Below are 230,686 nucleotides of genomic sequence, written 5' to 3'. Positions count from 1 at the left end.
CTCGCCGAATGCAATGGTGTTCGACCTGCCGATCATGCTCGGTGTTTCGCTGCTTTGTGTGCCGCTGTTCTATTCCGGCTACCGGATAGACCGCATGGAAGGGGTGTTTCTGCTGTCGCTGTACCTAACGTACGGGCTGCATATTCTGGCGATCAGCACTGGAATGGCACTGGCCGAAAGGCTCGAGACAAAAATGCTTACTCTGGTTCTGCCTGTGCTCGGCGTTGTTGTTGCCTGGGGCACGATCCGCGCCTGGCGACGCCAGCACTGACCTCAATCCGCATCGATACAAGGGGAATGCCATGACAGACAAGACAATCAGCGAAGGCGAGCAGATCCGTCGTCAGGTAATGGGCGATGTCTACGTCGACCGTGCGCTGGGTAACGCAACCGAGTTCAGCCAGCCGCTGCAGGACTTCGTCAACGAGCACGCCTGGGGCAGCGTCTGGAGTCGTGAGGGTTTGCCGCTGAAAACCCGCAGCCTGATCACCCTGGCCACCCTCACCGCCCTGAAATGCCCGCAAGAGCTAAAGGGCCATGTTCGTGGAGCACTGAACAACGGTTGCACGGTGGAGGAAATTCGCGAGGCGCTGCTGCACTGCGCGGTCTATGCCGGCGTGCCAGCAGCCATCGACGCGTTCCGTGCAGCACAGGAAGTCATCGACAGCTACGTCAAGCCGGACTAGATCCAGCCGCCCCATTGCAGAATGAAAATTCCCACGTTGGTGGTGACCGCTGCGGCCAGTGTGGTGATGACGATGATCGCGGCGGCCAGTTCGTAGTTGCCGTTGGCGGTGCGCGCCATGATGTAGCTGGCAGCGGCCGTCGGGCTCGCGAAGTAAAGGAACAGAATGCCCAGTTCCGCGCCGCGAAAACCGACCAGCCAGGCGGCCAGCGTGCAGAGCAGCGGCAGCGTGATCATTTTCATGACGCTGGCACTGATCGCCAGACTGCCACTTTTACGCAGCGAGGCCAGCGACAGCGTGCCGCCGATGCAGATCAGCGCCAGCGGCAGGGTCATTTGCGCCAGATAACTGCCGGACGTCTCCAGCCACCTGGGCAGGCCTATGCTGAAGTAAGCGAAAGGCGATGCGATGATGACGCTGATGATCAGCGGGTTGGCCAGCACACTTTTGAACACGCTCCAGGGGTCGGACTTGATCACCGGGCTGTAAACCGCCAGCACAATTGTCGACAACGTGTTGTAGAAGACGATGACCAGCGCGGCCAGAATCGCCCCCAACGAAATGCCATAAGGGCCGTACATGCTCGCCGCCAGCGCCAGGCCGATTACCCCGTTGTTGCCACGGAACGCGCCCTGAACGTAAACGCCACGCTCTTCTTGCGGGCAGCGCCAGATCGCCCAGCCCCAGGCGAATGCGAAACTCAGTAGCGTCGCGACACTGAAAAAGATGAGCAGTCCGGGTTGCAGAGCCGCGCGCAAATCAGCGTGAATGATGCCCAGAAACAGCAGCGCAGGCATCGTGACGTTGAACACCAGCCCGGAAGCCGCGACGATAAACCCGTCGTTGATAGCACCGATGCGTTTGAGCAATACGCCCAGAAACAGCATGGCAAACACCGGGGCGGTGATGTTCAGGGTTTGGAGAAAAATAGCCAGCATGCAACACACCCGGTCCCGTCGTTAGGTAGCTCATGATAGGCCACACATGACAAGCATGTTGCAAGGAATTTCCGAAAGGGTTACCTGAACAACCCCGATTCTCTGTCAGACAATGCGGCTAATCTCCACGGTCGGCTGCAATTTGCGCTCGAACACTGAAACGCCATCAAGATCGCGCAGGGCAACAGACATCTCGCCGGTCTGCCCGTCGATATTCACTTCGCCAAAGAACTGATAACCCGCAAAAGGCGAGGTGTTCTGTGCAGGGGGCGCCTTCTGGAACACCAGTTCCGGACCGAACGTCTTGTCCAGTACATTGGGACCGAAGCTGCCCGCATTCAGCGGCCCGGCGACGAATTCCCAGAACGGGTCGAAGTCCTGAAACACGGCACGATCCGGCTGGTAATGATGCGCGGCGCAATAATGGACATCGGCCGTCAGCCAGACACAGTCGCGAATCTTCTGCGCGCGCAGGTACGCCAGCAATTCGGCAACCTCCAGCTCGCGGCCAAGCGCCGGTCCGTCATTGCCGTTGGCGATGGCTTCCCAGCGCGCCACACCGGGGCTCACCTCGCCATCCGGTACGCCAAGGCCGATGGGCATGTCAGCAGCAATGACCTTCCATTGCGCGCGCGACGCATTGAGTTCGCGCTTGAGCCAGTCAAGTTGCTCACGACCAAGAAATGCGGTGGTCGGACCCGGTTTTTCGGCCAGATTGGCATCATTGCCGTCGCGGTAGCTGCGCATATCGAGGACAAAAACGTCGAGCATCGGACCGTAGGGAATCTTGCGATAAATGCGTCCGCCATTTTCGGCTTGCTGCAAGCGCAGCGGCGCGTACTCCAGATAAGCCTGGCGGGCACGCGAGGACAGCAGCTGGATATCCTTGACCTTGTAACGCTCATCAAGCTGCTTGCTGGGCGACCAGTTGTTGGTGACTTCGTGGTCATCCCATTGCCAGATCTGCGGCACTTCTGCGTTGAAGCGGCGCAGATTTTCATCCATCAGGTTATAGCGGTAATTGCCTCGGTACTCGTCGAGGGTCTCCGCCACCTTGCTTTTCGCTTCGGTGGTCAGGTTGCGCCAGATCCGCCCGCCTTCCGTGGTGATCTGCTCGGGCACTGGCCCGTCGGCGTAAATGGTGTCACCGCTGTGGATAAAAAAGTCCGGCAAGCGCAAGCGCATCGCCTCATAGATACGCATGCCACCAACGTCAGGGTTGATACCGAAGCCCTGCCCCACCGTGTCGCCACTCCAGACGAAGCGGATGTCACGACGCTGTTGGGGCGTGCTGCGCAGATGGCCGAACCAGGGCTCGCTGGCGACACCGCTCTGAGCATCCTCGAACGAGACGCGGTAGAAAATCGCCTGATCGACCGGCAGCCCGCTCAACTCGACCCGCGCGGTGAAGTCGGTACGCGGATCGGCGAGCGCCGAGACCACGCGCCGTGGCTGAGTAAACATACTGCGTGTGTCCCATTCGACCACCATCCGTGAAGGCCGGTCGCTGCGGCTCCAGACCATGGCCTTGTCGCCGAGCACATCTCCGGACTGCACACCATCGACCATTTTCGGGCGGTCCTGCACCGAAGCGATCACCGCAGGCGCAAGCCCCGGCAACAGCAAACCGGCCCCCACGGCCTGGATGACACGGCGACGCTTGAGATCGAACTGGCTCACGGTTATCCCCTCGCTGACAGGCAAAAAAGTACCGTAGCAGGGGAATGTTGGCGCTGTATGACAACACAGGGCCGGAATAACGCACCTGACGCCAAAAACCTTCAGCGCCCGCTAGCTGTTAAACTCCCGCGCCTTATTCCAGCCCGAGGCGCTTAGCATGTCTTCCTTGAATCAGGCGCTCAGCGTCGCCCTCGATAATCGTCAATCGTTGCTGGGCGAACTGCATCAGCAGGGCACGGACTGCTATCGGCTGTTTCACGGAAGTCAGGAAGGCGCCAGCGGGCTGACCATCGACCGCTACGGCCCGCAGTTGCTGGTACAAAGCTTCCACACCCGCCTGGATCGCGATGCATTGCTTGCGCTGCACGAGCAAGTCAACACACGACTGGGCCTGGAAACGCTGCTGGTCTATAACGATCGCTCGCAAGGCAACTCACGCGTGGATCGCCAGGATACGGTCTACAAGGCTGACGAAGCGGCGCTGGCCGACCATATCGGGCATGAGTGGGGGCTCAACTATCGGGTCCGTGGCCGACATGCAGGCCAGGACCCGTTGTTGTTTCTGGACCTGCGCAACACGCGTGGCTGGGTCAAACAGCACAGCGCCGACAAAAGCGTGCTGAACCTGTTCGCCTATACTTGCGGCGTCGGTCTCAGCGCTGCGGCCGGTGGCGCGAGCGAGGTGTGCAATCTGGACTTCGCCGAGGGTAATCTGGCCGTGGGTCGAGAGAATGGTGCGCTTAACCCGCAACTGCCACCCATGCAGTTCATCCAGTCGGATTATTTTCCGGCAATCCGCCAACTGGCGGGGCTGCCGATTGCAGCGCGGCGTAGCCAACAATTGCCCAGCTACATGAAGCTGCAACAGCGCCAGTATGATCTGGTCCTGCTTGACCCACCTGCCTGGGCCAAAAGTGCGTTCGGCACCGTTGACCTGTTGCGCGACTATCAAAGCCTGCTCAAGCCGGCGCTGTTGACGACGGCAGACGGCGGCGTGCTGATCTGCTGCAACAACCTTGCGAAGGTCAGCATGCAGGACTGGCGTGAGCAGGTATTACGCTGTGCCACCAAGGCTGGACGCCCGGTACGCGACTGCCAGGAGATGCTTCCTGCCAAGGACTTCCCGTCTCTGGATAATCAGCCACCCCTGAAAACGCTGATCCTGCAACTCTGATCCGGCGGCTGGTATCGCAAAGCACTATCGGAAAGTTCCTACGAGCGGCGACGGCAGTGCCTTGGGAACCGAACAGGCATGCCATACTCCAAGGGCTTCCAAAAGAGAGAGACGCCGCTGCCCATGTCCAGAGGATTGAAACGCACACTTGGCTCCTTGCTGACTGTGATCGTGCTCTACAGCTTGCTGGGGTTCTTCATTCTTCCCGGTGTCGCTCTGCGGATCGCCAATCAGCAATTGGCCAATTACGCCACCGTGCCGGCGAAGCTTGAACGCCTGGAATTCAATCCCTACACGCTGGAGCTGACGCTCTGGGGCCTGAACATCGGCACACCGGGCAAGGAACAGGTCGCGTTTGAAAAGCTTTATGCCAACCTGCAAATCGACAGCCTGTGGACACGGGCCCTGCACCTGCAACGCATCGAGCTGATCAAACCCAAGACCGAGCTGTTGTTCGACAAGCAAGGCAAGCTCAATCTGGCGCAACTGTTCAAGCTGCCAGCCAGCGAACCTGCCAAGGACGAACCACCCGGCAAGCCGTTCCCGCTGCGTATCGACGAAATAAAACTGGCCGATGGCTATGTTCACTTTCAGGATATGCGCCCAAGCCAGCCCATCGAATTTCTCTACGACACACTCAATTTCGAACTCAAGAACCTCAGCACATTACCCGAAGACAATGCCGACATGACGCTGGTCGCGGCAGGTCCGGATGGCGGGCAGATCGACTGGGTCGGGCGTATCAGCCTGATACCGATCACCTCGGAAGGGACGCTGAAAGTCACCGACAGCAAGATGAAGCTGTGGTGGCCTTACGTGCGTGATGCGTTGCCGCTGGCGCTTGAGGACGGCGTGCTGAATTTCAGCACGGCATACACACTCAATCTGGCCAAGGAAACCGAGCTGAAGTTGACCAATGTGTCGGCCAGTGTCGCGCCCTTCGCGTTGAACACGCCAGACGGTCGCCCTCTGGTACGCCTGCAACGCCTGGACGTGAGCGAAACATCAGTCGATCTGGCAAAGCAGCTGGTGACCGTAGGCAAGATCCGCAGCCAGAAACTGGAAACCTGGGCAGCGCGCGAAGCCGACGGGCAACTGGACTGGCAAAAGCTGTTTGCCAGCCAGCTGGGCAAGCCAGCGGCACCGCAAACACCGGCCGTGGACGACAAGGCGGCTGAACCGGCACCCACGACCGACGCCTCTGCCAAAGCCAGCGCCAAGCCCGCCACGCAAAGCACACCATGGCAGGTGCTGCTGCGAGATGTGCAGTTGCGCAATTACATGGTCCATCTGGCAGATCGCGTACCTCAAGAGCCTGTTGCTCTGGATGTTGGCCCGCTGAATCTGGACATCCAGAATTTCGACAGCCTTAACAAATCCCCCTTCACGCTCAAGCTTGATACCGGGCTGGGCAAACAGGGCAACCTCACTGCAGCCGGCGATGTGAACCTCAACCCGGTCAGTGCACAACTTAACGTAACTACCCGCGACATCGACCTGCGCCTCGCCCAAGCCTACATCAGCCCGTTCATTCGTCTGGAAATGCGCAGCGGCATGCTGGGCAGCGATCTGGCGGTCAACCTGAAAAGCACCGAACCGCTGGCGTTCAGCGTTACCGGCAAAGCACAGGTCAATCAGCTTCACACACTCGACACGCTCAAACAGCGCGACTTCCTGAAGTGGCAGCAACTGCAACTCGAAGGGCTGGACTACCAGCACGGCACGGGCCTTTCGATTGCCAAAGTCAACATGGATCAGCCTTACGCACGCTTCATGATAAATGAAGACCGGACCACCAATGTCGACGATCTGCTGATTCCGCAGCCTGATGACAAGACCGCATCGCAGCCAAAAACAGCCAGAACACAGCCCAAGGCCAAGGCAGATAACCCTCTGGCGATTTACGTCGGCGAAGTGAATATCATGGATGGCTCGGCAAACTTTGCCGACATGACCCTGACCCCCAACTTTGCCACCGCCGTGCAGCAGCTCAATGGTCGTATCGGCACCATCGACAACCGCAAGGCGACACCGGCACCCGTGGACATCCAGGGCAAGGTCGATCGCTACGCGCCTGTGACCATCAAAGGCAGCCTCAACCCTTTCGACCCGATGGCCAGCCTGGATATCACCACCAGCTTCAAGCGTGTCGAGCTGACCAATCTGACCCCTTATTCCGGCAAGTTCGCCGGTTTCAGAATCCGCAAGGGCAGGCTCAATCTCGATCTGCACTACTTGATCACCAAAGGTCAGCTCAAGGCGCAGAACAAGGTGCTGGTTGAACAGTTGCAACTGGGTGAGCGTGTCGACAGCCCGGATGCGCTGGACCTGCCTATCCGTCTGGCGGTCGCGCTGCTCAAGGATACGCAGGGACGAATTTCCCTGGAGCTGCCGATCGAGGGCGATCTGAACAACCCGCAGTTCAGCGTGATGCCAATTGTCTGGCAAACCCTGCGCAATCTTGTGCTGCGTGCTGCGCAGGCTCCGTTCAAGATGCTCGGCGGGCTGGTCGCCGGTGGAAGCTCCGAGGATCTCGGCAGCGTGAGTTTCGCGCCGGGCTCCAGTGATTTGTCGGCCGAGGCGCAAAGCGCCCTGGACAAGCTCTCGGTGGCGCTCAAGGAGCGCCCGGACCTGAAGCTGGAGATCGAAGGCACCAGCGCTGCAAGCAGTGACGGTCCTCTGATTGCCCAACAGCGGCTGGAGCGGGAATACCAGTACACCTATTACAAGATCCTCCAGCGACGCGGCGACAAGGTTCCAGCCAGAGCCGGTTTGATACAGGTCCCTGAGGATGAAAAAGCTCCTATGCTTGAAGGTATCTACCGCACACGCCTGAAACAGCAACCGCCTGCCGAATGGGCAAACCTGGGCAAGGAACAACGTGCAAACCAGATGCGTGCCGCCGTGCTCAAGTTCTGGAGCAGCAATGAGGTATTGCTGCGTGAGCTGGGCCAGGGCAGAGCCAGCAGCATCAAGGACTACCTGGTAGACAAGGGCAAGCTGGAAGACGCTCGTGTGTACTTCGTCGATGCCCGCCTGGGTCAGGCCCAGCCAGATGGTAAAGTCATCAGCCCCCTCCACCTCGACAGTGAATGAAGCCTTGGCACGTACCCGAATCAAACTGCTGATCAACCTGACCCTTGCCGCTATGGCCGGGTCAGTTACTGCCTCTTCATATGCCACGTCAACGCTGCGCTGCGGCAACCAGCTGGTCAGCACGGGGGACCGGGCATTCGAAGTGCAGCAGAAATGCGGAGAGTCCGTAAGCCAGGAAGTGCTGGGCACTCAGGAGACCTTCAATAGTAACTACCGAAGGTCCGAAGCCGTGAGAATCGAGGAATGGATCTACGGACCTGATAAATGGATCTACGGACCTGATAACGGCATGTATCAGTACCTGCGCTTCGAAGGGGGTCGCCTGGTGAGGATTGAAAGCAAGCGTCGCACCTGACTCTCCCAAGCGTCTGTTTGTCACCGCCATAGAAAAGGCCCCGACTCTTCAGTCGGGGCCTTTAATGGCTACATCCTTGCAGCCTCGCATGAACTTTCCATCAATCAATGACTGCGGCTGTTCATGGGCAGTATTCGATTACTCGGCTTTCAGGCCAGCAGCCGATACGTCTTTAACACCTTTGATTTTCTTGGTGATAGCGACGGCGGTGTTTTTCTGAGCTTCGGTAACTTTTACCATGGAGGACAGGGAAACCACACCTTTGTTGGTCTCAACCTTGATGTCCGAACCTGGGATGCCTTTCTCGGTCAGCAGGTCAGCTTTGACCTTGGTGGTGATCCAAGTGTCAGAAGTATCTTCTTTGACTTCTTGAGTAGTGGTGTTGGCTGCCAGAACCATTGGCGCTTGGGCCGAGGTCTGTGCGAAAGCAGCGTTGGCCATGGTCAGAGTCAGGGCAGTAGCGGTAGCAGCGGCAATAGCGAACTTCTTCATACGATAACTCCTGTTTTTCTCGAAATCTGCACCAGCGTGTGGTGGCAGGGTTAACAGGTATATCGCAAGCGGTGTGCCAAAAACCAAATATACTAAAAATCCTTTAAAATCATATAGTTGAGTTTTTTCATTTTTAGCCGGGTCGTGCAGTTTGCCCGTTCCTCACTTATTGTGCTTGCAAGATGCATGTTTATACCGAGCAGTTTGCATGCCCCGCTTGTAACCCTCTAATTGCGCTCATAAAAAAAGGACTCCGAAGAGTCCCTTTTCACATGCCGCTCAGATCAATCAGACGCCCGACGCTTTCGCTGCCGCTACGTCTTTGATCGACAGCTTGATACGACCGCGGTTGTCCACGTCCAGTACCAGCACTTCGACTTCCTGACCTTCCTTGAGGATATCGGTCACTTTCTCTACGCGAGCATCGCTCAGCATCGAGATGTGAACCAGACCGTCCTTGCCCGGCAGGATGTTGACGAATGCACCGAAATCGACGATGCGCTCAACCTTACCGACGTAGATCTTGCCGATCTCGGCTTCTGCGGTAATGCTCAGAACGCGCTGACGTGCTGCCTCAGCCGCTTCCTTGGACTCGCCGAAGATCTTGATCGAGCCGTCGTCTTCGATGTCGATCGAAGCCTTGGTCTCTTCGCAGATAGCACGGATGGTTGCACCACCCTTGCCAATCACGTCACGGATCTTGTCGGTGTCGATCTTCATCGCGATCATGGTCGGAGCGTTGGCCGACAGTTCGTTACGCGACTGACCGATGATCTGGTTCATCTGACCGAGGATGTTCAGGCGAGCTTCCAGGGCCTGACCCAAGGCGATCTCCATGATTTCTTCGGTGATGCCTTTGATCTTGATGTCCATCTGCAGCGCGGTAACACCTTTGGAGGTACCGGCTACCTTGAAGTCCATGTCGCCCAGGTGATCTTCGTCACCCAGGATGTCGGTCAGAATGGCGAACTTCTCGCCTTCCTTGACCAGACCCATGGCGATACCGGCAACCGGTGCCTTCATCGGAACACCAGCGTCCATCAGTGCCAGGGAAGCGCCGCAGACCGAAGCCATGGAGCTGGAACCGTTGGACTCGGTGATTTCCGACACGACACGGATGGTGTACGGGAACACGTCGGCGCCTGGCAGCATGGCCTGAACGCTGCGACGGGCCAGACGGCCGTGACCGATTTCACGACGGCCCGCGCCGCCCATGCGACCACACTCGCCCACAGAGAACGGAGGGAAGTTGTAGTGCAGCATGAAGGGGTCTTTTTTCTCGCCTTCAAGGGTGTCGAGCAGCTGTGCGTCGCGCGCGGTACCCAGCGTTGCAACAACCAGCGCCTGAGTTTCGCCACGGGTGAACAGTGCCGAACCGTGAGTCTTCGGCAGAACGCCGACTTCGATATTCAGAGGGCGAACGGTACGAGTATCGCGACCATCGATACGCGGCTTGCCGTTGACGATGTTTTCGCGAACGGTGCGGTATTCGATTTCACCGAAAGCAGCTTTGACTTCGCTGGCAGACGGGCTGCCTTCTTCAACAGCCAGCTTGGCAACGACCTGATCTTTCAGCTCGCCCAGACGCGCATAGCGGTCGGCTTTGACAGTGATGGTGTAAGCCTGGGAGATCGCGTCGCCGAACTCGGCACGGATAGCGCCCAGCAGTGCGGTGGCTTCAGGCTTTGGCTGCCAGTCCCAGACAGGCTTGGCGGCTTCTGCAGCCAGTTCCTTGATGGCGTTGATCACCACCTGGAATTCGTCATGGGCGAACAGCACAGCGCCCAGCATCTGGTCTTCGGTCAGCTCTTTGGCTTCGGATTCAACCATCAGAACGGCTTCGGAAGTACCGGCTACGACCATGTCCAGGCTCGAAGCCTGCAGTTGCTCGTAAGTCGGGTTCAGCAGGTAGCCGGTGCTTTCGTGGAAAGCAACGCGCGCAGCACCGACCGGACCGTCGAACGGAATACCGGAGATGGCCAGTGCAGCCGAAGTACCGATCATCGCAGCGATGTCCGGATCGATTTTCTTGCTGGTGGAGACGACGGTGCAGACAACCTGCACTTCGTTCATGAAGCCTTCTGGAAACAACGGGCGGATCGGACGGTCGATCAGGCGCGAGGTCAGGGTTTCTTTCTCGGAAGGACGGCCTTCACGCTTGAAGAAACCACCAGGAATCTTGCCGGCAGCGTAGGTTTTTTCCTGATAGTGCACGGACAGAGGGAAGAAGCCTTTGCCAGCGTCAGCCTGTTTGGCGCCGACCACAGTCACGAGTACGCTGACGTCGTCGTCAACGGTGACCAATACTGCGCCAGAGGCTTGACGGGCGATACGGCCTGTCTCGAGGGTTACGGTCGATTGACCGAACTGAAACTTTTTGATTACCGGGTTCACGGTTTCCTACCTTTCTTTGTGGCTCTTGGGGAACTGGTTTCTTGCGAATTCTTGGGCAGCGTGGGGAATCGGCCCCTTCCACAGTCCAGATAAAACTTGAGGCTGGGAGCCTGCCAGAACCACCGGGAAAACCCGACGGATCGTGACAGACAACCAACCTCTAGCAACGTCGTTATTAGCGACGCAGACCCAGACGACCGATCAGGGCGCTGTAACGGCTAACGTCCTTACCTTTCAGGTAATCCAGCAGCTTGCGACGCTGGTTTACCATACGGATCAGACCACGACGCGAGTGATGGTCCTTACCGTTGGCCTTGAAGTGGCCTTGCAGTTTGTTGATGTTGGCGGTCAGCAGTGCAACTTGCACTTCTGGCGAACCAGTATCACCAACAGCTTGCTGGTAGTCGGTTACGATCTGAGCTTTTTCTTCAACGCTGAGTGCCATGTGGGCAATCCTTTTGTTCAAGGAAGCGCTTCCGGAGAAACGTTTCCAACAGGCCGAGGACAGATCCTCGTATTAAAAAAGGAGGTATGACCGTGCCTGTTGACAGCCATCCTCGTTCCACCCCGCTCGCAGGCTAGCCTGCGGACGGACTGGTTCCGGTCACTCTGACCGAATCAATCGACGCGGCGCAATACGCCCGTCTTCGGCGACTTCACCGATACCGATGAAGCGACCTTCGTGATCCTGCACGCGAACCATACCGAATTTCGGTGCGTCCGGCGCGCGCACTGGCTGCCCGTGCAACCAGTAAAACGAACTGTGCTCCGAAAACTTCAGCAGCGGCCAGTCCAGCAGACCGCTGTCCGATGGCATCAGGAAGCGGTCAACCGCCTCATTGCCGCCGTCGGCATGCACTTGCTCCAGCTCTTCCAGCGTAACCGTCTGAGCCAGCGTGAAAGGCCCCGCCTGGGTACGGCGCAGCTCTGCGACGTAAGCACCACAACCGAGCTTTTCACCAATATCCTCGACCAGCGTACGGATATAGGTGCCTTTACTGCAATCGACGGACAGACGTGCTGTGTCGCCTTCGCAAGCAAGTAATTCCAGGCGCGCAATAGTAACAGAACGGGGCTCGCGCTCCACTACTTCCCCTGCACGTGCCAGCTTGTAAAGTGGCTGGCCATCACGCTTGAGGGCCGAGTACATGGGAGGTATCTGGCTGATTTGCCCACGAAAATGCGGCAACACTGCTTCAATATCGTCGCGACCAACGGTCACCGGACGCGTGAGCAAAACCTCGCCCTCAGAGTCGGCGGTCGTGGTGGTCTTGCCCAACTGCGCCAGAGTCTCGTAGGACTTGTCCGAATCGAGCAGGTACTGGGAAAACTTGGTCGCTTCGCCAAAGCACAACGGCAAAACACCCGTTGCCAGAGGATCAAGACTGCCCGTATGCCCGGCTTTCTCGGCATTGAGCAGCCAGCGAACCTTTTGCAAAGCGGCGTTGGAAGTGAAACCCAGTGGCTTGTCGAGCAGGATGATCCCGCTGACATTGCGGCGTATACGCTTGACCTGAGCCACCCTTTATTCCTCGGTACTTTCAGGCTTTGCATCTGGCGATGCCGAGCCTTCCTGATGCTGACCGTCTTGCGCTACCGCACGCTCGATCAGTGCCGAGAGATGCGCACCACGCACGACGCTTTCGTCGTAGTGGAAATGCAGTTGAGGCACGCTGCGCAGCTTCATTTCGCGTGCCAGCTGCATGCGCAGGAAGCCTGCGGCAGAGTTGAGCACCTTGATGGTCTGTGCGATCTCTTCCGCGCTGTCCTGGCCCATGACGGTCATGAAAATCTTCGCATGACCCACGTCACGGCTGACGTCTACGGCGGTGATAGTGACCAGACCCACGCGTGGGTCCTTGATTTCGCGACGGATCAGTTGCGCCAGTTCGCGCTGCATCTGATCGCCAATACGTTGGGTACGGCTGTATTCTTTTGCCATGCTTGTTACCTGTTACTGATCCGGGACCAAACCCTGACAGTCTGAAAGCGGCAAACGCCCGGCCTGACAATTGCCAGACCGGGCGTTGCGTTTAGAGCCCATGGGGGAAGCAGGGCATTTGCATGCGAAGCTCCCACCATGACTCCTGAAGCTCGCGATTTAGAGGCTGCGAGCCACTTGGACCTTCTCGAAGACTTCGATCTTGTCACCGACCTTGACGTCGTTGTAGCTCTTGACGCCGATACCGCATTCCATGCCTGCACGTACTTCGGCAGCGTCGTCCTTGAAGCGGCGCAGGGATTCCAGCTCGCCTTCAAAGATAACGATGTCTTCGCGCAGAACACGAATCGGACGGTTACGGTAGACAGTGCCTTCCAGAACCATACAGCCTGCGATCGCGCCGAATTTCGGCGAACGGAACACATCGCGGACTTCGGCGATACCCAGGATATTCTCCCGAACGTCGCTGCCAAGCATACCGGTGAGGGCTTTCTTGACGTCTTCGATGATGTCGTAGATCACGTTGTAGTAACGCATATCCAGACCTTCCTGCTCGACAATCTTGCGCGCGCCAGCATCGGCACGCACGTTGAAGCCAAACAGTACAGCGTTGGAGGCCAGTGCCAGGTTGGCGTCGCTCTCGGTGATACCACCGACACCGCCACCGACTACGCGCACTTGCACTTCGTCGTTACCCAGGCCGCCCAGGGCGCCCTGCAATGCTTCCAGAGAACCGCGGACGTCGGATTTGAGGACGATGTTAAGCGTCTTCTTCTCTTCCTGACCCATGTTCTCGAAGATGTTCTCCAGCTTGCCGGCATGAGCGCGAGCCAGTTTGACCTCGCGGAACTTGCCTTGGCGGAACAGAGCGACTTCGCGGGCTTTCTTCTCGTCAGCCAGCACCGACATCTCGTCGCCAGCATCCGGAGTACCGTCAAGACCCAGGATTTCGACCGGGATCGAAGGACCTGCTTCTTTGACCGGCTTGCCGTTCTCGTCAAGCATGGCGCGGATGCGGCCGAAGTTCGAACCGACCAGAACCATGTCGCCCTGACGCAGCGTACCGTCCTGAACCAGAACAGTAGCGACCGGACCACGGCCCTTGTCCAGACGGGACTCGACAACAACGCCACGACCCGGGGCCGAAGGAGTTGCCTTGAGTTCCAGAACTTCGGCTTGCAGCAGAACAGCTTCCAACAGCTCGTCGACGCCAGTACCCATTTTCGCGGATACCGAAACGAAAGGCGTATCACCGCCCCACTCTTCGGACGTCACGCCATGGACCGACAGCTCGCTGCGGATACGATCGAGGTCAGCACCAGGCTTGTCGATCTTGTTCACCGCAACAACCAGCGGAACGCCAGCCGCAACAGCATGCTGAACAGCTTCGATGGTCTGCGGCATAACGCCGTCGTCAGCTGCAACCACCAGAATCACGATATCCGTTGCCTTGGCACCACGAGCACGCATGGCGGTAAACGCGGCGTGACCAGGGGTGTCGAGGAACGTGACCATGCCGCGTTCGGTTTCAACGTGGTAGGCACCGATGTGCTGGGTGATGCCGCCAGCTTCGCCAGCTGCAACCTTGGCACGACGGATGTAGTCGAGCAGCGAGGTCTTACCGTGGTCGACGTGGCCCATTACGGTCACAACCGGTGCACGGGAGAACGACTCACCTTCGAACTTCAGCGATTCGGCCAGGGAATCTTCCAGGGCGTTGTCGCTGACCAGCGTGACCTTGTGGCCCAGCTCTTCGGCGATCAACTGGGCAGTTTCCTGATCCAGTACCTGGTTGATGGTCACCGGAGTGCCCATCTTGAACATGAACTTGATGACTTCAGCAGCCTTGACCGACATCTGTGCCGACAATTCGCCGACAGTGATGGTCTCGCCGATGGCAACGTCACGGATCACAGGGCCGGTAGGGCTCTGGAAACCATGTGCATTGCGCTTCTTCAGCTTGGACTTGCCGCGACCACCACGACGGAAGCTGTCGCTTTCTTCGTCGGTAGTACGAGGAGCAACGCGAGGGGCCGGAGCCTTCTCCTTGACCGAAGCGCGATGCGGAGCGTTTTTACGCTCCCCGTCGCCGCCGCGGGCATTGCGGTCGTCAGCACGAGGCTTGTCAGGGCGACGCTGTTCGTCACGCTTGCGAGCGTCAGCAGACGGCGCTGCGCTGGCAGGTGCCGGAGCAGCCGCTGCTGGTGCTGGCGCTTCACGCACAGGCTCAGCTGCAGCAACAGGTTGCGCGGGTGCCGAAGCAGGCTGGCCGGCGGCAGGCTGATTGCGCGCATCTTCTTCAGCGCGACGCTTGGCTTCTTCTTCAGCCTTTTGACGAGCGGCATTTTCTACCGCACGGCGTTCGTCCATCTCGCGCTTGCGCTCGGCTTCGATCTCTTCCGGGCTACGCTGCACAAAGACTTTCTTTTTGCGCACTTCAACGCTGATGCTTTTGCTGCCAGCAACGCGCAGGGTGCTGGTGGTCTTGCGCTGCAAGGTAATCTTGCGAGGCTCTTCCACCTTGGTCTTGTGACCGCTTTTCAGGTGCGTCAACAAGGCTTGTTTTTCGTTATCGGTCACAACTTGCTCGGCGGCGGTGTGCGGCAGACCTGCCTCACGCATCTGCTGTAACAGGCGCTCTACCGGTGTGTCGACCACTTTGGCCAGTTCTTTCACCGTGACTTGCGTCATGCACTTCTCTCCTCAGGCCGCGCCCAATTACTCGAACCAGTGGGCTCGGGCGGCCATGATCAACTTGCCGGCACGATCATCGTCAATGCCGTCGATGTCGAGCAGGTCATCTATAGACTGCTCGGCCAGGTCTTCGCGGGTAATTACGCCGCGCACCGCCAGTTCCATCGCCAAATCCTTGTCCATACCCTCAAGCGAGAGCAGGTCTTCGGCCGGATGGGCGTCTGCCAGCTTTTCCTCTGTAGCGATGGCTTTAGTCAACAAACGATCCTTGGCACGAGCGCGAAGCTCGTTGACGATTTCTTCGTCAAAGCCGTCGATGTTGAGCATTTCTTCCAACGGTACGTAGGCAATCTCTTCCAGGCTGGTGAAGCCTTCATCAACCAGCACCTGTGCCAATTCTTCATCGACTTCGAGTTCTTCGATGAAATTGCGCAGGATGTCACCGGTTTCAGCTTGCTGCTTGGCCTGGATGTCCGATTCGGTCATTACGTTCAGGGTCCAGCCAGTCAGCTGACTTGCCAGACGCACGTTCTGACCGCCACGACCAATAGCCTGGGCCAGGTTGTCCGCTCCCACTGCGATGTCCATTGCATGCGCGTCTTCATCTACGATGATTGCCGCTACTTCTGCAGGAGACATTGCATTGATCACGAACTGCGCCGGGTTATCGTCCCAAAGAACGATATCCACACGCTCGCCACCCAGCTCGCCGGAAACAGCCTGAACTCGCGAACCGCGCATGCCGATACAGGCACCTTGCGGATCGATTCGTTTATCCTTGGAGCGAACAGCGATTTTCGCACGAGAACCCGGGTCACGGGAGGCAGCCATCACCTCGATGAGACCTTCGGCAATTTCCGGCACTTCAATGCGGAAAAGCTCGATCAGCATTTCTGGCGCAGTACGCGACAGGATCAGCTGAGGACCACGGTTTTCGGTACGAATTTCCTTCAGCAAAGCACGGACGCGAACACCGACACGGAAAGTTTCCCGGGAAATGATGTCTTCACGAGCCAGCAAGGCTTCGGCATTGTTACCCAGGTCAACGATGACATTGTCACGTGTAACCTTTTTAACAGTACCAGAAATGATTTCACCCAGACGCTCACGGTAGGCATCGACTACCTGAGCACGCTCGGCTTCACGAACTTTCTGCACAATGACTTGCTTGGCGGTCTGTGCGGCGATACGACCGAATTCGATGGAATCGATTTTCTCTTCGATCAGGTCGCCCGCAACGGCACCTGGCTTCTTGACTTGAGCCTGGTCTACGGCCAATTCGTACGCAGGATCGTCCAGATCTTCGTCTTCGACAACTGTCCAGCGACGGAAAGTCTCGTAGTTGCCTGTCTGGCGATTGATCTCTACACGCAGTTCTACTTCATCTTCAAAACGTTTCTTGGTAGCGGTGGCAAGAGCCAGCTCCAGCGCTTCAAAAATTACACTTGCCGGAACGCCCTTTTCATTGGACACCGACTCAACAACCAGCAGTACTTCTTTGCTCATCGTACGCCTCGCCTTTCGCAAGCCATTGGATCCGCGGGATCCGCAGTAACCGGCACGTCTCAGTCAAACGTGGGAATAATGTTGGCCTTGTCGATCATGTCGATCGGCAACAGGAATTCATGGTCTTCAACCTGCACCACGACATCCTGCTCCTCCACCCCGCGGAGAAGGCCTTGAAAGTTGCGTCGCCCTTCGAAAGGTGAACGCAGCTTTATTTTCACTTGTTCCCCGGCGTACGAAGCAAACTGCTCAATAGTGAACAGCGGGCGCTCCATGCCAGGAGACGATACTTCAAGGGTGTATTCAGTGCTGATCGGATCTTCTACGTCCAATACACCGCTGATCTGGCGACTTACGATTGCGCAGTCGTCGACCAGCACACCACCTTCCTTGTCAATATAAATGCGCAGCACCGAATGCTTGCCCTGGGAACTGAAATCGATCCCCCAGCATTGATAGCCAAGGGCCACGACCACCGGGGCCAACAAGTCCTGCAACTGTTCTAGCTTGCTCGACACCTGAACCCCCTCGTGCATGCTTTAGAAATAAAAAAATGGGCAAAAGCCCATCCCTGAAAACGCCGCTGAACATCGACGTCATGTACTGTCCAGCTAACAAAAAGCCCCTTAAAAGGGGCTCCGCTAAAACTGGTTGCGGGGGCTGGATTTGAACCAACGACCTTCGGGTTATGAGCCCGACGAGCTACCAAACTGCTCCACCCCGCGACAAAGCTGGGGCGGAAGTATACGACCGATCCATTGCTGGGTCAATCCAACATCCACCTACAAGAAAGCCCGCTAATGCGGGCTCCCTTGTTAATTGGTACCGAGAAGGGGACTCGAACCCCTACACCCATTGGGCACAACCACCTCAAGGTTGCGTGTCTACCAATTCCACCACCTCGGCATTACAACTCTTTGGCGACCTCACGAAACATCGCCGAATTCTTTTTTACTTCTTCTCTGGGGCTTGAGGTACGTCAGCTGGAACAACGGCTGGCTTTTGCCCTTCGAGAACCGGTACATCATCTGCTGCCGGCTTTTGCTTCACTTCCAGTGCTGCGGGATCTGGCAAACCTACTTGAGTCAGCTGTTGAGCTTTCTCTTTAGCAAAGTAACCTAACCCCAAGCTGGTTATGAAAAAACATGCTGCAAGTATAGCAGTAAACTTACTGAGAAAGGTAGAGGTTCCTTGACCTCCGAAGACAGTATTTGATGCACCTGCTCCGAACGACGCACCGGCGTCAGCACCTTTACCCTGTTGCAGCAATACCAGAGCAACAACGCCCAGAGCGCCCAACAGGTGAAAAACGATTACGACTGTTTCCAGCATTTTTTCAGTTTCCCGCGGCGCGACAGATCGCACCGAACTCATCTGCATTCAGGGAAGCTCCACCAATGAGCCCCCCATCGATATCCGGCATGCTGAAGAGCTCGACCGCATTGGCCGCCTTCACGCTGCCGCCATAGAGAAGTCGCACGCCTTGTGCGACTTCGGCATTCTCTTTTGCCAGCTGCGCACGGATTGCTGCGTGCACTTCCTGCGCCTCTTGAGGCGAAGCAGTCAATCCGGTGCCAATGGCCCAGACCGGCTCGTAGGCAATTACGGCATTGATCAGTGCGCTGACGCCAAACTCGGCGATGACACTGTCCAGCTGACGCCCGACAACTTCAAGCGTCTGCCCTGCCTTGCGCTCTTCAAGCGTTTCGCCTATGCAAAGCACAGGTGTCAGCCCGCTTGCCTGGATCGCCGCAAACTTCTTGTTAAGCACATCATCCTGCTCGCCAATCAGCTGACGACGTTCGGAGTGCCCGACAAGTACCAGTTTGCAACCTGCATCAGCCAGCTGACTCGACGCGATCTCACCGGTCAGCGCGCCCTGCTCAGCCTGAATGGCTGCATCCTGCGCACCGACAATGATCGATGTTGCCTGAAGCCCTTCGATCACCTGATTGGTAAACAGACTTGCAGGCATTACGGCGATATCGACGCTGCCTGGCAACACCTGCTTGCCCAGACCCTCGATCAGCTCAGCGACGCTGGCGCGGGTACCGTGCATTTTCCAGTTACCAGCTACCATTGGGCGACGCATGCTACACCTCGTGGGTCAAAGTGGGCGCAGATGTTACCCAACACTTCCGACACTGGCAAGCCGAAATCAGGCGCAAACTTCAGCAACCAGTTTTGCGAGCTCTTCGGCGTACGATCTGACCTGGGTTTCATCCTCACCTTCGACCATCACACGCACCAAAGGCTCTGTGCCCGACTTGCGCAGCAGTACCCTGCCCCGTCCGGCCATCTGCTCGGTAACACGCGCACAGGCTTGCTGGACCGACGGGTGCGAAACGGGATCTACACCTGAACCTGCAAAGCGCACATTGATCAGGATCTGCGGGCATTTGCGCAGCTTCAAGCGCGCTTCGGCGAGACTGATGCCGCTGCGACGCAGGGCCAGTATTACCTGCAACGAAGCAATGATCGCATCACCGGTGGTGGCGTGCTGGAAGCACACGATGTGGCCAGAGTTTTCACCGCCGATCTGCCAGTTGCGCTCAAGCAACTCGGCGATCACATAACGGTCACCGACGTTGGCGCGAACAAACGGGATGTTCTGTTCGGCCAGGGCCAGTTCAAGCCCGAGATTACTCATCAACGTGCCGACGACACCACCCTGCAAGCGTCCACGTTCATGCAGATCACGGGCAATGATGTAAAGCAGCTCGTCGCCATCGACGATGGTCCCGGTATGGTCAACCATCAACACGCGATCGCCGTCACCGTCGAAGCCGATGCCCATGTCGGCATGCTCTGCGACCACTGCCGCCTGCAAGGCTTCCATGTGAGTGGAGCCGCAATTCTTGTTGATATTGAGCCCGTCAGGCTGCGCAGAAAGTACGACAACCTGCGCTCCGAGCTCACGAAAGACGTTGGGCGCTACCTTGTAGGTCGCACCATGCGCGCAGTCGATAACCACCTTGAGGCCGGCGAAATCGGTGCTGGTCGGCACGCTGCTTTTGCAGAATTCGATGTAACGCCCTGCGGCATCGTTGATTCGCGAAACCTTGCCAAGATTCTCGGACTCCGCCACGGTCATCGGCGCATCGAGCAGCTCTTCGATCATCATTTCGATCTCGTCAGGCAGTTTGGTGCCCTGACCAGAGAAGAACTTGATGCCGTTGTCATAGTGCGGATTATGCGAAGCACTGATCACGATGCCTGCTTCGGCATGAAACGTACGCGTCAGGTAGGCAATGGCTGGTGTCGGCATAGGCCCCAGCAGTAGCACGTCAGCACCGGCCGCAGAGAGCCCGGCTTCAAGGGCGGATTCGAACATGTAGCCAGAGATGCGCGTGTCCTTGCCGACGAGAATCCGGCAGGCGCCCATCCTGCGAAAGGCCATGCCTGCAGCCCAACCCAGTTTCAGCATGAACTCGGGCGTAATCGGAAATTGCCCTACACGACCACGAATGCCGTCGGTTCCGAAATATTTTCTGGTAGTCATGGATGCCCCACTGTTGTTATTCAGCTGCCTGGACAGCTGCGATCATGCGCACCACGTCAGCCGTTTCGGCGACATCGTGCACACGTAGAATTCGGGCCCCCTTGGTCATAGCCAAAGCAGCCAGGGCCAGCCCGCCGGATAGACGCTGATCTACGGGTCGCCCCAGCACAGCACCGATCATACTCTTGCGCGAAACGCCCACCAGCAAAGGTTGACCGAGCGCATGCAGCGCTTCCATGTGCTTGAACAGGCTCAGATTGTGCTCCAGTGTCTTGGCAAAGCCAAAGCCCGGATCAAGAATGATCTTTTGCTGATCGATCCCCGCCGTAGCACACTGATTCATGCGCTCGAGCAGGAAAGCGCCCACTTCGCCCACAAGGTCGTCGTAATGCGGATCATCCTGCATGGTTCCGGGCTCACCCAGCATGTGCATGAGACACACCGGCAAACCAGTGCTTGCAGCCGCCTCAAGCGCGCCTGGCCGCTGAAGCGAGCGGACGTCATTGATAAGCCCGGCACCCAGGCCAGCCGTCGCCAGCATGACCTCAGGCGTGGAGGTGTCCACAGAGATGATCACATCCAGCTCGCGCGCGATGACCTCAACCACCGGCGCCACACGCTCGACCTCTTCTGACGCAGACACCGGACGCGCACCCGGGCGCGTCGACTCGCCGCCGACGTCGATCAGTGTGGCACCGGCCTGCACCATTGCTTCGGCATGACGCAAGGCAGCATCAAGCTGGCTGTAGCGGCCGCCATCGGAAAAGGAGTCCGGGGTTGCGTTGAGGATACCCATCACGTGTGTATGGGCCAAATCAAGAACCCGGTTGCCGCAAGGCAACCGGGTTGGGTACAGCGCAGATGTCATGTCAGACCTTAGTGCTCGGCAGCAGGGCCGCCAATCGGAGTTTCCGGACGAGGGTCAGGTGTGATCGGAGTACCGTTGGTACCCGAACCACCGCCCCAGTCACGCGGTTCACGAGGCACGCGACCGGTCATGATGTCGTCGATCTGATCGGCATCAATGGTTTCATACTTCATCAGCGCATCGGCCATCGCTTCAAGCTTGTCACGATTGTCCGTGAGCAACTGCTTGGCAGTGCCGTAGCAGTGATCGATGATGCTGCGCACTTCGGAGTCGATGAGCTTGGCAGTATCGCCGGAAACACTGGAGTTCTGGCTGCTGCCGCGCCCCAGGTAACCCGCATCTTCGTCTTCCGAATACATCAGCGGGCCGAGCTTTTCAGACAAGCCCCATTTGGTGACCATGTTCCGGGCAATCTGACTGGCACGCATGATGTCATTGGATGCACCGGTCGTAACGCCATCGAAGCCCAGGGTCATTTCTTCCGCGATACGACCACCGTAAAGCGAGCAGATCTGGCTGATCAGCGCGCGCTTGGACAGGCTGTAACGGTCTTCTTCAGGAAGAAACATGGTTACACCCAGGGCGCGACCGCGAGGAATGATCGAGACCTTGTAGACCGGATCATGCTCAGGCACCAGGCGCCCTACGATAGCGTGACCCGCCTCGTGGTAAGCCGTGTTGCGCTTTTCCTTTTCGGACATGACCATCGATTTGCGCTCGGCGCCCATCATGATCTTGTCCTTGGCCAGTTCGAACTCTTTCATCTCTACGACGCGCTTGCCGGAGCGAGCAGCGAACAGCGACGCTTCGTTGACCAGGTTAGCCAGATCGGCACCGGAGAAGCCCGGTGTACCGCGAGCGATAACGCCTGCATTGACGTCTTCGCCCATTGGAACCTTGCGCATGTGAACCTTGAGGATCTGCTCGCGGCCACGAATGTCCGGCAGACCTACAACCACCTGACGGTCGAAACGGCCCGGACGCAGCAGCGCCGGGTCGAGCACGTCAGGACGGTTGGTAGCGGCAATGACGATGATGCCGTCATTCATTTCAAAACCGTCCATCTCGACCAGCAACTGGTTGAGAGTTTGCTCTCGCTCGTCGTGACCACCACCCATGCCAGCGCCACGATGGCGACCGACCGCATCGATTTCGTCGATGAAGATGATGCAAGGAGCATGTTTTTTGGCCTGTTCGAACATATCACGGACGCGGCTTGCACCGACGCCCACGAACATCTCGACGAAATCAGAACCGGAAATGGTGAAGAACGGCACTTTCGCCTCGCCGGCAATGGCCTTGGCGATCAGCGTCTTACCGGTACCCGGAGGACCGACCATCAGAACGCCACGCGGGATACGGCCACCCAGACGCTGGAACTTGCCCGGATCACGAAGAAACTCGACAAGCTCGCCGACTTCTTCCTTGGCTTCGTCACAACCGGCAACATCGGCCAGGGTGGTCTTGACCTGATCTTCGGACAGCAGACGCGCCTTGCTCTTGCCGAAGCTCATCGGGCCGCCCTTGCCGCCCGCCCCGCCCTGCATCTGGCGCATGAAGAACATGAACACCGCAATGATCACCAGGATGGGGAAGCTGGCCACCAGTAACTGAGTCCAGATGCTCTGCTGCTCAGGCTGCTTGCCTTCAATCACGACGTTGTTGCTGACCAGATCACCGATCAGACCGTTGTCCGGGATGTTCGGGCGGATGGTCTTGAAGGTGTCGCCATCACTGCGCTTGCCCGTAATGACGTAGCCGTCGACAGAGACCTTCTCGACCTTGCCATCCTTGACCTGCTGGATGAACTCGGAATAGTTGAGGTTCTGCGGCTCGTTAGGGCTGGAGAAGTTGTTCATCACCGTCACCAGGACAGCCGCGATGATCAACCACAGGATCAAATTCTTTGCCATATCGTTCAATTAGCTACCCTCTGAAGCAAGCTCCACGCAGCAAGCGTGCCTCGCATGATATTCACCGGCCTAACTTACTACAGAACCTACAGATACGGCAGACACCGTCTGTAACCCTTTGTGAAACTTTGACAACACAATGTTCAGTCATGCTGCATCGGTAACGCCATTTGAAAAAAGCTATCGTGCCCCTTCAAAAACGCTCGATGCTGGCTGCCCCGTCGATTCCACGAAAGCCGCGAGCCAGCAGGTATTGCTCGCGTGACCTGTCGCGGGATGACGAAGGTTTGCGCATCTGCACCTTGTCAAACAGCTTGCGAATATCCTTGTGGTAGATATCGAAGCCTTCACCCTGGAAGACCTTGATCAGAAAATCGCCACCGGGACGTAGTACCCGACCGGCCAGATCGAGCGCCAATTCACAGAGAAACATCGCACGCGGCATATCTACAGCGCTCAATCCACTCATATTGGGGGCCATATCGGAAATCACAAGGTCTACCTGCGTATTACCGACTGCCTCAAGGATCTGCTCGAGAATCTTGTCCTCGGTAAAATCCCCCTGAATGAAGGTCACATCCGGGATGCTGTCCATTTCAAGAATGTCGGAAGCAATCAGACGACCTTGACCGCCGATCAGACGACTGGTCACCTGCGACCAGCCTCCCGGCGCAGCACCGAGGTCGATAACGGTCATGCCCGGACGGATGAGCTTGTCCTTTTCCTGAATCTCGAGCAGCTTGTAGCTGGCACGCGAACGGTAGCCGTCCTTCTGCGCCATTTTGACGTACTTGTCGTCGAAGTGTTCTTTGAGCCAGTTATGGCTTGTCTTGGAACGGGCCACGGGGCACCTCAAAAATAAACGAGTCGTGATTAACTGGGCGGTCCCGGACTCGCTCGGGTAAACTGGCCGCCGCTTTTAAAAGATCAGACGCAGAGGTCAGATTATGCCGCTCACTCCAGAGCAGAAGAAACAATACAAATCCATTGGCCACCATCTGAAACCGGTGTTGATCGTGGCTGACAATGGTTTGACTGAAGGTGTACTTGCAGAGCTTGAACGCGCATTGAGCGATCACGAGCTGATCAAGATCAAGCTCAACATCCTTGATCGCGAGAGCCGCCTGGGCGCCGTTGCAGAACTGTGCAAGGCCGGTTCGGCGGATCTTGTACAGGTCATCGGCAAAATGGCGCTGATCTACCGCAAGAACCCAAAGGTAAACAAGCAGCTCTCCAACGTCCACCGCGCGCACGGATAAAAACAGAAGTCAGGGCCGCCAAAAGGCGTGCCCTGACTCTTTTTTGCTGCTGACTGCGCCCGCCAAAGCGGGCGACAGGCATCAGATGTGACGCACTTCGATGATTTCGTATTCGATAACGCCGCTAGGCGTTTTCACGACGACGACATCGCCCTCTTCCTTGGCAATCAAGGCGCGAGCAATGGGCGAACCCACTGAAATCTTGCCCTTCTTGATATCCGCCTCGTCCTCACCAACGATCTGGTAGACAACGCTTTCGTCGGTTTCGACGTTGGCGATTTCGACTGTCGTGCCGAAAATCACCTTGCCAGTGTGCGGAATAGTCGTAACGTCGATCACCACAGCGTTCTGCATGCGGCCTTCAATATCACGAATACGCGCCTCGACCATACCTTGCTGCTCGCGGGCAGCGTGGTATTCAGCGTTTTCCTTGAGGTCGCCCAGTTCGCGCGCAGTACCGATGTCCTGGCTCAACTTGGGACGGATCACCTTGGTCAGGTGAGTCAGCTCTTCTTCCAGGGCGCGAGCGCCCTGAACGGTCATTGGGTATTTGATCATGCCTTCAATCCTGCATGGAGATCCTGCAAGCGACGTACGGTCTTCTCGGGACCGAATTTGAGCGCTTCACAGATCGCTTCGCCTGCTGCAATGGTAGTGGTGCAGTAGATCTTGTGCTGCAAGGCGTTGCGACGGATGGAGTAGGAATCTGCGATCGACTGACGACCTTCGGTGGTGTTGATGATCAGGGTGACTTCGTCATTCTTGATCATATCGACCACGTGTGGACGCCCTTCGGTCACCTTGTTCACACGACGTACTTTCAGGCCTGCCGCTTCGATCAGCTTGGCAGTACCTGCGGTAGCAACGATTTCGAAACCCAGATTGATCAGGTCACGGGCGACTGCTTCAACCAGAGGCTTGTCATCGTCACGCACACTGATGAAAGCAGTACCGCCAGTCGGCAGCACTTCGCTCGCGCCCATCTGAGCCTTGGCGAACGCTTCACCGAAGGTATCGCCCACGCCCATCACTTCGCCGGTCGATTTCATTTCCGGGCCGAGGATCGGGTCAACGCCAGGGAATTTGGCAAACGGGAACACTGCCTCCTTCACGCTGTAGAAGTTCGGGATAATTTCCTTGGTGAAGTTCAGCTCTTTCAGGGTTTTACCTGCCATCACGCGGGCAGCGACCATCGCCAGGGAAACACCGATGCACTTGGAAACGAACGGCACGGTACGCGATGCGCGCGGGTTGACTTCAATGACGTAGATGTCTTCGCCCTGAAGCGCCAGCTGCACGTTCATCAGGCCGACAACGCCCAGCTCCAGAGCCATTTTCTTGACCTGTTCGCGCATCTCGTCCTGGATGTGTGCAGGCAGCGAGTACGGCGGCAGCGAGCATGCGGAGTCACCGGAGTGAACGCCCGCCTGCTCGATGTGCTGCATGATCGCGCCGATCACCACGTCAGTCCCGTCGCAGACCGCATCGACGTCCATCTCGATGGCACAGTTCAGGAAATGGTCCAGCAGCACCGGGCTGTCGTTGGACACCTGAACTGCTTCGCGCAGGTAACGCTTGAGTTCGTCTTCCTGATAAACGATTTCCATCGCGCGGCCGCCCAGTACATAGGACGGGCGCACCACCAGCGGATAACCGATCTTCGCCGCAGCACGAATGGCTTCGTCTTCGCTACGCACAGTAGCGTTTGGCGGCTGACGCAGGTTGAGGCGCTCGACCATCTGCTGGAAGCGCTCACGGTCTTCGGCACGGTCAATGGCGTCAGGGCTGGTGCCGATAATCGGCACACCGGCTGCTTCAAGGGCACGTGCCAGTTTCAGCGGCGTCTGGCCACCGTACTGGACGATCACACCTTTCGGCTTCTCGACCCGCACGATTTCCAGCACGTCTTCCAGGGTGACAGGCTCGAAGTACAGGCGGTCAGAGGTGTCGTAATCGGTGGAAACGGTTTCCGGGTTGCAGTTGACCATGATGGTCTCGTACCCGTCTTCACGCAGCGCCAGGGCGGCGTGTACACAGCAGTAGTCGAACTCGATACCCTGGCCGATACGGTTAGGGCCACCGCCGAGGATCATGATCTTGTCGCGCGTCGAAGGGTTGGCTTCGCACTCTTCTTCGTACGTCGAGTACAGATACGCGGTGTCGGTTGCGAACTCGGCAGCGCAGGTGTCGACGCGCTTGTAGACCGGGAACACGTCCAGCTTGTGACGATGCGTACGCAGGTTCTTTTCGGTGACGCCGACCAGCTTGGCCAGGCGCGCATCGGAGAAGCCCTTGCGCTTGAGGCGGAACATCAAGTCACGATCGATTGCCGACAGGCCCAGCGTCTTGACCTTCTCTTCGTCCTTGACCAGATCTTCGATCTGCACCAGGAACCAAGAGTCAATCATGTTCATGGCGAAGATTTCTTCAACCGTCATGCCTGCGCGGAAGGCGTCGGCGACGTACCAGATACGCTCTGCACCCGGCACAGTCAGCTCGCGCTTGAGCGTGCTCATGCTTTCAGGGTGGCTCAGATCCAGCTTCGGATCGAGACCGCAAACGCCGACTTCCAGGCCGCGCAAGGCTTTCTGCAGGGACTCCTGGAAAGTGCGGCCGATGGCCATGACTTCACCGACCGACTTCATCTGAGTGGTCAGACGCGCATCCGCCTTGGCGAACTTCTCGAAGGCAAAGCGCGGTAGCTTGGTGACGACGTAGTCGATCGACGGTTCGAACGAAGCCGGGGTCTTGCCGCCGGTGATTTCGTTCGACAACTCGTCAAGGGTGTAGCCCACTGCCAGCTTGGCGGCAACGCGTGCAATCGGGAAGCCGGTCGCCTTGGAGGCCAGCGCCGAGGAACGCGATACGCGCGGGTTCATCTCGATCACGACCATACGGCCGGTGTCCGGGCAGATGCCGAACTGAACGTTGGAACCACCGGTTTCAACGCCGATCTCGCGCAGCACTGCCAGCGAGGCGTTACGCAGGATCTGGTATTCCTTGTCGGTCAGGGTCTGTGCCGGAGCAACGGTGATGGAGTCGCCGGTGTGCACGCCCATCGGGTCGAAGTTTTCAATCGAGCAGACGATGATGCAGTTGTCCTTTTTGTCGCGGACAACTTCCATTTCGTACTCTTTCCAGCCGATCAGCGATTCGTCGATCAGCAGCTCTTTGGTCGGCGACAGGTCCAGACCGCGAGCGCAGATTTCTTCGAACTCTTCACGGTTGTACGCGATACCGCCGCCCGTGCCGCCCATGGTGAACGATGGACGAATGATGCACGGGAAGCCGAGCTTTTCGAGAACCGCGTTGGCTTCTTCCATGCTGTGCGCGATACCGGAACGCGGGCACGCCAGGCCGATAGACTTCATGGCCTTGTCGAAACGCGAGCGGTCTTCAGCCTTGTCGATGGTATCGGCGTTGGCACCGATCATCTCCACGCCGAACTTCTCCAGAACGCCTTCGCGCTCCAGATCCAGTGCGCAGTTCAGAGCTGTCTGGCCGCCCATGGTCGGCAGCAGTGCGTCAGGACGCTCTTTTTCGATGATCTTGGCAACGGTCTGCCACTTGATCGGCTCGATGTAGGTCGCGTCGGCCATGGCCGGGTCGGTCATGATGGTGGCCGGGTTGGAGTTCACCAGGATGACGCGGTAACCCTCTTCGCGCAGTGCCTTGCAGGCCTGGGCGCCGGAGTAGTCGAATTCACAGGCCTGGCCGATCACGATAGGGCCGGCGCCGAGAATCAGGATGCTTTTAATATCTGTACGTTTTGGCATGGGTTGTCACTCAAATCCGCAGGTCAGTCGGCAAGCCGTCTTGAACATTTCTTTGAGGTGGCCTGGGCGGCAGCAACCGGACACTTGATCCGGGGCCGCCCAGGGCACCTGCGTATTACAGTCTCAAGGCAACCGGTCAGCGTCGCTTGGCCATGGCTTCGATAAAGCGATCAAACAGAGGCGCGACGTCATTCGGGCCCGGGCTCGCCTCAGGGTGACCCTGGAAGCTGAATGCGCTCTTGTCGGTCAGCTCGATACCCTGAAGGGTGCCGTCGAACAACGACTTGTGAATGGCGCGAACATTGCCCGGCAGCGTGGCCTCATCAACAGCAAAACCGTGGTTCTGGCTGGTGATCATGACCACACCGGTGTCCAGATCCTGAACAGGGTGGTTTGCACCGTGGTGGCCATGGCCCATTTTCACGGTCTTGGCACCGGCAGCCAAGGCCAGAAGCTGGTGACCCAGGCAGATACCGAATACCGGCACTTCGGTTTGCAGCACTTCCCTGATCGCCTTGATGGCGTAGTCGCACGGCTCGGGGTCGCCAGGGCCGTTGGACAGGAAAACACCGTCGGGTTTGTAGGCAAGCACATCGCTGGCAGGCGTTTGCGCAGGCACCACAGTCACCCGGCAACCGCGCTCGACCAGCATGCGCAGAATGTTGACCTTGACGCCGTAGTCGTAAGCGACCACATGATAGGGCAGCTCGGAAGCGGCGATTTCAGGGTGGCTGTCGGTCTTCAGGTTCCAGACGCTGGAACGCCACTCGTAGGTGTCCTTGTTACTGACTTCCTTTGCCAGGTCCATGCCCTTGAGGCCGGGGAACCCGCGAGCAGCAGCGATGGCTGCTTCTTCGGAAATGTTGTCGCCAGCCATGATGCAGCCGTTCTGGGCGCCTTTCTCACGCAGGATGCGGGTCAGGCGACGCGTATCGATGCCGGCGATGGCAACGACATTATTGGCTTTCAGGTAATCACCGAGGGACAGCTTGTTACGCCAGTTGCTGGCGACCAGCGGCAGGTCACGGATGACCAGGCCAGCGGACCAGACACGATCGGACTCTGCGTCTTCAGGCGTGGTACCGGTATTGCCGATGTGCGGGTAAGTCAGGGTAACGATTTGCTGGGCGTAGGAAGGATCGGTAAGAATTTCCTGATAGCCTGTCATTGCGGTGTTGAACACCACCTCACCAACGGTCTGACCGTCGGCTCCAATGGCTTCGCCGCGAAAAATGCTGCCATCAGCAAGGGCGAGTATGGCTGGCTTAGTCAAGAAGACCTCCCGTAAATAAAACCTGAAAGGGCGATCGCAGGCTGCAAAAAAGCGGAATGACGTAGTTACGTCACCCCGCTTTCTTATGGAATCATCTGCGCGCTTTGCTTTTTTTAGTGGACACACTAAAGCTGTAGCTTACAGAAAAGGCCCTTTTTGGTCTACCACCAATGAGCCTGAAATGCGGGAAAATGCGACAGGGCCACGAATGGCACTGTATGAAATCAATGCAGACCCAGTACATCCTGCATGTCGTAAAGCCCTGGCGCCTTGCCGTCGAGCCACATTGCAGCCCGCACGGCACCCTTGGCAAAGGTCATGCGACTGGATGCCTTGTGGGTGATCTCGACCCGCTCGCCGTCTGCTGCGAACAGCACGGTATGGTCGCCGACAACGTCACCGGCACGAATGGTCGCAAACCCGATGGTCTGACGATCACGCGCGCCGGTCTGGCCTTCACGGCCGTAGACAGCGACTTTTTCCAGGTCGCGACCCAGCGCACTGGCAACCACTTCACCCATGCGCAAGGCGGTGCCGGACGGCGCATCGACCTTGTGCCGGTGGTGCGCCTCGGTGATTTCGATATCGACCTCATCACCCAGAACACGCGCGGCGGTGTCCAGCAACTTCAAGCAAAGGTTTACACCAACGCTGAAGTTGGCAGCGAACACAATCGGGATGTCTTTACCCGCTTCGACCAGACGCTGCTTCTCTTCGGCACTGAAGCCAGTCGTGCCGATAATCATGGCCTTGCCGGCCTTACGGCAGAACGCTAGATTTTTCAGCGTTACCGAAGGGTGGGTGAAGTCGATCAACACGTCGAACTCATCCGCCACTTTTGCCAGGTCGCCCGACAACGGCACACCGATACGCCCCAGCGCAGCCAGCTCGCCTGCATCCGCACCCACCAGCGTGCTGTCAGGACGATCGATAGCGGCGGTCAACCCGGCACCCGGTGCCTGCTGAACCGCCTCGATCAAAGTCTTGCCCATGCGCCCGGCGGCGCCCACTACAGCAATACGTCGCATGCCCTGCTCCCGTTGATAAGCCTTACAGATCGCCGAAGAAACGCTTCACACCCTCGAACCAGCCACTGGCCTTGGGAGAGTGGGACTCGTCGTTTTCAAGCGAAGTGCGGAACTCTTCAAGCAGCTCGCGCTGACGCTTGCTCAGGTTGACCGGAGTTTCGACCGCTACACGGCACATCAAGTCACCAGCACCGCCGCCACGTACCGGAGCGACACCCTTGCCACGCAAGCGGAACTGCTTGCCGGTCTGGGTACCTTCGGGGATTTTCAGTTTGACGCGACCATCAAGGGTCGGTACTTCAAGCTCGCCACCCAGCGCGGCATCGGTAAAGCTGATCGGCACTTCGCAGAACAGGTGCTTGCCGTCACGCTGGAAGATCGCGTGTTCGCGCACATTGATCACGACATACAGGTCGCCGGTCGGCCCACCCTGAGTACCCGCTTCGCCTTCGCCAGACAGACGAATGCGGTCACCGGTATCGACACCTGGCGGCACCTTGACCGAAAGCGTCTTGGACTCTTCGACACGACCTTCACCGTGGCACGAATCGCACGGGTCGGAAATAATCTTGCCGTGGCCATGGCAGCGTGGGCAGGTTTGCTGCACAGAGAAGAAACCCTGCTGCATGCGAACCTGACCGATACCACCGCAGGTAGGGCAGGTAACGGGCGACGAGCCTTTCTTGGCACCGCTGCCATCGCACGGCTTGCAGTTGACCAGTGTCGGAACGCGGATATTCACGTTAGTACCGCGAACCGCTTCTTCCAGATTCAGCTCCAGCGTATAGCGCAGATCGCTGCCGCTCTGGGCACCGCCACGCCCACCGCCGCCACCGCCGCGGCCACCGCCAAAGAAATCACTGAACACATCACCGAAGATGTCGGAGAAATTGGCACCACCGGCACCACCACCAAAACCGCCGCCGCCACCCATGCTCGGGTCGACACCAGCATGGCCATACTGATCGTACGCAGCGCGCTTGCTGGCATCGGACAGCACTTCGTAGGCCTCGTTGGCCTCTTTGAACAGCTCTTCCGAGGCTTTGTCATCAGGGTTACGGTCGGGGTGATGCTTCATCGCCAGACGGCGATAAGCCTTTTTCAGGTCCGCCTCGCTGGAGCCTCGCTCCACTCCCAACACTTCGTAATAATCACGCTTTGCCATAGTTCTTCCGCACTCTTGAGGACGTTCGGCAAGACCCTCCTGAACCCTGCCAAACTCGTTGAGCCCCATACAGGCCCTGGACCCAACTCACGTCAATTCAACGATCCTGGTCTTCGTTCAACAACCAGATAGGTCTGGCCGAGAAAGCGGCAGAATGATTCGCTACGCAGGAGCGTAGCGATCTTGCCACATGGCTTGCGGAGCAAATCCGCACGCCGAAATTTTGCTTGTTCCAGACACGCCAACGCGGGAGCAAGCTCCCGCGCGGCGACATCCTACCAGTCAGCGCTCGAAAGAGGTCAACCGGCGTTCAAGTGAGCCTGCGCTTACTTGTGGTCTTTCACTTCTTCGAACTCGGCATCGACAACGTCATCAGCCTTGGCATTTTCTTCAGCAGGCTTGGCCGCTGCTTCAGGGTTTTCGGCCTGCTCGGCGTACATCTTCTGAGCGATTGGCGCGGAAACCTTCGACAGCTCTTCAACCTTGGCTTCGATAGCAGCCTTGTCGTCGCCCTTGATAGCGGCTTCCAGAGCAACCAGTGCAGCCTCGACAGCCGTTTTCTCTTCAGCAGTGACCTTGTCTCCTGCATCAGCGATCATCTTGCGAGTCGAGTGGACCAGCGCATCACCCTGGTTACGGGCAGAGGCCAGCTCTTCGAACTTGCGATCTTCTTCGGAGTTGACTTCAGCATCGCGGACCATTTGCTGAATTTCTTCCTCGGACAGACCGGAGTTGGCCTTGATCACGATGGACTGCTGCTTGCCGGTCGCCTTGTCTTTCGCGCCAACATGCAGAATGCCGTTTGCGTCGATGTCGAAGGTTACTTCGATCTGTGGCACGCCACGTGGAGCAGGTGGAATCTCGGCCAGGTCGAACTTGCCCAAGGACTTGTTCTGACCGGCTTGCTTGCGCTCACCCTGCAGTACGTGGATGGTTACCGCGTTCTGGTTGTCATCGGCAGTCGAGAACACCTGGGATTTCTTGGTAGGAATCGTGGTGTTTTTCTCGATCAGCGCAGTCATCACGCCGCCCATGGTTTCGATACCCAGAGTCAGCGGGCTGACGTCGAGCAGCAGAACGTCTTTGACATCACCGGCCAATACAGCGCCCTGGATAGCAGCACCCATTGCAACGGCTTCGTCAGGGTTGACGTCTTTACGTGCTTCTTTACCGAAGAACTCGGTTACCAGCTTCTGCACCAGCGGCATACGGGTCTGACCACCGACCAGAATCACGTCGTTGATCTTGCTTCTGTCGATGCCAGCATCTTTAAGCGCCATTTCGCAAGGAGCGATGGTGCGCTGAACCAAGTCCTCAACCAGCGATTCCAGCTTGGAGCGCGAAATTTTCACGACCAGGTGCTTTGGACCGGTTGCATCTGCAGTGATGTACGGCAGGTTGACTTCGGTCTGCGTGCTGGAAGAAAGCTCGATCTTGGCTTTCTCGGCAGCTTCTTTCAGACGCTGCATGGCCAGCGGGTCACCCTTGAGGTTCATGCCGCTTTCTTTCTTGAATTCGTCGACGAAGTAGTCGATCAGACGAATGTCAAAGTCTTCACCGCCCAGGAACGTGTCGCCGTTGGTGGCCAACACTTCGAACTGGTGCTCGCCATCAACTTCGGCAATCTCGATGACCGAGACGTCGAACGTACCGCCACCCAGGTCATAAACGATGACAGTGTGATCGCCCTTGGCCTTGTCCATACCGTAAGCCAGAGCGGCCGCGGTTGGTTCGTTGATGATGCGCTTGACGTCCAGACCGGCAATACGGCCGGCGTCCTTGGTTGCCTGACGCTGACTGTCGTTGAAGTAGGCCGGAACGGTGATGACCGCTTCGGTAACCGCTTCACCGAGGTAGTCTTCGGCGGTCTTTTTCATTTTCTTCAGGATTTCAGCGGAAATCTGAGGAGGCGCCATTTTCTGGCCATTCACTTCAACCCAGGCATCACCGTTGTCAGCCTTGACGATCTTGTAAGGGACCATCTGGATGTCTTTCTGAACGACATCCTCTTCGAACTTACGACCAATCAGACGCTTTACCGCATACAGCGTGTTGTGCGGATTGGTAACGGCCTGACGCTTGGCGGACTGACCAACCAGGATCTCACCGTCATTGGCATAAGCAATGATCGAAGGTGTAGTACGAGTACCTTCTGCGTTCTCGATAACCTTGACGTTACCGTTTTCCAGAATGGAGACGCAGGAGTTGGTAGTCCCCAGGTCGATACCGATAATTCTGCCCATCTTGACTCTCCCGAAACTTGCAAAACTTGGATTTGGTTGCCGCCAGTGCGTTTACACCGTGCGGTAGCTCTTAAACGCTTGACCTTTAAATGGGGGCCTTACAGCTGATTTCAAGCCTGCTCGTTGATTGACGGCGTTGCAGGCGACGGTGCCTTGCTGACCACGACCATGGCCGGGCGCAACAGGCGACCATTAAGCTGATAACCCTTCTGGAATACCTTGAGCACAGTATTAGGCTCGACGTCGGCACTTTCCTGCATGGCCATCGCCTGGTGCTGGTCGGCACTGAACGGTTGACCATGTGGATCAATGGCTTCCAGCTGATAACGCTTGAGGGTGTCCTGAAACATCTTCAAGGTCAGCTCGATGCCTTCACGCATCGGGCGAATGCTTTCATCGTCCGGATTGGACAGATCAAGGCCTCGCTCCAGACTGTCGATGATCGGCAACAGATCACCGGCAAATTTTTCCAGCGCAAACTTGTGCGCCTTTTCAACATCCTGCTCGGCACGGCGGCGGACATTCTGCAGATCCGCAGCCACGCGAAGGGATTGGTCCTGCGCAGCAGCCAGTTGCTCTTCGAGCACCTGCACACGGGTTGTCAGTTCTTCACCCGCGCCCGCCTCGGCAGCCTGATCCTGAGCCTGCGCATCCAGATTCTGTTCGTCAGCCATACATGTTCTCCTCTAAAAACGTCCGCGATCCCGATTCGCGCTTCTGCCCATCTATATGGGATCGGATTTTCCGGCTTCAAGGGTTTCATGTGATCGAGATACGCATTCCCTGACAAATAATGCGGATTCCGGACGAGCGAAAAATTGCGGGTCGACACAAGAGCGACTAAAAACCACTGCAAACCGATCAAATCGAGCTAAGCGAAGGCATTGTCAGCAACAAATAAAACACTGTATAAATAACCAGACAAACAGCCCGGGAGCCGCTCAATGCTGGTGCACCTTTCCGTACACAATTACGCCATTGTCGAACACCTAGACCTTGAACTGGATCGAGGCATGAGCGTCATCACCGGCGAAACCGGCGCTGGCAAGTCGATCATGCTCGACGCCCTGGGTCTGACCCTGGGCGACCGTGCCGACAGCGGCGTGGTCCGGCCGGGTGCCGACAAGGCCGATATCCTGGCCACATTCGACCTGGGCGACATTCCCGAGGCACAGACCTGGCTCAAAGAGCGCGACCTGGACAACGACGGCCCCTGCATCCTGCGCCGGGTCATTACCGCCGAAGGTCGGTCACGCTCGTACATCAATGGCTCGCCCTGCCCTCAGGGAGATTTGAAGGCACTGGGTGAACTGCTCATTGATATCCACAGCCAGCATGAGCACCAGTCGCTGCTCAAGACCGACACCCACCGACGCCTGCTGGACGAATACGCTGGCGCTACCGAGCTGGCCCGTCAGGTCCATCTCGCCGCACAGCGCTGGCGGCAGACGCGACAAGAGCTGGAGCGCCTTTCCAATTCAGGGGACGAGCAGCGCGCACGCCATCAACTGCTCAGCTATCAGCTCGAAGAGCTGGAAAGCCTGAGCCTGGGCGAAAACGAGCTTGAACAGCTCGAGCAGGAACACAAAGACCTGACCAACGCCGAAAGCCTGCTGAGCATTTGCCGACAAGTGGTCGAGCAGTGCAGTGAAAGCGATTCCGGCAACGTGCTCAATGCCCTGACTGCCAGCCTGCATCGGCTGGGCAGCGTCGACCATTCGCCGTCCGCACTGAGCGAGGCCACTGGTTTGCTGTCCAGCGCGCAGATACAGGTAGAAGAAGCGGTAGGCGAACTGAACCGTTTTCTGGATCACTTCGATGCCGACCCGGCCAGACTGCAACAGCTTGAAGAGCGTCTTGATGCAATCTATACACTGGCGCGCAAGCACCGCATTCAGCCAGGTGAAGTGGCCACGCTGCAGCAAAAGCTGCTGGATGAAATAGAAACACTGAATGCCAATGATGAATCCATCGAACGCCTGGAGCACGAAGTGCAGGCATTTGCCCGGCACTATCAGGAGAAGGCCCGCGAACTGAGCGACCTGCGCCGCAATTCGGCAACTACACTGGCCAGCGCCGTAGAGCAGGAAATTCATCGACTGGGCATGCCCGGCGGTCGTTTCCAGATCGACCTCAAAGCTAACGCCAACGTAGAACCGTCGCCTCATGGGCTTGAGCAGGTAGAGCTACTGGTCAGCGCCAACCCCGGCCAACCACTGAAAGCGCTGGCCAAAGTCGCGTCGGGTGGCGAGCTGTCGCGTATCAGCCTTGCGATTCAGGTCATTACTGCACAAACCTCGCGGGTGCCGACGCTGGTATTCGACGAAGTCGATGTGGGCATTGGCGGGCCGACCGCCGAGATCGTGGGGCAATTGCTGCGTCGTCTGGGCGAGCGCGGGCAAGTCATGACCGTCACCCACCTGCCGCAGGTTGCCGCGCAGGGCCATCAGCATCTGTTTGTGCACAAGGTCCGCGACAACGACGCCACGCGTACGGCGGTTTCCAAACTCAGCAAGACCGAGCGCATAGAAGAAGTGGCCCGAATGCTGGGGGGCATCGACCTGACCAAGGAGTCTCTGGCGCACGCCAAAAAGATGGTCGTTACCGCTAAAAGCTGAACCGCAGAAAGCACAAAGGCGACCCGGGGTCGCCTTTGGTGCTGGTTTTTACGCCGTCTGGCTTACGCCTTCTTGTTGCGGACGTAGAGCACCAGATTGTGGTCAACCAGGTCAAAGCCGTGTCTTTCGACAATAGCCTTTTGAAGCTTCTCGATTTCTTCGTCGAAGAACTCGATTACCTCACCTGATTCCACGTTGACCATGTGGTCGTGATGGCCGCCATCAGCCAGCTCAAACACAGCATGACCGCCGTCGAAATTGTGGCGCACCACTAATCCAGCGGCTTCAAACTGGGTCAGAACACGGTAAACCGTGGCCAGGCCGACGTCCTCGCTTGCCTCCATAAGCGCCTTGTAGACATCCTCGGCACTCATGTGGCGCTGCTCGGCAGAATCGAGCATTTGGAGTATTTTAACCCTTGGTAGGGTTACCTTTAGTCCTGCTTTACGTAGTTCGCTATTTTCAACCATGGTCAGCTTTCTCGCAGACGCTGCTTCGCAGCTTCTCTTAATGCAGGTATGATCGGGGTTTACGTTGTCCCAGCCAAGATAGTGGAAGTCGCCCACCGATGCAAAACACCAAGCTCTTGCTAACCAGTTTCACCTTCGTGGGACTGCTCGCACTCGCCGGTTGTTCATTCCCCGGGGTTTACAAAATCGACATCCAGCAGGGTAATGTCGTCACGCAGGACATGATAGACCAGTTACGCCCCGGAATGACCCGACGGCAAGTACGGTTTATCATGGGCAACCCCCTGTTGACCGACACTTTCCACTCCGATCGGTGGGATTACCTGTACAGCCTGCAGCCAGGTGGCGGTGAACGCCAGCAGGAGCGTGTCAGCCTTATATTCAACGGCAATGACCAGCTTGTAAGCCTGTCTGGCGACTTCATGCCCGGTGTCAGCCGCGATGAAGCCATTCTCGGCAAAGGCAGCGATACCACTGTCCCGGCAGAGAATCAGCCGGTGCAGAAGCCTGAAGAGCCGGCCAAGCCAGGTTCGTTGCTGGACAAGATCCAGAAAGACGTGGACAGCGTCGAGACCGTACCTGTCCCGACCCAAGAGCCTCTGGACACCAACTCTCGTTAGTCCTCAGCGCTCAACAAAAAGCCCGGCATGCCGGGCTTTTTTGTGCCTTTCGTTCAGTCAGCGTTCAGCCGGGAAGCGTCCGTTTCTCCCGTGCCCTGGCGGCACGCAGACGCCTGATCTCCATGGGATCGGCCAACAGCGGACGATAGATCTCGATTCGCTCACCCGCCTCCAGCACCCGCGTGGAAGGATCAGCCACAACCTTGCCGAAGATGCCAACGGCACACTGCGCCAGATCAAGCTCGGGAAACTCCCTGTCCATGCCACTGAGAGCCAGTGCCTGACGCACCGAAGAGCCTGCCGGAACATCCAGCGTCATTAACACCTGACGCTGCACAGAGGCGTACACCACCTCAATCTGAATCACTGCTTCAGCCATGCAGCTCTTTCGCTCGCTGACAGAACGCATCCACCAGCGTATTGGCCGCCTGATTGAACAGCGGCCCGAGGGTGGCGCGAACGATAGAGCCGGCATAATCGAAGGACAGATCCAGGCTGATCTTGCAGGCCTTCTCGCCCAGCGGCTTGAATGTCCAGACGCCATGAAACTGCTCGAATGGCCCCTCAACCAGGTCCATCACGATCGACTCGCCTGGGGTAAGCGTGTTGCGCGTCATGAACTTCTGGCTCAGACCGCCCTTGGCAATTTCCAGGCTGGCGCGCATCTGCGCTTCGCTGGACTCCAGCACGGTAGCGGAAGAGCACCACGGCAGAAACTCGGGATAACGAGCCACATCATTGACCAGGTCATAAAGGAACCCGGCCGGGTACGGCAGTAAAGCAGAGCGTTGTATATGCGTAGTCATGTGAGCGTCATTTCCAGAGCTGAGCGGCAAACACCACAAGAATGCCGAGCGGCGCCACGTAGCGCATCAAAAAAAACGTCAGGTTGAAGAGCAACGGACTGCGAATCGACAACTCGTCACGCACCGTCTCACGGCTCATCACCCAACCAGCGAATACCACAAAACACAACCCACCCAACGGCAACATGATCCGCGAAGTGAAGAAATCAATGACTCCAAAGAAGTCCAGGCCAGTCGATGCGCCCCACTGGTAGAGGTGGAATACACCTCCATCGTTCACGAAAAACTTGGCTTTTTGCCAGATATTGAACGAGAACACCGTTCCCAGCCCTACAAACCAGCAGGTAAATGCCAGCCAGAACGTCACCCAGGCGCGGCGAATACGGGTGCGCTCAACCAGATAGGCAACCATGGGTTCAAGCAGCGAAATCGCCGAGCTCCAGGCCGCTACAGCCACCAGCACGAAGAACACGACGCCCATCAACTGCCCGAATGCCACGTTGCCGAACGCGTATGGCAACGTTACAAACATCAGGCCCGGCCCCTCACTCGGGTTCAGGCCAGCAGCAAAAACGATAGGGAACAGCGCAAGGCCCGCCAGCAGCGAAACAAAGGTGTCGAGCAACGCGATACCGACGACCGTGGTGCTGATAGACGCGCCCTTGGTCATGTAAGCGCCGTAGACCATGATCGAGCCGACACCGACGCTCAGGGAAAAGAACGCATGCCCCATCGCGGGCAGCAAGCCGTCCAACACCTTGTCGGGATTGAAGTCGAACATGAAATGCACGCCTTCCATGAAGTGCCCGGTGGTCAGGCTATAGCCCAACAGCGCCAGCATCAGCAGGAACAGCATCGGCATCATGATGCGCAGGCTCTTCTCCAGACCGGCCTCGACACCCTTGCCGATCACCACCGCCGAAAGCAGCATGAAAATGGTGTGCCACAGAATAAGACGCCATGGGTCGGCAATCACCGCGCCGAAATAGGCACCGACCTGATCCGGCGAAACACCCTGAAAATCGCCGCGCCCCATGTCGATGATGTAATCCAGCGACCAGCCGCCCACCACACTATAAAAGGAGAGAATCAGCAAAGCCGTGATCATTCCGGCAAAAGCCCCCCATGACCACCGCGCCGAATGCCCCGCCTCCAGCGCCAGCGTCTTGAGCGCATTCGCAGGACTGAGTCGGGAACGACGGCCAATCAGCGTCTCGGCGATCATCACCGGAATGCCGATCAGCGCGATGCACGCCAGAAACACCAGTACAAATGCACCGCCGCCATAGGCACCGACCATGTACGGAAATTTCCATATGCTGCCCAGCCCCACGGCAGAACCTGTGGCAGCCAGGATGAACACCCAGCGGCTTGCCCAGCTACCGTGGACTGAAACCTTGTCCGTCGACATTATCGAAACGCCCAGCCAAAAAAGATCGCGCATTGTCCGGGATTCAACCTTTGTGCTCAAGCACGCGCTTTCCCATAGCCGACATTGATGCAACTCCCTATAATGCGCCCCCTATGGCTAAGCTCAAGAAAAACCCTACAGGGACCATCGCGCAAAATAAAAAGGCGCGTCACGATTACTTCATCGAACACAAGTTCGAGGCCGGTCTGGTCCTGGCTGGCTGGGAAGTAAAAAGCCTGCGTGCCACCAAGGTACAGCTGGTCGACAGTTACGTGCTGCTCAAGGATGGCGAGGCCTGGCTGATGGGTTGCCACATCACGCCTCTCAAGACTGCCAGCACGCACGTCATCGCTGACCCGACACGCACCCGAAAACTGCTGCTGAACAAGCGCGAGCTCGAAAAGCTCACCAGCTCGGTTCAACAGAAAGGCTATGCCTGCGTGGCCCTTTCCGTTTACTGGAAGGAGCACTTGATCAAGTGCGAAATCGCGCTGGGTAAAGGTAAAAAGGAATACGACAAGCGCCACACCGAGCGTGAACGCGACTCGGACCGTGAGCTGCAGCGTGCCGTGCGTTCCAAGGGCAAGGACGACTAACTCCTTGCCTGTGCCGAATGCCTTGAACGGGCATTTGGCACCGCGCACCTTCAATCCATCCGCCTCTCATCCACCCCGCACAGTCACAACCCCAACGCGAAGATCGCCCCACTTTGGTGCCTTAACCGCCCAATGTGGCTTTTTCGCATCTGTCTGAAAATAAAATAGAACGCCTGCGCTACAGCACAGTCAATCCTTTAGGCCCTGAACATGAACGGGCTTTCAAACCCTCGGGCGACGGCCTCAACGACCGGCCATACCGAGTCCACAGGTTATAAGGAGAGACACATGATGCGTACCGCCCTCACTGGATTGTTCCTCAGCGCCGCCCTGTTGGCTTCGCCGGTTTTTGCCGCCGATGATTTGTGCGCTGCAAACATCAAAACGATCGAAAATGCTCAGGTTTCTTCCGGCACCAACCTGAGCCCGGAAAACAAGACAATGCTAGAAACCACTGAGAAAAACGCCAAAGCGGCTCAAGCTCAGAACGACGAGAAAAAATGCGTCGAAATCACCACCAAGGTGATCACCTCGCTGAAAAACACCGGCTCAGGCAGCGAAGGCACCAAGTAACCCCCCTCGATCAGGCCCGCCACCCGGCTAGCCTGATCGATTGCAGCAAACGGGTCGACGTGACACGCCAATCGGCGTACACTGCGGCCCAGCGATTGCGAAAGCAGTCTCGGGGCCGATTTGGATTCGACGCCGGTGATGAAACTTTAGGTGCATGCCGAGTTGGTAACAGAACTCGTAAATCCACTGTTGCAACTTTCTATAGTTGCCAATGACGAAAACTACGGTGCTCAACTAGCTGCGTAAGCAGCCTAGCCGCACTTCTGGTAGCTTCGGCTCCAGCAATCATCAGGGGATGTCTGTAAACCCAAAATGATTGTCATATAGAACAGAATCGCCGTGCAGTACGCTGTGGACGAATCGGCTAAAACTTACACAGCTCGCCCAAAGCACCCTGCCCGTCGGGTCGCTGAGGGTTAACTTAATAGACACGGCTACGCATGTAGTACCGACAGCGGAGTACTGGCGGACGGGGGTTCAAATCCCCCCGGCTCCACCAAATGATCAAAAAAAGACGTCCACGGACGTCTTTTTTTGTGCCTGAAGCCCAGTAAATACGCGGCCTCCAGCGCTTTTACGGTCTTTTGAGAGTTTTTGAGTTCCAGCCATTCTGGTATTCCAGGCGGTATTCCAGCTCATCCGGTGCTAATCTTTGGAATACCGAATCAGTGCTTGAGGACAATCTCATGCCTGCTCAAAACCTCCGCCTCTCCGATCGACAGCTCAAGGGAGTCAAACCGGCGTCCAAGGATTACGTCCTTACTGACGGTGACGGTTTGCAGCTCCGAGTACGCAGCAACGGCTCGTTGCTGTGGAATTTCAACTACCGCGAGCCGGTGACCAAAAAGCGCATCAACATCGGCTTTGGGACCTATCCCGAACTATCACTGGCGAATGCTCGAAAGATGGCGGTCGATGCGCGCGAGCTGCTCGCCCAAGGCATCGATCCGAAGGTGCAGCGCAATACGTTGAATGAAGCCAAGCGCGCAGAAACGGAACACACCTTCGAGAATGTGGCCACCGCCTGGTTCGAGCTCAAGAAGGACTCGGTGACCCCAGCCTACGCCGAGGACATCTGGCGGTCGCTCACGCTGCACGTGTTCCCCGATTTGAAGACGACACCACTCACCAAAATCACCGCGCCGATGGTGATCGGACTGCTTCGCCCAATCGAAGCGAAAGGCAGCCTGGAGACGGTCAAGCGTCTTAGCCAGCGGCTTAACGAGATCATGACCTACGGCGTAAACTCCGGCCTGATCTTCGCCAACCCGCTCAGCGGCATCAGGGCTGTATTCAAGAAGCCCAAGAAAGATAACATGGCTGCGCTTCCGCCCGAAGAACTCCCCGGGCTCATGCTGGAGATCGCGAACGCCAGTATCAAACGGACCACCCGTTGCCTGATCGAATGGCAGTTGCACACCATGACGCGCCCCGCAGAAGCAGCGACTACTCGCTGGGCAGACATCGACTTTGAAAGGCGTGTCTGGACTATCCCTACGGAGCGGATGAAGAAGCGCCGCCCACATAGCATCCCGTTGAGTGATCACGCTGTCGCGCTGTTGGAGTCACTGCAGACTCACAGCGGCCACCGCGAATACGTCTTCCCGGCAGACAGAAATCCGCGCACCCACGCTAATAGCCAAACGGCCAACATGGCGTTGAAACGCATGGGCTTCCAGGACCGCTTGGTCAGCCACGGCATGCGCTCGATGGCCAGCACCATCTTGAATGAACATGGGTGGGACCCGGAGCTCATCGAAGTGGCACTGGCACATGTCGACAAGGATGAGGTGCGCAGCGCTTACAACCGGGCCGACTACATCGAGCGCCGGCGTCCGATGATGGCTTGGTGGAGTGACTACATCCATAAAGCCGCGACCGGCAGCCTGCTCGCCTCAGCGTACGGCCAAGTCAGAGACAAGAACGTGGTACCGATTCGCTAGCTCTGTACGGCGCAAGAACGGCAGCAGCAACAACTGAACGTTCAAGATTCGGGGCAAGCAGCCTCGCTCACCCGCTCCTCAGCACGGGTCCTTCCAAACAGGGCTGCAAAGCCGCCCTGTTTGGAAGGACCTCACGTTGAAGAGCTAAAGGCGACCACGTTGTCCAGGATTTACCACGGAGTTCCAGCGGTGGATAACCGCTCTAAAAGTCCAAAGTGGCGCTGAATTTCGAACCTTGACCGCGTTTGTCCACAGGCGTAGAACTGGCCGTGCAAACGCTGTCGATGACAGCAACCCAGGTGGCCCGAACCTTGAAGGTCACGCCGCTCTCGCGGTGGTTCTCTCCCAAATGGCGATTCGCATCCGGCAGCTCGCCCGGTCACCTCCCCGGTGATGGATGCCTACTTCAGATCATGGCCCTCGTGCGCCAGGCAACACCTCCTACTTCGCTGCCCTGCAGCAACCAATCCGCTTGGCCGAATCTTGCGCCAACCTGCGCCCGTCTCTTTCTCCTGGAAAGAGACGGGCGCTTCTAACAATGCTGCAGCCCTCATCGCACTTGGCTTTGCGGCAACTCCACTCGTGACAATCGGCGTGACAAACGCCGATGTCACCAGCAACAGCGATGTAGATGATGGTGCCGCAGACCACGGAATGGACTGCACCTGACTGACAGTCAGGCATGCCCCGGTCATCGCATTGCTGCGTTCACCCGGCTCAGGATCTCGGGGCAATGGTCTCGTCAGCCAATGCAGCCTCCACCCGCCCACCGGTAACGGTGCTCAGGGGGCCAGATCATGAGATGCCCTTGCTCCCGGTCGTAAGGAGCCGCCAGTCCTGCGTTAAAGGACATCCCCACAGGTCGCAGGGGCCTTGATCCCTGATAACACTCAGCATTCTTGGCGGGATGACGTGGGGCGAGGATTGGAGAGCAAGAGATGAGGTGACCGACATGGCATTGGTAGGCAGACGCGATGGCCGCAATTTTGGCTACGGCAGGCAATTGAGCTACGCAGGGCTGCAAGCGCTGAAAGACATGTTCGGCGGTGGCCACTACGGCACGGTCAAGGCGCACTGTGATCGGTGGCAGGCATTCGTGAAGTGGTGCCGTTCCGAACAGGGGCCCAGTATCAATGATGCGCGGCAGGTTGATCGAAAGGTGTTGGCCGACTACGCAGCGTATCTGCGCGACATGGTTAGGCGCGGCGACCTCGCCGTCAGTACCGCACAAAACCGACTATCCAGCGTTAACAGGACCATGGCGGCGCTTCGCGGTGATCAGTACGTGAAGTTGCCCAGTCCGAGCAAGGCATTGGGTATGCAGCGCAGCCGAGTTCGGCAATCGGTTCCGCAGGGGCAAGATCGCGAGCAGGTTAATCAGATCATTGATGCACTGTGTCGTAGTGGCCAGTTTCGGGCGGCAGCTATTGTTCTGTTGGCGCGGGCTACGGGCATGAGATTGCGTGAGGCGATTTTGGCTAATCTTCCAAGATTATGCCGTGAGGCGAGCAACCTCGGAAGAATCAATATACAGGACGGCACCAAGGGCGGCCGGGCTGGGGCGTCGACGCCACGTTGGATTGGAGTCGATGAGCATGTCCTGAATGCATTGGCATTTGCAATGCAAGCGTCGCCGGCAGGTAGCTGCAACATGATTGCTCCGGATCAAAACTATAAGAGTGTCCTGCAAAAAATTGCGCGGCCCGCTCGAAAGATCTTGCACGCTCATCACATCAAAGGGTTCCATGAACTACGTGCAGCGTACGCGTGTGAACGTTACGAGCAGGTCACTCGAAATATGGCACCAATTAACGGTGGAGCTTTTTACCGACCATGTCGCTATTTAGACGCTAAAGCCAGAATACAAATTGCCTACGAGCTGGGACATGGTCGAATTGATATTATCTCTGCGTATATCGGGGGCCGAGGATGAGCAAACCATTCGATATGGAGCTTTTCATAGCTGGCGTGTTGAGTGGATCGTATGCGACGCGGCAACGCCATGTACGCCAAGCTAAGTTTATTCAATCCACCATCGAAGAGCGGTGGGGGCGGGATACCCCCTGGAAATGGCAGAGGAAGCATTTGTCTTGGTTTCTACGCCATCGCCTCAATCACCATAGTCACGCAACGCGCTATTACTACCGTCTGACGGTCCAGCTCTTAACCGTGAGGTTGGGTAAAGGCTGGGATTTTGAGGACTGAACCGCGTCTTTTCCCGTTGATACGTCGACCAGTGATACTGGCTGCGATCGTTTTACACGGAAAACGGCGAGCCAGCACTATCGGCAGCGCTCTACGTATTTTGTAAAACCTAGCGATCACGCGAGAATGTGAGCTAGCAGTTAGGCGTTTTGCACAAGCATTCGCGATTTAGGCATTGAAAATCCTCACCTGATGATGGCACACTGACAGAGCACTATGGACTCGCCATCAGCTGTAACGGTTCGGCTAAAGAGCGACGTATCTCCATGACTTCTTAAAGCTTTCGGCTGTGAGATTTGGATTAGAATATGATAATAGGGATATTTTCAAGAAAACACATTCTTACCACCCAAAGATACGCTTCAAAATCGTTGCTATTAGGTGTCGCGCTAATATTACTGACCATATTTGTTTTTGTTCGCCCAGCCGATGCTTCAACACCTGAAACCTCAGGCAAATACGCAGGTAAAAAAACATTAAGCGCGACAACAGCTAGCGATTCAGAAACAGAAATGGTAGTACGCACTGCAGTCGCAGAAAATGCGCTAAAAACGACAAAAGAGATTAGCAGACTGGCAGTAAAAATCAGTAGCCAACAAGAAGAAATTAAAGCACTCCGCAAACAGATAGAAAACTTTGAAAAACCTGGCGACATCAACACTATAACCATTGTGCTCACATGCGTATCTGTATTGATAACCATACTTGGAGTTGTATTCGCAATACTTTCTATTTTTGGATATACAAACATTCGCGAAGAAGCCACCAGAAGCGCAAAAACAGCTGCAAAAGAAACTGTTGAAAAAATAACAAAAGATGAGCTGCCTGCCGAAACAGAAAAAAATATCATAGCACTGATGGAAGATAAGCGCTTTGATAAAGTCATTCAAAATGCCGTTGAAAATGTGATCTACAGGGGCATTTCCATTGCAGATGAAGCTTCAGAAAATGGTGACACCAATTGAAATATTCTTTTGAATGGAACTCTCTGAACGATCATCAACGTCAGATCATTCTTCAACACCAAGCCTCCTTACCTGTGGCCGTAGGTGCAATTGCTAAAGACTTCGGAATAACTGTAATGAAGTCAACAATGCCCGGCTCAATTTCAGGCGAGATAAGAGAGACCGAAGGGAGAGTAACAATAAAAGTCAACAGGCATGATGTCAAGGAGCGCCAGCGTTTCACAATCGCTCATGAAATTGCCCACTTTTTATTGCATCGCGACCGCTTGGCTAACGGAATTACTGACGACGTTCTTTATCGCTCGGGCCTAACCGATGATCTGGAAAGACAAGCTAATCGATTAGCTGCAGACATAATAATGCCGTACAACCTCATACAAATCGCACTATCAAGTTTAAACTCCTTAAAAACTGAAGACAAACTTAAAACCATATCAGAGCTTGCGCAAGTCTCCTTGGCAGCGGTTAGAATAAGGCTTGGAAAGTAACTGTCATGCATAAAAACTTTGCCGACTGGAAATACATCCCTTTACTGGCTATCAGTATCGCAGAAATAACTGCGATGGAACAGCTCCCAGATAAAGACAGAGACATGATACTTCCACTTTTCCCGCTAAAAGGATGGGCAAGCGCTCACAAACTTTCGAGCTCTATCAAAAAAATCAGGGAAGCTACTGGTTCTAGGCCTTGGATTGCCGACATCGACACCAAATTCCTTTACTCCAATAAAACCTTCTTATTTACTGGCTCATTTCCTGAGCGTCCTGTGTTTCATGAGCTAGAGAAACTTCTCGACCCCTACAACGCCTTTAATAACTGGTATGAATTTATTAAAGATCATGAAGAGGCTATCCCCTGTCTCCGCCTTGAAAACCTAGAGGACCTAGAGGACCTAGAGGACCTCCGCAAGCAGGCCACCAAGCTATGCTCATTAGCTCGCGGACTGGTTATTAGAATAAATCCAACACCAGAAAACTACGAAAGGCAAGAGTTAATATTTAAATCACTGGACGCTGAGGTTCTAGAAAGAACTCTTGTGATATACGATCTAGGCCAAATAGATGCAAAATTCGGCGAAAGAATCAACACTTTAATTTCGTTCATAACATCAGCTCGGGCTTATACCAGCAGCCTAGAAATAGCCGTAAGCGCCTCATCTTTCCCTTATGGTTTTGCGGGGCAACAACAAGGAGAAAACTCAATATACGAACGAATGCTTTATAACCAAGTATCCGAGCGCGCTGACTTAAAGCCGATCATTTATTCGGATAGAGGAAGCACTAGGGCAGACAAACAGGATGGTGGTGCAGGAACCCCACCTCCAAGAATTGATTACCCGTTGAAAAAGGACTGGAAATTTGTTCGGCGAGAGGTAGATGATGACGCTCCGAACGCCCAAGAGAGACGTCGCGCAGCTTACATAGAGATAGCCAAGGAAATAACCTCCAATACATACTGGATTCCTGAGCTCAGACTATGGGGAACTCAGCAGATTGAAATAACTGCGGAAGGAAGCGAATTTGGAATAAGCAGCCCAATGCGTTCAACTGCTGTTAGGATAAACATCCACCTATTCAACCAACTTCACTATGACATGGAAACTTCAGAGATCGACACTGACGAAGAATGGACAGACTGAGATCCCAAGTCCCCAACTAGACAACTACTCTGTAAGGACTTAACAAGTCTACGTCTGATGGGGACACTCTTCCTTCCAAGAAGGCCTTTTTCATAAATCGCTCGGACGCCATCATAAACCTCCTATGCAGCCCGTCTACTAAAACAGACTTAATATCCGACTTCGATAGCCGTGAAATCCCCCCCCTAACAGCAATCTTCAGGTCGTAGATCCCTAACTCACCTGGTACGACGCCAACCTTCTTAGCTAAGATTGAAAGTTCCCGCCGCGTCATGAGATCAAGATAATTTCCTTTGCAGGCTCCTTTTATTATCTTTCCCTTTCTCACTACCCTCAGACTATCCTTCGAAACCTCCCACACCCCTACGCTTTTATCAACCAATAGCTCCTCCACCTTCTTCACAAACTTCGGAGCGACCGCAACGACAACTTTGTCAAAATACTTACAGTACTCATCAACCTGCCCGATCAAACGAGCCAAAGTATCCTTTTCGCTTTTGATTTCTACTGCAATCATTTTCCCTTCGCACACATATCCAAGATCTAGCCTCCTAACTTTTTTCGCCAAATTCATCTCACTAAAAACCAGCCCATCTCTGGTTAAACTTCCGCTAGAAATCAAATGACTAAGCACCAGCGATTTTATTTCCTTCTCCCCCACCAACACCTCCCCTAAAAAGAGCCAAAGCCCCACAGTAAACAATCTTAGAAACTCAAAGAATTATTCTATATCACACTTAAAAAAATCTCAAGCATTTAAGCCCCTCTCAAAAACACCCATAACCAACGAATGAGAAATTCCAAAGCCGCTTATGGAAGCCATAAACATTATAAAACAGGCACACACAAGATAGAACAAATCATAGTACACGACAGACAGAATTTTACGAAACGACTTATCTATCCAAGGGCACGCATACGCCTACAAAACATGTTAGCCACCCCAACAAGTTAGCACATAAAGGCCATACGCTAAAAGTCGCACTAATCGCCCGACCTCATAATCAGCAGCTAACAACCATGAAAATACAATTAATTTTAGTTTAAGCTCAAACAACTATCCTCCTCATCTTCTAAAACTCGCCCGAGCGCGCGAACCCAGAATATAAGTTGATAAAGAACTGATTGCATACCAGAAACTCGATTAGCAAATGGTATTTTGTAAAATAAAGCCCGCTCAGCCATGAAAAAGTCTTACAATCCGAGGTATAAATTCCTACAGACTGTATGCCCTTCACTGATACCCAAGAGATAGCCCCGTGAGTGACTCAGATTGCCCAGCCGCGCCGCTGGTCGACACAACGCAGCTAGCCGCCGCCCTTCAGCGTTTCACAGATGATCGTGACTGGCAGCAATTCCACTCCCCCAAAAATCTCATCCTGGCTCTCACTGGCGAGGTAGGAGAGCTGTGCGAGATTTTCCAATGGATGAGCGATGCCGATTCGATCTCCGCCGCAACAGATCCCGAAATCGGCCAAGCCGTAAAGGATGAACTGGCGGACGTACTGATGTACCTGGTTCGCCTGAGCAGCGTGCTCGGCATCGACCTCAACGAGGCTGTGACACGGAAACTCGCCTCGAACGGCCAGAAGTACCCCGTAGATAAAGCCAAAAGCAACAGCAAAAAGTACGACCGACTCTGACCAACACGCATCTAAGGACAACCCGTGATCGTTTACGCTGCGACCAAACAGCAATTTCTTAAAGACAACGATAACGATGACATCGAGGAGGTGATCCTCAAGCATTACAAGGAAGCTACCGGCAAGAACGTTGGCACCTCGGAAATCAGGTCGTGGCAAGGATCCCTAACATATATGGCCAAGGTCCTTAGAGATGAGGGCCTGCCGAGCGATGCAGGCCTGGCCATTGAATTGCACATTCCGCAGTCGTCGAAGCGAATCGACTTTCTACTCACCGGTCGCGACGAAAACCAGGCAAAAAAGGCCGTACTTATCGAGCTGAAGCAATGGAGTAAGGCCAACGCCACAACCAAGGATGCCATCGTCAAAACGGCATTGGGTGGCGGCCTCATTGAGACCATTCACCCGTCCTATCAGGTGTGGTCATATGCAGCGCTGTTGGAAGGCTTCAACGAGGCGGTGTATGACAAAAGCATCGAAATCCGTCCGTGTGCCTACCTCCATAACTACGTCAGCGACGGCATCATAGATTCGGCTCACTACGAGCCCCACATCAGCAAGGCTCCCCTGTTTCTGAAAGGCCCGGAAGAGCTCAGTAAACTCAGAAGCTTTCTGAAAAAGCATATAAGTCATGGCGACAACAAAGAGGTTCTTTACGAGCTGTCCGAAGGAAAAATTCGCCCGTCCAAGGCGCTAGCCGAAGCACTCGGGGGGTTGATGAAAGGCAAACCCGAGTTCGTATTGATTGACGATCAGAAAGCAATTTTTGAGTCGGCGCTGGCGGCCGCAAGCGAGGCCTCGGACCAAGCACCCAAGGTGATGATCATCGAAGGTGGACCGGGCACCGGGAAAACTGTTCTCGCTATCAATCTGCTGGTGAAGCTCACCGAATTGAAGCTGATGAGCAAATACGTCTCCAAGAATGCTGCCCCACGCAAGGTCTACGAAAGCAAACTGGTTGGCACCATCAAGCGCAGCCATTTCTCGAATTTCTTTTCAGGCTCTGGGGCATTCATTGACACTGAGCCCAACACATTCGATGCGCTTATCGTGGACGAAGCTCACCGGCTGAATGAGAAAAGCGGGCTTTATGGAAACCTTGGGGAGAACCAGATCAAGGAGCTGATTGACTCAGCAAAATGCTCCATTTTCTTTATTGATGAGGACCAGCGTGTAACCTTGAGCGATATCGGCAGCAAGCAGGCGATTCGCGCCTTTGCGAACGCCAAGGGTGCTGTGGTTGAAGAACACGTGCTGTCTTCGCAGTTCCGCTGCAGTGGTTCTGACGGTTACCTGGCATGGCTGGATGACACGCTAGGCATTCGCTCGACGGCAAATCCGACGCTTGAGACCCAAGAGTACGAGTTTAAGGTGTTCGACTCACCTCAGGCGATGCATGACGCAATCAACGAGAAAAACCACGGGAACAAAGCTCGTGTGGTCGCGGGCTATTGCTGGCCTTGGTTGAGCAAAAAAGACCCCACCGCTGGTGATATCGTGATTGGTAAATACAAACGCCAATGGAACCTGGATCAGGATGGCAGCCTATGGATCATCGCTGAAAACTCCATCGAGCAGGTTGGCTGCATTCATACCTGCCAAGGTTTGGAAGTCGACTACATCGGGGTGATTATCGGACCAGATCTGGTCGTACGTGACGGTCAGGTAGTGACATCCCCGGATGAGCGCGACAAGCACGATAAATCGATTCGCGGCTGGAAAAAAATGATGAAAGAGCAACCTGCCCTCGCGAAAAGTGAAACAGACGAGACTGTCAGAAATTTTGTGTTCGGGCATAACATGTAGCTAGAGGTGCATGTATGCCGACCAAAAAGAAGTCCGCCAATGCAACAGCGAGGGAGTTGCCCTCGATTCCCCAAGAGCTGATCGAGCAGTTTGTTAAAGGCCCGATGAGCGCCGAAGCCATTCAAGACGCGTCCATGGCGTTCAAGAAGGCTCTGATCGAGCGTGCGCTAGGCGCCGAGCTGGGTCACCACCTTGGTTACCCTCAGGGCGCGGAGCGCCCTGAGGAGTCGACCAATCAGCGTAATGGCAAAAGCAGCAAGACGGTTCTGACCGACGACGGGCCGCTTCGCCTGGATATCCCCAGAGACCGCGATGGTAGCTTCGCCCCGATCCTGATTCCCAAGCACGAACGACGTTTTACAGGCTTCGACGACAAGATAATTGCCATGTACGCCCGGGGCATGACGGTGCGTGAGATCCGCGCTTTTCTATCTGAGCAGTATGGAACTAACGTGTCCCATGACTTCATCAGCTCAGTCACCGATGCGGTCATGGAAGAGGTGGGCACTTGGCAGCAACGACCCTTGGAACCGATGTATCCGGTGATCTTCTTCGATGCGTTACGGGTCAAAATCCGGGACGAGGGGTTAGTGTGCAACAAGGCTATTTATCTGGCGCTGGGGGTATTACCTGATGGCACGCGCGACATTCTGGGTATATGGATCGAGAGCACCGAGGGTGCCAAGTTTTGGATGAAGGTGTTCAACGACCTCAAGACTCGTGGCGTTGAAGATGTTCTGATCGCCGTCACGGATGGCCTCAAAGGAATACCGGAGGCGTTGGGGGCGGTTTTTCCTGCCACGACGCTGCAAACCTGCATCGTGCATCTGATCCGCAACAGCTTGGACTATGCCGCTTGGGATAAACGTCGGGCACTGGCCAAAGCACTCAAGCCGATCTACCAGGCGATCAATGCAGATGTGGCTGAGCAAGAGCTTAACGCCTTTGAAGCGGGCCCCTGGGGCAAGCAGTATCCGACTGTGGTTGCTGCATGGCGTCGCGCCTGGGATCGGGTTATACCGTTTTTTGTTTTCCCGGCGGGCATCCGCAAAGTGGTTTACACGACCAATGCCATCGAGAGCATCAATGCCCAGTTACGCAAGATCATCAAGACTCGAGGGCACTTCCCGACCGATGAGGCCGCGACGAAACTGATATGGCTTGGGTTGCGCAACATCACCGCCAACTGGGGTCATGCGGCACACGACTGGAAAGTGGCAATGAATCAATTTGCGATCCTGTACGGAGACCGATTTACCAGACCGAGCTGGTAAAACAAGGGCCTGCCTGACGGCAGGCCCTAACCAGCCCGAACACAAAAAAACTGATACTCCCAAACAGACCTGATCATCAAAAATACGTACCGAACCCTGATGACAAGGGGAATGAAGGGTTGCTACCTGTACTGCACTGACAAAGAGACGGCGCAATACTTCGAGAGTCGGCTTAGCCAACACAGCAATCATTGACGGTATCGTTTGCTAGGAGCCCCTGTACCGGCGAGCGCAGGGGCAACGACCAACAGTGCGACCATCTGCTTTATAGATTCGGCCACGATTCGTTTTTGGGCGCGGTTCTCAAAAAAGCACCGTCCATCGGAATCCAGGCCACGCAGCGTTCCAACTGGTATTCCAAGCAAGTTGATCAAAAAATTATTTACTAGCCAAAACAGGTAGATACCGACTGGTTTCAAATTACCCCGGCCCAAATTGCAGATGAAATCGCCTAGGGACGTCTTGTCCTATGCTCCTTGATCCGGCGCCCCGTGCCCTCCTGAAACCGGCCAGCATTGCGGATCGCTCCGCCGCCGACTCCAGAGCGCGCACGCCACACAGCCCAACCACCCCCACCTCAAACCCCACACCCACTAACCCCCGGCACCCGCCCCCGCCAAGGCCTCACCCGCTCCAACTGCCCAGCCAACCCCAACAACACCCCCTCCTCCCCAAACCGCCCAGCAAAATGCGCCCCCATCGGTAGCCCCGCCGCACTCCAGGACAACGGCACCGACATCGCCGGTTGGCCGCTCGCATTAAACAACGCTGCAAAAGGCGAATACCGATGCGACCGCTCGATCATGTCCTCAAGACTCAGGCTCTCGTCGGGCACGACAAGCTCACCAATGCGTGCCGGCTCGCGTGTCAGTACTGGCGAGAGGATCACGTCGTAATCCTGCATGAATGTCGCCAGTTGGCGGCCCAGGGCGTGTATCCATTCGACGGCGGCGGCGTATTGCGCGCCGCTGACGCCGCCTTTGTCGCGCAGGATGATGCGTGTGCGCGCTTCCAGCTCGGAGTCTTGCACGTCAAAGCCACGCATGCGGCCCAGCATATCGACGTGGTTGCGGGTGTTCGCGCCGATGATGGTGAAGACGTGGTCGAGGAATTCCGGCAACACCACTGGCAGGCTGACGGGTTCGATGCGGTGCCCGAGTGACTCGCATAACTGCGCGACATCTCGTACGGCGGCCAGGCTCTCGGCGGAGGTTGGCCAGGTGCCTGATTGTTCGATGAGCGCGATGCGCAGGGTTCCGGGGTCGCGGTGGACGGCGCTTACGTAAGGCAGGCTCTGAACCGGGCCTGCGTAAGGCGCGCCGAGGTCCATGCCTGCTGTGGCGTCGAGCAAGGCTGCGCTGTCGCGTACGGTCAGGGTGATGGCGTGCGCGGTGCTCAGGCCTGCCCAGCCCTCGCCGACCATCGGGCCGGAAGGCATGAGGCCGCGGCTGGGCTTGAAGCCGAATACGCCGCAGCAGGATGCAGGCACTCTCAACGAACCACCGCCGTCGTTGCCGTGGGCAAAGGGCACTACCCGCGCGGCCACCAGCGCGGCAGCTCCGCCACTTGAACCTCCGGCGCTGTGCTCGAGGCTCCACGGGTTGCGGGTCGCGCCGAAGCGTGTGGACTCGGTGGAATAGGATGTGCCGAACTCCGGTGCAGTGGTCGTCCCGGCAAGCACGCAACCGGCACGCCTCAGGCGGCTGACAACTTCGGCTTCAAAGGGGGCACGGAACTCGCCCATGGCCAGGGAGCCATTGCTCATCCCCGCGCCATTGACCGGGGTAAACAGGTCCTTGATCAGCGTTGGCACACCTGCGAAAACGCCTTGGCTTTTTGCCGCATCCAGCGCCGCGCTGCGGGCTGAGTCATACAGTCGCTCGGCGACGGCGTTGAGTTGCGGTTCAACGTGCTCGATGCGTTGAATCACCCCCTCCAGCAAATCGATCGGCTGGACCTCGCCGCGCCGGACCCACTCGGCCAGGCCGGTGGCGTCTTCATCGTTCAACAACGTTTGAATGTCTTTCATAGGAAGGTTCCTGATGGCCTGAATTCGAATTGAAACAAGATCGCCGAGCTTGCAACCATTTTAGAAACTGTGGCCTACCCGTAACGCCACGGTGTAACCCTCGGTGCGGTTGCGTGCGCCGAATTCCTTGTAAATGTGAAACCACGCCGCAGGCATGCCGGGCGTGAAGTAACTGATCGCTGGGCCGGCTGCGACCACTCGGGCGCGGTTGCCGGCTTCCAGTCCTGGCGCATCGTCATCGGAGAATTGCCGATAATAGAACCCGCCCAGCCCCAGCGTGAAAGGACCTGCGTGCTGGCCCACGGCAAACTCGTGACGGTATTCGACGCCGCTCTTGTAGTCGGTCGCCGGGTTGCGGGTGTTGATGTCAGTCTGAAAGCTGCTGGACACTTCAAAACCGCTGTCGCTGATGTAGGTCGCGTTGACGGTGGGAGAAAACGTCCAGTGATTCAGCCCCGGCGAAATAGGACGATTCTTGTCGTAGTCGCCGGTAGGTGTCTGAATCTGCATCTGTGCGTTCACGAACAGGTTGGGGGAAAGGTCCCATTGCAGTATGAGCGGTGACACCGAAATGTCGGCCATCCTGAACGGATCCGCCTTCAGGTCCAGCGGGCCGCCAGGCGTCTGGACCCGGAACGAGGCATCCATCTGGAAGAAAGGCACCGCCACGCTGTAGCCATAGCGCGCACCCAGTATTCTGTAATCGGTCATGCGAAAGTACGCAACGCCGATGGACAGAACGTCCAGGGAAAAATTGTTGTCCAGCGAGCGACCGTGGCGGTCTTTCTGCACATTGGTCGAATAGAACGCCACGCGCATTCCCAGCGTACCCACGGGGGTCGACGGAGGCAGGATGCCTGCACCGAAATCGTAAACACCGAAGGAGGTAGTCGGTGCTCCGTTTTCAGTTGCCTGAACCGTGGCAGCAAGGCTCATCAAGCCGAGCGTCAAGAAAGTGAAGCGTCTGATATTGGAATTATTGTTATGACTCATCGCATGCCCCTGACCACGAAGGTGATGGGGTCATGCTATTGAGTCATGCTTTATGCCGTTATCCGTTTTCAGCAAAGATGTTTGCGCTGCAAGGTCTGCGAGGGTGTTTCCCCGAACAGTGTCCGGTAGTCACTGGAAAACCGGCTCAGGTGCCAGAACCCCCAGCGCGCGGCGACCGTCTGCACGAGTTCGATCCGGCTGCTTTCGCGCAACTCGCGCCGCGCTGCGTTGAGGCGCAACGTGCGCAGAAAAGCCACCGGGTTGATGCCCAGCGTCTCCTGAAAACAGTACTGAAGTTTGCGGCGACTGGTGCCAATGTGGTTGCACACATCCAGAATCGACAGCGGTTCATCCAGATGCGCCAAGGCATAATCGCGGGCCCGATCGACCATTCTCTTGCGCGCCGTGGGATTTAGCGGCGGCGCCTGATCAGGTGCCACAAGTTCCAGCACCTGCAACATTACGGCATCCCGAATGCCACGCCGGATCGACTCGTACTCAAGCTTCTGCAGGCACGCCTGCTCTCCATTCAACAGGTTATCGAACAGCGCAGTGAACCTCGTTCGGACCATTGAATCGGTCAAACGGTAACACTTGGGAAGATCGGTAATTTCAAAACGGCTGCCCTGACGTTCCAGTGCGTGAGCCAGGGCACTCTCTTCAATCGCAATGCCCAGTGCATCCAATTGCAGCGGCGTACTCAATTCCGGAAGATTCTCGCCGTGCGCGACGATCATGCTCGACTCTGGAAGCGTGTGCCCGGCACAGAACGCAGGACCGTTGGCACTCAACGGCAAGGCGAAAATAATCGCCCCCTTCCAGGCTGTACCACTCTTGACCAAGGCCTGATTAGAGCGGTCGCGGACCAGTTGCAGCCAGTCCGAACGGAATTCCGTCAGCTCGCCTTCAAAGCCACCGGGCGTCACTTGGTCGTAACGAACCTGCCAGCCGCTGAGGTTGCGACCGTGCTCGTCGATGTCACAGTTTGAAAACGCCGCAGGTGAGGTGGCGGTGCCGCGTCAATCGAAGCCTTGTTTGTCTCCACATAACGACTACTCATCGGCCTTGCCCCTTAATACGTCTCAAGGTCATTCGGCTAAGTGAAGGCAAGTTTCATTCCGGCAGCAAGGAGTTTGGGTGATTAATACAGCGAAGCTACCAAACTGCTTTCAAGCTTAATAAAAACTATACTCGCTTCAAATAGAAAGCGTCCCGTTGAGTCATGGTGTAGGCCCACTCGCTGTCACAGCAAGACAAGCGGCCATCGCTCTCGAGTACTGATCACGTATACTGGCAATATATCATCACGCATCTCGACCAAGGCATGTGCCGTCGATTACGCTTCAGCTGGCATAAGTATGGAAAACAGCACATGCCACAAAGAAGAAACCTGAAAGACTCTATTTTCATACCCTTGAAGCTGTCTCAGCTGATCGGCCTTTTCAGTTGGATTATCAGCTGGTATGTGAATCCGTCTATTGAGCAATTACTGGATATATTTATTTATTGCGCTCTGGCGGGGGCGACGCTGTCAATCATTGTCACTTCCAACAGCAGAAGCATGACGACGTGGCGCCTGTTCGGCATTATCTACATGACCTCACTTACCGTTCTGTTCAAGGTACAGATCGAACGCATGGGCGTAGAGGCGTCGATGTGGGGATTGGTTGTCACTTCCCTGCTCATCACGGGAATGAGCGTATTCTTCGTCAAGTTTATTGACTACGTCGCTGCGGCTGCTCTGATCTGGTTGATCATGTGGCAAACGGACCTGACGGCAGTCGGCGTCGACCATGCGCCTTTGTCTTATGTTTTCCTGATCAGCTCGACCTTGTTGGGCGGCTCCCTGAATGCAACCTTCCTGAGCCTGGTCATGCAGACCATGGCGGCGAGTGATCGCTACCAGAAGCTGTCCGAAACCGACACGCTGACGAACGCCCCAAATCGCCGTGCTCTGGTCACCAGCCTGGACAACGCACTGACGTCAGATGATAAGTCCTCGCTGTGGTTCGCCATGCTGGATCTGGATAACTTTAAAAGCATCAACGACAACCATGGCCACGACGTGGGTGACAATGTCCTTATATGTTTCGCAACACTCATAAAAAGCACAACGGGGCTGGTCAGCTTTGGTCGCCTGGGGGGAGAAGAGTTTGGCGTGATGTTATCCGCAGCAAACGCAGCAGACGCCATAGCGGCAATGGATCATTTATTGATGCACGCCCAAAAAGACCAAGCAGCGAAAATGCCCTATTCATTCAGTGCAGGTATTGCGAGTTTGGCTCGGGCAAAAAACGTCAATGACCTGTTAAAAGAAGCCGATGAAAATTTGTATCTCGCCAAACGGAGCGGCAGACAATGTATTGCCTTTGAAGGCAGGATAGTTTCCGCGACCGCTGGAAGTGTGGAAAAGCAGAACCAAGGGGTGAAATCGGTTAATACCCATGCATAGCGCTCGGTTCTCTCAAGCATTCTCGCCGCCCTGCCGAACCATCGAATAGCGGTCAATATCTTCTCGCAATGTCCACCCCTGCCCCGACCAATATCGGCCAGCCGCCTCGTTAACCTTCAGCACATCCAGATGACACTTATAAATTCCCAGCGCTTCCAGACACTGAAGGCAGCGCTCGACCAACTCGTGAGCTATCCCCTGTCGACGATACTCCGGCAGCACAATCAAATGGTGTAGATAACCCCGGCGGCCGTCATGCCCACACATGACACAGCCGCACACAGCCCCCTCCGCCTCGGCAACGAAGCTCATATCGGGGTTTCTGTCGAGGTAGCGTGCCGTCGATTCACGCGAATCGGCATCTCGCAGAGAGATGCCCGGTGTATTGCGCATCAGTTCGATGACCGATTCGTAATCCTTGATTGTCATGCGGCGAATCGTGATCACTGGCTATGCCCGGCCTGTTATTCCAATGGCGGAGCAGATTAACAGGGCATTTCGCTGATCAGATGACAGCGCTGCCAGAGTTTGCCTATCAACCCATAACGTTCTTTCTATTAGAAATATCCACAAAGAAGGCTAATCTGCAAGAGCATCGGCGAAGGCCGTGCGGCTTTACCCTGATAAGGAGATAAGAATGAGCTCAAGTTTTCTGTGCACGTTGTGGGCTCGTATCGCAGCAATCCAATGATCGCTACTGGCCTGATCGTTGATCGAGCGGCCGGTACGAACCCAGTGCTATGGAGTTCCGTCATCACTGTCTGAAGCCCCGCGAGTGGGCTGGATGGCCGGATGCAAATGACAAAAAGGTGTATCAAGCATGTCAACTGAATCGAAATGCCCCTTCAACCACGCTGCTGGCGGCGGCACCACCAACCGTGACTGGTGGCCCAAGCAGCTGAATCTGAAGATTCTGCATCAGCATTCCTCACTCTCCGACCCGATGGGCGAGAGCTTTGATTATGCCAAGGAGTTCAAGAGCCTTGACTTCGAAGCGGTCAAACAAGACCTGCGCGACGTCATGACCCGGTCGCAGGACTGGTGGCCGGCCGACTTTGGCCATTATGGTCCGCTGTTCGTTCGCATGGCCTGGCACAGCGCCGGTACTTACCGTACAGGCGATGGCCGTGGCGGTGCAGGTGCTGGTCAGCAACGTTTTGCGCCGCTCAACAGCTGGCCTGACAACGTCAGCCTGGACAAGGCACGTCGCCTGATCTGGCCAGTCAAGCAGAAGTATGGCCGCAAGATCTCCTGGGCCGACCTGATTGTGCTTACCGGCAACGTCGCGCTGGAGTCGATGGGCTTCAAGACGTTCGGTTTTTCCGGTGGTCGCCCGGATGTCTGGGAACCGGAAGAAGATGTGTACTGGGGCTCCGAGACCACCTGGCTGGGTGGCGAAGAACGCTACGGCGCACAGAAGAAAATGCAGCAGCCGGGCGACGGCACGCTGGTCGCCGAGCCGGAGAACCATGCCAACGAAGAAAGCCGCACCGCGAGCGGTGAGCGCAATCTGGAAAACCCGCTTGCCGCTGTGCAGATGGGCTTGATCTACGTGAACCCGGAAGGGCCTGAAGGCGTGCCGGACCCGGTCGCTTCGGCGAAGGATATCCGTGAAACCTTCGGTCGCATGGCGATGAACGATGAAGAAACCGTAGCGCTGATCGCCGGTGGTCACGCCTTCGGCAAGACCCATGGCGCAGGCCCTGCCGACAACGTCGGTCCGGAGCCGGAAGCAGCCGGTCTTGAAGAGCAGGGGCTTGGCTGGAGAAACAAATTCGGCAGCGGCAAGGGTGGCGACACCATCACCAGCGGCCTGGAAGTGACCTGGACTTCGACTCCGACCAAATGGAGCAACGAGTACCTGGAAAACCTCTTTGGCTTCGAGTGGGAGCTGACCAAGAGCCCGGCAGGCGCGCATCAGTGGACGCCGAAGAACGGCGCAGGCGCGGGCAAGATTCCGGATGCCCACGATCCATCCAAACGTCATGCGCCAAGCATGCTGACCTCTGACCTGGCGCTGCGCTTCGATCCAGCTTACGAGCAGATCTCCCGTCGCTTCCTGAACAACCCTGAGCAACTGGCCGACGCGTTCGCCCGCGCCTGGTTCAAGCTGACTCACCGTGACATGGGCCCGCTCGCGCGCTACCTCGGCCCGGAAACACCGGCCGAAGAGCTGCTGTGGCAAGACCCTATTCCGAATGTTGATCATGCGTTGGTGGATGATCAGGATGTTGCCGCGCTCAAAGGCAAGATTCTGGCTTCGGGGCTTTCTGTCTCGCAGCTGGTTTCAACCGCATGGGCAGCCGCTTCTACTTTCCGTGGCTCTGACAAGCGCGGCGGTGCCAATGGCGGCCGTCTGCGTCTTGCTCCGCAAAAGGACTGGGCGGTTAACCAGCCCGCACAACTGGCGGGCGTACTGAAGACGCTTGAGGGGATTCAGAGCGAGTTCAACGCCGCTCAGTCGAGTGGCAAGCAGGTTTCCATTGCGGACCTGATCGTCCTGGCCGGTAGTGCAGGTGTCGAGCAGGCTGCGAAGAACGCTGGTCATCACGTCACGGTGCCGTTCACACCAGGCCGTGCCGATGCATCGCAGGAGCAGACGGATGTCGAGTCGTTCAGCTTCCTTGAGCCGATCGCCGATGGCTTCCGCAACTATCAGAAGGCGCACTACAAGGTCTCGGCAGAATCGCTGCTGGTCGACAAGGCGCAACTGCTGACCCTGACGGCACCGGAAATGGCTGTGCTGTTGGGCGGCCTGCGGGTCTTGAATATTAACGTTGGACAGAGCAAGCACGGCGTCTTCACCGACAAGCCTGAAACCCTGAGCAACGACTTCTTCAAGAACCTGCTGGACATGGCCGTTGAGTGGAGAGCGACTTCAGGTGCCAACGACACCTTTGAAGCACGTGACCGCAAAACCGGCGCAGTCAAATGGACCGGCACCCGTGTCGATCTGGTATTTGGCTCACATGCCCAACTGCGTGCGATTTCCGAGGTGTACGGCAGTTCGGACGCTAACGAGAAGTTCGTCAAAGACTTCGTGGCCGCATGGACCAAGGTGATGAACCTGGACCGCTTCGACCTGGCTTGATGTGTTTGATGTGCTGAGTTGAAAAAACGCCTCCCTTGCGGAGGCGTTTTTTTTACGGCTATCAAAAAGCGAAGGCTGGTTTTATCAGCGACTCATCATGCTTGCCGCCTGCTCCGTCGCTTCAGTCGTTCGAGTCGCCAGCTTGCGCACTTCGTCAGCTACCACCGCAAAGCCCCGTCCAGCTTCCCCGGCACGTGCAGCTTCAATCGCGGCATTGAGCGCCAGAAGGTTGGTTTGGCTGGCAATGCTCTGGATAGTGCCGACTATCTGGGTCAGTTGAGTGATGTTCTCTTCCAGGTTTTTCTGATGCTGTGCTTCGGTGTCGCGAAGAGCATCCTGCTCATGCTTCAAATGCACATCCACCAACGCACCGACCACCCTCAGCGGAATACCTTCGGGATTGCGACGAGTCTGGCCGCGTGCACGGAACCAGCGGTACTCGCCGGTTTTCATCTTCAGGCGGTACTCGATATCGAACGGCGTCTTGCCAGTCCGGTCATTCAAGTGCGCACCGAATGCCGTCAGACTGCGCTCCTTGTCGTCAGGGTGCAGCCGTGATGCCCAGCTATCCAGTACGTCAGGAAACTCTTCGACTGTTTCGAAACCCAAAAGCCGCCTGAACTGTGGAGACCACCAGAACGGGTTTCTCGCATTGACCGGGTCGCCAGCAATGACCTCCATGTCCCAGAGCCCGTCGGAGAGCATCTCCCGGGCCAGTTCGAATCGGGTAATGATCACATCGTGTTCCAGATCACGTTCAAGCTCATCGTGAATATCACGAAGCGAGCCGGCGACACGCAGCGGCGTTCCGCGTGCGTCTCTTAACGTTTCGCCTTGGGCATAGAACCAGCGATAAGTGCCGTTCTTCATCGCCAGACGATTCTTGACTCGGTACGGCGTGTTACCCGAGCGATCATTCAGATGCTTGGCAAATGCGTCGAGCGTGGCTTGTTTATCCTGCGGATGAAGCCGGTCTGCCCAGCTCGCCAGTACGTTAGGGAAATCTCGCTCGTCGTTAAAACCGAGAAGCGTGCGAAGTTGCTGCGACCACCAGAATCGATTGTTCGGGTTGACCGGATCGCCTGCTACGACCTCCATATCCCAGAGGCCCTCGCTCGACGCACGGTTGACCAGATCAAAGCGGGTCTCATAAGCGGCGGCCGAGGCAGAGGCTTCACCCAGAAGGTGGCGGGCGGTTTCCAGTTCCTGCTCAAGATCGGCGATACGTTGCTCGTCGAGACCACGCTGGGCACTCAGCGAACTCCAGCACTCAAGTACGCTGTTCTCTTCAGCGCAGCCTCTTACCACCGGCTCGCCAGCCCCCTTGAGAGAGGCAATAAGTTGTTGAAGGGCTTTTCTGTCACGACGTGGTCGGAATAAGTGAAACATGCACAGGGCTCTCAAAATAAAGTCAGATTTGCCGAGTCCCTGGCATGTCACTTCTTTATCGACATGCCGTGCGGTTTCTGAATCGTCAGATTGCAATCAGGTAATGGTCACTTGTTCCAGAATCAACTTCACGGCTTGCTGATAGGTTTGCGCCCCGGCCATCAACTCCGCTACCCAGCCGCAACCGGACTTCTCCAGATGAACTCGCCAATCACCGGGCCAGTTCTCAAGCCCGGCCAGGTTCAGAAATATACAGCCACCCCGCTCAGCATGCCCGCCGGTAATTGACTGTTCAAAACAGAACGGTTTATCGGCTCCGGATGTGTCGACACTGAATAGGTACACATCGTGTTTCGGGTCCTCAAGCGAAGGCGCGCAATTGAGCTGACTGATCAGCTTCAACATTTTTCAATCTACTCCTGGCTATATGATTGACTGTGACGTCCATTACTTCGGGAATGCAGTTCGCGACGGTTTACGTCGCGAAGAGGACGCAGAGCGTCCAGACCGGCATGCCGACGCGGAGCGTCGCACGATAGTTGAGATTATCGTCCCCTACGCTCACCCCCTCGCTCCAAACCTGCGCAACACCACAACCCCAAGCAGCGCCGATAACACCGACCCGATCAGTACGCCCACCTTGACCTCATCCACCAGCTCCGGTGCGCCCGGGAAGGCCAGTGCGCCGATGAACAGGCTCATGGTGAAACCAATACCGCACAGCGCCGCAACGCCATAAAGCTGGCCCCAGTTGCTGCCGTCCGGCAAGCGGGCCAGGCCCGCGCGGATGGCCAGTGCAGCGAGGGCGAAGATGCCGACCTGTTTGCCGATCAGCAGCCCCAGCGCGACGCCCAACGGCACCGGGTCCAGCAGTTTGTCGACAGTGATGCCTGACAGTGAAACGCCGGCATTGGCGAATCCAAAAACCGGTACGACGGCAAAGGCCACCCACGGGTGCAGTTTTTCTTCCAGATGCAGCAGCGGCGAGCTGGCTTCTTCATCGGGTTTGCCGAGCGGAATGCACAGTGCCAGCGCTACGCCCGCCAAGGTGGCGTGAATACCGGACTGGAGCATGAAGAACCACAGCAGCGCGCCGACAATCAGGTAAGGCAGCAGCTTTTTAACGCCCAAGCGGTTCAGCGCAACGAGCACGGCGATGGAGCCAAGTGCGGCCAGCAGCATGGGAATGGACAGATCGCTGGTGTAGAACAGCGCGATGATCAGCACAGCGCCGAGGTCATCGAGAATTGCCAGTGCCGACAGGAATATCTTCAGCGACAACGGCACACGCTTGCCCAGCAATGACAGCACACCCAGGGCGAATGCGATGTCGGTCGCTGCCGGAATGGCCCAGCCGCCAATGGTGTCTGACTGGCCCCAATTGAATGCCACGTAGATCAACGCCGGAACCACCATGCCGCCCAGCGCCGCGAAGCCCGGCAAGGCGCGCTGGCTCCAGGACGCCAGCTGGCCGGCCAGCATTTCGCGCTTGATCTCCAGGCCCACCAGCATGAAGAAGATTGCCATAAGGCCATCGTTGATCCAGTGCGCTACCGACATCCCGGCGAGCACGGTATGCAGCGCTGCAAAGTAGCTGTCGGCCAGCGGCGAGTTGGCGACGATCAGAGCTGCAAGCGCAGCTGCCATCAGGATCAGACCGCCAGCGGCCTCAGCGGCGAAAAAGCGCTTGATGAACGCCAGCGCGCTCGGGGATTCGGTACGGGGGGTGGGGTTGTGCATGCAGGGCTCCGCAGGGTACAGCGCAAAAAGGCCGCAACCTTACCACTCGCAGAGCCTGCCACAGCGCAGGTAAACCTGAGGATACAAATTAACGCGCATGCCCATCATGGCTTGAGGAATCAGGGCTCCTGTCTGCCAGACAACAGCCCTGCCCGCTTCACTTCTTGACGGTTTCTTCAAGCGTGAACCGGCCCAACGGGTTCTGGCCGAAGTGCTCGATGTTCTTGCGTGAAACACTGATGTAAGGGCTGTAGTACAGGTCGATCCAGTTGACGTCGGCTTTGGCCATTTTCTGCAGGTCGATGTACATCTGCTCACGCTTTTTGGGGTCCATTTCAACCCGTGCAGCAGCAACCAGCTCCTTGACCTTCTCGTTCTTGTAACGGGTCATGTAGTTGTTGTTGGTGTCATGGCCAAGCACGAAGGTGGTTTTCTGATCCGGGTCGAGGATGTCGTTGGTCCAATACATCACGGAGATGTCGTAGTCACCGGCAATCAGCATGTCCCAGCTCTGGCTCGGGTCGACTTTCTGTAGCGTGGTGGTTACGCCAACCTTGGCCAGCTGCTGTTGCAGCATGACCGCAATTTGCTCGTCGACTTCGTTGCCAGCATTGACTACATAGTTGAGCTTCAGGTCTGACGCACCGGCATCCGCCAGCATCTGTTTGGCCTTGACCGGGTCATACGGGCGTTGCAGGTTATCGGCGTAGTGATACAGCGCGCCCTTGGGAATGTAGGAATTGGCTACTGTGCCCAGCCCGAAGGTGGCGGCCTCGACCAGCGATTTCTTGTCGATAGCCATGTCCAGTGCCTGGCGTACCTCAGGCTTGGCCAATGCGCCGTGCTCATGGTTGAGCAACAAATGATCTTCACGGGTGGACGGGTCAAGGTGAACCACCAGATCAGGGTTCTTTTTCAGGTTTTCGACACGGGAGAACGGCACATAGATCGCTGCATCCAGTTCGCCCTTCTGGACCATCAGCATACGGGTGTTGTCATCCGGCACCGAGATCCACTCGACACCATCCAGGCTGACGCTCGGCGCTTCCCAGAAGTCGGGGTTCTTCGCCAGGATCACCCGATCACCGCGCCGCCATTCTTTCACTGTGAAGGCTCCCGAACCGACAGGCTTTTCGGCGTAAGCCTCTTCGCCCAGGGTCTTCATGGCCTTCTCGGAGAGAATCGACACGTTGGGCAGCGCCAGTTGCGAGAGAAACGAGGCCGATGGATTCTTCAGGGTGATGACCAGCGTACGCGGATCTGTTGCGACGGCTTTGTCGATAATCTTGTAGGAATCGCTCCACAGCGAGCCCTTGTCGTCGCGAATTCGCAGCAGGCTGAATACAGCGTCGCTGGCGGTCAGCTCCGAGCCATCAGAGAATTTGGCCGGGCGTATCTTGAGTGTATAGGTCAGCCCGTCAGGCGAAATCGACCAGCTTTCGGCCAGTCCTGGCACCAGCTTTGTACCCTTGTCGTCAACCCGGATCAGCACATCGTAGACGTTGGAAAATACCCAGTTGTCGATGTTTTGCGCGCTTTTGATCGGGTCGAAGGTAGTGCCGTCCTCACGACGGCCGATGGTCAGCACGCCCGCGGCTTCCGCCACTCCCGCTGCCAGGGAACAGGCCGCCAGCATGGCGACGGTCAGCATTTTCATTGGTCGAGCTTTCATACAAATGAACTCCTTGCCGGTGTCGGGACAGATGTTTGTTGTAGGTCTGGATCAAAAAACGGGTGCATCAAGTACACAGTCGTAGCGCTGCTCGCCGACATGCCGGGTGGGTGGCGCGACGCTGGAGCAGGTCGGTCTGGCAAACCGGCAACGCGGATGAAAGGCGCAGCCAGCGGGTAAATTCAGGGGGCTGGGGGGCTCGCCCTGCAAGGGTTCACCGGGCAGCGGACGATCCGGATCAATCTCCGGAATAGCCTGGATCAGCGCCGCGGTATACGGATGACGCGGTTTGAGAAAGACCTCTTCGACCGGGCCCTCTTCAACGATTTTGCCCAGGTACATCACCGCCACCCGGTCACACAGGCGGCGCACGATGGCGAGATCGTGAGCAATGAACAGAATTGCCAGGTTCATGCGCTGGCGTAGTTCCAGCAGCAGGTTAATGATCTGCCCCTGAATCGACACGTCCAGCGCCGCCACACACTCGTCGGCGATGATCAGCCGCGGCTCGATGGCCAGTGCGCGGGCAATGCCGACACGCTGACATTGCCCGCCGCTCAAGGCACCCGGTTTGCGTTCGGCAAATTCGGGGCGCAGACCGACCATGTCGAGCAACTCGATGACCCGCGCCGGAATCTCGGATGCGCTGACCTTGCGTTGCACTTTCAGCACCTCGGCCAATGTGGCACCGACGGTCATGCGCGGGTTGAGCGAGGAAGACGGGTCCTGAAAGATCATTGCTGTTTCACTGCGCAAACGCTGCAGACTGATACCGCTACCCTGGGCCATGTCGACGTCATCGAAGACGATCTGCCCGGAAGTAATGTCGTTCAGACGCAGAATGGCGCGCCCCAGCGTGCTCTTGCCGCTGCCAGACTCACCCACCAGCCCCAGCGTTTCACCCTCACAAATGCTCAGCGACACACCGTTGACGGCATGCACCCAACGCTTATTGAGACCCATGAAGCCTGATCCGGGGGCCGGGAAGCGCACCACCAGATCGTTGACGCTCAACAGCCTGTAGCCGCTCATGATACGGCCCCTCGGGAATCTGCCAGCGGATAGTGACAGGCCGCTTCATGGGCAACCCCCATCGACCGCATCAGGGGGAGCGTCTCGACGCAGCCTGCGCCCGCATGACCGCAGCGCGCATGAAAACGGCAGCCAGCGGGCAGCGCATCGAGCAATGGCGGCTGTCCGGGAATGGTGCGCAGCAGGCCACTGCCCGCGCTGCTGGCAGGCTGGCAGTCGATCAGGCCGCGGGTGTAAGGATGACGGGCGCGGGCCAGCACGTCGCGCTTGCTGCCGTGTTCACACAAGCGACCGGCGTACATCACCGCGATGGAGTCGCAGGTTTGCGCTACAACGCCCAGGTCGTGGGTAATCATGATCAACGACAGCCCGTGACGGTCACGCAGGTCCAGTAACAGCCGCAGGATTTGCGCCTGCACCGTCACGTCCAGCGCGGTGGTCGGTTCGTCAGCGATCAGCACCTGCGGCCCGCAGCCCAGCGCCACGGCAATCATGGCGCGCTGGCGCATGCCGCCGGAAAACTCATGGGGAAAGTTATCCACACGCGAAGCCGGGTCGGGAATGCCGACCTGACGCAGCAGATCAATCGCCTGCGCCCGAGCCTCACGTTTCGAAGCCCCTTGGTGCAGACGAAAGCCTTCGGCAATCTGCTCGCCGATACGCATCAGCGGGTCCAGATGACTGCTGGGGTTCTGGAAGATCATGCCGATCCGCCGCCCGCGCATGGCACGCATGCCGGCTGCATCGAGTTTCAGCAGGTCGACATCATTGAGCAGCACCGAACCACCGCGCACGTGCAGGTCCGGCGATGGCATCAGTTGCATCAATGCCCGGCAAGCCATGGTCTTGCCAGAGCCACTTTCGCCGACCAGCCCGAGAATCTCGCCCTGCTGCAGATCGAACGACAACCGGTCGACCAGCGTTACCTCGCGCCCCCGACTGTTCGCAATCACGCTCATCTCGCTGACTTTCAGCACCGGCGTACTCATTGCCGCTCTCCGAGGGTTTCGGCAACGCCGTCCGCCAGCAGGCTGAAACCCATGGCCAGCGTCACGATGGCCAGCCCCGGAAAGGTGCAGATCCACCACGCAGACGTCAGAAACGCCTGCCCCTCGGCGACCATCGTGCCCCACTCAGCCAACGGTGGTTGCACGCCCAGGCCCAGGTAGCTGACCGAAGCGCCACTGAGCAACACCAGCACCGCATCGGACATGGAAAACACAATCGAGCCGAACATCGCGTTGGGCAGCAGATGGCGAAACAGAATACGCAGGTGACCAAACCCCAGGCTCTTGGCCGCCAGGGCGAAATCGCTTTCCTTGAGGACCAGAATCTGTGAACGGATCAGCCGCGCATAAGACACCCAGCCCACCAGCGCCATGGCGATGTAGAAACTGCTCAGGCCAGGGCCGAGAATCGCAATGATCGCCAGCATCAGCACCAGAAACGGAAAGGCCAGAACGATATCGATCACGCGCATGCACAGGTTGTCGAAGCGACCGCCTATATAGCCCGACAATGCGCCTACAAACGTGCCGATGATGAACGGGAAAACCACCCCGAGCACACAGATCTGCAGGTCGATGCGTGCCGACCAGATGACTCTGGACAGAATGTCGCGACCAAAATTGTCGGTGCCGAACGGATGCGCGAGGTGCGGCGCGAGCATGCGCAGTTCGGTGTTCTGGTAAATCGGGTCATAGGGTGCCAGCCACGGCGCGAAGAGTGCCAGCAGCAGCCACACGCCAAGCAATGAGGCACCCAGCAGCATCGCCAGTCGGCCGTTGCGCAAGCGCAGGCGAAGCCGCGAACGCCAGTGTGGGCGCAGATGGACGTGGGCGATGGTCATTTGATGTTCACCCGCGGGTCTATCGCGACAGTGGCCACATCAGCGAGAAAGTTGACGATTACCGTGGCACAGGCGAGCACCATGGCTACCCCCTGCACCACCATGTAATCGCGACTGAAGATGCCGCGCACCAGCAGCTGGCCGATGCCGGGGATGGCAAACAGGCTTTCGATAACGACAGTGCCGCTGATCAGCCAGCCGATGTTCACTGCCAGCAGGTTGATTGACGGCACCAGCGAGTTGGGCAATACGTGACGGCGAAACACTGCGCCCTCACTGACGCCACGTGCCCGCGCCGCAGTGACATGATCAGCCAGCAGTTCCATGAGCATGCTGGCGCGCAGGTTGCGAATCAGCACTGCGGACAGAGCCAGGGCAATGGTCAGGCATGGCAGCACCATGTGGTGGGCCTTGTCCAGCCAGTCACTGCCGTAACCTGACACCGGAAACCAGCCAAGCTGCACACTGAACAGCAGAATCAGCATGATGCCCAGCCAGAATGCCGGCATGCCCAACCCCGTGGTGGTGAAGACACGAATCAGGTTATCGCCCCAACTGCCCTTGTTGCGTGCAGCGACCGTGGCCAAAGGCACGGCGATCAGCAGAGCCAGCAGGACGCTGCCACACACCAGAAATACGGTAGGCTCCAGCCGGGTAACGATCAGTTTGAGCACATCGATCTTGTACAGCAGCGATTTACCCATATCGCCCTGCAAGAGGTTTTTCATGAAGTACACATACTGCGTCCACAAGGGTTCATCCAGCCCGTATTGGGCGCGGATGTTGGCCAGTGCCTGCGGTGTGGAACGTGCGCCCAGCAGAATGCGCGCCGGGTCACCGGGGATCGAGCGCACCAGAATAAAGGTCACCAGACTGATGCCGAACAGCACCGGCAGCAACTGCAACGGACGCTGGAGAATAAAACGATAACGACCCAGATTCATCAGACGCCCCGATGCTGTGACAGAGAATTCAGCAGGACCGGAAAGTACGCCGCCACCCCTTTCACGCAAAAGGGCAGAGCGAAGTTGTAGTCGAACATTGACCATCCGTCGACTTTGATTGTTTTGCGCTCATCCGCCTTGCTCGCATACCCCATCGCACCTCACCTTTGCGGACGTCGCTCATGGCCTCAACCCTATCGCGCAGCGCCATGGCAAACAGCTAGCAATTCTTATAGGTTTTACACGACTGACAGCCGGTTGGACGCAGGCGTGGCACTGTCCTTGCTAATTGCTATATTAAGCCCCCTACACCGGCTCTATGACAAAGGAGGTCAAGCCATGCATATCAGGTTGTCGGATTTCAATTCGCGTCTGCAATCGGCATCTACAGTGGATCAGCAAATGGATTGCGCACTGTTACTGGCCTCGGATCTAGGATTCGATGCAGTGATTTACGATTACAGCCCGGTGCCTGTGTCCCATGATGGAGCACTGATCACACCTTCGTTGCTTTCATTGCGCAACACCCCGGCAGATTGGCACGCACTCTGGTGCAGCCAGGGGTACTACCAGATCGACCCGGTGCAACACCTGGCCGTGGCCAGCGTTTCGCCTTTTGTATGGTCATACCAGCCCAAGGCTGAAACGGTGCTGCAAACCTTTATCACCGACATGCACAAGCCGGTGGTGCGCTATCTGCATGACTCACACATGACGTGTGGCGTGACAGTGCCTATCCACATGCCCAAGGGCGGTTTTGCCACCCTGACAGGCCTGTGTTCCGACAGCAGCGACGCTGCACTGGAAGATGCCCGGCAGAGCCTGGCCGAGTTCGGTCTGCTGGCTCAGGCCTTTCAGGAAGTCGCCTACCCGCTGTTTGACCAGAAGATGCGCTCCTGTAATGCGATCAAGCTCACCCGCCGTGAGCGTGAATGCCTGAGCTGGTCTGCCGAAGGGCTGACGGCCAGGGAAATCGCCGATCAGCTCAACCGTTCGGTCGCCACGGTGACGCTGCATCTGAATTCGGCCATGCAGAAACTGGGTGCCAAAAACCGTGTGCAGGCAGTCGTGCGTGCCGTTCACTACCGTTTACTCGACCAATGACCGGTTCATCAGCCAAAACCTATCATTTTCTATAGTTTTAAGATGCCACGCGCAGCGCTATGGTGCCCCGAACTATCCAGCAGGGACAGGCGACATGGCAGACATGACGATCAAGGAAGGTTTTGCGCCGTTCGGCGACTATCAGACGTGGTATCGCGTCACCGGCAACTTGCAAGGCCCGCGTACACCGTTGGTCATTCTGCACGGCGGCCCCGGCTGTACCCATGATTACGTGGACTCGTTCAAGGACCTCGCCAGTACCAGTCAGGCGGTGATCCATTACGACCAGTTGGGTAACGGAAAGTCGACTCGCCTGCCCCATGAGAGTCGCGAATTCTGGACAGTCGATCTGTTCCTGAGAGAGCTGAACAACCTGCTTGCCCACTTGGGCATCGAAGGCAATTACGCGTTATTGGGCCAGTCGTGGGGCGGCATGCTGGCTTCGGAGCATTCGGTGCTCCAGCCCAAAGGGCTGAAAGCGCTGATTGTCGCCAACTCCCCGGCAGATATGCAGACCTGGGTAAGCGAGGCCAACCGACTGCGCGAGGACTTGCCTGAAGCTGTGCAAGCTGCGTTGCTCAAGCACGAACAGGCAGGAACGTTGACTGACCCTGAGTACCTTGAAGCATCGCGGGCATTTTATGACCGTCATGTATGCCGCATCACACCCTGGCCGGACGAGGTGAAACGCACCTTTGACCAGATCGACGCGGACCCGACCGTGTATCACGCCATGAATGGCCCTACCGAGTTTCACGTTATCGGCACCCTGAAAAACTGGACCATTGTCGACAGGCTGGAACACATCAAGGTCCCGACATTGGTGATTTCGGGGTTTTACGACGAAGCCACCCCACTCGTGGTGAAACCCTACGTGGAGAACATCCCTGACGTTCGCTGGTCGGTGTTCAGAGAGTCCAGCCACATGCCCCATGTGGAAGAAAGAATGGCGTGCATGGGCTGCGTAGCAGGTTTTCTGGATAAGTTATCTGTGGCCGCTACCGTGTCAGCGGCTTAGTCCTGCAGTCCCGACTGAACACAGACCTCAACCCCCTACAACTAGAGTTAATACTTTAGAAATAGTGAACTGTGTAAACCGTTAACATTATTCACTCTGTGACGGGGACTTTTAGCGCCTGATGCTTAACAGAACCCACATGGCATTATGTCCATCATGAAATAACTTTCATCGCGATTAATTAAAGCTCCTCAGGCGTCAGCAGAAAAACAGATATCGGAAAGGAACGTATTGCCCTTCCGCCTGTTTTGCCGCTGGAGGCAACCATGAACATCAGATCGCTGAATATTTCACGCAGGGCATCCCTGTTTTTTGGCGTGATTACCTTGCTGCTGATTGGCCTCGGAGGATTCTCCTACGTGCAGATCGACCATCTGCGCACGGCCGAGCAGAACATCGAAGAAAACTCGTTGCCCAGCATTCAGGTCGTCGACGACATTCAGATCGCCCTGCTTCACGCTCGTCTGGAAAGCATCAGGATGCTCGCCAGTACGGATCCTGCCGTGCATAGCACAGCAGAAGCCAAAGCCCGGGAAGCGATAGCGGCGCTCCGGTCGAACAGCGAGTTTTATCGGAAAAATCTGATTTCGGGCGAAGCCGACCGTGCGCAATTCGAAGACGCCAACAGCAAGATGGGGGCCTACATCGACGGCGTGAAACAGATCATCGCCATGGACAGCTCCGATCATGAAAAAGCTGTTTCCTTTGCTAACGCAGAACAGGTTCAGCGCGCCAATGCCTATCAGGAAAAACTCACCACCCTGCGTGGGCACAACGCTGAAGAAGCCGTGAGCTCCGGAAAAGATGCAACCGACGTGTACAACCACAGCGTCAATGTATTGCTGACCGTTGTTATTGCAGCGTCCCTTCTGACTGTGGTTCTGGCGATTACCCTGACACGCAGTATTGTCGATCCGCTCAACGCTTCCCTCAAACTGGCAGAAGACATCGCCGCAGGCGACCTGACCCGGCAACTGGGCATTACCGGCAGCGACGAAGCATCACGCTTGATGACGGCCCTCAACACCATGTCGGGGAACCTGCGTACCACCATTCATGAGATTTCCGGCGCATCCGCCCAATTAAGTACCGCTGCCGTCGAGATGACGTCAATCACCGAAAGCGCCGACCGTACACTGCAGCAACAGAACAGCGAAATCGAACAGGCCGCCACTGCTGTAAACGAAATGAGTGCTGCCGTAGAAGAGGTCGCTCGTAATGCTACGTCTACCTCCCAGGCCGCCCAACAATCCAGCCTCTCTGCCGATCTGGGCAACCAGCGCGTGACCGAAACCCTGACCGCCATGCACAACCTGACCGGCCTGGTCGAGGGCTCCTCTGCACAAGTCACTGCCCTGGCCGGCCAGGCACAGGACATCAGCAAAGTGTTGGGCGTGATTCGCGGAATTGCCGAGCAGACCAACCTGCTGGCATTGAACGCAGCCATCGAAGCCGCGCGTGCCGGTGAACAAGGCCGGGGGTTTGCCGTGGTGGCTGATGAAGTACGCGCGCTGGCGCACCGCACACAAACGTCCACTCAGGAAGTCGAACAGATGATCTCGGCGATTCAGGCCGGTTCTTCGGCCACAGTCGAGTCCATGCAGAAGAGCACTCAGGAAGTCCACAGTACTCGCAAGACAGCAGAAGACGCCGGGCAATCGCTGCGCCAGATCACCGACTCGGTACTGGAGATCAATAATCGTAACCTGCAGATCGCTGCGGCATCGGAACAACAGGCGCATGTAGCACGTGATGTAGACAGAAGTCTGATCAGCATCCGTGATCTGGCCGTACAGAGCAGCGAAGGCACCCGGCAAACACTGATTGCCAGTACCGAACTTTCGCAGTTGGCAGTCAACTTGAATGATCTTGTACTGCGCTTCAAGACATGATGCGAAACGGGATCCATAACTATCAGGCATGGCGACAGGACAGCGGATTCGTCTGTTGCACCTTTTCATAGCGCTAGTGCCATTTCTGGCAAAAAAAACAATAACAAAATGCCAGCACTCGACTGCCATTAAAGTTGCATTTCATGTGTTTCATTAACGATACAAATACCTTCTATCAGGTATGATGCGCGCTACTTTAATACGGGAAGTATGAGGTATGCCGTGCAGAATCATTGTGGCCGACGATCACCCGCTGTTTCGTGAGGGCATGCTGCGTACTATCGAGCGGCTGATACCCGAAGCGATTATTGAAGAAGCAGCCAATCTGGATGAAGTACTCACCCTCGCACGCCGGGGTGATGAGGTCGACACACTGGTGCTAGACCTGCGCTTTCCGGGGCTCACTTCGATGCAGACCATCGGCAGCCTGCGCAGCGAGTTCAAACGCACTTCAATCATTGTCGTCTCGATGGTCGATGATCTGGACACCATTTCACAGGTCATGTCTCAGGGTGCGGATGGCTTCATTGGCAAAAATATAGACCCCCTGGAAATTGCCGAATCCATCATCGCCATCCGCGATGGCGAAGTGGTGGTCAAGTACAAGCCCGAAGGTTCGTTACTGAGCGATCTGGACTCTGGCGCAATCAGCCATCTGACCGTGCGTCAAAGAGAAGTACTGGGGCTTGTGGCGTCGGGAAAAACCAACAAGGAAATCGCCAGGGATCTGGGTATTTCACCCTTTACCGTGCGTATTCATGTCTCCAGCCTGCTCAAGGCGCTTGGTGTGCCCACCCGATCGGCTGTCGCTGCACAGTTTTCCAGCCTGGCCGGCAAACAGCACTGAGACGGTAGCCGTCATGTCATTACTGCCCCCACGAATAGATCTGGAAATGACTCAGGCGCTGCTGCGCATGGCGGTCATTGCCACATCGATCCTTTACGCACTGATCGCGTATGGGATGGGTGAAATGTCAGAGAACAAGCTATTTGTGATCCTGGCTTATTGCATGGGCTTCGGCGTCGTCACGGTGGGGCTGATCATACGCATTGCCCAGCGCCCGGGTGCCTCCGGCAGACGACGTCTGTTTGCCCTGGTGACCGATAATCTGGCGGGAATCGTAACGATCTCGGTTGGCGGCGAGGCCATGTTGCCGGTGTACTCGGTAATGCTGAGCATGACGGTCGGCTACGGCATGCGCTATGGGCGCAACTACCTGCTGCTGGCAACCGGCTTTTCCATGATTTCGTTGATGATCATCATCGTGCTCACGCCGTTTCTGCGTGAACACCATGCTGTGGCCGTCATGATGATCCTGACCATGCTGGTCCTGCCGCTGTTTGTCTATTTTCTGCTTGGCCGACTGCACATGGCCCTTGAAGAAACCCAGGCGGCCAATCAGGCCAAGTCAAGGTTTCTGGCACAGGCCAGCCACGACCTGCGCCAGCCGATCCACTCCATCAGCCTGTTTACCGCCTGCCTGCGCGATGCGCCTTTGGGCGATAACGAACAACGTCTGGTAAATAACATCGACCGGGCATTGAGTGCGGTAGAACAACTGTTTCGTTCGTTGCTGGACATCTACACCCTCAACCAGGGCGAAGTCGCACCGCGCCCCGAATCAGTCGACCTGGATGCACTGCTCAACGGGCTGGCCGCGCAGAACAGCGAGGCTGCTACCTGGGCTGGCGTGGATATTCGCGTACACAGCGGCAACCATCACGTCTGGACCGACCCGGCATTGCTGCGCACGCTGTTGCAGAACCTTGTCTCCAATGCTTTCAAATACGCGCCGGGCAAACCGATTCTGATTGGCTGTCGCCGGCAAAAAAGCACAGTCAGCATTGGTGTTTATGATCGGGGTCGCGGCATACCCGCAGAGCACTTGCCGCACTTGTGCAACGAGTTCTATCGCGTCCGCGAGAAGCGTGACCGCGACATTGAAGGTGTTGGCCTGGGGCTGAGTATCGTCAGCCGTATCGCCAGGCTCATGAATCTGCGGGTCAATATCAGTTCAGTGCCCGAGCGCGGCACTGCGGTAACCGTCAGCGGCCTGAAAGCCGTGGCCGCCAGCCAGCCGGTGAACAACATCGAAATCAACTGGAATACCCGCCTGCTTTCCGGTCTGCGCGTCATGCTGATCGAAGACAATCGCAACGTGCTTGAAGCCACCGCCATGTTGCTACGCAGATGGGGCTGCGAGGTACAGACCTTCAGCAGCATCCCCGAGATCAGTGTCGACTGTGATCTGGTAGTCACTGACTTCGATCTGGATCGTACGGCCTCGGGCGCCGACTGCATTGCCTACCTGAGCGGGCTGCAGGGAAGACGCATACCCGCCATCGTGATTACCGGCCATGAGCTTTAGCACGTCCGGCAGACGCTGAACGATCCGGATATCCCCGTTCTTTCAAAACCGGTGAGGCCGGTCGAACTGCGCTCGCTGCTGCTGAGTTTCAAGGCCGGTTCGGCGGTGTACTGACAGTCGTTGGAATGTGTTGCTTGCAGACGTTGGGCAGCGAGCTGTGGTCAATCAGTTGTGAAGCGCTCAACCACATTGCCCTTGAACTTGATGAAGATACGCGTAATCGACGCTTTTCTTCCGGTAGCTTGCGTGCCGCTCAGTGTGCTTGCGTCGCCCATTATTTCCTGTGCATCGCCCATACGCGATTGCCCTTGAAGCAAGGTGGATGCTGCGTCTCCAGAACCATATCGGTTAGAGTACTTGACCGCCATCTTGGTCAATGAGTTAAGACCTGATTCGTTACGGTCGTAGTACCACTCAGAGCTGTTATCGGACACATTGTCCTGCGCCGAATAAGGCGCACCAAACGCCTGGCGAATCTGTTCCTTGGTCGACTTGCGGGCAATGATGTTGGCTTTTATATAGTCAGGCGCATATTTGTAATAACCGGTCAGGGTATCGAGCGGGTTGCCGCCACCGGTCGAACAGGCCGTCATGGTTGCTGTGACCAGCGTAATCGCCGCCAACCCCCTTATGTTTGCCAAATGGCGAGAAATACCCATGCGCGCTCCCTCTGAAAACAAAGTCTGTTGTGAGTGATCCGTTTACACCACTGCAAGACCTGTTACGGTCGCGCACGCGCGGCCGGCGACGTTATAAAAACGTCGTCTGCCATCGACAAGTCAGGGTGTTATTCAGCGCGTTAGCTTAAGTGGCCGACCCAGGGCCAGCCATAGTACGGATGTACTAGTAACAGTACGGATGTACTGCCTCTGCAGATTTACAACTTTCTCAGAAACGGTAAGTCGCCCCCACGCCCAAAAAGCTGGCGCGGTTCTGATAGCGCGCGCTGTAACTGGCCAGCGCATTGGCACGGCTGACATCAACGCTTTCTTCTTTAAGATAGGCGTAGGCAACATCAAGGGTCAGTTCTTTGCTGACGTCATAACCCGCCCCCACACTGAAGATCGTACGGTCGCCGGTCGGTGTGCGTGGCGAGCGATTGGTATTGCTGGTCGGTGACTGATCCAGACGGATGCCGGTACGCAACGACCAGTGTGAATCCAGTCGATACGATGTGCCGAGCGCATAGGCCCAGGTATCGTGCCAGTCCAGCCCGCCAGCGATAGCGCCAGACAAGGACGCAGCAAGTATCCCTCCACGCGCAGGGCTGATGTTCTCGGTGCTGAAACTCAGGTCCTTCATGCGGCTCCAGCGCGTCCAGGTCGTCCCCGCATAAAGTGTCCAGGCATCGGTGAGCTTCTGGGTGACTGACAGCTCGTAGGATTCAGGAGTATCGACCTGTAGCGAGCAGTCATAGCGATTGCTGCTCAGCAACTGGGCTGGCGTACCGGCACCTGTGGCAACCTCGGTGTGGCAATCCAGGTCGTAGCGCACTTTGGAGTGGTAGGTCAAACCAGCCTGCGTGGTATCAGTCAGGCTGGCCAGAACGCCGATATTGAAGCCCAGCGCGACATCCTTGCCCTTCACCTTCACATTACTGTCGGCGATGGCCGGGTTAAGCGTCAGGTCCGACTCCAGCGAGCCGGAAAACTGATTGATGGTCGGCCCGAAGCCCACCGATACCCTGTCATTGAAGGCATAACTCAATGTCGGTTGCAGGGTCAGAACTTTTGCATCGCTCTTGCTGGCAAAGGCGCGCCCTTGAAAACCGCGTTCGTAATCCGTCGCCAGGCCGAACGGCACGTACGCGCCAAGGCCGATGGCCCAGTGTTCATTCAGCCTGCGAGTATAAAAACCGAACGGGATGGCCTTGAATGGCACCATGTCGCCATCGTTGCTGCCGCTCGAACGTCCACTCGCGTGGCTGATATCCGTCGATGCATCGATAAAGGTAGCGCCACCGGTGACCTGCTGGCCGGCCAGACGCGCCATGCCTGCAGGGTTGCCGTATACCGTGCCGGCATCTTCGGCGGCAGAGGCCCGGCCCGCAAACGCTGTGCCCATGCCGCTTATACCTTGCTCGTTAAGCGCAAAGCCACCTGCATACAAGTGCGTGGAAATCATGGCAACCGTGAAGCCCAGGGTCGTCTTGTGCATGGTGTTCAATGCTCGCAGTAAAGGGGGTCCGGTCAACCCGTTTGAAGGGGAAACTGCCTGCATACACCTGCAAAGTGTTTTCAGGCATTCCATGCGCTGGCAAACCTGCGATTTTATCAACGCAAAAATAGGATCCCTATAGTACACATGTACTAGTACACACCTCCTGGATAAGTCCTTAACGTTGACAAGGGCATTAAACTCGTTAAATAGTTGGAGGCGAGGAACACAATATTTTATGTAAGCCACGATCAGGTATGGCACGATCACTTCCTGCACAAGATCGGCAGCGCCAGGCGTACTGCCAAGGCTGCATCAGTGCTTTTATGACCAGGGTGACGCATTTTGAACAACAAATTGACTTCAGCAGAGCTGGCAGTCATCAGTGAGATCGAGGCCACTTCCAGCCTGTTAAGGCTGGTGACCCGGCTGACCGGCCTGAGATTCGCGGCAATTGCCAAAGTAACCGAAACCAGCTGGACGGCATGTGCCGTGTACGACGAGATCAAGTTCGGACTGGAGGCCGGTCACGAGCTCAAACTGGAAACCACGCTGTGCAATGAGTTACGCCAGCACAAGCGTCCTATCGTAATCAACGAAGTTGCCACGGATGCGGTCTACGCAGAGCACCCCATCCCGAAACTCTACGGTTTTCAGAGCTATTTCTCGTTGCCGATCATTTTCCCCAACGGAGACTTTTTCGGCACGCTGTGCGGTCTGGACAACCTGCCGACGCCACTCGACGACGCCGATACGCTAGATACCCTGAAAGTCTTCTGCACGTTGATCGCCAGCACGCTGTACGCGCACTACCAACTGCAGGAAATGCAGGAAGTCACTGCTTAAGGCATGGAATGCCTCAGGTGCGCAATTGCCGTTCCATGATCAATGTGCGCTCCTCCCCTTCCTGATGCTCTCGCACCAACCTGAAACCCAGCGCCTTGTAAAACTCCTGCGCAGTCAAGGATGACGGCACAATCAGCAGCCCTATATCAATCTCCAGGGCGACACGTTCCAGCTTTGCCATCAACAAACGCCCGACGCCCCGACGATGCCAGTCAGGGTCGACAAACACCGAGCGCACAACCTGACCCTCCAGGCTGACAGTTCCGACAACCACCTCCCCCGCCACCGCCACAAACATCCGACGTTGCTGCATGAGCCGCTCAATGGCAGACGGGCTGAAACTCAATTGCACGCGCTCGATCACCCTGACCGGGTAATCCCTGGCATTGCTGGTGCGCAAGGCAGCCAGCACCACTCGACTGATGGCGTCAGCGTCTGCTCTCCGTGCGGGTCGAACCTTGATGTCCATTTTTCGTACCTGGGCAGATAAACCGCACATGAAGAGCACAGTGAAAGCCGGCTTCGTTGATACCGAGCCATGACCGTTTTGCTGATGTGCAACCAAACGACGAATGGCATTTTTTGTAACACTCTGCATACAAACGAGCAGGCCCTTTATCTTATGGGGCTGCGCGACCGATAACGCTTAAAAAGTAGCCGTCTGCGGCCGATTAACCTGTACTTCGCCTGTAATTGAATTTTTTTCATCTGTTAAAGTCGGCTCCGTGATGTCATATAGTCATCACCGAACACCCATCGAGAATTTTATGAACGCCAGTGCCCCCATTCCGCTGAATGAAACGCAACGTCTGTTGCGCATCAGGGAGCTGTGCGTACTTGAAAACACCTCTGACGACGTGTTCGATGAAATCGTGGCGATGACCGCCGATTTCTTCCAGACGCCGATTGCGTTGATCTCGATTGTCGATGAACACCGTCAGTGGTTTCGCGCCAGAGTGGGTTTGAATGCCCAGGAAACGCCACGCAACGTCTCCTTCTGTGCTTACACGATCCTTTCCGACTCGCTGTTTGAAATTCCGGATGCGACCCTCGACGACCGGTTCATGAACAATAGCCTGGTGACCGGCCACCCCGATATTCGCTACTACGCGGGTGCCCCGCTGATTACCGATGACGGCATCGCTCTGGGCAGCCTGTGCGTGATCGACACCAAGCCGCGTGAACCGATGAGCGAGCATCAGACGCAGATGCTCAAGCGTTTCGCCTCATTGGTCATGAAACGCATAGTCGGCTTGCGTCTCAGTTGCTTCATTGACCAGCCGACCGGCTTGTATAACCGCTCACGTCTGCAGGAAGACATCCATCAGGCACTGGCATCGAGCGTTGATTATCAGTTGGTCGTGGTGGACATGATCACCTCCGCGTTCCTGAACGACATTGTCAAGGCTCTGGGCTACAGCTTCTCTCAGGACCTGGTGACAGAAATCAAGAGCCGCCTGGAGCATCTGCTGCCGCCAACCTGTTCGCTGTACAAGGTCAGCCCTACCCGCTTCGGCTTTCTGCTGCCCGGAGAAAGAGCGCCTGATCATCTGTTTCGTACCATTCTCGAAGACTTCGAGACACCGGTAGAATGCCGGGGCATCCCGGTGCAGATGCAGGTGGGTCTGGGGGTTGTCACCCTGAACCGCGACCCGACCGAAGAGCAGGACTGGATGCGCATGGTCATCAGCGCTGCCGATGATGCCCGCGACCGGAATCTGGGCTGGGCGATGTATGAGCCGCACTTCGATGCCGCCCAGCAACGTGCTTTCAAACTGCTCAGTTCGTTGACCAGCGCAGTCCACTCGCATGATCAACTGCGCCTGGTCTACCAGCCGCGCATCGACCTCGCCTCTGGCTTGTGCACCTCGGTAGAAGCCTTGCTGCGCTGGAACCACCCGACGCTCGGTCCCATCGGACCTGCCGAATTCGTGCCGCTGGCCGAGAAAACCGCACTCATGCGTCCGCTGAGTCTGTGGGTGCTGACAAGCGCAATCGAGCAGGCCGCGCGCTGGCAGCAACAAGGCTTCGATTTCCGTATTGCGATCAACGTCACCCCGGAAGACCTTACCGGTCCGGCTTTCACTGACCGGATGATTCGCCTGCTGGGTCAGCACAAGATCGACCCCACACGCTTTGAGCTGGAGTTCACCGAGGGCGCGTTGATGCACAACCCGGCCGAAGTGCGTCACCAACTGGAACGCATGCGTCAGATGGGCATGGATGTGGCGATCGATGACTTTGGTACGGGCTACAGCAACTGGAACTACCTGCGGCAATTGCCCGCGACCACCGTCAAGCTCGATCAGTCGCTGATTCGCAATCTGGCTTCCGACAAGACCGATCAGCGTCTGGTCAAGGCACTGATCGGTCTTGCCAAGAAGCTGGGTTATTGCGTGGTGGCCGAAGGCATCGAAACAGACGACATTCGCCGTCTGGTCAAGCAATGGGGTTGTGACGAGGGTCAGGGCTATCTGATTTCCAAGCCTATGGAAGCCGAAGCCGTACTGAACTGGCTAGGCCCTGACCGCCGCCTGCAAACGGTCACTGAAGCCGCCGAAGCCGCCGTCATCCGCGACAAACGGTTATAACCTTAGAACACTTCTTCATAACCGTTTGCAACACAAGCCGTTATGCTGCCCGCCACTTTTTGCCTGATGCGTTTGCTTGAATGGGTTGGTTATGGAAGCGGGTGGTCTGGGGTTTGTAGTTGCAGGGTTGGTAGTCGGTTTTATCGTTGGCATGACCGGGGTCGGCGGCGGCTCGCTGATGACGCCCATTCTGTTGTGGTTCGGCATCAACCCAGCCACAGCGGTCGGCACGGACCTTCTGTATGCGGCGATTACCAAATCCGGCGGGGTTCTGGTACATCGCAAGAATGACAACATCGACTGGAAAGTCACCGGTCTGCTGACCCTGGGCAGCGTCCCTGCCGTGCTCCTGACGCTGTGGTTCCTGAGCACGCTGCACACCGCACCTGAGGCCCTGAACGCGATCATCAAGCAGGCGCTGGGCTTTGTGCTGCTGCTCACTGCCCTGGCCGTTCTGCTCAAGAAAAAGCTGCTGGCCTTCGCTCATGGTCGCTGGGACGGGCATTCGTTTTTCAGCGGTACGAGCCTGACTGTATTAACGGTCATCACCGGTTTGATCCTCGGCACCATGGTCGCACTGACCTCCATTGGTGCGGGCGCGCTGGGTACCGTGGCGTTGTTCATCCTCTATCCATTGCTGCCGACCCGGCGTCTGGTGGGTACGGAAATCGCCCACGCCGTCCCTCTCACGCTGGTTGCAGGTCTGGGCCACGCGAGCATGGGCAACATGAACTGGGAATTGCTGGGCTGGCTGCTGATGGGCTCATTGCCGGGCATTTACCTGGGCAGCCACATGGCGGGCCGCGTTTCCGACGACCTGCTGCGGCCTTTCCTGGCCATCATGCTGGGCATGATCGGCTTCAAGCTGGTGTTCTGATCGGCGCCTATCCATCAGCCTGTCACATTTCTGAGTCAGGCTTGCCCACGAACACAGTCTCGAAAGCCGCAGAGCCGGTTTGCCTGCAGGCCGTGCGCACTCATCGGGAATTGTAATTTTTTGTAGCGAGACACCGATTTTCGGCGCAGGATTTCGTGCGTCAGCTTCAGCGCCGATGACCCGGCACAGACTTACCCTCACTTGAAAGGAGATGCCAACAATGCTCATCCGAATTGAAGAAGGTGTATATGGCGACGCTTGGGTTGTAATACTGGACGACTATCCGGTCAAATGCCGGAGCTGGCAGGAAGCCAGAGAATTTGCCGACCGCATGAAATCCAGAATCGACGCGCCTCATTCGCTGCCGCACATGACACGCCGCGCAGCCGCCGAAATAAGCGTTCAGGCGGCCGCCCGCTAGACCGACTCCATCCCCGCGAATCACTCGACACAGCGTTGCCACGCAACCGGCGACGCTGTTTCACCCCGTCACGACGCCGCTTGAATTATCGAACTACTTCTCGTTTCCATGACATCCGTTTCACATCCTCTTCACGTCCGCCTGCGTAAATTGACCCTACTCCTTTGATGAATCCCATTTGGCCCACCCCGTTGTGGGCCATTTTTTTGCCTGTAGAAAAGTACCAGCACTCCTCCATGGATCAGGCCGGGTTATTCGCTTCGCACTGTTTGCGACGAAGAAGCAGTCAGTACCGGACTGCTCAGGACACCAGCACTCAGCTCCGCCAAGCGATCATTGCCTGTACCGTTGGCCATGTTGTTGCTCCAATTCGCTGTCGTCGTTGCCACCCAGCCCAGCACAAACAATGCAACCGCCTGCAACGCCCACCTGGTAATGATCGACATGTGCTCTCTCCTTGTTCGGGTCTGGATGGCGAGCATGTAAACACCCCACCATGACAGAAGAATTGCAGAGATTTTTATTTTTGCCAGCCACAAGCCCGTCTTTGTGAAAAGAATGTTTGCGAAACGGGAATGAGCGGTCTGCAAGAGAAATACCCACACCCGCAGGTGGGGTATTTCCGAAAGGCGGGGTCAGTACTTGGTGCTTTGCTGCTCAGGCCTGGCAGGCGTGTCCACATGGCGCGGACCAGCGACCAGCAGGGCCAATACGCCAGCAATCGGCACGGCAACAACAACGATGATCCACATCAGCTTGTTGCTGGATTGTGTCTTGCTCTTGCGAATACGCATGACTGCCCAAATGTCCGAAATCACGATCAGAGCAGTCAGCGCTGCAAACAGCCACAAATGATTTTCCGATATCCAACCCATTTGAAATCTCCTGCACCATCAACGAAGGCAGCCAGACCGGCTGCCCTACTGTAGAAGAGGCCGGAAAGCGGCCTAAAGTTCAGAGAATCTTTCGGATTGTGCCCGGGTGCTCAGCTCAGAGGCAAGAGCGTCCAGAACGGCACACACAAGCAGAGCATGAGCACGATAGGCGTATTCCTCTGCACATCGTTCCTCACGCTCCAGCGTGGGAATGCCGTTCGTGACGCTCCGCGTCACACTCCCGTCAGGTAATCGGTGCCGGGTTGAACAGCGTGATGTCGTTGTGCAGCCGGTAGTGCTCGGTCCAGGTCTTTTTCTTGCCGCTGGCCACCTCCAGATAGAAGTGGAAAAGCTCCCAGCCCAGGTCCTCGATGCTTGCGCGTCCAGTCGCAATGCGTCCGGCGTCTATGTCGATCAGGTCAGGCCAGCGCTGAGCCAGTTCGGTGCGGGTCGAGACCTTCACCACCGGTGCCATCGCCAAACCATACGGCGTACCGCGTCCGGTAGTGAACACATGCAGGTTCATGCCGGCCGCCAATTGCAACGTACCGCAGACGAAGTCACTGGCAGGCGTAGCGCAGAAGATCAGCCCCTTGCCGTTGACCCGCTCACCAGGGCCGAGCACGCCATTGATGGCGCTGCTGCCTGATTTGACGATAGACCCTAGAGACTTCTCGACAATGTTCGACAACCCGCCTTTCTTGTTGCCCGGCGTAGTGTTGGCGCTGCGATCTGCCTCGCCTTTGGCCAGGTAACGGTCGTACCAGTCCATTTCCCGCACCAGAGCCTGCGCGACCTCCTGATCCTGCGCGCGGGATGTCAGCAAATAGATGGCGTCGCGCACTTCGGTTACTTCGGAAAACATCACCGTCGCACCAGCACGCAGCAACAGATCCGAGGCGTAGCCCAGCGCAGGGTTGGCGGTGATGCCGGAAAACGCATCACTGCCGCCGCACTGCATGCCAAGGATCAACTCCGAGGCAGGTACTGTTTCACGACGACGCAGGTTCAGCTTCTGTAGACGCGTCTCGGCCAGCTCCATGATCTGTTCGATCATTTCGTTGAAGCCGTGACTGGAGTCCTGAAGCCGATACAGCCAGGGCTCGCTGAGGTCCACCGAGCTGTCGCCCTCATGCATGACCTGCCCGGCCTGCAACTTCTCGCAGCCCAGGCTGATCACCAGCGCCTCGCCACCCAGGTTCGGGTTGCGTGCCAGATTGCGCACAGTACGAATCGGAATATAGGCATCGGTGGCAGTGATTGCCACGCCGCAGCCGTAGCTGTGAGTCAGGGCCACGACGTCATCGACGTTCGGGTATCTGGGCAACAGCTCGTCGCGGATGCGCTTGACCGCGTGGTCGAGCACACCGGTCACGCACTGCACGGTGGTGGTGATACCCAGAATGTTGCGGGTACCCACGGTGCCGTCAGCGTTGCGATAGCCTTCGAAGGTATAACCCTCCAGCGGGGCCTGTTTCTCGGGCACCGCGTCGGACATCGGCAGGCTGTCGAGCGCAGGTGCCGAGGGCATGCGCAGTTGGTCTTCCCTGACCCAGCTGCCACGCGGTATCGGTTGCAGCGCATAGCCAATGGTGTGGCCGTAACGAATCACGGCCTCGCCCACGGCGAGGTCAACAGTACTGACCTTGTGGCTCTGCGGGACGTTATCGACAGTCACCAGGCCGTTGTCGAATTCGGTTCCGGCCGGCACGCCCTTGTCGTTGACCACGACCACGACGTTATCCAGCGGATGCAGCCGGATATAGCGCGGCGAATCGGCATGTTGAATCAGGTTCATCACGGTTTCCTCAGGATTTCGCTTCGGAAAGGTCGCTGACCGAGTCGTTCAGCAATGGCCCCTTGGCAGGCGGCTCTTTCAATTCCACACGCTTGATTTCACCCACGATGAAAATGTAACTGATTACCGCCAGCAGCGCGTTGGCGCCCACGAACACCAGTGCCCATTTGAACGAGCCGGTGCTGCTGATGATGTAACCAATCACGATCGGAGTGGTGATCGATGCAATGTTACCGAAGGTGTTGAACAGACCACCGCTCAAACCGGCAATCTGCTTGGGTGAAACATCGGACATAACAGCCCAGCCCAGTGCACCGACGCCTTTGCCGAAGAATGCCAGGGCCATGAAGCCTACCACCACCCATTCGATATCAACGTAGTTGCAGGTCACGATCGAGGTGGACAGCAGCAGGCCACCGATGATCGGCGCCTTGCGGGCGAAGGTCAGCGAGTGGCCCTTGCGCAGCAGGTAGTCGGAAATGATGCCGCCCAATACCCCGCCGATGAAGCCGCAGATAGCCGGCAACGAGGCAATGATGCCCGCCTTGAGGATGGTCATGCCGCGCTCCTGAACCAGGTACACCGGGAACCAGGTCAGGAAGAAGTAGGTGATGCCGTTGATGCAGTATTGGCTGAGGTAGATACCCAGCATCATGCGGTTGGTCAGCAACTGGCGAATGTAATCCCACTTGGGGCCGCTGCTGGCTGTTTTTTGCGCGCCTTTACCCTTGTCCTGATCCAGATCGACCAGCGCGCCATTGCTGGAAATGTGCTCCAGTTCGGCCTCGTTGATCATCGGGTGGTTGCGCGGGCCGTAGATGACCTTCATCCAGATCATCGAGAACAGGATACCGACTGCGCCCATGACCACGAATACGTGCTGCCAGCCGTAGGTGTAGACGATCCAGCCCATCAGCGGAGCGAACAGAACGGTGGCGAAGTATTGCGCCGAGTTGAAGATCGCCGAGGCCGTGCCGCGCTCGGCGGTCGGGAACCAGGCGGCGACGATGCGGGCGTTGCCCGGGAAGGAAGGCGCTTCAGCCAACCCGACCAGAAGAACAGCGCGACGATGGCGGTGGAAATACCGAACTCACCCACATAGCCTTGCAGCAGGGTGAATAGCGACCAGGTGAAAATGCTCATGGCGTAGACTTTCTTCGACCCGAAACGGTCGAGCAGCCAGCCACCGGGGATCTGACCGGCCACGTAGGCCCAGCCAAATGCAGAAAAGATATAGCCCAGAGTGACCGGAGTAATGCCAAGGTCTTTCTGGATGCTGGAACCAGCGATAGCGATGGTGGCACGGTCGGCGTAGTTGATCGTGGTGACCAGAAACAGCATCAACAGAATCAAATAGCGGACGTGCGTCGGCTTGGACTTTTGCATGGTAGAGCTCCCACTGATTATTTTTTTACGCGGGTAAAGCTGTTTTTGGGTGTTGCATTACAGGCCCCTTGGCAGTGTCGCGGCGACGACAGCTACCACCTGTAAGGGTCATGCATTCCAACGACAAAACCGCTGATCGCTCAGCGGTTTTGTCCTGGGGGTGTTACTGCTTGCCTTGTTTGTCCATCAGCGCGGCGAGCATGTCGCACTCGTCCGGAGTCAGGTCAGTCAATGGCGCACGCACCGGGCCTGCGTCGTAGCCGGCGATTTTTGCGCCCGCCTTGACGATACTCACGGCGTAACCGGCCTTGCGATTGCGGATTTCCAGATACGGCAGGAAGAAATCGTCGATGTACTTGCCGACCGCCTCGTGATCGTCACGGGCAATGGCGTGGTAGAAGTCCATCGCCAGCTTCGGCACGAAGTTGAAGACCGCAGACGAGTAGACCGGCACGCCCAGCGCCTTGTAGGCAGCGGCATAGACTTCAGCGGTCGGCAGGCCGCCCAGGTACGAGAAGCGGTCGCCGAGACGGCGGCGGATCGAAACCATCAGCTCGATATCACCCAGACCGTCCTTGTAACCGATCAGGTTCGGGCAACGCTCGGCCAGTTGCTCCAGCAGGGTTGGGGTCAGGCGGCAGACGTTACGGTTGTAGACCACCACACCGATCTTCACCGCCTTGCACACCGCTTCAACGTGGGCGGCAACGCCGTCCTGACTGGCTTCGGTCAGGTAATGCGGCAGCAGCAGCAGACCTTTGGCGCCCAGACGCTCGGCTTCCTGAGCGTACTCGATGGCCTGACGGGTCGGACCGCCTACACCGGCCAGAATTGGCACGCTGGTGGCGCAGGTGTCGACGGCAGTCTTGATGATTTCGGAATATTCGCTGGCAGCCAGGGAGAAAAACTCACCTGTGCCGCCCGCAGCGAACAGAGCGCTGGCGCCGTACGGAGCCAGCCACTCGAGGCGTTTGATGTAGCCCGCGCGATGGAAGTCGCCCTGAGCGTTGAAATCGGTAACCGGGAAAGACAGCAGACCGGATGAGAGGATGGACTTCAGTTCTTGTGGATTCATTATTCGAACACCATGGAGGACATAATTGTTAGAGGATCACCGGGTCAGCGCCGATGTCGTAAGTCATCGTACAACTGATAATAAAATCACTCAACAGGGATTTTCGGGTTTTTTCAGAGGGAGAGCACCGGGGCCGTTTTTGGCTCACGCGATGCCGCGTAGATTTGTGACGCAGAGCGTCACGGCAGGCCTTCCCACGCTGGAGCGTGAGGAACGATAAGCCTGACTATTGTGCGAGAGCGTGCGGATAACCTCAATCCACCTAACCTATCGTGCGACGCTCTGCGTCGCATGCCGTTCTGGACGCTCTGCGTCCTCTTTAATCGTCAGGCCCGCTGCGACTCGGCTTCTTCGTGGGCGTGGCGCAGGCGTTCGCGGCTGTTGGTCAGATGCAGGCGCATGGCGGCGCGAGCCGCATCGGAGTCCTGACGGGCGATGGCGTCGAAAATTTCTTCGTGCTCGCGGCTCAGGCGGTCCATGTAGTGCTGCTGATCATCATGGGCCAGACGCGCAGAGTTCAACCGTGTGCGCGGGATGATGCTGGTGCCCAAGTGGGTCATGATGTCCGTGAAATAGCGATTGCCGGTCGATAGCGCAATCTGCAGGTGGAACTGGAAGTCAGACGCCACCGCATCCGTGGCGTGTGCGGCACTTTCATTGAGCGCGTCCAGCGCCGAACGCATCGCCGCCAACTGCTCGTCACTGCGCCGCTGGGCTGCCAGCCCGGCCGACTCGACTTCCAGGCTGATACGCAATTCGAGAATAGCCAGCACATCACGCAGAGTGACAATGGTGGCCGGATCGATACGGAACCCACTGGGGCTTGGCGTATCGAGAACGAAGGTGCCGATGCCGTGGCGGGTCTCGACCAGACCGGACGCTTGCAGGCGCGAAATCGCCTCGCGTACCACGGTGCGGCTAACGCCCTGCTCTTCCATGATTGCGGATTCGGTAGGCAGTTTGTCGCCACGCTTGAGCTGACCGCTGCGAATTCGCTCGGACAGCTCAGTCACCAACTCCTGCGCGAGGCTGCGGTGTTTTCTACGGGCGCGGGGCGGAGCGCTTTGATTTTCCATCCAACATCGATCTCTGGACTGCTAAACATGGGCTAATCATAGCTCAGCGGTTGTATGATCACACCCTCAAAAACGCCACCCGCCCAACAGCACTAACCTCAAACCGCTGCTGGTGTCGGTTGCTCGAGCAGTTTTGCGCCCTCGATACGCACATGCCGACCATGAAAGCGTTTGAGGCTGCTGCGATGTCCGATACTGACCAGCGTCAAACCGGGCAGGCCATCAATGATTGCGCGGTGCATGGCAGCCTCGTCATCCTCATCCATGGCCGAGGTGGCCTCATCCATATACAGCCAGCTTGGCGCGACCAGCAAGGCGCGAGCAAACGCCACTCGCTGCTGCTCGCCGGGCGACAGAAAGCGTTGCCAGTGATTGCTTTCATCCAGTCGCGGTATCAGGCGCTCCAGACGACACTGGTTCAGCACCTCTGCAAAGCGTTCTGCCGGGTAGCGTTGCGCAGGTTGTGGATAACTCATTGCCTCACGCAAGGTGCCGATGGGCAGATAAGGCCGTTGCGGCAGGAACAGCGCCGTCCCTGTGGGCAAGCAAATCTGGCCCGAACCGTGCGGCCATAGACCACCGAAAGCCTTCAGCAACGAGCTTTTGCCACTGCCCGAGCGACCACTGAGCATCACTCGCTCTCCCGGACCGATATGCAGATTGGCATCGCTCAACAGTTGACGCCCCCCTGCGAGGCTCAATTCCAGGCCACGCAGGTCCAGTGTGTCGTTAGCGTGAACCCTTTCAATGGCCGGTTGCTGCGCTTCATGATCAGTCATGGCCTGAAGGAAGCTCAGCAGGCGGTCACAGGTGGCGCGCCATGAGGCCAGCGTGCTGTAGGCGCTGATGAACCAACTGAAGTTCTCCTGCACATTACCGAATGCCGAATTGATCTGCATCAGATCACCCAACTCGATCTTGCCCGAAAAATACCGCGGCGCAGCCACGATGAAAGGAAAGATCAGGGCAATCTGCGAATAACCCGATGTGAAGAACGTCAGTCGCTTCTGGACTTTCATGGATGCCCGGAAGTTATTCCAGATCATCATGAAGCGCCCGCTGAGGCGCTGGTTTTCATTACGCTCGCCCTCGGACAAGGCAATACTTTCGGCGTTTTCCCGTACACGCACCAGAGCAAAACGCAGGTCCGCCTCAAAGCGCTCCTGTTGGTTGTTCAATGGGATCAGCCGCTTGCCGATCCAGTGCGTTAACAGGCTGCCGATAAGCGCGTAAAGCAGGGCCGCCCAGAACATATAGCCGGGTATGGTGACCCCGAACAGTTCGATGCTGCCCGACACGCCCCAGAGAATGACCGAGAACGAGACAAGACTGACGACCGCACTCATCAAGCCAAGCCCCAGACTGAGGGTGCTGGTGGTGAACTCGTTGAGGTCTTCGGACAGACGCTGGTCGGGGTTGTCGGTATACCCGCCCTGCTCCAGGTGGTAGTAGTTCTTGTCTGCCAGCCAGCGGGCGAAGTGCTGTTCAGTCAGCCAGCGACGCCAGCGGATAGTCAGCAACTGGGTCAGGTACAGACGATAAACCGCTGCCAGAATGGCGATCGCGGCGATACCGCTGAAGTACAGGATCAGGTGGGTGAAGGCAGCCAGGTCCTTATTCTCCAGCGCGTTGTAAAAATCCCGATACCAGCTGTTGAAGAAGACCGACACTTGTACGCTGAACAGCGACAGCGCAATCACCGAAACCAGCAACAGCCAGGCGGTGACCTTTTCCTCACTGCGCCAATACGGCGTTATCAGCTTCCAGACGCGGTGTAGAAACGCCCCTTTCACAGTGTCGTTGACGGCAGAATATTCAGCATTGCGATTCATGTAGGTCAGGCTCGCTCTCTTTGAAAGTACGATGCCTGATCACAATGAAGCAAAAAAACGCCTATACGACCACTATGAAAAAACCTTCATTAACGCCGCACAGGGCGCTTCTGCAACTTGCGTTGCAAGGTCCGGCGATGCATGCCCAGCGCCCGGGCTGTGGCGGAAATATTGCCCTCGTGCTCGGTCAGCACGCGCTGGATGTGCTCCCACTGCAAGCGATCCACCGACATCGGATTCTCGGGGACCAGCGTGTCGAGGTTGGCGTGTTCGGACAGCAGAGCCGCCAGCACATCATCGGCATCAGCCGGTTTGCACAGGTAATTGCACGCGCCGCGCTTGATGGCTTCGACCGCCGTGGCAATGCTCGAATAACCGGTGAGGATCACCACACGCATGTCCGGGTCCATTTCCAGCAGCTTGGGCAGCAGCACCAGACCTGAATCGCCATCCATTTTCAGGTCCAGCGCGGCGTATTCAGGAATGTCCTGCTGCGCCAGCGCCAGGCCTTCCTCGGCTGAACCTGCGGTGCTCACGCGAAAACCACGACGGCTCATGGCCCTCGCCATTACACGGGTGAACGTCGCGTCGTCATCGACCAGCAACAGGTGCGGCAGCTCTTCGCCTTCAACCTGGATGTCTTCGTCACTCATGCTTCTTCTCCTCGCGTATCTCGGGGCAGGCGCAGCTCGGTGAGCGTACCGCCTTCTTCATGACTGTAGAGCTTTACCGAGCCACCCGCACGGGTGACGCTGGCCTTGCTCAGAAACAGACCCAGGCCGAAACCTTTGCCCTTGGTAGTAAAGAACGGCTTGCCGATCTGTTCGGCAATTGCCAGCGGCACACCTGCGCCGTGGTCGCGAATACTGATACAGACTTCTGTGCTGTCCCAGTTCAGGTTGACTTCAAGGCCATCGGGGCAGGCGTCGGCCGCGTTGTTGAGCAGGTTGAGCAGCGCCTGGGTAAGGTCCGGTGGCGGGGCCAGCATCGGCACCTCGCCCTTGCCCAACTGGTAAAAGCGGTAGCTCACTTCCGGGCGCATCAAATGCCAACGGTTGAGGGATTCGTCCAGCCAGCGGGTGGCAGGCTGCTGTTCAACGGCCATGCGCCGGTTGGCTTCGGCGGCACGCACCAGTTGCTGAAGGGTCTGTTTGCACTGCTTGACCTGCTCCTGCAACACCGACAGGTCGTCCTGCAAAGCAGGGTCACCGTGGTCCTGGCGCATTTCCTTGAGCAGCACGCTCATGGTCGCCAGTGGAGTGCCCAGTTCATGGGCCGCGCCTGCGGCCTGAGTCGCGACGGCAAGCAGCTGTTGATCGCGCAAGCCCTCCTCCCGGCGCTCGGCGCGCAACTGCTCCTGGCGACGCAGCTCTTCGGCCATCTTTGCCGCGAAAAAGGTGATGACGGAAGCCGCCAGCGCAAAACTCAGCCACATGCCGTAGACCTGCATGTTTTCCCGGGCAATGGAATCGGTTTCCAGCGGGTAGGAACGCACCATCAGCAAGGTGTACATGCTCAGCGCAAAGCCGGACAGAATCAGCGAGTAACGCCACGGCAGCGTGGCGGCGGCAATGGTCAGCGGCACCAGATAATAAGACACGAACGGGTTGGCCGAGCCGCCCGAGTAATACAGCAGCGCGCTGTGAATCAGCAGGTCCAGCGCCAGTTGCAGCGCATATTCAAGCTCGGTGAGCGGCAGCGAGGTGCGCAGACGAATGACGGTCAGCCCGCAGAGCACCAGCGAACAGCCCAGGGTGATCGACAGTTGCAGCCACGGCAGTGGCAGAAAGTCGAACAGCCAGGCCATACCTACCGAGCCGGCTTGCGCGGCCAGCACCAGAATACGGATGAATGTCAGGCGCCACAGGTTTTGACGTGTGGCCGAAAGCATTTGAACGGGGGCGAGCATGAGCTCTCCTGATGAGTGCTCCAGGCGGATCGCAGCGAGTATAACCAAGCGAGAGGCAAAACTGGAAAAGTGCGTCAACGCACCGCACACCAGAGCAGTCCGGCATCGCAGGAACCGGGCCAAAGCGCTACAGTCAGAACACTTTGCGCCGAGCGACACGTGTCGCAGGCCGTTTGATAACAAGGAGCTCTCATGTTCAATCTTCGCCCTGCTGCCACGCTCGTCGCGCTGGCCGCCGCCCTGTCCAGCCTGCCGGCCCTGGCTGAAGAAGCCCGGTACAACCAGATTTCCTTGCGCGCCGAGGTCAATCAGGAAGTCCAGCGCGACCTGATGCTGGTTACCCTTTATACCGAAGCACAGGACAGCGACCCGGCCAAACTGGCAGCTCAGATCACTGAAACCCTGAACAAGGCTCTGGGCCAGGCGCGGCAGGTCAAGGATGTGAAGATCCGTCAGGGCAGCCGCAACAGCTATCCGGTTTACGACGACAAAGGGCAGAAGATCACCGGCTGGCGTGAACGCGCCGAGCTGCGTCTGGAAAGTGCGGACTTTGCGATACTTTCGAAGCTGACCGGCGAGCTGCTGACGGATCTGAAAATGGGCGGCATGGACTTCTCGATCTCGCCATCGACCCGCAAGGCCAGCGAAGACGCCCTGCTCAAGGACGCCGTGACTGCGTTCAAGGCCCGAGCGCAACTGGTCACAGAAGCCTTGGGCGGCACGGGTTACAAGCTGGTTAACCTGAACCTGAACACCTCGGGCTACCCGCAGCCGTATCTGCGCGCACCGGTGATGATGATGGCAAAATCCTCGCGGGAAGACTCAGCGCCAACACCCGATGTCGAAGCGGGCACCAGCCAGGTCAGCGTTGCAGCCGATGGCGTGATTGAAGTCGCGATTCCCTGAGAAACGGTCATCATTTATTCCGAGCCCGGAAACCGGAGCTCAATCAGCACAACTATCGCTCCCATGCTCTGCGTGGGAATGCAGTTACCGACGCTCTGCGTCCAATATTGAGAACGCAGCACTACGCGAGGGATCCATGGGACACACACTCTTCAAACCGCTGCTGCTGACCTCCGCTCTGCTGGCCTGCGCACCTCTGGCCCAGGCGGCCAGCACACTGGTGTATTGCTCTGAAGCCAGCCCGGCCGGTTTCGACCCCAGTCAGTACACCAGCGGCACCGACTTCGATGCCTCGGCCGAAACCGTCTTCAACCGCCTGACCCAATTCAAGCGTGGCGGCACGGAAGTGGAGCCAGGCCTGGCTACTCGCTGGGACGTCTCGCCGGATGGCCTGACCTACACGTTTCACCTGCGCGACGGCGTGAAGTTCCACACCACGGACTATTTCACTCCTACTCGCGCATTCAACGCGGACGACGTGCTGTTCACGTTCAACCGCCTGCTCGACGCCAACCATCCGTTCCGCAAGGCCTACCCGTCCGAATCGCCCTACTTCACTGACATGGGCCTGAACACAACGATCAAGAGCGTCGAGAAAGTCGACCCACTGACCGTCAAGTTCACCCTGAACAACATTGACGCTGCGTTCGTGCAGAACCTGGCCATGAGCTTCGCGTCGATCCAGTCCGCCGAGTACGCAGACAAATTGCTCAAGGAAGGCAAGGCCGAGGAGTTGAACCAGAAGCCGATCGGCACTGGCCCGTTCGTCTTCAAACGCTACCAGAAAGACTCGCAGATCCGTTACGCGGGCAACACCGAGTACTGGAAGCCCGAGGACGTGAAGATCGACAATCTGATCTTCTCGATCAGCAGCGATGCCGCAGTGCGCATGCAGAAGCTCAAGGCTGGCGAATGTCAGGTCAGCGGCTATCCGCGTCCGCAGGACATCGAAGAAATGAAAAAGGACCCGAAACTCAAGGTCCTCAGCCAGCCGGGCTTCAACCTGGGGTTCCTCGCCTACAACGTCACCCATGCGCCGCTTGATCAGCTCAAGGTGCGCCAGGCGCTGGACATGGCTATCGATAAACCGGCGATTATCAAAGCGGTTTACCAGAGCGCCGGTCAACTGGCCGAAAACGCCTTGCCGCCGGGTCAGTGGAGCTATGACCCGACGATCAAGGATGCCCCTCACGATCTGACCAAGGCAAAGCAACTGCTCAAGGAAGCAGGCGTGGCACCGGGCACGAAAATCGACCTGTGGGCCATGACCGTACAGCGCGCCTCGAACCCCAATGCGCGCATGTCTGCACAGATGATTCAGTCCGACTGGGAAAAGATCGGCATCAAGGCCAACATCGTCAGCTACGAGTGGGGCGAATACATCAAGCGCGCCAAGGCAGGCGAGCATGACGCGATGATCTACGGCTGGACCGGTGACAACGGCGACCCTGACAACTGGCTAGGTGTGCTGTACAGCTGTGCAGCCGTCAAAGGCAGCAACTACGCCAAGTGGTGTGACCCGGCCTACGACAAGCTGGTGCAGCAGGCCAAGCTGACCAGTAACCGCGACGAGCGCATCAAGCTCTATCAGCAGGCCCAGCACATTCTCAAGCAGCAGGTACCGATCACACCTATTGCCAACTCGAAGGTGTTTCAGCCGATGCGCCAGGAAGTGCAGGACTTCAAGATCAGCCCATTCGGTCTGACACCCTTCTATGGTGTCAGCCTGGGAACAGTGAAGTAACAACATGGCTCCAACCGGGTGCATTTTTCTCACCCGGTTGCGCCTTAACGGTGCGTAAAACGTTTCAAAAAACGACACGCAAACGATCAACAGGGTCGAAAATTACACTTTCGCGACATTCCTGTACGATCGTGCCACTCTTTGTCGCTTCTTTGGCGTCACTGTCTTGCTTTGGGTATGGCCCCTGCATAAGTATCGGATGGATCGGCTCACGAGGTCGTTCCCTCTAATCAAAATGACAACAACTGAGGCAACCATGCTCAAACACGCGGTCATTCCGTTTCTGGTCGGCGCCAGCCTGCTCGCCAGTGCTCCTTTCGCTCACGCAGCTTCGAATCTGGTGTTCTGCTCCGAGGGCAGCCCTGCCGGATTCGATCCGGGTCAATACACCACAGGTACTGACTTCGACGCCGCAGCAGAGACCATTTTCAACCGCCTGAGCCAGTTTGAACGCGGCGGCACCTCCGTGGTGCCCGGCCTGGCAACCAAGTGGGACATCTCTGATGATGGCCTGATGTACACCTTCCACCTTCGCGAAGGCGTCAAGTTTCACACCACGCCCTACTTCAAGCCGACCCGTGAATTCAATGCCGATGACGTGCTGTTCACGTTCAATCGCATGATCGACAAGGACATGCCTTACCGCAAAGCGTATCCGACCGAATTCCCGTACTTCACTGATATGGGTATGGACACCAACATCACCAAGATCGAAAAAGTCGACGACCACACCGTCAAGTTCACTCTTGGCAAAGTCGACGCTGCGTTCATCCAGAACATGGCAATGAGCTTCGCGTCCATCCAGTCCGCAGAGTACGCCGCCAAGCTGCTCAAGGAAGGCAAGCCGGAGCTGATCAACCAGCAGCCTATCGGCACCGGTCCGTTTGTGTTCAAGAGCTACCAGAAAGACTCCAATATTCGTTACACCGGCAACAAGGACTATTGGAAGCCTGAAGACGTCAAGGTCGACAACCTGATCTTCGCCATCACCACCGATGCCTCGGTGCGCATGCAGAAGCTCAAGAAAAACGAATGCCAGATCACCGCTTACCCACGTCCTGCCGACCTTGAGCCACTCAAGGCCGACAAAAACCTGAAGATGCCTGATCAGGCTGGCTTCAACCTGGGTTACATCGCCTACAACGTGATGCCTGAGATCAAGGGCGAAGACCATCCAAATCCCCTGGCTCAGTTGAAAGTGCGCCAAGCGCTGGACATGGCGGTCAACAAGCAGCAGATCATCGACTCGGTTTACCAGGGTGCAGGTCAATTGGCGGTCAACGCCATGCCGCCGACCCAGTGGTCCTATGACACCACCATCAAGGATGCCAAGTACGATCCCGAGAAAGCTCGCGAGCTGCTCAAGGAAGCGGGCATCAAGGAAGGCACCGAAATCACCCTGTGGGCGATGCCGGTTCAGCGTCCTTACAACCCCAACGCCAAACTGATGGCCGAAATGCTCCAGAACGACTGGAAGAAGATCGGTATCAACGCCAAGATCGTCAGCTATGAATGGGGCGAGTACATCAAGCGGGCCAAGAATGGCGAGAACGGCGCCATGCTGATTGGCTGGAGCGGCGACAACGGTGACCCCGACAACTGGCTCGGCACCCTGTTCGGCTGTGACGCCCTGAACGGCAACAACTTTGCCAAATGGTGTGACAAGCCGTTCGACACGCTGATCCATCAGGCCAAGGAAACGTCCGATCAGGCCAAGCGCACCGAGCTGTACAAACAGGCGCAACACCTCCTGAAAGACGCAGTGCCGATGACGCCTATTGCGCACTCGACTGTCTACCAGCCCATGCGCACTAGCGTACAGGACTTCAAGATCAGCCCGTTTGGCTTGAATTCCTTCTACGGCGTGAGCGTAACCGGGAAATAAAACCGGCGGCAGGCTGCGCCGCCCAACCGGCGCAGCCTGCCGTTCTACCTGAACATGAGCCCCGAGCAGTTGGTTGAAAAAGTGTCGATATTGGCACTCTTCGACTATCACTAAGATATTTCCTACGCACTTTGCTGCCTGCGAGCCTATATACCGCGCGTCTTTGGCGAATTACCGTCCTGAGGTCGCGGCAACTGGCAGGAAGCCAGCCGCTTCGTGGCCGTTGTAACCCAATGTGTGCGGACAGGTTGTTCGGAAATCTTTTTCGGGTCAGCGCCTTCGGGCCAGTTAGACATTCGAGCCTCGGCTCGTCCTTTGAAGGATAGGGATCATCATGCGTAAAACTCTTGCGATGACGTCGTGCCTGGGACTGTTGGCACTGGCCCCGTTTGCCCAGGCGGCAAGCAATCTGGTGTTTTGCTCCGAAGCGAGTCCGGCTGGCTTCGACGGTGCTCAATACACCTCATCCACCGATAACGATGCATCCGAGCCGATCTATAATCGACTCACCGAATTCAAGCAGGGCGATACCAGCGTGGTTCCGGGGCTGGCTACTTCATGGGATGTTTCGCAAGACGGTCTGACCTACACGTTTCATCTGCGCGAAGGCGTGAAGTTTCACAGCAACAAGAACTTCAAGCCCAGCCGTGATTTCAATGCCGACGACGTGCTGTTCACCTTCAACCGCATGCTCAACCCCGACCATCCGTTTCGCAAAGCCTACCCGACCGAGTTCCCCTACTTCACCAGTATGGGCCTGAACAAAAAGATCAAATCCATCGACAAGACCGACCCGCTGACCGTGGTGTTCACCCTCAATACGGTCGATGCAGCGTTCATCCAGAACATCGCGATGAACTTCGCCGGGATCCTCTCCGCCGAATACGCCGAACAACTGATGGCCAAGGGTGATGTGCGCGACATCAACCAGCAACCGATTGGCACGGGGCCTTTCGTGTTCCAGCGCTATCAGAAAGACTCGCAGATTCGTTACAAGGGCAACAAGGAGTTCTGGGACCCGAGCCGGGTGAAGATCGACCAGTTGATTTTCGCCATCGTGACCGACGCCTCTGCCCGCATGCAGAAGCTCAAGGCCAACGAGTGCCAGGTCTCGGTCAACCCGCGTCCGGCAGACCTTGCCAGCCTCAAGGAAGACAAAAGCCTGCAGATCATCGAGAAGCCAGGCTTCAACCTCGGTTACATCTCCTACAACGTACGCCACGAGCCGCTAGGCAAGCTGGAAGTGCGCCAGGCGCTGGACATGGCCGTCAACAAGCAAGCAATCATCAACGCGGTATATCAGGGCGCAGGACAACTGGCAGTCAATGCCATGCCGCCAACCCAGTGGTCCTACGATGACAGTATCAAGGACGCGCCTTACGACCCGGAAAAAGCGAAAACCCTGCTCCGCGCGGCTGGCGTCAAGGAAGGCACCGAACTGACCCTCTGGGCCATGCCGGTCCAGCGTCCTTACAACCCCAACGCCAAGCTGATGGCCGAGATGCTGCAGGCCGACTGGGCCAAGGTCGGCATCAAAGTCCGGATCGTCAGTTACGAATGGGGTGAATACCTCAAGCGCACCAAGAATGGCGAACACGATATCTCGCTGATCGGCTGGACCGGCGACAACGGTGACCCGGACAACTGGCTGTACAGCTGCGCCGCCATTGGCGGTAACAACTACTCGATGTGGTGCGACGAAAAATACGACCAGCTGGTCAAGGCCGCCGTCGCTGTCACCGACCGCGAGCAGCGCACCGACCTGTACAAACAGGCGCAACGCTACCTCAAGGAACAGGTGCCGATCACCCCGATTGCCCACTCGACGGTCAATCAGCCGTTGCGCGCCGAGGTCAGAGACTTCCACGTCAGCCCGTTTGGTCGCAACAACTTTTCAGGCGTCAGCATCGCCGACTGATCAGCAACCACGCATGCCCTCGCCGTCTTGTGTAACGGCGAGAGCCAGCACTTGCGCGTTTATACCGATAACAACGCAGGGCCCAAGGCCCTGCACCACCAAAAGCCAGGCTTAAGAACTGGCATATAAAAAAGTGATAAAGGGAGCTGCACATCGTGAAAACAACAAGTACTGCGTTATTGGCCTTATCTCTCTCGTCGTTCGGCGCATTGGTTCAGGCAGAACCAGCCAGCCAGACGTTCATACCGACCGAGCTGAGCTCCAAGAACGCACAGGCTGACGCCAACGGCTTTATCGAAGATCAACACCTGACCGGCACGACCCGCAACTGGTACGCCAACGAACTGAAGCGTCGTGGCGAGGTTTTCCGCTACAACGACAACGGCGTCGCTGAGCAGACCTCGCGTCGTATCAACTGGCAGCAGGGCACCATCGTCAACTACACCTCGGGCTACACGCAGGGTGTTGTAGGTTTCGCCACCGAGCTGGCACTGTACAACGCCATTGCGCTGGACCGTGACACCGATGACTTTGCCGGCAACTCCAACCGTACCCTGGCACACAGTGACGGTGATGCAGTGGGTCAGTGGAGCAAGATGGGCCTGGGCAACGTGAAGGCGCGGGTTTCCAACACCGTCCTGACCATGGGTCGCCAATCGGTGAACACCCCGGTCATCGCCTTCATTGGCAACCGCGCACTGCCTTCCAGCTTCCAGGGTGTTGCCGTACAGAGCGACGAGCTCAACAACCTGTCGTTTCAAGCCGGTAGCTTCGACCGCGTATCGCCACGTATGGAACAGAGTCTGGACAAGTTCCGCTCCGAGTACGGTGATCGCAGCCAGACCGCCGACCGCCTGGACATGTTCGGCGCTGACTACAAGCCGACCGACAGCCTGACTACCAGCTTTTATGCATCGAATCTGGAAGATTTCTGGCACCAGTACTACTTCGGCTTCACCCACGAACTGGGTGACAGCAAGGCACTGGCGCTCAGCACCAACCTGAACTACTACAAGACCAAGGACTCCGGTCAAAGCAAACAGGGCCCTATCGACAACGATACCTACAGCCTGTCGTTCACCGGTACGCATAACGCTCACAGCATCAGCCTTGCCTATCAGCAAGTGTCTGGCGATGAGTATTTCGACTATGCGCACGACACCAACGCAATCTTCCTGGCCAACTCCCTGCTCTCGGACTTCAACGGCCCGAACGAGAAATCCCTGCAGATCGCCTACGTACTGAACATGGCCGAATATGGCGTGCCGGGCCTGAAGTTCAACATTTACCAGGCGCGCGGCTGGGACATCGACGGTACCAAATATAAAGGCAACGTCTACGGCGACGTCCAGACAATCAATGGCGTTCGGACAGCGAGCGGCGTAAACGCAATGGACGGCGAGACTCACTACGAATACGGTATCGGTACGTCGTACTCCGTGCAGTCCGGCCCGCTCAAGGCCACTGCCATCCGCGCCACTTACACCACGCACCGCGCCAGCGAGAATCAGGCTGATGGCAACATCAACGAATTCCGTCTGGTGACCACCGTTCCGTTCAACATTCTTTGATTCGCTGAAAACCGTTCTGGTGCAAGGCAACAGCCTTGCGCCAGAACATCACCATCGGCGTCAACTCTATGGAGGGTTCACAATGAAACTGTTATCGCTACGCAACTCGATCGCCCTGGCCCTGCTCAGCGTCGCCGTCAGTGTTTCGGCAAAACCCCTGGTGGTCTGCACCGAAGCCAGCCCCGAAGGCTTCGACATGGTGCAATACACAACAGCCGTGACGGCCGACGCCGTGGCTGAAACCGTATTCAATCGCCTGGCGGATTTCAAACCCGGTACCACGGAAGTGATTCCTGCGCTGGCTGAATCCTGGGACATCAGCGAAGACGGTCTGACCTACACTTTCCACCTGCGCAAAGGCGTCAAGTTCCACACCACAGACTATTTCAAACCGACCCGCGACATGAACGCCGACGATGTGCTCTGGAGTTTCCAGCGTCAGCTGGACCCGAAACACCCGTGGCATGACAAGTCGAGCGTTGGCTTCCCCTACTTTGAAAGCATGGGCTTCAAAGAGCTGCTGAAAAGCGTCGAGAAAACTGACGACTACACCGTCAAATTCACCCTGACCCGCCGCGAAGCACCATTCCTGGCCGACCTGGCCATGGCGTTCGCCTCTATCTACCCGGCAGAATATGCCGACCAGTTGTTGAAAGCCGACAAGACCAACGATCTAAACAGCAAGCCAATCGGCACCGGCCCATTCATCTTCCAGCGCTATGCCAAGGATGCGCAGGTACGCTTCAAGGCCAATCCGGACTACTTCCGCGGCAAACCGCCTGCCGAAGCATTGATTCTGGCCATCGCCACCGACAACAACGTGCGCCTGCAGAAACTCAAGGCCAACGAATGTCAGATCGCGCTGTACCCAAAGCCGGACGACGTGCCGAGCATCAAGAAAGACCCGAATCTGAAAATCGATGAAATGGAGGCCATGACCACCGGCTATATTGCGATCAACACCACGCACAAATATTTGAGCGATGTGCGGGTACGCAAAGCCATTGACATGACGTTCGACAAGAACGCTTATGTCAACGCGGTGTTCGGCAAGGGTAATGCGCTGGTAGCAGTCAACCCGTATCCGCCGACCCTGCTGGGTTACAACAACAGCCTGAAGAATCCGCCGGTCGACCTCGACAAGGCACGCGCCTTGCTGAAGGAAGCAGGCGTGCCGGAAGGCACCACGTTTACCCTGTTCACCCGCAACGGCGGTGGCCCGACCAACCCTAACCCGATGCTCGGCGCGCAAATGATGCAGTCCGACCTGGCAAAGATCGGCATCAAGATCGACATTCGTGTCATGGAATGGGGCGAAATGCTCAAACGCGCCAAGAACGGCGAACATGACATGGTGTCTGCCGGCTGGGCAGGCGACAATGGCGACCCGGACAACTTCCTGACCCCGATGCTTAGTTGTGAAGCGGCGAAAAACGGCGAGAACTATGCACGCTGGTGCAATGCCGAATTCCAGACGCTGATCGACAAGGCCCGCGAAACAGTGAACCCGCAGGAGCGTGCGACGCTCTATGAGCAAGCTCAGGCAATATTCAACAAGGACCAGCCGTGGATCAGTATGGCTCACACCAGAATGTTCACGGCCATGCGTAAAAATGTGGAGGGCTACCAAATCAGCCCGCTCACAACCAACAACTTCGCCACTACCCAGGTGAAGTAGAAAAATAATCCGGCGAGCTCATAACCCGAGACTCGCCGGAGCACGCCTAACCGGCTGATGAGGTACACACCAAGATGTTTAGTTTTATCGCCCGCCGAGTGGGGTTGCTGATACCCACTTTCTTCGGCATCACCTTATTGACCTTCGCCCTGATTCGCCTGATTCCGGGCGACCCGGTCGAAGTCATGATGGGTGAGCGCCGGGTCGATCCGGAAATGCACGCTCAGGCCATGGAACGTCTTGGTCTGAATAAGCCACTGTATGCCCAGTACATCGATTACATCGGCAAGCTCGCCCACGGCGACCTCGGTGAATCGCTGCGTACGCGCACCAGTGTCTGGAGCGAATTCACCTCGCTGTTCCCGGCAACCCTTGAGTTGTCGCTGGCGGCACTGATTTTTGCGGGTATTCTCGGGTTGCTGGCCGGGGTCATCGCCGCACTCAAGCGAGGGTCCCTGTTCGACCATGGGGTCATGGGGATTTCCCTGGCGGGCTACTCCATGCCGATCTTCTGGTGGGGCCTGATCCTTATCATGTTCTTCTCGGTATCACTGGGCTGGACGCCGGTATCCGGGCGGATCGACCTGCTGTACGACATTCCGCCGGTCACCGGCTTCATGCTGATCGACACCTTGCTCAGTGACGAACAAGGCGCGTTTCTCGATGCTTTGCATCACCTGATTCTTCCGGCCATCGTGCTGGGCACCATCCCGCTGGCGGTAATCGCCCGGATGACCCGCTCTTCGATGCTCGAAGTACTGCGTGAAGACTACGTGCGTACTGCACGGGCCAAAGGCCTGTCGCCAGCACGCGTGGTATTCGTTCACGGCCTGCGCAATGCGCTGATTCCAGTGCTGACCGTATTCGGCCTGCAAATCGGCACATTGCTGGCCGGTGCGGTACTGACCGAAACGATCTTCTCTTGGCCCGGTATCGGCAAGTGGCTGATCGAAGCCATCGGTGCCCGGGATTATCCGGTCGTGCAAAACGGCATTCTGCTGATCGCCTGTCTGGTGATCCTGGTCAACTTCGTGGTGGATATCCTCTACGGCTTTGCCAACCCACGCATCCGTCATCAGCGCTGAGATCATCGATATGAGCACCCCTACTCCTGCGGTAGCAGTCGATCAAAGCCTGCTTTACCCATCCCCGTACAAAGAATTCTGGCAAGCGTTCTCGAAAAACAAAGGCGCGGTTGCCGGCCTGCTGTTCATGATCCTGATCGTGTTCTGCGCCCTGTTCGCCCCATGGGTTGCGCCCCATGACCCGAGCGAGCAATACCGTGACTTCCTGCTGACACCTCCGGTGTGGCTTGAAGGCGGTCAATGGCAATTCATCCTCGGCACCGACGAACTGGGCCGCGATCTGCTGTCGCGTCTGATCCAGGGTTCGCGCCTGTCGCTGCTGATCGGTCTGGCATCGGTGGTCATGTCGCTGATCCCGGGCATCCTGCTGGGCTTGCTGGCGGGCTTCTTCCCGCGCGTGCTGGGCCCTTCGGTCATGCGCCTGATGGACATCATGCTGGCCCTGCCATCGCTGCTGCTGGCTGTAGCCATCGTGGCAATTCTCGGCCCTGGCCTGATCAACACCGTGATCGCCATCGCCATCGTGTCGCTGCCGTCCTACGTACGTCTGACCCGCGCTGCGGTAATGGGCGAGCTGAACCGTGACTACGTGACGGCTGCGCGTCTGGCCGGTGCCACCCTGCCACGCCTGATGTTCATCACCGTGCTGCCCAACTGCATGGCACCGCTGATCGTTCAGGCAACGCTGAGTTTTTCCTCGGCCATTCTCGACGCCGCAGCGCTGGGCTTCCTGGGCCTTGGCGTACAGCCACCGACGCCTGAGTGGGGCACCATGCTCGCCTCGGCGCGCGACTACATCGAACGTGCCTGGTGGGTCGTAAGCCTGCCCGGTCTGACCATTTTGCTCAGCGTGCTGGCAATCAACCTGATGGGCGACGGTCTGCGCGATGCGCTGGACCCGAAACTCAAGAACGCCGCCTGAGGAGATTCGCATGTCACTTCTTGAAATCAAGAATCTCAACGTCCGCTTCGGCGACGCCAAGGCCGTACCTGTTGTGGACGGCCTGTCCCTGAGCGTCGAAAAAGGCGAAGTATTGGCCATCGTTGGCGAATCGGGGTCCGGTAAATCCGTGACCATGATGGCGCTGATGGGGCTGATCGATTCACCCGGCATCATCACCGCCGACGCGCTCAACTTCGACGGCAAGGACCTGCTCAAGCTGAACGCACGGCAGCGTCGTCGCATCATCGGCAAAGACCTGGCGATGGTTTTCCAGGACCCGATGACCGCGCTGAACCCCAGTTACACCGTGGGCTTCCAGATCGAGGAAGTGCTGCGCCAGCACCTGAACATGTCGGGCAAGGCGGCACGCCAGCGCGCGCTGGAACTGCTGGAAAAGGTCGAAATCCCTGGTGCGGCTGCACGCCTGAATGCCTACCCGCATCAACTGTCGGGCGGCATGAGTCAGCGTGTAGCAATTGCCATGGCCATCGCCGGCGAACCGAAACTGCTGATCGCCGACGAACCGACCACCGCGCTGGACGTGACCATTCAGGCGCAGATCATGGAGCTGTTGCTGAGCCTGCAAAAAGAGCAGGACATGGCGCTGGTGCTGATCACTCACGACCTGGCGGTAGTGGCTGAAACCGCCCAGCGCGTCTGTGTGATGTATGCCGGTCAGGCCGTCGAAGTCGGTCAGGTGCCTGGTCTGTTCGAGGTCCCTGCCCACCCGTACAGCGAAGCCTTGCTGGCTGCTATTCCCGAGCACAGCATGGGCGCCGAACGCCTCGCCACGCTGCCGGGCATGGTTCCGGGTCGCTATGACCGGCCACAGGGTTGCCTGCTTTCACCGCGCTGCCCGTATGTGCGCGACAACTGCCGGACCGAACGTCCTGGCCTGGACCCCAAGGCCCATAGTCTGGCGCGCTGCTTCTATCCCTTGAATCAGGAGGTGGCGTAATGAGCGTCGTACTTACCGCCCGCGACCTTACCCGTCACTACGAAGTCTCCCGAGGCCTGTTCAAAGGCACAGCGCTGGTGCGCGCGCTTAACGGTGTGTCCTTCGAACTGGAAGCCGGCAAGACCCTGGCTGTGGTCGGCGAGTCCGGCTGTGGCAAGTCGACACTGGCCCGCGCGCTGACACTGATTGAAGAACCTTCATCGGGTTCGCTGAAAATCGCTGGCCAGGAAGTGGCCGGTGCCAGCAAGTCCGAGCGCAAGCAGTTGCGCAAAGACGTGCAGATGGTATTCCAGAGCCCTTACGCGTCGCTCAACCCACGCCAGAAAGTCGGTGACCAGCTCGGCGAGCCGCTGTTGATCAACACCAAACTGTCGGCGGCAGAACGTCGGGAAAAAGTGCAGGCGATGATGGCTCAGGTCGGTTTGCGCCCCGAGCACTATCAGCGCTACCCGCATATGTTTTCCGGCGGTCAGCGTCAGCGTATCGCGCTGGCCCGGGCGATGATGCTACAGCCCAAAGTGCTGGTCGCGGACGAACCGACTTCGGCGCTGGACGTGTCGATTCAGGCACAGGTGCTGAACCTGTTCATGGATTTGCAGCAGAAATTCAACACCGCCTACGTGTTCATCTCCCACAACCTTTCGGTGGTGCGTCATGTCGCCGATACGGTATTGGTGATGTACCTGGGGCGGCCAGCGGAAATGGGTCCCAAGGAAGAGATCTACAACCGTCCGCTGCACCCTTACACTCAGGCACTGTTGTCAGCGACCCCGACCATCCACCCGGACCCGCTCAAACCGAAGATCAAGATCGTCGGCGAGCTGCCCAACCCGCTCAACCCGCCAAGCGGCTGCGCCTTCCACAAGCGCTGCCCTTACGCGACGGAACGTTGCGCAACAGACGTACCGGAGCTTCGTCTGGTAGATAACCGTCAGGTGGCCTGCCACTATGCCGAGCAATTTGTAGCGGCATAGGCTGAAGCTAGAAGCTAGAAGACTATCGTGCCCACGCTCCAGCGTGGGCACGCAGTTCTGGACGCTCCGCGTCCGATCTTTCTCAAAGACTTCCGTATCGGCACGCCGATCAATACACATCCCGCCGATAACGTCCTTGCTCGATCAGCTCACTGACTCTCTGCTCTCCCAGCACATCCTTCAAAACCTGATCCACCCCCGCCGCCATACCGATCAGGCTGCCACAAATATAGATCGCGGCACCGTCGTCCAGCCATTTTTGCAGTTCATCAGCCGCATCACGCAAGCGATCCTGCACGTAGATTTTCTCAGCCTGGTCACGTGAGAAGGCAAGATCCAGTCGATTCAGATGACCAGCCTCCAGCCAGTCCTCCAGTTCGTTACCACAATGAAAATCGTGGGCGCGGTTACGTTCGCCGAATAGCAGCCAGTTGCGCATCTGCCCTTGAGCGATGCGAGACTTGAGCAGACTGCGCAAACCGGCCAGCCCCGTACCATTGCCCAGCAAGATCAGCGGGACGGAATCGACAGGCAAATGAAAACTGCTGTTGCGGCGCAAACGCAGACTGATCGCGCTGTCGAGGTCGGCATGAGTGGTCAGCCAGCCGGAGCCCAGCCCCAGACTGCCGTCAGGATGAACCTCCTGACGCACGATGAGTTGCAGACGTCCGTCTTCCGGAATCGAAGCGATCGAATATTCACGAGCAGATACCGGCGCCAGCGCGTCGATCAGCGCCTGCGCGTGCAGGCCCACCAGATGCGCACGATTGTGCGGCAGTTGGCGGGTTGCCAGCGCCTGACTGAGCGGCTCCTGCAAGCCATTCACGGTTACCGGCGTGGCAGGATCGACACCCAGCCCGGCGAGAAAGGGTTCAATGACCTGCGCCGCATTGCGCGGCATCACCTCGACCAGATCCCCCGCCTGCCAGCTCGCTGACGTCGACGCTGTCAGGTCCAGCAGGTAAACCTTCGAACCACTGCTGCCCGGGTTCAAATGCTCGCGCCGCGCCAGCGTCCAGTTCTCGAACACCGGTGCCTGCCAGTGCGTTGAAGGCACGGAGCCAGTCAATTGTCCCAACTGCTGCTGCCAGTGTTGCAGGGCTGCTGGATCAGCGCTGTCCACTTCAACAGGCGGGAACAACGTGCGCCCGCCACGCTCAGCCAACCAGCCATGCAAACGATGGGCAAAACCGCAGAAATGCGGGTATTGACGATCGCCCAGGGCCAGAACGGCGTAATCGAGCTGCTTCAGTTCCAACGGACGACCCAGCAACTTACGCTCGAAACCCCGCGCGCTATCGGGCGCCTCGCCCTCACCAAAGGTGCTGACGACGAACAGCGCCTTACGACTCTGACTGAAATCCTCTTCGGTCAAATCGCCCAGCCGCTTCACGCGCACAGACACTCCTGAAGCCTGCAACTGGCCAGCAGCCTGCCAGGCCAACTGCTCGGCAAAACCGCTCTGGCTGGCGAAACCAATCAGCCAGGAAGCAGCATCATCTGCCCCTTCACTCTGAACCTCGCCGCGCGCACTTCTTACAGCACGCTGCTTGCGACGTCGATCCAGGTACAACAACCAGCCAGTGATAAAGAACAGCGGCATCATCAACGATGCTGCCGTCATGATGAGCCGGCCGACGAGGCCGAAATAGCTACCAACATGCAGCGCATAGTTGCTGGCCAGCAATTGCGCGCCGAAACTGCGCTCTGCATAGCGTGAAACCGAGCTGACCTGACCGTTGGCCGGGTCAAGCGTGATGCTGCTCAAAGCCCGTGGATGAGGTGAGTCCTTGAGCAGGTAGAACACCGTGGCCGGTTGGCCGCCAGAAGCAGGCAAACGCAAGTTATAAGCACGTAGTTCAGGCCCGGCGGTTTTCTGCACACTGTCCCAGATGGCAGCATAATCAACCAGCAACGGCGCGGATTGGCTGGAAGGGGCCACAGGGGCTTTGCGCTGAACAGGCAGCGAATCTCCCAGCAGCCTGTTCAGACCATTGCTCACCCAGTCATAAGACCAGTTAAGGCCCGTGATCGCGAACAGCAGGTAGAACAACAGGCACCAGGTACCAAACACCGAATGCAGGTCCCAGTTGAAACTGCGGCCCTTTTTAGCCCAGTCCATCATCAGCCAGACACGCCAGTTCAGCGCGTTGCGAGGCCAACGCAGGTAGAGCCCGGACAGGCAGAAGAACACCAGAACCAGCGTGCAGGCCGCAGTGATCTGCTTACCCACCTCACCGGCAGCCAGATAACGATGCAGTTGCAGGACAAAGTCGAAAAAGCCCTCACCCATCGCCTCGCCTTTCAGCTCGCCTGTATAGGGATCGAAATTGCGTTTGGGACCGCGCCGTTCGCCCGGCTTCGGGGTGAAATACACCTGAGCGGCACGATTGCCCAGCGTATCGACACGCAGCATAGCGACGGTCAGCCCGGTCGCTGCCTCCAGCCTGTGAACAAGCTCAATAGGCGGCAAGGTAGCCGTACGCTCATGCACGAGCAGAACGTCTGGGTTCAGAACATCAAGAATTTCGTCTTCGAACGAATACAGCGCGCCGGTAATCCCCATGAGGGTCAGCACCAGACCTGCCGTGACCCCAAAGAACCAGTGCAGTTGAAACAGAACTTTCTTCAACGCCGACGCTCTCCCCTCTGCAGGCTGCGGCGCGCAGTATGCTCCAACCGCGACGCATTCTCATCTTAAAATCGAGGTAACGTGGGTTTCCCTGTTCATTCGTGCCGCTGACGGGAACAAAACATCTTTATTAAAAGCATTGAATTTATACATGTACCACCTCTGTAAAAAAGGGCAGCCGCCCACGGCAGACTGGCTGTAAAGAGTCATTTATCTTACATCTTTAATCCATGTTTATGCTTTGACGCCCTCACCCTTAAACACTAACCTTTTTCAACACGAGAACATTAACGTGTTGAGGAGATCAACATCTGTTCTCCCAGTGGAAATAAGGACATACCCATGAACCCAATGTTTTACAACGTCATGCAGGCGTTACCTTTATCCGGAGACCTGAAGGCGGATGAGGCGATAAAAACGGCCGAACTGTTCAGTACGATGTCGTCTGCCAATGATAAGCACGTCACCCGTGCACCCGGTTTGATTCTGACCAAAGAGCAGATTATCAATCTCAAGAAATATGAATTGGCGGGCCTCGCCCTGCCCGTTGAGCTGGAGGACGTCATTGTTTATCTCGGCTATTCAAAAGGCGCCGGTGCAGGGCTTGAACCTGAAGACTTCATGAAAAGTTTCAACCTTATCCACCGGCATGCGCGTCGCTGGAGTCCTCTGCGCACCGACCTTCTGGGCATCGGCAGCAAACTGAAGGTCTTCGCAGGCAAGATGCTGGTGTACGGCCAGAGCATGGAGGAGATCAACGGCGACGTCAGGGCCGGGAAAATCGTTGACCATCATCAGATCAAGACACTGGAGGATGTAACACGCTTGAGTCTTGAACTGGGCAAGGACTTCCCGGGCATCGAGCTGGATGAAAACGATAAGGAGATCACCCAGGAAATCGGCTCCCACCTCACCGATATACTGGACTTGATTGCAGCCAATCTGGCCGATGCCCAAACCATCAAGAAGGAACTGGATCAGTTTGGCCTGGACCTGTCGCTGCATGTCGGGCCCGAGATACAGCGCAAAATGGTTGCCATCGACAACAGTTCACTGCCGGCCGACGTGGCGAAGCTGAACCTGGATATCGAACAGCGCGCAAAGGATATCGATGAAAAGAACAAAGAATACAAGGCGGTGGTACAACAATCGTTGAATTCGGTCAGTAGCTTGAACATTGTGGGCTTGGCATTGGGCATTTATTTCGGCGTAGAAGCTGAAAATGTCAGGGCCGCACGCAATGAATTAATGGCGCAACAAACCGCCGACATAGACACCTTGCAAGACAAGAACACTATTCTGGGCTCATTGAGCAGGGTAAAGTTTAACTTGCAGAACCTGGCAACGATTGTGGTCGATGCCGACGTGGCGACTAAAAACCTGATTACCGTATGGAACAAACTGTTTTTGTTTATTGAGGCGTCTGCGGTATCGGCGTCCGAGATAAACGATGCCTTGTCCTTACGGCAATTTATGAATCACTTCAGACAAGTCGTTCACCCCTGGAAGACCATCGAAGTCGACTCGGACGCCTTGCTTAATGTGTTTAAGGAAGCGGATGAAGAATATAAACGGATTTATGGATAACTCGACAATGAAAAATACGTTCACGCCCAATGACACAGCCTTCACTGGTCAAGTACCCGACCGCGATATCATGACTCGCAGTCTTCACCTCATGCGTAACAGCCTGATAAAGGCAGACCTTCTGTTTGCCAAGACCCAATACCTGCCCAACCTTTATGAAAAGCTCACACGCCTGAACACCCTGGCCGTCACTGAACAACATCACCTCGGAGAACACGCTGAACGGCTGATCATCGATATCGAGTCGAAGACCGCCCTGCTGAGGCAGTACGCTCAACCCTCCGCCACTCCCATCGATGCCGAAGAGCTGAAAGATATCGACGTTCAGTGTCAGCGCCTCGTGAACAATGCCACTGCCACAGCCCAGCAACTGGCCAGTGCTCTGAGTGGCATGACACAAGGTATTGATCGACAGCAGACCGCTGAGTTTGGGCAGAGTCTGCAAGGTGACATGGCAAACGCAGGCACCAGACTCGACGTTTTACACACCACCCTGGCGAAGTTGAACGAAGAGCGTCAAGTGCTGAGTACCGCTATTGACGCCTTGGAAAGCAAGGGCGCGACGAGTATTGCCAAGGACACGTTGATCACTGCAGACAAGGTGCTTAGCCTGGGAATGCAGCCCCCTGAACTCGCAGTGATCATGCTGGCGCTCGAGCAAATGAAGGCGACCCTGGAAAAGGGTGAGGCGGGAATCAACCTCATCGCGATGATCAAACGCCGTGATGGTTTTCGCGAGCGCATCAATGCCCTGTCCCAGCAACTGGCAGGCATGGACAAGGAAAAAATGGCGCTCGCACAGCGCATTGAGCTGATTGAATGCTTCAACGCTTTTGACGAACAGCGCGCCGCTTATGTCGAGCAATACCAGAAAATCAAAAACACTCTGGACAGCTTTCTGGTCGTCAACACCAAGGGTGCATCCGATGACAGGCAACGCAGCATGCGCCTGATCGAATCCGGCCAACAGTTGATCGGCTACTTGAACCGCATTCGCTGACGCCACCGCAGGCCACGTTGCAAGGGTAATGGCCTGTACGCCCTTGCAACCTGCGTTTATGCAGCTGCCGTTAAACGGCAGCCAAACAGCTATCAATTCTCAAGGGCCCAGCATGACAGGACAACTCTTGTACCAGAGCGACTTCAAGGACCTCACCACTTACCTGCAGGTTTTGCAGAGGCTTCCGGCATTGACCCGCTCGTTCAAGGTCCATCTTGATCAGGTGCCGTTGGCCAGACACAGCACCTATCCCATTCCCGAACTACGCAATGTGCTTGAAAGGGCCAATAGGGATTGGTCTGGCTGGTCGGCGCTTCTGCCCAAGCTGATGGCGATGCACAGACGACTCGACGCCATGACGGCAGAGCTCACACAGTTTTCCGGAAGTGCAACGCAGGACTACAAGCTGGCCGAGCACCTGAGGGGCTCCGCAGGCGATCGGCTGATAGCGTTCGAGAGCGAGTTCGATAATGAGGAACAGACAGTACAGAAACTGACCCTGGGTATCTGCACCATTCTGCCGCGACTTATCGACTTCCTGAACGACGCCATCTCGCGTTATAGCCGCAAGTTCGGTCTGAAGCCGGGCGACCCTCACCGGGAAAACCTGGCAAACGCCCTGCCCCTGTCATTCGGTACGCAGGATGCGATCGACGCGCAAGAGCGACTGTTTCGTGCACAAGGTTATGCGTACAGAGCGTTGGGCTGGTACATCCGCGCTTACACGGCCGCCAGAAATCTGGGAGCCTACCTGTTGCGAATGTGGGCACTGCTCTGGGCCTGTGTAGGCAGCATTATCGGCGTACGCAAAGCTGAAACACCTTTGCGTCGCCGCCTGGAGACGGGACTGCTACTGGTCAACGTGCGGGAAATCCAACGCCTTTCAAAAGCGTTCGACACTGGGCAGGATCTGGCTGTCTGAACCCTGGATGAAACGCAAAAAAAACCCGCGATCACTCGCGGGTTTTCATATCAGGACAACGCTTACAGATAGAACGACTTCAATGGCGGAAAGCCGTTGAATTCCACTGCGCTGTAGCTGGTGGTGTAGGCACCAGTCGACAACCAGTACATACGGTCACCGATGGCCAGGTTGAGTGGCAGACCGTACTTGTAGTTCTCGTACATGATGTCGGCGCTGTCGCAGGTCGGACCGGCAATGACCACTTCTTCCATTTCGCCCTTCTTCTCGGTCCAGATCGGAAACTTGATAGCTTCGTCCATGGTTTCGATCAGGCCGGAGAATTTACCCACATCGGTGTACACCCAGCGCTCGACAGCGGTGCGCGACTTGCGCGCGACCAGCACGACTTCGCTGACCAGAATACCGGCATTGGAGATCAACGAACGGCCTGGCTCGAGAATGATTTCCGGCAGGTCATCGCCGAAGTCTTCCTTCAGGAAGCGGATGATCTCTTCAGCGTAGGTTTCCAGGCTGTTGGTGCGGGTGATGTAGTTGGCCGGGAAGCCGCCGCCCATGTTGATCAGCTTCAGAACGATGCCGTCTTCTTCTTTCAAACGCTCGAAGATCACTTTGACCTTGGCGATGGCAGCGTCCCAGACGCTGATGTCGCGCTGCTGCGAGCCGACGTGGAACGAGATGCCGTAAGGCACCAGACCCAGGTCGCGAGCGAGGATCAGCAGGTCCATGGCCATGTCGGTCTGGCAGCCGAACTTGCGCGACAGCGGCCAGTCGGCGGTGGTCGAGCCTTCGGTCAGAATACGCACGTAGACTTTCGCACCCGGCGCAGCCTTGGCAATGTTGCGCAGATCCGCTTCCGAGTCGGTGGCAAACAGACGCACGCCCTTCTCGTAGAAATAGCGAATGTCCTTGGATTTCTTGATGGTGTTGCCGTAGCTGATGCGCTCCGGACCAACGCCACAGCTCATGACCTTGTCCAGCTCGTAGATCGACGCGATGTCGAAACTGGAACCCTTGTCCTTGAGCAGATTGATGACTTCGACGGCCGGGTTGGCTTTGACAGCGTAATAGACCTTGGCAAACTCGAAGCCCGCACGCAGGTCGTCGTAGGCTTTACTGATGATGGCGGTATCAATGACCACGAACGGAGTTTCTTGCTTGTCAGCGAACGCCTTCATTTTCTTGAAGGTTTCGGCTGAATAGTAGTCTTCGACATTGATCGACATGCTGCTGGAACTCCTGATGGCAAGCGGTATTGGTAAATGGGTGCAAATGAACGCCCTCCGTATCCCCACTTTGGTTCGCCTACTTCCCAAGGCATGTCGCCGAAAGCAAAAAGGCCCTGAAGGGCTGCCTTCCTGGCCTTGCTGTCTCGTCGTCAGTACTTGAGCCGGATGGATCGTTTCCAGCATGGACGTTCGGCGCGAACTTTAGGACCTGAGGGGCCGGATATCAACAAAAAATGTCGCGTTTTTGCACAGAGCGCTTGAGTTGCCTTCCCAAGGACCTGTTTAACCGACCTGCATGACAGGCAGATGTTCCTCACGGCGCGATAAACCGGTAAAGCCTTTTCGCTTGCAAGGGTCTATCAAGAAATCAGTAGCGCTCAGACTCCACCGCCACTCATCGCCAGAACTTGCGCAACCTGAAGCCGAATTTCAGCGTTTTCTGGAGGTGTTTGATAGCCGACTCTCTGAAGAGGCGATTTCCCGGACCATATCCGACTTGTGGTCCATACAAATCGAGGCTCTCTTATCAGATTGGCCTGCACATAGGAAAACGGAATACCTTGGCGACTTAGGAACATCGGCGCAATACCCGTCACCTCACCGTGATGGATTTCGTCGAGCTTTTTCAACCACGGTTGAAAAGCCAGGTCGGGGATATTCAGTCCATTGAACTGACGCGCTGAAGCAGCCATCACCACGCTTTCGAAGTCCTTGGAAGTGCGTGCCAGGTTTGCGGCGTCAGAACCGGGCAAAGCACCCGCAATCGTTTCTTTTATGTGCGGTGGCATGTCGGCAAGAACGGCATCTGGTTTGCGAAAAATGCCCTTGGACGGCTTATTTCTGATCGCAGGCACTCCGCGCTTTCTGGAACCTCCTAACGCTTGGCTCGCTATACTTCTCATCAGCCGCGTACCTGGTGCCCGGTGGAGTAACTTACTAATGGCGACAAACATATGCCCGCCAGGGTCGCTCCGGTTCACCGGGTCACCCGCACAATAGCCATAGGCATTAAGCCCGCCTTCGCCAAAAGGGCTGAAGCTATCGGGGCTGTTGAAGCGCATCAAGACCGGATTGTAGGCCCGGTAACCGTTGCCAAACAGGTAGTGACCGGTAACTGTGTCAATCTGCTCTCCATTGAAGCCCGGTACCTCTGGGTTTCTCGCAGCTTTTTCACTGTAACCATAAGGTGTGTAGGCAATAGCCGTTCTCTGCTCGATACCGCCCGCATGCAATACATTTTGTTGCTGATCTGCAGCATCCAAAACAACAAGGCGCTTTCCATTGGCAAGGGTCTGCTGCGCCAGAGGCATTCCTCTCACGCGAAAAAGTGTGCGCTGCTCGCCATCAAGCACTTCGGTTGTCAACTGCTGGCCGCCATAGAACCGCTGCCTCATCGCCTGAGCCAGAGGAGTCAGACTCGCAAGGCGATCCAAAGGGTCATACCTGTATCGACAAAGCTCGTTCATCATCAGTACCTCGCTGCGCTTCGGCCAGAAGAAACTAAATCAACCGCTGCCCAAAGTGCTACTGACAGAAATGCCAGTAGCCTGCACAGGCAGAAACGCAGCGAGAGCAGCACGAACTTTACGTCAACGACCTCCATTCATCCGGGATCACTGACGGTAAGGCGTGCCCTTCCAGCTTGAACAAACGGAGAGGCAGGATCAGTAGCAAGAAATTTGATGAAGACGGCCACTGCAACGTGGAGAAACGGGTGGCAACGGCTACCGCCAGTCACGAAGACTGGCGGTAATGCCAAAAATCAGGAAGCAACCTGATCCGCAGGCGAAACAATACTGGTCTTCATCCCACGCGAACGGCCCGAACTCAGGTAAGCCGCAATGGACTCTTGCGTCACTTCACCCAGGAACACGTTCTCGGCGTCCAGCACAGGCAGCCAGGCGCGGTTGAACTCGTACATGCGCGACAACAGCGCGAATCTTCACTCTTCAGATTGCCTGAACAGCCCACATAAAAAAGCCCTGACCTGATTAAGAAAGGGCTTGAAATGAAGCCGTTTATGACGCCTACGGCCAGCGAAGAAAATGCCGTGCCTTTAATTACCCAAATCGTTCTCGTAGTCGGTTAAAAATTCGTCCCAGCTTATTTCATCGTTACCATCTGAGTTGATCTTGGCAAGTAAGGCCTTAAAGTCTTCTGGGGTAAGGTATTTCTCCATCGTTGAACTAAACTCTGCCACTGTTACCTTTTTGTCGCCATTCGTATCGTACCTGTCAAAGTCTTCGCGCGCGCTAACTGCTTTTCCGTCAGCTTAGTCATTGCCCATTCCTCCAATCAACATGAATTAGCACATGCAGCAACATCATTGAAAACTTACTGCGTCAAGCAACGATACGCTCACAGCCACTGCACGACTACTGACAGACCTGATAGTTGACATTACCGGTGAGGCCTGAAGGGATGACACTGTCCAATCAAGCTAGCCCAGGCCATTGCAGCACTGGACTAGCTTTTTTCAAATTAAACCTGTGCGTCTGCCGCAGCCGTTTCAGCCGGCGAAACAATACTGGTCTTCATACCACGCGAACGGCCCGAGCTCAGGTAAGCCGCAATGGACTCTTGCGTCACTTCACCCAGGAACACGTTCTCGGCGTCCAGCACCGGCAGCCAGGCGCGGTTGAACTCGTACATGCGCGACAGCAGGATGCGCAAGTGCTCGTCGTAAGCGGCGGTTGCGTTGAACTCACGCAGGAACTGCGCGCACGTGCCCTGCTGGCGATGCAGGTCACGGCGACGTACGTAGCCCATTGCCTTGTTCTCGCTGTCTGTGACAACGATGTAGCGACGGTCATTTTCGTCCATCACGTCCAGCGCATCGGCCACCGGGGTTTCCGGGCTGACCGACGGCGCGTTGTCGGCTGCATCTTCGGCCTTGACCAGCAGCAGGCGCTTGAGGGTGCTGTCCTGGCCGACGAAGCTGCTGACGAAGTCGTCAGCCGGATGTGCGAGCAAGGTGTCCGGGTGATCGATCTGCAGCAGTTTACCGCCACGGAAGATGGCGATCTTGTCGCCCAGCTTGATGGCTTCATCAATGTCGTGGCTGACCATGATCACGGTCTTGTTCAGCGCGCGCTGCATCTCGAAGAACTCGTTCTGGATCATCTCGCGGTTGATCGGGTCGACCGCACCGAACGGTTCGTCCATCAACAGCAAGGGTGCTTCTGCAGCCAGTGCACGGATCACGCCGATACGCTGTTGCTGACCACCGGACAATTCACGCGGGTAGCGATGCAGGTACTGCTTGGGCTCCAGCTTGATCATGCTCATCAGTTCACGGGCACGGTCATGGCAACGCTGCTTGTCCCAGCCGAGCAGCTTGGGCACCACCACGATGTTTTCTTCGATGGTCATGTTCGGGAACAGACCGATCTGCTGAATCACGTAGCCGATGTTGCGACGCAGGGTCACTTCGTCCAGATCAGTGGTGTCTTCACCATTGATCAGCACTTTGCCGGAGGTCGGCATGATCAGGCGGTTGATCATTTTCAGCGTGGTGCTCTTGCCGCAGCCCGAAGGGCCAAGGAAGACGCAGATTTCGCCTTCGTTGACCGTGAGGCTGACCGAATCGACAGCCTTCACTTCTTTGCCGTTGCTCTGGAAAGTCTTGGAGAGGTTCTGGAGTTCGATCATTTCAGTAATCCTTTTGGAGTCAGCGTGCGTTGCAGCCATTGCAGGAGAAGGTCGGCGATGATGGCCAGAATGCTGACCAGTACCGCGCCGACGATCAGCATCGACATATTGCTGCGGCTGATTGAAGCGAGAATGAGTACACCCAGACCACCGGCACCGATGGTCGCGGCGATGGTCATGACACCGATATTCATCACCACGGCGGTGCGCACACCGGCGAGGATTACGGGTACGGCGATAGGCAGTTCAACCATGCGCAGGCGCTGGCCGAAGGTCATGCCGATGCCTTTGGCGGCCTCGCGGATACCCGGTTCTACGCCAGTCAGGGCCAGGTAGGTGTTACGCATGATCGGCAGCAGCGAATAGAGAAACACTGCGGTAATAGCCGGCATCGGGCCAAGGCCCTGGCCGAATTTGGAGTAGAACGGCAGCAACAGGCCGAACAAGGCAATCGATGGCACGGTCAGCAGCACGGTGGCGCTGGCTTGCAGCGGGCCGGCAAGTGCCGGAAAACGGGTCATCAGTACGCCCAGCGGGACGCCGACCAGAATGGCCAGGGTCACGGCAATGCCGACCAGGGTGATGTGCTGCGTGGTCAGATGCAGCACCTGAGCCCAGTCGATCTGGGAGAAAACGTTGAAAAAACTCATGTCGTCTCCGTCCTTAGTTAAGTGGGTGCTGACGCAGGAAATCTGCGGCAACTTTGGATGGACTCTCGTGACCAACATCAATGCGGGCGTTGAGGTCGATCATGGTCTGGGTGTCCAGCAGATCAGCCAAAGGCTTGAGCAACGGGGCAATATCCGGGTGCTTGTCCAAGTAATCCTGACGGATCACCGGCGCGGCGGTGTAGTCCGGGAAGTAACGTTTGTCGTCTTCCAGCACCTTGAGCTTGAAGGCGTTCAAGCGACCGTCAGTGGTGTACACCAGGCCCGCAAACACCTGGCCGTTCCGAAGCGCGGTGTAAACCAGCCCCGCGTCCATCTGGCGGGTGTTCTCACGACCGAGATTCATGTCGTAATGCTTGACCATGCCGAGCAGACCGTCGGAACGGTTGGCGAACTCAGTGTCCAGCGCTACGAGATGCCCCTCTTTGGCTTCGTCTTTGAGGACTTTGGTCAGGTCGGTCATGGTGTTGACCTGTGGGTACTTGTCAGCGATTTTCTGCGGCAACGCCAAGGCATAGGTGTTGCTAAATTTCGACGGGGAAAGCCAGACCAAGCCTTTTTTCGCGTCGAGTTCTTTCACCCGAGCGTAGGTTTGTTCGCTGTCGAGCTTTTCATCAACGTGGTTGTAATTCACCAGCGATACGCCGGTGTACTCCCAGATCAGATCCAGTTGAGCACTTTCCTGCGCGCTACGCGCCAGGCTGCTGCCCAGGCCGCCGGTGACTTGAACGTCATAACCCTTTGTACGCAGGTATTGCGCAGTGAGTTCAGACAGGATGGTTTGCTCGGTGAACACACGAGCGCCGACGCGCAACAACGGCTTTTCCGCTGCCTGGGCAAATGCCGGAAACAGCAAGGCAAAGCCTAAAAACAAGCATATTCTTTTCATGATAATTCCTTCGCTCAGCGAGCCAGACCGCGTTCCAGCCATAGACGACTCGCCAGTATCACCAGCCCGTCAAGCAGCAGCGCCAGCAGAGCGGTACACGCCGCACCCAGCACCAGTTGCGGCTGGTTGTTCAAGGCGATGCCGGGGAAAATCAGGCTGCCCAGGCTGTTGGCACCGATGAGGAACGCCAATGGCGCGGTCCCGACATTGATCGCCAGCGCGACACGCACACCACCGATGATGATCGGCACGGCGTTAGGCAACTCGACACGCCACAGCACCTGACGCGGGGTCATGCCGATGCCGACCGCAGCTTCCTTGAGTGAACCCTGAACGTTTTTCAGGCCTTCATAGGTGTTACGCACGATGGGCAGCAAAGAGGCGAGGAACAGCGCGAAGATCGCAGGCCCGCTGCCGATCCCGAGTATCCCGAGGGCAATGGCCAGAACGGCGAGAGGAGGAACGGTGTTGCCAATGTTGAAGATCTGCATGAAACGTTCGGCGCGGCCAACCATGCTCGGTCGGCTGAGGGCGATGCCTGCGGGGATACCGACCACCAGGGCCGCCAACATTGAAACCAGAACCAGAATCAGGTGAGCCTGAAGGTAGAACAGCAGGTCATCCTGGTATTGCTTGATAGTACTGATGCCGATCCAGTGGATCAGCAGGGCCAGGAGTGCGATCACAACCGCACCTCCCAATAGCCCCTTGCCATAGCGATTAGCCACAGGCGGACTCCTTATTTCAGTCGGCGAACGCGTTGACCAGGGCGTCCGCAAAGGACACCGGCAATAACGTTCGCGAAGAGCAGCGGGTGGGTCGCCGGTAAGGGTTTAACCTCGGCGAAAACACAAGCCATAAGCGCAGCTTCGTCAAGCCAACATGCTGATGAATCAGCCCCTTGCGTTGGCTTCGTTGCGAGCCTTGACGGGGGAGTGGACGTCTCCACGACCTGAAAGGTTCCCACACGAGACATTATCTGGCCATCGTTTATTGTCTGAACGGTTCGGTTATTGCCGCGAGTTGAGCTATAATCTGCGCCCTTTTTCAATACCGTCTCAGGCGATTTCCCATGACCCAACAGGCCGCCGAAGTCGCGAAACGCCGCACTTTCGCCATTATTTCCCACCCGGATGCGGGTAAAACCACCATCACGGAAAAACTCCTGCTGATGGGCAAGGCCATTTCTATCGCCGGTACGGTCAAGTCGCGTAAATCCGACCGTCATGCCACATCCGACTGGATGGAAATGGAGAAACAACGCGGTATTTCCATCACCACATCCGTGATGCAGTTTCCGTATCGCGAGCACATGATCAACCTGCTCGACACACCGGGTCACGAAGACTTCTCCGAAGACACCTACCGCACCTTGACAGCCGTTGACTCGGCGCTGATGGTCCTCGACGGCGGTAAAGGCGTCGAGCCACGCACCATTGCGCTGATGGATGTCTGCCGCCTGCGCGACACGCCTATCGTCAGTTTCATCAACAAGCTCGACCGCGACATCCGCGACCCTATCGAGCTGCTTGATGAAATCGAAGCCGTACTCAAGATCAAGGCTGCGCCGATCACCTGGCCGATTGGTTGCTACCGGGACTTCAAGGGTGTCTATCACCTGGCCGACGACTACATCATTGTGTATACAGCAGGTCATGGCCACGAGCGTACGGAAACCAAAATCATCGAGAAGCTCGATTCGGACGAAGCCCGCGCCCATCTGGGTGACGAGTACGACCGCTTTGTCGAGCAACTGGAACTGGTGCAGGGTGCCTGCCACGAGTTCAACCAGCAGGAATTCATCGACGGCCAGCTGACCCCGGTGTTTTTCGGCACCGCGCTGGGCAACTTCGGCGTCGACCATGTACTCGATGCCGTGGTGAACTGGGCTCCCAAGCCACTGGCACGCGTGGCCAACGAGCGCACCGTCGAACCGGCCGAAGAGAAATTCAGCGGTTTCGTGTTCAAGATCCAGGCGAACATGGACCCCAAGCACCGCGACCGTATCGCGTTCATGCGTATCTGTTCTGGCCGTTACGACAAGGGAATGAAAATGCGCCACGTGCGCCTGGGCAAGGACGTGCGGATCGGTGATGCGCTGACGTTCTTCTCGTCGGAGCGTGAGCAACTGGAAGAAGCCTATGCCGGTGACATCATCGGTTTGCACAACCACGGCACCATCCAGATCGGCGACACCTTCACCGAAGGCGAAGCACTGGGCTTCACCGGTATTCCGCACTTCGCACCGGAGTTGTTCCGCCGCGTGCGCCTGAAGGACCCGCTCAAATCCAAGCAACTGCGTCAGGGCCTTCAGCAGCTGGCCGAAGAAGGCGCCACGCAGGTGTTCTTCCCGCAGCGCAGCAACGACATCATCCTCGGCGCCGTCGGTGTGCTGCAGTTCGATGTGGTCGCCAGCCGTCTGAAGGAAGAATACAAGGTCGAGTGCGCCTACGAGCCGATCACCGTGTGGTCTGCCCGCTGGATCGACTGCGCCGACAAGAAGAAGCTCGAAGAGTTTGAGAACAAGGCTGTGGAAAACCTGGCAGTGGACGGCGGCGGTCACCTGACCTACCTCGCCCCTACCCGCGTGAACCTGGCACTGATGGAAGAACGCTGGCCCGACGTGAAATTCCGCGCCACCCGCGAGCATCACTGATAATCCAGACTATCGTGCGACGCAGAGCGTGGGGAACGGCATTCCCACGCTGGAGCGTGAGGGACGATAAGCTTAATGGCGACTATCGTGCGACGCTCTGCGTCGCATGCCGTTCTGGACGCTCTGCGTCCAACCCTTCCTGAACATCCACTGACCTGGATCAACCATTCAGCGCAAAATGAGAATTAATCTCAATAGAGCCTTGCTATTATCCCAATAAGAATTATTCTCATCTGACTTGCACAGGAGATGAGACATGACCTATTTGATCGATGCATGGCTGGACAGGCCCCACCCTTACCTGAGAATTCTCCACCGCGAGACGGGGGAAGTGTGTGCCGTACTGGAAGAGGAAGCGCTGGAGGAGTTACGCGATCAGGGCGATCTGGATGTGTGCAGTTTGAGTTCCAGCGAGCCATTGGTGCTCAAGGAACTGGTGAGAAACCTGTTTCTGTTCTGCTATGCGCGGGCGTTGCGCCCGATGGGTGAGTTGCACTGAGCATGGAGCATCAGCACAACCCCGCCGCTGAACGAATCAGCGCGATTCGTTCAGCGACCCTCTGGATCGACTGGGTCGATTACAGAACGTCGAGCAGTTCCACGTCAAACACCAGCACGCTGTGCGGTGCGATGCTGCCTACGCCCTGAGCGCCGTAAGCCAGCTCGCTCGGTACGTGCAGACGCCATTTGCTGCCAGCGTTCATCAGTTGCAGCGCCTCGGTCCAGCCAGCAATCACGCCGCTGACCGGAAATTCCGCAGGCTCGCCACGATCATAGGAGCTGTCAAAGACGTTACCGTCGATCAGCGTACCGTGATAGTGCACGCGCACCTGATCTTCACGGGTTGGCTTGGCCCCAGCGCCAGCGGTCAGCACTTCGAATTGCAGACCCGAGGCCAGCGTGGTCACGCCTTCGCGCTTGGCATTTTCAGCCAGGTAAGCCTTGCCGGCACCCGCAGCCTGTTCAGCCTTGGCGGCCGCTTCGGCCTGCATGATTTCACGGATGACCTTGAAGCTGGCGGACATCTCTTCCTGACCCACACGGCTTGGCTGACCGCCAAATGCATCACGCAGGCCTGCCACGATGGCTTCCAGGTTGACACCCGGTGGCGGGTTGTCGCGCAACTGATCGCCCAACTGACGGCCAATGCCGTAGCTGACGCGGGTTTCGTCGGTGGACAGATTGACTTCGGACATGACACTGCTCCGCAGAGGGGCACGCAGTCGGTATCGCGCAAAACCTGAACGGCAATCACGCTATACGCTGATGCGCCCCGAACCAAAAGGCCGAGCAGCCTAGCACAATTGCCGCTACAGCCCCTACCGCAGCAGCAATACGCGGCTGGCGATCAGGACCAGGAGGAATGAAACGAGATCGGCAGGCGCATTTCAGAGCGGTCATGGACCGGCATGCCGCACAGCTCGTCATGGACCACACAATGGACCAGGTAAAAAGGCACCACCGGTATGTCCTTGAGCAAATCCCGCGCATGCTCCACCGAGCGAAGATGCAGGGTCTTGCCTGCCGGGTCCTTGAGCATCACCGAAGTGCCATTCATGCGCACATCCAGCAGATAGATGCCGCCTTCGATGGAGATCAGGTTCAGCTCATCGACCCGCCCGGCCTGGGCGTGTTCGATAAATTCCTGATAATTCATGATCGAACCTCCTGCGCAAATGCCTGATGCATCGGAACGGACGTTTTACAACACACAGCGCCGACATGCCAGAAACGATAACGCCCGCCCCTTTCATCGCGCGTCGCCTTAGTGCTTGGTGACCTTGTCCAGATAGCCCATCGCAAACGCGGATATCACGAAGGTCATGTGGATAATCACGTACCACATCAGGTATTCAGGCTTGATGTTGGTGGCATCCATGAATACCCGCAGCAGGTGGATGGAGGAGATTGCCACAATGGAGGCCGCCACTTTCATCTTCAGCGAAGACGAATCCATGGTGCCCAGCCAGTTGAGCTTTTCCTTGTCCTCATCGATGTCCAGCTGCGATACGAAGTTCTCGTAGCCGGAAATCATCACCATCACCAGCAAACCACCCACCAGCGCCATGTCGATCAGCGACAGCAGCACCAGAATCAGATCAGCTTCGGCCAGCGAGAAAATGTTGGGGATGACGTGAAAGATTTCCTGGAAGAATTTCACACACAACGCCAGCAGCCCAAGGGAAAGACCGAAATAGATCGGCGCCAGCAGCCAGCGCGATGCGTACATGGCATTTTCAAAAAAACGTTCCATTGATACTCGCAAGGTGTTTTGAAGGAGCGGGCGAGTATATCAGCGGTAACGCGCTGCTCTGGAGATGCGACAAAATATCGCACAGCGCACATATATGCACTGTCAGGAGACCGGCATGCGTAGCGCAGACTGGCTAGAAAAGCGATGAGCGCTCACACACCATCATGCCACTGTTGATGCGTCGCAGTTCGGCTTGAATATGCAAGGTCCATATCGGTACATCATCGGCGCATTGATAACCATGCAGCGATAGGCTCTCGATAATGCTCGTCAATACCGCCTGCGCCGCTGGCAGGCCGTTGAACGGTCCTTGGGATTTGATCGCAGAGGGCTGTTCTTCAGCCATGCCGGCTGCGAAGAGCACCATCCATTGTCCACCATCGTGGGGAAGAGGCCGAATGACACATTCGATGCGGGTCATCAGCCCCATGCATTCTCGGGTAAGGCAAAGGCTACGCTGCATGATGCGCTCCTGATCAGCAACAGTATTCATCCGTCTGGCAAAGCAGGATGTGCGCCAATCCGATTGGCCACTGCGGTCATGATCAAGATTAGAAGAAAACCGTCCCGCGGGAAATATCCCTGATGAACGGATCGCTGGTGAACGCAATACCGGGCGGCGTCAGCACCGCCCGGCTAGCGCCGTTGTCAGACCTTCAGTTCAGGTTGTAACTGGGCTGGCTCCTTCTCCAGCTCTTCCTTGAGGTCTTCGTCGCTGAGCATTTCCGCGATGTCGCGCAAGCGCTCGACCACACGTGCATTCACGCTGCCTTCCGGAAACTCGCCATTCTCGTCAGGCGCACCGGCAGGCTCGCCGACCAGCAGGCTCAAGGCCTCATCGGCCTGACGTACCGCATAGATATGGAATTGCCCGTCACGCACGGCCTGTACCACACGCTCATCCAGCATCAGCGTGGTGACGTTGGCGTGCGGAATGATAGCGCCCTGCTCGCCCGTCAGCCCACGAGCCTCACAAAGACGGAAGAAGCCTTCGATTTTCTCGTTGACCCCGCCCACCGCCTGCACTTCGCCGAACTGGTTGATGGAACCGGTGATTGCGAAGCACTGCTTGAGCGGTGTGCGCGACAACGCTGAAATCAGCGTACAGGCCTCGCCCAGCGACGCACTGTCGCCGTCCACGTAACCGTAGGATTGCTCAAGCGCAATACTGGCTGATATCGCCAGCGGGAATTCCTGAGCGTAACGGCTACCCAGGTAACCGGTGAGAATCATCACGCCCTTGGAGTGGATCGGCTGGCCAAGATTGACCTCGCGCTCGATGTCGACAATCCCGCTGCCACCCGGATAGACCGTGGCGGAAATACGCGCAGGCACGCCAAACGCCGAATCACCGACTTCCAGAACCGTCAAGCCGTTGCATTTGCCGACCGCGGCACCGTCAGTGTCGATGAGGATCACACCCGCCATCATGTCATCGAGAATCCGCGCGGAAACCCGCCCAGTGCGCGTGGCCTTGGCCTTCAACGCTCGCTCGATATGCCCGGCGTCGGTCTTGTCGTCACTGGCCAGCTGGCGGATGAAGTCTGCCTCGCTGACCAACTGGAACAGATCGCCGATACGCGCCGACAAACGCCCCTGGTGTTCAGCCAGTCGAGCGCTGTAGGTTGCCAGTCGCGCCACCGCATCGGCGGTCAAAGGTGCCATGCCCTCTTCTGACGTTCGGGTTTTCAGCAACTGAGCGAATTGCTCGAGCGTTTCATCGACCATCGGAATTTCTTCGTCGAAATCGACCAGTACCCGAAACATTTCCTGAAAGTCAGGATCGAGGTCTTGCAGGGTGTAATACAGCGAGCGCGAACCAATGATGATGATCTTGACGTTCCACGGAATAACCTGCGGCGTCAGGCTCACGGTTGCCACGCGCCCCAGCTCGCCCAGCGGTGATTCCATCTTCAGCTTGCGCGACTGCAAGGTGCGCTTCAGCGCGTCCCAGACGAACGGCTCGCCGAGCATTTTTTCGGCTTCCAGAATCAGAAAGCCGCCATTGGCGCGATGCAGCGCACCGGGCCGCAACTGGCGATACGTGGTGTACAGCGCGCCCTGATCAGTGCTGTATTCAATACGCCCGAACAGGTTGTCATACGTAGGATGCTGCTCGAAAACCACCGGCGCGCCGCCGTCGCGGGTATTGCCGACCACCAGGCTCGGGCTGTACTGCTCTTCCAGTAACTTGCGTGCCTGAGCGTCGGTCTTGGCATCGTCGACCAGTTGCTCGACCAAGGTCTTGAGCAGGTACACCTGCATCGCTTGAAGGTACGCACAGACCGCAGCGTTCTCGGCGTATTTTTCCGAGAGCGGTGCCAACAGTGGCTGCAAGGTCAGCGTGATGGTTTCTTCGTTCAACTGACGAAGCTGGTTGTTCGACTCACGCTTCCACTGCGGCAGGCTGGCCAGCTCTTCGTTGAGGCGTTCCTCAAGGGCGGAGATATCTTCGTGAAAACGCTCCCGATCAGCCTCGGGCAACTGCGAAAACTCGGCCTCGTCCAGCGCCTTGCCATCGGCCATCGGCGTGAAGGCGATGTTGGAGCTGTCGCGATACAGCGCGATGTCCTTTTCCAGCGACAGGCGCTCGATCACATCCAGTGCGCGGTCGTAGCGCTGATTGAACGCACGGTCGATCGAGCTTTTCTTCTGCTGATAGGACGGGTGCTCGAAAACCGCCGGAAAGGTCACCAACAGGTTATCGATCAGGCCACCGATGTCGGCCGTGAATTCATGCGCAGTGCCCGGTGGCAGTTCCAGCGCCTTGGGCTCGCGGGGCTCATCGAAATTATTGACGTAAACCCAGTCCGAAGGCGTCTTCATCCGCTTGCCTTCAGCCTTGAGGTAGCGTTTGACGAACGAAAAGCGGCCAGTGCCGGGTTCACCCATGACAAATACGTTGTAACCGGGGCGCGGCATGGCAACGCCGAACTGCAAGGCCTCTACGGCACGCTCCTGGCCTAGTACACCGCGAAAGGGTTCAAGCTCGTTAGTGGTCGCAAAGCTGAACTGCTCAGCGGAAAACGGACGGGTCAGCGCATGTGGCGCCAGGCGTAGGTTGGCTGCGACAGAATCGGGCATCAGTAATCCTTACATCAGGCGGGGCAGATGTCGGCATTCTGGCGCTCGCCGTACAAGACTTGCAAGGCAGGAAAAACCGAAAGGCGGCTACAGGCTCAAAGCAATTGCCCGCGGCCCGGAAAATTTCTATTTTCGGCAATAATCTGTAATAGCTCACGGAACCCTTGGAACCCGCCTAAGCTCCAAACTGCACAGGTGGTTGCTGGTTGGCCGTCTGTCTTGATGTGACTACTCAAGAAACTCGACCCTTGGCTGAACTAAAAAGAGAAAAAGCTATGAAACGGATTCTTCTTGGAACGCTCTTCGCCGCTGTATCCATCAACGCTATGGCTCAAGCGCCAGGCGGTCCGGACTGCGGCTGGGGCAACATGCTGTTTGAAGGTCAACGCGGCACTCCAGCTCACTTCCTGGCCTCAACCACCAACGGCACCTCGGGTAACGCCACCTTCGGCATGACCTCCGGTACCAACGGCTGCTCGACCAACGGCGCACTGACTTACGGCGGTAAATCCTGGCTTGCCATGAACGGCATGATGGATGAACTTTCCAAGGACATGGCGATGGGTCAGGGCGAAGCACTGACTACCTACGCTGTGGTATTGGGCGTTGCACCAGAAGATCGTGAGCACTTCGCTGCGGTCACTCACGAGCACTTCTCGCAAATCTTCAGCAAGGCCGACGCCACCGCTGAAGACGTTCACACCAACACCGTCAACGTTCTGAAAAACGATCCGACTCTGGCCAAGTACGCTACCCAGGCTTAAAGTCGTTCGCCCGCCTTTTCATCGCAAAAGGCGGGATCACCTTTCCTGACTTCTCTTGACTAGTTGCCCTCTATGCTCAAACGTCTTGTCTCGCTGGCGCTGTTTGTCTGTGCCCCCTTGTCTGCGGCACCTCATGCTACCGCTGACCGTTTGCAGCAATTGGCCAATGAGCCGTTCTGGATTTCACTGGGTCACTACGAGGCAGGCAAGCTCGGCGGTTGGCGCAGCTATGTGACAGACCCGAAATTCTTTCTCGCTGCGGACGGTGCACACGACCCGAAGGCGGAATTGAGCGCGACACTTGACGCCATATACGCCCCCGTAACCAACGAACAGACCCACGCCCAGTGTATATACCCAGCACGCACCCGCTGGCTGCGCGACCAGTTGCAACTGACTGACCTGCCGACGCCGGACTGCAAAGAGTTCAAGGCTTGGTACAAGGATGTGGCACCGGACAGCACCGTACTGATTTTTCCGGCCGCGTACCTCAATAGCCCCTCGTCGATGTTCGGCCACACGTTACTGCGCATCGATCCGGCCAGCGCGAAAACCAACAACACCACGTTACTCAGCTATGCGATCAACTTCGGTGCCTACATTGAAGGCATGGACAACAGCATTCTGTATGCCTGGAAAGGCTTGGCTGGCGGCTACCCTGGATTGTTTGCGCTGGTGCCCTATCAGGAAAAGCTCTCGGAATACCGCAGCCTGGAAAACCGTGACCTGTGGGAATACCGTCTGAACCTTACCCCGGAAGAAACCGGGCGCATGGTTGAACATGTCTGGGAATTGAAACAGATTCGCTTCAGCTATTTCTTCTTCGACGAAAACTGCTCGTACCGTCTGCTGGAATTGCTGCAGGTCGCACGACCCGGGCTGAATCTCACCGAGCAATTCGGCCTGACTGCGATCCCGACCGATACGGTCAAGGCGATCAAAGCCGCAGGGCTGGTTGAAAAGATCGACTATCGCCCTTCTCGCGAGCGGGAATTGCTGAGCCGCGCCGAGCCCCTTGATGCCGACGAACAACAGTGGGTGCTGAAAGTCAGCGCCGATCAGAAACAACTGCAAAACAGCGAGTACCTCGCCCAGCCGAAAGAACGACGCGCGTTGATTCAGGACGCGGCCTACCGTCTGGAGCGCTACCGCGCCAACGGGCTTGAACGCGACACGCAGCGCTCGCAACGCAGTTTCGAGTTGCTGCAGGCGATCAATCAGAACCCGCCGCCACAGCTGGACATCCCGCGCCCCGGCCTGCCGGAAGAAGGCCACGAATCACGTACCTGGCAACTGGGTGCGGGCACACGCGGTGACAAAGCGTTCGCCGAATATGGCCTGCGCATGGCCTATCACGACCTGAACGACAACGCTTACGGCTTTCCGCTGGGTGCGCAGATCGAGATTCTTCAGCTCAAGGTGCGCCAATACGAAGGTAACGACTGGCAAGTTCAGCAGTTGGACCTGGCCACCATTCGCTCCCTGACCCCGCGTACCGAGCTGCTGAAACCCTGGTCATGGCAAGTCACCGGCGGGCTGGAACGGGTACTTGGCAAACATGGCGATGAAAACCTTGTCAGCCACGTCAACGGTGGTGGTGGCGGTACCTGGCAATTGGGCGACGAAGTGCTGGGCTTTGCGCTGGGCACCGTGCGCGTCGAGCACAACAACGACTTCGCCGAATTCATCTCTCCCGCTGCTGGTTTCAACACTGGCTTACTGTGGCGCAACCCGCTGGGCAACCTGAGCCTGGAAGCCAAGGGCGACTACTTCACCAACGGCGAAGTACGCCGCAGCGTCAGCCTCAATCAGCAGTGGGAGCTGTCGCGCAACCTCGGCCTGCGCCTGAGTGCCCAACGCGAGTTCAGCCAGATGAGCTCGCCGCAGAACGAAGTGATGCTTGAGGTGAAATGGTATCACTACTGACAGGATGAGTGCAAAAACTGCGGGCGGCGCTGGCTCAAAATAAAGGCACGCTGCCATCACTTATTCCCTACATCGCTTTTACAAATAACTCACAAATTACCTTCTAGACTCCTCTCATAAGTAGAGGGAACCACCATGAAGCGGTATTGGGTGTTGTTGTCGCTGGCCATCGTGCTGGCAGGTTGTCAGTCCACCCGTGACCAGATGTTGGCCGAGGGTTATCCGCCGGGTTTTGCAGACGGTTATCAGGATGGTTGCAGCAGTGGCAGGGACGCAGCAGGTGCCAGCACCGGTCAATTCAGAAAAAACGTACCCCGCTATCTGAAGGACAAGCTCTACGCCCAAGGCTGGACTGACGGTTTTCGCCAGTGTCAGGCCTCGCAGGATAACCGCGACCGACTCGACCCCGGCCAGGTCTTCAACGATCGTGATCGTGCCTGGGAGCGGGAAAAGACCCGCAGTGCAGCCAAGGCCTATCGCCCAAACTGACGCACGCGGGAAGATCGACGAAACCAATGATGCCCTCTTGTGGCCCAAAGCTCATTAGGGAGGACACCTCATGAGCCGCGCATTTGTAAACGAAGACAACGCTGCCGCCGATGCCGAGCAACCGGTAGAGCGGCTGGTCAGCGCACAGACCAATTACGTCACCGCCGAGGGCCTGAAGTTGCTCAAGAAGCACGTCAGCAGCCTGCAGGCGCAGCACAGTGCGCAAACTGCATTGGGAGACGCCGCCGATAAACAGCGCCAGGCTGACCTTGAACGCGACCTGCGTTACTACACCCAGCGCCTGCAAAGTGCGCAGGTTGTAACGACGGCCGTGTCGACCGAAAAGGTACAAATTGGCAGTTGGGTCACGTTCGCGGATGAAGAAGACAACCGCCAGCGCGTGCATCTGGTCGGGGAGGATCAGGCGGATGCCGCCAAAGGGCTGATCAACTGGGGCTCGCCACTGGGACGTGCATTGATCGGTGCGCAGAAAGGCGATGAAGTGGTGTGGGAGCGGCCGGCGGGAAATCAGTCGATTGAAATACTGCTGATCGAGCCGGATGCTTAAAGCGTGCTGATGAACAATAACGGCAGCGCCGTTCCCGATCAGGAACGGCGCGTGCCTAAACGCTGATCAGGCCAGCTTCTTGTGACGCACACGATGCGGCTGGGCAGCGGCTTCGCCCAGACGTTTCTTGCGATCCGCTTCATACTCGGTGTAGTTACCCTCGAAGAAGATCGCTTGCGAATCGTCTTCGTACGCCAGGATATGCGTCGCCACACGGTCAAGGAACCACCGATCGTGGGAGATCACAATGGCGGCACCCGGGAAGTCCAGCAGCGCTTCCTCCAGCGAACGAAGGGTTTCAACGTCAAGGTCGTTTGACGGTTCGTCGAGCAGCAGCACGTTGCCGCCCTCTTTCAGGGTCAGCGCCAGATGCAGACGGCCACGCTCACCACCGGACAGGTCCTTGACGAACTTCTGCTGATCGCCACCCTTGAAGTTGAAGCGGCCAACGTAGGTGCGCGACGGGATCTCATAGTTGCCGATACGGATCACATCGGAACCATCGGACACCGCCTGAAACACCGATTTGCTGCCGTCCAGGTCATCACGGCTCTGGTCCACGCAGGCCAGCTGTACGGTTTCACCGACTTCGATGCTGCCCGAATCCGGCTGTTCCTTGCCCATCAGCATACGGAACAGGGTCGATTTACCGGCACCGTTACCACCGATCACGCCAACGATGGCGCCTTTAGGCATGGAGAACGACAGGTTGTCGATCAACACACGGTCGCCGTAGCCCTTGGTAACGTTCTTGAACTCGATGACCTTGTCGCCCAGACGCGGACCGGCCGGGATATAGATCTCGTTGGTCTCGCTGCGCTTCTGGAATTCCTGCGACTGCATTTCTTCGAAGCGTTGCAGACGCGCCTTGGATTTGGACTGACGCGCCTTGGCGCCCTTGCGGACCCATTCCAGCTCGTCTTTCATGGCCTTTTCGTGGGCGGTCTGTTGCTTGGACTCCTGAGCCAGACGGTCGGACTTGGCTTCAAGCCAGCCGGAATAATTACCCTCGTAAGGAATACCCGCACCGCGGTCGAGTTCCAGAATCCAGCCGGCTACGTTATCCAGGAAGTAACGGTCGTGCGTGATCGCAACCACGGTGCCCGGGAAGTCGTGCAGGAAATGCTCCAGCCAGGCGACAGAGTCGGCATCCAGGTGGTTGGTCGGTTCGTCGAGCAGCAGCATGTCTGGTGCCGAGAGCAACAGGCGGCACAGCGCAACACGGCGTTTTTCACCACCCGACAGGACCGAAACCTTCGCATCCCAGGCGGGCAGACGCAGTGCGTCGGCGGCTACTTCCAGCTGGCGTTCCAGGTTATGACCGTCGCTGGCCTGCAGGATCGCTTCAAGCTTGGCCTGCTCGGCTGCCAGCTTGTCGAAATCAGCGTCCGGCTCGGCATATTCGGCGTAAACCTGATCAAGACGCGCCTGGGCGTCCTTGATGACGCTGACCGCCTCTTCAACCACTTCACGGACCGTCTTGTTCGGGTCAAGTTGTGGCTCTTGCGGCAGATAACCCACATTAAGCTCGGGCATCGGACGTGCTTCGCCGTCAAACTCGGTGTCGACGCCAGCCATGATTTTCAACAGCGTGGACTTGCCCGAACCGTTGAGACCCAACACGCCGATCTTGGCGCCGGGGAAGAAAGACAGAGAGATGTTTTTCAGGATTTCACGCTTCGGCGGCACAACTTTGCTCAGCCGATGCATGGTGTAGACGTAAGAGCCTGTTTTGCCTGCTTTTGAACCGCCCCGGGTTTCTCGGAGACCCTTTTGTTTGAGTCATGCCACCTGGGCAGACTCGGTGAGTTGCTGATAATAGATTGCTTCTGCTTCGACCGGTGGAATATGACCGATTGGCTCCAGCAGGCGGCGGTGATTGAACCAGTCCACCCATTTCAGGGTTTCCAGCTCCACCGCCCCCCGTGTGGGCCAAGAGCGTCGATGAATCACTTCAGCCTTGTAAAGACCATTGATGGTCTCAGCCAAAGCATTGTCGTAAGAGTCACCGACACTCCCGACCGATGGCTCAATACCGGCTTCGACAAGACGCTCGGTATAGCGAATGGACACGTACTGCACGCCACGGTCACTGTGGTGAATGAGTCCACCCTGCTTGACTGGGCGACGGGCGTAAAGGGCTTGCTCCAGTGCATCGAGTACAAAATCGGTACGCGCTGAACTGGACACCTTCCAACCGACGATGAATCGGGCAAAGACATCAATGATGAAGGCCACGTAAACAAAACCCTGCCAGGTACTGACGTAGGTAAAGTCCGATACCCATAGGGCGTTCGGGCACTCAGCCACAAACTGACGGTTGACATGATCCTGCGGGCACGGCCTGGCTTGGTCGCTGACCGTCGTCTTGACGGGCTTGCCGCGTACCACGCCTTGCAGGCCCAGCTCTCCCATCAGACGTTGCACCGTACAGCGGGCGACTTGCAGTCCGTCACGCAGCAATTGTCGCCAGACCTTGCGCACGCCATATACCTGGAAGTGCTCATCCCAGACTCGCTGGATGTGCTCACCCAGTTCCTGGTCACGCTGCGCACGCGCTGACTGCTGGCTGGGGTCAGCCTGCTGAGCAGCGTACCGGTAGTACGTCGACGGGGCGATTGGCAACACCTTGCAAATCGGCTCGACCCCGTAAGACTGGCGGTTTTCATCAATAAACGTCTTCATCGTTTGAATGGGCGGTCGAGCTCCGCCTGGGCAAAATAGGCTGAGGCCTTACGCAAGATCTCGTTAGCTTGACGCAACTGACGGTTCTCACGCTCCAAGAGCTTGACTCGCTCACGTTCGACTGTGCTCAGCCCATCACGCTGGCCGCTGTTGCGCTCAGATTGGCGAACCCACAGCCGTAATGTCTCGGGCGTGCAGCCGATCTTGGGGGCAATGGCACTGATGGTGGCCCACTGCGACTCGTACTCAGGAAGGTGTTCGAAAACCATCCTGATGGCCCGCTCACGGACCTCTGGGGAATACTTCGGTAGTTTTTTCATCGCTCCATCCTCTCAAAGGTTGGAGTCTCCGAGAAACCCGGGGCGGTTCAAATGTCCTCACGCTCATCGATGAACTTAGAGTCCGATTGGATGAGACCGATAAGCTGCTCTCGATTCATTGTGAGTTTGCCGGGCACTTGCTGCGTCATGCGGGCAATCAAGCTCATGATGTAGTCGTAGTCGATAACGGCGGACGCAAACAGCACAAACTCGAAATCGAGCTGCTGCACCTCTGGTGGGATCTGGTCGCCTGACTTGTCCTGCTGTTCCTTCAATCGTTTGGCAGTTTCCAGGTATACGCCTTTGAACCCCTGCATTTTGTCGGGCGGTAAGACCTGGGCGATCTCCTGTTTTTGCTCTTCGCTTAGGTCAGTGTACTGATCAAGCTGGGTCTTTAGGCGCTGCAATTCCTTAAAAAGGTTGACGAATTGGCTACGTGCAGCATCGCCTTTGAGGTTGACCACTTCCTCCGGTGCGTGGGATAGGCCCTGCGATTGCATGAAGTCGGCCAGCTTTTGGTTGGCGTCTTGTAAGCTTTCGATGACCTTAGGGAATCTCCGAACAAGTCCCGGTTATGCGAAAATCGCCTGACCACCTGATCCGAGCCTCCCATGAGCCAGATGAGCTTTTCCGATTTCGAATATGCCAGCAAGCGCAAGCAGACACGCCGCGAACGCTTCCTCGCCGAGATGGATCAGGTCGTCCCCTGGACAGGTCTGCTGGGCCTGATCGAACCGTTCTACCCCAAGGCCGGCGGTGGCAGAAAACCTTATCCGCTGGAAACCATGCTGCGCATTCACCTGCTGCAGAACTGGTTCTCCCTGAGTGATCCGGCCATGGAAGAAGCGCTCTACGAAATCACCCCCATGCGCCAGTTTGCACGCCTGACGTTGAGTGCGCCGATACCGGAAGACACCACGATCATGAACTTCCGGCACCTGCTGGAGAAACATCAACTGGCTCCTGCAATCCTCGCGGTCATCAACGGTTATTTGCAGGAAAAAGGCCTGTCGCTGCGCCAGGGCACCATCGTCGATGCCACCATTATTCATGCCCCAAGCTCGACCAAGAACAAAGACGGCGAGCGTGATCCCGAGATGCATCAGACAAAGAAGGGTAACCAGTATTTCTTCGGTATGAAGGCCCACATCGGCGCTGACGTTGAGTCTGGACTGGTTCATCACGTCCATGGCACTGCGGCCAATGTGGCCGATGTCACTCAAGTCGCCGAACTGCTCCACGGGGAAGAAAACGCGGTCTATGCGGACGCTGGCTACACCGGTGTCGAGAAGCGTGAAGAGCACGAAAATCGTAACGTGATCTGGCAAATCGCGGCGCGGCGCAGCACGTATTCCAAGCTGAACAAACGCAGCCTGTTGTACAAAGCCAAGCGCAAGATCGAGTACTGCAAAGCGCAGACACGCGCCAAGGTCGAGCATCCGTTTCGGGTCATCAAGCGCCAGTTTGGTTACGTGAAAGTACGCTTTCGTGGGCTGATGAAAAACACGGCCCAACTGACCACGCTGTTCGCCCTGTCGAACCTGTGGATGGCTCGAAAGCGACTAATGGGTTTGGGTGAGTTGCGCGCTTAACACGGAAAACCGAGCGAAAAACGCGCTCGACTCACACTGCATCAGACCGTTTTCAGAAAAATAGCGCTATGTGCCTGGCAAATTACGGCTTGCCACCGCTGCGCGGCAAGTTGATCGGAGCATCCTTAGGCGCCGGATCTACCAGCCAAATCTCGCGCGGGTTGTCGATCTTCTCACCTGAGAACATCGCGATGGCTTGGTTCACCGGATCTTGCTGCTGGCGGAAGTCGAGGATGTTGCCGTAGGGCTTGCTGTCATTTAATACGCGATTAGTGCGTGAGAAGGCTTGGATCAGTCCGTGGTACTTGAGGTTCTTGTCCACATACAAGCTGTTCAGGTATTTGGAGTCAAACCCGGTGAGCAGCATATCCACAACAAGAGTGATATCGATCTTCTGGTTGTGGGGAAGATCGGCGTTAGTGTATTGCTGATCTTTGATACGCTTTTGCACATCCTGATAATACAGGTCGAACTCACCGATGCGGTGGTTAGTGCCGAAGAGCATGTTGTAGTCATCAATGATAACCTTGAGCGCCGCCTTTTTACCTTCCGGGTCTTGCTGGTTGTCGACTTTTTCCTGCGCCAAATCTTCCTGCAGTTGCTTGACGTCGGCGGCATTTTTCTGGCTTGGGCTGTCGCCGTCCTTGGACAACGCTTGCGCTGGCGGCGAGAATACGCAGGCGATGTTCAGTGGCACGAAGGAATCGTCCTCTTCCTGTTTCTGGGCTTGGAGGGTCTTGAATGCTTCGAAGTATTCGATGGCGTCGTTGATGTTGGCCGTGGCTAATAGAGCGTTGAACTTGCGCCCATTTGTGGCCGCGTCGTGCTTGGCAAGGATGGTTTCAATGACTTTTGACTTGGGTAGACCTTCGCCCGGCTTGGGCGGGTTCTTGCCCTCAGGCTTGAAATAATCAATGTGAAACTTGAGGACGTTCCGGTCGTCGATGGCGTGGGTGATGGTGTACTGATGCAGGCAGCGCTCGAACAGGTCGTCTGTTGTACGAAGGCTGGCCTGTTGACCCTCGATTTGCTGGTAGCTGGCGTTCTTATCAAAGATGGGCGTTCCCGTGAAGCCAAATAGTTGGGCCTTAGGGAAGAATTCCTTGATCGACTTGTGGTTCTCGCCAAACTGTGAGCGGTGGCATTCGTCGAAGATGAACGCTACACGTTGTTCGCGTAGCGGTTCTAAGCGCTGCTTGTAAGTCTCTTTTCCCTGTTTTTCTTTTTGCCTATTGCGCTTGCTATTTTCATCCAGAGCGAGCCCCAGCTTCTGAATGGTGGTGACTATCACCTTATCGGCGTAATCGTCAGATATTAGGCGACGCACCAACGATTCAGTGTTGGTGTTCTCTTCGACGCAGCCTTCCTGGAAACGGTTGAACTCCTCGCGAGTTTGACGATCTAGGTCTTTGCGATCCACCACGAAAACGCATTTGTCGATGTCCGGGTTGTCCTTCAATAGAGTGGCTGCTTTGAACGAGGTAAGCGTCTTACCACTCCCGGTGGTGTGCCAGATGTAGCCATTGCCGCAGTTCTGGTTAATGCAGTCCACAATAGCCTTGACGGCGTAAATTTGGTAAGGCCGCATCATCAACAGCTTCTGCTCACTGGCCACCAACACCATGTAACGGCTGACCATTTGGCCCAAGATACACTTGGCCAAGAACTTCTCAGCAAAGTGGTCCAGTTGCGTGATTTTTTTGTTGTTATCGCTGGCGAACTGGTAAACGGGCAAGAAGCGCTCGTCAGCGTTGAAGCTGAAGTGACGCGCATTGTTGTTGGCGAAGTACCAGGTGTCAGTGCGATTGCTGACAATGAACAGCTGAATGAAGCACAGCAGCGTCTTACCATAGCCGTTGCCAAGGTCGCTCTTGTAACTTACGATCTGCTGCATAGCCCGCCGCGGGCTAACGGCTAAGGTTTTCAGCTCGATTTGCACCACGGGCACACCGTTGATAAGCAGGATCACGTCATAACGATGATGGCTGTTATCGGTGTTCATCCGCAACTGGTTGACTACCTCGAAGTCGTTCTTACACCAATCGCGAATGTTGACGAGGGTGTAGTTTAGCGGCGTGCCATCGTCGCGTTCGAAGCTGTTGATGTTTCGCAGCGTCTGGGCGGCGCCGTAGACGTCGGGCGTGATGACGCTGTCGAGCAGGCGCTGAAACTCGCTGTCGGTCAAATGCACCCGGTTGAGTGTTTCGAACTTTTCTCGGAAGTTTTTTTCAAGCGCAGAGCGGTCACGTATGTCGGGACGTAGTGTGTACTTGAGATCGGCCAGCTTGACGATTAAATCCTGCTCGATCTGGTTCTCAGTGGCGCTCATGCATTATTCCTATCATCAATGTCATGGGGTCTTGCATTTTTGATAGGGCTGTTACTTCGGTAGCAACTGCCATCTCAATCGACTTCCTTGCGTCTATCATCCACGGGGCGCTCTAGCCTTACCTCATGTTCCTTCGCGTAATCCAATACAAGAATTTCGATCATGGAAGCAACCGAGCGTCTCTCACGCTCAGCAGCCATTCGTAGCAGTTGCTTGATCTCGGCAGAGGTTCGTATAGAAAGTGTTTCGTCTTTCAGGCGTGACATGGTGGCGCCCCTGAGAATGATGTAACGCAAATGTACTGCGTTTTACAGTGCCTGACTAGTGATAACCTGCGCCTCCGAGGTTCAGGAGACCGAATTCGTTTCTCGACACCGGGAGGTGTTGCCACGTATTGGATGCGGATATCACGTCGTTTTTTGATGAGATCGACCATGAATGGATGCTTATGTTTCTGTGACACCGAATTGCAGATCGGCGCCTGCTTGGACTTATCTGCAAATGGCTTCAGGCGGGAATAATGGAGGAAGGCCGTAGGGTGGCTGCGGCCATGAGTCTAACCTAGACGTCCGTCATCACTTCACCTGCACCGCTAGAATTTTCTCTATAGCGTCGCGGGCTTGTGGATGCCCTGAGAAGTAATGAGCCTCTTCTATAAGAAGAATTTTATTTGCTGCTTCATCACAGGACATCTGCGGGCGGTACCTGGCAAGAAGTGATCAAAGGAAGACTTCGAAAAAGTTAAGTTTTGATGCCTAAATTTGACCCAAAATCAGCAAAAGCTAACGAAAAGCTCTGCCCTGACACAGGATTGAGAGGAAAAACATACTGTATAGGCTGGAAACCCAGTAACCATGAGGGCTCAACTGCAAATCGCAAAACATGACTAAAAACTAATAAGGTAGATAGCTCTATTGAGCCATGAAATGAAAACCTAGCGTCTGTGATGAGGACCGATTTAGAACGCGAGCTTAAAGCTCCGGCCGGAAAAAAGCTTTTATTTGTCCGCAAGACTTGCCGCGAGACCGTTCCGAGCCTTGAATGAACCCAGGCAGAAACAGATCGGGGCCGTGCTGACACATATAAAGCCTGGTCGATATTGCAAAAAGTGGAGTCACTCATGCAGGAGTCGGTGGATACCACGCGTTGCGCAAAGCTACCCGAATGCAGCGTGCAGGGCAAACGATCCGGCCCAATGGGGCTGGCACTCTGCCACAAGTAAAGGCATGCTAGCCGCCCTCTTTGGGCGGCCCGCTCATTTTACATAAAGCATCGCTGCTTCAGTCCAGCAGTCAGGAACAACGATTTGCCCACTTCAACGCCTCTGCCGTCATCCAGTGTCGCTACAGACAGTGCGACCAGGCCTTTGCGCGGCTCAGTGAAAGGTATATTGGCCGCGCTGGTGTTGGTGGTGCTTGCACTGCTGTTCTGGCAATTGATCGAGCAGTTTCATCAGACTCAGGAACGCCAGCGTCAGCGCAGCCTGGAGTACAGCATCCAGCTTTCCGACCGGATGAGTCTGAACATGGCACTCAAGGCGCAAATCGCCATGAACCTGCTGGACGAGGCGCAATCCTCCGGAGACCGGCTGGAGCAGCCGACGGCACTGGCAAGCCTCCGTACTGCCCTGCCCGCGCTGCGCAGCGCCGCGCGGCTGAACCCGACGGGTGACATTGTCGGTGACAGCGCCGAGGCATCCCGCGACGGAGAGTTTCTCCGACAGGCCATGAAAAAGGCCCAAGGCCACCCCTATTTCTACACCGTCACCGAAGACGTCAAACAGATTTATATACTGATTCGCCAAGGCGGTGGCGTTAGCGGCGATTACTGGGCGCTACGCATGGCACCCGACGCCTTGAAGGACCTGGCAAGCCAGCCAACTCAGGACTTTCAACATATCTGGCGCCTGGAGCAACGCAAGACCCAGCGGGTTCTCCTCCGTGAACCGGCGCCCTCCAACGAGGCGGACAGCGGTCTTTCCGATACCGTTCTGCTTCAGCCACTGAGTAACAGCGACTGGCAACTGCGTGGCCTGTTCGATACCTACAAGGCCCGCAGCGAGCTGCTTGCGCCTCTGATCGGCAAGTGTCTGATCGGCCTGCTGCTGTCGATCCTGCCATTGATCGCGCTGATGAGCCTGCGCAAACGCCAGCGCCAGATGCTGCAAAGCCGCCGCCGCTATCGCGATATCTTCGAGGGTGCGGGCGTTGCGATCTGCGTCATGGACATGTCGGGTCTGCAAGAGCAACTGGAAGCACTCGAAGTCAGAACGGACGAAGACTTCGAACTTCTGCTCAAAAGCCAGCCAGCCTCGCTGAAAAGACTGTTGCAGCAGTTGCGAATCAACGAACTCAACGAAGTTGCTCTGGGCCTGCTGGAAATCGAACACAGTGAACAGGCGTGGCAGCCGTTGATCGAGGGCGAATCGCGCTCGCGCCCCGGCATCGGCGTTCAGGTTATTCAGGCTGTTCTCGCCGGGCTGCCCAGGCTGGAACTGGAAATATGCCTGACACGCGCGAGCGGCCAGGACCAGCATCTATGGCTGGTCATGCGCCTGCCCGAGTCACGTAGCGACTTCGATGCCGTTATTCTCAGCATCGGCGATATCACCAGCCGCAAACAGATCGAGCTGTCCTTGCTGGACCGCGAGAGCTTTTGGTCCGACGTGGTGCGAACCGTGCCGGACCACCTGTACGTTCAGGACGTACTCAGCCAGCGAGTGATCTACAGCAACCACCATTTCGGCTACACGCTGGGCTACAGCAAATCCGAGCTGCGCGCCATGGGCGAGTTCTTCTGGGAAATCCTGCTGCACCCTGACGACGCCAGAAGCTATCAGGACATGCGCCTGCGCCAGCGCCATCACGGCCATAACGAGTTACTGCAATGCGTGCTGCGCTTTCGGGATCGCGAGAACAACTGGCGCTGCTTCGATGTGCGCGAACAGGCGCTGGCCTGGGACGCAGAAAACCTGGTCACCCGCATCATCGGCATCGCCAAGGACATTACCGAGCAGGTCGCGTCCAGCCAGTCGCTGCGTGACAGCGAACAGCGTTACCGGATGCTCGCTGAAAGCATCAGCGATGTGATCTTTTCCACGGATGGCCAGTTGGCAGTCAATTACGTCAGCCCCTCGGTGGAACGCGCACTGGGATACAGCGCCGAGTGGATTCTCCAGAACGGCTGGTCCGCCGTCATTGCCAACCCTCAACAAGTGATCGGTTTCGATGCGCTCATCAGCCGCATCGGCAAGGTGCTGCACAAACCTCAGGAACTCGCCAGATTGCGCGAAGAAGTGACGACCAGAATGTTTCTGTTCGACTGCCTGCGTGCAGACGGTCGCAAGATCCCGGTGGAATTGCGGGTGGTTCTGGTGTGGGACGAAAACGGCAATTTCGAGGGCATCTTCGGGGTCGGCCGGGACATCAGCCAGCAGCGTCGGGCAGAAAAAGACCTGCGCATGGCCGCCACCGTATTTGAACACTCGACATCGGCGATCCTCATTACCGACCCTGCCGGCTACATCGTTCAGGCCAACGAGGCGTTCACCCGCGTCAGCGGCTATGAAGTTGCCCAGGTGCTCGACCAGCTACCGGGCATGCTCACGGTGGAATCGGAACAGGAAAACCACCTGCGCTACATCCTCAAACAATTGAACGGCCAAGGCACCTGGGAAGGTGAAATCAGGCTCAAGCGCCGTAACGGCGAACACTACCCGGCCTGGGTCGGCATTACCGCAGTGCTCGACGATGAAGGCGATCTGGCGAGTTATGTGTGCTTTTTCAGCGATATCAGCGAGCGCAAGGCCAGTGAAGACCGTATCCACCGTCTGGCCTACTACGACGCCCTGACTCACCTGCCCAATCGCACCCTGTTTCAGGACCGCCTGCATTCGGCGCTGCAACACGCCGAGCGCCAACAGGCCTGGGTGGTGCTGATGTTTCTCGACCTGGACCGCTTCAAACCGATCAATGACTCTCTGGGCCATGCCGCTGGCGACCGGATGCTTCAGGAAATGGCCACGCGGCTACTCGCCTGCGTGTCTTCCGATGACACCGTGGCGCGTATGGGCGGGGATGAGTTCACCCTGTTGCTGCAGCCGGACACCTCGCGCGAAGCCGCACTGACTCGCGCCATTCACGTGGCCGAGCGGATTCTGACCAGTCTGGTTACGCCGTTTGTGCTTGAAGGCCGCGAGTTCTTTGTCACTGCCAGCATCGGCATCGCACTCAGTCCGCAGGACGGCAAGGAACTGAGCCAGTTGATGAAGAACGCCGACACGGCGATGTACCACGCCAAAGAACGTGGCAAGAACAACTTCCAGTTCTATCAGGCGGACATGAACGCGACCGCTCTGGAGCGTCTGGAGCTGGAAAGCGACTTGCGGCACGCCCTGGAACAGCAGGAGTTCACCCTCTATTACCAGCCGCAGTTCAGTGGTGACGGCAAACGCCTGACGGGCGCGGAGGCCCTGCTGCGCTGGCGCCATCCACGTCGAGGGCTGGTGCCGCCGAACGACTTCATCCCGGTGCTCGAAGAGCTTGGGCTGGTGGTGGAAGTCGGCGACTGGGTGCTCACCGAAGCCTGTCGCCAGCTCAAGCACTGGCATCAGGCGAAAGTTCGCGTACCCAAAGTGTCGGTGAACATCTCGGCGCGGCAATTCTCGGACGGCCAGCTGGGTAAACGCATCGCCCACATACTGGAGCAGACCGGCCTGTCGCCTGCCTGTCTTGAGCTGGAACTGACCGAAAGCATCCTGATGCGCGAGGTCAACGAGGCCATGCAGATCCTCGACGGCCTGAAAAACCTTGGCTTGAGCATCGCCGTCGATGACTTCGGCACCGGTTACTCGTCGCTGAACTACCTCAAACAGTTCCCGATTGACGTGCTGAAGATCGACCGCACCTTCGTTGATGGCCTGCCCTCAGGCGAACAGGACGCCCAGATCGCCCGCGCCATCATCGCCATGGCCCACAGCCTGAACCTCTCGGTCATCGCCGAAGGCGTAGAAACCCACGAGCAACTGGAGTTTCTTCGCGAACACGACTGCGACGAAGTCCAGGGCTACCTGTTCGGCCGCCCGATGCCAGCAAGCCAGTTCGAAGCGCAATTCAGCAATGATGCGCTGTTCATGCTGGATTGAGGGCCAGCCTTGCGACCCGGCCATCGTCCATTTGAACGATAGCCGAACCCTTGAACATGAGTAGACTTGAGCCACTGCCTCGCACAGCTTCAATGACAGCGAGCGCTCTACCCATAACAAAGAACACAAGGGGGTAGCATGATCAGCGATACAACGTCCCTGGACAGTGTTTCCTGTCAGGTCGTCGAAGTCTTGAACAAGGTGATTCTCGAGCTTCAGACCGAGGTCAGCAGCGCGTCGATCTCTACATTCCATCAACAGGCGCTTGAGCGGGTGCGCGCACTGGTGCAGTTCGACAAGGCCTGATGGGGAATATCACCATGGCCGGCAGAACCAGAGGCCCTGGCTGCACTGCAACACACTGCGGCCTTGCTGGAGGCGCTCGGGCATATTGGACAGCCGATTCGCTGCCGCTGGGTTCTCACTTTGCCGCGCGGTTTGGCGACGAACTGACCTTGCTGAGCCTTGCCGGGCAACTGGAGCGCGCCCAGCCGTGGGCCGCACGCAGGCCGCAGTTAAACGCTTACGCGGTTGATGCGAAGGGATTATTGGCGGTGATGGTGGTAAGCCAGGCAAGACCACCGCCTGCGTTGCTGGCGGCGGTCTACCGGCTCCAGGCTTATGGCTCGCCAGCCGCTTGCGGTGCAGGCGCCGGGTGCGACCAGGTCAGGTACCGGAAGCGGTCGTAGAGACCCGCCACTACCTGCCCGCCTGCAATCCTGCCCGGAATTGCCGTTTGCAGGGTGCCGATCGCGCTCCCCAAACGCGAGGTGCTGACGTAATCTCCGGCCCAGGACGCTGCCGCCCTGCCAGCCTGATGCGCCGCCTTGCCTTTGTCAGTCAGGTAGCTCAACCCCTTGCCGGCTGCTGCGCCAGCCACTTCTCCAACCATACCGGGAAGTGTGAGGTTGGCTGCGGTCAGGACCGCAGCACCGGAGGCGTAGCCTTTGATCCCCTTGTCGAGAAAATTCCAGACTTTGTTGACGCCCAGAAACCCCGTCATCACCAGATTCAGACCGACGATTTCCTTGAAGACCTGAACCGCCTTTTGCATATCGACTTCAGGGTTCATGGCCAGTTTGAGCATCTCCGATACGCACCAGACGCCATCCGCCGCGTAATCGGCTTTGCCGACCATGCTTTTCATCAACATCACCAGCGCCGCACCGATACTCGCCGTCAAGGCCACCAGGCCCAGCTTGGTGTAGAAGTCAGGGTCCGCCTTGCGCTCCCCCTCGGCCAGTTGCAGCCCTGCGCGCAGGGCATCGGCGACTTCGAACCTGGCCTGGAACTCGCTGCTTTTGGTGCCCAGGTATGTCAGGCTCGAGTTCATGATGTCGGTGATGCTTTTGTCTTGCTTGTACAATTCGGTCGCCACTTTCATCTGCTGGGCAAAATGCTCGCTGACGTCGAAATGCTTGACCACGGCCAGATGGTCTTCCTCCGGGATGCGGGCGTTCCCGGTGTCTTGCCTGGCAAGCTTGCTCTTGGCGAGCTTGAAGGCAGCGACGATCGATTCACGGTTGAATACGCCCAGCGTGGCTGCGCCCGATGCCACGGCCGTTGCGATACCGAAGCCGACCTGCTCCAGCAGGTGTTCGTTCCTGGCAAAGGTGGGCTGCGCCACGATGGCGTTGGCCAGCACGGTGACGAAGTAGCGGTTCAGGCCATGATCGACATTGGTCCGCGCGTTGGTCAGCTCGTTCATCATCAGGCCAGCCATGAACACCGCGTTCTTGGTGAAGTGGGCAACCAGCGATGAGCTGTAGGAGTTGTCCTTGCTGACGAACGCCACGGCCAGTGGCAAGGGTGCCAGCGCGAGCAGCATCGCCGGGCTTGCAAGGACGCGACTCTTGAGCGAGGCGCCGTTTTTGAGCGTGCCCAGTTCGGCATTCATGCTTTTGTTGAGGCTGAGCAACTCGTCTTTCACATCAGAGGGCAGCCCCGAGCGGCTCAACACTGCTGGCAACTGTTCGTTGTGAGCGCGCCAGGCGTCGAGTTGCCCCTGAGCATTGGCCTGAACGATTGCGCCCAACATGTCACGCTCGGCTTCGCTCAGCGCAGACGATGGCTTTTCAAGCAGCGTCTGCACAACGTCGGACGTCGTGGTAGCGGCACTTGGCAAATCACCAAGACGGGCCAGTTGCTCCTCGCTCAACACCAGCGAACCGTTGGCCAGCGCCAACCGCAGTTTTTCATCGAAACCCATGCCGCACCTGGCCTCAATGTCTTCTTCAGGGGCGAAGGGCAGCGGGGTATTGCTGACGATATCGCGTTGTTCTTGCGTGAGATGCAGCACATGCTTGTTCAGGAAGGCATGCATCTGATCGGGCGACAGGTGTGGCGCCGGGGTGCGCATCAAAGCCAGCAACGCCTTGTCATCCATCGGCGCGAGCGCCCCGTAGGCATCAAACTTGCGCACCAGATTGCCGCCGGCCTTGAGCAAGGCCTGGCGTGTGGTCAGCCTGGGCTCGGCAGGCTCGTGGCCAGGTGCAGGTGCCTCGCCTGGCTCGATGGAGATTTCCTCCAGCCTCGGCAAAAGATCGTGTTCGCGCAATAGCTGCAGCAGCGCCCCCGCTACTTCCGCCAGCTCGCGCAATTCATTGCAGGCTGGCGCGTCCTGGCAATTTTCGGTCAATGCCTGCAATGCGCCCGGCAACATCTCCAGATCATTGAGCGTGTCGGCATGTGAGCGCAGCAGACTGACGACCGCGTCGGGTTGACGCTGGAGGCTGTCATTCAAATCCGCCGTACGCTGCTTGGCCGTGCGAACGAAATGACTGAAGAGCGTGTAAGACGAAACAACGGGGGGCTCTGCGCCCAGCGTCTCGGGATCCAGATGAGTCAACGTCAGCAGATCCGGAATCGCCCGGGCCAGGGCGGACGGTCGGGCAGCCAAATGAGCGACGGATTGGTGCAGCCGCGCCGTCCTGAGCCCTTCACAGGCCTGCGACAGCGAGTCGTGAGATGCGTGAGCAGCCGGCATATCGGCCAGCCGGTGAGTACAACGGTCAAGCAGTTCTCTCAGCGCCGACACCTGATCCTCGCTTGCCAGTTGATGCCAGCCCTGCTCGGTCGTGCCGACCTCGGCGACGCTCTGACAGAGTTGAGCAACGGTGTGCCAGGACGGATGCTGTTTATCCAGCTCACGCTGAAGAGCAGACAACAGACGCACAGAGTCCTGCTCTGGCGCAGCCGAGGTGCGACCAAATGCCACGGCCAGCTCGCCGGAGGCAAAAAACGCTACGGTACGAGCCTGCTGCGGAGTTTGCTCACTAACGCCGGTTGCATCGCCGGACGCAGGAGCAACCTCCGGCAATGAGGAATGAGAGGAGCGCGTGATCTGAGAGGGCATCATGGCGTTTTTACCTACTGTCGGTGGATATGGGCAACAGACCGACTGAGTGTCGTCCGGCCCGGAACGGTTCCGGCAGTTGAAGGGAAATAGATGCGTGATCGCTGAAAATTCGAGTGGATGTGCCCGGTTCACGCCGCCGATGACTAAATCGATCTCGACCCTCTCATGTGGGCGAGCACCCCACAGAAAGAGCCTTGCGCCTGCGGCATGTCCATGATTTCAGGCCTTGTCGAAACCCGCGTGAACGGCGTCACTGGTCAAGATGACTGCCTTTCATATGCCAGATAAAACCCGATGGGGTAGAATACCCGCCTTTTCCGCCATGCCCCCTTGAGGACTGCCATGTTCAGCCGTGATTTGACTATCGCCAAGTACGACGCCGATCTGTTTGCCGCCATGGAGCAAGAAGCTCTGCGTCAGGAAGAACACATCGAGCTGATTGCCTCGGAAAACTACACCAGTCCGGCCGTCATGGAAGCTCAGGGCTCGGCCCTGACCAACAAGTACGCCGAAGGCTATCCAGGCAAGCGCTACTACGGTGGTTGCGAGTACGTCGACGTTATCGAACAACTGGCCATCGACCGCGCCAAGGAGCTGTTCGGCGCTGATTACGCCAACGTCCAGCCACATGCGGGTTCGCAAGCCAACTCGGCGGTCTACCTGGCCCTGCTGCAAGGCGGCGACACCATTCTGGGCATGAGCCTGGCTCACGGTGGTCACCTGACCCACGGCGCCAGTGTTTCGTCCTCGGGCAAGCTGTACAACGCCGTTCAGTACGGTATCGATGCCAACGGCATGATCGACTACGACGAAGTCGAGCGCCTGGCTGTCGAGCACAAGCCAAAAATGATCGTCGCCGGTTTCTCTGCCTACTCGCAGATCCTCGACTTCCCGCGCTTCCGTGCAATCGCTGACAAGGTCGGTGCCTACCTGTTCGTCGACATGGCTCACGTAGCCGGTCTGGTCGCCGCAGGCGTCTACCCGAACCCGGTGCCATTCGCCGACGTCGTGACCACCACCACACACAAGACCCTGCGCGGTCCACGTGGCGGCCTGATCCTGGCGCGCGCCAACGCCGAAATCGAGAAGAAGCTGAACTCCGCGGTATTCCCTGGCTCTCAGGGCGGTCCGCTGGAGCACGTCATCGCAGCCAAGGCCGTGTGCTTCAAGGAAGCGCTGCAGCCTGAGTTCAAGACCTACCAGCAACAAGTGGTCAAGAACGCCAAGGCAATGGCCGGTGTGTTCATCGAGCGCGGCTTCGACGTGGTTTCCGGTGGTACTGAAAACCACCTGTTCCTGCTGTCGCTGATCAAGCAGGACATCTCCGGTAAAGACGCCGACGCCGCCCTGGGTCGCGCCTTCATCACCGTCAACAAGAACTCCGTACCGAACGACCCACGCTCCCCGTTCGTCACCTCCGGCCTGCGCTTCGGCACCCCGGCAGTGACCACTCGCGGCTTCAAGGAAGCTGAGTGCAAGGAACTCGCGGGCTGGATCTGCGACATCCTGGCTGACCTGAACAACGAAGCCGTGATCGAAGCCGTTCGCGAGAAGGTCAAGGCCATCTGCGCGAAGCTGCCAGTTTACGGCGCTTGATAAGCCTGGTTTAAACGCAGTACCAAAAGCCCCGGTTCGTGAGAGCCGGGGCTTTTTGTTGGGCAGATCACTCTATGGGCAGAAGCTCAGCCGCTGCCTGACCTCTCAGCCGCATACCCTCTCGAACCCCGCCCGGATCTTCTCCTCCGGCAATTCATCGGCAATAAACACAATCACACTCTCACGCTGCTCGCCTTCGGCCCACTCGGTATCCCAGTCGAAGCCATACAGTTTAAGCACCCCTTGAAACACCATCTTGCGCGGTTCGTCTTCGATGTTGAGCACGCCCTTGTAGCGCAGCAGTTGCTTGCCGTGGTCCTCCAGCAGTTCGTTCATGAACTCGCTGAGGCGGTCCAGGTTTAGCGGTTTTTCGCTGCGCAGGACGAGGCTGGTGATGCGGTCGCCTGAATTGCCGACAGGGGCCAGTGGGCGCAGGATCATACCGCCGCCGAGGTCGGCGTTGAGGTTGAAGCCGCGCACATCGAGCAGTTCGGCAAGGTCGATGTTGCCATGTTCGACGATGCGGATCGGGGCGCGGCGGTTGATGCGGGTCAGCCGTGCGCTGAGGGCATCGAAGGTTGCGTCGTCGACCAGATCACGCTTGCTCACCAGCAATCGGTCGGCAAAGCCGATTTGCGCCTGGGCGATGGTTTGCGCCAAGTGGGTATCGGCGTGTGCAGCATCGACCAGGGTGATGATGCCATCGAGGATATAGCGCTCGCGCAGCTCTTCATCGATGAAGAAGGTCTGCGCGACGGGTGCAGGATCGGCCAGGCCGGTGCACTCGATCACCAGCCGGTCGAAAGCGATTTCGCCACTGTCCAGGCGCTCCAGCAACAGGTAGAGCGCCTTGGTCAGGTCGGTGTGGATGGTGCAGCACACGCAGCCATTGGACAGGGTCATGATCTGTACGGGATCAGTGCCGAGCAACTGGCTGTCGATACCTGCATCGCTGAATTCGTTTTCAATCACGGCGATTTTCAGGCCGTGCTCGGCCTTGAGCAGGTGGCGCAGCAAAGTGGTTTTGCCTGCCCCCAGAAAACCGGTCAGCACGGTCACGGGGATGGGTTGCAACTCAGTCATAAGGCTCCTGGCGTGATGCATTCAGCTGAAATGAAAACGCGCCACAGGTGATGGCCTGCGGCGCGTCGGATCAAACAATAACGCAGTTCAGAGGATCAGCAGCACTTCGGACCGCCCTTGCCGCCGTAACGTGCCTCTTGCCGCTCCCGGAAGAACTGCTCGTAGGTCATCATCGGCTTGTCCGGGTGGGTGTTCTGCATGTGCTCTACGTACGTGTCGTAGTCAGGCATGCCCACCATCAGACGCGCGGCCTGACCGAGGTATTTCCCGAGGCGACTCAGGTCATTGAACATGGGCAAATCCTCTGTGGGTAACCATCATCACACCTGCGACGCTGGCGGCATGGCCTGGTAAGGAGCTTCCTTGTCGGTACGCGCCTTGGTGGTCCACGCCGCACGGCCTACTTTAAGGGCGTAGAACAGAATGCTGAACACCACGAACAGGAACAGCACGGTCAGCCCGGCATTGGTGTAAGCGTTGAAGATCACATGCTGCATCTGGTCCATGGTCTTGGCCGGGGCCAGGATCTGGCCGGCATCCGCCGCCGCGCTGTATTTCTTGGCCAGGGCCAGAAAGCCCACCGCAGGATTGGCGTCGAACAGCTTGATCAGACCAGCCGTCACGGTGCAGATCAGCAGCCAGGTGGCAGGCAGCATGGTCACCCACACATAGCGCTGACGCTTCATCTTGATCAGCACGACGCTGGCCAGCATCAGGGCAATACCGGCGAGCATCTGGTTGGAGATGCCGAACAGCGGCCACAGGGTATTGATGCCGCCCAGCGGGTCGATTACGCCTTGGTACAGAAGATAGCCCCACAGCGCCACGCAACCACCGGTGCCGATGGCGTTGGCCGTCCACGACTCGGTGCGTTTCAAAGCCGGAACGAAACTGCCCAGCAGATCCTGCAGCATGAAGCGTCCGGCTCGTGTACCGGCGTCGACTGCGGTCAGAATGAACAGCGCCTCGAACAGAATCGCGAAGTGGTACCAGAACGCCATGGTGTTTTCACCCGGCAGCACCTGATGGAGGATCTGCGCGATACCAACCGCCAGCGTCGGCGCACCACCGGCACGCGCCAGCACAGTGTTTTCACCGATGTCTTTCGCAACAGCAGTCAATTGCTCCGGCGTGATGGCAAAGCCCCAGCTGGAGACAGTCTGCGCGACAGTCACCACGTCACTGCCAACCACCGCAGCCGGGCTGTTCATAGCGAAGTACACGCCTGGCTCGATCACCGAGGCGGCAACCATTGCCATGATGGCCACGAACGACTCCATCAGCATGCCGCCGTAACCGATGTAACGAGCGTTCTTTTCGTTATCCAGCAGCTTGGGCGTGGTGCCCGAAGAGATCAGCGCGTGGAAACCCGATACCGCACCGCAAGCGATAGTGATGAACAGGAACGGGAACAGTGCGCCCTTCCAGACCGGGCCTGTGCCGTTGGTGAACTGGGTCAGGGCCGGCATTTTCAGCTCGGGAGCCAGAATCAGGATGCCGATTGCCAGTGCCAGAATGGTGCCGATTTTCAGGAAGGTCGACAGGTAGTCACGTGGCGCAAGCAGCAGCCAGACCGGCAGCATTGCTGCTACAAAACCATAGCCCACCAACATCCAGGTGATCTGCACGCCGGTGAAGGTGAACATCGGCCCCCAGGTCGGATCGGCCGCTACCATGCCGCCGACCCAGATCGAACCGAGTAGCAGAATGACACCGATAATGGAGATTTCACCGATACGACCCGGGCGGATGTAGCGCATATAGATGCCCATGAACATCGCGATCGGGATCGTCGCCATGACCGTGAACATGCCCCACGGGCTCTCGGCCAAGGCCTTGACCACGATCAGCGCCAGCACCGCCAGGATGATGATCATGATCAGGAAACAGCCGAACAGGGCGATGGTGCCGGGAATACGGCCCATTTCCTCGCGAACCATGTCGCCCAGCGAGCGACCGTTACGGCGCGTGGAGAGGAACAGGATCATGAAATCCTGTACCGCACCGGCCAGCACCACACCGGCGATCAGCCAGAGCGTACCGGGCAGATAACCCATTTGCGCGGCCAGTACCGGGCCGACCAGCGGGCCTGCACCGGCGATGGCAGCAAAGTGATGACCGAAAAGGATGTGTTTGTTGGTCGGCACGTAGTCCAGACCATCGTTGTTGACCACCGCCGGTGTCGCGCGCAGCGGATCGAGCTGCATGACATGGGTGGCAATGAACAGACTGTAGTAACGATAGGCAACCAGATAGATAGCCACCGCAGCGACCACTATCCACAAAGCGTTGATCGCTTCTCCGCGACGCAAGGCCACGACCCCAAGGGCACATGCCCCGACAATTGCAACGATGAGCCAGGGAACATGGCGCATCAGACTATTATTATTTTTCATTTTTTATTCCAGCAGAGTTGACTAGAAGGCAAGCAGTCCGAGTTTAGCGCCGGATCAGCGAAAGACCACCCCCAACCATGGTCTAGAGCGAAATTTGATCAATTGCGGCAGATACCCGGCATAGAGGGCTGGAATGGCCTCGACAGATGGTTGCCGGATCACAAAACAGTGATGCGGAACTGTTCTGTAATGGCTTTCAGGTCTATCGTGCAGGAACAACAGAATTGATCAGATAACGACCTGCCCGCTGACCTCCGGTGGCGGTCAACAAGAGAGTTCATTCGATGACCGACTCACCTGCAGATCGCCGTCGTTTCAAGCGCATTGCCTTCGACGCCAAAACCGATTTGAAGCAAGGCGATCAGACCTGGAAGGTTCAACTGGTCGATCTTTCCCTGAAAGGGTTGCTCATCGAGCGGCCTGATCCGTGGAACAGTGATCAGACGCAGCCCTTTGAAGTCGACATCATTCTAAGCAACGACGCCCACGTAAAAATGGGTGTCAAAATCACCCATGACAACAGCCGCCAATTGGGATTCGTTTGCCGGCACATAGGGCTGGAGTCAATCAGCCACCTGAAGCGGCTGGTCGAATTGAACCTCGCAGACCCCGAGGAACTGGATCGGGAACTGGCAGCCTTGATCGAACTGCAGGGATAATCCTCGGGGCGAGGTTATTCGAACAACGCATCCAGTGCCTGCTCCAGACGCGTGACGGCAATGATCTGCAAACCGGGTGGCGCTTCCTTCGGCGCATTGCCTTTAGGTACGATGGCCCGCTTGAAGCCATGCTTGGCGGCTTCCTTGAGGCGCTCCTGGCCGCTGGGCACCGGCCTGACCTCACCCGACAGCCCCACTTCGCCAAACACCAGCAAGTCATGCGGCAGCGGACGATTGCGCAGGCTGGACATCACCGCAGCCATCAAGGCCAGGTCGGATGCGGTTTCCAGCACTTTCACACCGCCCACTACGTTGAGAAACACGTCCTGATCGTGAGTCGGAATACCGCCATGTCGATGCAGGACCGCCAGGAGCATGGCCAGACGGTTCTGGTCCAGACCCAGCGTTACACGACGCGGGTTGGACATGTGGCTGTCGTCCACCAGCGCCTGAACCTCCACCAGCATCGGCCGCGTGCCTTCCCAGGTGGCCATGACCACACTGCCCGGCACTTCTTCCTGAGCACGGGTGAGAAAAATCGCCGACGGGTTGGAGACTTCTTTCAGGCCCTTGTCGGTCATGCCGAACACGCCCAGTTCGTTCACCGCGCCGAAGCGATTCTTCACCGCCCGCAGCAGACGCAGACGGCCATCCGACTCGCCCTCGAAATACAATACGGTGTCGACCATGTGCTCAAGCACACGCGGGCCGGCAAGCGCGCCCTCTTTAGTGACGTGACCAACCAGAAAGATCGCCGTGCCGCTCTGTTTGGCGTAGCGCACCAGCAAGGCCGCGCTTTCGCGAACCTGCGACACGCCGCCCGGTGCTGACTGCAACTGTTCGGTGAAAATCGTCTGGATCGAATCGATCACCATGACCTTGGGCTTCTCGACCTTGGCAGTGGCAATGATGGTTTCGATACAGGTTTCAGTCATGACGCGCAGCTTGTCCTGCGGCAGCCCTAGGCGTCGGGCACGCATGGCCACCTGCTGCTGGGATTCCTCGCCGGTGACATACAGCGCGGGCATGCGCTGGGCGATATTGCACAGTGTCTGCAACAGAATTGTCGACTTGCCGATGCCGGGGTCGCCGCCAATCAGCACCACCGAGCCGTCAACCAGCCCGCCGCCCAGCACTCGGTCGAGCTCGGTGGAGTTGGTGGAGAAGCGCGGAATCTCTTCGACACTGACTTCTGCCAGGGTTCTGATTTGCGCCTGTGAACCGGTCCAGCCGGTACGCCCGGTGGGCGGCGCAGCAGCGCCACTCTCAATCATCGTTTCGACCAGTGTGTTCCAGGCACCGCATTCGCTGCACTGGCCCGCCCACTTGGGAAATGTCGCGCCGCACTCGGTGCAGCCGTACAAGCGTTTGGCCTTGGCCATGACAACCCCAGTCGTAAAAAACGCCCATGATAACGCAGGTTGCGCCAGCAGTTACCTGCGCAGCGAACCATGACTTTCAAAACCGGATAAAACTTACACAAGCCGCTCCGGTCGATTGAACGTAGAACGGACGACAACTGTAAGGCTGGACTACACTCTCCCGGATCACTTTTATCTGTAACAAGGAATTACCCATGAGCGTACTTAGCGAGTTCAAGGCCTTCGCGGTCAAAGGTAACGTGGTCGATATGGCCGTCGGTATCATCATTGGCGCGGCATTCGGCAAGATCGTTTCGTCGTTCGTCGGCGATGTGATCATGCCACCGTTAGGCTTGCTGATCGGCGGCGTGGACTTCAGTGACCTGGCCATCACCCTGCGCCCTGCGCAAGGTACGGCACCGGCAGTGCTGCTGGCTTATGGCAAGTTCATCCAGACGGTTATCGACTTTATTATCGTCGCGTTCGCGATCTTCATGGGCGTCAAGGCCATCAACCGCCTCAAGCGCGAAGAAGCCAAGGCACCGACCCTGCCACCAACGCCTTCCAAGCAGGAAGTGCTGCTGAGCGAGATTCGTGACCTGCTCAAGGAACAGAACAAACCGGCCGCGCCAGTCACTGTAGACCCTACGCGTCCGCTTTGATCGAATAAGGCCTGGACCTGCTGACTATCGTCCCCACGCTCCGCGTGGGGATGCATTTCCAGACGCTCTGCGTCCAGCCTTTAGCGCGGGGAGAGTCATTACTTGATTCTCGTTCCCACGCTCCGCGTGGTAATGCATTTCGTGACGCTCCGCGTCACACAGTTCTGCGATTCAGTGAGATTCAGGCTCGACTCGAGTCACCTTTTCGCCCCTCGGCGAGTTACTTTGATGGGGCCAAAGTAACCAAAGCCCCTCGCTCCTGTTTCCGGCCCGACTTCGTCGGGTTCCTTCGCCCTGTCACTAATCCGGGGGTCGCCGCAACGGGCCATCCATGGCCCGGTGCGGCTAGCCTGGCGTCCTGCCAGGCTACCCCCGGATCAGCGCCAGGACTCAGCCGTCACTAACGTCGCACTCTGCGTCGTCAGTGCCATCGTGATAAAAAAGCGCGTCTATAAGCACTGAATACGTGCAAGACATAACATCGTGCCGCATCAATGAGGTATGACGCAGAGCGTTCTGCCTTCCCCACTTACCAATACGTCTCCACCGCAACCTGCCCCGGCTTGCGTGACAGGCTCAGGCGCATGTCACGCTGTTTGAGCAGTGCACGTGTGTCGTCGATCATCTGCGGGTTGCCGCACAGCATTACCCGGGAATGCTCAGGTGTCAGTGCGATGCCTGCCGCGCGCTCAAGCTCGCCGTTTTCAATCAACTGCGTAATGCGGCCACTTAGTGCGCCCGGATGCTGTTCGCGGGTCACAGTCGGTAGAAACAGGAACTTGTCTGCGTATTCAGCCAGATATTCACGCTGCATCAGTTCGCCAATCAACTGCTGATAGGCCAGTTCGCGGGACTCACGAACGCTGTACACCAGAATCACCCGCTCGAACTTCTCCCAGACCTCGAAATCCTGAAGGATCGACAGAAACGGCGCGACACCTGTACCTGTGGATAACAGCCAGAGGTCACGGCCATCGACAAAACGGTCCAGGGTCAAATAACCAAACGCCAGTTTTTCCACCATCAATTCGTCGCCTTCGCGCAGACGACTCAGTTCGCTGGTGAATTCGCCATCCGGCACCACGATGGAAAAAAACTCCAGAAACTCGTCGTGCGGTGAAGACACCATCGAGTAGGCCCGCCATACGGTGGTGCCGTCGGCCTTGGTCACACCGAGGCGCGCAAACTGTCCTGCCCGAAAGCGAAAACCAGGGTCGCGCGTGGTGCGCAGGGTGAACAGGTTGCTGGTCAGCGGCGTGACACGCTGCAGTGTCTGTCGGGTGAATTTGTCGTCACTGACGGTCATGGTGTGCTTTGAACTCCTGAATATGAAAAGCAGAACCCAGTGTCCCGCAAAGCGGGTCCGATAAACACCGGCTGTTTGTGGTGAATTACCCGGTCAGCAGCGCTGCGGCTTAGAGTATTTGGTTCTTGAGTCCGCAAATACCTGACCGAACCTCTACAGGGCAAATTGCCGCGACCTCTCTTGCACAGGGGTTCCAGCCAAAAGGCCGATAACACGCTGCCAAGTGCCATCAGCCCATCCGTCCGGGTAATGCGCGCAGGCGCAGTTTGCGGTGTTTTTGTTCCTAGACTGGATAAACGAACAGCAAGGTCTGGACACGTACTGCAAGGAGGCTACATGAACACAATGGAAATAAAATTTTCACAGCCCTCGCCAGCAAAAAACCTGACTCAGAGAGAAATTGAAGTCCTCAAGTGGTCCGCCGAAGGCAAGACAGCTGGCGATATCGCAATGATTCTCTGCCTGAAGGAGTGAACCGCCCCGGGTTTCTCGGAGACTCCAACCTTTGAGAGGATGGAGCGATGAAAAAACTACCGAAGTATTCCCCAGAGGTCCGTGAGCGGGCCATCAGGATGGTTTTCGAACACCTTCCTGAGTACGAGTCGCAGTGGGCCACCATCAGTGCCATTGCCCCCAAGATCGGCTGCACGCCCGAGACATTACGGCTGTGGGTTCGCCAATCTGAGCGCAACAGCGGCCAGCGTGATGGGCTGAGCACAGTCGAACGTGAGCGAGTCAAGCTCTTGGAGCGTGAGAACCGTCAGTTGCGTCAAGCTAACGAGATCTTGCGTAAGGCCTCAGCCTATTTTGCCCAGGCGGAGCTCGACCGCCCATTCAAACGATGAAGACGTTTATTGATGAAAACCGCCAGTCTTACGGGGTCGAGCCGATTTGCAAGGTGTTGCCAATCGCCCCGTCGACGTACTACCGGTACGCTGCTCAGCAGGCTGACCCCAGCCAGCAGTCAGCGCGTGCGCAGCGTGACCAGGAACTGGGTGAGCACATCCAGCGAGTCTGGGATGAGCACTTCCAGGTATATGGCGTGCGCAAGGTCTGGCGACAATTGCTGCGTGACGGACTGCAAGTCGCCCGCTGTACGGTGCAACGTCTGATGGGAGAGCTGGGCCTGCAAGGCGTGGTACGCGGCAAGCCCGTCAAGACGACGGTCAGCGACCAAGCCAGGCCGTGCCCGCAGGATCATGTCAACCGTCAGTTTGTGGCTGAGTGCCCGAACGCCCTATGGGTATCGGACTTTACCTACGTCAGTACCTGGCAGGGTTTTGTTTACGTGGCCTTCATCATTGATGTCTTTGCCCGATTCATCGTCGGTTGGAAGGTGTCCAGTTCAGCGCGTACCGATTTTGTACTCGATGCACTGGAGCAAGCCCTTTACGCCCGTCGCCCAGTCAAGCAGGGTGGACTCATTCACCACAGTGACCGTGGCGTGCAGTACGTGTCCATTCGCTATACCGAGCGTCTTGTCGAAGCCGGTATTGAGCCATCGGTCGGGAGTGTCGGTGACTCTTACGACAATGCTTTGGCTGAGACCATCAATGGTCTTTACAAGGCTGAAGTGATTCATCGACGCTCTTGGCCCACACGGGGGGCGGTGGAGCTGGAAACCCTGAAATGGGTGGACTGGTTCAATCACCGCCGCCTGCTGGAGCCAATCGGTCATATTCCACCGGTCGAAGCAGAAGCAATCTATTATCAGCAACTCACCGAGTCTGCCCAGGTGGCATGACTCAAACAAAAGGGTCTCCGAGAAACCCGGGGCGGTTCAGAGCGCACCATCCACTTTCACATTGCCAGCGCCATTCAGAAAATGGGCGTTTGCAACAAGACGGCTGCTGCCGTACAGGCCGCACTGAGCGGGATGTTCTGATAAAGCACGCAGCCGAACCGCAATCAAACAGGTATGAAAACGAAAAAATACGTAAAATCGTCTGCCTCGGCGAGCCCACCTGTCTTCGGGCTCACTGACATACTTTCGATTGCACAGAGTTCTCCCGCCAATGCCCCTGCTCATCAGTCCTTTCGCTGAACTTGATCTCATTCGCCAACCCGAGCAACAGGATGAGCCGTTGCAGGCATTCGATGCTGCTGACGAGTACCTGCTCAATCATGTTGCAGAAACCGGACTGAGCCTGCAAAGCCGGGTGCTGGTGCTCAATGACAGTTTCGGCGCACTGGCGGCGAGTCTGGCGTCTCATGCCACGGTGGTCAGCAGCACCGACTCTTTCCTGGCTGCAAAAGGTCTGGAAAAGAACCTGGCACGCAATGGCATGAGCTATGACGCGGTACCACACATCCCGGCCAGCGAGCCCTTGAACGGGCCATTCGACTGGGTGCTGATCCGGGTGCCGAAGACCCTGGCGCTGCTGGAAGAACAACTGATACGCCTGCAGGGTCAACTGGCACCGGGGGCTCGCGTGGTCGCGGCAGCCATGGTCAAGCATTTGCCACGTTCGGCTGGCGACCTGCTGGAGGAATACGTAGGGCCGGTGCAGGCCTCACTGGCGGTGAAAAAAGCCCGGCTGCTGTTCGCCACGCCGCAGCCCATGGAAGTGCGGACTTCGCCCTACCCGACCCGTTACCGTCTGGACGAGCCGGCCATCGAACTGCTCAACCACGCCAATGTATTTTGCCGCGACGGGCTGGACATCGGTACCCGGGCATTCCTGCCTTATCTGCCGAAAAACCTCGGCACCGCAAGGGTCGCCGACCTGGGATGCGGCAACGGCGTGCTGGCTATTGCCAGCGCGCTGGACAACCCGCAGGCGCACTACACGCTGGTCGACGAGTCGTTCATGGCCGTGCAATCGGCCACCGAGAACTGGCGCGCAACGCTGGGCGAACGTGCGGTGGCAGTTCGGGCAGCCGACGGGCTGGACACTCAGGAGCCCGACTCGCTGGATGTGGTGCTGTGCAACCCGCCCTTCCATCAGCAACAGGTGGTGGGAGATTTTCTTGCCTGGCGCATGTTCCTCCAGGCGCGTGCCGCACTGGTTAACGGCGGCGCGCTGTATATCGTCGGCAACCGTCACCTGGGTTATCACACCAAGCTGTCGCGCCTGTTCCGCGGTGTCGAGCAAGTGGCGGCCACGCCGAAATTCGTGATCCTGAAAGCACGCAAGTAATCCACGGCGCAAAAAAAGACCCTCTTGCCAGCGGGTGGCAAGAGGGTCGCAAAACGTGTCCGCAGACACGAACGGGAATTAGCAATCAGTGTGTCGTCAGGCCCGCTGCGCTCATGAGCATGCGCATCAGGCTGGCTACGATAAACAGCGCAAATACGCTGCCCGCCCAGATCCCGACCAGCCAGGCCAGGCGTTGCCAGAGCGGTTTGCTCAGTGCCGGATCAGGATCGTGCATGGAATTTTTACCAGACATCGTCAATCTCCTCGGTTCGAACTAGTGATAACCGTCTGCAGCCGTCACCTTGCCGCGGAACACGTAGTAGCTCCAGAAGGTGTAGCCCAGGATGAACGGAATGATGAACAGTGTGCCCACCAGCATGAAGCCCTGGCTCTGCGGCGGCGCGGCGGCTGCCCAGATCGATACCGAAGGCGGAATGATGTTTGGCCACAGGCTGATGCCAAGCCCGCTGTAACCCAGAAATATCAGCAACAGGGTCAGCAGGAACGGCGTGTAGTGGGCATTGCGGGCGACAGCCTTGAACAAACCGTACATGGTCACCAGCACCAGAACCGGCACGGGCATGAACCACAGTAGATTGGGCATGCTGAACCAGCGATGGGCAATGTCCGCGTGAGCCAGCGGCGTCCACAGGCTGACCACCGCCATGACCGCCAGCACAGCCAGTGCCAGAGGGCGGGCCAGATCATGCATCGCCTTCTGCAGCGAACCTTCGGTTTTCATGATCAGCCAGGTACAGCCCAGCAGCGCATAGGCGACAATCAGGGCCAGGCCGCAGAACATCGGAAACGGCGCGAGCCAGTCCAGTGAACCGCCAGCGAACTGACGATTGACCACCGGAATTCCTTCGATGTAGGCGCCCAGCGCCACGCCCTGAAAGAAGGTTGCAGCCAGCGAACCGCCAATGAACGCCTTGTCCCAGAGGTGGCGTTTCTGTTCGGTCGCCTTGAAGCGAAACTCGAACGCCACGCCGCGAAAGATCAGGCCCATGAGCATGAACATCAGCGGCAGGTACAGCGCAGACAAGACCACCGAGTAGGCCAGCGGGAATGCACCGAACAGTGCCGCACCGCCCAGCACCAGCCAGGTCTCGTTGCCGTCCCAGACCGGCGCGACGGTATTCATCATCACGTCACGGTCGGAACTGTCTTTCATGAACGGGAAGAGAATCCCGATGCCCAGATCGAAGCCGTCCATCACCACGTACATCATGATGCCGAAGACGATGATGATGGCCCAGATCAGCGGAAGATCGATACCCATGGCTTAAATCCCCTTGCCGAGACGGTCAGGATGGTCGCCATCTTCTTCGCCTTCAACAGCAGCGGAGAGCGGACGGGCCGGAGTGCGTTGTTGGCCGGGACCACCGTGAGGCACATGTTCGACATAGGCTTTTGGCCCCTTGCGAACCAGGCGCATCATGTAGCCAAGACCTGCACCGAACAGCACGAAATACACGACCACGAACAGCACCAGAGTGATGCTCATCTGCGCCACGCTGTGGCCGGACGATGCATCGGCGGTGCGCATCAGGCCATACACGACCCACGGCTGACGACCGATTTCGGTAGTAAACCAGCCGGCGAGAATCGCGATAAGGCCAGACGGCCCCATCCACAGCGCCAGGTACAGGAACGGACGCGAGTTATACAGCGTGCCGCGCTTGCGCAGCCACAGGCTCCACAGGCCGGTGAAGATCATCAGCATGCCGAGGGCGACCATGACCCGGAACGACCAGAATACGATTGTCGAATTAGGGCGATCCTCAGGCTTGAACTCCTTGAGCGCCGGCACCTGCTTGTCGAGGCTGTGGGTCAGGATCAGGCTGCCCAGGTACGGAATTTCCACCGCGTACTTGGTACGCTCTTCCTTCATGTCGGGAATGCCGAACAGGATCAGCGGGGTCGGTTCGTCACCGACGTTTTCCCAGTGGCCTTCAATGGCGGCGATCTTCGCCGGCTGATGCTTGAGCGTATTCAGACCGTGGAAGTCACCGACCACTGCCTGAATAGGTGCAACCAGCAAGGCCATCCACATGGCCATCGAAAGCATTTTGCGTACGGCGGGTGTATCGCGACCGCGCAACAGGTGCCAGGCAGCCGATGAACCGACGAAGAACGCAGTGGCCACGAATGCGGCAATCGCCATGTGCGTCAGGCGGTACGGGAACGAGGGGTTGAACACCACTGCGAACCAGTCGGTCGGAATGACACGGCCGTCGATGATCTCGAAACCTTGCGGCGTCTGCATCCAGCTGTTGGACGACAGAATCCAGAACGTGGAGATCAGCGTACCAATGGCAACCATCACCGTGGAAAAGAAGTGCAGCTTACGGCCGACACGGTTCCAGCCGAACAGCATGACGCCGAGGAAACCCGCTTCAAGGAAGAAGGCGGTCAGTACCTCGTAGGTCAGCAGCGGGCCGGTAACAGCACCTGCAAAATCGGAGAAGCGGCTCCAGTTGGTGCCGAATTGATAGGCCATGACCAGCCCGGAGACCACGCCCATGCCGAAGTTGACGGCAAAGATCTTCGACCAGAAGTGGTACAGGTCACGGTAGATGTCATCGCGGGTCTTCAGCCACAGACCTTCGAGCACAGCCAGGTAACTTGCCAGACCAATAGTGATGGCAGGAAACAGGATGTGAAACGAAATGGTGAATGCGAACTGAATTCGGGCGAGATCTATAGCCTCTAAACCGAACATAATATGTTCCTCTCTCAGATGAAACCTGCTGCTGGCTGTGAGCCAACAACGATTGCTCCCACGGTAATGAGTGCTTATGTTTCTTTATTCTGGCGTTTCCGATGGCGAAAACGCTGGCCGAAGCACTGATCACTGCCTGAACGCAATGATGCAGATCAATCGACCATGAAAGAGTAGTCCTGTTCAGCCGCTAAAGTCGTGTGGTCTATTGTCGCGTGGCGAGTTGTCTCACCGGTAGAGCACTTGCAGACGCCCACCGCTCCTCACGCTCTAGCGTGAGAATGCCGTTCGTAAAGCTCCGCGTCACACCTGCGCCGCACCACCTACGCAAGAGGACGCAGAGCGTCCAGAACCGCATGCCAACGCAGGGCGTTGGCACGATAAGCAGTTGGATTTGCGCGCGCGATTACAACAACTTGTCCAGCGTGATCGGAAACTCGCGGATCCGCTTGCCGGTGGCGTGGTAGATCGCGTTGGCAATCGCTGCCGGTACGCCCACGATGCCGATCTCGCCGACGCCTTTGGAACCCAGCGCGTTGACGATCTCGTCGTGTTCTTCGACAAAAAGCACGTCAATGTCGCCGATATCAGCGTTAACCGGAATATGGTACTCGGCCAGGCTGTGGTTCATCGGGCGACCCAAGGTGTGATCAAGCATCGCCTCTTCCTGAAGCGCCATGCCCATCCCCCAAACAACACCGCCCAGAATCTGGCTACGCGCCATCTTCGGGTTAACCACCCGGCCCGCTGCCACGGCACTGACCACGCGATTGACCTTGATCGTACCCAGGTCCTCGTCGACCAGCACTTCGACGAATACCGCCGAGTGCGTCGCCGCTGCGTAGGCTTCACGCTTCTTGTCCGGCTCGGCATCAACTTGCACTTCAATCGCACCACTGGCTTGAAAGGCAGCCAGCTCTGCCATCGACAGCGCCTGCTCGCCCACATACAGCTTGCCCGCTTCGAAACGCACCTCATCCGGCGTGGCAGATGCGAACTGCGGATGAAGCCCTTTGGCAACTTCCAGCACCTGACGCTGCAGGGCCTGACACGCCTGCTGCACCGCTGTACCCACTGAAGACACAGTAAACGAGCCGCCCTGCAAAGGCGCGGTCGGCAACGAAGAGTCACCCAGTAGAAAGGTGACATTCTGCACATCGATGCCCGAGGCTTCAGCAGCGATCTGCGTCATCACAGTGTACGTACCCGTACCGATGTCAGTCGTGGCACTGCTGACTACTAAACTGCCATCAGCCTCAAGACGCGCCTTGGCGCTGGCTTTCATCTGCATGGCTTCCCAGACACCGCCCGCCATGCCCCAGCCGACCAGTTGGCGACCTTGACGCATGCTGCGCGGCTCGGGGTTGCGACTTTCCCAACCAAAACGCTCGGCGCCCTGGCGATAGCACTCGCGCAGCTCTTTGCTGGAGTAAGGTTTGTCTTCATTACCGTTGCGTTCGGCGTAATTGGTCAGGCGCAGGCGCACAGGGTCGATGGCCAGCGCACAGGCCAGCTCGTCCATGGCGCACTCCAGACCGATCATGCCCAATGCAGCGCCCGGCGCACGCATATCCAACGGCGTAAACACGTCCAGCGGCACCAGCTTGTAGGTCAGTTGCACGTTATCGCAGTGATAGAGCATGCCGCTCCACTCAACAACATGCTCGCTGAAGTCCTCGAATCGCGAAGTCTGGCCGATGGCTTCATGCCCAATGGCCAGCAGACGACCGTTGGCAGCCGCCCCCAGACGCAAGCGCTGCACGGTGCGCGGGCGATAGCCGAAGGTGAACATCTGTTGTCGGGTCAGGGTCAGGCGCACCGAGCGCTTCAGATGCAACGCCGCCATCACCGCCAATGGCAGCTGATATTGCGGGCGCAGGCCTGAACCGAAGGCACCGCCGACGAAGGCTGCCAGCACGCGGATCTTGTCCTTTTCCAGACCGAAGACCTTATGCAGGTAGTCCTGACAGTTCTGCGTGCCCTGGGTCTTGTCGTGAATCTGCAGGCTGCCGTCAGCCTGATACAGGACGGTGGAAGCATGCGGTTCCATCGGGTTGTGGTATTCGCTGGGCGTGCTGTAGGTCACGTCAACGCTGAGCGCAGAACTGGCCAGCTCACCCTCGAAGTTGCCACGCGGCGGCGGCAGTTCGGCAGGCGCGTCATGGGCAGTGTCGAGCATGACCTGCAAATCGGTCTCGTGAGCCTGCTGTTCATATTCGATACGCACCAGCGAACCGGCGTGCCGTGCCAGCTCCAGCGTATCGGCAACGACCAGCGCAAGCGGCTGGCCGCTGTACATAACGTTGTCGTTGTAAAAAGGCCGAAACGGCGAACCGTCGGCCGAGTCAGCGTCTTCGTAGTTTTCGTCGTAGCTGGCCACTGAAGGACGATTGGTATGGTCGATGACGGCGACGACACCCGCGACTTTCAACGCCTCGCTGGTATCGATGCTGACGACGCGACCGTTGGCGATGGTGCTGGAGACCACGCTGGCATACAGCAGCCCTTCTTCAGGGTACTCACCGGCGTAGCGCGCGCCGCCTGTCACTTTCAGTCGGCCGTCGACGCGGTCTACCGGCTTGCCCATTGGCGAAAATGGCTGGTTCATCGGGCGCTTCCTCCTGTTGCGGCATCGCTCAAGGCGCGAATGATCGCGCGGCGGGCCAGCCTGACTTTGAAACCGTTGTGCTCCAGAGGCCTGGCATCTTCAAGCATGGCGTCTGCCACAGCGGCGAAGTGCTCGCGAGTGACCGGTTTACCGATCAACAATGCCTCGACCGCTTTGTCGCGCCACGGCTTGTGCGCGACGCCACCCAGCGCCAGACGCACGTCGCGTACCACGTCACCGTCCAGATCAATGGCAGCAGCGACCGATATCAGGGCAAACGCATAGGATGCGCGATCACGAATCTTCAGATAAGCGTTGTGACTGGCAAAGCCCTGTGCAGGCAGCTCGACCGCGATGATCAACTCATCATCGGCCAATTGGTTGTCGCGTTGCGGCGCATCACCCGGCAGGCGGTGGAAATCCGCGAACTCGATGGTGCGGCGACCGGCACGTCCTTCGACATGCACCACAGCCTCCAGCGCAGCAAGGGCCACGCACATGTCGGATGGATGCGTGGCGACACATTCGTCACTGGCACCGAGGATTGCGTGAATACGGTTCAGACCTTCACGCGCCGGGCAGCCGCTGCCCGGTTCACGCTTGTTGCACGGCACACCGGTGTCATAGAAGTAATAGCAACGGGTCCGTTGCAACAGGTTGCCGCCAGTGCTGGCCATATTGCGCAACTGTGGCGAGGCACCGGCCAGGACGGCTTTGCTCAGCAACGGGTACCGTGCCTCGATCAACGGGTGATACGCCAGGTCGGCATTACTCACCAGGGCGCCGATCATCAGTCCGCCAGAAGCCGTTTCGCTGACCTTCCTTAATGGCAGGCCGGTGATATCGATCAAATGTTCAGGCGTTGCGACGTTTTCTTTCATCAGGTCGAGCAGGTTGGTGCCGCCAGCAATGAAACGCGTGGCAGGCCCGCTCAGGTTGACCGCTGCGGTGATGTCGGTCGGCTTGCTGTAGGTAAACGGATTCATGCGTTCACCTCCGGCTTCGGCGCTGCATTGTGAAACTGTGGCAAGGCCTCTTCGACCGCCGCAAGAATATTGCTGTACGCACCGCAGCGGCACAGGTTACCGCTCATCAGTTCCTGGATCTCGGCACGCGTGCTGGCGCGCCCCTCGTTGGCCAGCCCGACAGCCGAGCAGATCTGCCCGGGCGTGCAATAGCCACACTGGAACGCATCGTTCTTGATGAACGCCTGCTGCATTGGATGCAACTGATCGCCGTCGGCAAGACCTTCAATGGTGGTCAGTTCGGCGCCGTCGCACATGATCGCCAACGTCAGGCAGGCATTGATGCGCGTACCGTCACGCAGTACGGTACATGCACCACACTGGCCGTGGTCGCAGCCTTTCTTGGTGCCGACCAGGTCGAGCTGATCACGCAGCAGATCCAGCAGGGTGGTCCAGGGCAGCACGTCCAGCTGGCGCTGCTGCCCGTTCAGGGTAAGAGAAATCGCGTGGGTCGCGAAATCCTTCGGGTTCGGGGTCGTTGCACTCATGGAAACCTCACGGTAGGCGTTCGCTTAGCGCATTTTTATGCGTCTTAAGGGGTCGGACTTCGTGAGGTTTGCAACGTTCAGGCTTTCTTGATGAGCGCACTTGTCATCGAAAGGCCCTTATCCACAGGCAGCCATCCTGACCCGCTGCTGGTATGATGCGCGGCTTTTTCCGACCCGCAGAAATCAAACGGGCTGCCTCGCAGTCTGTGCTTTGCTGTTGGAGTCGATCATTCACGACGCGCGCCGCGTCACGGAGAGCCAGACATGCTGGAAAGGCTGTTTCAACTCAAGGCACACAACACCAACGTGCGGACCGAGATTCTCGCGGGCGTCACGACTTTCCTGGCGATGGCCTACATCCTGTTCGTCAACCCGAGCATCCTCGGCGAAACCGGCATGGACAAGGGCGCGGTATTCGTCGCCACCTGCCTGGCAGCCGCCATCGGCTCGACGGTGATGGGGCTGATCGCCAACTACCCGATCGCCCTCGCACCGGGCATGGGCCTGAACGCCTTCTTTACCTACACCGTGGTCCTGCACATGGGTCACAGCTGGCAGGTCGCGCTGGGTGCAGTGTTCATCTCGGCGGTGATGTTCTTCATTCTGTCGATCTTTCGCATCCGTGAATGGATCATCAACAGCATCCCTCTGCCCCTGCGTTCGGCCATTGCCGCTGGTATCGGCCTGTTTCTGGCACTGATCGCCCTGCATAACGCCGGAATCGTGGTCAGCAACCCGGCCACCATCATTGGCATGGGCGACCTCAAGCAGCCTGCTCCGGTGCTGGCTACCCTGGGCTTCTTTCTGATCGTGGCGCTGGACCACCTCAAAGTGCGCGGCGCGGTGCTGATCGGCATCCTCGCGGTCACCCTGGTGTCCATCGTGCTGGGCTTCACGCCGTTTGGAGGTGTGGTGTCGATGCCGCCTTCGCTGGCCCGACCTTCATGCAGCTGGACATCATGGGCGCGCTGGACGTTGGTCTGGTGAGCATCATCTTCGCCTTCCTGTTCGTCGATATTTTCGATAACTCCGGCACCCTGATCGGCGTGGCCAAACGCGCCGGGCTGATGGGCAAGGACGGGCACATGCCGAAAATGGGCCGTGCGCTGATCGCCGACAGTACTGCCGCGATGGCCGGTTCCCTGCTGGGCACCTCGACCACCACCAGCTACATCGAGTCGGCTGCGGGCGTCAGCGCGGGTGGCCGCACCGGTCTTACCGCCGTAGTGGTCGCCGTGCTGTTCCTGCTGGCGCTGTTCTTCGCCCCGCTGGCCGGCAGCGTGCCCGCCTTTGCCACCGCACCGGCGCTGCTGTTCGTCGCCGTGCTGATGGCGTCCGGCATGGCTGAAATCGACTGGGACGACATCACCGTCGCAGCGCCGGTGGTGATTACCGCTCTGGCGATGCCGTTCACCTACTCCATTGCCAACGGCATTGCCTTTGGTTTCATTTCCTGGACAGCGATCAAGCTGTTGTCAGGACGCTGGCGCGAGCTGAATTCCGCGCTGGTGATCCTGTCGATCCTGTTCGTGATCAAGCTGGGCTGGCTCAACGCATGAGTGTTCCTTTCGACCCTGCGAGCTACGACCGTCAGCTCGAAGAAAAAACCGTTCGCCTGCGCGAGTTGCTGGCGCCGTTCGATGCACCTGAGCCGCAGGTGTTTGATTCACCGCGCGAGTACTATCGGCTGCGCGCCGAATTTCGCCTGTGGCGCGAAGACCAAAAGCGTTATTACGCGATGTTCGCGCCGGGCGACAACAGGACACCGATCCTGCTGGAAGGCCTGCCGATCGCCAGCGAGCGCATCAACGCGCTGATGCCGGTGCTGCGCGAGCGCTGGGAAGCCAGCCCGACGTTGAATCACAAGCTGTTTCAGGTGGACTTCCTGACCACGCTGGCGGGTGATGCGATGATCACCATGTGCTATCACCGCCCGCTGGACGCTGAATGGCAAGCCGCTGCCGAGCAATTGGCGGCTGAGCTGAACGTGAGCCTGATCGGTCGTTCCAAGGGCCAGAAGCTGATCATCGGCCAGGACTACGTGACCGAGAAGCTCGACGTGGCTGGCCACACCTTCAGCTACCGCCAACCGGAAGGCGCTTTCACCCAGCCCAACGGCACGGTGAACGGCAAGATGCTCAACTGGGCCTTTGATGCGCTGGGCGAGCGGCAAGACGACCTGCTGGAGTTGTACTGCGGCAATGGCAACTTCACCCTGCCGCTGGCCACCCGCGTGCGCAAGGTGCTGGCGACCGAAATCAGCAAGACCTCGGTCAACGCGGCGCTGAGCAACCTGGATGACAACGGCGTGGACAACGTCACGCTGGTGCGCCTGTCAGCCGAAGAACTGACCGAAGCCCTTAATGAAGTGCGCCCGTTCCGCCGTCTGCACGGTGTGGACCTGAAGAGCTACGACTTCGGCAGCGTCTTCGTCGACCCGCCACGCGCCGGCATGGACCCGGACACCTGCGAACTGACGCGCCGCTTCGAGCGCATTTTGTACATCTCCTGCAACCCGGAAACCCTGGCCGCCAACATCGCCCAGTTGCACGACACCCACCGGGTCGAGCGCTGCGCCCTGTTCGACCAGTTTCCGTACACCCACCACATGGAATCGGGTGTACTGCTGGTTCGCCGTTGAAGCTCCCCGGACGCCACTATCGTGCGACGCGGAGCGTCACCCAAGGCATTCCCACGCTGGAGCGTGAGGAACGATAATCTCGACTATCGTGCGGCGCTCTGCGTCGCATGCCGTTCCGGACGCTCCGCGTCCTATCCTGTACATGCGGCGCGGCGCAGATTCTTTCATACCCGTCACGGCGAAACTGTCAGAATATTTATTAGCTTCCTATCGATACGCTAAGGTATAAACCGAAAACGTGAATTAGCCGCTTCAATGGGATCCCTTTCTTGAGCTCTGAGTCTTCCGCCTCCCCTGCCCCGGTCAAGTTGTCCAGCCAGCCCGGTTTCGTCAGTTTTATCCTCTCGCGCCTGATGGCTGTGTTTGCCATGCAGATTCAGGCAGTGGTGGTCGCCTGGCAGGTCTATGACATGACCCGCGAGCCAATGGCACTGGCGTATGTCGGCCTTGCTCAGTTTATTCCCATGTTGCTGCTGTTGATGCCTGCCGGGGACCTGATCGACCGCTACAACCGCAAGGTCATCCTGATGATCAGTTGGGGCGTGCAGGCGTTCTGCGGCACCATTCTGTTTGTGTTTTCGGCCCTCAAGCTGCAAGACCTGCGGCTTATCTACGCCGCGCTGATGCTATACGGCTGCGCCCGCGCCTTCACCGGCCCGGCCCTGCAAAGCCTGCTGCCACAGATTGTCCCGCGTGACCAACTGCCTTCGGCCATTGCCACCAACAGTGTGATCATGCGCTGTTCGACCGTTGGCGGCCCGCTGATCGGCGGCTATCTGTATTGGCTGGGCGGCGCAGAACTGACGTATTCAGTCTGCGTGGCAGCATTCATAGCTGGCATCCTGTTTCTGGCCCCTGTAGCGACGCCCTTTGCCGGCAAGCCAGTGGAACTTGGCTCCAGCGCCTGGGGCCGGTTCACCGCGGGAATTGCCTTCATCCGCTCGCGACCGATCATCCTCGGCACCATTTCGCTGGACCTGTTCGCCGTGCTGCTCGGCGGCGTGGTGGCGCTGCTGCCGATTTACGCCCATGAAGTGCTGAATCTGGGCCCCCAAGGGCTGGGCATGCTGCGTGCGTCGATGAGCCTGGGCGAGCTGGGCGTCGGTATTTACCTGAGCATGCACCCGCTGCAGCGCAACGTCGGCATGACCATGTTTATTGCCGTCGGCCTGTTCGGCGTAGCGAATCTGGTGTTTGCACTGTCGACACTGTTCTGGCTGTCGTGCCCGGCCCTGCTGGTCGCGGGCGCGGCGGACATGGTCAGCGTGTTCATTCGCTCTGCGCTGGTGCAGTTTTCGACGCCGGACAACATGCGCGGCCGGGTCAATGCCGTGAACATGCTGTTTATCGGTTCATCCAATGAGCTGGGCGAGTTTCGCGCAGGCACCAGCGCCTCGCTGGTCGGCGCCATACCTGCGGCAATCATGGGTGGCGTCTGCACATTGGGCGTGGTCGGCGCATGGATGACGTGCTTCAAATCACTGCGGCAGGTCGACCGTTTTGCCGATGCGTCGCCGCCTGACATGTTGCAGGCGCAGCCCGTGAAAAGCTAGACACGGACTTCCCGAACCAATCGGCTCTCTCGCACCTCTATACCCTCGCATCCTGCACACGCTGGCCGGACCGCCAGACTGGCGCAGACCTGTATCAGCAGCGACACTCATTGCACGAAAAGAAGAGGGATCCGACATGCTCTGGAAAAAAGGCCGACGTAGCGACAACGTAGTCGATGCGCGCGATGGCGACAGCAGTGGCGGCGGCGGTGGCATGCGCATCGGTGGCAAGGGGCTGGGCCTGGGCGGCATTGTGATCATCGTTGCCATCGGCCTGCTGACCGGTCAGGACCCGATGCAGATTCTCGGGCAACTGACCGGGCAAGGCACCGAGCAAAGCGCTCCACCCAGCGCGCAAACGCGTCAGGCGCCACCGGCCAACGACCAGCAAGCCGAATTCGTGCGCAGCATCCTCGGCGATACCGAAGACACCTGGCGTGCTGTGTTTGCTCAGAACGGTCGCGAGTACAAGGACCCGACGCTGGTGCTGTTCAGCGGCCAGGTCAACTCGGCTTGCGGTCGCGCCACCTCGGCGACCGGCCCGTTCTACTGCCCGGCTGACCAGCAGGTCTATCTGGACATGGACTTCTTCCGCGAAATGGCCCAACGCTTTTCCGCCGCTGGAGACTTCGCCCAGGCTTACGTGATTGCCCACGAAGTCGGGCACCATGTGCAGACCCTGCTGGGCATTTCTGCCAAGGTCGACAAGGCTCGTCAGGCCGGGCAAAAAATGGAAGGTGCCAACGGTTTACTGGTCCGCCAGGAGCTTCAGGCGGACTGCTTTGCAGGTGTTTGGGCGTACAACGCACAAAATCGTTTGAACTGGCTTGAGCCGGGTGATATTGAAGAGGCATTGAATGCGGCCAACGCTATCGGCGATGATCGCTTGCAACAGCAAAGCAGTGGTCGAGTCGCTCCGGACTCCTTTACTCATGGGACGTCTGCCCAGCGTGTACGCTGGTTCAAGGCAGGCTTTGCCCAAGGCCAAATCAATCAATGCGATACATTCGCCGCCAAGAGTCTCTGAACACATGATTAAACCGCTTCTGGTCCTGTTGTTGAGCACTGCCTTCGCGAGCCTCGGGGCGCATGCCGAGGATCAAGCGGTTACGTCTATCAGTCCGGATCGCCTGGCCATCAATGGTGCAGAGGCGACACTGGGGCTTAGCCAGGAATGGGTACACCCCAAGCCGAAGATCGAGCGCGCGGTGATCGTGCTGCACGGCCGCCTGCGTAATGCGCAAACCTACCTGCGCAGCATCGAACGTGCTGCCAATCAATCCAAAGAGCGCAGCAAGACCTTGCTGATCGCCCCGCAATTTCTGGATGAGAAGGACATTGTCGCGCATCACCTGCCGGAGTCGATTCTGCGCTGGCGCCAGAACAGCTGGATGGAAGGCGCAACCGCCACCAATCCCAAGCCCGTCAGTTCGTTTCTGGTCCTGGACCATATCCTCAAGCGTCTGAGCGACAGCAAGCTGTTCCCGAATCTCAAAGAAGTGGTCATTGCCGGGCATTCCGGTGGTGCCCAGGTGGTGCAGCGCTACGCGATGATCGGCGGCAAGGAAGATGCTCTGCTGCAGCGGGAAGGCGTGAAGCTGCGTTATGTGATTGCCAACCCGTCGTCCTATGCCTATTTCGACGCAGAGCGGCCTGAACCGGTAACGGCGCAGAGCTGCCCTGATTTCGACGAGTGGAAATACGGTCTGAACAAGATGCCGTTCTATTCGGGAAAGGAAAAGCCGGCTGACATCGAGAAGAATTACGTGAAGCGCGACATCACTTACCTGATGGGCGAGCTGGACACCGACCGCAACCACCCGGCGCTGGACAAGACCTGTGCCGCCGAAGCGCAAGGTCCCTACCGCCTGATTCGCGGACAGAACTACTTCAACTATCTGCAGAAGCGTCACCCGGAAGGGCTGAACCAGCGTCTGGTGATCGTGCCGAAAGTCGGCCACAACGGCGACGGGATCTTCACTTCACCGGAAGGCCAGGCGGTGCTGTTCAAGCCGTTTTGAGTGATAGGGATATAACTATCGTCCCCACGCTCCGCGTTCAACGCTACATACAAGTCCGCTTTTGATTCTGGCCGGAGGCCGTGGGAGCGAACTTGTTCGCGAAAGGGTCAACATAATCGTCGAAAATGCATCGACTGAAATACCGTCTTCGCGAGCAATGCGGATCGCCGCCCCGGTCGCTCCCACAAACACTTGTGGATAACGGTGAGCGCTCCGCATTGGCACGGTAGGCAGCCCAGATCACCCCAACATCCCGCGCAGCACTGTGCAATCCTCCGCATGCCAGTCAGTCAGCTCCGGCCAGGGGTTGTCCTTCAGGTTGACCAGAACAGTCTTGGCGCCCGCCGCACGGCCGCAGTTCAGGTCATGCATGTAGTCGCCGATCATGACCATCTTCTCCGGCTCGACACTCCAGCGAGCGGCCAGCGTCAGCAAACCCGCCGGATCCGGCTTGGGGGTCGCTTCGTCGCGGCCCAGTACATCCTCGACAGCAAAGCAGTCAGCGAGGCCGATGGCTTTCAAGGTGATGTACGCGAGCTCTTGAGCGTTGCGGGTCAGTATTCCCAACCGATAGCCGCGCGCCGACAACTCACGAACCAGCTCGACCGCGCCCTCGGCAGGCTGCGAAGCCAGCGCCAGATCGCGCTCGTGCTCAAGCAGCCAGGCGTGTTTGGCCGCCGATTCCTCAGCGGGCAACGCGGCAAGATGCCACAGAATGTCGTCGTCCTGAAGGATGCCCAGTTCACGCTTGATTGCCGGGAAGTCGTGGACCGGGATGGTCAGGGTGCCATCCATGTCAAACACCCAGTGCTGTATGCCGTCGAGTGTCATGCCCAATCCTTGCGATGGCGGATCAGCCCTTCCTGGCTGACCGATGCAACCAGTTGCCCGGCGCGGTTGAAGATACTGCCGCGTGAGAAACCGCGGGAGTTGCCTGCCCAGGGACTGTCCATTGCATAGAGCAGCCAGTCATCGGTGCGCAGGTCGTTGTGGAACCACAGCGAGTGATCGAGGCTGGCGACCTGCATATCGCGCTGCCAGACCGTCTTGCCATGCGGCCGTAACGAAGTGGTCAGCAGGTTGAAGTCGGAGGCATAAGCCAGCATGTAACGATGCAGCGCCTGCATGTCCGACAGGCTGCCATCGGCGCGAAACCACACGTACTTCACCGGCTCGCCTGGCTTGGGATCGTACGGGTCTTCGGATGTCACGGGGCGGAACTGAATCGGTTTGGGGCGCAGAAACTTGTCGTGCATCGCTTCGGGGATCAGGTGTGCTCGGCCCGTCAGCAGCTCTAGCTCGGACGGCAGGTTTTCCGGACCGACAATCTGCGGCATCGACGCCTGGTGCTCAAAGCCCTCTTCGTCGTACTGAAAAGAGGCGCTGCACGTGAAAATCGGCTTGCCCTTCTGAATGGCAGTCACACGGCGCGTGCTGAAACTGCCGCCGTCGCGCACGCGGTCCACTTGATAGACCACCGGCAGGCCTGCATCGCCAGGGCGCAGAAAATAGCCGTGCAGCGAGTGAACGTGGCGATCCTCTTCGACGGTCTGACTGGCGGCAGACAACAACTGCCCCAGCACCTGACCGCCAAACAGCTGGCGAAAACCCAGGTCCTGGCTGCGGCCGCGAAAAAGATTCTCTTCAATGGCTTCCAGCGTCAGCAACTCAACCAGATCATCCAGCACTTGGCTCATTCTCACTCCTCTTGCACATCGACTCTGCACTTTTACGGCAACGGCAGTCGCTGCATTTTCCGACAGGCCTCTGGCCCATCCCACTGGAATGGAATGATACAGATTTAAGATGGTTGGCTTAATTCAATCTACACCCTGATCAAGGCTTCAGCGTCCTGAGCCACTGCTCATGGCTGATCCGGTACAGCACGTGCGGCTTGAGCGGATGGCCGTCATCCAGATTGGGATGATCGAAGTTGCCGGACTCATCCTGCTGCATACCGATTGCCTGCATAACTTTTTGCGACGGCTGATTATTGACCGCGGTAAACGACACGATCTCCTTCAAATTCAGGCGCTCGAAACCACAGCCCAGCGCGGTCCATGCCGCCTCGCTGGCAAAGCCCAGGCCCCAGTGGTCATAAGCCAGCCGCCAGCCGATTTCCACGGCCGGCGTAAAAGGTGCCTTGAAACCCACAACATGCAGACCGGTAAAACCGATGAATTCGCCGGTATCCTTACGCTCCAGCGCCCAAAACCCGAAGCCCAATTCGGCAAAATGACCACGTAACCGTCCGATCATGGCGGCGCTTTCAAGACGGCTCAGCGGTTCGGGGAAATAACGCATCACGCGCGGGTCCGCGCACATCTCGGCGAATGCTGGCAAGTCATCGTCGCGCCACTGCCGCATCAGCAGCCGGGCGCTGTCTAGCTTGAGTATCGGTTCCATCGATTCCCCCGTGTAACGAGACATGAGTGGGCGTCAGTGTAGTTATCCACTACGCCAGACAACTGGGCGTGCGCATGCTTTGCTGGCACTATCGGGCTTCGACCTGTCAACGGACGCAAAATGTCCCTACCGCTTATCTACCATGAAGACTACAGCCCGGACTTCCCGGCAGATCACCGCTTCCCGATGGACAAGTTCCGTCTGTTACGTGACTACCTGGTCGACAGCGGCCTGACCAGTGACGTTCAATTAATGCGTCCCGAGTTATGCCCGGCGGACATTCTGGCGCTGGCTCATGACCCGTCCTACATCAGCCGCTACCTTAATGGCGACCTGTCCCGTGAAGACCAGCGGCGTCTGGGCCTGCCCTGGAGCGAGGCGCTGGCACGTCGCACGGTTCGTGCCGTGGGTGGTTCGTTACTGACTGCCGAGCAGGCCTTGAAGCACGGTATGGCTTGCCACTTGGCGGGCGGCACCCATCATGCGCACTATGATTACCCGGCCGGTTTCTGCATTTTCAACGACCTGGCAGTGATCAGTCAGTACCTGTTGCAAAGCGGCCGCGTGGACAAGGTGCTGATCTTCGACTGCGATGTGCATCAAGGCGACGGTACCGCACGTATTCTGGCCGATACCGAAGACGCCATTACCGTCTCGCTGCACTGCGAAAAGAATTTCCCGGCACGCAAGGCGCAGAGCGACTGGGATATCCCGCTGCCGATGGGGATGGGCGACGCCGATTACCTCAACGTGGTCGACGATCTGCTCAACTACCTCTTGCCGTTCTACAAGCCGGATCTTGTGCTGTATGACGCAGGAGTGGACGTTCACAAGGATGATGCGCTGGGCTATCTGCAACTGACCGATCAGGGCGTGGCCAATCGCGACGAAGCCGTGTTGCGTCATTGCCTGAGCCGCGACATTCCGGTCATGGGCGTGATCGGCGGCGGCTACAGCAAGGACCGTCAGGCGCTGGCAAGACGCCACGGGATCCTGCATCACAGTGCGCAACGGGTCTGGGACGACATGGGCTTATGACAACGCGTTGCGCCTCATCGCAATTGCAGCCAATGAGTTGCACCACATCTGAAAACAACGCTCGGGTAGAATGCCCGCATCTTCTGCTATCAATACTTCACTGACCATGACCGACCTCGCCTCTCCTGCTTCCCGAACCGTCGCCATTATCGGAGGCGGCCCTGCGGGGTTGATGGCAGCAGAGGTGTTGAGCCAGGCAGGGCTGAACGTCGATCTGTATGACACCATGCCCTCAGTAGGGCGCAAGTTTCTGCTGGCCGGGGTTGGCGGCATGAACATAACGCACTCCGAGCCCTACCCGGCTTTTTTGTCGCGCTACGCTGAACGTTCGCCGATGATCGCGCCTTTTTTGCGTAGTTTTAGTGCCGATCAGCTGTGCCAGTGGATTCATGCGCTGGGTATCGAGACGTTTGTCGGCAGCTCGGGCCGTGTTTTCCCCACTGACATGAAAGCCGCCCCGCTACTACGCGCCTGGCTCAAGCGGCTGCGTGATGCGGGCGTCACGATCCATACCCGTCACCGCTGGCTGGGATGGAACCCCGATGGCAGCCTGCGCATTGCCTGCGCTGATGGAGAAAAGGCGCTCAACCCTGCGGCCACGTTGTTGGCACTGGGCGGTGCCAGTTGGGCCCGGCTGGGGTCTGACGGGGCCTGGCTGCCATGGCTGCAAGCAAGGCAGGTCGAGGTTGCACCTCTGCAGGCCGCCAACTGTGGTTTCGAAGTGAGCGCCTGGAGCGACCTGCTGCGCGACAAGTTTGCCGGTGCACCATTGAAAAATATCGCCATGGGTCTGCATGGCCATGCCCTGCGCCTGGGCGAATGCGTGCTGACCGGGACGGGCGTGGAAGGCAGTCTGGTGTATGCACTGTCGGCGCAGATTCGTGAACAGATCAACCTTCGCGGCTCGGCGACAGTGGACATTGACCTGCTGCCCGGCAAAACGCTGACAGACATTCAAAAAGCCCTGAGCAAACCACGTGGCTCGCGCTCGATGTCCAAGCACCTGCACAGCCAATTGGGCCTGGACGGCGCAAAGGCAGCGCTTTTACGCGAGCTTGCGCCTCGTGAAGCGTTTGCCGATCCGCTGTTGTTGAGTGAAGCCATCAAGGCGTTGCCACTGCCCCTGATCAAACCACGCCCCATCGATGAGGCCATCAGCACCGCCGGTGGCGTGACCTTCGAAGCCATGGACGAGCGTCTGATGCTCAGGCAATTGCCCGGCGTGTTCTGCGCAGGCGAAATGCTCGACTGGGAAGCCCCTACAGGCGGCTACCTGCTGACCGCCTGCTTCGCCAGTGGCCGCGCTGCGGGGCTGGGGATGGTGGAGTGGCTGAACTCACAGTGATTCCTGTGCGTATGCTCTGCACTCAGCGTTATACATAAACCCTTTCTGTGGGAATTTGTTCGCGAAGGCTATATTCCAAACGCAGCAAATTCGTCGACTGCGCTGCCCTCTTCGCGAACAAGTTCGCTCCCACAAAGCCCACGGATAACCTGTGGGAGCTTGCTCACGTTATACATAAATCCTTCTGTGGGAGCGTCGCCCGGCTCGCGCCCACATGCGTATATCAAGGCTTCTTCTTGCGCGGGCCGGTGTTGAAGACCGGCACTTTACGTATGGGTTTGACCGCTGGCGCAGGCTCTGACTCGCCGCTGTCGACCCATTTGCCCAGGTTACGTTTGCTGCCCGAGACCTTGGGCTTTTTCGGTTTCTTGGGTTTTTTCAGGATCTGGCCGCTGGCATCTGTAGTCGGCACCCGGTGCTCAGGCTCAAAGTCCTGTTCTTCCTTGCGCTCAAGCGTCTGGCGGGTCAGCACTTCGATGGCCGACAGCAGTTCGACTTCATCGGCACACACCAGCGAGATCGCCTCGCCCGTCAGGCCCGCCCGGCCGGTGCGGCCAATACGGTGGATGTAATCCTCGGCCACAATCGGCAGGTCCAGATTGACGACCGTCGGCAGATCATCGATATCCAGACCACGAGCCGCCACGTCGGTGGCAACCAGAATCTTCACTTCATTGCTCTTGAAACGATCCAGCGCACGCTGGCGAGTAGCCTGCGGCTTGTCGCCGTGAATGCCATCAGCGTTCAGACCCAGACCCTGCAAACGGTCCACTAGTTGATCAACGCCAACCCGGGTCTTGGCGAACACCAGCACCTGGCCCCAGCGATGCTTTTTCATCAGATGGATGAACAGATCAGCCTTGCGCTTCTTGTCCACGGTCACAACCCATTGCTTGACCGATGACGCCGCCACGTTGCGCGGGCTGACCTCGATGGTCAGCGGGTCATTGAGCATCTGCGCGGCCAGCAGACGAATTTCGTCGGAAAAGGTCGCGGAGAACAGCAAGGTCTGGCGCTGCTTGGGCAGTACCGCGTAGATGCCACGCAATTCCTCGGCGAAGCCCAGATCAAGCATGCGGTCGGCTTCATCAAGGATAAGAGTCTGCAACTGCGAGAACTTGACTGCATTCTGACGATGCAGGTCGAGCAGACGTCCCGGTGTCGCAACCAGCACGTCCACGCCCTTGCGCAGCTTCATCATTTGCGGGTTGATGCTCACGCCACCGTAGGCTGCGTAAGTGCTCAACGGCAGGTGCTCGGCATACTGACGAATGCTTTCGTGAACCTGATCGGCCAGTTCGCGGGTCGGGGCCAATACCAGCGCGCGAACGCAATTAGGCGCGACTTTCGGCCCTTCCATGGTCAGGCGCTGCAACAGCGGCAAGGCAAAACCTGCGGTCTTGCCGGTGCCGGTCTGGGCAGCTGCCATCAGATCGCGGCCTGCCAGTACCGGAGGAATTGCCTGGGTCTGTACAGGCGTCGGAGTCTGGTAACCGAGCGCTTCAAGAGCGCGCAGCAAGGGTTCGATCAGGCCGAGAGAGGCGAATGTCATGGAAATACCGTAGGAAAAATTCAACGCAAGGCGCGCAGTTTAACCTGTCCGGCCCGCCTCGGTTAGCTTGTGCGTGTCGATCCGACCTTTCGTACCGCCGACCTGCGCCATTGCGGCAGGCCAATCAGCACGACAGCGCTGATAATCACCACCATGGCCAGGCACTCTTCAATACCGATAGTCTCTCCCGCAAACACCACGCCAAGCATCACCGCCACTGCCGGGTTGACGTAGGCATAGCTGGTTGCGGCTGCCGGGCGCACGTTCTTGAGCAGGTACATATACGCGCTGAACGCGACGATAGAGCCAAACACCACCAGATACAGCAGCGCGCCCCAGCCCGCCGCAGTCGGCATATGCGCAAGACGCTCGCCGCTCAAAGCGCTACCGATCAGCAGCGTCGCTCCGGCAGTGATCATTTCCGCCGCACTGGCCATCGGTCCTTTGGGCAACGGCATATGCTTGCTCAATACAGAGCCGAACGCCCACGACGCAGCGGCAAAGAGCACCAGCGCAGCGCCATAAGGGCTGGCTTGCAGATTGGAGCCGAGATTCAGCAGGCCGATACCGATCAGGCCCAGCACGATGCCCGCCCACTCCAGATTAGTGGTGCGATTGCCCCAGAACAGGCCGAACAGCAAGGTAAACAGCGGCATGGTCGCCACCGCCAGCGCCGCGACGCCTGATGCAACGCCTGCGTGCTCGGCCAGCGTCACACCGCCGTTACCGCATGCCAATAGCAGGAAGCCAATCACAAACGCCGCCTTCCACTCGCGCCAGGTCGGTGCTGGCACGCCGCGATAACGCAGGAAACCGTACATCAGGCACCCGGCAATCAGAAAACGCACGCCAGCCATCATCAGCGGCGGCCATGACTCTACGCCAATACGGATGACCAGATAGGTAGAGCCCCAGATCAGGTACAAGGCCAGAAAAGCACCAATGAGCAACGGCGAAACACGAACGGACTGAGGCATGGCAAGGCTCTGGGATCATTGTTATGGTGGACCTATTGTATGAAGGCCAGATGCGGATATTAAGCAGACAAACCTGTTTAAACCGCACTGAAACTTACGATTCAATGCTTGTAAGGTCTGCTTTCCTTTTATTTTAAAATGACCCATCGCACAGCACGAGGCACGTCATGACGCTGGATAAATACGATCGGATTCTGCTCGATGAGCTGCTGAAAAATGGCCGGGCGTCTTTTGCGCAGCTGGCGAAACTGGTCAACCTGTCCGCGCCCGCCGTGGCCGAGCGGGTCGCCAAGCTTGAGGCCAGCGGCGTGATCACTGGTTATGAGGCGAAGGTCGATCTGTCAAAGGTCGGCTTGCCGATTCAATGCCTGATCGAGTTGCGCATGGGCAGTCACGGCAATCAGCAGGCGTACAAGGAGCTGTGGCAGGTCCCTGAACTGATCCAGTGTTACCGGGTGACGGGCGACCCGTGCGTGATCATGAGGGCTGCGGTGGATTCGATGCCGCACCTGGAAGACCTGATCAATCGGATCGCCAGGTTTGGCTTCAGCAAAACCTCAATCGTGCTGTCGACAGCAGTGGAGCGCAGCCTGCCGGCCGATTATCTGACCAGCAACGGCAAGCAGGAACACTAAAAGATCAGAAGCCGCGCTGACGCTTGAGTGTTTCGCCGATCTTGGCGGCGGGGACTTTCTGCAGCGAGCAGAGCATCTGGTGGGAGATTGCGGCGATACCGTGGGTGTTGCGCAGTTCGTTGGTCAGATACGCCGTGAGGTTAGCGGCCATTTCCGCATCCGCCATCGCCCGGTGAGCCTTGCCGGTATTGGGCAGGCGCGCGTAGCTGGTCAGCGTGCCAAGCTTGTGATTCGGTGCGCCAGGCATCAGGCGTCGGGCCAGCAGCATCGAACAGGCGAAGCTCTGTTCGCGCTTGCGCTGAATGCGCGACAGTTCGTAGTCCCAGAACTTCTGGTCGAACGAGGCGTTGTGCGCGACCAGCGGCGTGGCGCCGACGAAATCCGCTACATCGCCCATCACCCGCTCGGCGCTGGGGGCGGTACGAATCATGTTGTTGCTGATGCCGGTCAACCCTTCGATAAACGCAGGAATACGCACCCCGGCATTCATCAGGCTCTGAAAGCGCTCGACGATACGCCCCTGCTCCATGATGACCACGGCAATCTCGGTTGCCCGGCAGCTATGGCCCGGGGAGATGCCGGTGGTTTCAAAGTCGATGACTGCAATACGTTCCAACACTGGCCTGGCCCTGTAAATTCATTTCAACAACAACGCGCCTTCGATCGGCACGTAACGGCTGGCGGCGCGGATCAACGAGTTCGCAGTCAGCCCCGGCACGCCATAGGCCACCGCCTCAACACCATGTTTGCTGATCACACGTTCGAGCAACATGTCGAAATCGCCATCACCCGACGCCAGCACGACTTCGTCCACTTGCGGCGCGAAATCCATGATATCGATGGTGATGCCGACATCCCAGTCCCCTTTCGCCGAACCGTCGCTGCGCTGGATGTACGGCTTGAGCCTGACGGTAAACCCCAGATTGCGCAGGATCTGCTGGAACTGCTGTTGTTTGCTGTCGCCACGATCGATGGCGTAGGCAAACGCGTGAACAATCTCGCCGCGCTTGCTGATATCCGCCCACAAGGCGGCGTAATTGAAATGACAGCCATGCGCCTGGCGCACGGTGTAATACAGGTTCTGCACGTCGGCGAACACCGCGATCTTCTTCACCGCAATTCCTCATGGCGGGCAACACGCCCACTGGTTACAGCGATCCGGAATGTGAATCGGCGCCCAGTATGCCAGCTTGGGAACGGAATTGAGCTTCAACTATCGTGCGACGCTCCGCGTCGCACGCATTTCTGGACGCTCCACGCCCGATCTTGAATGGGCGGCGCGGCGCAGACCTGTGACGCGGAGCGTCACCCAAGGCATTCCCTCACAGGAGAGTGCGGAACGATAATTGTCTGTTCTGGAGCGCGAGAAGCGCTCACTGCGTCCTCAAACAAACGAATCATCATCAGAAAACATGTCGCCGCCATCGTCAAAGCTGTCATCGGCCGTGTACTGCTGATCCGGCTGTCCCCAACCGCCCTGATCATTGAACGAGCCGGTGTCCTGAGCCTGTGGCGCGTCGTGAATGACCTCGACGATCTCCTGCGGCTGGCTGTGGTGGCTGAACATGCTGCTGATGCCCTCTGCCAGCAGCACACCGCCCACCACACCGGCAGCGGTCTTCAACGCACCGCCGAGAAAGCCACTGCCCGCAGCCGGAGCAGGCGCGGCATAACCGCCCTGCGGCGCTGCGGGCGCAGGGGCTGGATTGAAACCGGCACCGTCGCGCCAGCCACCACCCGACGTCTGGCCCGGCTGAGCCTGAGGCGCTCGCGAGACGCTGCTGCCGAAAATACTCGACAGAAACCCGCCGCTGGCCGGCGCTGACGAAGATTGCCCCTTGGCCTGCTGAAGCTCAGCCTGCAACTGCTGGATCTGCTCGTCGCGCTGTTTCACCTGCTGATTGAGCTGATTGACCGCAGCTTCCTGCACCAGAATCGCCTGCGTCATGTAATACGGCGCAGCGGGCTGGCGAGTCAGATGCTCCTTGATGCGCGCCTCGGCCGCAGCATCTCGCGGAGCGGATGCCGTCTCGGCGTCTTTCAGTTTCGAGAAAAGACCATCAATCAGGGTTTGCTCTTCGCTGTTCATGACCACCTCACTGAGTTGCCACTGGAATTCTTTCCTGCCGCACCGGCAGGACCATGCTCAGAAAATGGGGCCTCATCCACCCGCTTCAATGACATGAAGAAAAAGATAAGAAGATCTCGGCCCACCACCACTGCGCTTGGTTCGGCAGGGGCCATGGGCTAAAGTGTGCGCCTGCTTTTAGCCTGCGATCTATCTACATGAACCCGTTGACCGTCATCCAGGATTCGCTCTATTTCTTTCGGCGCAATCTGGGCAGCATTATGCTGCTGTGCCTGCCTGTCGTGATACTCGAGGTGCTGGCCAAACAAGCGCTGAGCAACGCCATGCCCGCCGACACGTCGCCTGCCTACGAATTGGTCATCGGGCTGTTTTTCTACCCTATCTATACAGCGGCACTGATCCTGTTTCTCGACGCACGCAGCCGTGGCGAAGACGTCTACACCCGCGACCTGCTGGCCATGGCGTTGCGCCTGTGGCCCACCTTCGCCGTGCTCTCGGCAATGAGCACTCTCCTGATCATGTTCGGCCTTTCGCTGTTCGTGGTCCCCGGCCTCTGGGTCATGATCAAGCTGGCGTTCTGTGAATACCTGCTGGTCCTGCGCAAGCTCACGCCGTTCATGGCCATGCGCGAAAGCATGCTGATGACCACCGGGCACTTCACCCGCATTCTGGTGTGCGTACTGAGCGTCTACATTCCCCTGTGGCTGCTTGAGGGCGCCAGCCTGTACCTGTTTCCGGAACCGCAAAGCGCAGCGGTTTCCGTGATCACCGACAGCATCGGCAGCTTCCTGCAACTGTTCACCACCATTGTGACGTTCCGCCTGTTCATGCTGATCAGCGAGCCCGCGCACAGGGCCTGAACCAACAGCTGACGCCAGACGCACCGATTCGGTATGCTAAATACCGAATCCCTCACCGAGCGCCAGGCGCTCCAAGTCGAGCCGATGCCACGTCTACTGCTACGTCTGACCCTGTACAGCCTGCTGCTGGTCGCCGTATTGCTGGTAATGGTTTACCAACTGACGTGGCGCCCTCCAGCTCGCGAGTTACTCCCGGCCAGCTGCAATCCTGCGGTTCAAGCGCCCAAGCTGGTGCCGGGGCAAGCCCTCAAAGTCATGACCTGGAACATCCAGTACCTGGCGGGCAAGCGCTATGTGTTCTGGTACGACATGGCCGACGGCAGCGGCCCGGACGAACGCCCGACCCATGAAGACCTTTCCTATAACCTGGATGAAGTGGCGCGGGTCATCCGTGACGAACAGCCTGACATCGTGCTGCTGCAAGGGGTCGACGATGGTGCCAAAAACTCCGATTACGAAGACCAACTGGCATTGATCAAAGAGCGAGTGGCGGACCTCTACCCCTGCAGCACGCAGGCGTTCTACTGGAAATCGGAGTTTGTACCCAACCCGCATATCTGGGGCAGCGTCGGCAGAAAACTGGCGACCCTCAGCCGCTTCCACATCGACAGTGCCGAACGCGTGCAACTGCCGGTGCCAGACGCCAACATCATCAGCCGTCAGTTCCAGCCCAAGGATGCCTTGCTGGTCAGCTACCTGCCCCTGCGTGACGGCGGCAAACTGGCCGTCATCAACACCAGCCTGACCACCGCCAGACACACCGGCGACACCGCACAAAAACAGATCGTCGCCACTGAAAAGCAGTTGGACAAACTGGAAAGCGGCGGCACACCATGGCTGATCGGCGGCGACTTCAACCTGCTGCCGCTGGGCCAATACCAGCGCCTCCCCGAAGAACAGCGCCTCGGCTACGCCGCCGACAGCGAGCTGCACGAGCTGTGGGAGAAATACCCGATGATCCCCGACAACGCCGAATCCAGCGGCATAGACCGCGGCAAATGGCTGACGCACTTCCCCAACGACAGCCGCATCAACGGGCCGGACCGGACGGTGGATTACCTGTTTTACAGCCCGAGTTTGAATCGGGTCAGTGCGAGGGTACGGCGGGACGATACTTTGTTGATCTCTGATCATTTGCCGGTGATTGGGCGGTTTTTGTTGCCGGTTTTGCCTTGAGGGGTTCCTGCTCTGTAATCAGATAGTTTTCTAAAATAAGGATATTGAGTTGAAAAAACTTAACGTTGCTAAAACTATTTTGGGGGGCGCTGCAGCACTTTGCTTCATAACTCCCCTCTGGGCTAAAGATGGAAACGAAGCACTGGCGGCGGTAATCGATCAGCAAAAGACACAGCTTCCCATCATGCTGGACCTTATGACCCGAATAGACACGATTGCCTATGCTGATCACACCGTCCTCTACAACCTCACGATCAATGGTTACAACGGAAGGCCTGGCGAAAAAGTCTACTACGACAGCTACCTGACTCAGCAAATCCAAGGCAGCTTGTGTAAGCAGACAGCCTATCTATTGGTGCTGGAGCTGGGTAACAAAATCACTTATTCGTACTCCAGCTCGACAGGCGAGTTCATTACATCGATCACGCTTTCACGCAAAGACTGCGAGTAAAGCAACAGGTGCGTCTTTGTGCTCGCCCTGAAAAAAGACAGGACGCTCATGAGCGTCGGGTTGTAGATATGGGCCTGCGTTATAGCACGCACCTGATAATTGAAGCGTATCCCCCGCTACGTCAGTCCGCGCCGCTCCACATCGCATCAAGCGCCCGCTCAAGCGTAGGTGTCTTGATCTCGATGCCATCGCCGTACGCCGCCGTGCCACGAGCGCAGTCGATAATCACCGTGATTCCAGCACCGGTGAGCCGTCCGGGGTATTTGCGCAGGGTCAACTCAACACATGAGCAATCCAGCCAGCGTGCCTGATCGGCTGACCAGCCATTGTCTTCGAAAGCAAACACGCGGATGTCGCGCCTGATGTCGATTATCTCGGGTGGGTAAATCCATTGCGTGGCAAGTGCCTCGTAAGGCGTCGTCTGGACACGATAGCGAGCACTTGGGGACAGGGCGATCACTTCAATGCGCTCTCCGCGCATGGTGTCGCCTTCATGCTCGGAGCTGGCAAATATGGGCTCATAACCTTTCCCGGTGAACGTAAAGAATTTCGTTTTTCCATCAGCCTTCAACTGGGCCAGAGCTGCGCTCACCAACGGGAGAGACCTATCGTCAGGCTCAAGCGCTCGGTCATATCCGTCAAACTCGATACCCATAAAGTTGGCTTCATCAGCATCATCCGTGTAGCAGCGCGCGGCGAGGGACAGAGTGCCCTCCGTGAAGTAGTACATGTCGTACTCATAGTAATAGTCGTAGAAGCCGTCCTTATCCTGCTCGCTGGCGTCGATATGGTGATACCGCTCCATGCGGATTGAACCCGGGCCTTGGGATGTCCACTCGGGTTTGAGCTCGCCGTCACGGTGGTACTCACGTGAAAAGATGTTTTTCATCCAGCGCTTGATAAGGGATTTGAAAACAAATCTGGCAGTGTTCAATGTCCTTCCCTGGTTACCCGGTTGCTCGGAAACTTTCCGTGATCGATTCCTGAGTATTCGCGTGATTGAAAATACCTGAGCCGAGTGCGAATGGCAGCCCTATAGCCCGCAATAAGCTGGCGAGTCGCCGAGCATCTGAATGTCGTCCTTCAGCAACTGAAAGGGTCAAAACAGTTTGAACCGTTTTCAGACGCGCTCGCCTAATGATTAGCCTGTGGATACTCCCACAGGCTACGTGCCAATACCGGCATACCCAAAGGGTGATCAACGTGGCTAAAGACGACAAGAAAAGCAAAGGCGAAGCCTCAAAAGCCAGCAAGGATCTGAAAGACAAGAAAGCATCACCGGCCAAGAAATCTGAAGCGGCCTCGACGCTTTCCAAGTCTTCCGAAAAGAAGGACAAGAAAAAAGACGCCGAGCCAAAGAAAGCTGCCAAAAAAGCTGATAGCAAGCCAGACAAAGCCAAGAAGTCAGACAAGGCGGAAAAGCCGGTTAAAAAGAAAAAGTGATGTTTGCTGCCTGCCAGGGCGTTGCGCCCTGAACCGCCCCGGGTTTCTCGGAGACTCCAACCTTTGAGAGGATGGAGCGATGAAAAAACTACCGAAGTATTCCCCAGAGGTCCGTGAGCGGGCCATCAGGATGGTTTTCGAACACCTTCCTGAGTACGAGTCGCAGTGGGCCACCATCAGTGCCATTGCCCCCAAGATCGGCTGCACGCCCGAGACATTACGGCTGTGGGTTCGCCAATCTGAGCGCAACAGCGGCCAGCGTGATGGGCTGAGCACAGTCGAACGTGAGCGAGTCAAGCTCTTGGAGCGTGAGAACCGTCAGTTGCGTCAAGCTAACGAGATCTTGCGTAAGGCCTCAGCCTATTTTGCCCAGGCGGAGCTCGACCGCCCATTCAAACGATGAAGACGTTTATTGATGAAAACCGCCAGTCTTACGGGGTCGAGCCGATTTGCAAGGTGTTGCCAATCGCCCCGTCGACGTACTACCGGTACGCTGCTCAGCAGGCTGACCCCAGCCAGCAGTCAGCGCGTGCGCAGCGTGACCAGGAACTGGGTGAGCACATCCAGCGAGTCTGGGATGAGCACTTCCAGGTATATGGCGTGCGCAAGGTCTGGCGACAATTGCTGCGTGACGGACTGCAAGTCGCCCGCTGTACGGTGCAACGTCTGATGGGAGAGCTGGGCCTGCAAGGCGTGGTACGCGGCAAGCCCGTCAAGACGACGGTCAGCGACCAAGCCAGGCCGTGCCCGCAGGATCATGTCAACCGTCAGTTTGTGGCTGAGTGCCCGAACGCCCTATGGGTATCGGACTTTACCTACGTCAGTACCTGGCAGGGTTTTGTTTACGTGGCCTTCATCATTGATGTCTTTGCCCGATTCATCGTCGGTTGGAAGGTGTCCAGTTCAGCGCGTACCGATTTTGTACTCGATGCACTGGAGCAAGCCCTTTACGCCCGTCGCCCAGTCAAGCAGGGTGGACTCATTCACCACAGTGACCGTGGCGTGCAGTACGTGTCCATTCGCTATACCGAGCGTCTTGTCGAAGCCGGTATTGAGCCATCGGTCGGGAGTGTCGGTGACTCTTACGACAATGCTTTGGCTGAGACCATCAATGGTCTTTACAAGGCTGAAGTGATTCATCGACGCTCTTGGCCCACACGGGGGCGGTGGAGCTGGAAACCCTGAAATGGGTGGACTGGTTCAATCACCGCCGCCTGCTGGAGCCAATCGGTCATATTCCACCGGTCGAAGCAGAAGCAATCTATTATCAGCAACTCACCGAGTCTGCCCAGGTGGCATGACTCAAACAAAAGGGTCTCCGAGAAACCCGGGGCGGTTCAAAGTCTCGAATTTTCAAACCTTCGATGAGCTTCATACCTTTCTGGAGAACAATGCATTGAAGGACATTCCAGAAAGCATGCGTGACCCAGAGGCCCTGAAGAATCCAAAGCTCTCAAGATCGTCCCCCCAGGACAAAGAAGCAGCAGATCGGGTCGTCATCTCGCTCGACGTCGGGATCTTGACCGCGTTGCTCTCCATTGAGGAAGCCGTTCGGATGTCTACCCGCCGCGATGAGATCAATGCTAAGGCGCTGTACTGGGCAAAACTGACCAGCCTTCTTGTCAACGATATCGCAGACGGGAACGAGTTTGACCTGCAGGACTACTTGGCAACCGCGCGCGGTCAAGTCGACGCAGCACAAATGGAGGCCATCATTTATGCTACTGCCGCCTGAACTCGCTTTCTTGGCCCCCCTGCTCCGATCACCTCGTGAGGAGTATAAGTCAGCAGCTTGGCTGATCAGTGACTTCGACAGCACAATATGGCAGTACTCTTTTGAGTACAAAAAGGCCCCAAAGGAGCTGGACTGGAATGTCCCTTTGTCCGATGGCAGCTCGCTTCTCGACGAAAAAAACAGAGACACGCTGTTGGGGTTTAAGTACTTCCTTACCTGTAGCACTCGCAACGAAAGTGATACTGGCGAAACTAATGATCTCAAAGGGCAACAGGCTAGGCAATTCTGGCGCGCCTGTCATATTATTGATTTCTTGCTCATCAACGACTCTCGCTACCAAATTTTCAAGTACGGCCTGGCAGGGCTGACGGGAGGCAATCTGATTGAGTTGCTGGACACCCTCTCAAAAAATACGTCTATTTCCGAATCAGCCTACAGTTGGACTCCGACTCTGCGGGAGTATTGCTACACCCTTCTTAAAGAAACGGACGATAGCAGGATTTTTGAGACCCTCAAGGCACGTCCCCAGCTTATGATCCTTACGAACGAACAGAAGGATGAAGATGAGCTGGGCATCCCGTTCGACCTGATCCCGCCAATTAGGGCTTGTTTATACCTAAATGACATGTACGGCTCACCTCAAGTTGATTATGGTATTCAACCCAATACGATACGTCTCTCCCAGGTTCTTTATCCACAGTGCCTATGGGGCAGGACGCAGCCTAAGACCGTACATTCTGTATTAGGCTTCAATGATGATACATCGATGTTCACTCGTGAATACGCTGGTGTGCCGGCGCATACGGGCACGAACACAATAATGCGTGACCAAACATACTTCGATTATCGATCGAGCTTGTACAATCTTGGGACGCTCTTGGAAATCGGACTACCGGCCCCTCAAATTTCAGCACTTGTGGAGGCTGACGCCTATACCCCAAAACTCGGGGTAAAGGGAAGGTTTAGAACCGTACCCTCCGATACTGTATTCAAATCGATTCGACACGCAATCGAATTCCACATTGAACACGGCGAAGAGATTATCAAAGGGTTTTGTCGAATTGCCCTGGAATGCCAAAAGCGGGGCGTCGCCCCATCAACGCTTTCGGAAGCTGAAGTCAAGAGTATTGTTGGCCCGTACCTGGTCAATCTGGGTGTATCACAGCTGTCTCTGAGTTCGCGGATCATCGACACAAAGACGCTGCGCGAGTCAATCAAAGGCAATAAAGAAGAATATTTTATCAAGCTAAGGAATAATGTAGGACTATACGATCTGCTAGCCGCCTATGTGGGCGGAATCCAGCTCACGGTCGGCGTGCTAATGGCCAGGCGGGTTAGCGAGCTTTATACACTTAAGGCTAACAAATGCCTAAGTGAATGTGGAGATTGGCTTTATTTCCGCAATGCCAAGAGTAGCAAGCACCTGTTCGGCCATCGCCGCTCCGAAGCTCGCCCTATCGAACCTATCGCTAGGGATATGATCAAAAATTTAATAAAAATGCAAAAGATCCTTTTGCGTATCGGCTACATTAAATCCTACCACACCCTTTTTGCGCTTCCGCAGATGCGGGGCAATCGGGGCTTGGTAGATTCGGGCAATGCCGCTTACAACCGCAATCTCGATATTTTTTGTGATTACTTCGAAATGCCGGTCAATGCACTGGGGCAGCGTTGGTACCTGCGCCAACACCAGATGCGACGCTTCTTCGCAATGCTCTTCTTCTATTGCGGCAGTTTTTCAAGCCTTGATACGCTGAGATGGATGCTCGGCCATACTGACATCAAGCATGTTTGGAACTACCTCACTGAAAGTACGGAGGGCGCCATCCTGGCCTCGGCCGCTGCGCAGCATGCAGCCGAAAACATCCACATCGGGAACACAGAAAACTTCAAGGAACTCGTAGAGCTCATCAAAGAGCATTACCAGACTGAAAACTATACTCTCATTGCAACTTCCGAGCTTGAAGATTACATCAGCGACCTTATGAGCGAAGGCATGGTTGAGATCGAACCCGAGTTCTTCACCGATGCTGACGGCACCCACATGAAGATCGTTTCTCGTTTGAAATACAAGGAGGCAGCGTGATAGACAACAAGCCTTCTCGGGCTGACAGTGCCCGTGCGGGCGCTGTGGCTTTGCAACGCCTTCTGAGCCAGGTCATCACAACTCCGCACGCCTTTGCTGCGGACAAACCGCTGATTGCCGCTCTGAATTCCCAAGCTGGCCTTGCAAACCTTGATCTAACTGTCCAGGCCGATAATGGGGATACACTTAATTGCTTCCCCACAAGCCTTAACACCCTCAAAAAATACAGTGATGAGGTGCTCATAGGCGGATTCAAATCCCTCAACGCGCTTCGGGCAAAAGCCCTGGAAGCCATCGAGCGCCATGACCGCCAGAAAACCAAGAGTAATAAGCGTACGAAGGAGGGCCTAAAGTTAACAGTCGCCGACCATGAACAAGAGCTTGATATGCTTCGCCAGACCAACTTCTTGCTCCTGCGAGCGCTGCAAGAGTCTATGGGTCAAATCAAAAGCATCAGCACAGCGAGTGATCCGTTAACCCGCGAAAAATGGGCATCAGATGCCATCGCTACCCTTTTGGCGATCACAAGCCTCGCCATCCCCCCTTTTAATCTTGCTGACACCCCACAACAACAAAAGCATAGACCTTCCACGGTGGCGGACATCAATGACTACCGAAAGTAAGCAATCAGATCGTTATTCTAAAAAGATGTACACGCTTTTAGGCGAGCATAAAACCTTCGGAAGCTTCTCGGTTGACCGGATATTGATGCGTGACGCCACCAACATTTCCTTTATGAGTTGGCCTAATGGCTCCCCATGCATCATTGGAAATCTGTATATGCTCACCCTATTCAATAGGAAGGGGCGAGGCGGTGGACATGGCCTGTCCCGATCGGGCCAAGGCGGCGGGACAATGGGCGACTATGCCGCTAAGCTCAGTCAGCTCCTCCGTCGTTGCTACCGGGATGCACGCGATCCGATAAGAATGAACGACGGCGATTTTGCAGACTATATAGAGGAACTAAGAACAGAGCCTTCCCCTACGAACCCATCAAGGAAAAAGCGTACTGAAGATTCAATCTCTGAAGTTGGCCGGGTATGGCTAGATTTTTTAGGATTCGTAGGGCGCATCCACGGCTACGAGGATTTTGTCTCCCCGGAAGGTCGAATCCGCGCCGAGCAGAAAACATTTGTGTTTGTAGACCACGCAGGCAACAAATCGAACCGTAATTTTTTGACTCACCACTCCTTTGGCCCCCCTTCAAGAAAAAAATCCAGAAACCCTATCACCAATGAGCAAATTATACTTCTTAAGGAAACCTCTAGGAAGTCCAACGACACTAACTTTGTTAAAACTAGACGCTCATTACTGATTGACGTCCTGACGGATACTGGTGCCCGCCGCTCGGAAATTCCCAACCTGACTATTGACGACATAGAAAGGGCAAAGGCGATGCCAACTCCGACTTTGTCAATGACCACATTGAAAAGAGGAGGCGAAGTATTCATAAGAGAAGTACCTGTACATCCTTCCATGCTTCAACTTCTGGATACATTTATTCAGAAGCAGCGTCGGAATATTATGAAAAAATTTCTCACGGGCAAAAAAGATCATCGTTTCCTCTTCGTATCGGAAACAACCGGAAAACCACTGACCAGTAAAACGTTGTACAACGAGATAGCAAACCTTAGAGACCTCGCCGGAATCGAATCTCAAACATGTCCGCACATGTTTCGACACAGATACGTCACTGAATACTTTATCGACTTTATCAAACAGCATCAAATCAACAATGCTGATGACTTTCGCCGGACTTTGCTTCTTGACATTACAATATTCAAAGAAAAGGTCATGAAATTTACCGGCCACCTCACTCCAGCCTCCATCGACACATACCTGCACCTAGCTCTGGAAGCACTGAGCGAGTATTCCACCACGGTAACGTCTATTTACGTCAAGCGCGCCATGGATGGATACTTCAGGCGTGAGAAGGAACTGCGTCAGCGCCTGCAGGAAGGGATGACCGTCGATGAGTATCTGGTGGAGCTCGACCTCATCCAATCGATGTACAAAGATGATCTTAAGGTAGCTGAGTCAAGGGCGGAATAATCTGCGTCTGCCGGCATCTGAGGAACGGAGGATGTAGCCGCCCCAGTCACACCCAGCTAGTCGGCCAGCCGTTATCGTAGGCTAAGCATTCAGGCAGCGGCCCTCGATCTTTCTTCACGTCCCACGAGGCTTCGCGCGCGCTGTCGCTTCTGCAACTAACGGGTCTTCGGGCCAATAGTGCTTAGGGTATCTACCCCGCAGATCTTTCCTTACATCGCTGTAGGTCGAACTCCAGAAACTCGCCAGATCCTGAGTAACCTGCACCGGACGGCGAGCGGGGGACAACAGGTGGAGCTTCAGTACCTGTCGTCCCTGAGCTATACGCGGTGTATCTGAAAGCCCGAAGAGTTCCTGTAATCGAACAGCAAGAACGGGCGGATGCTCGCTATAATCGATGCGGATGTTGGAGCCGGACGGAACCTTGAAAGTCTGAGGGGCCATCGCTTCGAGGTGGTTAGGTAGAGGCCACGGCAGCAGTGTCACAAGCACAGATGCTAGATCGAGCCGGGCGAAATGGCTAATCCGGGTCACTCCCTCCAAATAAGGCAAAAGCCACTCTTCGAGAGTGGCCAGAAGCGAGGCATCACTAACATCTGGCCATTGGCTAGAGCTTTGGACATCCAATTCGAGCGTACGCATAAGCCCTACACGTGCCTGCCACTGACGAAGCTCTGGCGTCCAAGCCAGAAGCTCTAGCCCCTTACGACGTACGTAGCTCAATAAGGCTCGGCCACGGGCCTCGTCAGTGAGGTCTGTCAGCGGGGCTGTGGAGATTACGAGTTCCCCAACGCGCCGTTGCCTTTCAGCGCGAAGGGCACCCTCACGCTCATCCCAATCCAGCTCATCAACCTGGCGAACCAGATCTTGCAGAACATTTTCGAAGAGATTAGGGTCAAGTTCAGCAGCAAGGTAAATCCGCTCCTCGCGCTGGCCTTGTCGGCTCCCAAGATCAGCAACGACAAGCCAAGGATGCTTCATCAGCGCATCGACGTCGGTGAACATTGCTGCCCGGCCGTTACTTAAGCGGTATTCCGCACCGCCTGGACGCCGTTGGTGCGCAACACGATCGGGATACGCCAGTGCAAGTAGGCAGCCTACCCATTTCGGGTCGTTGGGATCAACCACAGGCTCCAGTGCAGGGCCCTGCAAGTGTGAGCGGTACTGCTTGGCTAATTGTTTGGCCCTTTGCGCATCCCGGTGTAACCGCTGCCCTGAAAGCATGGCCATCCTGCTGTGAACGTCAGCGCCTCCACCGCGCAGGATGTCTCTTTCCCCCAAAAGCGCTGCGAGATCACAGGCTTGTTCAGACAAACCCAGATTATGACCACGGAGTAGCAAATGGGCGATGCGGGGATGAGCGGGCAATTGGGCCATGGCCTGCCCGTGGTGGGTAAGTTGACCGTTGGTATCCAGCGCACCTAACCGATGTAACAGATCACAAGCTTGTGCGAAGGCGGCAGGGGGTGGCGCATCGAGCCATTTCAACTCGTCGGGTGAAACGCCCCAGCGCGCCAGCTGCAGAGCCAGCCCTGCGAGATCGGCCTGTAGAATTTCTGGGGAACTAAAGCTGGAAAGCTGCTCATGCTCCGTTTGAGACCACAGTCGATAGCACATCCCTGGTTCAAGACGCCCTGCCCGTCCAGCGCGCTGAGTTGCGCTAGCTTTGGAGATGCGCTGAGTCGCGAGACGAGTCATCGAACTACGCGGATCGAAACGCGGTACGCGCTCCAGCCCTGCGTCGATCACAATTCGTACTCCCTCGATGGTAATGCTGGTCTCTGCCAAATTCGTGGCTAGTACGACCTTGCGCTTGCCAGAAGGCGCAGGCTCAATGGCGGTGCGTTGTTCGTTTAGTGAAAGCTCCCCATAAAGTGGGCAGAGCAAAATGCGGGACGCGGATTCGCGTGGCTGTCTTCCGAGCCAGTCTTCCAAATCCCTGGAGACCCGGCGAATCTCGGCCTGGCCAGGAAGAAACACAAGCACGCTGCCCGTTTGCTCTTGGAGCGCATCAATGCAGGTCGCCACCACATGGGGCTCTACATAATCTCCGGGCTGAATGGGCTTGCCCCAGACAATATCCACGGGGTGCATCCTGCCCTCGCTGGTCACGATGGGCGCATCGTCGAGCAGAGTGGAAAGACGTTCGCCATCCAACGTAGCGGACATCAGCAGAATCTTTAGCGGTGACTTCTCTCGGAATAGCTCTCGGCCATTAAGAGCGAGCGCCAGAGCTAAATCTGCGTCAAGATTTCTCAGGTGGAATTCGTCGAAAATAATCAGGCCTACACCATCCAACGAAGGATCGTCTTGGAGTCGGCGAGCGAGAATTCCCTCCGTCACGACCTCGATGCGGGTCTTGGGGCCGACCCTGCTTTCCAGACGGATTCGATAGCCGACGGTTTCGCCAACTTGCTCCCCAAGCTCCTTAGCCATCCGTTCAGCTGCCGCACGAGCAGCCAGGCGGCGTGGCTCAAGCATCACAATGGTCTGGCCGGCCAGCCATTGCTCATCGAGTAAGGACAGTGGAACTCGCGTGGTTTTCCCGGCTCCCGGGGGAGCTTGGAGCACAACTTCATTGCGATGGTGAAGGGCTTCGATAAGGGCCGGCAGAGCGGCGTCGATCGGCAACGAGTTCATGGTGTCTCCGGCAGTAATGCCAGAATTATACAAGCTGCGTGGCTTTGAGGGTTCGACACCTCCTCCGCCCATCTATCTCCAGAGTACTACCTAAGGCTGCTAAGGCTATCGATATCTCGGGTGTTCTCGCCCCGATCAAGGAGCGGCATAATCTGGGCGGAAGCGACCGCTAGGACATCATTGATATCTCTTGGGTTACGGGAGCGTGGTACCCGATGGTGGCGCTAGCTCCACGCAAAATGGCGATTGCGCCTGACTGACCTTTTCGTCTTGGGGTAATGCCCCCGGATCCTTGAGGTGTTCGATGGGCAACCATTCACCGATGGCTGATTCGCTTCAAATGCATAGGTAGCGCCGAGCACAGCGGATGCGCTAAAAATACCTTCATCCAAAACTGGCGGCCGTGATTCACCAGGCCCTAACTCATTATTTACTCAATTTGGATCCATAGTGGCGACTCCTGGTTACGTCTATATTCTGCAAAACCCGCTCTATGGTGCGTACGTTGTGAAAATCGGTCTCACTACGAGAGAACCTGACGTAAGAGCTAAAGAGCTTTACACAGGATCGTCTGGTGTTCCCGCACCGTTTGATGTTGCCATCGCTTATTCTGTAGGCGATTGCGGGCTAGCCGAGAAGCTGACGCATAAGCGCCTAGCAGCATATAGACTTAACAAGCGGCGAGAGTTTTTCCGGACGTCACCGAAGGTTGCCGCAGCCGTTGCGCTAGATTCGTGCGCAAGGATTAATCAGGAGCTCGGATTGCCGCCTCCCGAACTTTTTAAGATCAGCAAAGCCTCCACCCAAAATACCAATAGCCGTAAAAAGGAAACGAGGCCCGACAGGGCTGGGTACACTGCTGAAGCGGTACCTTTTTTTGCTGACCCCTTCACGTTGCGTGAAAGCCCAATGGGAACAAGCACTCTCAGCTCAGACCAACTGGATCGCATCGAAATTCTAAAAATGCAGCTTGCTCAGGTGTACCCGGACAAGATAATGGAAATGCTTAGCGGCTTCAGCCGCGACACTTACCCGGAACAGGAAATTTTGATATGGGAGCACATTACCAAAGCCTATCTGACAATTGAGGAGGTAGAATTTGCCGGTGATCATTTGCGTCATGAGGCTTTCAACCTGTTGCTGATGCGATCCTGGGCGCCGCTCACTGACGTATTGAATAGTTTTAGGCTCCAGCATCTCACCCGCAAGTCCGCCAAGCGACTGCTGAAATCCTATGAGTTAAAACCATTGCCAATCCTGGTTCATTCTCGACCAAAGCCATTTGTGTTGAAAACAGCGACGCCATAAATCTATAACCTGGTGCCCAGCCGCTGCGGTGTTTAATCAGGTAGACCACATGAGCAGGCTATGCAGGCCAAGTACGTCAACCTAGCTGCAGCGCAAACCACAGTGTCTGGAACCACACCCCGATTACTAAGCAGACTGCTACTGGATCACCCCAGCGCCCCTAGTCGGATAGATCAGCACCCGTTAAACGAAACCGGCTCACGACAGATCCAACTGGGACGCCGGATGGGGCGCTGATGTCTATCCACACCTAGAGTCCGAGCCTGCCGGCGTCGTGGAGGCATCCGACACATGAAAATGCGGGACATGCCCCACATCAGCTGCTACGAATGCTCCCTACGTTTATGGCGAAGACGCGCGATTCTGGCTTTGGCAATGATCGAAGAGTAAGCAACGGTGAGATACACACCATTGGGACGCTCGGCAAGGTCAAGCAGGTGCTGACCAATTACGGTCGGGTCAAATGTCTTGATGGCTTCATTTGTCAGCGCATCCAAGTCGGGAGCCTGAACATCTGCTCTTTCCCAAATGTCGAGTTCGTCAGCCTGCGTATGAGACTCGGACTCATCATGCACCCTGGCGTCTCTAGGATGATCTGCCTGCCGCAATGCAGGGCTACTGACGGCATCCTCTGAGTGGCTATGTCGCGCAGGGACTACGCGTTCCTTTTTCTCCGCTACCTGCACTACAGGCACCACAGGCTCTGCTGAATGAGGCTCGTCGAACATATCGACGGTATTGCTTACCGGGTGGGCCACACGCCGGGTATCTCCCGCTGGCTCATCCTGGCCGCCTGTGAGGCCACGGCGATGGCGAATCAGAACTGTCTGGCCCCAATTACCAGAGAACCATTGCCAAGCTGCAGCTTTCTGCTTGCCGGAGTAAACGTTACCAATTGGGGCTACTTTGCCCAGGCCCTGCAGCTCTAGGCCAGCAGTGGTTTCAGTAAGTGAATCAATTACAGCCCTTGGGGCCTGCCAATAAAGCATGTCGGGGTAGGTGAAGCTTTCAGCGCGCGTACCTTGGCTTATTGCGTAGAGACGCTTCGCTTCAAATTGAATGTACGCTTCATCCTGGATTTCACCCAAGTACTGAGATTCTGGATGTGCCGCTCCGATCAGCGCCCCTGCCATCGTGGCGATCGTATCAGTATCGCTGTTGAACAGATTCACAACCTGTTCAATGATCTCCTGAGAACCTACACGCTGTCCTAGAAGTGCTGCAACGTTGGCAAAAAGGGCACATTTCAGTCCTGAGCCTCGCTCCTCGTTGCTCAGGCCTTTGTCACTTGAGACGACTGAGGCATACAACTCCGCCGGCGACAATGACCTGTTCGCCAGCCAGTCCACTGCGTTGCGCACGGACGCTTCCCACTCCGCAGCCACCTCATCGACCGCACTCTGGAGCGATTGCTTACTGGACTTCTCCCAAGTAGGTGCCCAGAAGGTTGCCAACTCCGAATCACTTCTGATCAGGGAAGGAATGCTTTTGATATCGTCGGCGAACTGTAGCCACTCGGTTTCACCCGGAACTCGACCGAATTCCAGAACATAGGCCAGGGAAACCGCGTGCACCACGGCCCCTGCGATGCCACGCATATGTCCGTGAGTACAGATAGCGTTTCGAATGACATCAAGCAGGTACGACGGCTTGTTACCAAGATCTGACGCAGCCCACACGTGAGGTTGAACACGCATTGCCGCGCCGTTACCGCCGCCGTGTTCATATCCGTTGAAGAAATTGCTGAACCAGTTTGTGCCACGATTGCAAAGTGAACTCGCCGCAGCCTTGCTGCCTCGCCCAGCTCCCAGCGCATAAACTAGCCAGATCGGTAACTCGATCTTGGCGAAGGCTTCAACGTCGAAATAACCCTGTCCAGATATCGCGCGGCTCGTTGATAGGCGAAGCTGGGTATCGTCGGAATAGGCCCCGGCCGGTAGTGAGACCTGCGCACCGAATCTCCCACCGACAAGACGTTTCCATTGTTCTGTACGCGTGGCGCGTGGTTGACCCAACCGTTCCCTGACAAGGTTTTCGGAAGCAAGCTCCGTCGGGAATCCTAGAGCGTCACCATAGGCGGCCCATAGCGCCGAGGAAATTGTGCGTTTCAGCCTATTTTCAGACATTGCTTTGCTCACCTGATTCCTTCAAACAGCTCTGGTCTAACCACGACTTCAACCTGGGGGTGTCCCGTTGCAGCCATCTGGCCTGCAAGCTCATCAGTGTCATTGTCGCAATGCACGTATATACGTTGCAAATGATCTGTTGAAAGCTCTAGTGGGTACAGGATCTCGGCTTGGTAGCACGTTGGGAGGTTACTCGGATGGTCAGCAGGTCGACGTGCATAATTCCCTAGAAACTGATGCGTCGTCGGTTGGAAAACAGCCTCCAGCCCCTCGACTCCGCGCGCACGTTTGACCCCCGTATAAATATTGTTGGTCGTTGTGAACCAGACATCATCATGGAGCATGATGCTCGGTGAGAAATCGAGAATGCACCAAAAAAAATCTTTTTCCTTGTGCCAACTGCCTGCGCAGGTCTTGAAGAAAGCGGTATTGATCTGGCTGATGGAAAGGTTTGCATAATCCAACCAGGCGAGATCCTTATCTCGGAAACGGGCATTTGGCTGAAAAATGTGCTTGAGCTGCTGATCAGCATTCAAGCGCTGACGGGATTTGAGGGCCCGAGAGGCGAATACCCCAAGAGCGCCCCTATTGGTAGTGAAATGGAGGACGGACTCGATGCCTCGCTCTTCCGTCAGACGCTCAATGGTCATACGTCTCTTCCTTCGTACAAATCATCGTCCACAAAATGCATGATGTCCGGCGTATCAGAGGGTTTGAATCCAATCAACACGCTCTCTCTCGCACGCCCTACCCCCATAGCGACCAAGCGGCGAAGACGCGCGGATGGCTCGTGCTCGGCGACGTCGACTTGATCCTCATCATCAGGCACTTCTACACGAAGAACGGATCCGTCTAGACCAATCATGATGACGTGATCGAACTCTAGTCCTTTGCTGGAGTGAAGGGTGCACAAGGCTATGTTTTCCGAGCCCTCCGGCCAGATTGGTGAACCTGTCAGATTAACGAATGGAAAGCCTGCGCGGTTTAATGCAGGGATTAGATCCCTAAACCAGCCTTTGTAGTGCAAGAAGGCCACGGACTGCTCATTCAGATCAATCCCGCGAAGGAACTGAATGGCGCCACGAACCTGGTTGAGATACGAACCTCTCAACACGATCGGTTTGGGGCCGTCGGATCGAGCACTGGCATAGTTCGGCATCGTCCCATTGTCATCAATCGGAAGACCCGACAGCATGGCGCTGGCGAAGCGCGCAATCTGACGAGTGTTACGATAATTGGTCTGCAGCGTGTGGCTCTTCTCCGGGCGCAGGTTTACACCTACCTCGACCCAGGAGAAATTTCGGGGATAGATACGTTGGGCGCTATCCAGAACGAAGGTCACGGAAGCATCTGCTGAGCGCTGATTGAGCACTGCTCGTACCTCGTTGGCGGAGAAATCCTGGGTCTCGTCAACAACGATCACGTCATACTGCTCAGCTTGAGTACTGGATAGCTGGCATGCCAAATCGCCCCAATCCAACCTGCCGTTTTCCCGCTTGAAATTCAGGTATGGGCGAATGACGCGATCAAGAAGCAGCTGTCTAGCCGGCCGCTCCATGCGCGGCGTCACACCACGCCCATCCCGACGTGCTGACAGATAATCATCAAGGTCATCAATGGCAAATCGACCTAGAACGTATTGGGCTTCTTCGACTGCGAACTCTGTATTAAGGCCTGAGAGCGTAGCAAGCCGACCAAGATGCGCTGACGCTTCATCGAGATCCAGGATGTTGCGCGCGCCCGTCAAGTTCTGTGCCCACTTGTTAAAGGTAGCAATTTCGAGCGAAATCAACGGCTCTTGGCCAAGCTGCCTTTCGGTCAGCTCGTTGATGTAGCCCCGAAGCGTTCGATTGAACGTCAGCACCAGGACTTTCACGGGGCGAGGTTCAGTTTGGCGCCGGGCACGGTTAAGATAAAAGGCAACGCTGGTGCGCAGCTTCAGCAAGGCGGTAGTCGTCTTTCCGCTCCCTGCCGCCCCTCGGATGACATCCACACCAGAAGTGACCCGAGAAAAAAGGGCAAGCTGTTCTGCAGTAGGTACAACGTCGATGAGGGCCTTCATCCGTCTAATCCTTCCATGGTAAAAGTCGGATCCTACCATCAAATGATGGCCTTACACTGGCACTCAGCAATATTTTGCTAATCCGTCTATGCAATGCCTGGCTGACCTCGGCGCTGATCAACCCGAAGTCATCCTACGCAGCATTATTCAGCGCTGGTCAGCTGGACGAGGCGCCGCCTCGATCCCGCCTCAGCCGTCACGCCAATATCCCCCTGCCCCACCTTCAACGGCTACAAGCGAAGCATAAATTCGATCTGGCGGGCAGTTGTATTTGAGCGCAAACTACTGATTTGCCTCGATAGATCAAGGGGAAAGGCGTGGGAGCGGAGCTAGATCGAGTCAAGGATCGGAAAAGAAGTAGGCAGTTGATCGAGGATCTCTACCTCGACGCCAACCGAGTTTATGTGATCCATTATTCATGTGAGTCTTTCTACGAGAACGCCACCGGGGAATCAAAGCGGGTGACATCTATCGCCACACGCAATCTGAAAACTGGGCAGACCAAGTCATGGTCTATCCACAAGGAAGCGGAGTTGAGCAAGCAGCTCGCAAGCATGCAAACGGTGTTAGATAAGTTTGAGAAGTCCATGCTGAAAGGCTTCTTCCAATGGTTGGACAAGCACAAAGACTGTCGTTTTCTTCATTGGAACATGCGTGACGAGAATTTCGGGTTTTTCGCTCTTGAGCATCGCTTCCGGGTGCTCGGGGGCAAGCCGGTTGAGTTGGCTGACGATAAGAAAGTGGATCTCGCCCGGGAGCTCGTGGCGCTCTACGGAAGAAACTATGCCCCTCATGCCGATAGCAAGGGCAGGAAGGGCCGAATTATGTCATTAGCTGAACTCAACCATGCCAGTGACCAAGACGCGCTGCCGGGAGCTGATGAGGCCGCAGCTTTCGTGAATGCCGAGTACATCAAGATGCACCAATCGACATTGAGAAAGCTGGACTTGTTTGCAAATTTCTTCGAGCGAACCCACGATAAGTCGCTGAAAACTAAAGCCAAATGGTATGAGAGAAACGGGGTACACCCGGTGGTTTTGGTAGAAATTGTGAAAGACCACCCGGTCTACACGACAGTGATCGTTTTGAGCGGCCTAGCTCTTGCTGTGGTGAATTTCAGCCGTTTCTGGGCTCTATTTACCTGAAATCCATACGGCGCAACCAGGTATCGCGCAGCGCGAACTCGGGAAATCTCTAATGCGAAAAATTTCGAGCGTTCCACTCCAAACCCAAGCTCACAAACGGGGCACCCGCCTTTGCTGGAAAGCTTCAGGCCTCAACCCAGCTTTCGACTTCGTCATGACCGAATAGCGCTTTTTCCAAGCGCCAAACTGTTTGCTATTCCCGTCCTTGATCTCAACGATCCATCCGGTTAGGGGGCGAGTCGTGATGGCATTCTCAAAGAAGACACGCCATTGCCTCAGGGGCCATGATCTCTTCGGACGTATCGGCGGGGACGAGTTCTTGGCGTTTCTGGTAGATACGGGTCGCGAACAAACGCCGCCACCGCCACCCCTCACCAACCGCGATAGCATTTAGCGGAGGTGATGCGCTGTCCATGCCTGCAAACTGATCACGAGCAAGCTCAACACTACGAGTGGCACGCCTACTGAGGTGGCGGGTCGTTGCGGTAACCGCATCGAAATTGCGAAGAACCAAGTTGCACATGCGGCGTGCATCTTCTGATGCTCCAGTTTCGGGTATATGAATCCACGGTACAAAATGCTGATAGTCGTGCGCTGCAGATGCCATCCTTGGTTCCTCAGGTGAAAATCTATGGCCTATGTCCCAGGTGACCGAAATACCCGGCTGATTTGAACGAGTCGCGCCCTTCTGAGCGTGGTCTCGCTTCCTTGCACTAGCCCACACTGCTCGAAATCCATTGCAGATTTCAGCCAAAATGGCTGGCGTATCACTTGACTGTCAGTTTGCCTCGTCGCCGGTGACTGACTTTGCAAAGTGAAGTAGGTTGCCAAATCGCCCAGCGCCCTTCCTATCCAAATGATAGCCAGAAATCCCAATCCTCCTCGGGCCATCTTGGTCACATTTTAATGAGTCCCCGATCATCACGACCCGGTCACTTGAAGCGCCCATGTCCCAGAGCGGTCGGACGCCCAGTTGGTGGCAGATATCGTGGTAGATCCCCGCGTCCGGCTTCATCACCCCCAGTTCAAAACTCAGGGCAAAACCGTCCACTTCAGGTAGCAAATTCCGAAGTATTGGCCCGTATGGTTGGGCCAAGTTCGAGCAGATCCCGAGCAGTATGCCTTTAGATTTGAGCAGCAGCATTGCGTCAACGGCATCCGGGAAGACTGTGATTGATGCCAGCTCATCATCGAGATCACGCTGCAGTGACAGCATTTGCTCAGGACTGACGTCGATGCCAAAACGCTCAGCAGCTTGGCCCAGCGAAAAGCTTGACGTCATCAGTGTTTGAATGTCGGCAGTGCTCGGCCTACGACCTTGCTCAGTGCCCATGCGTAGAAGCTGACGAAATGGGTGATGCTTGCGTCCGATATGAACAACGGTACCGAATGCATCAAAAATGGCAGCTACGATTGGCATGAACCTGGGTATCCAAGTGACGTCAACTGACGATTAGATAATTTCGAGGAGCGAGTTTAACAGCCGTTACACGCACCGAAAGGTGTCGTGAAGCCAGCCCTCTGCAAGAAGTGACTTGAGCAAGATCAGCGTAGCTACGCGCGCCGAGCCCCATGGGATCTTTCGGAAAGAAGCCCGTGGAGTAGCAGATGATCGATTCAACGGTTCCAAGCATGCGTCCAAAAAATGGCTAGTTTTCCTCACCGTCCGCGACCAACCCAGTTTCGTCCTCTGCGGACGCCAGCGGTAGTGAAGTCATTGCACCATGCCCCAGTGCAAGCTGCTCGCGCATCCATTCGCCCGCCAGGTCAAACTCGGTCATCATTTTTTCAAACTCTTCGGCTGTTGATGGCCGGGGCATGTTACCGGGCGTCATAGGCATTCCAGGAACATGCAATACAGAGTGTGCTGGGTATCAGACTGACTCAATCGACATCACCTCGAAGTAGCGAAATTTCTTCCTCTTCGCAGCCGCCTTAGCTTCGGCTTCGGCCACGAGGGAGCTGAGCGTGTTGGCGTCATGAACAAATACTTCCTGCGGCCCTTCGTATGTTTTCGTAACGTGCAATGTCACACGCAGTTTGGGCGACAAGGGCTTGGAGGTAGGAGCTCTCTTAACGCGAACTAACGCCAAGGCGGGTTGCGGATCACGACCTGCCAGTTCCTCAGACGATTGGACAGCACTGCCGAACAGGGCCTGGCGCATCTCGTCTTCGCTTAGATTTTCAATCATCATTTCGACTCTCATGCCCAGGCAGCACCATGCCACTGGCACCAGCACTGTAAAGCTGAAAATTGATGTGTAAACCTCTTGGTTTACACATCAAAAAAAGGGTTTACACAGGTCAGACCCATACACCCAGCTCCGAAGCTCCTCTTGCTAGAGAACCTCCAACTGCATCAGGTGCTCGCCCGCGAGATCATAGGCCGAGATTTGCCGCAAAAAAATCGTCGCGCATCATCGGGGTAGCATAACCATCGTCAATGAGTAGACGCTGCAGATGACTCACGATGTGCCATCTCATGCCATGCCGGAGCGTGATGTAGCCATCATCGGCTTGCTTCGCCGCTGTATGACCTAGGCCTGATTTTAGCGCATGGAAAGCCTCCGAGCCCATCGCGGGCAGATGCATGCGAGTGAGGTCATCCAAACCAGGACGTTGCCGGTAGAGGCTGACGGCTTGAGCTACCAACCGAGGAAGGGAACCTCCGTAGACCTTGGCCGCAGTTCTCCAAACACTCGCTTCTAAATCAGACCCCACATTCATAGATCAGGCCAACACCAACCAAACACAACATATAGACAAAAAACCTATAAAAACCCGAAAAAACCACTATTTGCGGTTTTTTTGAAAAAATGCGCCTGTGGTTTGTGCTCAAAATATAAGCAGCAGCCTTGCGGCCGCAAAGGAAGCGATCTCCCTAACACCCCCTGCTAGCATATCGACCGAAGCATCGTTTCGATCTTCAAACTCGGAAATCGAAAAGCAAAAGCCCACAAAGAGAAACCGACGTTCACCTCGGAGAATGCCGCTGCCGGGACACAGCTGCTTTTCTCTTGTCTTCAAATATAGAACTCCGTCGCGCTTTAAAATTTTAAAGGGGGCAATACAGGAAATTGTCGCATATTCGAATTTTTTGTCGCTTTTACATAAGTTTGTCCGACGTCGTCCCAAGTTTCACGCCCGAAAACGACCGGGCGTGCAATGCACTCCGGCCGTCGTACACAGCAGCGGACGACCTGCCACCTTTCACGACATTGGCTAACCTACTGGCAGGTTGGAGCTGCGCATGCGCGAGGTGAAAGGCCGAGAATGCATGGGCTACATCATGATCTACAAGCACCAGTTCCATACCACTGCCTGATACCTCCAAGGAGGGCAGGTCAATTTGATACGCATGGCAAAACTGTTCCAGTAGACGCCAGAACGCCACCTTATGGTCAATGTGCAAATCGTTGGCGTGAGCGATTATGCTCCCGGTGATACCGCATCTCACTGGCCATACCAGACCCGCTCGAAAGGCATCTAGCTGTGGCCTCACGACGAACCTCAGCGCCTCGCAAACCTTCCCATGATGCGATTGGGCCACGCCAGTGACGCAACGCTTGTAGGAAAAATTGTCGGTGGAACCATCGAGGCGCACCACACGCAGTCCTTGGCCGGCCAGGTCATTTCTATCAATGCGAAAATGGTCAACGCCAACGCCGATTTTCCTATCAGCGTCGGGGTGTAACGCCAGCAGTAAGCGCAATTTCTGGATGGCGACAGGATGGATAACTTCTCCAATATCAGCTGTTCGGACGAAGTGCTTCAGTCGCTCCAGGAGCTCTTGCTTGGATCGATATTCAAAAGGCCCTAACCAGACATCCATGTACTCCTTACGATGCTATGCCATGCTGCAGATCGGTTGCGCCGAGCGATTTACACCACGTCCTCGACATGAACCTGAGGCTTAACGGCGGCTTGATTGGTTATACCAAACGGAACGTGCACCGATGGAACGACTGCGCTGGCCGATTTGAGATGCCCTGATTGATCGTCGAAGAAAATATGGGGTTTCAGGACACCTAGCACCCTGCCCTTCTCAATGCCACCCAGAAAGAAAGCATCGTTCGCCATGACGCCCCAGCTCTTGAGGGTGTTCATTGCTCGCTCATGGGACGGGGCATTGCGCGCAGTGACGATTGAAACCCGAATCCGATTCTTGTAGCTGGGGTTGAGTTTTTTGTGCTCCTCCTCAACGGACTGAATCTTCGCAATACGCACCATAAATTCCTTCAGAGGGCCTGGGTGGTGAGGCTGCATGACATTTTTGACTTCATGGGCATGGAACTCGGTAAGCCCGGCGGTCTGCATGACCGTTTCAGACTCATCCCCGGCCAAAACCCCATCGAAGTCAAAAGCAATGCGCAGCGTCTGGTCAGACTCATCGTCGTCAAACTGGGAGTCGAGCATCTGGCCGGCCGGGAAGCCGGCCTTGATTGCCGATTCGACATCAGCTTTATCTCCAGACAAAAACAGGGCGATGTTCAGGGCTGGAATGTACTCATACGGAGAATGGCCCTGCATGAAGATAGCCCTGGTCATGGGCAGCCCATAGTGCTCGATAGTCTTCATCACGCGCAGCCCCGTATCGGGGTCATTCTTTGAAAGAAGCACTACTTCAACCAGAGGATCAGACGCATCCGAAGAAAGGTCGTTGAGGGACAGCAGGCGTTTTATGAACGGGTAAGCAATGCCTTTGGGCAATGGGGTATGCAGGTTCACTTCCTGAAACCGGCGGTATTTTTCCTCGCCTTCACTTTTGAAAACCGCATCGGATTCGAGCAAGTTGAAAACTGCACTGGAGGCCACACCGATAACCAGTCGCCCGTCTAGCTCGTACGGCATGTGTCCCTTCCTGAAAGATGCTCAATTCCAGTTACTGTAGCATCGGTCGATCGGCCGGTGCTCTCAGATGCGCATGTGGAAACCATGCCTTGGTTCAGTGTCAAGATCACCGCGCAGCACGAACTGTGTCTATATGAGCTGTCTTTCGAAAACCTTGATGAAGCAGGATGTAGACGGCGTCAGCGGTTTCGAAGATCCCCCGGGGATCATAGTAGGTTGCAAACCCGGTCAGCACTGTCTCGCCCTGTGCCAACTGGCCGCTGCTATGGGAGACGACATGGTGGCTGTACACCACTATGGGCAGCAAATGGCTGCCGATGGGCACCAAATGATCAGCACCTTGTACGTCTATCACCACCCACGCCTGAACGATGCAATGCGGCTTAGTTGTGCGCGACAGCTTTTCTTCGATGGCTTGGGCGCTCGATAGCGTTGCGCCGGCCGTAGGCACACCTACAAGGCTCGTCATCTCAGCAATCCGTAGAAGCTCCATTCCACCTCCCCTCGGGAAACGCAAAGACCCACGGGCCATCCTCAGCGACGAGGACATACACGCTGCCCGACCATGTCGCGGCAAGCGTGTAACCGCACTGCTCGACAAACTCCTCCACCGCCGATGTACGAATCAGCCGGCCGGGTCTGAAGCGCTCTTTTTGATCGAGGAAAACCCTTCCTGTGAGACAGAAACCACATAGCTCAGGCTCGAAAAGGTAACCGGTAATGGCCAGCCGGAACTGAGTCTTGGCGGCTTCATGAACTGCATTCGGAACCGTGGGCGGGGTAGTCATGGGGTTTGAGGTCTCAGTCTCGACACGATTACATAGTTGTCGCTACCGCAAACGCTGCGCACTAATTCAAATCCCTGGATCGTCATGATTTGATATACAGGCGGTGTTGCTATGGTCATGCCATTGGCCAAGGCTCCCGATCGATCCAAGTACACTGAGGCAGCAAATCGGGTACTGACCCTCGCCGCGTTGACGAGAAATGCGTCGATTGAAACACCCCAGTCGATGAGTCTAGCGGCTGCCACCTGCGGGGGAATATCCACATCTTCGGTCGGAGTCGCCAGCATCTTCATTTTCTAAAATTCCACGATTTTGGTAGCGTCAAAACCAGTCGTTTCCTTCGGATAACCTCTGGGATTACTGACGAGGTGACAGCCGCCCAGGTGAACATCCACTGCATGATGGGTGTGCCCGAAAAACCAGGTATCCGCTTGCATCACTAACGTGTGCCATGCGTTGCAATAAGCCGCCGTCAGGTGGCCCTCATGCTCCTCTCCCCCAACTTCGACAAGAGGCGAATGGTGGGTGATTACTACTGAAAGTCCTGCAAACGGTTTTCCCAATTCAGCAGCGAGCCACTGTTTGGAAAAGCGATTCCTCTCGGCAATGTCGTCCGGCCTGATCCGACGATAGTTGGGCCCGGTTCGTATCAGCTTGAAATCCGTCATTTCGTCACGAGCTACGGACATCGCAGCGCTAATATCCCCGCTGGAAGTGAAATCCGTCCATGCCGTCGCACCGAGAAATCGTACATCCTGGAAAATAAATGCTTCATTTTCCAGTACGTGAACGTGCGGTGCCGCCTTGGTCTTGGCTTTTTGAAGAGTTCGATCGAGGTGCCCTCGATAGAACTCATGATTACCTAAGACATAGCAAACGTCGCATTCGAAGGTATCGCTAGCCCACTCCACGCCTCTCGTGAGCGTATGGATGTCACCAGCCAGGACGACAAGGTCGACATCGAGGACGGGCACTGCGAAATCTTCAAATTCGAGATGGAGGTCAGACAGGACATGCACCTTCACCAGCGGCCTCCAATAAATACGATTTAAGCGTAAATTGATAATTCATCTCTGCTGAGAGGACATCTAGCTATGCACCTTATGGGCTTGGGTCTTGGGACGTCGGGTGCAAGCACTGAGCCCAATCATAACCTAAAGAACCCATATTACACAATATTAGCTGTTTATTGGGTTGATGCACGTGTGGCTTTATCCTCTCTTTTTGGACGCCCATGGCCCTTAAAAATGAGCTAGCCGCCGCGCTGCGGGCAATCCGCGAGCAACGAGCTTTGAGCTATAGCGAGCTCAACGAGGCAACATTCCGCACAACTCTGAGCCTCATCGAGCGAGGGAAGACAGGCATAAGCTTTTCCAAGCTCGCTGATCTGGCACTGGCGCTTGATTTCGACCTTACTGCGCTGGTGGCGCTGTGTGTGGCCTTGGAACGGGGCCTGCCTGCTCAAGACGCCCTCGTCTCAGCCAATCTAGAACTGAAGAAGTTTACTGAGGAGGGTGGTCTCGAATTGCTACACGCCCAGATGGATGGAACCAAGCTTGCCCTTCGGCCTGCAGGCAAGCCGGCCAATAAGAAAAACATGCAGGCGGTGCTTGAGCTCAAAGCCCAAGGCAAGACCCAAGCAGAAGCAGTTCGTTTACTTGGACTTTCGCAGTCCAGCGTCCAGCGCTATTGGCACCGCGAAAGGGCTAGCGACGCAGATACAGAATAAGGAAGCGTCACCGTTTCTGATCCTTTGCTATCGATTAATCCCGGCCTTTGCTTGCCAAGTGGCTCGACCAGATGTGGTCATGGGGGCGCTAACCCAAAAAGCCCCCTATCAACTTCATTGACAGGGGGCCAGAACGGCTACCTTCCAGCTTGCGGGCGCAAAACCGTCACTTCGTACGGCTACCTCCGCCGTCCAGGAATACGCCGGCTTAAAGCCCAGTACGCGCTTGGCTTTTTCGTTCGACAGAAGGACTTCGTTGCCCTTGATCTCTTTGCGTCGCTCGATGTTGGGCATCGGCATCATTTCCACCCGCTCCAGCTCCAGAACATCTGCCACCGTAAGCCCCTTATATTGCGGGTGCGGCAGCTCGCTCCAGAGAGTCAGGCAGCGCTGGCCGAGCCAGACATTCAGCTCATCGAAGGTATGAAACAGGCAATCTTGAGCATCGAGCCAGATACGTCGCCGACTGTCTTGGACGTTCTTCTCGACGATCCCTTTTTCCCAACCTGAGGCTACGTTGCAGAAGTCTGGATCGAACAAATAATGCGAGCACATCACGGCAAAACGGGCGTTGACCGTCCGCCCTTTGCCTTTGCTGACCTTGTCGACAGCCGTTTTCATGCTGTCGTAAATGCCGCGACGAGGAACGCCGCCCAATGCCCCAAACGAGCGAGTATGGGCGTCAAACAGCATCTCGTGACCTTGGCTGGGATAGGCCACCAGCCAAAATGCGCGGCTGGCACAGAGCTTCATGTGGGAGACCTGGATCCGCCTGAACAGCCCACCGATCAGCAGACCTTCTTCACTCCAGTCGAACTGGAAAGCCTCGCCCAACGCGAACGTCAACGGCACAAAGGCTCGCAAGGATTTTCCTTGCTCGCCGCGCCACGCGCGGATGAAGGCGGTCAGTTGGCTGTAGCCGCCGTCGTAGCCCTCGGCTTTGATCTGCTCGAAGAGAGCCTTGGCGGTTCTGCGGTTGTGTTTGGCCCGAAGCGAATCGGCTTTGAGTGCCTGCTCCAGTATTTCGTGGAAAGGACTGAGCTTGTTGAAAGCGGCTTGCCGCTGGTACACCGGCTGTTTGGTTTCGGGGGCTCTGATCCACTTACGGATGGTGTTCCTGGACAGCCCGGTACGCTTGGCTATTTGGTGAAGCTACAGCTTGTCGCGGAAATACATCCGCCGAATTTTTCCCATCATTTCCATGCTGATCACCTGGTGTTCTCCTGCTCGAAAAGTGAGCAGAAGCAGTTGAACACCTGGGTCAGTTTTCAGTCGGCAGAACAGCCTTTAATGGGTCAGTTTTCGGTCAGCGGCAACAGCTCAGTGCGCTCATTTGGCCTCGCCCGAAGGTACAGGCTTGGTGAAACTGGCTGAATCACCAGAAGCCATCGACGACGAGCTTGAGTGCGACTACATCAGCACCTGCGCGATGGCCTTTTCGTACCGGCAGATGGCGCAGGATAGCGGCGGCTTCACGCCCTACGAACGACTCGAGGGGCAGTACAGTGAAGTGCGGCTCGATACCGGCGGCTTCGGACAGTACGTCAAGCCAGAACCAATCCGCAGGGTTGTCAGCGCATAGAGATTTGCCTACAAACAGCTCTTTCATGCTTTCAGCGACAGCCAATGGGCTGGCGCCATTCGCAAGCAGTTCTTCTAGAGTGATGCCATGCATATCCCGGGCGTCATGGCTCCAATGCGTCCAGTATCTCGCGGGCTAGGTCAATGATTGGTAGATTCCGTTTGGGTACCCAAAACCCCTCAAAGCCCTGTCGTCCAGCAATGCCAGCAGCCAGAAGTGGGGATTCCATGACCATCCGGACACCCATTCCACCGACATCCGGACACTGATTCCACCCTGATCCGGACACTCATTCCACAAGCATCCGGACACCGATTCCACGGCCATCCGGACACTTTCAGGCAGGCAGCAACGCAGGACTATTCACTACTATCGACCTCTTTTTTCGAAGCGAAGAGGTCGTCGTGGAGCGTTTATCCATGCGTAAAATCCGAGAGGTACTACGCCTAAAGTTCGACGCCGGCCTGTCCGTGCGCAAGATCGCCGCCAGCTTATCCATCGGCCATTCGAGTGCAGGGGATTACCTTTGCCGGTTCGCCGCCAGTGGGCTTCAGTGGCCCATCGATATTTCTGATGCGGAGTTGAATCGACGGCTGTTTCCACCGGCAGTGCCGGTGCCGACCGACCAGCGCCCAATGCCTGACTGGGCGTGGGTACACGCGGAGTTGCGCCGCCCCGGCGTCACTCTGGCCTTGCTCTGGCAGGAATATAGACTCGCTCACCCGCAAGGCTTCCAATACAGCTGGTTCTGCGAGCACTACCGCCTTTGGGCCGCCAAGGTCGACGTGGTCATGCGCCAGGAGCATCGAGCTGGCGAAAAGCTGTTCGTCGATTACGCCGGGCAAACAGCGCCGGTCATCGACCGGCAAACCGGCGAGATCCGCCAGGCTCAGATCTTCGTCGCCGTTCTCGGCGCGTCCAGCTACACCTTTGCCGAGGCCACCTGGTCGCAGAAACTGCCCGACTGGCTGGGCTCGCACGTCCGCTGCTTTGCTTTTTTCGGCGGCACAACGCAGATCCTGGTGCCCGATAATCTGCGCAGTGGCGTGACTCAAGCGCACCGTTACGAGCCGGATATCAACCCCAGCTACCGCGATCTGGCCGAGCATTATGGCGTCGCCGTCTTGCCTGCTCGCTCGCGCAAGCCCAAGGACAAAGCCAAGGTCGAAGTCGGCGTGCAAGTGGTCGAACGCTGGATCCTGGCGGTGCTGCGCAACCGCCAGTTCTTCTCGCTTGGCGAACTCAATACCGCCATCGCATTGCTGCTGGATCGCCTCAATCACAAGCCCTTCAAAAAGCTGCCCGGCTCACGCCGATCAGCCTTCGAGGCCATCGACCAACCGGCGCTGCAAGGGCTGCCGGAACACCCCTACGTCTATGCCGAATGGAGAAAGGTACGCGTCCATATCGACTATCACGTCGAGGTCGATGGCCACTTTTACTCGGTGCCGTACCAGTTAGTGAAACATCAACTCGAAGTGCGGCTCACCGCCCAGACCGTCGAGTGCTTCCACGCCAACCAGCGCGTGGCCAGCCACTTGCGCTCGCTGCACAAAGGCCGCCACACCACCCAAACCGAGCACATGCCCAAGAGCCACCGCGAACACGCCGAGTGGACACCGCAACGGCTGATCCGCTGGGCAGAGCAGACCGGGCCAAACACCGCTGGCGTCATCGCCTACATCCTCGAACGCCGAATCCACCCTCAGCACGGCTTCCGCGCCTGCCTGGGCATCCTGCGCCTGAGTAAACAGCACGGCGAAGCGCGGCTGGAAGCCGCGTGCCAGCGGGCGCTGGCACTGGGCGCATGCAGCTACAAAAGCCTCGAATCGATCCTGCGCCAAGGGCTGGAGCGCCTGCCGCTGGCTCAGCAAAACCTGCCGCTACTGCCCGACGAGCACATCAACCTGCGTGGCCCGGGCTACTACCACTGACCTGAGAAAGGAGCTTCGAAATGCTACCGAATCCAACGCTCGACAAGCTACAAACCCTGCGCCTGCACGGCATGATCAAGTCGCTGGGCGAGCAACACGCAACGCCCGATATCAATGATTTGAGCTTCGATGAACGCCTCGGCCTGATGGTCGACCGTGAGGTGACCGAGCGCGAAGACGCCCGCCTGACTACTCGCCTCAAAGCGGCGCGGTTGCGCCACAACGCCTGCCTGGAAGACATCGACTACCGCAGCCCGCGTGGCCTGGACAAGGCCATGATCCTGCAACTGGGAGGTGGCCAGTGGCTGCGTGATGGCCTGAACTTGATCATCGGCGGGCCAACTGGCGTAGGCAAAACCTGGCTCGCCTGCGCGCTAGCCCACAAGGCCTGCCGCGACGGCTACAGCGTGCGTTACCTGCGCCTGCCGCGCTTGATGGAGGAGCTGGGCCTGGCCCATGGCGACGGCCGCTTCGCCAAACTGATGGCCAGCTACGCCAAGACCGACCTGCTGATCCTGGACGACTGGGGCCTGGCACCGTTTACTGCCGCGCAACGACGCGACATGCTTGAGCTGCTGGACGACCGCTACGGCAACCGCTCGACGCTGGTCACCAGCCAGATGCCGGTGGACAAATGGCATGCGCTGATCGGCGATCCGACCTTGGGCGACGCGATCCTCGACCGGCTGGTGCACAACGCTTATCGGATCGAACTGAAGGGCGAGTCGATGCGCAGACGCGCAACGAAATTGACGACAGCAGGGACTTCAGACTAACAATGCGAACCTGCGTCGCTGCGCTCCGACTGCCTGTCCGGATGATCGTGGAACGGGTGTCCGGATGTTGGTGGGCTGAGTGTCCGGATGGCGTGGAATCCGCAGCCAGAAGCGACGATTTCTATCGTAGCCATCCGTCAGGGCATTAGCTCCAACATGAGCCGAAGTGGCTACCAATCTCACAATCGTTGTCCGAGCCGCAGGTGACGAGCCTCCGTCATCCGGGTTGCAGGAAATTGCGGAGATATCCAACAGCGTCGCCACTTATTGATGAGCAATCTCAATCTATGGCCGATTGCGGCGTGCCAAGAAGCGCAGCCGCCGTCCCCAAAAAGTTGTTACAACCGCCGCTCATCGACGCAGGCCTATTCTTACAGGAACATCCCGCCGGACGCTTCGACCGTCACGCCATTGATCCACCCCATACGCTCAGACACCAGAGCTGCCACTGCACCGCCGATATCGTCGGGCTGACCGGTGCGGCCTAGCGCAGTGTTGTTCGCGACAAACGCGTTCACCTGCGGGTTGTCGCGCACGGCGCCACCGCTAAAGTCGGTGGCGATTGCCCCGGGAGCGATAGCATTGACTCGAATACCACGTGTCCCCAGTTCCTTGGCCAGATACCGGGTTAACACCTCCACTGCGCCTTTCATGCTGGCATAGGCGGCTTTTCCTGGCGTGCAAAAGCGGGCTAGCCCGCTTGATACGTTGAGGATATGACCGTGGTCGTTTAGCAGAGGAATCAGCGCCTGCGTTAAAAAGAACACTCCTTTGAGATGCACGTTCATCAACTCATCGAACTGCTGTTCGTTGGTTTCCATGAACGACACATTAGCGCTATTGCCAGCGTTGTTGATCAAAGCATCAAAGCACTCACTGCCCCAGTCACGGCGCAGGATCTGAACCAACTCGGCGCGGAATGCCGCAAAGCTGGCGACCTCTCCGGTGTCGAGCTGCAGCGCCGCCGCTCTACGCCCAGACGCCTGGATCGCGGCGACGGTTTCCGCCGCATCCTCTTGCCGTTCCTTGTAAGTGATGACGATATCCCAGCCATCTTTCGCCAGTTGCAGAGCGGCCGATCGCCCAAGACCCCGGCCGCCGCCGGTAATAAGGGCGATTCGGGTTGTGCGGATTGATGGTGCGTCCACGATAGTGCTTCCCAAGATGGTGGTTGAGGGAGGCATTCTATTTATGTGGCAACCCGCAACAAATGTCTGGCCATGCATTACACTCATCAAACTATTTGACGAAATGAATCCATGAGCAAGCCCTTACCTTCACTCGACGACCTGCGCATCTTCAACTTGGTCGCTCAGCTCAAAAACTTTAGCCGGGTTGCCGAACAGATAGACCTAGCACCTTCGTCGATCTCGATGGCGGTCAGCCGTTTGGAAGCGCAGCTCGGGGCGCGTTTGTTCCAGCGCACCACGCGCAAGATGGTATTGACCGATGAAGGCCTCACCTTACTATCGCGTAGTGAGCGCCTGCTGGAGGACTTCGATGAAGTGACCAGCCTGTTCCGCCAGCCTGGTAACCACTTGACGGGGAGACTCCGTGTCGATTTGCCACTGGGGATGGCGGCTGGTCTGGTGATGCAGCGGCTGCCAGAATTCCATGCGCGGCACCCGGACATACAGCTCGATATTTTCAGCACGGATCGCCGGGTCGACGTGATTGCCGATGGCTTTGACTGCGTCGTGCGGGTGGGCGCGGCGACCGATGTGTCGCTGGTGTGTCGTCCGTTAGGCGCCCTGCCGCTGGTGAACGTCGCCAGTCCTGCCTACATCGAAGCGTATGGCATGCCTGCCACTCCGGCCGATCTGGCGTTGCATTACCTAGTGAACTACGCACCTAACCCATCGGATTCGGCCGCCAAATTCGAATACATGGACGGCACTGTCGCGCGCACCGTCACCGTGCCGCACAAGGTCACTGTCAACAACAGTCCTGCGTGTGGGGCCGCATGTCGCGCCGGTTTCGGTATCTCACAGTTGCCGCTGCTGGGAGTTGCTTCTTATCTCGCATCCGGTCTTCTGGTGAAGGTTCTACCGGATTATCTGCCGGCCACCATGCCGATCAACCTGCTGTATCCTCACCGCCGAAACGTACCGCAGCGGGTGCGTCTGTTCGGCGATTGGCTTGTGGAGGTGGTTGATGCCACGGTAGCCACTTAACTACCGTTCGTGAATGCGAGTGGCGGCATCCCAGGTTGGCGAGTGCAGAGCAAACGAACGAACCCATGATGCGCGCCTATGAAACCTCGCAGGTAAGAGCCTGCTTGCCGGATTGTCCTGTCTCACCCCTGCTGCGGAAGTCAGGATCATGTAGGCGCCCAAACTTGCACGGGCTGCTCAGCGCATGCGGCCCGCCTGTTGATTTCGGAAATTTGCCCTTCCGTTTATGGCGATCTACCACCCTTTCCCCTGCACTGATGAATCTCCCTCACAGGCCCATGCCACGCTACCTGGCTAGTGCTGACTATCTCGCCTTAGTAAATTGCTCTCGGGTTAGACGTTCTGGCTGACATGACGACGGCGACCACGTCCTGTTTCAGTTCTTAGCCGATCGGAAACCACACCCATATCCTGATCATATCGATCAGTACGCTGGAAGGAGTACGTGAGCTGATGAATCCTCCCGATGATCCCCTTCGCCGCAAGGTCATGGCCACATTGGCCGCTCTCCCATTACTGGGTATGTCGTCTCCTTCTGTGGGGGATAGCACCAAGTCGAAGTCCGGCTCGCGAACGCTGGTTGCTTACTTTTCGCGATCTGGTAACACGCGGGTTGTTGCCGGTTTGATCCAGCGCGCCACTCACGCAGATGTTTTTGAAATCCGATCCGCTAAACCGTACCCAGAGGAATACCTCGCTACGGTAGCGCAGGCACAACAGGAACGGGATAGCGGTTTCGAGCCGCCACTGGATAGCAATGTGGCGAACGTTGCGGACTACGATTCGATATTTCTGGGCTTCCCCATATGGGGAACAACAACGCCGCCAGCTATTCGCACGTTTCTTTCGAATCATGACCTCAGCGGAAAAATGGTTGTGCCATTCATCACTCACGGCGGCTACGGACTGGGCGACAGCTACTCCGTGTTGGCAAGCCACGCCCCGAAAGCGCATTTGATAGATGGTTTCTCGATGGAGGCCGATCAGGAGCGCAAAACCATGGAGCAGGTTGAGCGTTGGTTGAGCTCTGCCAATGTCCACGGCTGAGGCACAGCACTGTCGCCACTCACATTCTTTATGAGGATTTACGCTATGAAAACTCGACTATTGGGTAACGAACTTGAGGTTTCCGCCTTAGGGCTCGGATGCATGGGTATGAGCTCTGCCTACGGCCCCGCTGCCGACACCCAGGATATGATCAAGCTCATCCGTACCGCCCATGACCAGGGCGTGACCTTGTTCGATACAGCCGAGGCCTATGGCCCTTTCGCCAATGAGCTGCTGTTAGGTGAGGCCTTGGCTCCTATCCGCGACAAAGTTGTCATTGCCACCAAGTTCGGTTTCGACATCGACTTGGAGACTGGTGCAAGGCGCGGCGGTACCAATAGCCGCCCTGAACACATCAAGGCAGTTGTGGAGGCCTCGTTGAAGCGGCTGCGCACCGACCGGATCGATCTGTTGTACCAGCATCGTGTTGACCCTGCAGTGCCAATTGAAGATGTGGCAGGTGCTGTGAAACAGTTGATTGCGGAAGGCAAGGTCGGCCATTTTGGGCTTTCCGAAGCGGGCACTCAAACAATACGCCGTGCTCACGCTGTGCAAATAGTGACGGCGGTGCAAAGCGAGTATTCCCTGTTTTGGCGCGGGCCGGAACAGGACTTGTTACCTGTGCTGGAAGAGTTGGGGATTGGCTTCGTACCGTTCAGTCCCCTCGGTGCTGGCTTCCTGACCGGCAAGATCGACGAGAACACGACGTTCGACTCCACTGACTTTCGCAATTCGGTACCACGCTTCTCAGTCGAGGCACGCAAGGCCAATGCCGCACTGGTCAACTTGATCAAGCAGGTAGCGGAACGCAAAGACGTAACACCAGCGCAGGTAGCTCTGGCTTGGCTTCTGGCCCAAAAGCCATGGATCGTGCCAATCCCTGGCACCACCAAGCAGCATCGCCTTGAGGAGAATTTGAAAGGCGCGGAGGTGGTTCTGAGCACAGACGAACTGGATGCAATCAATCGCGAGCTTTCCAGCGTTCAAATTCAGGGTGATCGCCTGCCAGAGGCAGCCATGAAAATGGTCGGTCAATAAGCCGATTCCATTTCCATCAAGGGATGAACGACCATGACCGACCTGCCACCGATTGACCGTAGTCGCCGCCTAATGCTCGCTGCCGCTGGCGGTATGGCCGTCGCGCCATTGCTTGCAAGCGCAACAGCGTTTGCCGCTGATGTGAAACCAAACGGTGCCTCGGCCCAGGGCAGATCACTCCCAGGGCAATCTATTGGTAGAAGGCGCCTGGGGGGCTTGGAGGTATCAAGCGTAGGGCTTGGGGTTCAGAACATGAGTCGTACCTATCAAACGACCATTCCCAACCGCCCAGAGATGATCAACATCATCCGAACTGCCTTTGACCACGATGTCACTTTCTTCGACTCTGCTGAGGCTTATGGCCCTCTTGAGGTCGAGCGAATCCTTGCTGAAGCTGTCGCCCCATTTCGTGACAAGGTTGTGATTGCTACCAAGTTTGGCTGGAACATTGATACCCTCACCGGCGAGCGCCATCCGGGCCTCAATAGCCGTCCGGAGCATATCAAACTAGCCGTTGAAGCCATGCTCCAGCGGCTCAGAACAGACCGCATCGATCTTCTCTACCAGCACCGTGTCGACCCTCAGATACCGATTGAAGATGTCGCAGGTGCAGTCAAAGATCTCATGGTCGAAGGGAAGGTGTTGCATTGGGGGCTGTGTGAAATGGGCTTGAAAACCCTACGTCGCGCTCACCTTGAAAACCCCCTCACTGCGGTACAAAGTGAATACTCGATGTTATGGCGGGGGCCAGAGGATGAAGTGCTCTCGACCTGCCAAGAGCTCGGTATTGGATTTGTTCCCTGGAGCCCGCTAGGCGTTGGTTTTCTGACCGGCGCCATCGACGCCAAGACGCGCTTTGCGGACGGCGATATCAGAAAAATTGAGGGCCGGTTTTCCCCGGAAAACCTCGCTCAGAATTTGCAGCTTGTTGCCTTGCTGAAATCTTGGGCAGACCGCAAACAAGCAAGTCCTGGCCAAATAGCCTTGGCTTGGCTGATGGCACAAAAACCATGGATTGTGCCTATCCCCGGTACGACACAAATGGCCCATATGCTCGAGAACATTGGTGCGGCTTCGATACAGCTGACCTCCCCGGAACTGAGCGAGCTCGGTAACTCCGTCGCAGCCATCAGTATTCAAGGGCAGCGCCTGCCAGACTCGGTTCTCGTTTACTCTGGAGTTGAATCTGCCCCTAGGCCATGAGGTGAGAATTCGACCTAATATGTGATGGCGGCGGAATGCGCAATTGAGGATGTCCGAGTGCATGGATATGAGAGTCACGCTAAGGAAGCATCGTTTTTCGAGGAAGCCAAGAGCAGAGCGGATGGGATAGCCATGCTCATGTCATGCGTGGTTTGGGCGGGCACAATTATTTATTCCTACCTCTCCAATGGGGAAGGATTATTGCTCATTATGCCGTTCATTTTTTCGGCAACATCCGTTCTCATCTACCTGGTGCGATGCTCACTCGACACCCGTGGTATTGGAGGCGCAATAGTCATTACGGGGGTACATATCATGCTTTGGCATGGCTTCCCGATCTGACCACTACTACAAGCGCGCACGCCCCCCGTAATTTCACTCCTGTTGTCGAACCCAGTCGCGAACGGCCTCTGCAAACATGCGTAGCGCCATGGGCGGATGGCGGTTTGCCGGGTAATAGAGACAGGCGCCTGGATAATATGGGCCCCATTCCGGCAGCAGATGCACTAAGCGCCCGTCCTTCAGGTGCTCCTCTACCTGGTGCTCCGGGAGCCATGCGATACCAATACCTGCCAGCGCCGCCTCTGTCATCAGGTTGATATTGTCCATGGTCATAGGCCCATCGACGTCTATGCTAGCGGTTCTGCCCAAATGGCCAAGATCCCAACGGAACAATGTGCCACTCGCGAATCGGAACCGAATGCAGCGATGAGCCTTGAGATCATGCGGCGCTTTAGGCGCCGGATGGATATCAAGGTAGTCGGGTGAGGCTACTGCAGCAAATCGGACATCAGGGCCGAAGCGTATCGCGATCATGTCACGGGGCACATCATCAAACAGCCGGATGCCCGCATCAAACCCGTCGGCGACGATATCGACCAAGCGGCTATCGGCAATGCATTCAATGTGGATCTGCGGGTTGTCCTCCAAAAACTTTGGCATCACATGTCGGATCAGGAGTTTGAAGGAAGATTCTGAAGCGCTGAGACGGATCGAGCCCGAAGGTGCGTTGCGCTCTGAGGTGACATCATTCACCGCGCATTCCAAATCGCCAAGGAGCGGCTGAACGCGCAGGAAAAGTTGCTCACCGGCCTCGGTCAGAGCCACCGAGCGGGTAGTGCGATTGAACAAGCGTAACTCCAGACGCGCCTCGAGCCCCCTCATCGAGTGACTAAGAGCAGAGGGCGAGACCCCGAGCAATCGGGCCGCACCGCTAAAACTGCGCTGTTCAGCGATGGCCACGAAGGCTGTCAGCTCTGGTAGGCCAGCACGAATCATTAGTGAATTCTCCTCAATTCCTCATGAAGCAATGTGCCGATTGTTGAAGTCGGCACAGGAATTTAGAGTGTACCTATCGGCTACATCTTTGCGAAGGAGACGAAACATGCAGAAACGAACGCTAGGTAAAAGCGGGCTAGAAGTATCTGCCCTTGGTCTGGGTTGCATGGGGCTGAGTTTTGCCTATGGCCCGGCCATGGAACAAAAGGCGGCGATCACATTGATCCGTGATGCGTTCGACAAAGGCATCACGTTCTTCGACAGCGCGGAGGCCTACGGGCCATTTACCAACGAAGAGCTGTTGGGCGAAGCTCTGGCACCGATCCGCGACCAAGTCGTCATAGCAACCAAATTCGGCTTCGTGAATGGCGTGCCAGCGGACGGACTGGACAGCCGACCCGAGACAATCAAAGCAGTGGTTGAAGCATCCCTCAAGCGGCTGAAAACCGACCGCATCGACCTACTATATCAACACCGCTTTGATCCTCAGGTTCCTATCGAGGACGTCGCTGGCGCGGTTAAGGCATTAGTAGAAGAAGGCAAGGTTCTGCACTTCGGTATGTCCGAAGCCGGTGTCGGCGCCATCCGCCGTGCTCACGCGGTGCTTCCAGTCGCCGCCCTGCAGAGCGAATACTCGCTATGGTGGCGCGAGCCTGAAGAAGCAATCCTCCCGGTACTGGAGGAGCTTGGGATCGGCTTTGTCCCGTTCTCTCCACTGGGCAAAGGTTTCCTGACCGGAGCGGTGGATGCCAATACAAAATTTGGCGACGATGATTTCCGTAGCACGGTGCCACGCTTTTCTGAAGAAAATCGGAAAGCGAATGCCCAGCTGGTAGAAGCTCTCGGGCAGATTGCGCAGAGCAAGGGCGCAAAGCGGGCTCAGGTGGCTCTCGCGTGGCTTCTCGCACAGAAACCTTGGATCGCTCCCATTCCTGGAACGACCAAGCTACATCGCCTTGAAGAAAACATTGGCGCAGCGGCCCTTTCTCTCGACAGTTCTGACCTGTCAGCTATTGAAGCAGCACTGAAAAACATCAAGGTCGTGGGTGATCGATACTCCGCTCAAATGCAGAAAATTGTTAATCGCTGATCTCTCCGACCAAAGCCGGCCCTCCTAAAAGGGCCGGTTTTTTTTATGCCATCTTCTCAAGAGCAATGCCACATGCCTCAAATAGATCCTACAGGCGCGCAAGCCGAGCCATCAGACCAACAAAATATTTGGATACTGGTGGTACTGAGCGCACTGATGGCATTTGCGTCGATTTCTACTGACCTTTATTTGCCCGCGATGCCCGCTATGGCGCTTTCACTCCACGCCAACGCTGGGCAACTCGAGCTCACTATTTCTGGATATCTTGTTGGATTCAGCCTTGGCCAGCTCCTGTGGGGCCCCGTTGGCGACCGTTATGGGCGGCGGTTACCTGTAGCGCTCGGACTGCTGCTGTTTATCGCCGGCTCCGCAGGATGTGCCCTCTCCGATACGGCTCAGGCGATGATTACTTGGCGAGCAGTGCAAGCCGTGGGTGCCTGCGCGAGTGTGGTTCTTGCCCGAGCGATGATCCGCGATTTATATGAGGGCCACAGAGCAGCACAAATGCTTTCTACGTTGATGACGGTCATGGCCGTGGCCCCATTACTAGGCCCTACCATTGGCGGACTGATTCTCAAGTTTGGCTCCTGGCACTTGATCTTCTGGGCACTGGCAGCATTCGGCCTAGCGACATTGGCGGCTCTCTACACGATCCCTGAGACACTTCCAAAAAACCGCCGAAACCACGCCCCCCTGAGCGGCGCATTTCGGCGGTATAAACAGTTGCTCGCGGATCGCCGTTTGCTGGGATATGCGTCTGCGGGAGGGTTTTTCTACGGGGGTATGTACGCCTACATCGCGGGTACACCGTTCGCGTACATTGATTTCTACCATGTCTCACCCCAGGCCTACGGACTACTGTTCGGAGCCGGCATTGTGGGCATCATGATTGCCAACCAGGTAAATGCCAGGCTGGTCAGGAAACTGGGCAGCGACAGACTCTTGCGGCTCGGTACGCTATTGGCGGGTCTATCCAGTGTCTGGCTCGCGGCAGATGCATGGGGAGAATGGGCAGGCCTGGCAGGGCTCGTAGTGCCGCTATTTGTGTTCGTATCAGCGGCAGGTTTGATCATCGCCAATTCAATCGTCGGTGCGCTGAACAGCTTTCCTCAAGCGGCCGGATCCGTCTCGGCATTAATTGGCGCGCTCCAGTACGGAACCGGCATTCTCGGATCAGGCCTTGTGGGGGCTATGGCAGACGGCACTCCGAAGCCTATGGCGTGGGTGATTGCCCTCTTTGGCCTAGCGAGCATGGTATGTGCCTGGTTTGTCATCGAGATAAAAATGGATCTGGCCAGGAGCTGATCGAGGACACGCTACTGACGTGCCGCCAGTACATCCTTTAACACTGGCACAGCGGACATTGCCTTCGGCCATCCCACATAGAACGCCAGATGCGTGACCACTTCAGCAGCCTGCTCGTTAGTCAGCCCATTATCCATTGCACGGTTCAGATGAAACGGCAGTTGCGCCGCTTGGCCCTGGGCGATAAGGGCGGCCACGGTCACCAGGCTACGGTCGCGGGCCGTCAAGTTGGTTTGTCGCCAAAGGTCACCGAACAATACCTCGTTGGTGTAGCGACCGAGTTGCGGGGCCACCCCGCCCACGACGGCCTCGACCGCAGCTTGGCGTTTTTCTTCAGCGTCGGGATCAAACTGCAAGGGTTCTCCATCGGGCGGTGAAATCTGCTCGGTGGGGATATGGCGCTCATCGAATATCTTCTTGGCGACACCCGCCGCCGACATTGCGTTGGGCCAACCCGCGTAAAACGCCAGATGTGTGATCAAGGCACTGATCTCGCTTGGCTTGAGGCCATTGTCCAACCCCAGCTTTAAATGGCCTGTGAGTTGGGCAGCCTGGCCGCTGGCGATGAGTGCGGACAACGTGATGAGGCTGCGATCACGAGGCGATAACTCTTGACGCTTCCAGACCTCACCGAACAGAAGATCGGTGGTGTATTTGTAAAGTTGCGGGGTGACCTGCAGCACATCTGGAGACGGTTTAGGGTCAGGTCGTGGAAGACCTTGTTCGGCATCCACTAGGGAGGAGAAAAGGAGCGTTGCAAACGTCGTAGCAGTGAGCAATTTCATCGGGCGGTATCCATACAGATGGTTAAGGTTCCGGATCCGTCTACAGCGCGTGCCGCTGTATGCCGTTGGACACTCGAAGGATGTCGGCCATCACTGCCATCGCGATCTCTGCGGGCGTTTTACTTCCGAGCCGCAATCCAATGGGTGCATGAATTCTTTCGAGACTGGCATCGTCGAGCCCACCAATTCGTGACAGACGCTCAAAGCGCTTGCTGCTGGTACGCGCTGAGCCCATGGCCCCGATGTAGAACGCTTGGGTACGTACTGCCTCAAGCAAGGTGAGGTCGTCCAGACGCGGGTCGTGAGTCAATGCCACTACCGCTGTTGCGACATGGCATCCACCGTTGGCGATATAGACCGCTGGCAAGATTTCGAGCACCTGCACCCCAGGAAGCGAGAACCCCGTGATGACCTCTTTTCGGGGGTCACACAAGATCACCTCATATCCCATCGCGAGCGCAAAGCTGGCACAAAACTCAGCAACTGGAGAGAGCCCGGCCAACAGAAGTCGTTGGACTGCACCGACGCGAATCGTCACCCTTTCTTCGTCGACTTGAACTCTCGGCGCGTGCATGCTGCCTGCGCCAATACAACGCTGCTGGGAACCCAGCAACACCTGGCGAGTGATCAAAGCTGAGCCGGCAAACGCGTTTTCGATGGACTCCAGGTGCGCTGCTGTTTCTTTGCCAGGGGCGAGATACTCCACAAGCACATCCAGCACTCCGCCACACGGCAAGGCGACGTTGGGTACCAGGCCGCCGTCTCCGTAACGAACCACTTGGCTCACTGGAGCAAAGAAACGGTTGCCTACACGCTCGAGAAAATCATCCTCGACACAACCTCCGGATAGCGATCCGCAGTGCCCGCCTGACTCTAGGCACGCCAGCATCGCCCCTGGCGCACGTGGCGCCGAACCGAAAGTCGCCAGCACCGTACAAAGCCATACGGGTCGACCCTGTTCAACCCAAGTACGGGCCTGTTGAATGACCTGAAGATCAAGCTGTTGCATCGCATCGATCCTCAAACCGTCATCAGCTTTTCCTTGGTAATTGGCAGACTGCGAATGCGTTTCCCGGTAGCGTGGTACACCGCATTAGCGACAGCCGCCGCAAGGCCAGTCACGCCAATTTCGCCAATCCCGCGCGCGCCGAATTCACTAAGGTTGTAGTCCGGGTAATCGAGCAAGGTCACATCGATGTCAGGCAGATCACCATGCACTGGCACAACGTATTCGGCGTAGTTGTTGTTGATAGGTAGACCGGTTCGCAGATCGTTTTCCGAGGCCTCGAACAGCGCCATACCCAAGCCCATGATAATTGCCCCTTCAACCTGGTTGCGCGCTGCTAGTGGATTGACCACTTTGCCAACATCAATAGCACTGACCACCCGTGCTACGCGAAGCCGCGAAACGCCGGCATCCCAGCGAACTTCAACGAAGTGGGCGCCAAAGGAACGGTAGGAAAAATCCGCACCCTTGGCACCGCTTTCGAAGTGACCTTCGGCACGGCCTAGGCGTTGATGGCGTAGCACATCGGCGAAACTTGCGCGCTGATCGGCGCCGACCAATTGGCCGCCTTCGACCGATAGGCTATCGGGTTCCGCGCCGGCCAACAGGCCACCTTTCATCACCGCGTATTGTCGTAACTTGGTCAATGCCGCTCGAGTCGCCCCGGCAATGGCCGGCAAGATACTTGCTGTAGCCCAGGAGCCACCCGCTAATGCGCCTGGCGGGAAAGTCGAGCTGCCCAGCTCGACTTCGATACGGTCGAATGGCAGGCCGGTCAGTTGCGCAACCGCCTGCGCCACGACGGTATAGGTGCCGGTGCCAATGTCCTGCTGACCGCACTGAACGAGCACACTGCCATCGGCGCGGATGATCACTCGCGCGTCGGTCGGTACTTGGTATGCCTCCCAATTGCAGGCGCCCATACCGTAGCCAATCAGCTCATCACCTTCTCGCATCGAGCCGACTGCGGGATTACGGGAATGCCAGCCAAAGCGTTCGGCTGCCGTATCGATAGCCTCTGGTAGATGATTGCTCGACCATTCGAGATTGAGGCTCTCATCCCTAGTGGAAAAGTTTGCTTTTCGAAATGCCAACGGGTCAACACCGCGCATCAGCGCGAGCTCATCAATGGCTGACTCCAAAGCAAACAAACCAGGAGCCGCACCCGGCGCTCGCATTGATGTCGGGGTACCCCGGTTGAGCGGACTGTTCTTGTGATTTACAAGCACGTTCGGGCAAGAATAAAGGCTGCGAGTAACGCCACCGCAAGCTTCGGTATAGGCATCGGTGGTTGAAGTGCTATTGAAAGACTCGTGTCGGATCGATACCAGCTTGCCATTCGCGTCCGTGGCCAGCCGCATACGCTGAATGGTTTCTGGACGGTGGCCTACAGTCGTGAACATCTGCGCCCTTGGCAGCATCAATTGGACAGGCCGACCTACCACTTTCGCAGCAGCGCAGGTTGCTATGGAGTGGGGCCAGGGCCATAGCTTGCCGCCAAATCCGGAGCCTATGAAGGGCGCATGTACTTCGACCCGGTCGGGCGGCAGATCGAAGACATTGGCCAGCACGTTACGGTGATTGACCACGCCCTGAGTACCTTCGTAGACGTACAGCTTGCCATCGCGCCAGTAGGCGGTGGTGGCGTGCATCTCCATCGGGCTATGGGTTTCAACTGGAGTGGTGTAAGTCTGATCAAGCCGTGTGGCCGCCGTTGTCCAGGCCGCGTCAGGGTCGCCACGGCTGTGACCATGTCCGCCTTCGCTGGCACCTTTGATGCCTAGAGCCTCGACAAGGCTTTTAATCGCTGGAGCCTCAGCGTATTCAACCTTTACATGAAACGAAGCAGCCCGTGCCTGCTCAAAGGTATCCGCCACAACCAAAGCAACAAATTGCCCTGGATAGGCAACCTGATCGTCCTCGAACGGTAATCGGCGCTCATCAACCTTGGCGGCGCTGAGGATGTCCTTGAAATTCATGGCGACATCAGGTGTGCGATGCAGCGCCGGAAAGTTGCCATGATGCAATACCGCGACGACGCCGGGCATCGCCCGTGCTTGGGCATCATCAATAGAGAGGATACGACCGTTGGCTATGGTGCTGTAGACGCCATAGGCATAGGCCATGTCAGGAAGCGGATGGTCAGCTGCATATCGAGCGGCGCCAGTCACCTTGAGGCGACCATCGATGCGTTTGTATGGAGTGCCGATGATGGACTGGCTCATGCGTTTGACTCCTGTGCCACGAGATCACGAAGATTGCGCGTCACTACCTGTACGCCCAACGGAATCTTGAACGCGTTGTGCTCATAGGCGCGGGCACCCTGCATGGCCCGCTCACCCACTTGAGTGAACAGCTCGGCTGTTGCCCTTTGGCCGATTAGGACTCGCTCTGCGTCCAGAGAGCGCCAAGGCTTAGTGCCAACGCCACCCATCGCTATACGGGCGTCTGCGATTCGCTCCCCCTCCATGACCAGGATGACGGCGCTGGATGCCAAGGCAAACTGATAGGAGTCACGATCACGCAGTTTCAGATAGGCCGACCTGCTGTTAGCCAATGGCGCATCTAAAATGACGTGGGTGATAAGTTCGTGCGGCTGCAGGGCATGCTCAAGCCATGGCGTACTGCCAGGCAGTAGATGGAAATCACCGAAGGGAATTTCGCGTACGCCATTCGGCCCTTGCACTGTCACCTGCGCGCCGATGGCAGCCATCGCCACACACATGTCTGATGGATGCGTAGCAATGCACTGATCGCTGGTGCCTATAACGGCATGAACACTTCGATTGTGCCCGCCTATTGCCGCGCAGCCGGAGCCAGGCTGGCGCTTGTTGCAGGCCGAAACGCCATCGCGAAAATAGTTACACCGCACCCGCTGCATGACATTACCAGCAGTGGTGGCCTTGTTGCGCAATTGGGTCGAAGCTCCTGCCAGGATTGCTTGCGAGAGCACTGCGTAGCGCTCACGAATCAGTGGATGGCTGGCGAGCTGTGTATTGGTCACCAAGGCGCCAACACGCACTCGGCCATCAGCCAATGGCTCGATCTGTTTAAGCATGAGGTGATTGATGTCCACCAGGCGATCAGGCTGCATGATGTCCAGTTTCACCAAGTCGAGCAGCGTGGTGCCTCCGGCGAGGTAGTAAGGTTGACCAGGCGCTGCGTGACTGCTGACTGCCTGGGCGGGTGATTGGGCGCGCGCGTAGTCGAAAGTACGCATTAGACCGCCCCTCCCATTTTTCCGCGCGCCGACTGGATCGCCGCGAGGATGTTCTTGTAGGCGCCACAACGGCAAATATTGCCGCTCATGGCTTCTTTCACACTGTGATCATCGGTACCGATGTTGGGATCGTTGAGGATCGCCACCGCGCTCATGATCTGGCCCGACGTGCAGTAGCCACATTGATAGGCGTCGTGATCCCAGAATGCCTCCTGGACAGGATGCAGGTCGTCCCCTTTGGCGAGCCCTTCAATGGTAGTGATGCTGTCACCGTCATGCTGAAGAGCAATCGATAGGCACGAATTGATGGCGACACCATTGACCAGCAGGGTGCAGGCACCGCATTGGCCATGATCGCAGCCTTTCTTGGTACCGGTGAGTTGCAACCGGTCGCGCAGGACATCCAGCAATATCGCGTTAGCCGGGACGTTGAGTGTGTGAAGCTGGCCATTCACTGTGAGTTGGATGCGCTGCTCACCCACTTTTGGAGCATCTTTATCTTCGATTACCTGCGGGGTCATCTGGGCGGCGACAACGCTTTCGGGAATCCAGGTAGACACTGTCGCAGCGGCGATGCCTGATACGCCAAATTTGAGAAAGTTACGTCGAGAAGGTTTCACGCCAACTTCAAGTGTGGCGTCTATATCATCAGGTTTTTGCACGTTCTTGGTGTCGGTCATCAGGTCTACCTTCCACGGGCACCGCTACGGTCTTTGCGGATTTAATCAATCAAGGGGCTTTGGCGTAGTCTTCTTCGGACACCTGCTCCAGCCATTGAACCGCGCTGCCATCCAGCAGCTCGGCTATTGCGATGTGGCTCATGCCATTGGTGCGAGTTGCGCCATGCCAGTGCTTAACACCTGGAGGTATCCATACGGTGTCACCAGGACGAATGATTTGAATGGGGTGGCCTGCCTGCTGCACCAAGCCGATCCCACTGGTGACGATGAGTGTCTGGCCTAGAGGATGGGTATGCCATGCGGTGCGTGCACCCGGCTCGAAGGTCACAGTGCCGCCACTCACTCGAGCCCCACCCGTTCCTTGAAATCGTGCGTCGACGCGCGCTGTTCCGGTAAAGAAATCGGGAGGGCCTACAGTCGACGGCTGAGCCCCGGACGGCTGGACTGTGATCGATGAGTCATCTTTGGCTTGGACTACGGGTGCCGCCAGAAAAAATGCGGTAACGATAAGTGCAGCCGAAAAATTGCTGAGTGACCAGTTTCTCAAGGCGGCACCAAGCGTGGCATCAGGCACGGGGTAGTCCTCGGCGGAAAGATGGCTGGGTATGGACAGCACCCGAATGTATCTACCGGTGATACTTCTGATTAGTATCCAAATCCCACATACCCTAATGAGCTGAATTCACCAATGCTTTGGCCAAAAATTGCTAATCAGCTCAGAGGCAGGCCAACCGTGGGAAGGCGCGAACTAGGAGCGCCTATAACCCCGGAGAGAACTAGGCCATCTGCAACAACTTGAAACAATGGAATCAGTCTTTCTGTACCGGCACCGAGAGGTAGGCTTCGTCCGATACGGGCTCCATCCAATCCACTGGCTTTCCATCGAGTGCCTCAGTAACCGCAACATGCTGCATCGATGTCAGATCGGTAGCACCATGCCAATGACGCCGGCCACAGTTGCACCAGATCAAATCTCCTGCACGGATTTCAAACTTTGGGCCGTTTTCGCATTGAGTCCAACCTACGCCATCTGTAACCAAAAGAGTCTGGCCGAGCGGGTGGGTATGCCAGTTAGTGCGGGCGCCAGGCTCAAAATTCACGACAGCCAAGCCAACTCGCGAGGGTGCAGGAGCGTTGAAAATGTGATCTATGCGAACACTGCCAGTGAACCAGTCGGCGGGGCCTTTGATCGCCTTGGCCGAGCCGGCGCGGTGGATCTGCATATCTTCTGAAGCTGTGTCGGACGCGCTCATAACGATCTCCAATTCGTGAATAATTGGGAAATCTAACAGGGCGACATACTGAAGAATATGGGTAGAATGCTTCGATCAAAATGAAGGGCAGCTTCTCAATGGCCACGTATAAGCTCGACGATCTGGCTGTATTTGCCACCGTGGGACAGGAAGGCAACTTCACGAGAGCAGCTGCCAGGTTAGGGGTATCTGCTTCAGCGGTTGGTCAAACAATACGTGGCCTTGAAGAGCGGTTAGGTGTGCGACTGCTCACGCGTACAACCCGAAGCGTCACTCCCACTGAAGCAGGCGATAAGCTCCTGCGCGGCCTGGTTCCATTGCTAGACGAGATCAACGCTCAGGTCGACGCTGCTCTGGAATACAGCGAGAGACCCTCCGGAACCGTTCGAATTTCAGCAGATGAGTTCGCCGCCAGAGCCATACTATGGCCCAGGCTGAAGTCAGTCATGGCCCATTATCCTGAAATCACCATTGAGCTGATCACCGACTACGGTATGACCGACATCGTGGCGGAGCGATTCGATGCTGGGGTACGCCTGGGTGGCACCATCGCAGCTGACATGATCGCCTCACCCATCTCGGGTGAGATGCGAATGGTGACGGTGGCATCCCCAGAATATCTCTCCCGTCATCCCGCCCCCCAAGCTCCGGAAGAACTGACATCCCATAAGTGCATCAATCTGCGGCTGCCAACCCATGGAGGCTTGTATCCTTGGGAATTCAGCAGTCAAGGGCGGGAGTTCCGCGTCCGGGTCGGTGGGCCACTGATTATGAACAGCGTGTACCAAATATTGGATGGATGCCTAGAGGGTATTGGTGCGGCCCAGTTACCCAATGGTCTTGTGGATAGGTACCTTGAGAATGGTGAGCTCATCGAAATATTGGCTGCATGGTCTGAGCCTTTTCAAGGCTACCATCTCTATTATCCGAGCCGCCGACAGCACACTGCCGCGTTCAGGGTTGTATTAGATGCGCTGCGAGCTCGATGATTGGAAACTACCGTTTTTTGACGTGGAAACAACGCAGGTCTATTTACGACTCAGCCGAGAACCTGTCTCAACATCCAGTTTCGATATTCAGATAGGCGCCGAATGGATAGCCAATGCTATATCAGATGCATTTCGCCAACCCAATGTTTGGAGCTCCAATGTCAAAACTCGCTGAATTCCGTCAACACGAACGCCATCTGGCTGAGCAACTCACTGCCTTGGAGGTAATGAAGGGCGATAAAGCCGTGGGCAAGAGATCGAGTTTGAGAGCAAATTGCGCACGCTTCTGGGCGAGTACAAGAGTAAGCGTCCGGCGCACTCACGTTCCAAACCCCAGCAGGGCCCTCCACGTGTCGGTGTAGTAGATCCGAAGCCGTTGCTGCATAAGAAACACTCCTCTTGCTGGGTTACCTTTAGACCGATGCGTCTACCGGTTGAATCCACGGCCAAAAGCAGACATTGATAAGGGTGTGGATCAACTGCTGGAGGTTGTCGGTCACCAATGAGAAAATCGCAACCAATACTGGATTTGACCGCAGAGTCCCCTAAACCTTGTAGCGCAGAGCATTGACCATCAGTGCAAAGGCTGGCAAAGACTGCCTCCGGCTCGGGTAGTAAAGGTGATATCCGGGAAAAGTTGGCGACCAGTCTTCAAGAACACGGATCAACTGACCATCCTCGACATATGCCTGGACAAGATCCTCCGGTGCATATGCCAACCCGTATCCTTGCAGAGCGGCGGCCATTATTTGGGGTGAGTTGCTAAAGATCATCTGGCCAGACACCTGAACATGTAGCGCCTTACCGGCCTTGGAAAACTCCCAGGCATACAAACCACCATGAGTGGGCAAACGCAGGTTCGCACAGTTATGAGTGGTCAGATCTTGGGGGATCTGTGGTTTTGCACGATGAGCAAAGTAACTCGGCGCTCCCACCACAGCCATTCGAAAGTCAGGGGAAATCCTGACTGCGATCATGTCCTTTGCCACTTGATCGCCTATACGCACTCCGGCGTCGAAGCGTTCAGCCACGATATCGATTAACCTGTAGCCGATGTTGATCTCTAGAGTCAGATCGGGATACTCCGGCAGCAACCTAGAGAGTTTCGGCCAGAGAATGGTAGATGCCGCATGGTCGGGCGAGGTGATCCGGATAGTTCCAGCCGGCTTGTCACGCAGCTCTCCTAACGCAGC

General features: G+C 57.0%; 191 protein-coding genes, 2 tRNA genes, 1 other RNA gene, 19 pseudogenes and 3 other annotated features (2 of these 216 cut by a window edge). Of the genes and pseudogenes, 92 read left to right on the top strand and 121 right to left on the bottom strand.

Annotation, left to right across the window (positions count from 1 at the left end):
* Both AC4ANE_RS06210 and AC4ANE_RS06205 read left to right on the top strand, forming a co-directional pair.
* Window positions 1-271, top strand: the final stretch of a protein-coding gene (locus tag AC4ANE_RS06210; protein ID WP_002555112.1) for a calcium/sodium antiporter. The gene continues 761 nt to the left of window position 1, outside the view; only the last 271 of its 1,032 coding nucleotides appear in the window; the start codon falls outside the window, past its left edge; the stop codon is at window positions 269-271.
* 31 nt (window positions 272-302) lie between these two features.
* Window positions 303-686: a carboxymuconolactone decarboxylase family protein gene (locus tag AC4ANE_RS06205; RefSeq protein WP_005733046.1), complete on the top strand. Its 384-nt coding sequence runs from the start codon at window positions 303-305 to the stop codon at window positions 684-686.
* Here AC4ANE_RS06205 and AC4ANE_RS06200 read toward each other — a convergent pair.
* Both AC4ANE_RS06200 and AC4ANE_RS06195 read right to left on the bottom strand, forming a co-directional pair.
* Window positions 683-1,624: an AEC family transporter gene (locus AC4ANE_RS06200; RefSeq protein ID WP_002555114.1), complete on the bottom strand. Its 942-nt coding sequence runs from the start codon at window positions 1,622-1,624 to the stop codon at window positions 683-685. The two genes, AC4ANE_RS06205 and AC4ANE_RS06200, sit on opposite strands and share 4 nt — an antisense overlap.
* 105 nt (window positions 1,625-1,729) lie before the next feature.
* A complete protein-coding gene (locus tag AC4ANE_RS06195; RefSeq protein ID WP_002555115.1) occupies window positions 1,730-3,304 on the bottom strand; it encodes an alkaline phosphatase D family protein in 1,575 nt (524 codons plus the stop codon).
* A gap of 157 nt (window positions 3,305-3,461) precedes the next feature.
* Between AC4ANE_RS06195 and AC4ANE_RS06190 the strand changes: the two genes are divergently transcribed.
* The 3 genes from AC4ANE_RS06190 to AC4ANE_RS06180 all read left to right on the top strand — a co-directional run bounded on the left by AC4ANE_RS06190 (window position 3,462) and on the right by AC4ANE_RS06180 (window position 7,929).
* Entirely contained in the window at window positions 3,462-4,478 is a 1,017-nt protein-coding gene (locus tag AC4ANE_RS06190; RefSeq protein ID WP_002555116.1) for a class I SAM-dependent rRNA methyltransferase, read from the top strand.
* 123 nt (window positions 4,479-4,601) lie between these two features.
* The gene (locus tag AC4ANE_RS06185) at window positions 4,602-7,574 is read left to right on the top strand and encodes a DUF748 domain-containing protein (protein WP_002555117.1); all 2,973 of its coding nucleotides are present in this window, start codon (window positions 4,602-4,604) and stop codon (window positions 7,572-7,574) included.
* Complete coding sequence (locus AC4ANE_RS06180; RefSeq protein WP_044423936.1) at window positions 7,534-7,929, top strand: DUF2845 domain-containing protein; 396 nt, start codon at window positions 7,534-7,536, stop codon at window positions 7,927-7,929. The genes AC4ANE_RS06185 and AC4ANE_RS06180 overlap by 41 nt, the downstream gene beginning before the upstream one ends.
* Window positions 7,930-8,067: 138 nt before the next feature.
* Here AC4ANE_RS06180 and AC4ANE_RS06175 read toward each other — a convergent pair whose 3' ends face one another.
* From AC4ANE_RS06175 to rlmE, 16 genes are all read right to left on the bottom strand, one after another.
* Complete coding sequence (locus AC4ANE_RS06175) at window positions 8,068-8,421, bottom strand: BON domain-containing protein (protein WP_002555119.1); 354 nt, start codon at window positions 8,419-8,421, stop codon at window positions 8,068-8,070.
* Between the two features lie 288 nt (window positions 8,422-8,709).
* Window positions 8,710-10,815, bottom strand: a complete 2,106-nt coding sequence (pnp, locus tag AC4ANE_RS06170; RefSeq protein WP_002555120.1) for a polyribonucleotide nucleotidyltransferase — start codon at window positions 10,813-10,815, stop codon at window positions 8,710-8,712.
* Between the two features lie 175 nt (window positions 10,816-10,990).
* Entirely contained in the window at window positions 10,991-11,260 is a 270-nt protein-coding gene (gene rpsO, locus AC4ANE_RS06165; protein ID WP_002555121.1) for a 30S ribosomal protein S15, read from the bottom strand.
* A gap of 159 nt (window positions 11,261-11,419) precedes the next feature.
* Window positions 11,420-12,337 carry a tRNA pseudouridine(55) synthase TruB gene (gene truB, locus AC4ANE_RS06160; RefSeq protein WP_004416157.1) on the bottom strand — a complete coding sequence of 306 codons (918 nt, stop codon included), beginning with the start codon at window positions 12,335-12,337 and terminating at the stop codon, window positions 11,420-11,422.
* A 3-nt stretch (window positions 12,338-12,340) separates the two neighbouring features.
* On the bottom strand, window positions 12,341-12,757 hold the full coding sequence (rbfA, locus tag AC4ANE_RS06155) for a 30S ribosome-binding factor RbfA (RefSeq protein ID WP_002555123.1): 417 nt from the start codon (window positions 12,755-12,757) through the stop codon (window positions 12,341-12,343).
* 159 nt (window positions 12,758-12,916) lie between these two features.
* On the bottom strand, window positions 12,917-15,448 hold the full coding sequence (gene infB / locus AC4ANE_RS06150; RefSeq protein WP_002555124.1) for a translation initiation factor IF-2: 2,532 nt from the start codon (window positions 15,446-15,448) through the stop codon (window positions 12,917-12,919).
* A 27-nt stretch (window positions 15,449-15,475) separates the two neighbouring features.
* Window positions 15,476-16,957 (bottom strand): transcription termination factor NusA, encoded by a 1,482-nt coding sequence (nusA, locus tag AC4ANE_RS06145; RefSeq protein WP_002555125.1) that lies wholly within the window; start codon window positions 16,955-16,957, stop codon window positions 15,476-15,478.
* Between the two features lie 59 nt (window positions 16,958-17,016).
* A complete protein-coding gene (rimP, locus tag AC4ANE_RS06140; RefSeq protein WP_002555126.1) occupies window positions 17,017-17,475 on the bottom strand; it encodes a ribosome maturation factor RimP in 459 nt (152 codons plus the stop codon).
* Window positions 17,476-17,605: 130 nt separating this feature from the next.
* Window positions 17,606-17,682: transfer RNA gene (locus AC4ANE_RS06135), tRNA-Met, on the bottom strand.
* A 95-nt stretch (window positions 17,683-17,777) separates the two neighbouring features.
* Window positions 17,778-17,863, bottom strand: a tRNA-Leu gene (locus AC4ANE_RS06130).
* A 45-nt stretch (window positions 17,864-17,908) separates the two neighbouring features.
* Entirely contained in the window at window positions 17,909-18,289 is a 381-nt protein-coding gene (gene secG / locus AC4ANE_RS06125; RefSeq protein ID WP_005733037.1) for a preprotein translocase subunit SecG, read from the bottom strand.
* A gap of 4 nt (window positions 18,290-18,293) precedes the next feature.
* The gene (gene tpiA, locus AC4ANE_RS06120; protein WP_002555128.1) at window positions 18,294-19,049 is read right to left on the bottom strand and encodes a triose-phosphate isomerase; all 756 of its coding nucleotides are present in this window, start codon (window positions 19,047-19,049) and stop codon (window positions 18,294-18,296) included.
* A gap of 66 nt (window positions 19,050-19,115) precedes the next feature.
* Window positions 19,116-20,459: a phosphoglucosamine mutase gene (glmM, locus tag AC4ANE_RS06115; protein ID WP_002555129.1), complete on the bottom strand. Its 1,344-nt coding sequence runs from the start codon at window positions 20,457-20,459 to the stop codon at window positions 19,116-19,118.
* 16 nt (window positions 20,460-20,475) lie between these two features.
* Window positions 20,476-21,327, bottom strand: a complete 852-nt coding sequence (gene folP / locus AC4ANE_RS06110) for a dihydropteroate synthase (protein WP_002555130.1) — start codon at window positions 21,325-21,327, stop codon at window positions 20,476-20,478.
* Between the two features lie 8 nt (window positions 21,328-21,335).
* Complete coding sequence (gene ftsH, locus AC4ANE_RS06105; protein WP_004667397.1) at window positions 21,336-23,240, bottom strand: ATP-dependent zinc metalloprotease FtsH; 1,905 nt, start codon at window positions 23,238-23,240, stop codon at window positions 21,336-21,338.
* A gap of 193 nt (window positions 23,241-23,433) precedes the next feature.
* A complete protein-coding gene (rlmE, locus tag AC4ANE_RS06100) occupies window positions 23,434-24,084 on the bottom strand; it encodes a 23S rRNA (uridine(2552)-2'-O)-methyltransferase RlmE (protein ID WP_002555132.1) in 651 nt (216 codons plus the stop codon).
* A gap of 103 nt (window positions 24,085-24,187) precedes the next feature.
* Here rlmE and AC4ANE_RS06095 point away from each other — a divergent pair, with 103 nt between their 5' ends.
* Complete coding sequence (locus tag AC4ANE_RS06095) at window positions 24,188-24,499, top strand: YhbY family RNA-binding protein (RefSeq protein ID WP_002555133.1); 312 nt, start codon at window positions 24,188-24,190, stop codon at window positions 24,497-24,499.
* A gap of 81 nt (window positions 24,500-24,580) precedes the next feature.
* Here the strand turns inward: AC4ANE_RS06095 and greA are convergent, their stop codons facing one another.
* From greA to grpE, 7 genes are all read right to left on the bottom strand, one after another.
* Entirely contained in the window at window positions 24,581-25,057 is a 477-nt protein-coding gene (gene greA / locus AC4ANE_RS06090) for a transcription elongation factor GreA (protein ID WP_002555134.1), read from the bottom strand.
* Complete coding sequence (gene carB / locus AC4ANE_RS06085; protein WP_002555135.1) at window positions 25,054-28,275, bottom strand: carbamoyl-phosphate synthase large subunit; 3,222 nt, start codon at window positions 28,273-28,275, stop codon at window positions 25,054-25,056. Before carB ends, greA begins: the two co-directional genes overlap by 4 nt.
* Window positions 28,276-28,411: 136 nt before the next feature.
* The gene (gene carA / locus AC4ANE_RS06080) at window positions 28,412-29,548 is read right to left on the bottom strand and encodes a glutamine-hydrolyzing carbamoyl-phosphate synthase small subunit (RefSeq protein ID WP_002555136.1); all 1,137 of its coding nucleotides are present in this window, start codon (window positions 29,546-29,548) and stop codon (window positions 28,412-28,414) included.
* A gap of 224 nt (window positions 29,549-29,772) precedes the next feature.
* Window positions 29,773-30,576 carry a 4-hydroxy-tetrahydrodipicolinate reductase gene (dapB, locus tag AC4ANE_RS06075; RefSeq protein WP_002555137.1) on the bottom strand — a complete coding sequence of 268 codons (804 nt, stop codon included), beginning with the start codon at window positions 30,574-30,576 and terminating at the stop codon, window positions 29,773-29,775.
* A 22-nt stretch (window positions 30,577-30,598) separates the two neighbouring features.
* Entirely contained in the window at window positions 30,599-31,741 is a 1,143-nt protein-coding gene (gene dnaJ / locus AC4ANE_RS06070) for a molecular chaperone DnaJ (RefSeq protein ID WP_031597744.1), read from the bottom strand.
* Between the two features lie 326 nt (window positions 31,742-32,067).
* Window positions 32,068-33,984 carry a molecular chaperone DnaK gene (gene dnaK / locus AC4ANE_RS06065; RefSeq protein WP_005733029.1) on the bottom strand — a complete coding sequence of 639 codons (1,917 nt, stop codon included), beginning with the start codon at window positions 33,982-33,984 and terminating at the stop codon, window positions 32,068-32,070.
* A 110-nt stretch (window positions 33,985-34,094) separates the two neighbouring features.
* Complete coding sequence (gene grpE, locus AC4ANE_RS06060; RefSeq protein ID WP_002555140.1) at window positions 34,095-34,658, bottom strand: nucleotide exchange factor GrpE; 564 nt, start codon at window positions 34,656-34,658, stop codon at window positions 34,095-34,097.
* Window positions 34,659-34,928: 270 nt separating this feature from the next.
* On the opposite strand from grpE, the gene recN reads away from it, so the two are divergent.
* Entirely contained in the window at window positions 34,929-36,602 is a 1,674-nt protein-coding gene (gene recN, locus AC4ANE_RS06055) for a DNA repair protein RecN (RefSeq protein ID WP_002555141.1), read from the top strand.
* A 62-nt stretch (window positions 36,603-36,664) separates the two neighbouring features.
* Here recN and fur read toward each other — a convergent pair whose 3' ends face one another.
* A complete protein-coding gene (gene fur / locus AC4ANE_RS06050) occupies window positions 36,665-37,072 on the bottom strand; it encodes a ferric iron uptake transcriptional regulator (protein WP_002555142.1) in 408 nt (135 codons plus the stop codon).
* A gap of 98 nt (window positions 37,073-37,170) precedes the next feature.
* Between fur and AC4ANE_RS06045 the strand changes: the two genes are divergently transcribed.
* Window positions 37,171-37,692 carry an outer membrane protein assembly factor BamE gene (locus AC4ANE_RS06045; RefSeq protein WP_002555143.1) on the top strand — a complete coding sequence of 174 codons (522 nt, stop codon included), beginning with the start codon at window positions 37,171-37,173 and terminating at the stop codon, window positions 37,690-37,692.
* 64 nt (window positions 37,693-37,756) lie between these two features.
* Here the strand turns inward: AC4ANE_RS06045 and AC4ANE_RS06040 are convergent, their stop codons facing one another.
* From AC4ANE_RS06040 to AC4ANE_RS06030, 3 genes are read right to left on the bottom strand one after another with little or no spacing between them, the layout of a single operon-like run.
* Window positions 37,757-38,071: an RnfH family protein gene (locus AC4ANE_RS06040; RefSeq protein ID WP_002555144.1), complete on the bottom strand. Its 315-nt coding sequence runs from the start codon at window positions 38,069-38,071 to the stop codon at window positions 37,757-37,759.
* On the bottom strand, window positions 38,064-38,498 hold the full coding sequence (locus AC4ANE_RS06035) for a type II toxin-antitoxin system RatA family toxin (protein WP_004656689.1): 435 nt from the start codon (window positions 38,496-38,498) through the stop codon (window positions 38,064-38,066). The genes AC4ANE_RS06040 and AC4ANE_RS06035 overlap by 8 nt, the downstream gene beginning before the upstream one ends.
* Window positions 38,499-38,505: 7 nt before the next feature.
* Complete coding sequence (locus AC4ANE_RS06030; protein ID WP_029240803.1) at window positions 38,506-39,909, bottom strand: sodium-dependent transporter; 1,404 nt, start codon at window positions 39,907-39,909, stop codon at window positions 38,506-38,508.
* A gap of 113 nt (window positions 39,910-40,022) precedes the next feature.
* Between AC4ANE_RS06030 and smpB the strand changes: the two genes are divergently transcribed.
* The 8 genes from smpB (at window position 40,023) to AC4ANE_RS05990 (ending at window position 47,830) form a co-directional block, all read left to right on the top strand.
* Entirely contained in the window at window positions 40,023-40,505 is a 483-nt protein-coding gene (gene smpB, locus AC4ANE_RS06025) for an SsrA-binding protein SmpB (RefSeq protein ID WP_002555146.1), read from the top strand.
* Between the two features lie 288 nt (window positions 40,506-40,793).
* Complete coding sequence (locus AC4ANE_RS06020; protein WP_002555147.1) at window positions 40,794-41,078, top strand: PA2433 domain-containing protein; 285 nt, start codon at window positions 40,794-40,796, stop codon at window positions 41,076-41,078.
* Window positions 41,079-41,189: 111 nt separating this feature from the next.
* Window positions 41,190-41,577: a transfer-messenger RNA gene (gene ssrA / locus AC4ANE_RS06015) on the top strand.
* A gap of 187 nt (window positions 41,578-41,764) precedes the next feature.
* Complete coding sequence (locus AC4ANE_RS06010; protein ID WP_002555148.1) at window positions 41,765-43,021, top strand: integrase domain-containing protein; 1,257 nt, start codon at window positions 41,765-41,767, stop codon at window positions 43,019-43,021.
* A 952-nt stretch (window positions 43,022-43,973) separates the two neighbouring features.
* Entirely contained in the window at window positions 43,974-44,954 is a 981-nt protein-coding gene (locus tag AC4ANE_RS06005) for an integrase domain-containing protein (RefSeq protein ID WP_031597743.1), read from the top strand.
* 580 nt (window positions 44,955-45,534) lie between these two features.
* A complete protein-coding gene (locus AC4ANE_RS06000) occupies window positions 45,535-46,191 on the top strand; it encodes a hypothetical protein (RefSeq protein ID WP_134937960.1) in 657 nt (218 codons plus the stop codon).
* A complete protein-coding gene (locus AC4ANE_RS05995; protein ID WP_031598621.1) occupies window positions 46,188-46,679 on the top strand; it encodes an ImmA/IrrE family metallo-endopeptidase in 492 nt (163 codons plus the stop codon). Before AC4ANE_RS06000 ends, AC4ANE_RS05995 begins: the two co-directional genes overlap by 4 nt.
* A 5-nt stretch (window positions 46,680-46,684) precedes the next feature.
* A complete protein-coding gene (locus tag AC4ANE_RS05990) occupies window positions 46,685-47,830 on the top strand; it encodes a beta family protein (RefSeq protein ID WP_031598618.1) in 1,146 nt (381 codons plus the stop codon).
* A 16-nt stretch (window positions 47,831-47,846) separates the two neighbouring features.
* On the opposite strand, the gene AC4ANE_RS05985 is transcribed toward AC4ANE_RS05990, so the two are convergent.
* Window positions 47,847-48,491 (bottom strand): sce7726 family protein, encoded by a 645-nt coding sequence (locus AC4ANE_RS05985; protein ID WP_031598617.1) that lies wholly within the window; start codon window positions 48,489-48,491, stop codon window positions 47,847-47,849.
* A 598-nt stretch (window positions 48,492-49,089) separates the two neighbouring features.
* Here AC4ANE_RS05985 and AC4ANE_RS05980 point away from each other — a divergent pair.
* The 4 genes and pseudogenes from AC4ANE_RS05980 to AC4ANE_RS05965 all read left to right on the top strand — a co-directional run.
* A complete protein-coding gene (locus AC4ANE_RS05980; protein ID WP_002555150.1) occupies window positions 49,090-49,473 on the top strand; it encodes a nucleotide pyrophosphohydrolase in 384 nt (127 codons plus the stop codon).
* A 24-nt stretch (window positions 49,474-49,497) separates the two neighbouring features.
* A pseudogene (locus AC4ANE_RS05975) lies at window positions 49,498-51,255 on the top strand (DNA/RNA helicase domain-containing protein); the annotation flags it as partial.
* Between the two features lie 38 nt (window positions 51,256-51,293).
* On the top strand, window positions 51,294-52,553 hold the full coding sequence (locus AC4ANE_RS05970; RefSeq protein ID WP_054082596.1) for an IS256-like element ISPsy17 family transposase: 1,260 nt from the start codon (window positions 51,294-51,296) through the stop codon (window positions 52,551-52,553).
* A 57-nt stretch (window positions 52,554-52,610) separates the two neighbouring features.
* A pseudogene (locus AC4ANE_RS05965) lies at window positions 52,611-52,748 on the top strand (DNA/RNA helicase domain-containing protein); the annotation flags it as partial.
* A 382-nt stretch (window positions 52,749-53,130) separates the two neighbouring features.
* On the opposite strand, the gene AC4ANE_RS05960 reads toward AC4ANE_RS05965, so the two are convergent.
* The 3 genes and pseudogenes from AC4ANE_RS05960 to AC4ANE_RS05950 form a co-directional block, all read right to left on the bottom strand.
* Window positions 53,131-54,582, bottom strand: coding sequence for an amidase (locus tag AC4ANE_RS05960; protein ID WP_057446309.1), 1,452 nt, complete (start codon window positions 54,580-54,582; stop codon window positions 53,131-53,133).
* Between the two features lie 60 nt (window positions 54,583-54,642).
* On the bottom strand, window positions 54,643-55,575 hold the full coding sequence (locus AC4ANE_RS05955; RefSeq protein ID WP_002555153.1) for a SphA family protein: 933 nt from the start codon (window positions 55,573-55,575) through the stop codon (window positions 54,643-54,645).
* Window positions 55,576-55,643: 68 nt separating this feature from the next.
* Window positions 55,644-56,635, bottom strand: a pseudogene (locus AC4ANE_RS05950) (helix-turn-helix domain-containing protein).
* 312 nt (window positions 56,636-56,947) lie between these two features.
* Here AC4ANE_RS05950 and AC4ANE_RS05945 point away from each other — a divergent pair.
* Entirely contained in the window at window positions 56,948-58,027 is a 1,080-nt protein-coding gene (locus AC4ANE_RS05945) for a GGDEF domain-containing protein (protein ID WP_002555155.1), read from the top strand.
* 12 nt (window positions 58,028-58,039) lie between these two features.
* Here AC4ANE_RS05945 and AC4ANE_RS05940 read toward each other — a convergent pair whose 3' ends face one another.
* Window positions 58,040-58,474: a GNAT family N-acetyltransferase gene (locus AC4ANE_RS05940; protein WP_002555156.1), complete on the bottom strand. Its 435-nt coding sequence runs from the start codon at window positions 58,472-58,474 to the stop codon at window positions 58,040-58,042.
* A 373-nt stretch (window positions 58,475-58,847) separates the two neighbouring features.
* Between AC4ANE_RS05940 and katG the strand changes: the two genes are divergently transcribed.
* Complete coding sequence (gene katG, locus AC4ANE_RS05935) at window positions 58,848-61,118, top strand: catalase/peroxidase HPI (protein ID WP_002555157.1); 2,271 nt, start codon at window positions 58,848-58,850, stop codon at window positions 61,116-61,118.
* Window positions 61,119-61,208: 90 nt separating this feature from the next.
* On the opposite strand, the pseudogene AC4ANE_RS05930 reads toward katG, so the two are convergent.
* The 9 genes and pseudogenes from AC4ANE_RS05930 to AC4ANE_RS05890 form a co-directional block, all read right to left on the bottom strand.
* Window positions 61,209-61,475 (bottom strand): annotated as a pseudogene (locus AC4ANE_RS05930) (methyl-accepting chemotaxis protein); the annotation flags it as partial.
* A gap of 21 nt (window positions 61,476-61,496) precedes the next feature.
* Window positions 61,497-62,216: pseudogene (locus tag AC4ANE_RS05925) on the bottom strand (PAS domain-containing protein); the annotation flags it as partial.
* A 387-nt stretch (window positions 62,217-62,603) separates the two neighbouring features.
* Entirely contained in the window at window positions 62,604-62,912 is a 309-nt protein-coding gene (locus tag AC4ANE_RS05920) for a hypothetical protein (RefSeq protein ID WP_002555159.1), read from the bottom strand.
* A gap of 156 nt (window positions 62,913-63,068) precedes the next feature.
* On the bottom strand, window positions 63,069-64,247 hold the full coding sequence (gene nhaA / locus AC4ANE_RS05915; RefSeq protein ID WP_031597071.1) for a Na+/H+ antiporter NhaA: 1,179 nt from the start codon (window positions 64,245-64,247) through the stop codon (window positions 63,069-63,071).
* A gap of 157 nt (window positions 64,248-64,404) precedes the next feature.
* Entirely contained in the window at window positions 64,405-65,919 is a 1,515-nt protein-coding gene (locus tag AC4ANE_RS05910) for an ABC transporter substrate-binding protein (RefSeq protein ID WP_002555161.1), read from the bottom strand.
* A gap of 51 nt (window positions 65,920-65,970) precedes the next feature.
* Complete coding sequence (locus AC4ANE_RS05905) at window positions 65,971-66,951, bottom strand: ABC transporter ATP-binding protein (protein WP_002555162.1); 981 nt, start codon at window positions 66,949-66,951, stop codon at window positions 65,971-65,973.
* Complete coding sequence (locus AC4ANE_RS05900; RefSeq protein WP_002555163.1) at window positions 66,948-67,940, bottom strand: ABC transporter ATP-binding protein; 993 nt, start codon at window positions 67,938-67,940, stop codon at window positions 66,948-66,950. Before AC4ANE_RS05900 ends, AC4ANE_RS05905 begins: the two co-directional genes overlap by 4 nt.
* On the bottom strand, window positions 67,937-68,800 hold the full coding sequence (locus tag AC4ANE_RS05895; RefSeq protein WP_031597072.1) for an ABC transporter permease: 864 nt from the start codon (window positions 68,798-68,800) through the stop codon (window positions 67,937-67,939). Before AC4ANE_RS05895 ends, AC4ANE_RS05900 begins: the two co-directional genes overlap by 4 nt.
* Window positions 68,797-69,744: an ABC transporter permease gene (locus tag AC4ANE_RS05890; protein ID WP_002555166.1), complete on the bottom strand. Its 948-nt coding sequence runs from the start codon at window positions 69,742-69,744 to the stop codon at window positions 68,797-68,799. The genes AC4ANE_RS05895 and AC4ANE_RS05890 overlap by 4 nt, the downstream gene beginning before the upstream one ends.
* 339 nt (window positions 69,745-70,083) lie before the next feature.
* On the opposite strand from AC4ANE_RS05890, the gene AC4ANE_RS05885 reads away from it, so the two are divergent.
* The 6 genes and pseudogenes from AC4ANE_RS05885 (at window position 70,084) to AC4ANE_RS05860 (ending at window position 76,241) form a co-directional block, all read left to right on the top strand.
* A complete protein-coding gene (locus AC4ANE_RS05885) occupies window positions 70,084-70,848 on the top strand; it encodes a LuxR family transcriptional regulator (protein WP_002555167.1) in 765 nt (254 codons plus the stop codon).
* A gap of 94 nt (window positions 70,849-70,942) precedes the next feature.
* Entirely contained in the window at window positions 70,943-71,866 is a 924-nt protein-coding gene (locus AC4ANE_RS05880) for a proline iminopeptidase-family hydrolase (protein ID WP_002555168.1), read from the top strand.
* Between the two features lie 266 nt (window positions 71,867-72,132).
* Window positions 72,133-72,900: pseudogene (locus tag AC4ANE_RS05875) on the top strand (MCP four helix bundle domain-containing protein); the annotation flags it as partial.
* The gene (locus AC4ANE_RS05870; protein ID WP_369812046.1) at window positions 72,877-73,758 is read left to right on the top strand and encodes a methyl-accepting chemotaxis protein; all 882 of its coding nucleotides are present in this window, start codon (window positions 72,877-72,879) and stop codon (window positions 73,756-73,758) included. The pseudogene AC4ANE_RS05875 and the gene AC4ANE_RS05870, both read left to right, overlap by 24 nt.
* Before the next feature lie 217 nt (window positions 73,759-73,975).
* Window positions 73,976-74,605: a response regulator gene (locus AC4ANE_RS05865; protein ID WP_002555170.1), complete on the top strand. Its 630-nt coding sequence runs from the start codon at window positions 73,976-73,978 to the stop codon at window positions 74,603-74,605.
* A 46-nt stretch (window positions 74,606-74,651) separates the two neighbouring features.
* Window positions 74,652-76,241 (top strand): annotated as a pseudogene (locus AC4ANE_RS05860) (hybrid sensor histidine kinase/response regulator).
* A gap of 47 nt (window positions 76,242-76,288) precedes the next feature.
* On the opposite strand, the gene AC4ANE_RS05855 reads toward AC4ANE_RS05860, so the two are convergent.
* Together AC4ANE_RS05855 and AC4ANE_RS05850 are read right to left on the bottom strand one after the other, a co-directional pair.
* Window positions 76,289-76,786, bottom strand: coding sequence for a hypothetical protein (locus tag AC4ANE_RS05855; RefSeq protein WP_057442596.1), 498 nt, complete (start codon window positions 76,784-76,786; stop codon window positions 76,289-76,291).
* A gap of 229 nt (window positions 76,787-77,015) precedes the next feature.
* Window positions 77,016-78,284 carry an OmpP1/FadL family transporter gene (locus AC4ANE_RS05850; protein ID WP_005734217.1) on the bottom strand — a complete coding sequence of 423 codons (1,269 nt, stop codon included), beginning with the start codon at window positions 78,282-78,284 and terminating at the stop codon, window positions 77,016-77,018.
* A gap of 345 nt (window positions 78,285-78,629) precedes the next feature.
* Between AC4ANE_RS05850 and AC4ANE_RS05845 the strand changes: the two genes are divergently transcribed.
* Entirely contained in the window at window positions 78,630-79,130 is a 501-nt protein-coding gene (locus tag AC4ANE_RS05845) for a GAF domain-containing protein (protein ID WP_002555174.1), read from the top strand.
* 13 nt (window positions 79,131-79,143) lie between these two features.
* On the opposite strand, the gene AC4ANE_RS05840 is transcribed toward AC4ANE_RS05845, so the two are convergent.
* On the bottom strand, window positions 79,144-79,599 hold the full coding sequence (locus AC4ANE_RS05840; protein WP_460408755.1) for a GNAT family N-acetyltransferase: 456 nt from the start codon (window positions 79,597-79,599) through the stop codon (window positions 79,144-79,146).
* Window positions 79,600-79,897: 298 nt separating this feature from the next.
* On the opposite strand from AC4ANE_RS05840, the gene AC4ANE_RS05835 reads away from it, so the two are divergent.
* The 3 genes from AC4ANE_RS05835 (at window position 79,898) to AC4ANE_RS05825 (ending at window position 83,019) form a co-directional block, all read left to right on the top strand.
* A complete protein-coding gene (locus tag AC4ANE_RS05835; protein ID WP_002555176.1) occupies window positions 79,898-81,721 on the top strand; it encodes a sensor domain-containing phosphodiesterase in 1,824 nt (607 codons plus the stop codon).
* Window positions 81,722-81,812: 91 nt separating this feature from the next.
* Entirely contained in the window at window positions 81,813-82,598 is a 786-nt protein-coding gene (locus tag AC4ANE_RS05830) for a sulfite exporter TauE/SafE family protein (protein ID WP_460408983.1), read from the top strand.
* A gap of 220 nt (window positions 82,599-82,818) precedes the next feature.
* Window positions 82,819-83,019: a hypothetical protein gene (locus AC4ANE_RS05825; protein ID WP_002555178.1), complete on the top strand. Its 201-nt coding sequence runs from the start codon at window positions 82,819-82,821 to the stop codon at window positions 83,017-83,019.
* 251 nt (window positions 83,020-83,270) lie between these two features.
* On the opposite strand, the gene AC4ANE_RS05820 is transcribed toward AC4ANE_RS05825, so the two are convergent.
* From AC4ANE_RS05820 to AC4ANE_RS05780, 9 genes and pseudogenes are all read right to left on the bottom strand, one after another.
* On the bottom strand, window positions 83,271-83,465 hold the full coding sequence (locus AC4ANE_RS05820) for a hypothetical protein (RefSeq protein WP_044322962.1): 195 nt from the start codon (window positions 83,463-83,465) through the stop codon (window positions 83,271-83,273).
* Window positions 83,466-83,654: 189 nt separating this feature from the next.
* Window positions 83,655-83,894 carry a PLD nuclease N-terminal domain-containing protein gene (locus tag AC4ANE_RS05815; RefSeq protein WP_002555179.1) on the bottom strand — a complete coding sequence of 80 codons (240 nt, stop codon included), beginning with the start codon at window positions 83,892-83,894 and terminating at the stop codon, window positions 83,655-83,657.
* A 244-nt stretch (window positions 83,895-84,138) separates the two neighbouring features.
* Window positions 84,139-85,692 carry a galactarate dehydratase gene (gene garD / locus AC4ANE_RS05810; protein WP_002555180.1) on the bottom strand — a complete coding sequence of 518 codons (1,554 nt, stop codon included), beginning with the start codon at window positions 85,690-85,692 and terminating at the stop codon, window positions 84,139-84,141.
* Between the two features lie 10 nt (window positions 85,693-85,702).
* Window positions 85,703-87,078: pseudogene (locus tag AC4ANE_RS05805) on the bottom strand (MFS transporter).
* Between the two features lie 163 nt (window positions 87,079-87,241).
* Window positions 87,242-88,153: a 5-dehydro-4-deoxyglucarate dehydratase gene (gene kdgD / locus AC4ANE_RS05800; RefSeq protein ID WP_004656752.1), complete on the bottom strand. Its 912-nt coding sequence runs from the start codon at window positions 88,151-88,153 to the stop codon at window positions 87,242-87,244.
* A gap of 326 nt (window positions 88,154-88,479) precedes the next feature.
* Window positions 88,480-89,229: a FadR/GntR family transcriptional regulator gene (locus AC4ANE_RS05795; protein ID WP_002555183.1), complete on the bottom strand. Its 750-nt coding sequence runs from the start codon at window positions 89,227-89,229 to the stop codon at window positions 88,480-88,482.
* Window positions 89,230-89,327: 98 nt separating this feature from the next.
* Window positions 89,328-91,061: an ABC transporter ATP-binding protein/permease gene (locus tag AC4ANE_RS05790; protein WP_002555184.1), complete on the bottom strand. Its 1,734-nt coding sequence runs from the start codon at window positions 91,059-91,061 to the stop codon at window positions 89,328-89,330.
* A gap of 89 nt (window positions 91,062-91,150) precedes the next feature.
* Entirely contained in the window at window positions 91,151-91,714 is a 564-nt protein-coding gene (locus AC4ANE_RS05785; protein ID WP_002555185.1) for a response regulator transcription factor, read from the bottom strand.
* Entirely contained in the window at window positions 91,711-92,970 is a 1,260-nt protein-coding gene (locus AC4ANE_RS05780; RefSeq protein ID WP_002555186.1) for an ATP-binding protein, read from the bottom strand. The genes AC4ANE_RS05785 and AC4ANE_RS05780 overlap by 4 nt, the downstream gene beginning before the upstream one ends.
* A gap of 192 nt (window positions 92,971-93,162) precedes the next feature.
* On the opposite strand from AC4ANE_RS05780, the gene AC4ANE_RS05775 reads away from it, so the two are divergent.
* The 10 genes from AC4ANE_RS05775 to AC4ANE_RS05730 all read left to right on the top strand — a co-directional run bounded on the left by AC4ANE_RS05775 (window position 93,163) and on the right by AC4ANE_RS05730 (window position 106,632).
* Window positions 93,163-93,876: an SIMPL domain-containing protein gene (locus AC4ANE_RS05775; protein WP_002555187.1), complete on the top strand. Its 714-nt coding sequence runs from the start codon at window positions 93,163-93,165 to the stop codon at window positions 93,874-93,876.
* A 136-nt stretch (window positions 93,877-94,012) separates the two neighbouring features.
* On the top strand, window positions 94,013-95,620 hold the full coding sequence (locus AC4ANE_RS05770) for an ABC transporter substrate-binding protein (RefSeq protein ID WP_002555188.1): 1,608 nt from the start codon (window positions 94,013-94,015) through the stop codon (window positions 95,618-95,620).
* A 256-nt stretch (window positions 95,621-95,876) separates the two neighbouring features.
* Window positions 95,877-97,505 carry an ABC transporter substrate-binding protein gene (locus AC4ANE_RS05765; protein ID WP_002555189.1) on the top strand — a complete coding sequence of 543 codons (1,629 nt, stop codon included), beginning with the start codon at window positions 95,877-95,879 and terminating at the stop codon, window positions 97,503-97,505.
* A 334-nt stretch (window positions 97,506-97,839) separates the two neighbouring features.
* Window positions 97,840-99,423, top strand: a complete 1,584-nt coding sequence (locus tag AC4ANE_RS05760) for an ABC transporter substrate-binding protein (RefSeq protein ID WP_460408754.1) — start codon at window positions 97,840-97,842, stop codon at window positions 99,421-99,423.
* Window positions 99,424-99,578: 155 nt separating this feature from the next.
* Window positions 99,579-100,994: an OprD family porin gene (locus tag AC4ANE_RS05755; protein WP_002555191.1), complete on the top strand. Its 1,416-nt coding sequence runs from the start codon at window positions 99,579-99,581 to the stop codon at window positions 100,992-100,994.
* An 82-nt stretch (window positions 100,995-101,076) separates the two neighbouring features.
* Window positions 101,077-102,672, top strand: a complete 1,596-nt coding sequence (locus AC4ANE_RS05750) for an ABC transporter substrate-binding protein (RefSeq protein WP_005745330.1) — start codon at window positions 101,077-101,079, stop codon at window positions 102,670-102,672.
* Window positions 102,673-102,746: 74 nt separating this feature from the next.
* Entirely contained in the window at window positions 102,747-103,757 is a 1,011-nt protein-coding gene (locus AC4ANE_RS05745) for an ABC transporter permease subunit (protein ID WP_002555193.1), read from the top strand.
* Window positions 103,758-103,767: 10 nt separating this feature from the next.
* Window positions 103,768-104,679 (top strand): ABC transporter permease subunit, encoded by a 912-nt coding sequence (locus tag AC4ANE_RS05740; RefSeq protein ID WP_002555194.1) that lies wholly within the window; start codon window positions 103,768-103,770, stop codon window positions 104,677-104,679.
* Between the two features lie 10 nt (window positions 104,680-104,689).
* Window positions 104,690-105,658 (top strand): ABC transporter ATP-binding protein, encoded by a 969-nt coding sequence (locus AC4ANE_RS05735; RefSeq protein ID WP_002555195.1) that lies wholly within the window; start codon window positions 104,690-104,692, stop codon window positions 105,656-105,658.
* Window positions 105,658-106,632, top strand: a complete 975-nt coding sequence (locus AC4ANE_RS05730; protein ID WP_031596607.1) for a peptide ABC transporter ATP-binding protein — start codon at window positions 105,658-105,660, stop codon at window positions 106,630-106,632. The genes AC4ANE_RS05735 and AC4ANE_RS05730 overlap by 1 nt, the downstream gene beginning before the upstream one ends.
* 109 nt (window positions 106,633-106,741) lie before the next feature.
* Here AC4ANE_RS05730 and AC4ANE_RS05725 read toward each other — a convergent pair whose 3' ends face one another.
* Window positions 106,742-109,264: a PepSY domain-containing protein gene (locus tag AC4ANE_RS05725; RefSeq protein WP_002555197.1), complete on the bottom strand. Its 2,523-nt coding sequence runs from the start codon at window positions 109,262-109,264 to the stop codon at window positions 106,742-106,744.
* A gap of 342 nt (window positions 109,265-109,606) precedes the next feature.
* On the opposite strand from AC4ANE_RS05725, the gene AC4ANE_RS05720 reads away from it, so the two are divergent.
* From AC4ANE_RS05720 to AC4ANE_RS05710, 3 genes are all read left to right on the top strand, one after another.
* Window positions 109,607-110,851, top strand: coding sequence for an alpha-xenorhabdolysin family binary toxin subunit A (locus AC4ANE_RS05720; RefSeq protein ID WP_031596606.1), 1,245 nt, complete (start codon window positions 109,607-109,609; stop codon window positions 110,849-110,851).
* Window positions 110,852-110,858: 7 nt separating this feature from the next.
* Window positions 110,859-111,851: an alpha-xenorhabdolysin family binary toxin subunit B gene (locus AC4ANE_RS05715; RefSeq protein ID WP_031596605.1), complete on the top strand. Its 993-nt coding sequence runs from the start codon at window positions 110,859-110,861 to the stop codon at window positions 111,849-111,851.
* 112 nt (window positions 111,852-111,963) lie between these two features.
* A complete protein-coding gene (locus AC4ANE_RS05710; protein WP_002555200.1) occupies window positions 111,964-112,773 on the top strand; it encodes a hypothetical protein in 810 nt (269 codons plus the stop codon).
* A 62-nt stretch (window positions 112,774-112,835) separates the two neighbouring features.
* Here the strand turns inward: AC4ANE_RS05710 and AC4ANE_RS05705 are convergent, their stop codons facing one another.
* The 8 genes and pseudogenes from AC4ANE_RS05705 to AC4ANE_RS05670 all read right to left on the bottom strand — a co-directional run bounded on the left by AC4ANE_RS05705 (window position 112,836) and on the right by AC4ANE_RS05670 (window position 119,938).
* Complete coding sequence (locus AC4ANE_RS05705; RefSeq protein WP_002555201.1) at window positions 112,836-113,999, bottom strand: type III PLP-dependent enzyme; 1,164 nt, start codon at window positions 113,997-113,999, stop codon at window positions 112,836-112,838.
* A 380-nt stretch (window positions 114,000-114,379) separates the two neighbouring features.
* Complete coding sequence (locus tag AC4ANE_RS05700) at window positions 114,380-115,468, bottom strand: RHS repeat-associated core domain-containing protein (protein ID WP_223227200.1); 1,089 nt, start codon at window positions 115,466-115,468, stop codon at window positions 114,380-114,382.
* Window positions 115,469-115,764: 296 nt separating this feature from the next.
* Window positions 115,765-115,935 (bottom strand): annotated as a pseudogene (locus AC4ANE_RS05695) (glycine/betaine ABC transporter ATP-binding protein); the annotation flags it as partial.
* Window positions 115,936-116,058: 123 nt separating this feature from the next.
* A complete protein-coding gene (locus AC4ANE_RS05690; RefSeq protein WP_223216187.1) occupies window positions 116,059-116,202 on the bottom strand; it encodes a hypothetical protein in 144 nt (47 codons plus the stop codon).
* A 281-nt stretch (window positions 116,203-116,483) separates the two neighbouring features.
* Complete coding sequence (locus tag AC4ANE_RS05685) at window positions 116,484-117,653, bottom strand: osmoprotectant ABC transporter ATP-binding protein OsmV (protein WP_002555209.1); 1,170 nt, start codon at window positions 117,651-117,653, stop codon at window positions 116,484-116,486.
* Window positions 117,650-118,303: an ABC transporter permease gene (locus AC4ANE_RS05680; RefSeq protein ID WP_002555210.1), complete on the bottom strand. Its 654-nt coding sequence runs from the start codon at window positions 118,301-118,303 to the stop codon at window positions 117,650-117,652. Before AC4ANE_RS05680 ends, AC4ANE_RS05685 begins: the two co-directional genes overlap by 4 nt.
* Before the next feature lie 13 nt (window positions 118,304-118,316).
* Complete coding sequence (locus AC4ANE_RS05675; protein WP_002555211.1) at window positions 118,317-119,210, bottom strand: glycine betaine ABC transporter substrate-binding protein; 894 nt, start codon at window positions 119,208-119,210, stop codon at window positions 118,317-118,319.
* Between the two features lie 14 nt (window positions 119,211-119,224).
* Complete coding sequence (locus AC4ANE_RS05670; protein ID WP_002555212.1) at window positions 119,225-119,938, bottom strand: ABC transporter permease; 714 nt, start codon at window positions 119,936-119,938, stop codon at window positions 119,225-119,227.
* Between the two features lie 344 nt (window positions 119,939-120,282).
* Here AC4ANE_RS05670 and AC4ANE_RS05665 point away from each other — a divergent pair, with 344 nt between their 5' ends.
* Window positions 120,283-121,866 (top strand): peptide chain release factor 3, encoded by a 1,584-nt coding sequence (locus tag AC4ANE_RS05665; RefSeq protein ID WP_002555213.1) that lies wholly within the window; start codon window positions 120,283-120,285, stop codon window positions 121,864-121,866.
* A 256-nt stretch (window positions 121,867-122,122) separates the two neighbouring features.
* A complete protein-coding gene (locus AC4ANE_RS05660; RefSeq protein ID WP_002555214.1) occupies window positions 122,123-122,365 on the top strand; it encodes a PA4570 family protein in 243 nt (80 codons plus the stop codon).
* 79 nt (window positions 122,366-122,444) lie between these two features.
* On the opposite strand, the gene bamJ is transcribed toward AC4ANE_RS05660, so the two are convergent.
* The 5 genes from bamJ to AC4ANE_RS05635 form a co-directional block, all read right to left on the bottom strand.
* A complete protein-coding gene (gene bamJ / locus AC4ANE_RS05655) occupies window positions 122,445-123,062 on the bottom strand; it encodes a BamJ family beta-barrel-assembly machinery protein (protein ID WP_002555215.1) in 618 nt (205 codons plus the stop codon).
* A gap of 152 nt (window positions 123,063-123,214) precedes the next feature.
* Window positions 123,215-123,523, bottom strand: a complete 309-nt coding sequence (locus AC4ANE_RS05650; protein WP_002555216.1) for a DUF6482 family protein — start codon at window positions 123,521-123,523, stop codon at window positions 123,215-123,217.
* 108 nt (window positions 123,524-123,631) lie between these two features.
* Entirely contained in the window at window positions 123,632-124,120 is a 489-nt protein-coding gene (locus tag AC4ANE_RS05645; RefSeq protein WP_002555217.1) for a TIGR00645 family protein, read from the bottom strand.
* A gap of 133 nt (window positions 124,121-124,253) precedes the next feature.
* Window positions 124,254-124,583, bottom strand: coding sequence for a PA4575 family protein (locus tag AC4ANE_RS05640; RefSeq protein ID WP_002555218.1), 330 nt, complete (start codon window positions 124,581-124,583; stop codon window positions 124,254-124,256).
* 185 nt (window positions 124,584-124,768) lie between these two features.
* Window positions 124,769-127,204: a Lon protease family protein gene (locus tag AC4ANE_RS05635; protein ID WP_005733673.1), complete on the bottom strand. Its 2,436-nt coding sequence runs from the start codon at window positions 127,202-127,204 to the stop codon at window positions 124,769-124,771.
* A 275-nt stretch (window positions 127,205-127,479) separates the two neighbouring features.
* Here AC4ANE_RS05635 and AC4ANE_RS05630 point away from each other — a divergent pair, with 275 nt between their 5' ends.
* From AC4ANE_RS05630 to AC4ANE_RS05615, 4 genes are all read left to right on the top strand, one after another.
* Window positions 127,480-127,968 (top strand): DUF3015 domain-containing protein, encoded by a 489-nt coding sequence (locus AC4ANE_RS05630; protein ID WP_002555221.1) that lies wholly within the window; start codon window positions 127,480-127,482, stop codon window positions 127,966-127,968.
* 72 nt (window positions 127,969-128,040) lie between these two features.
* Entirely contained in the window at window positions 128,041-129,894 is a 1,854-nt protein-coding gene (locus tag AC4ANE_RS05625; RefSeq protein ID WP_002555222.1) for an Lnb N-terminal periplasmic domain-containing protein, read from the top strand.
* A 135-nt stretch (window positions 129,895-130,029) separates the two neighbouring features.
* The gene (locus AC4ANE_RS05620; RefSeq protein ID WP_002555223.1) at window positions 130,030-130,383 is read left to right on the top strand and encodes a hypothetical protein; all 354 of its coding nucleotides are present in this window, start codon (window positions 130,030-130,032) and stop codon (window positions 130,381-130,383) included.
* Between the two features lie 70 nt (window positions 130,384-130,453).
* Complete coding sequence (locus tag AC4ANE_RS05615; RefSeq protein WP_004655509.1) at window positions 130,454-130,951, top strand: GreA/GreB family elongation factor; 498 nt, start codon at window positions 130,454-130,456, stop codon at window positions 130,949-130,951.
* 66 nt (window positions 130,952-131,017) lie between these two features.
* On the opposite strand, the pseudogene ettA reads toward AC4ANE_RS05615, so the two are convergent.
* From ettA to AC4ANE_RS05600, 3 genes and pseudogenes are all read right to left on the bottom strand, one after another.
* Window positions 131,018-132,673 (bottom strand): annotated as a pseudogene (gene ettA / locus AC4ANE_RS05610) (energy-dependent translational throttle protein EttA); the annotation flags it as partial.
* Window positions 132,674-132,733: 60 nt separating this feature from the next.
* A protein-coding gene (locus AC4ANE_RS05605) for an IS3-like element IS51 family transposase (protein WP_095178853.1) occupies window positions 132,734-133,956 on the bottom strand; the annotation gives its coding sequence in 2 pieces (ribosomal slippage) (window positions 132,734-133,671 and window positions 133,671-133,956; 1,224 coding nt in all).
* Window positions 133,562-133,678 (bottom strand) — a sequence feature (AL1L pseudoknot). It overlaps the preceding gene by 117 nt.
* Before the next feature lie 50 nt (window positions 133,957-134,006).
* Window positions 134,007-134,522, bottom strand: a pseudogene (locus AC4ANE_RS05600) (type I restriction endonuclease subunit R, EcoR124 family); the annotation flags it as partial.
* 45 nt (window positions 134,523-134,567) lie between these two features.
* Here AC4ANE_RS05600 and AC4ANE_RS05595 point away from each other — a divergent pair.
* Entirely contained in the window at window positions 134,568-135,548 is a 981-nt protein-coding gene (locus AC4ANE_RS05595) for an IS5 family transposase (protein WP_044424202.1), read from the top strand.
* A 124-nt stretch (window positions 135,549-135,672) separates the two neighbouring features.
* On the opposite strand, the pseudogene AC4ANE_RS05590 reads toward AC4ANE_RS05595, so the two are convergent.
* A pseudogene (locus AC4ANE_RS05590) lies at window positions 135,673-137,877 on the bottom strand (type I restriction endonuclease subunit R); the annotation flags it as partial.
* A gap of 74 nt (window positions 137,878-137,951) precedes the next feature.
* Window positions 137,952-138,143, bottom strand: a complete 192-nt coding sequence (locus AC4ANE_RS05585; RefSeq protein WP_031597161.1) for a hypothetical protein — start codon at window positions 138,141-138,143, stop codon at window positions 137,952-137,954.
* 1,898 nt (window positions 138,144-140,041) lie between these two features.
* On the opposite strand from AC4ANE_RS05585, the pseudogene AC4ANE_RS05580 reads away from it, so the two are divergent.
* Together AC4ANE_RS05580 and AC4ANE_RS05575 are read left to right on the top strand one after the other, a co-directional pair.
* A pseudogene (locus AC4ANE_RS05580) lies at window positions 140,042-143,020 on the top strand (sensor domain-containing protein); the annotation flags it as partial.
* A 138-nt stretch (window positions 143,021-143,158) separates the two neighbouring features.
* Complete coding sequence (locus AC4ANE_RS05575) at window positions 143,159-143,326, top strand: hypothetical protein (RefSeq protein WP_002555228.1); 168 nt, start codon at window positions 143,159-143,161, stop codon at window positions 143,324-143,326.
* A gap of 313 nt (window positions 143,327-143,639) precedes the next feature.
* Here AC4ANE_RS05575 and AC4ANE_RS05570 read toward each other — a convergent pair whose 3' ends face one another.
* Window positions 143,640-146,378, bottom strand: a complete 2,739-nt coding sequence (locus AC4ANE_RS05570; protein ID WP_002555229.1) for a HopW family type III effector protein — start codon at window positions 146,376-146,378, stop codon at window positions 143,640-143,642.
* A gap of 342 nt (window positions 146,379-146,720) precedes the next feature.
* Here AC4ANE_RS05570 and glyA point away from each other — a divergent pair, with 342 nt between their 5' ends.
* The gene (glyA, locus tag AC4ANE_RS05565; RefSeq protein ID WP_005733667.1) at window positions 146,721-147,974 is read left to right on the top strand and encodes a serine hydroxymethyltransferase; all 1,254 of its coding nucleotides are present in this window, start codon (window positions 146,721-146,723) and stop codon (window positions 147,972-147,974) included.
* A gap of 105 nt (window positions 147,975-148,079) precedes the next feature.
* Here the strand turns inward: glyA and yjiA are convergent, their stop codons facing one another.
* The 3 genes from yjiA to AC4ANE_RS05550 all read right to left on the bottom strand — a co-directional run bounded on the left by yjiA (window position 148,080) and on the right by AC4ANE_RS05550 (window position 151,453).
* Window positions 148,080-149,057 (bottom strand): GTPase, encoded by a 978-nt coding sequence (gene yjiA / locus AC4ANE_RS05560; RefSeq protein ID WP_002555231.1) that lies wholly within the window; start codon window positions 149,055-149,057, stop codon window positions 148,080-148,082.
* Between the two features lie 95 nt (window positions 149,058-149,152).
* Window positions 149,153-149,350, bottom strand: a complete 198-nt coding sequence (locus tag AC4ANE_RS05555; protein WP_002555232.1) for a YbdD/YjiX family protein — start codon at window positions 149,348-149,350, stop codon at window positions 149,153-149,155.
* 27 nt (window positions 149,351-149,377) lie between these two features.
* Window positions 149,378-151,453, bottom strand: coding sequence for a carbon starvation CstA family protein (locus AC4ANE_RS05550; protein WP_002555233.1), 2,076 nt, complete (start codon window positions 151,451-151,453; stop codon window positions 149,378-149,380).
* Between the two features lie 284 nt (window positions 151,454-151,737).
* Here AC4ANE_RS05550 and AC4ANE_RS05545 point away from each other — a divergent pair, with 284 nt between their 5' ends.
* On the top strand, window positions 151,738-152,112 hold the full coding sequence (locus AC4ANE_RS05545; protein ID WP_002555234.1) for a PilZ domain-containing protein: 375 nt from the start codon (window positions 151,738-151,740) through the stop codon (window positions 152,110-152,112).
* 14 nt (window positions 152,113-152,126) lie between these two features.
* Here AC4ANE_RS05545 and radA read toward each other — a convergent pair whose 3' ends face one another.
* On the bottom strand, window positions 152,127-153,494 hold the full coding sequence (gene radA, locus AC4ANE_RS05540; RefSeq protein WP_002555235.1) for a DNA repair protein RadA: 1,368 nt from the start codon (window positions 153,492-153,494) through the stop codon (window positions 152,127-152,129).
* Window positions 153,495-153,688: 194 nt separating this feature from the next.
* Here radA and mscL point away from each other — a divergent pair, with 194 nt between their 5' ends.
* Window positions 153,689-154,135, top strand: coding sequence for a large-conductance mechanosensitive channel protein MscL (gene mscL, locus AC4ANE_RS05535; RefSeq protein WP_002555236.1), 447 nt, complete (start codon window positions 153,689-153,691; stop codon window positions 154,133-154,135).
* 529 nt (window positions 154,136-154,664) lie between these two features.
* Here mscL and AC4ANE_RS05530 read toward each other — a convergent pair.
* Window positions 154,665-155,441 (bottom strand): ferredoxin--NADP reductase, encoded by a 777-nt coding sequence (locus tag AC4ANE_RS05530; RefSeq protein WP_002555237.1) that lies wholly within the window; start codon window positions 155,439-155,441, stop codon window positions 154,665-154,667.
* A 336-nt stretch (window positions 155,442-155,777) separates the two neighbouring features.
* Between AC4ANE_RS05530 and AC4ANE_RS05525 the strand changes: the two are divergent.
* The 4 genes and pseudogenes from AC4ANE_RS05525 to AC4ANE_RS05510 form a co-directional block, all read left to right on the top strand.
* Window positions 155,778-155,912 (top strand): annotated as a pseudogene (locus AC4ANE_RS05525) (LuxR C-terminal-related transcriptional regulator); the annotation flags it as partial.
* 50 nt (window positions 155,913-155,962) lie between these two features.
* A protein-coding gene (locus AC4ANE_RS05520; RefSeq protein WP_095178853.1) for an IS3-like element IS51 family transposase occupies window positions 155,963-157,185 on the top strand; the annotation gives its coding sequence in 2 pieces (ribosomal slippage) (window positions 155,963-156,248 and window positions 156,248-157,185; 1,224 coding nt in all).
* Window positions 156,241-156,357, top strand: a sequence feature (AL1L pseudoknot). Its footprint overlaps the gene before it by 117 nt.
* Window positions 157,186-157,224: 39 nt before the next feature.
* Window positions 157,225-157,326, top strand: a pseudogene (locus tag AC4ANE_RS05515) (helix-turn-helix domain-containing protein); the annotation flags it as partial.
* A gap of 130 nt (window positions 157,327-157,456) precedes the next feature.
* Window positions 157,457-158,581 carry a methyltransferase gene (locus tag AC4ANE_RS05510; protein ID WP_002555238.1) on the top strand — a complete coding sequence of 375 codons (1,125 nt, stop codon included), beginning with the start codon at window positions 157,457-157,459 and terminating at the stop codon, window positions 158,579-158,581.
* 85 nt (window positions 158,582-158,666) lie between these two features.
* Here the strand turns inward: AC4ANE_RS05510 and AC4ANE_RS05505 are convergent, their stop codons facing one another.
* The 6 genes from AC4ANE_RS05505 to AC4ANE_RS05480 all read right to left on the bottom strand — a co-directional run bounded on the left by AC4ANE_RS05505 (window position 158,667) and on the right by AC4ANE_RS05480 (window position 165,427).
* On the bottom strand, window positions 158,667-158,834 hold the full coding sequence (locus tag AC4ANE_RS05505; RefSeq protein ID WP_460408752.1) for a DUF2474 domain-containing protein: 168 nt from the start codon (window positions 158,832-158,834) through the stop codon (window positions 158,667-158,669).
* A gap of 21 nt (window positions 158,835-158,855) precedes the next feature.
* Complete coding sequence (gene cydB / locus AC4ANE_RS05500) at window positions 158,856-159,863, bottom strand: cytochrome d ubiquinol oxidase subunit II (protein WP_002555240.1); 1,008 nt, start codon at window positions 159,861-159,863, stop codon at window positions 158,856-158,858.
* A gap of 3 nt (window positions 159,864-159,866) precedes the next feature.
* Window positions 159,867-161,306 (bottom strand): cytochrome ubiquinol oxidase subunit I, encoded by a 1,440-nt coding sequence (locus tag AC4ANE_RS05495; protein WP_002555241.1) that lies wholly within the window; start codon window positions 161,304-161,306, stop codon window positions 159,867-159,869.
* A gap of 406 nt (window positions 161,307-161,712) precedes the next feature.
* A complete protein-coding gene (locus AC4ANE_RS05490) occupies window positions 161,713-163,914 on the bottom strand; it encodes a xanthine dehydrogenase family protein molybdopterin-binding subunit (protein WP_002555242.1) in 2,202 nt (733 codons plus the stop codon).
* The gene (locus AC4ANE_RS05485; protein ID WP_002555243.1) at window positions 163,911-164,900 is read right to left on the bottom strand and encodes an FAD binding domain-containing protein; all 990 of its coding nucleotides are present in this window, start codon (window positions 164,898-164,900) and stop codon (window positions 163,911-163,913) included. The genes AC4ANE_RS05490 and AC4ANE_RS05485 overlap by 4 nt, the downstream gene beginning before the upstream one ends.
* Window positions 164,897-165,427, bottom strand: coding sequence for a (2Fe-2S)-binding protein (locus tag AC4ANE_RS05480; RefSeq protein WP_002555244.1), 531 nt, complete (start codon window positions 165,425-165,427; stop codon window positions 164,897-164,899). Before AC4ANE_RS05480 ends, AC4ANE_RS05485 begins: the two co-directional genes overlap by 4 nt.
* A gap of 264 nt (window positions 165,428-165,691) precedes the next feature.
* On the opposite strand from AC4ANE_RS05480, the pseudogene AC4ANE_RS05475 reads away from it, so the two are divergent.
* The 5 genes and pseudogenes from AC4ANE_RS05475 (at window position 165,692) to AC4ANE_RS05455 (ending at window position 171,642) form a co-directional block, all read left to right on the top strand.
* Window positions 165,692-166,986: pseudogene (locus tag AC4ANE_RS05475) on the top strand (NCS2 family permease).
* Window positions 166,983-168,068, top strand: coding sequence for a tRNA (uridine(54)-C5)-methyltransferase TrmA (gene trmA / locus AC4ANE_RS05470; RefSeq protein ID WP_002555246.1), 1,086 nt, complete (start codon window positions 166,983-166,985; stop codon window positions 168,066-168,068). Before AC4ANE_RS05475 ends, trmA begins: the two are co-directional and overlap by 4 nt.
* Before the next feature lie 269 nt (window positions 168,069-168,337).
* On the top strand, window positions 168,338-169,621 hold the full coding sequence (locus tag AC4ANE_RS05465) for an MFS transporter (protein ID WP_002555247.1): 1,284 nt from the start codon (window positions 168,338-168,340) through the stop codon (window positions 169,619-169,621).
* A gap of 136 nt (window positions 169,622-169,757) precedes the next feature.
* Entirely contained in the window at window positions 169,758-170,648 is an 891-nt protein-coding gene (gene ypfJ / locus AC4ANE_RS05460; RefSeq protein WP_460408751.1) for a KPN_02809 family neutral zinc metallopeptidase, read from the top strand.
* A gap of 4 nt (window positions 170,649-170,652) precedes the next feature.
* Complete coding sequence (locus AC4ANE_RS05455; protein WP_002555249.1) at window positions 170,653-171,642, top strand: hypothetical protein; 990 nt, start codon at window positions 170,653-170,655, stop codon at window positions 171,640-171,642.
* 240 nt (window positions 171,643-171,882) lie between these two features.
* Here AC4ANE_RS05455 and AC4ANE_RS05450 read toward each other — a convergent pair whose 3' ends face one another.
* The 3 genes from AC4ANE_RS05450 to AC4ANE_RS05440 all read right to left on the bottom strand — a co-directional run bounded on the left by AC4ANE_RS05450 (window position 171,883) and on the right by AC4ANE_RS05440 (window position 174,048).
* Window positions 171,883-172,473: an HAD family hydrolase gene (locus tag AC4ANE_RS05450; protein WP_031596697.1), complete on the bottom strand. Its 591-nt coding sequence runs from the start codon at window positions 172,471-172,473 to the stop codon at window positions 171,883-171,885.
* Window positions 172,470-173,339 carry an acyl-CoA thioesterase II gene (gene tesB / locus AC4ANE_RS05445; protein ID WP_460408750.1) on the bottom strand — a complete coding sequence of 290 codons (870 nt, stop codon included), beginning with the start codon at window positions 173,337-173,339 and terminating at the stop codon, window positions 172,470-172,472. Before tesB ends, AC4ANE_RS05450 begins: the two co-directional genes overlap by 4 nt.
* Before the next feature lie 139 nt (window positions 173,340-173,478).
* Window positions 173,479-174,048, bottom strand: coding sequence for a GNAT family N-acetyltransferase (locus AC4ANE_RS05440; protein ID WP_002555252.1), 570 nt, complete (start codon window positions 174,046-174,048; stop codon window positions 173,479-173,481).
* Between the two features lie 120 nt (window positions 174,049-174,168).
* Between AC4ANE_RS05440 and AC4ANE_RS05435 the strand changes: the two genes are divergently transcribed.
* Complete coding sequence (locus AC4ANE_RS05435) at window positions 174,169-175,086, top strand: histone deacetylase family protein (RefSeq protein WP_002555253.1); 918 nt, start codon at window positions 174,169-174,171, stop codon at window positions 175,084-175,086.
* 106 nt (window positions 175,087-175,192) lie between these two features.
* Window positions 175,193-176,431, top strand: coding sequence for a TIGR03862 family flavoprotein (locus AC4ANE_RS05430; protein WP_002555254.1), 1,239 nt, complete (start codon window positions 175,193-175,195; stop codon window positions 176,429-176,431).
* A gap of 223 nt (window positions 176,432-176,654) precedes the next feature.
* On the opposite strand, the gene rhlE1 is transcribed toward AC4ANE_RS05430, so the two are convergent.
* Window positions 176,655-177,983 (bottom strand): RNA helicase RhlE1, encoded by a 1,329-nt coding sequence (gene rhlE1 / locus AC4ANE_RS05425; RefSeq protein ID WP_002555255.1) that lies wholly within the window; start codon window positions 177,981-177,983, stop codon window positions 176,655-176,657.
* A gap of 62 nt (window positions 177,984-178,045) precedes the next feature.
* Window positions 178,046-178,960: a drug/metabolite exporter YedA gene (gene yedA / locus AC4ANE_RS05420; protein WP_031596701.1), complete on the bottom strand. Its 915-nt coding sequence runs from the start codon at window positions 178,958-178,960 to the stop codon at window positions 178,046-178,048.
* Window positions 178,961-179,127: 167 nt separating this feature from the next.
* Here yedA and AC4ANE_RS05415 point away from each other — a divergent pair, with 167 nt between their 5' ends.
* Window positions 179,128-179,595 carry an Lrp/AsnC family transcriptional regulator gene (locus AC4ANE_RS05415; protein ID WP_002555257.1) on the top strand — a complete coding sequence of 156 codons (468 nt, stop codon included), beginning with the start codon at window positions 179,128-179,130 and terminating at the stop codon, window positions 179,593-179,595.
* Between the two features lie 4 nt (window positions 179,596-179,599).
* Here AC4ANE_RS05415 and AC4ANE_RS05410 read toward each other — a convergent pair whose 3' ends face one another.
* The 3 genes from AC4ANE_RS05410 to AC4ANE_RS05400 all read right to left on the bottom strand — a co-directional run bounded on the left by AC4ANE_RS05410 (window position 179,600) and on the right by AC4ANE_RS05400 (window position 181,684).
* The gene (locus AC4ANE_RS05410) at window positions 179,600-180,211 is read right to left on the bottom strand and encodes a 3'-5' exonuclease (protein WP_005745439.1); all 612 of its coding nucleotides are present in this window, start codon (window positions 180,209-180,211) and stop codon (window positions 179,600-179,602) included.
* A gap of 21 nt (window positions 180,212-180,232) precedes the next feature.
* Window positions 180,233-180,709 carry an NYN domain-containing protein gene (locus AC4ANE_RS05405; RefSeq protein ID WP_002555259.1) on the bottom strand — a complete coding sequence of 159 codons (477 nt, stop codon included), beginning with the start codon at window positions 180,707-180,709 and terminating at the stop codon, window positions 180,233-180,235.
* A gap of 270 nt (window positions 180,710-180,979) precedes the next feature.
* On the bottom strand, window positions 180,980-181,684 hold the full coding sequence (locus AC4ANE_RS05400) for a DUF2076 domain-containing protein (RefSeq protein ID WP_031596702.1): 705 nt from the start codon (window positions 181,682-181,684) through the stop codon (window positions 180,980-180,982).
* Between the two features lie 197 nt (window positions 181,685-181,881).
* Between AC4ANE_RS05400 and AC4ANE_RS05395 the strand changes: the two genes are divergently transcribed.
* Genes AC4ANE_RS05395 through AC4ANE_RS05385 form a run of 3 tightly spaced genes read left to right on the top strand, consistent with a single transcriptional unit; the run spans window position 181,882 to window position 184,171 of the window.
* Window positions 181,882-182,544, top strand: coding sequence for a YciC family protein (locus AC4ANE_RS05395; RefSeq protein WP_002555261.1), 663 nt, complete (start codon window positions 181,882-181,884; stop codon window positions 182,542-182,544).
* Between the two features lie 33 nt (window positions 182,545-182,577).
* Window positions 182,578-183,720 (top strand): endonuclease/exonuclease/phosphatase family protein, encoded by a 1,143-nt coding sequence (locus AC4ANE_RS05390; RefSeq protein WP_031596703.1) that lies wholly within the window; start codon window positions 182,578-182,580, stop codon window positions 183,718-183,720.
* A 49-nt stretch (window positions 183,721-183,769) separates the two neighbouring features.
* Complete coding sequence (locus tag AC4ANE_RS05385; RefSeq protein WP_002555263.1) at window positions 183,770-184,171, top strand: hypothetical protein; 402 nt, start codon at window positions 183,770-183,772, stop codon at window positions 184,169-184,171.
* A gap of 121 nt (window positions 184,172-184,292) precedes the next feature.
* On the opposite strand, the gene AC4ANE_RS05380 is transcribed toward AC4ANE_RS05385, so the two are convergent.
* Complete coding sequence (locus AC4ANE_RS05380) at window positions 184,293-185,060, bottom strand: hypothetical protein (RefSeq protein ID WP_002555264.1); 768 nt, start codon at window positions 185,058-185,060, stop codon at window positions 184,293-184,295.
* 305 nt (window positions 185,061-185,365) lie between these two features.
* Here AC4ANE_RS05380 and AC4ANE_RS05375 point away from each other — a divergent pair, with 305 nt between their 5' ends.
* From AC4ANE_RS05375 to AC4ANE_RS05350, 6 genes and pseudogenes are all read left to right on the top strand, one after another.
* Window positions 185,366-185,614 carry a hypothetical protein gene (locus tag AC4ANE_RS05375; RefSeq protein ID WP_005734855.1) on the top strand — a complete coding sequence of 83 codons (249 nt, stop codon included), beginning with the start codon at window positions 185,366-185,368 and terminating at the stop codon, window positions 185,612-185,614.
* A 79-nt stretch (window positions 185,615-185,693) separates the two neighbouring features.
* A pseudogene (locus tag AC4ANE_RS05370) lies at window positions 185,694-186,915 on the top strand (IS3-like element IS51 family transposase).
* Window positions 185,972-186,088 (top strand) — a sequence feature (AL1L pseudoknot). (Overlaps the previous pseudogene by 117 nt.)
* The gene (locus tag AC4ANE_RS05365) at window positions 186,912-187,349 is read left to right on the top strand and encodes a hypothetical protein (protein WP_460408749.1); all 438 of its coding nucleotides are present in this window, start codon (window positions 186,912-186,914) and stop codon (window positions 187,347-187,349) included. Before AC4ANE_RS05370 ends, AC4ANE_RS05365 begins: the two are co-directional and overlap by 4 nt.
* Entirely contained in the window at window positions 187,333-189,435 is a 2,103-nt protein-coding gene (locus tag AC4ANE_RS05360) for an integrase (RefSeq protein ID WP_031596708.1), read from the top strand. Before AC4ANE_RS05365 ends, AC4ANE_RS05360 begins: the two co-directional genes overlap by 17 nt.
* Entirely contained in the window at window positions 189,432-190,058 is a 627-nt protein-coding gene (locus AC4ANE_RS05355) for a hypothetical protein (protein WP_031596709.1), read from the top strand. The genes AC4ANE_RS05360 and AC4ANE_RS05355 overlap by 4 nt, the downstream gene beginning before the upstream one ends.
* Window positions 190,042-191,487 (top strand): tyrosine-type recombinase/integrase, encoded by a 1,446-nt coding sequence (locus AC4ANE_RS05350; RefSeq protein WP_031596710.1) that lies wholly within the window; start codon window positions 190,042-190,044, stop codon window positions 191,485-191,487. Before AC4ANE_RS05355 ends, AC4ANE_RS05350 begins: the two co-directional genes overlap by 17 nt.
* A gap of 114 nt (window positions 191,488-191,601) precedes the next feature.
* Here AC4ANE_RS05350 and hrpB read toward each other — a convergent pair whose 3' ends face one another.
* A complete protein-coding gene (gene hrpB / locus AC4ANE_RS05345; RefSeq protein ID WP_031596711.1) occupies window positions 191,602-194,124 on the bottom strand; it encodes an ATP-dependent helicase HrpB in 2,523 nt (840 codons plus the stop codon).
* 450 nt (window positions 194,125-194,574) lie between these two features.
* Between hrpB and AC4ANE_RS05340 the strand changes: the two genes are divergently transcribed.
* Entirely contained in the window at window positions 194,575-195,432 is an 858-nt protein-coding gene (locus AC4ANE_RS05340; RefSeq protein ID WP_058887052.1) for a GIY-YIG nuclease family protein, read from the top strand.
* 323 nt (window positions 195,433-195,755) lie between these two features.
* On the opposite strand, the gene AC4ANE_RS05335 is transcribed toward AC4ANE_RS05340, so the two are convergent.
* From AC4ANE_RS05335 to AC4ANE_RS05325, 3 genes are read right to left on the bottom strand one after another with little or no spacing between them, the layout of a single operon-like run.
* A complete protein-coding gene (locus AC4ANE_RS05335) occupies window positions 195,756-197,570 on the bottom strand; it encodes an ADP-ribosylglycohydrolase family protein (RefSeq protein ID WP_223227203.1) in 1,815 nt (604 codons plus the stop codon).
* Window positions 197,567-198,208: a DarT ssDNA thymidine ADP-ribosyltransferase family protein gene (locus AC4ANE_RS05330; RefSeq protein ID WP_031596715.1), complete on the bottom strand. Its 642-nt coding sequence runs from the start codon at window positions 198,206-198,208 to the stop codon at window positions 197,567-197,569. Before AC4ANE_RS05330 ends, AC4ANE_RS05335 begins: the two co-directional genes overlap by 4 nt.
* Window positions 198,205-199,620, bottom strand: coding sequence for an AAA family ATPase (locus AC4ANE_RS05325; protein ID WP_031596716.1), 1,416 nt, complete (start codon window positions 199,618-199,620; stop codon window positions 198,205-198,207). The genes AC4ANE_RS05330 and AC4ANE_RS05325 overlap by 4 nt, the downstream gene beginning before the upstream one ends.
* Before the next feature lie 365 nt (window positions 199,621-199,985).
* On the opposite strand from AC4ANE_RS05325, the gene AC4ANE_RS05320 reads away from it, so the two are divergent.
* A complete protein-coding gene (locus AC4ANE_RS05320) occupies window positions 199,986-200,765 on the top strand; it encodes a hypothetical protein (protein WP_200893086.1) in 780 nt (259 codons plus the stop codon).
* A 778-nt stretch (window positions 200,766-201,543) separates the two neighbouring features.
* Here AC4ANE_RS05320 and AC4ANE_RS05315 read toward each other — a convergent pair.
* The 10 genes from AC4ANE_RS05315 to AC4ANE_RS05270 form a co-directional block, all read right to left on the bottom strand.
* The gene (locus tag AC4ANE_RS05315; protein ID WP_031598137.1) at window positions 201,544-202,185 is read right to left on the bottom strand and encodes an HAD family hydrolase; all 642 of its coding nucleotides are present in this window, start codon (window positions 202,183-202,185) and stop codon (window positions 201,544-201,546) included.
* Window positions 202,186-202,414: 229 nt separating this feature from the next.
* A complete protein-coding gene (locus tag AC4ANE_RS05310; protein WP_031598139.1) occupies window positions 202,415-202,600 on the bottom strand; it encodes a hypothetical protein in 186 nt (61 codons plus the stop codon).
* 39 nt (window positions 202,601-202,639) lie between these two features.
* Window positions 202,640-202,957, bottom strand: a complete 318-nt coding sequence (locus tag AC4ANE_RS05305) for a hypothetical protein (RefSeq protein WP_031598141.1) — start codon at window positions 202,955-202,957, stop codon at window positions 202,640-202,642.
* Between the two features lie 187 nt (window positions 202,958-203,144).
* Window positions 203,145-203,357 (bottom strand): hypothetical protein, encoded by a 213-nt coding sequence (locus AC4ANE_RS05300; protein WP_031598142.1) that lies wholly within the window; start codon window positions 203,355-203,357, stop codon window positions 203,145-203,147.
* A 514-nt stretch (window positions 203,358-203,871) separates the two neighbouring features.
* Window positions 203,872-204,597 carry a DCL family protein gene (locus tag AC4ANE_RS05295; protein ID WP_460408745.1) on the bottom strand — a complete coding sequence of 242 codons (726 nt, stop codon included), beginning with the start codon at window positions 204,595-204,597 and terminating at the stop codon, window positions 203,872-203,874.
* A 50-nt stretch (window positions 204,598-204,647) separates the two neighbouring features.
* On the bottom strand, window positions 204,648-205,616 hold the full coding sequence (locus AC4ANE_RS05290) for a 5'-nucleotidase (protein WP_002555266.1): 969 nt from the start codon (window positions 205,614-205,616) through the stop codon (window positions 204,648-204,650).
* 106 nt (window positions 205,617-205,722) lie between these two features.
* The gene (locus AC4ANE_RS05285) at window positions 205,723-206,109 is read right to left on the bottom strand and encodes a DUF6957 family protein (RefSeq protein WP_044423882.1); all 387 of its coding nucleotides are present in this window, start codon (window positions 206,107-206,109) and stop codon (window positions 205,723-205,725) included.
* A complete protein-coding gene (locus AC4ANE_RS05280) occupies window positions 206,087-206,404 on the bottom strand; it encodes a hypothetical protein (RefSeq protein ID WP_032074508.1) in 318 nt (105 codons plus the stop codon). The genes AC4ANE_RS05285 and AC4ANE_RS05280 overlap by 23 nt, the downstream gene beginning before the upstream one ends.
* Entirely contained in the window at window positions 206,401-206,697 is a 297-nt protein-coding gene (locus tag AC4ANE_RS05275) for a hypothetical protein (RefSeq protein WP_031598146.1), read from the bottom strand. Before AC4ANE_RS05275 ends, AC4ANE_RS05280 begins: the two co-directional genes overlap by 4 nt.
* Window positions 206,698-206,700: 3 nt before the next feature.
* The gene (locus tag AC4ANE_RS05270) at window positions 206,701-207,429 is read right to left on the bottom strand and encodes a metallophosphoesterase (protein ID WP_031598147.1); all 729 of its coding nucleotides are present in this window, start codon (window positions 207,427-207,429) and stop codon (window positions 206,701-206,703) included.
* 209 nt (window positions 207,430-207,638) lie between these two features.
* On the opposite strand from AC4ANE_RS05270, the gene AC4ANE_RS05265 reads away from it, so the two are divergent.
* Window positions 207,639-208,133 carry a helix-turn-helix domain-containing protein gene (locus AC4ANE_RS05265; RefSeq protein ID WP_031598148.1) on the top strand — a complete coding sequence of 165 codons (495 nt, stop codon included), beginning with the start codon at window positions 207,639-207,641 and terminating at the stop codon, window positions 208,131-208,133.
* A 288-nt stretch (window positions 208,134-208,421) separates the two neighbouring features.
* Here the strand turns inward: AC4ANE_RS05265 and istA (AC4ANE_RS05260) are convergent.
* A pseudogene (gene istA, locus AC4ANE_RS05260) lies at window positions 208,422-209,276 on the bottom strand (IS21 family transposase); the annotation flags it as partial.
* Between istA (AC4ANE_RS05260) and AC4ANE_RS05255 the strand changes: the two are divergent.
* On the top strand, window positions 209,190-209,507 hold the full coding sequence (locus AC4ANE_RS05255; RefSeq protein WP_230851522.1) for a hypothetical protein: 318 nt from the start codon (window positions 209,190-209,192) through the stop codon (window positions 209,505-209,507). The pseudogene istA (AC4ANE_RS05260) and the gene AC4ANE_RS05255 sit on opposite strands and share 87 nt — an antisense overlap.
* Window position 209,508: 1 nt before the next feature.
* On the opposite strand, the gene AC4ANE_RS05250 is transcribed toward AC4ANE_RS05255, so the two are convergent.
* Window positions 209,509-209,808, bottom strand: coding sequence for a hypothetical protein (locus AC4ANE_RS05250; protein WP_002555269.1), 300 nt, complete (start codon window positions 209,806-209,808; stop codon window positions 209,509-209,511).
* Between the two features lie 326 nt (window positions 209,809-210,134).
* Here AC4ANE_RS05250 and istA (AC4ANE_RS05245) point away from each other — a divergent pair, with 326 nt between their 5' ends.
* Both istA (AC4ANE_RS05245) and istB read left to right on the top strand, forming a co-directional pair.
* The gene (gene istA, locus AC4ANE_RS05245) at window positions 210,135-211,649 is read left to right on the top strand and encodes an IS21-like element ISPsy14 family transposase (protein ID WP_060410110.1); all 1,515 of its coding nucleotides are present in this window, start codon (window positions 210,135-210,137) and stop codon (window positions 211,647-211,649) included.
* A 20-nt stretch (window positions 211,650-211,669) separates the two neighbouring features.
* On the top strand, window positions 211,670-212,425 hold the full coding sequence (gene istB / locus AC4ANE_RS05240) for an IS21-like element ISPsy14 family helper ATPase IstB (protein ID WP_002555271.1): 756 nt from the start codon (window positions 211,670-211,672) through the stop codon (window positions 212,423-212,425).
* A gap of 371 nt (window positions 212,426-212,796) precedes the next feature.
* Here the strand turns inward: istB and AC4ANE_RS05235 are convergent, their stop codons facing one another.
* Window positions 212,797-213,609 carry an SDR family NAD(P)-dependent oxidoreductase gene (locus tag AC4ANE_RS05235; RefSeq protein WP_050512906.1) on the bottom strand — a complete coding sequence of 271 codons (813 nt, stop codon included), beginning with the start codon at window positions 213,607-213,609 and terminating at the stop codon, window positions 212,797-212,799.
* Window positions 213,610-213,684: 75 nt separating this feature from the next.
* Here AC4ANE_RS05235 and AC4ANE_RS05230 point away from each other — a divergent pair, with 75 nt between their 5' ends.
* The 4 genes from AC4ANE_RS05230 to AC4ANE_RS05215 all read left to right on the top strand — a co-directional run bounded on the left by AC4ANE_RS05230 (window position 213,685) and on the right by AC4ANE_RS05215 (window position 217,887).
* Window positions 213,685-214,599, top strand: a complete 915-nt coding sequence (locus AC4ANE_RS05230) for a LysR family transcriptional regulator (RefSeq protein ID WP_002555273.1) — start codon at window positions 213,685-213,687, stop codon at window positions 214,597-214,599.
* Between the two features lie 453 nt (window positions 214,600-215,052).
* Complete coding sequence (locus tag AC4ANE_RS05225; RefSeq protein WP_031594957.1) at window positions 215,053-215,646, top strand: flavodoxin; 594 nt, start codon at window positions 215,053-215,055, stop codon at window positions 215,644-215,646.
* 45 nt (window positions 215,647-215,691) lie between these two features.
* On the top strand, window positions 215,692-216,684 hold the full coding sequence (locus AC4ANE_RS05220) for an aldo/keto reductase (RefSeq protein WP_002555274.1): 993 nt from the start codon (window positions 215,692-215,694) through the stop codon (window positions 216,682-216,684).
* Between the two features lie 33 nt (window positions 216,685-216,717).
* Window positions 216,718-217,887 carry an aldo/keto reductase gene (locus AC4ANE_RS05215; protein ID WP_002555275.1) on the top strand — a complete coding sequence of 390 codons (1,170 nt, stop codon included), beginning with the start codon at window positions 216,718-216,720 and terminating at the stop codon, window positions 217,885-217,887.
* Window positions 217,888-218,262: 375 nt separating this feature from the next.
* Here the strand turns inward: AC4ANE_RS05215 and AC4ANE_RS05210 are convergent, their stop codons facing one another.
* Entirely contained in the window at window positions 218,263-219,165 is a 903-nt protein-coding gene (locus AC4ANE_RS05210) for a LysR family transcriptional regulator (protein WP_460408743.1), read from the bottom strand.
* A gap of 106 nt (window positions 219,166-219,271) precedes the next feature.
* On the opposite strand from AC4ANE_RS05210, the gene AC4ANE_RS05205 reads away from it, so the two are divergent.
* A complete protein-coding gene (locus AC4ANE_RS05205) occupies window positions 219,272-220,255 on the top strand; it encodes an aldo/keto reductase (protein WP_031594959.1) in 984 nt (327 codons plus the stop codon).
* A 72-nt stretch (window positions 220,256-220,327) separates the two neighbouring features.
* Window positions 220,328-221,560: a Bcr/CflA family multidrug efflux MFS transporter gene (locus AC4ANE_RS05200; protein WP_460408741.1), complete on the top strand. Its 1,233-nt coding sequence runs from the start codon at window positions 220,328-220,330 to the stop codon at window positions 221,558-221,560.
* A gap of 11 nt (window positions 221,561-221,571) precedes the next feature.
* Here AC4ANE_RS05200 and AC4ANE_RS05195 read toward each other — a convergent pair whose 3' ends face one another.
* From AC4ANE_RS05195 to AC4ANE_RS05165, 7 genes are all read right to left on the bottom strand, one after another.
* On the bottom strand, window positions 221,572-222,345 hold the full coding sequence (locus AC4ANE_RS05195; protein ID WP_002555279.1) for a carboxymuconolactone decarboxylase family protein: 774 nt from the start codon (window positions 222,343-222,345) through the stop codon (window positions 221,572-221,574).
* A gap of 40 nt (window positions 222,346-222,385) precedes the next feature.
* Window positions 222,386-223,354: an XdhC family protein gene (locus AC4ANE_RS05190; protein ID WP_031594961.1), complete on the bottom strand. Its 969-nt coding sequence runs from the start codon at window positions 223,352-223,354 to the stop codon at window positions 222,386-222,388.
* An 11-nt stretch (window positions 223,355-223,365) separates the two neighbouring features.
* Entirely contained in the window at window positions 223,366-225,576 is a 2,211-nt protein-coding gene (locus AC4ANE_RS05185) for a xanthine dehydrogenase family protein molybdopterin-binding subunit (protein ID WP_460408740.1), read from the bottom strand.
* Window positions 225,573-226,571, bottom strand: a complete 999-nt coding sequence (locus AC4ANE_RS05180) for an FAD binding domain-containing protein (RefSeq protein ID WP_002555282.1) — start codon at window positions 226,569-226,571, stop codon at window positions 225,573-225,575. The genes AC4ANE_RS05185 and AC4ANE_RS05180 overlap by 4 nt, the downstream gene beginning before the upstream one ends.
* Window positions 226,571-227,251 (bottom strand): (2Fe-2S)-binding protein, encoded by a 681-nt coding sequence (locus AC4ANE_RS05175; RefSeq protein WP_031594963.1) that lies wholly within the window; start codon window positions 227,249-227,251, stop codon window positions 226,571-226,573. The genes AC4ANE_RS05180 and AC4ANE_RS05175 overlap by 1 nt, the downstream gene beginning before the upstream one ends.
* Window positions 227,252-227,300: 49 nt before the next feature.
* Window positions 227,301-227,741 (bottom strand): (R)-mandelonitrile lyase, encoded by a 441-nt coding sequence (locus AC4ANE_RS05170; RefSeq protein WP_220273505.1) that lies wholly within the window; start codon window positions 227,739-227,741, stop codon window positions 227,301-227,303.
* Between the two features lie 319 nt (window positions 227,742-228,060).
* Window positions 228,061-228,504: a (R)-mandelonitrile lyase gene (locus tag AC4ANE_RS05165; protein ID WP_031594965.1), complete on the bottom strand. Its 444-nt coding sequence runs from the start codon at window positions 228,502-228,504 to the stop codon at window positions 228,061-228,063.
* Between the two features lie 98 nt (window positions 228,505-228,602).
* Here AC4ANE_RS05165 and AC4ANE_RS05160 point away from each other — a divergent pair, with 98 nt between their 5' ends.
* Both AC4ANE_RS05160 and AC4ANE_RS05155 read left to right on the top strand, forming a co-directional pair.
* Complete coding sequence (locus tag AC4ANE_RS05160; protein WP_031594966.1) at window positions 228,603-229,493, top strand: LysR family transcriptional regulator; 891 nt, start codon at window positions 228,603-228,605, stop codon at window positions 229,491-229,493.
* Between the two features lie 158 nt (window positions 229,494-229,651).
* Window positions 229,652-229,791, top strand: a pseudogene (locus tag AC4ANE_RS05155) (transcriptional regulator); the annotation flags it as partial.
* Between the two features lie 247 nt (window positions 229,792-230,038).
* On the opposite strand, the gene AC4ANE_RS05150 reads toward AC4ANE_RS05155, so the two are convergent.
* Window positions 230,039-230,686 carry the 3' portion of a LysR family transcriptional regulator gene (locus AC4ANE_RS05150; RefSeq protein ID WP_460408739.1) on the bottom strand. The gene runs 246 nt beyond the window's last position, so 648 of the gene's 894 nt are visible here — the last part of the coding sequence; its start codon lies off the right edge, out of view; it ends in the stop codon at window positions 230,039-230,041.

The organism is Pseudomonas sp. Pme6b (genome assembly GCF_058129925.1).
The sequence above is the reverse complement of the archived record's forward strand: the minus strand, read 5'-3'. Positions and strand labels throughout refer to the sequence as shown.

Coding starts and splice junctions, on each gene's coding strand:
- AC4ANE_RS05745 (WP_002555193.1), top strand. CDS start 102,747: ATGTTTAGTTTTATCGCCCGCCGAGTGGGGTTGCTGATACCCACTTTC.
- kdgD (WP_004656752.1), bottom strand. CDS start 88,153: ATGAATCCACAAGAACTGAAGTCCATCCTCTCATCCGGTCTGCTGTCT.
- AC4ANE_RS05790 (WP_002555184.1), bottom strand. CDS start 91,061: ATGAATCGCAATGCTGAATATTCTGCCGTCAACGACACTGTGAAAGGG.
- AC4ANE_RS05450 (WP_031596697.1), bottom strand. CDS start 172,473: ATGACACTCGACGGCATACAGCACTGGGTGTTTGACATGGATGGCACC.
- AC4ANE_RS05495 (WP_002555241.1), bottom strand. CDS start 161,306: ATGTTCGGTTTAGAGGCTATAGATCTCGCCCGAATTCAGTTCGCATTC.
- AC4ANE_RS06000 (WP_134937960.1), top strand. CDS start 45,535: ATGATAATAGGGATATTTTCAAGAAAACACATTCTTACCACCCAAAGA.
- glmM (WP_002555129.1), bottom strand. CDS start 20,459: ATGACTACCAGAAAATATTTCGGAACCGACGGCATTCGTGGTCGTGTA.
- AC4ANE_RS05225 (WP_031594957.1), top strand. CDS start 215,053: ATGAATCCTCCCGATGATCCCCTTCGCCGCAAGGTCATGGCCACATTG.
- AC4ANE_RS05715 (WP_031596605.1), top strand. CDS start 110,859: ATGAAAAATACGTTCACGCCCAATGACACAGCCTTCACTGGTCAAGTA.
- folP (WP_002555130.1), bottom strand. CDS start 21,327: ATGACATCTGCGCTGTACCCAACCCGGTTGCCTTGCGGCAACCGGGTT.
- AC4ANE_RS05865 (WP_002555170.1), top strand. CDS start 73,976: ATGCCGTGCAGAATCATTGTGGCCGACGATCACCCGCTGTTTCGTGAG.
- AC4ANE_RS06040 (WP_002555144.1), bottom strand. CDS start 38,071: ATGGCTGAAGCAGTGATTCAGATTGAGGTGGTGTACGCCTCTGTGCAG.
- istB (WP_002555271.1), top strand. CDS start 211,670: ATGCTACCGAATCCAACGCTCGACAAGCTACAAACCCTGCGCCTGCAC.
- AC4ANE_RS05180 (WP_002555282.1), bottom strand. CDS start 226,571: ATGCGTACTTTCGACTACGCGCGCGCCCAATCACCCGCCCAGGCAGTC.
- AC4ANE_RS05305 (WP_031598141.1), bottom strand. CDS start 202,957: ATGATTGAAAATCTAAGCGAAGACGAGATGCGCCAGGCCCTGTTCGGC.
- AC4ANE_RS05970 (WP_054082596.1), top strand. CDS start 51,294: ATGCCGACCAAAAAGAAGTCCGCCAATGCAACAGCGAGGGAGTTGCCC.
- AC4ANE_RS05415 (WP_002555257.1), top strand. CDS start 179,128: ATGACGCTGGATAAATACGATCGGATTCTGCTCGATGAGCTGCTGAAA.
- AC4ANE_RS05830 (WP_460408983.1), top strand. CDS start 81,813: ATGGAAGCGGGTGGTCTGGGGTTTGTAGTTGCAGGGTTGGTAGTCGGT.
- AC4ANE_RS05160 (WP_031594966.1), top strand. CDS start 228,603: ATGGCCACGTATAAGCTCGACGATCTGGCTGTATTTGCCACCGTGGGA.
- AC4ANE_RS05175 (WP_031594963.1), bottom strand. CDS start 227,251: ATGACCGACACCAAGAACGTGCAAAAACCTGATGATATAGACGCCACA.
- AC4ANE_RS05380 (WP_002555264.1), bottom strand. CDS start 185,060: ATGAAAAACATCTTTTCACGTGAGTACCACCGTGACGGCGAGCTCAAA.
- AC4ANE_RS05185 (WP_460408740.1), bottom strand. CDS start 225,576: ATGAGCCAGTCCATCATCGGCACTCCATACAAACGCATCGATGGTCGC.
- AC4ANE_RS05700 (WP_223227200.1), bottom strand. CDS start 115,468: ATGAACGAGCTTTGTCGATACAGGTATGACCCTTTGGATCGCCTTGCG.
- AC4ANE_RS05330 (WP_031596715.1), bottom strand. CDS start 198,208: ATGACCATTGAGCGTCTGACGGAAGAGCGAGGCATCGAGTCCGTCCTC.
- garD (WP_002555180.1), bottom strand. CDS start 85,692: ATGAACCTGATTCAACATGCCGATTCGCCGCGCTATATCCGGCTGCAT.
- nhaA (WP_031597071.1), bottom strand. CDS start 64,247: ATGCACAACCCCACCCCCCGTACCGAATCCCCGAGCGCGCTGGCGTTC.
- AC4ANE_RS05945 (WP_002555155.1), top strand. CDS start 56,948: ATGCCACAAAGAAGAAACCTGAAAGACTCTATTTTCATACCCTTGAAG.
- glyA (WP_005733667.1), top strand. CDS start 146,721: ATGTTCAGCCGTGATTTGACTATCGCCAAGTACGACGCCGATCTGTTT.
- yedA (WP_031596701.1), bottom strand. CDS start 178,960: ATGCCTCAGTCCGTTCGTGTTTCGCCGTTGCTCATTGGTGCTTTTCTG.
- AC4ANE_RS05780 (WP_002555186.1), bottom strand. CDS start 92,970: ATGCTCGCCCCCGTTCAAATGCTTTCGGCCACACGTCAAAACCTGTGG.
- istA (WP_060410110.1), top strand. CDS start 210,135: ATGCGTAAAATCCGAGAGGTACTACGCCTAAAGTTCGACGCCGGCCTG.
- AC4ANE_RS05365 (WP_460408749.1), top strand. CDS start 186,912: ATGACTCAAACAAAAGGGTCTCCGAGAAACCCGGGGCGGTTCAAAGTC.
- AC4ANE_RS05920 (WP_002555159.1), bottom strand. CDS start 62,912: ATGTTGAAGCTGATCAGTCAGCTCAATTGCGCGCCTTCGCTTGAGGAC.
- AC4ANE_RS05280 (WP_032074508.1), bottom strand. CDS start 206,404: ATGACTACCCCGCCCACGGTTCCGAATGCAGTTCATGAAGCCGCCAAG.
- AC4ANE_RS06030 (WP_029240803.1), bottom strand. CDS start 39,909: ATGTCGACGGACAAGGTTTCAGTCCACGGTAGCTGGGCAAGCCGCTGG.
- AC4ANE_RS05765 (WP_002555189.1), top strand. CDS start 95,877: ATGCTCAAACACGCGGTCATTCCGTTTCTGGTCGGCGCCAGCCTGCTC.
- AC4ANE_RS05955 (WP_002555153.1), bottom strand. CDS start 55,575: ATGAGTCATAACAATAATTCCAATATCAGACGCTTCACTTTCTTGACG.
- AC4ANE_RS05325 (WP_031596716.1), bottom strand. CDS start 199,620: ATGAAGGCCCTCATCGACGTTGTACCTACTGCAGAACAGCTTGCCCTT.
- AC4ANE_RS05315 (WP_031598137.1), bottom strand. CDS start 202,185: ATGCCAATCGTAGCTGCCATTTTTGATGCATTCGGTACCGTTGTTCAT.
- AC4ANE_RS05740 (WP_002555194.1), top strand. CDS start 103,768: ATGAGCACCCCTACTCCTGCGGTAGCAGTCGATCAAAGCCTGCTTTAC.
- AC4ANE_RS05640 (WP_002555218.1), bottom strand. CDS start 124,583: ATGCAGCGTAGCCTTTGCCTTACCCGAGAATGCATGGGGCTGATGACC.
- AC4ANE_RS06010 (WP_002555148.1), top strand. CDS start 41,765: ATGCCTGCTCAAAACCTCCGCCTCTCCGATCGACAGCTCAAGGGAGTC.
- ypfJ (WP_460408751.1), top strand. CDS start 169,758: ATGCTCTGGAAAAAAGGCCGACGTAGCGACAACGTAGTCGATGCGCGC.
- AC4ANE_RS05650 (WP_002555216.1), bottom strand. CDS start 123,523: ATGAATTATCAGGAATTTATCGAACACGCCCAGGCCGGGCGGGTCGAT.
- AC4ANE_RS05895 (WP_031597072.1), bottom strand. CDS start 68,800: ATGACCATCGCCCACGTCCATCTGCGCCCACACTGGCGTTCGCGGCTT.
- AC4ANE_RS05625 (WP_002555222.1), top strand. CDS start 128,041: ATGCTCAAACGTCTTGTCTCGCTGGCGCTGTTTGTCTGTGCCCCCTTG.
- AC4ANE_RS05870 (WP_369812046.1), top strand. CDS start 72,877: ATGACGGCCCTCAACACCATGTCGGGGAACCTGCGTACCACCATTCAT.
- AC4ANE_RS06020 (WP_002555147.1), top strand. CDS start 40,794: ATGATGCGTACCGCCCTCACTGGATTGTTCCTCAGCGCCGCCCTGTTG.
- AC4ANE_RS05485 (WP_002555243.1), bottom strand. CDS start 164,900: ATGAATCCGTTTACCTACAGCAAGCCGACCGACATCACCGCAGCGGTC.
- greA (WP_002555134.1), bottom strand. CDS start 25,057: ATGATCAAATACCCAATGACCGTTCAGGGCGCTCGCGCCCTGGAAGAA.
- smpB (WP_002555146.1), top strand. CDS start 40,023: ATGGCTAAGCTCAAGAAAAACCCTACAGGGACCATCGCGCAAAATAAA.
- dnaJ (WP_031597744.1), bottom strand. CDS start 31,741: ATGGCAAAGCGTGATTATTACGAAGTGTTGGGAGTGGAGCGAGGCTCC.
- recN (WP_002555141.1), top strand. CDS start 34,929: ATGCTGGTGCACCTTTCCGTACACAATTACGCCATTGTCGAACACCTA.
- AC4ANE_RS05550 (WP_002555233.1), bottom strand. CDS start 151,453: ATGAAAAATAATAATAGTCTGATGCGCCATGTTCCCTGGCTCATCGTT.
- AC4ANE_RS05210 (WP_460408743.1), bottom strand. CDS start 219,165: ATGATTCGTGCTGGCCTACCAGAGCTGACAGCCTTCGTGGCCATCGCT.
- AC4ANE_RS05660 (WP_002555214.1), top strand. CDS start 122,123: ATGACCTATTTGATCGATGCATGGCTGGACAGGCCCCACCCTTACCTG.
- AC4ANE_RS05815 (WP_002555179.1), bottom strand. CDS start 83,894: ATGGGTTGGATATCGGAAAATCATTTGTGGCTGTTTGCAGCGCTGACT.
- AC4ANE_RS05850 (WP_005734217.1), bottom strand. CDS start 78,284: ATGCACAAGACGACCCTGGGCTTCACGGTTGCCATGATTTCCACGCAC.
- ftsH (WP_004667397.1), bottom strand. CDS start 23,240: ATGGCAAAGAATTTGATCCTGTGGTTGATCATCGCGGCTGTCCTGGTG.
- AC4ANE_RS06205 (WP_005733046.1), top strand. CDS start 303: ATGACAGACAAGACAATCAGCGAAGGCGAGCAGATCCGTCGTCAGGTA.
- AC4ANE_RS05290 (WP_002555266.1), bottom strand. CDS start 205,616: ATGCCGTACGAGCTAGACGGGCGACTGGTTATCGGTGTGGCCTCCAGT.
- yjiA (WP_002555231.1), bottom strand. CDS start 149,057: ATGACTGAGTTGCAACCCATCCCCGTGACCGTGCTGACCGGTTTTCTG.
- AC4ANE_RS05750 (WP_005745330.1), top strand. CDS start 101,077: ATGAAACTGTTATCGCTACGCAACTCGATCGCCCTGGCCCTGCTCAGC.
- AC4ANE_RS05615 (WP_004655509.1), top strand. CDS start 130,454: ATGAGCCGCGCATTTGTAAACGAAGACAACGCTGCCGCCGATGCCGAG.
- AC4ANE_RS05390 (WP_031596703.1), top strand. CDS start 182,578: ATGCTAAATACCGAATCCCTCACCGAGCGCCAGGCGCTCCAAGTCGAG.
- rbfA (WP_002555123.1), bottom strand. CDS start 12,757: ATGGCAAAAGAATACAGCCGTACCCAACGTATTGGCGATCAGATGCAG.
- tpiA (WP_002555128.1), bottom strand. CDS start 19,049: ATGCGTCGCCCAATGGTAGCTGGTAACTGGAAAATGCACGGTACCCGC.
- AC4ANE_RS05490 (WP_002555242.1), bottom strand. CDS start 163,914: ATGAACCAGCCATTTTCGCCAATGGGCAAGCCGGTAGACCGCGTCGAC.
- AC4ANE_RS05545 (WP_002555234.1), top strand. CDS start 151,738: ATGACCGACTCACCTGCAGATCGCCGTCGTTTCAAGCGCATTGCCTTC.
- AC4ANE_RS05360 (WP_031596708.1), top strand. CDS start 187,333: ATGCTACTGCCGCCTGAACTCGCTTTCTTGGCCCCCCTGCTCCGATCA.
- AC4ANE_RS05215 (WP_002555275.1), top strand. CDS start 216,718: ATGACCGACCTGCCACCGATTGACCGTAGTCGCCGCCTAATGCTCGCT.
- AC4ANE_RS05770 (WP_002555188.1), top strand. CDS start 94,013: ATGGGACACACACTCTTCAAACCGCTGCTGCTGACCTCCGCTCTGCTG.
- AC4ANE_RS05635 (WP_005733673.1), bottom strand. CDS start 127,204: ATGCCCGATTCTGTCGCAGCCAACCTACGCCTGGCGCCACATGCGCTG.
- AC4ANE_RS05575 (WP_002555228.1), top strand. CDS start 143,159: ATGATCAGCGATACAACGTCCCTGGACAGTGTTTCCTGTCAGGTCGTC.
- AC4ANE_RS05455 (WP_002555249.1), top strand. CDS start 170,653: ATGATTAAACCGCTTCTGGTCCTGTTGTTGAGCACTGCCTTCGCGAGC.
- AC4ANE_RS05630 (WP_002555221.1), top strand. CDS start 127,480: ATGAAACGGATTCTTCTTGGAACGCTCTTCGCCGCTGTATCCATCAAC.
- AC4ANE_RS05300 (WP_031598142.1), bottom strand. CDS start 203,357: ATGCATCTGCCCGCGATGGGCTCGGAGGCTTTCCATGCGCTAAAATCA.
- AC4ANE_RS05855 (WP_057442596.1), bottom strand. CDS start 76,786: ATGGGTATTTCTCGCCATTTGGCAAACATAAGGGGGTTGGCGGCGATT.
- AC4ANE_RS05205 (WP_031594959.1), top strand. CDS start 219,272: ATGCAGAAACGAACGCTAGGTAAAAGCGGGCTAGAAGTATCTGCCCTT.
- nusA (WP_002555125.1), bottom strand. CDS start 16,957: ATGAGCAAAGAAGTACTGCTGGTTGTTGAGTCGGTGTCCAATGAAAAG.
- AC4ANE_RS05220 (WP_002555274.1), top strand. CDS start 215,692: ATGAAAACTCGACTATTGGGTAACGAACTTGAGGTTTCCGCCTTAGGG.
- katG (WP_002555157.1), top strand. CDS start 58,848: ATGTCAACTGAATCGAAATGCCCCTTCAACCACGCTGCTGGCGGCGGC.
- AC4ANE_RS05735 (WP_002555195.1), top strand. CDS start 104,690: ATGTCACTTCTTGAAATCAAGAATCTCAACGTCCGCTTCGGCGACGCC.
- AC4ANE_RS06095 (WP_002555133.1), top strand. CDS start 24,188: ATGCCGCTCACTCCAGAGCAGAAGAAACAATACAAATCCATTGGCCAC.
- AC4ANE_RS06045 (WP_002555143.1), top strand. CDS start 37,171: ATGCAAAACACCAAGCTCTTGCTAACCAGTTTCACCTTCGTGGGACTG.
- AC4ANE_RS05400 (WP_031596702.1), bottom strand. CDS start 181,684: ATGAACAGCGAAGAGCAAACCCTGATTGATGGTCTTTTCTCGAAACTG.
- AC4ANE_RS05285 (WP_044423882.1), bottom strand. CDS start 206,109: ATGGAGCTTCTACGGATTGCTGAGATGACGAGCCTTGTAGGTGTGCCT.
- AC4ANE_RS05530 (WP_002555237.1), bottom strand. CDS start 155,441: ATGACCGTCAGTGACGACAAATTCACCCGACAGACACTGCAGCGTGTC.
- AC4ANE_RS05200 (WP_460408741.1), top strand. CDS start 220,328: ATGCCTCAAATAGATCCTACAGGCGCGCAAGCCGAGCCATCAGACCAA.
- AC4ANE_RS05310 (WP_031598139.1), bottom strand. CDS start 202,600: ATGACGCCCGGTAACATGCCCCGGCCATCAACAGCCGAAGAGTTTGAA.
- AC4ANE_RS05835 (WP_002555176.1), top strand. CDS start 79,898: ATGAACGCCAGTGCCCCCATTCCGCTGAATGAAACGCAACGTCTGTTG.
- bamJ (WP_002555215.1), bottom strand. CDS start 123,062: ATGTCCGAAGTCAATCTGTCCACCGACGAAACCCGCGTCAGCTACGGC.
- AC4ANE_RS05795 (WP_002555183.1), bottom strand. CDS start 89,229: ATGGAAAATCAAAGCGCTCCGCCCCGCGCCCGTAGAAAACACCGCAGC.
- hrpB (WP_031596711.1), bottom strand. CDS start 194,124: ATGAACTCGTTGCCGATCGACGCCGCTCTGCCGGCCCTTATCGAAGCC.
- rhlE1 (WP_002555255.1), bottom strand. CDS start 177,983: ATGACATTCGCCTCTCTCGGCCTGATCGAACCCTTGCTGCGCGCTCTT.
- AC4ANE_RS05675 (WP_002555211.1), bottom strand. CDS start 119,210: ATGAAAAGAATATGCTTGTTTTTAGGCTTTGCCTTGCTGTTTCCGGCA.
- AC4ANE_RS05510 (WP_002555238.1), top strand. CDS start 157,457: ATGCCCCTGCTCATCAGTCCTTTCGCTGAACTTGATCTCATTCGCCAA.
- AC4ANE_RS05775 (WP_002555187.1), top strand. CDS start 93,163: ATGTTCAATCTTCGCCCTGCTGCCACGCTCGTCGCGCTGGCCGCCGCC.
- AC4ANE_RS05730 (WP_031596607.1), top strand. CDS start 105,658: ATGAGCGTCGTACTTACCGCCCGCGACCTTACCCGTCACTACGAAGTC.
- AC4ANE_RS06190 (WP_002555116.1), top strand. CDS start 3,462: ATGTCTTCCTTGAATCAGGCGCTCAGCGTCGCCCTCGATAATCGTCAA.
- rpsO (WP_002555121.1), bottom strand. CDS start 11,260: ATGGCACTCAGCGTTGAAGAAAAAGCTCAGATCGTAACCGACTACCAG.
- tesB (WP_460408750.1), bottom strand. CDS start 173,339: ATGAGCCAAGTGCTGGATGATCTGGTTGAGTTGCTGACGCTGGAAGCC.
- AC4ANE_RS05960 (WP_057446309.1), bottom strand. CDS start 54,582: ATGAAAGACATTCAAACGTTGTTGAACGATGAAGACGCCACCGGCCTG.
- AC4ANE_RS05760 (WP_460408754.1), top strand. CDS start 97,840: ATGCGTAAAACTCTTGCGATGACGTCGTGCCTGGGACTGTTGGCACTG.
- AC4ANE_RS05990 (WP_031598618.1), top strand. CDS start 46,685: ATGCATAAAAACTTTGCCGACTGGAAATACATCCCTTTACTGGCTATC.
- carB (WP_002555135.1), bottom strand. CDS start 28,275: ATGCCAAAACGTACAGATATTAAAAGCATCCTGATTCTCGGCGCCGGC.
- AC4ANE_RS05250 (WP_002555269.1), bottom strand. CDS start 209,808: ATGCATGGCATCACTCTAGAAGAACTGCTTGCGAATGGCGCCAGCCCA.
- AC4ANE_RS06005 (WP_031597743.1), top strand. CDS start 43,974: ATGGCATTGGTAGGCAGACGCGATGGCCGCAATTTTGGCTACGGCAGG.
- AC4ANE_RS05620 (WP_002555223.1), top strand. CDS start 130,030: ATGAAGCGGTATTGGGTGTTGTTGTCGCTGGCCATCGTGCTGGCAGGT.
- AC4ANE_RS05350 (WP_031596710.1), top strand. CDS start 190,042: ATGACTACCGAAAGTAAGCAATCAGATCGTTATTCTAAAAAGATGTAC.
- AC4ANE_RS05190 (WP_031594961.1), bottom strand. CDS start 223,354: ATGCAACAGCTTGATCTTCAGGTCATTCAACAGGCCCGTACTTGGGTT.
- AC4ANE_RS05235 (WP_050512906.1), bottom strand. CDS start 213,609: ATGCCTCCCTCAACCACCATCTTGGGAAGCACTATCGTGGACGCACCA.
- AC4ANE_RS05430 (WP_002555254.1), top strand. CDS start 175,193: ATGACCGACCTCGCCTCTCCTGCTTCCCGAACCGTCGCCATTATCGGA.
- AC4ANE_RS06175 (WP_002555119.1), bottom strand. CDS start 8,421: ATGAAGAAGTTCGCTATTGCCGCTGCTACCGCTACTGCCCTGACTCTG.
- AC4ANE_RS05570 (WP_002555229.1), bottom strand. CDS start 146,378: ATGATGCCCTCTCAGATCACGCGCTCCTCTCATTCCTCATTGCCGGAG.
- AC4ANE_RS05720 (WP_031596606.1), top strand. CDS start 109,607: ATGAACCCAATGTTTTACAACGTCATGCAGGCGTTACCTTTATCCGGA.
- AC4ANE_RS05265 (WP_031598148.1), top strand. CDS start 207,639: ATGGCCCTTAAAAATGAGCTAGCCGCCGCGCTGCGGGCAATCCGCGAG.
- radA (WP_002555235.1), bottom strand. CDS start 153,494: ATGGCCAAGGCCAAACGCTTGTACGGCTGCACCGAGTGCGGCGCGACA.
- AC4ANE_RS05680 (WP_002555210.1), bottom strand. CDS start 118,303: ATGAGTTTTTTCAACGTTTTCTCCCAGATCGACTGGGCTCAGGTGCTG.
- grpE (WP_002555140.1), bottom strand. CDS start 34,658: ATGGCTGACGAACAGAATCTGGATGCGCAGGCTCAGGATCAGGCTGCC.
- AC4ANE_RS05825 (WP_002555178.1), top strand. CDS start 82,819: ATGCTCATCCGAATTGAAGAAGGTGTATATGGCGACGCTTGGGTTGTA.
- AC4ANE_RS05165 (WP_031594965.1), bottom strand. CDS start 228,504: ATGAGCGCGTCCGACACAGCTTCAGAAGATATGCAGATCCACCGCGCC.
- AC4ANE_RS05555 (WP_002555232.1), bottom strand. CDS start 149,350: ATGTTCAATGACCTGAGTCGCCTCGGGAAATACCTCGGTCAGGCCGCG.
- AC4ANE_RS05910 (WP_002555161.1), bottom strand. CDS start 65,919: ATGAAAGCTCGACCAATGAAAATGCTGACCGTCGCCATGCTGGCGGCC.
- AC4ANE_RS05505 (WP_460408752.1), bottom strand. CDS start 158,834: ATGTCTGGTAAAAATTCCATGCACGATCCTGATCCGGCACTGAGCAAA.
- AC4ANE_RS06180 (WP_044423936.1), top strand. CDS start 7,534: ATGGTAAAGTCATCAGCCCCCTCCACCTCGACAGTGAATGAAGCCTTG.
- AC4ANE_RS05275 (WP_031598146.1), bottom strand. CDS start 206,697: ATGAAGATGCTGGCGACTCCGACCGAAGATGTGGATATTCCCCCGCAG.
- AC4ANE_RS05705 (WP_002555201.1), bottom strand. CDS start 113,999: ATGTCGATCAATGTCGAAGACTACTATTCAGCCGAAACCTTCAAGAAA.
- secG (WP_005733037.1), bottom strand. CDS start 18,289: ATGCTGGAAACAGTCGTAATCGTTTTTCACCTGTTGGGCGCTCTGGGC.
- AC4ANE_RS05595 (WP_044424202.1), top strand. CDS start 134,568: ATGAGCCAGATGAGCTTTTCCGATTTCGAATATGCCAGCAAGCGCAAG.
- AC4ANE_RS05820 (WP_044322962.1), bottom strand. CDS start 83,465: ATGTCGATCATTACCAGGTGGGCGTTGCAGGCGGTTGCATTGTTTGTG.
- cydB (WP_002555240.1), bottom strand. CDS start 159,863: ATGGGTATCGATCTTCCGCTGATCTGGGCCATCATCATCGTCTTCGGC.
- AC4ANE_RS05890 (WP_002555166.1), bottom strand. CDS start 69,744: ATGAATCTGGGTCGTTATCGTTTTATTCTCCAGCGTCCGTTGCAGTTG.
- AC4ANE_RS05440 (WP_002555252.1), bottom strand. CDS start 174,048: ATGGAACCGATACTCAAGCTAGACAGCGCCCGGCTGCTGATGCGGCAG.
- AC4ANE_RS05395 (WP_002555261.1), top strand. CDS start 181,882: ATGAACCCGTTGACCGTCATCCAGGATTCGCTCTATTTCTTTCGGCGC.
- AC4ANE_RS05685 (WP_002555209.1), bottom strand. CDS start 117,653: ATGATCGAACTCCAGAACCTCTCCAAGACTTTCCAGAGCAACGGCAAA.
- AC4ANE_RS05195 (WP_002555279.1), bottom strand. CDS start 222,345: ATGAAATTGCTCACTGCTACGACGTTTGCAACGCTCCTTTTCTCCTCC.
- AC4ANE_RS05710 (WP_002555200.1), top strand. CDS start 111,964: ATGACAGGACAACTCTTGTACCAGAGCGACTTCAAGGACCTCACCACT.
- infB (WP_002555124.1), bottom strand. CDS start 15,448: ATGACGCAAGTCACGGTGAAAGAACTGGCCAAAGTGGTCGACACACCG.
- AC4ANE_RS06185 (WP_002555117.1), top strand. CDS start 4,602: ATGTCCAGAGGATTGAAACGCACACTTGGCTCCTTGCTGACTGTGATC.
- AC4ANE_RS05645 (WP_002555217.1), bottom strand. CDS start 124,120: ATGGAACGTTTTTTTGAAAATGCCATGTACGCATCGCGCTGGCTGCTG.
- AC4ANE_RS05840 (WP_460408755.1), bottom strand. CDS start 79,599: ATGGACATCAAGGTTCGACCCGCACGGAGAGCAGACGCTGACGCCATC.
- AC4ANE_RS05900 (WP_002555163.1), bottom strand. CDS start 67,940: ATGAGTACGCCGGTGCTGAAAGTCAGCGAGATGAGCGTGATTGCGAAC.
- AC4ANE_RS05665 (WP_002555213.1), top strand. CDS start 120,283: ATGACCCAACAGGCCGCCGAAGTCGCGAAACGCCGCACTTTCGCCATT.
- trmA (WP_002555246.1), top strand. CDS start 166,983: ATGAGTGTTCCTTTCGACCCTGCGAGCTACGACCGTCAGCTCGAAGAA.
- AC4ANE_RS05295 (WP_460408745.1), bottom strand. CDS start 204,597: ATGGATGTCTGGTTAGGGCCTTTTGAATATCGATCCAAGCAAGAGCTC.
- mscL (WP_002555236.1), top strand. CDS start 153,689: ATGAGCGTACTTAGCGAGTTCAAGGCCTTCGCGGTCAAAGGTAACGTG.
- AC4ANE_RS05435 (WP_002555253.1), top strand. CDS start 174,169: ATGTCCCTACCGCTTATCTACCATGAAGACTACAGCCCGGACTTCCCG.
- dnaK (WP_005733029.1), bottom strand. CDS start 33,984: ATGGGCAGAATTATCGGTATCGACCTGGGGACTACCAACTCCTGCGTC.
- AC4ANE_RS06200 (WP_002555114.1), bottom strand. CDS start 1,624: ATGCTGGCTATTTTTCTCCAAACCCTGAACATCACCGCCCCGGTGTTT.
- fur (WP_002555142.1), bottom strand. CDS start 37,072: ATGGTTGAAAATAGCGAACTACGTAAAGCAGGACTAAAGGTAACCCTA.
- AC4ANE_RS05905 (WP_002555162.1), bottom strand. CDS start 66,951: ATGAGCGGCTACAGGCTGTTGAGCGTCAACGATCTGGTGGTGCGCTTC.
- AC4ANE_RS05885 (WP_002555167.1), top strand. CDS start 70,084: ATGCATATCAGGTTGTCGGATTTCAATTCGCGTCTGCAATCGGCATCT.
- AC4ANE_RS05785 (WP_002555185.1), bottom strand. CDS start 91,714: ATGAGTGACGAAGACATCCAGGTTGAAGGCGAAGAGCTGCCGCACCTG.
- AC4ANE_RS05230 (WP_002555273.1), top strand. CDS start 213,685: ATGAGCAAGCCCTTACCTTCACTCGACGACCTGCGCATCTTCAACTTG.
- dapB (WP_002555137.1), bottom strand. CDS start 30,576: ATGCGACGTATTGCTGTAGTGGGCGCCGCCGGGCGCATGGGCAAGACT.
- AC4ANE_RS05585 (WP_031597161.1), bottom strand. CDS start 138,143: ATGTCACGCCTGAAAGACGAAACACTTTCTATACGAACCTCTGCCGAG.
- AC4ANE_RS06035 (WP_004656689.1), bottom strand. CDS start 38,498: ATGACTACGCATATACAACGCTCTGCTTTACTGCCGTACCCGGCCGGG.
- AC4ANE_RS05480 (WP_002555244.1), bottom strand. CDS start 165,427: ATGAGTGCAACGACCCCGAACCCGAAGGATTTCGCGACCCACGCGATT.
- AC4ANE_RS05880 (WP_002555168.1), top strand. CDS start 70,943: ATGGCAGACATGACGATCAAGGAAGGTTTTGCGCCGTTCGGCGACTAT.